Annotated in this window: 207 protein-coding genes (2 of these 207 cut by a window edge); 102 read left to right on the plus strand and 105 right to left on the minus strand. The window is 65.7% G+C overall.

The genetic code is table 11. The features are described 5' to 3' along the window. Positions 1-571: the beginning of a carbohydrate porin gene (locus N511_RS0112945; protein WP_027679690.1), read on the minus strand. It extends 785 nt beyond the left edge of the window; the window shows 571 of its 1,356 coding nt (coding positions 1-571); its start codon is at positions 569-571; the stop codon falls past the left edge of the window. Between the two features lie 298 nt (positions 572-869). Here N511_RS0112945 and cynS point away from each other — a divergent pair, with 298 nt between their 5' ends. Continuing rightward, positions 870-1,313 (plus strand): cyanase, encoded by a 444-nt coding sequence (cynS, locus tag N511_RS0112950; RefSeq protein WP_027679691.1) that lies wholly within the window; start codon positions 870-872, stop codon positions 1,311-1,313. Positions 1,314-1,317: 4 nt separating this feature from the next. Here cynS and N511_RS0112955 read toward each other — a convergent pair whose 3' ends face one another. Then, positions 1,318-2,175 carry a FadR/GntR family transcriptional regulator gene (locus tag N511_RS0112955; protein ID WP_027679692.1) on the minus strand — a complete coding sequence of 286 codons (858 nt, stop codon included), beginning with the start codon at positions 2,173-2,175 and terminating at the stop codon, positions 1,318-1,320. A 355-nt stretch (positions 2,176-2,530) separates the two neighbouring features. Here N511_RS0112955 and N511_RS0112960 point away from each other — a divergent pair, with 355 nt between their 5' ends. The 7 genes from N511_RS0112960 to N511_RS0112990 are packed head-to-tail and all read left to right on the plus strand — an operon-like array spanning position 2,531 to position 9,854. Then, entirely contained in the window at positions 2,531-3,730 is a 1,200-nt protein-coding gene (locus tag N511_RS0112960; protein ID WP_027679693.1) for an ABC transporter substrate-binding protein, read from the plus strand. 58 nt (positions 3,731-3,788) lie between these two features. Next, complete coding sequence (locus N511_RS0112965) at positions 3,789-4,646, plus strand: branched-chain amino acid ABC transporter permease (RefSeq protein WP_027679694.1); 858 nt, start codon at positions 3,789-3,791, stop codon at positions 4,644-4,646. Beyond that, positions 4,646-5,614, plus strand: a complete 969-nt coding sequence (locus tag N511_RS0112970; RefSeq protein WP_027679695.1) for a branched-chain amino acid ABC transporter permease — start codon at positions 4,646-4,648, stop codon at positions 5,612-5,614. The genes N511_RS0112965 and N511_RS0112970 overlap by 1 nt, the downstream gene beginning before the upstream one ends. Beyond that, positions 5,611-6,381: an ABC transporter ATP-binding protein gene (locus tag N511_RS0112975; protein ID WP_027679696.1), complete on the plus strand. Its 771-nt coding sequence runs from the start codon at positions 5,611-5,613 to the stop codon at positions 6,379-6,381. Before N511_RS0112970 ends, N511_RS0112975 begins: the two co-directional genes overlap by 4 nt. Further along, on the plus strand, positions 6,378-7,094 hold the full coding sequence (locus tag N511_RS0112980) for an ABC transporter ATP-binding protein (RefSeq protein ID WP_027679697.1): 717 nt from the start codon (positions 6,378-6,380) through the stop codon (positions 7,092-7,094). Before N511_RS0112975 ends, N511_RS0112980 begins: the two co-directional genes overlap by 4 nt. Before the next feature lie 11 nt (positions 7,095-7,105). Then, positions 7,106-8,359: a Zn-dependent hydrolase gene (locus tag N511_RS0112985; RefSeq protein WP_027679698.1), complete on the plus strand. Its 1,254-nt coding sequence runs from the start codon at positions 7,106-7,108 to the stop codon at positions 8,357-8,359. A gap of 19 nt (positions 8,360-8,378) precedes the next feature. Further along, positions 8,379-9,854, plus strand: a complete 1,476-nt coding sequence (locus N511_RS0112990; RefSeq protein ID WP_027679699.1) for a M81 family metallopeptidase — start codon at positions 8,379-8,381, stop codon at positions 9,852-9,854. Here the strand turns inward: N511_RS0112990 and N511_RS24195 are convergent. Further along, a complete protein-coding gene (locus N511_RS24195; protein WP_197032049.1) occupies positions 9,785-10,984 on the minus strand; it encodes a hypothetical protein in 1,200 nt (399 codons plus the stop codon). The two genes, N511_RS0112990 and N511_RS24195, sit on opposite strands and share 70 nt — an antisense overlap. Positions 10,985-11,072: 88 nt before the next feature. Then, on the minus strand, positions 11,073-12,428 hold the full coding sequence (locus N511_RS0113000; RefSeq protein WP_027679700.1) for a polyhydroxyalkanoate depolymerase: 1,356 nt from the start codon (positions 12,426-12,428) through the stop codon (positions 11,073-11,075). Positions 12,429-12,684: 256 nt separating this feature from the next. Here N511_RS0113000 and N511_RS0113005 point away from each other — a divergent pair, with 256 nt between their 5' ends. Continuing rightward, positions 12,685-13,344 carry a glutathione S-transferase family protein gene (locus N511_RS0113005; RefSeq protein ID WP_027679701.1) on the plus strand — a complete coding sequence of 220 codons (660 nt, stop codon included), beginning with the start codon at positions 12,685-12,687 and terminating at the stop codon, positions 13,342-13,344. A gap of 77 nt (positions 13,345-13,421) precedes the next feature. On the opposite strand, the gene N511_RS0113010 is transcribed toward N511_RS0113005, so the two are convergent. The 4 genes from N511_RS0113010 to N511_RS0113025 are packed head-to-tail and all read right to left on the minus strand — an operon-like array spanning position 13,422 to position 17,897. Then, positions 13,422-14,675 (minus strand): NAD(P)/FAD-dependent oxidoreductase, encoded by a 1,254-nt coding sequence (locus N511_RS0113010; RefSeq protein ID WP_027679702.1) that lies wholly within the window; start codon positions 14,673-14,675, stop codon positions 13,422-13,424. Positions 14,676-14,688: 13 nt separating this feature from the next. Beyond that, on the minus strand, positions 14,689-15,045 hold the full coding sequence (locus N511_RS0113015) for a RidA family protein (protein ID WP_027679703.1): 357 nt from the start codon (positions 15,043-15,045) through the stop codon (positions 14,689-14,691). Positions 15,046-15,069: 24 nt separating this feature from the next. Next, positions 15,070-16,593 (minus strand): amidase, encoded by a 1,524-nt coding sequence (locus tag N511_RS0113020; protein ID WP_027679704.1) that lies wholly within the window; start codon positions 16,591-16,593, stop codon positions 15,070-15,072. Between the two features lie 11 nt (positions 16,594-16,604). After that, on the minus strand, positions 16,605-17,897 hold the full coding sequence (locus tag N511_RS0113025) for an MFS transporter (protein ID WP_027679705.1): 1,293 nt from the start codon (positions 17,895-17,897) through the stop codon (positions 16,605-16,607). 94 nt (positions 17,898-17,991) lie between these two features. Between N511_RS0113025 and N511_RS0113030 the strand changes: the two genes are divergently transcribed. Continuing rightward, positions 17,992-18,642 (plus strand): helix-turn-helix domain-containing protein, encoded by a 651-nt coding sequence (locus tag N511_RS0113030; protein ID WP_037026654.1) that lies wholly within the window; start codon positions 17,992-17,994, stop codon positions 18,640-18,642. A gap of 27 nt (positions 18,643-18,669) precedes the next feature. On the opposite strand, the gene N511_RS0113035 is transcribed toward N511_RS0113030, so the two are convergent. Beyond that, positions 18,670-20,262, minus strand: coding sequence for an N-acyl-D-amino-acid deacylase family protein (locus tag N511_RS0113035; RefSeq protein ID WP_027679707.1), 1,593 nt, complete (start codon positions 20,260-20,262; stop codon positions 18,670-18,672). A 344-nt stretch (positions 20,263-20,606) separates the two neighbouring features. On the opposite strand from N511_RS0113035, the gene N511_RS0113040 reads away from it, so the two are divergent. Further along, on the plus strand, positions 20,607-21,536 hold the full coding sequence (locus N511_RS0113040) for a hypothetical protein (RefSeq protein WP_027679708.1): 930 nt from the start codon (positions 20,607-20,609) through the stop codon (positions 21,534-21,536). 3 nt (positions 21,537-21,539) lie between these two features. Here the strand turns inward: N511_RS0113040 and N511_RS0113045 are convergent, their stop codons facing one another. From N511_RS0113045 to N511_RS0113060, 4 genes are all read right to left on the minus strand, one after another. Further along, the gene (locus tag N511_RS0113045; RefSeq protein ID WP_027679709.1) at positions 21,540-23,009 is read right to left on the minus strand and encodes an efflux transporter outer membrane subunit; all 1,470 of its coding nucleotides are present in this window, start codon (positions 23,007-23,009) and stop codon (positions 21,540-21,542) included. Further along, the gene (locus N511_RS0113050) at positions 23,009-24,316 is read right to left on the minus strand and encodes an efflux RND transporter periplasmic adaptor subunit (RefSeq protein WP_027679710.1); all 1,308 of its coding nucleotides are present in this window, start codon (positions 24,314-24,316) and stop codon (positions 23,009-23,011) included. Before N511_RS0113050 ends, N511_RS0113045 begins: the two co-directional genes overlap by 1 nt. Further along, positions 24,309-27,515, minus strand: a complete 3,207-nt coding sequence (locus tag N511_RS0113055; RefSeq protein WP_027679711.1) for an efflux RND transporter permease subunit — start codon at positions 27,513-27,515, stop codon at positions 24,309-24,311. Before N511_RS0113055 ends, N511_RS0113050 begins: the two co-directional genes overlap by 8 nt. Before the next feature lie 171 nt (positions 27,516-27,686). Then, on the minus strand, positions 27,687-28,160 hold the full coding sequence (locus N511_RS0113060; RefSeq protein ID WP_027679712.1) for a MarR family winged helix-turn-helix transcriptional regulator: 474 nt from the start codon (positions 28,158-28,160) through the stop codon (positions 27,687-27,689). A 187-nt stretch (positions 28,161-28,347) separates the two neighbouring features. Between N511_RS0113060 and N511_RS0113065 the strand changes: the two genes are divergently transcribed. The 6 genes from N511_RS0113065 to N511_RS0113090 all read left to right on the plus strand — a co-directional run bounded on the left by N511_RS0113065 (position 28,348) and on the right by N511_RS0113090 (position 36,998). Beyond that, on the plus strand, positions 28,348-29,181 hold the full coding sequence (locus N511_RS0113065; RefSeq protein ID WP_027679713.1) for a p-hydroxycinnamoyl CoA hydratase/lyase: 834 nt from the start codon (positions 28,348-28,350) through the stop codon (positions 29,179-29,181). A gap of 38 nt (positions 29,182-29,219) precedes the next feature. Further along, positions 29,220-30,683 carry an aldehyde dehydrogenase gene (locus N511_RS0113070; RefSeq protein ID WP_027679714.1) on the plus strand — a complete coding sequence of 488 codons (1,464 nt, stop codon included), beginning with the start codon at positions 29,220-29,222 and terminating at the stop codon, positions 30,681-30,683. A gap of 81 nt (positions 30,684-30,764) precedes the next feature. Then, on the plus strand, positions 30,765-32,669 hold the full coding sequence (locus N511_RS0113075; protein WP_037026870.1) for a feruloyl-CoA synthase: 1,905 nt from the start codon (positions 30,765-30,767) through the stop codon (positions 32,667-32,669). A 60-nt stretch (positions 32,670-32,729) separates the two neighbouring features. Next, a complete protein-coding gene (locus N511_RS0113080; RefSeq protein WP_027679716.1) occupies positions 32,730-34,478 on the plus strand; it encodes a tannase/feruloyl esterase family alpha/beta hydrolase in 1,749 nt (582 codons plus the stop codon). 29 nt (positions 34,479-34,507) lie between these two features. Next, entirely contained in the window at positions 34,508-35,740 is a 1,233-nt protein-coding gene (gene mhpT / locus N511_RS0113085; protein WP_027679717.1) for a 3-(3-hydroxy-phenyl)propionate transporter MhpT, read from the plus strand. 121 nt (positions 35,741-35,861) lie between these two features. Then, positions 35,862-36,998: a porin gene (locus N511_RS0113090; RefSeq protein WP_027679718.1), complete on the plus strand. Its 1,137-nt coding sequence runs from the start codon at positions 35,862-35,864 to the stop codon at positions 36,996-36,998. 19 nt (positions 36,999-37,017) lie between these two features. Here N511_RS0113090 and N511_RS0113095 read toward each other — a convergent pair whose 3' ends face one another. Beyond that, positions 37,018-37,878, minus strand: coding sequence for an SDR family oxidoreductase (locus N511_RS0113095; RefSeq protein WP_027679719.1), 861 nt, complete (start codon positions 37,876-37,878; stop codon positions 37,018-37,020). 157 nt (positions 37,879-38,035) lie between these two features. On the opposite strand from N511_RS0113095, the gene N511_RS0113100 reads away from it, so the two are divergent. The 6 genes from N511_RS0113100 to N511_RS0113125 all read left to right on the plus strand — a co-directional run bounded on the left by N511_RS0113100 (position 38,036) and on the right by N511_RS0113125 (position 43,101). Next, positions 38,036-38,527, plus strand: a complete 492-nt coding sequence (locus N511_RS0113100; RefSeq protein WP_027679720.1) for a DUF421 domain-containing protein — start codon at positions 38,036-38,038, stop codon at positions 38,525-38,527. 34 nt (positions 38,528-38,561) lie between these two features. Beyond that, positions 38,562-38,828 carry a hypothetical protein gene (locus tag N511_RS0113105; RefSeq protein WP_027679721.1) on the plus strand — a complete coding sequence of 89 codons (267 nt, stop codon included), beginning with the start codon at positions 38,562-38,564 and terminating at the stop codon, positions 38,826-38,828. A 7-nt stretch (positions 38,829-38,835) separates the two neighbouring features. Beyond that, positions 38,836-40,107, plus strand: coding sequence for an Nramp family divalent metal transporter (locus N511_RS0113110; RefSeq protein WP_027679722.1), 1,272 nt, complete (start codon positions 38,836-38,838; stop codon positions 40,105-40,107). Between the two features lie 96 nt (positions 40,108-40,203). After that, positions 40,204-41,475, plus strand: coding sequence for a zinc-dependent alcohol dehydrogenase (locus N511_RS24200; RefSeq protein WP_051530921.1), 1,272 nt, complete (start codon positions 40,204-40,206; stop codon positions 41,473-41,475). Continuing rightward, positions 41,472-42,194, plus strand: coding sequence for a PIG-L deacetylase family protein (locus N511_RS0113120; RefSeq protein ID WP_027679723.1), 723 nt, complete (start codon positions 41,472-41,474; stop codon positions 42,192-42,194). The genes N511_RS24200 and N511_RS0113120 overlap by 4 nt, the downstream gene beginning before the upstream one ends. After that, positions 42,178-43,101 (plus strand): glycosyltransferase family 2 protein, encoded by a 924-nt coding sequence (locus N511_RS0113125; protein ID WP_027679724.1) that lies wholly within the window; start codon positions 42,178-42,180, stop codon positions 43,099-43,101. Before N511_RS0113120 ends, N511_RS0113125 begins: the two co-directional genes overlap by 17 nt. 39 nt (positions 43,102-43,140) lie before the next feature. Here the strand turns inward: N511_RS0113125 and N511_RS0113130 are convergent, their stop codons facing one another. The 11 genes from N511_RS0113130 to N511_RS0113180 form a co-directional block, all read right to left on the minus strand. Next, entirely contained in the window at positions 43,141-44,163 is a 1,023-nt protein-coding gene (locus N511_RS0113130) for a UDP-glucuronic acid decarboxylase family protein (RefSeq protein ID WP_027679725.1), read from the minus strand. Beyond that, a complete protein-coding gene (locus N511_RS0113135; protein ID WP_027679726.1) occupies positions 44,160-45,152 on the minus strand; it encodes a glycosyltransferase in 993 nt (330 codons plus the stop codon). The genes N511_RS0113130 and N511_RS0113135 overlap by 4 nt, the downstream gene beginning before the upstream one ends. After that, entirely contained in the window at positions 45,149-46,294 is a 1,146-nt protein-coding gene (locus tag N511_RS0113140; protein ID WP_027679727.1) for a glycosyltransferase family 9 protein, read from the minus strand. Before N511_RS0113140 ends, N511_RS0113135 begins: the two co-directional genes overlap by 4 nt. Then, entirely contained in the window at positions 46,291-47,346 is a 1,056-nt protein-coding gene (locus N511_RS0113145) for a glycosyltransferase family 2 protein (protein WP_037026658.1), read from the minus strand. Before N511_RS0113145 ends, N511_RS0113140 begins: the two co-directional genes overlap by 4 nt. Beyond that, positions 47,343-49,169 carry a carbamoyltransferase family protein gene (locus tag N511_RS0113150; RefSeq protein ID WP_027679729.1) on the minus strand — a complete coding sequence of 609 codons (1,827 nt, stop codon included), beginning with the start codon at positions 49,167-49,169 and terminating at the stop codon, positions 47,343-47,345. The genes N511_RS0113145 and N511_RS0113150 overlap by 4 nt, the downstream gene beginning before the upstream one ends. Before the next feature lie 52 nt (positions 49,170-49,221). Then, complete coding sequence (gene waaF / locus N511_RS0113155) at positions 49,222-50,439, minus strand: lipopolysaccharide heptosyltransferase II (RefSeq protein ID WP_027679730.1); 1,218 nt, start codon at positions 50,437-50,439, stop codon at positions 49,222-49,224. Then, the gene (locus N511_RS24205) at positions 50,436-51,104 is read right to left on the minus strand and encodes a D-glycero-alpha-D-manno-heptose-1,7-bisphosphate 7-phosphatase (RefSeq protein WP_081785369.1); all 669 of its coding nucleotides are present in this window, start codon (positions 51,102-51,104) and stop codon (positions 50,436-50,438) included. The genes waaF and N511_RS24205 overlap by 4 nt, the downstream gene beginning before the upstream one ends. After that, complete coding sequence (locus tag N511_RS0113165) at positions 51,095-51,856, minus strand: SDR family oxidoreductase (protein ID WP_051530953.1); 762 nt, start codon at positions 51,854-51,856, stop codon at positions 51,095-51,097. Before N511_RS0113165 ends, N511_RS24205 begins: the two co-directional genes overlap by 10 nt. Before the next feature lie 34 nt (positions 51,857-51,890). After that, a complete protein-coding gene (locus N511_RS0113170; RefSeq protein ID WP_027679732.1) occupies positions 51,891-53,204 on the minus strand; it encodes a glycosyltransferase family 4 protein in 1,314 nt (437 codons plus the stop codon). Between the two features lie 358 nt (positions 53,205-53,562). Then, the gene (locus N511_RS0113175; protein ID WP_027679733.1) at positions 53,563-54,132 is read right to left on the minus strand and encodes a hypothetical protein; all 570 of its coding nucleotides are present in this window, start codon (positions 54,130-54,132) and stop codon (positions 53,563-53,565) included. 2 nt (positions 54,133-54,134) lie between these two features. Then, positions 54,135-57,053 (minus strand): ABC transporter transmembrane domain-containing protein, encoded by a 2,919-nt coding sequence (locus N511_RS0113180; protein WP_051530922.1) that lies wholly within the window; start codon positions 57,051-57,053, stop codon positions 54,135-54,137. 238 nt (positions 57,054-57,291) lie between these two features. Between N511_RS0113180 and N511_RS0113185 the strand changes: the two genes are divergently transcribed. After that, positions 57,292-58,527 (plus strand): cystathionine gamma-synthase family protein, encoded by a 1,236-nt coding sequence (locus N511_RS0113185; protein ID WP_027679735.1) that lies wholly within the window; start codon positions 57,292-57,294, stop codon positions 58,525-58,527. Positions 58,528-59,001: 474 nt separating this feature from the next. On the opposite strand, the gene N511_RS0113190 is transcribed toward N511_RS0113185, so the two are convergent. The 7 genes from N511_RS0113190 to N511_RS0113220 all read right to left on the minus strand — a co-directional run bounded on the left by N511_RS0113190 (position 59,002) and on the right by N511_RS0113220 (position 64,898). After that, complete coding sequence (locus tag N511_RS0113190; RefSeq protein ID WP_027679736.1) at positions 59,002-59,328, minus strand: cytochrome C oxidase subunit IV family protein; 327 nt, start codon at positions 59,326-59,328, stop codon at positions 59,002-59,004. 8 nt (positions 59,329-59,336) lie between these two features. Continuing rightward, a complete protein-coding gene (locus N511_RS0113195; RefSeq protein ID WP_027679737.1) occupies positions 59,337-60,035 on the minus strand; it encodes a heme-copper oxidase subunit III family protein in 699 nt (232 codons plus the stop codon). After that, positions 60,032-60,643 (minus strand): cytochrome c oxidase subunit 3, encoded by a 612-nt coding sequence (locus N511_RS0113200; RefSeq protein ID WP_027679738.1) that lies wholly within the window; start codon positions 60,641-60,643, stop codon positions 60,032-60,034. The genes N511_RS0113195 and N511_RS0113200 overlap by 4 nt, the downstream gene beginning before the upstream one ends. Further along, positions 60,640-62,430 (minus strand): cytochrome c oxidase subunit I, encoded by a 1,791-nt coding sequence (gene ctaD / locus N511_RS0113205; RefSeq protein WP_027679739.1) that lies wholly within the window; start codon positions 62,428-62,430, stop codon positions 60,640-60,642. The genes N511_RS0113200 and ctaD overlap by 4 nt, the downstream gene beginning before the upstream one ends. Positions 62,431-62,442: 12 nt before the next feature. Beyond that, positions 62,443-63,600, minus strand: a complete 1,158-nt coding sequence (locus N511_RS0113210; RefSeq protein WP_027679740.1) for a cytochrome c oxidase subunit II — start codon at positions 63,598-63,600, stop codon at positions 62,443-62,445. Positions 63,601-63,830: 230 nt separating this feature from the next. After that, positions 63,831-64,343, minus strand: coding sequence for a hypothetical protein (locus N511_RS0113215; RefSeq protein WP_027679741.1), 513 nt, complete (start codon positions 64,341-64,343; stop codon positions 63,831-63,833). A gap of 96 nt (positions 64,344-64,439) precedes the next feature. Continuing rightward, on the minus strand, positions 64,440-64,898 hold the full coding sequence (locus tag N511_RS0113220) for a DUF3293 domain-containing protein (RefSeq protein ID WP_027679742.1): 459 nt from the start codon (positions 64,896-64,898) through the stop codon (positions 64,440-64,442). 146 nt (positions 64,899-65,044) lie between these two features. On the opposite strand from N511_RS0113220, the gene N511_RS0113225 reads away from it, so the two are divergent. After that, on the plus strand, positions 65,045-65,500 hold the full coding sequence (locus N511_RS0113225) for a universal stress protein (RefSeq protein ID WP_027679743.1): 456 nt from the start codon (positions 65,045-65,047) through the stop codon (positions 65,498-65,500). Between the two features lie 103 nt (positions 65,501-65,603). Beyond that, the gene (locus N511_RS0113230; RefSeq protein ID WP_027679744.1) at positions 65,604-66,302 is read left to right on the plus strand and encodes a YceH family protein; all 699 of its coding nucleotides are present in this window, start codon (positions 65,604-65,606) and stop codon (positions 66,300-66,302) included. A gap of 49 nt (positions 66,303-66,351) precedes the next feature. On the opposite strand, the gene edd is transcribed toward N511_RS0113230, so the two are convergent. Then, positions 66,352-68,181: a phosphogluconate dehydratase gene (gene edd / locus N511_RS0113235; RefSeq protein ID WP_027679745.1), complete on the minus strand. Its 1,830-nt coding sequence runs from the start codon at positions 68,179-68,181 to the stop codon at positions 66,352-66,354. A gap of 321 nt (positions 68,182-68,502) precedes the next feature. Between edd and zwf the strand changes: the two genes are divergently transcribed. Genes zwf through N511_RS0113250 form a run of 3 tightly spaced genes read left to right on the plus strand, consistent with a single transcriptional unit; the run spans position 68,503 to position 71,721 of the window. Then, positions 68,503-69,972: a glucose-6-phosphate dehydrogenase gene (gene zwf / locus N511_RS0113240; protein ID WP_027679746.1), complete on the plus strand. Its 1,470-nt coding sequence runs from the start codon at positions 68,503-68,505 to the stop codon at positions 69,970-69,972. After that, the gene (gene pgl / locus N511_RS0113245) at positions 69,972-70,676 is read left to right on the plus strand and encodes a 6-phosphogluconolactonase (RefSeq protein WP_027679747.1); all 705 of its coding nucleotides are present in this window, start codon (positions 69,972-69,974) and stop codon (positions 70,674-70,676) included. Before zwf ends, pgl begins: the two co-directional genes overlap by 1 nt. Next, positions 70,657-71,721, plus strand: coding sequence for a glucokinase (locus tag N511_RS0113250; RefSeq protein WP_027679748.1), 1,065 nt, complete (start codon positions 70,657-70,659; stop codon positions 71,719-71,721). Before pgl ends, N511_RS0113250 begins: the two co-directional genes overlap by 20 nt. Positions 71,722-71,740: 19 nt before the next feature. Here the strand turns inward: N511_RS0113250 and N511_RS0113255 are convergent, their stop codons facing one another. Next, entirely contained in the window at positions 71,741-72,574 is an 834-nt protein-coding gene (locus tag N511_RS0113255) for a MurR/RpiR family transcriptional regulator (RefSeq protein ID WP_027679749.1), read from the minus strand. Between the two features lie 215 nt (positions 72,575-72,789). Here N511_RS0113255 and N511_RS0113260 point away from each other — a divergent pair, with 215 nt between their 5' ends. The 4 genes from N511_RS0113260 to N511_RS0113275 all read left to right on the plus strand — a co-directional run bounded on the left by N511_RS0113260 (position 72,790) and on the right by N511_RS0113275 (position 78,302). After that, positions 72,790-74,514 carry a S53 family serine peptidase gene (locus tag N511_RS0113260; protein WP_027679750.1) on the plus strand — a complete coding sequence of 575 codons (1,725 nt, stop codon included), beginning with the start codon at positions 72,790-72,792 and terminating at the stop codon, positions 74,512-74,514. 95 nt (positions 74,515-74,609) lie between these two features. Then, entirely contained in the window at positions 74,610-75,353 is a 744-nt protein-coding gene (locus N511_RS0113265; protein WP_027679751.1) for a response regulator transcription factor, read from the plus strand. A 3-nt stretch (positions 75,354-75,356) separates the two neighbouring features. Then, positions 75,357-76,673: an ATP-binding protein gene (locus N511_RS0113270; protein ID WP_027679752.1), complete on the plus strand. Its 1,317-nt coding sequence runs from the start codon at positions 75,357-75,359 to the stop codon at positions 76,671-76,673. A 147-nt stretch (positions 76,674-76,820) separates the two neighbouring features. Then, positions 76,821-78,302, plus strand: a complete 1,482-nt coding sequence (locus N511_RS0113275) for a DegQ family serine endoprotease (protein WP_027679753.1) — start codon at positions 76,821-76,823, stop codon at positions 78,300-78,302. A gap of 127 nt (positions 78,303-78,429) precedes the next feature. Here N511_RS0113275 and N511_RS0113280 read toward each other — a convergent pair whose 3' ends face one another. Then, the gene (locus tag N511_RS0113280; protein WP_037026886.1) at positions 78,430-79,056 is read right to left on the minus strand and encodes a chorismate mutase; all 627 of its coding nucleotides are present in this window, start codon (positions 79,054-79,056) and stop codon (positions 78,430-78,432) included. A 160-nt stretch (positions 79,057-79,216) separates the two neighbouring features. On the opposite strand from N511_RS0113280, the gene N511_RS0113285 reads away from it, so the two are divergent. The 9 genes from N511_RS0113285 (at position 79,217) to N511_RS0113325 (ending at position 85,598) form a co-directional block, all read left to right on the plus strand. After that, positions 79,217-79,567, plus strand: coding sequence for a hypothetical protein (locus N511_RS0113285; protein ID WP_027679755.1), 351 nt, complete (start codon positions 79,217-79,219; stop codon positions 79,565-79,567). A 70-nt stretch (positions 79,568-79,637) separates the two neighbouring features. Then, positions 79,638-79,964 (plus strand): hypothetical protein, encoded by a 327-nt coding sequence (locus N511_RS0113290; protein WP_027679756.1) that lies wholly within the window; start codon positions 79,638-79,640, stop codon positions 79,962-79,964. Positions 79,965-80,191: 227 nt separating this feature from the next. Continuing rightward, complete coding sequence (locus tag N511_RS0113295; RefSeq protein ID WP_027679757.1) at positions 80,192-80,455, plus strand: hypothetical protein; 264 nt, start codon at positions 80,192-80,194, stop codon at positions 80,453-80,455. Between the two features lie 93 nt (positions 80,456-80,548). Then, positions 80,549-81,721: a GGDEF domain-containing protein gene (locus N511_RS0113300; protein WP_027679758.1), complete on the plus strand. Its 1,173-nt coding sequence runs from the start codon at positions 80,549-80,551 to the stop codon at positions 81,719-81,721. A 69-nt stretch (positions 81,722-81,790) separates the two neighbouring features. Beyond that, entirely contained in the window at positions 81,791-82,351 is a 561-nt protein-coding gene (locus tag N511_RS0113305; protein ID WP_027679759.1) for a dihydrofolate reductase family protein, read from the plus strand. A gap of 207 nt (positions 82,352-82,558) precedes the next feature. After that, positions 82,559-84,172 carry an alpha,alpha-trehalase TreA gene (gene treA, locus N511_RS24210; protein WP_051530923.1) on the plus strand — a complete coding sequence of 538 codons (1,614 nt, stop codon included), beginning with the start codon at positions 82,559-82,561 and terminating at the stop codon, positions 84,170-84,172. A gap of 35 nt (positions 84,173-84,207) precedes the next feature. Beyond that, positions 84,208-84,471, plus strand: coding sequence for a DUF2164 domain-containing protein (locus N511_RS0113315; RefSeq protein WP_027679760.1), 264 nt, complete (start codon positions 84,208-84,210; stop codon positions 84,469-84,471). Positions 84,472-84,516: 45 nt separating this feature from the next. After that, positions 84,517-84,909, plus strand: coding sequence for a 2OG-Fe(II) oxygenase (locus tag N511_RS0113320; protein WP_027679761.1), 393 nt, complete (start codon positions 84,517-84,519; stop codon positions 84,907-84,909). Beyond that, on the plus strand, positions 84,909-85,598 hold the full coding sequence (locus N511_RS0113325; protein ID WP_197032050.1) for a Crp/Fnr family transcriptional regulator: 690 nt from the start codon (positions 84,909-84,911) through the stop codon (positions 85,596-85,598). Before N511_RS0113320 ends, N511_RS0113325 begins: the two co-directional genes overlap by 1 nt. Here the strand turns inward: N511_RS0113325 and N511_RS0113330 are convergent. From N511_RS0113330 to N511_RS0113340, 3 genes are all read right to left on the minus strand, one after another. Continuing rightward, positions 85,595-86,608 carry a 2-dehydropantoate 2-reductase gene (locus N511_RS0113330; RefSeq protein WP_027679763.1) on the minus strand — a complete coding sequence of 338 codons (1,014 nt, stop codon included), beginning with the start codon at positions 86,606-86,608 and terminating at the stop codon, positions 85,595-85,597. The two genes, N511_RS0113325 and N511_RS0113330, sit on opposite strands and share 4 nt — an antisense overlap. A 27-nt stretch (positions 86,609-86,635) precedes the next feature. Next, positions 86,636-88,261, minus strand: a complete 1,626-nt coding sequence (locus N511_RS0113335) for an alkaline phosphatase D family protein (RefSeq protein ID WP_231479616.1) — start codon at positions 88,259-88,261, stop codon at positions 86,636-86,638. Between the two features lie 238 nt (positions 88,262-88,499). Next, positions 88,500-89,918, minus strand: coding sequence for a discoidin domain-containing protein (locus N511_RS0113340; protein ID WP_027679765.1), 1,419 nt, complete (start codon positions 89,916-89,918; stop codon positions 88,500-88,502). 942 nt (positions 89,919-90,860) lie between these two features. Between N511_RS0113340 and N511_RS0113345 the strand changes: the two genes are divergently transcribed. Next, positions 90,861-91,613, plus strand: a complete 753-nt coding sequence (locus N511_RS0113345) for an autoinducer binding domain-containing protein (protein ID WP_027679766.1) — start codon at positions 90,861-90,863, stop codon at positions 91,611-91,613. Positions 91,614-91,629: 16 nt separating this feature from the next. On the opposite strand, the gene N511_RS0113350 is transcribed toward N511_RS0113345, so the two are convergent. After that, entirely contained in the window at positions 91,630-93,444 is a 1,815-nt protein-coding gene (locus N511_RS0113350; protein WP_037026662.1) for a phosphodiesterase, read from the minus strand. 226 nt (positions 93,445-93,670) lie between these two features. On the opposite strand from N511_RS0113350, the gene N511_RS0113355 reads away from it, so the two are divergent. Then, positions 93,671-94,699, plus strand: coding sequence for a MerR family transcriptional regulator (locus N511_RS0113355; protein WP_027679768.1), 1,029 nt, complete (start codon positions 93,671-93,673; stop codon positions 94,697-94,699). Positions 94,700-94,801: 102 nt separating this feature from the next. Here N511_RS0113355 and N511_RS24955 read toward each other — a convergent pair whose 3' ends face one another. The 8 genes from N511_RS24955 to urtA all read right to left on the minus strand — a co-directional run bounded on the left by N511_RS24955 (position 94,802) and on the right by urtA (position 102,291). After that, entirely contained in the window at positions 94,802-95,101 is a 300-nt protein-coding gene (locus tag N511_RS24955) for an FmdB family zinc ribbon protein (protein WP_081785370.1), read from the minus strand. A 66-nt stretch (positions 95,102-95,167) separates the two neighbouring features. Then, a complete protein-coding gene (fmdA, locus tag N511_RS0113360; protein ID WP_027679769.1) occupies positions 95,168-96,349 on the minus strand; it encodes a formamidase in 1,182 nt (393 codons plus the stop codon). A gap of 25 nt (positions 96,350-96,374) precedes the next feature. Next, positions 96,375-97,397 carry an aliphatic amidase gene (locus tag N511_RS0113365; RefSeq protein ID WP_027679770.1) on the minus strand — a complete coding sequence of 341 codons (1,023 nt, stop codon included), beginning with the start codon at positions 97,395-97,397 and terminating at the stop codon, positions 96,375-96,377. 25 nt (positions 97,398-97,422) lie between these two features. Next, positions 97,423-98,112 carry an urea ABC transporter ATP-binding subunit UrtE gene (urtE, locus tag N511_RS0113370; RefSeq protein WP_027679771.1) on the minus strand — a complete coding sequence of 230 codons (690 nt, stop codon included), beginning with the start codon at positions 98,110-98,112 and terminating at the stop codon, positions 97,423-97,425. Between the two features lie 15 nt (positions 98,113-98,127). Beyond that, on the minus strand, positions 98,128-98,889 hold the full coding sequence (gene urtD, locus N511_RS0113375) for an urea ABC transporter ATP-binding protein UrtD (protein ID WP_027679772.1): 762 nt from the start codon (positions 98,887-98,889) through the stop codon (positions 98,128-98,130). Between the two features lie 14 nt (positions 98,890-98,903). Further along, positions 98,904-100,040 (minus strand): urea ABC transporter permease subunit UrtC, encoded by a 1,137-nt coding sequence (urtC, locus tag N511_RS24215; RefSeq protein WP_037026664.1) that lies wholly within the window; start codon positions 100,038-100,040, stop codon positions 98,904-98,906. Positions 100,041-100,050: 10 nt separating this feature from the next. Further along, the gene (gene urtB / locus N511_RS0113385; RefSeq protein WP_027679773.1) at positions 100,051-100,968 is read right to left on the minus strand and encodes an urea ABC transporter permease subunit UrtB; all 918 of its coding nucleotides are present in this window, start codon (positions 100,966-100,968) and stop codon (positions 100,051-100,053) included. Positions 100,969-101,055: 87 nt separating this feature from the next. Further along, on the minus strand, positions 101,056-102,291 hold the full coding sequence (urtA, locus tag N511_RS0113390; protein ID WP_027679774.1) for an urea ABC transporter substrate-binding protein: 1,236 nt from the start codon (positions 102,289-102,291) through the stop codon (positions 101,056-101,058). Between the two features lie 263 nt (positions 102,292-102,554). On the opposite strand from urtA, the gene N511_RS0113395 reads away from it, so the two are divergent. Both N511_RS0113395 and N511_RS0113400 read left to right on the plus strand, forming a co-directional pair. Next, a complete protein-coding gene (locus N511_RS0113395) occupies positions 102,555-105,953 on the plus strand; it encodes a hybrid sensor histidine kinase/response regulator (protein WP_027679775.1) in 3,399 nt (1,132 codons plus the stop codon). Then, positions 105,934-106,920 carry a response regulator transcription factor gene (locus tag N511_RS0113400; protein WP_081785371.1) on the plus strand — a complete coding sequence of 329 codons (987 nt, stop codon included), beginning with the start codon at positions 105,934-105,936 and terminating at the stop codon, positions 106,918-106,920. The genes N511_RS0113395 and N511_RS0113400 overlap by 20 nt, the downstream gene beginning before the upstream one ends. A 46-nt stretch (positions 106,921-106,966) precedes the next feature. Here N511_RS0113400 and N511_RS0113405 read toward each other — a convergent pair whose 3' ends face one another. From N511_RS0113405 to N511_RS0113425, 5 genes are all read right to left on the minus strand, one after another. Continuing rightward, positions 106,967-107,860 carry an MBL fold metallo-hydrolase gene (locus N511_RS0113405; protein WP_027679777.1) on the minus strand — a complete coding sequence of 298 codons (894 nt, stop codon included), beginning with the start codon at positions 107,858-107,860 and terminating at the stop codon, positions 106,967-106,969. Positions 107,861-107,876: 16 nt separating this feature from the next. Beyond that, on the minus strand, positions 107,877-109,238 hold the full coding sequence (locus N511_RS0113410; RefSeq protein ID WP_027679778.1) for an MFS transporter: 1,362 nt from the start codon (positions 109,236-109,238) through the stop codon (positions 107,877-107,879). Positions 109,239-109,287: 49 nt separating this feature from the next. After that, positions 109,288-110,304 carry a succinylglutamate desuccinylase/aspartoacylase family protein gene (locus tag N511_RS0113415; protein ID WP_027679779.1) on the minus strand — a complete coding sequence of 339 codons (1,017 nt, stop codon included), beginning with the start codon at positions 110,302-110,304 and terminating at the stop codon, positions 109,288-109,290. Between the two features lie 118 nt (positions 110,305-110,422). Next, entirely contained in the window at positions 110,423-111,298 is an 876-nt protein-coding gene (locus N511_RS0113420) for a LysR family transcriptional regulator (protein WP_027679780.1), read from the minus strand. Between the two features lie 99 nt (positions 111,299-111,397). Further along, on the minus strand, positions 111,398-112,282 hold the full coding sequence (locus N511_RS0113425; protein WP_027679781.1) for an aldo/keto reductase family oxidoreductase: 885 nt from the start codon (positions 112,280-112,282) through the stop codon (positions 111,398-111,400). Positions 112,283-112,397: 115 nt separating this feature from the next. Between N511_RS0113425 and N511_RS0113430 the strand changes: the two genes are divergently transcribed. The 3 genes from N511_RS0113430 (at position 112,398) to N511_RS24610 (ending at position 115,605) form a co-directional block, all read left to right on the plus strand. Beyond that, positions 112,398-113,294: a LysR family transcriptional regulator gene (locus N511_RS0113430; protein WP_027679782.1), complete on the plus strand. Its 897-nt coding sequence runs from the start codon at positions 112,398-112,400 to the stop codon at positions 113,292-113,294. A gap of 202 nt (positions 113,295-113,496) precedes the next feature. Then, on the plus strand, positions 113,497-114,477 hold the full coding sequence (locus tag N511_RS24220; RefSeq protein ID WP_081785372.1) for an ABC transporter substrate-binding protein: 981 nt from the start codon (positions 113,497-113,499) through the stop codon (positions 114,475-114,477). Positions 114,478-114,594: 117 nt separating this feature from the next. Continuing rightward, positions 114,595-115,605: a VOC family protein gene (locus tag N511_RS24610; protein ID WP_051530924.1), complete on the plus strand. Its 1,011-nt coding sequence runs from the start codon at positions 114,595-114,597 to the stop codon at positions 115,603-115,605. A gap of 16 nt (positions 115,606-115,621) precedes the next feature. Here N511_RS24610 and N511_RS0113445 read toward each other — a convergent pair whose 3' ends face one another. Both N511_RS0113445 and N511_RS0113450 read right to left on the minus strand, forming a co-directional pair. Then, positions 115,622-116,467, minus strand: a complete 846-nt coding sequence (locus tag N511_RS0113445) for a DUF4349 domain-containing protein (protein ID WP_027679783.1) — start codon at positions 116,465-116,467, stop codon at positions 115,622-115,624. A gap of 157 nt (positions 116,468-116,624) precedes the next feature. Beyond that, the gene (locus tag N511_RS0113450; protein WP_027679784.1) at positions 116,625-118,271 is read right to left on the minus strand and encodes an APC family permease; all 1,647 of its coding nucleotides are present in this window, start codon (positions 118,269-118,271) and stop codon (positions 116,625-116,627) included. A 361-nt stretch (positions 118,272-118,632) separates the two neighbouring features. Between N511_RS0113450 and N511_RS0113455 the strand changes: the two genes are divergently transcribed. Further along, positions 118,633-119,988, plus strand: coding sequence for an MATE family efflux transporter (locus N511_RS0113455; RefSeq protein ID WP_027679785.1), 1,356 nt, complete (start codon positions 118,633-118,635; stop codon positions 119,986-119,988). A gap of 20 nt (positions 119,989-120,008) precedes the next feature. On the opposite strand, the gene N511_RS0113460 is transcribed toward N511_RS0113455, so the two are convergent. After that, positions 120,009-120,605 carry a helix-turn-helix domain-containing protein gene (locus N511_RS0113460; RefSeq protein WP_009240078.1) on the minus strand — a complete coding sequence of 199 codons (597 nt, stop codon included), beginning with the start codon at positions 120,603-120,605 and terminating at the stop codon, positions 120,009-120,011. A gap of 87 nt (positions 120,606-120,692) precedes the next feature. Here N511_RS0113460 and kbl point away from each other — a divergent pair, with 87 nt between their 5' ends. The 10 genes from kbl to N511_RS0113510 all read left to right on the plus strand — a co-directional run bounded on the left by kbl (position 120,693) and on the right by N511_RS0113510 (position 133,028). Beyond that, a complete protein-coding gene (kbl, locus tag N511_RS0113465; protein WP_037026667.1) occupies positions 120,693-121,928 on the plus strand; it encodes a glycine C-acetyltransferase in 1,236 nt (411 codons plus the stop codon). Further along, complete coding sequence (locus N511_RS0113470) at positions 121,928-122,911, plus strand: NAD-dependent epimerase/dehydratase family protein (RefSeq protein ID WP_027679787.1); 984 nt, start codon at positions 121,928-121,930, stop codon at positions 122,909-122,911. The genes kbl and N511_RS0113470 overlap by 1 nt, the downstream gene beginning before the upstream one ends. A 109-nt stretch (positions 122,912-123,020) precedes the next feature. Continuing rightward, a complete protein-coding gene (locus N511_RS24230) occupies positions 123,021-123,263 on the plus strand; it encodes a hypothetical protein (protein WP_037026669.1) in 243 nt (80 codons plus the stop codon). A gap of 587 nt (positions 123,264-123,850) precedes the next feature. Then, entirely contained in the window at positions 123,851-124,861 is a 1,011-nt protein-coding gene (locus tag N511_RS0113480; protein ID WP_027679789.1) for a LuxR C-terminal-related transcriptional regulator, read from the plus strand. Between the two features lie 73 nt (positions 124,862-124,934). Further along, complete coding sequence (gene pgaA, locus N511_RS0113485) at positions 124,935-127,400, plus strand: poly-beta-1,6 N-acetyl-D-glucosamine export porin PgaA (protein WP_027679790.1); 2,466 nt, start codon at positions 124,935-124,937, stop codon at positions 127,398-127,400. Between the two features lie 50 nt (positions 127,401-127,450). Continuing rightward, on the plus strand, positions 127,451-129,601 hold the full coding sequence (pgaB, locus tag N511_RS0113490; RefSeq protein WP_027679791.1) for a poly-beta-1,6-N-acetyl-D-glucosamine N-deacetylase PgaB: 2,151 nt from the start codon (positions 127,451-127,453) through the stop codon (positions 129,599-129,601). 1 nt (position 129,602) lies between these two features. Continuing rightward, positions 129,603-130,889: a poly-beta-1,6-N-acetyl-D-glucosamine synthase gene (pgaC, locus tag N511_RS0113495; protein WP_037026670.1), complete on the plus strand. Its 1,287-nt coding sequence runs from the start codon at positions 129,603-129,605 to the stop codon at positions 130,887-130,889. Continuing rightward, a complete protein-coding gene (locus tag N511_RS0113500; protein ID WP_027679793.1) occupies positions 130,886-131,896 on the plus strand; it encodes a PgaD family protein in 1,011 nt (336 codons plus the stop codon). Before pgaC ends, N511_RS0113500 begins: the two co-directional genes overlap by 4 nt. Positions 131,897-132,200: 304 nt before the next feature. After that, complete coding sequence (locus N511_RS0113505) at positions 132,201-132,506, plus strand: hypothetical protein (RefSeq protein WP_442965435.1); 306 nt, start codon at positions 132,201-132,203, stop codon at positions 132,504-132,506. A gap of 237 nt (positions 132,507-132,743) precedes the next feature. Beyond that, entirely contained in the window at positions 132,744-133,028 is a 285-nt protein-coding gene (locus N511_RS0113510) for a hypothetical protein (RefSeq protein ID WP_231479617.1), read from the plus strand. A 105-nt stretch (positions 133,029-133,133) separates the two neighbouring features. On the opposite strand, the gene N511_RS0113515 is transcribed toward N511_RS0113510, so the two are convergent. Then, positions 133,134-133,328, minus strand: a complete 195-nt coding sequence (locus N511_RS0113515; RefSeq protein WP_027679796.1) for a hypothetical protein — start codon at positions 133,326-133,328, stop codon at positions 133,134-133,136. 145 nt (positions 133,329-133,473) lie between these two features. On the opposite strand from N511_RS0113515, the gene N511_RS0113520 reads away from it, so the two are divergent. After that, positions 133,474-134,496 carry an SDR family oxidoreductase gene (locus N511_RS0113520; protein ID WP_027679797.1) on the plus strand — a complete coding sequence of 341 codons (1,023 nt, stop codon included), beginning with the start codon at positions 133,474-133,476 and terminating at the stop codon, positions 134,494-134,496. 18 nt (positions 134,497-134,514) lie between these two features. Here N511_RS0113520 and N511_RS0113525 read toward each other — a convergent pair whose 3' ends face one another. Both N511_RS0113525 and N511_RS0113530 read right to left on the minus strand, forming a co-directional pair. Beyond that, positions 134,515-134,895 (minus strand): hypothetical protein, encoded by a 381-nt coding sequence (locus N511_RS0113525; RefSeq protein ID WP_027679798.1) that lies wholly within the window; start codon positions 134,893-134,895, stop codon positions 134,515-134,517. Positions 134,896-134,956: 61 nt separating this feature from the next. Next, positions 134,957-135,589 (minus strand): UdgX family uracil-DNA binding protein, encoded by a 633-nt coding sequence (locus N511_RS0113530; RefSeq protein WP_027679799.1) that lies wholly within the window; start codon positions 135,587-135,589, stop codon positions 134,957-134,959. Between the two features lie 127 nt (positions 135,590-135,716). Here N511_RS0113530 and N511_RS0113535 point away from each other — a divergent pair, with 127 nt between their 5' ends. Together N511_RS0113535 and N511_RS0113540 are read left to right on the plus strand one after the other, a co-directional pair. Then, positions 135,717-136,292, plus strand: a complete 576-nt coding sequence (locus N511_RS0113535) for a hypothetical protein (RefSeq protein WP_027679800.1) — start codon at positions 135,717-135,719, stop codon at positions 136,290-136,292. Between the two features lie 11 nt (positions 136,293-136,303). Further along, positions 136,304-137,554: a phosphatidylserine decarboxylase family protein gene (locus tag N511_RS0113540; RefSeq protein ID WP_027679801.1), complete on the plus strand. Its 1,251-nt coding sequence runs from the start codon at positions 136,304-136,306 to the stop codon at positions 137,552-137,554. Positions 137,555-137,590: 36 nt separating this feature from the next. Here the strand turns inward: N511_RS0113540 and N511_RS0113545 are convergent, their stop codons facing one another. The 3 genes from N511_RS0113545 to N511_RS0113555 all read right to left on the minus strand — a co-directional run bounded on the left by N511_RS0113545 (position 137,591) and on the right by N511_RS0113555 (position 143,484). Beyond that, positions 137,591-142,525, minus strand: coding sequence for an NAD-glutamate dehydrogenase (locus N511_RS0113545; protein WP_027679802.1), 4,935 nt, complete (start codon positions 142,523-142,525; stop codon positions 137,591-137,593). A gap of 156 nt (positions 142,526-142,681) precedes the next feature. After that, positions 142,682-143,014: a DUF2322 family protein gene (locus N511_RS0113550; protein ID WP_027679803.1), complete on the minus strand. Its 333-nt coding sequence runs from the start codon at positions 143,012-143,014 to the stop codon at positions 142,682-142,684. 77 nt (positions 143,015-143,091) lie between these two features. Further along, entirely contained in the window at positions 143,092-143,484 is a 393-nt protein-coding gene (locus N511_RS0113555; RefSeq protein ID WP_027679804.1) for a DUF1801 domain-containing protein, read from the minus strand. A gap of 469 nt (positions 143,485-143,953) precedes the next feature. Here N511_RS0113555 and N511_RS0113560 point away from each other — a divergent pair, with 469 nt between their 5' ends. From N511_RS0113560 to N511_RS0113580, 5 genes are all read left to right on the plus strand, one after another. Continuing rightward, positions 143,954-146,338: an ATP-binding protein gene (locus N511_RS0113560; RefSeq protein ID WP_027679805.1), complete on the plus strand. Its 2,385-nt coding sequence runs from the start codon at positions 143,954-143,956 to the stop codon at positions 146,336-146,338. After that, positions 146,338-147,054, plus strand: a complete 717-nt coding sequence (locus N511_RS0113565; protein ID WP_027679806.1) for a methyl-accepting chemotaxis protein — start codon at positions 146,338-146,340, stop codon at positions 147,052-147,054. Before N511_RS0113560 ends, N511_RS0113565 begins: the two co-directional genes overlap by 1 nt. An 11-nt stretch (positions 147,055-147,065) precedes the next feature. Further along, a complete protein-coding gene (locus tag N511_RS0113570) occupies positions 147,066-147,599 on the plus strand; it encodes a hypothetical protein (RefSeq protein WP_027679807.1) in 534 nt (177 codons plus the stop codon). 32 nt (positions 147,600-147,631) lie between these two features. Continuing rightward, a complete protein-coding gene (locus N511_RS0113575; RefSeq protein WP_004631346.1) occupies positions 147,632-147,997 on the plus strand; it encodes a response regulator in 366 nt (121 codons plus the stop codon). 117 nt (positions 147,998-148,114) lie between these two features. Further along, on the plus strand, positions 148,115-148,447 hold the full coding sequence (locus N511_RS0113580) for a hypothetical protein (protein ID WP_027679808.1): 333 nt from the start codon (positions 148,115-148,117) through the stop codon (positions 148,445-148,447). Between the two features lie 12 nt (positions 148,448-148,459). Here N511_RS0113580 and N511_RS0113585 read toward each other — a convergent pair whose 3' ends face one another. The 3 genes from N511_RS0113585 to N511_RS0113595 all read right to left on the minus strand — a co-directional run bounded on the left by N511_RS0113585 (position 148,460) and on the right by N511_RS0113595 (position 151,061). Next, positions 148,460-149,320 carry a class I SAM-dependent methyltransferase gene (locus tag N511_RS0113585; RefSeq protein ID WP_027679809.1) on the minus strand — a complete coding sequence of 287 codons (861 nt, stop codon included), beginning with the start codon at positions 149,318-149,320 and terminating at the stop codon, positions 148,460-148,462. A gap of 48 nt (positions 149,321-149,368) precedes the next feature. Continuing rightward, positions 149,369-150,034, minus strand: a complete 666-nt coding sequence (locus N511_RS0113590; protein ID WP_027679810.1) for a glutathione S-transferase — start codon at positions 150,032-150,034, stop codon at positions 149,369-149,371. A gap of 64 nt (positions 150,035-150,098) precedes the next feature. Further along, a complete protein-coding gene (locus tag N511_RS0113595) occupies positions 150,099-151,061 on the minus strand; it encodes a GlxA family transcriptional regulator (RefSeq protein WP_027679811.1) in 963 nt (320 codons plus the stop codon). Positions 151,062-151,150: 89 nt separating this feature from the next. Between N511_RS0113595 and N511_RS0113600 the strand changes: the two genes are divergently transcribed. From N511_RS0113600 to N511_RS0113620, 5 genes are all read left to right on the plus strand, one after another. Then, on the plus strand, positions 151,151-152,410 hold the full coding sequence (locus N511_RS0113600) for an MFS transporter (protein WP_027679812.1): 1,260 nt from the start codon (positions 151,151-151,153) through the stop codon (positions 152,408-152,410). Between the two features lie 108 nt (positions 152,411-152,518). Beyond that, positions 152,519-153,925, plus strand: a complete 1,407-nt coding sequence (locus N511_RS0113605) for an alkaline phosphatase family protein (RefSeq protein WP_027679813.1) — start codon at positions 152,519-152,521, stop codon at positions 153,923-153,925. A gap of 2 nt (positions 153,926-153,927) precedes the next feature. Beyond that, complete coding sequence (locus N511_RS0113610) at positions 153,928-154,419, plus strand: GNAT family N-acetyltransferase (protein WP_037026896.1); 492 nt, start codon at positions 153,928-153,930, stop codon at positions 154,417-154,419. Positions 154,420-154,560: 141 nt separating this feature from the next. Then, on the plus strand, positions 154,561-156,108 hold the full coding sequence (locus N511_RS0113615) for a methyl-accepting chemotaxis protein (protein WP_027679815.1): 1,548 nt from the start codon (positions 154,561-154,563) through the stop codon (positions 156,106-156,108). Positions 156,109-156,297: 189 nt separating this feature from the next. Then, positions 156,298-157,734 (plus strand): M20/M25/M40 family metallo-hydrolase, encoded by a 1,437-nt coding sequence (locus N511_RS0113620; protein WP_027679816.1) that lies wholly within the window; start codon positions 156,298-156,300, stop codon positions 157,732-157,734. 301 nt (positions 157,735-158,035) lie between these two features. Here N511_RS0113620 and N511_RS0113625 read toward each other — a convergent pair whose 3' ends face one another. Further along, complete coding sequence (locus tag N511_RS0113625; RefSeq protein WP_027679817.1) at positions 158,036-158,809, minus strand: SDR family NAD(P)-dependent oxidoreductase; 774 nt, start codon at positions 158,807-158,809, stop codon at positions 158,036-158,038. Positions 158,810-158,926: 117 nt separating this feature from the next. Continuing rightward, on the minus strand, positions 158,927-159,508 hold the full coding sequence (locus N511_RS0113630) for a CGNR zinc finger domain-containing protein (protein ID WP_027679818.1): 582 nt from the start codon (positions 159,506-159,508) through the stop codon (positions 158,927-158,929). A 148-nt stretch (positions 159,509-159,656) separates the two neighbouring features. Here N511_RS0113630 and N511_RS0113635 point away from each other — a divergent pair, with 148 nt between their 5' ends. Beyond that, positions 159,657-160,727 (plus strand): NAD(P)H-dependent flavin oxidoreductase, encoded by a 1,071-nt coding sequence (locus N511_RS0113635; RefSeq protein WP_027679819.1) that lies wholly within the window; start codon positions 159,657-159,659, stop codon positions 160,725-160,727. A gap of 173 nt (positions 160,728-160,900) precedes the next feature. Further along, positions 160,901-161,809, plus strand: a complete 909-nt coding sequence (locus N511_RS0113640) for an alpha/beta fold hydrolase (protein ID WP_027679820.1) — start codon at positions 160,901-160,903, stop codon at positions 161,807-161,809. 9 nt (positions 161,810-161,818) lie between these two features. Here N511_RS0113640 and N511_RS0113645 read toward each other — a convergent pair whose 3' ends face one another. Continuing rightward, the gene (locus N511_RS0113645) at positions 161,819-162,736 is read right to left on the minus strand and encodes a LysR substrate-binding domain-containing protein (RefSeq protein WP_027679821.1); all 918 of its coding nucleotides are present in this window, start codon (positions 162,734-162,736) and stop codon (positions 161,819-161,821) included. Between the two features lie 159 nt (positions 162,737-162,895). Between N511_RS0113645 and N511_RS0113650 the strand changes: the two genes are divergently transcribed. Then, the gene (locus N511_RS0113650) at positions 162,896-164,161 is read left to right on the plus strand and encodes a serine hydrolase domain-containing protein (RefSeq protein ID WP_027679822.1); all 1,266 of its coding nucleotides are present in this window, start codon (positions 162,896-162,898) and stop codon (positions 164,159-164,161) included. 71 nt (positions 164,162-164,232) lie between these two features. Here N511_RS0113650 and amaB read toward each other — a convergent pair whose 3' ends face one another. The 8 genes from amaB to N511_RS0113690 all read right to left on the minus strand — a co-directional run bounded on the left by amaB (position 164,233) and on the right by N511_RS0113690 (position 172,543). Then, positions 164,233-165,765 carry an L-piperidine-6-carboxylate dehydrogenase gene (gene amaB, locus N511_RS0113655; protein ID WP_027679823.1) on the minus strand — a complete coding sequence of 511 codons (1,533 nt, stop codon included), beginning with the start codon at positions 165,763-165,765 and terminating at the stop codon, positions 164,233-164,235. Positions 165,766-165,832: 67 nt separating this feature from the next. After that, positions 165,833-166,897, minus strand: a complete 1,065-nt coding sequence (locus N511_RS0113660) for an ABC transporter substrate-binding protein (RefSeq protein WP_051530925.1) — start codon at positions 166,895-166,897, stop codon at positions 165,833-165,835. Positions 166,898-166,923: 26 nt separating this feature from the next. Continuing rightward, positions 166,924-168,057 carry an NAD(P)/FAD-dependent oxidoreductase gene (locus N511_RS0113665; RefSeq protein ID WP_027679825.1) on the minus strand — a complete coding sequence of 378 codons (1,134 nt, stop codon included), beginning with the start codon at positions 168,055-168,057 and terminating at the stop codon, positions 166,924-166,926. Then, positions 168,050-169,480 carry an FAD/NAD(P)-dependent oxidoreductase gene (locus tag N511_RS0113670; RefSeq protein WP_027679826.1) on the minus strand — a complete coding sequence of 477 codons (1,431 nt, stop codon included), beginning with the start codon at positions 169,478-169,480 and terminating at the stop codon, positions 168,050-168,052. The genes N511_RS0113665 and N511_RS0113670 overlap by 8 nt, the downstream gene beginning before the upstream one ends. Next, positions 169,480-169,806 carry a (2Fe-2S)-binding protein gene (locus N511_RS0113675; protein WP_027679827.1) on the minus strand — a complete coding sequence of 109 codons (327 nt, stop codon included), beginning with the start codon at positions 169,804-169,806 and terminating at the stop codon, positions 169,480-169,482. Before N511_RS0113675 ends, N511_RS0113670 begins: the two co-directional genes overlap by 1 nt. A gap of 13 nt (positions 169,807-169,819) precedes the next feature. After that, positions 169,820-170,614 (minus strand): ABC transporter permease, encoded by a 795-nt coding sequence (locus tag N511_RS0113680; protein ID WP_027679828.1) that lies wholly within the window; start codon positions 170,612-170,614, stop codon positions 169,820-169,822. Positions 170,615-170,624: 10 nt separating this feature from the next. Further along, a complete protein-coding gene (locus tag N511_RS0113685) occupies positions 170,625-171,482 on the minus strand; it encodes an ABC transporter permease (RefSeq protein WP_027679829.1) in 858 nt (285 codons plus the stop codon). Next, positions 171,479-172,543, minus strand: coding sequence for an ABC transporter ATP-binding protein (locus N511_RS0113690; RefSeq protein WP_027679830.1), 1,065 nt, complete (start codon positions 172,541-172,543; stop codon positions 171,479-171,481). The genes N511_RS0113685 and N511_RS0113690 overlap by 4 nt, the downstream gene beginning before the upstream one ends. A 187-nt stretch (positions 172,544-172,730) precedes the next feature. Between N511_RS0113690 and N511_RS0113695 the strand changes: the two genes are divergently transcribed. Beyond that, positions 172,731-173,573 carry an IclR family transcriptional regulator gene (locus N511_RS0113695; protein ID WP_027679831.1) on the plus strand — a complete coding sequence of 281 codons (843 nt, stop codon included), beginning with the start codon at positions 172,731-172,733 and terminating at the stop codon, positions 173,571-173,573. Here N511_RS0113695 and N511_RS0113700 read toward each other — a convergent pair. From N511_RS0113700 to hglS, 3 genes are read right to left on the minus strand one after another with little or no spacing between them, the layout of a single operon-like run. Then, entirely contained in the window at positions 173,558-174,997 is a 1,440-nt protein-coding gene (locus tag N511_RS0113700) for an FAD-binding oxidoreductase (RefSeq protein WP_027679832.1), read from the minus strand. The genes N511_RS0113695 and N511_RS0113700 overlap by 16 nt on opposite strands. A gap of 37 nt (positions 174,998-175,034) precedes the next feature. After that, entirely contained in the window at positions 175,035-176,285 is a 1,251-nt protein-coding gene (locus N511_RS0113705) for an aminotransferase-like domain-containing protein (protein WP_027679833.1), read from the minus strand. Beyond that, entirely contained in the window at positions 176,282-177,691 is a 1,410-nt protein-coding gene (gene hglS, locus N511_RS0113710) for a 2-oxoadipate dioxygenase/decarboxylase HglS (RefSeq protein ID WP_027679834.1), read from the minus strand. Before hglS ends, N511_RS0113705 begins: the two co-directional genes overlap by 4 nt. 135 nt (positions 177,692-177,826) lie before the next feature. Between hglS and N511_RS0113715 the strand changes: the two genes are divergently transcribed. After that, on the plus strand, positions 177,827-178,747 hold the full coding sequence (locus tag N511_RS0113715) for a LysR substrate-binding domain-containing protein (RefSeq protein WP_027679835.1): 921 nt from the start codon (positions 177,827-177,829) through the stop codon (positions 178,745-178,747). A gap of 180 nt (positions 178,748-178,927) precedes the next feature. Next, positions 178,928-179,464, plus strand: coding sequence for a PadR family transcriptional regulator (locus N511_RS0113720; protein WP_027679836.1), 537 nt, complete (start codon positions 178,928-178,930; stop codon positions 179,462-179,464). 3 nt (positions 179,465-179,467) lie between these two features. Here N511_RS0113720 and N511_RS0113725 read toward each other — a convergent pair whose 3' ends face one another. The 7 genes from N511_RS0113725 to N511_RS0113755 all read right to left on the minus strand — a co-directional run bounded on the left by N511_RS0113725 (position 179,468) and on the right by N511_RS0113755 (position 185,555). Beyond that, complete coding sequence (locus tag N511_RS0113725) at positions 179,468-180,472, minus strand: NAD(P)H-dependent flavin oxidoreductase (RefSeq protein ID WP_027679837.1); 1,005 nt, start codon at positions 180,470-180,472, stop codon at positions 179,468-179,470. A gap of 57 nt (positions 180,473-180,529) precedes the next feature. Further along, positions 180,530-180,973, minus strand: a complete 444-nt coding sequence (locus tag N511_RS0113730) for a nuclear transport factor 2 family protein (RefSeq protein WP_027679838.1) — start codon at positions 180,971-180,973, stop codon at positions 180,530-180,532. A 115-nt stretch (positions 180,974-181,088) separates the two neighbouring features. Next, a complete protein-coding gene (locus N511_RS24235; RefSeq protein ID WP_037026905.1) occupies positions 181,089-181,556 on the minus strand; it encodes a universal stress protein in 468 nt (155 codons plus the stop codon). Between the two features lie 92 nt (positions 181,557-181,648). Beyond that, on the minus strand, positions 181,649-182,548 hold the full coding sequence (locus tag N511_RS0113740) for a LysR family transcriptional regulator (protein WP_027679839.1): 900 nt from the start codon (positions 182,546-182,548) through the stop codon (positions 181,649-181,651). Between the two features lie 26 nt (positions 182,549-182,574). After that, positions 182,575-182,895 carry an AtuA-related protein gene (locus tag N511_RS0113745; protein ID WP_027679840.1) on the minus strand — a complete coding sequence of 107 codons (321 nt, stop codon included), beginning with the start codon at positions 182,893-182,895 and terminating at the stop codon, positions 182,575-182,577. Between the two features lies 1 nt (position 182,896). Continuing rightward, complete coding sequence (locus N511_RS0113750; protein ID WP_037026673.1) at positions 182,897-184,252, minus strand: acyclic terpene utilization AtuA family protein; 1,356 nt, start codon at positions 184,250-184,252, stop codon at positions 182,897-182,899. Positions 184,253-184,256: 4 nt separating this feature from the next. Beyond that, the gene (locus N511_RS0113755; protein ID WP_027679842.1) at positions 184,257-185,555 is read right to left on the minus strand and encodes a CitMHS family transporter; all 1,299 of its coding nucleotides are present in this window, start codon (positions 185,553-185,555) and stop codon (positions 184,257-184,259) included. Positions 185,556-185,752: 197 nt separating this feature from the next. On the opposite strand from N511_RS0113755, the gene N511_RS0113760 reads away from it, so the two are divergent. After that, positions 185,753-186,301 (plus strand): RBBP9/YdeN family alpha/beta hydrolase, encoded by a 549-nt coding sequence (locus tag N511_RS0113760; protein WP_027679843.1) that lies wholly within the window; start codon positions 185,753-185,755, stop codon positions 186,299-186,301. 56 nt (positions 186,302-186,357) lie between these two features. Continuing rightward, the gene (locus tag N511_RS0113765) at positions 186,358-188,739 is read left to right on the plus strand and encodes a heavy metal translocating P-type ATPase (RefSeq protein WP_027679844.1); all 2,382 of its coding nucleotides are present in this window, start codon (positions 186,358-186,360) and stop codon (positions 188,737-188,739) included. A gap of 30 nt (positions 188,740-188,769) precedes the next feature. On the opposite strand, the gene N511_RS0113770 is transcribed toward N511_RS0113765, so the two are convergent. From N511_RS0113770 to leuA, 4 genes are all read right to left on the minus strand, one after another. Next, positions 188,770-190,401: a DUF4139 domain-containing protein gene (locus N511_RS0113770; RefSeq protein ID WP_027679845.1), complete on the minus strand. Its 1,632-nt coding sequence runs from the start codon at positions 190,399-190,401 to the stop codon at positions 188,770-188,772. Positions 190,402-190,489: 88 nt separating this feature from the next. Further along, entirely contained in the window at positions 190,490-190,966 is a 477-nt protein-coding gene (gene cadR / locus N511_RS0113775; protein WP_027679846.1) for a Cd(II)/Pb(II)-responsive transcriptional regulator, read from the minus strand. A gap of 16 nt (positions 190,967-190,982) precedes the next feature. After that, positions 190,983-191,369 (minus strand): four-helix bundle copper-binding protein, encoded by a 387-nt coding sequence (locus N511_RS0113780; protein WP_027679847.1) that lies wholly within the window; start codon positions 191,367-191,369, stop codon positions 190,983-190,985. 127 nt (positions 191,370-191,496) lie between these two features. Then, positions 191,497-193,209, minus strand: a complete 1,713-nt coding sequence (gene leuA / locus N511_RS0113785) for a 2-isopropylmalate synthase (protein WP_027679848.1) — start codon at positions 193,207-193,209, stop codon at positions 191,497-191,499. A gap of 629 nt (positions 193,210-193,838) precedes the next feature. On the opposite strand from leuA, the gene N511_RS0113790 reads away from it, so the two are divergent. The 5 genes from N511_RS0113790 to N511_RS0113810 all read left to right on the plus strand — a co-directional run bounded on the left by N511_RS0113790 (position 193,839) and on the right by N511_RS0113810 (position 198,974). Further along, positions 193,839-194,297 carry a (2Fe-2S)-binding protein gene (locus tag N511_RS0113790; protein ID WP_004631388.1) on the plus strand — a complete coding sequence of 153 codons (459 nt, stop codon included), beginning with the start codon at positions 193,839-193,841 and terminating at the stop codon, positions 194,295-194,297. 19 nt (positions 194,298-194,316) lie between these two features. Further along, entirely contained in the window at positions 194,317-196,560 is a 2,244-nt protein-coding gene (locus N511_RS0113795; protein WP_027679849.1) for a xanthine dehydrogenase family protein molybdopterin-binding subunit, read from the plus strand. A gap of 144 nt (positions 196,561-196,704) precedes the next feature. After that, the gene (locus tag N511_RS0113800; protein WP_027679850.1) at positions 196,705-197,139 is read left to right on the plus strand and encodes an organic hydroperoxide resistance protein; all 435 of its coding nucleotides are present in this window, start codon (positions 196,705-196,707) and stop codon (positions 197,137-197,139) included. Beyond that, entirely contained in the window at positions 197,139-197,735 is a 597-nt protein-coding gene (locus N511_RS0113805) for a nucleotidyltransferase family protein (protein WP_027679851.1), read from the plus strand. Before N511_RS0113800 ends, N511_RS0113805 begins: the two co-directional genes overlap by 1 nt. A gap of 1,035 nt (positions 197,736-198,770) precedes the next feature. Further along, a complete protein-coding gene (locus N511_RS0113810) occupies positions 198,771-198,974 on the plus strand; it encodes a hypothetical protein (RefSeq protein ID WP_027679852.1) in 204 nt (67 codons plus the stop codon). Positions 198,975-199,043: 69 nt separating this feature from the next. Here the strand turns inward: N511_RS0113810 and N511_RS0113815 are convergent, their stop codons facing one another. Then, on the minus strand, positions 199,044-201,722 hold the full coding sequence (locus N511_RS0113815) for a putative bifunctional diguanylate cyclase/phosphodiesterase (protein ID WP_027679853.1): 2,679 nt from the start codon (positions 201,720-201,722) through the stop codon (positions 199,044-199,046). A gap of 136 nt (positions 201,723-201,858) precedes the next feature. Next, complete coding sequence (locus N511_RS0113820) at positions 201,859-202,218, minus strand: hypothetical protein (RefSeq protein ID WP_027679854.1); 360 nt, start codon at positions 202,216-202,218, stop codon at positions 201,859-201,861. 460 nt (positions 202,219-202,678) lie between these two features. Here N511_RS0113820 and N511_RS0113825 point away from each other — a divergent pair, with 460 nt between their 5' ends. From N511_RS0113825 to N511_RS0113835, 3 genes are all read left to right on the plus strand, one after another. Continuing rightward, positions 202,679-202,969: an H-NS histone family protein gene (locus N511_RS0113825; protein WP_009240021.1), complete on the plus strand. Its 291-nt coding sequence runs from the start codon at positions 202,679-202,681 to the stop codon at positions 202,967-202,969. 106 nt (positions 202,970-203,075) lie between these two features. Continuing rightward, on the plus strand, positions 203,076-203,804 hold the full coding sequence (locus N511_RS0113830) for a GntR family transcriptional regulator (protein ID WP_027679855.1): 729 nt from the start codon (positions 203,076-203,078) through the stop codon (positions 203,802-203,804). A gap of 260 nt (positions 203,805-204,064) precedes the next feature. Continuing rightward, positions 204,065-205,126: a porin gene (locus N511_RS0113835; RefSeq protein ID WP_027679856.1), complete on the plus strand. Its 1,062-nt coding sequence runs from the start codon at positions 204,065-204,067 to the stop codon at positions 205,124-205,126. Positions 205,127-205,249: 123 nt separating this feature from the next. On the opposite strand, the gene N511_RS0113840 is transcribed toward N511_RS0113835, so the two are convergent. From N511_RS0113840 to flgA, 4 genes are all read right to left on the minus strand, one after another. Further along, positions 205,250-205,972 (minus strand): LuxR C-terminal-related transcriptional regulator, encoded by a 723-nt coding sequence (locus N511_RS0113840; protein WP_027679857.1) that lies wholly within the window; start codon positions 205,970-205,972, stop codon positions 205,250-205,252. Positions 205,973-206,429: 457 nt separating this feature from the next. Further along, positions 206,430-206,891 (minus strand): flagella synthesis protein FlgN, encoded by a 462-nt coding sequence (locus N511_RS0113845; protein ID WP_004631399.1) that lies wholly within the window; start codon positions 206,889-206,891, stop codon positions 206,430-206,432. 127 nt (positions 206,892-207,018) lie between these two features. Further along, a complete protein-coding gene (gene flgM, locus N511_RS0113850; RefSeq protein ID WP_027679858.1) occupies positions 207,019-207,339 on the minus strand; it encodes a flagellar biosynthesis anti-sigma factor FlgM in 321 nt (106 codons plus the stop codon). A gap of 122 nt (positions 207,340-207,461) precedes the next feature. Beyond that, positions 207,462-208,340: a flagellar basal body P-ring formation chaperone FlgA gene (gene flgA / locus N511_RS0113855; RefSeq protein WP_027679859.1), complete on the minus strand. Its 879-nt coding sequence runs from the start codon at positions 208,338-208,340 to the stop codon at positions 207,462-207,464. A 428-nt stretch (positions 208,341-208,768) separates the two neighbouring features. Here flgA and flgB point away from each other — a divergent pair, with 428 nt between their 5' ends. The 12 genes from flgB (at position 208,769) to N511_RS0113915 (ending at position 220,282) form a co-directional block, all read left to right on the plus strand. Then, the gene (gene flgB / locus N511_RS0113860; RefSeq protein ID WP_027679860.1) at positions 208,769-209,224 is read left to right on the plus strand and encodes a flagellar basal body rod protein FlgB; all 456 of its coding nucleotides are present in this window, start codon (positions 208,769-208,771) and stop codon (positions 209,222-209,224) included. 212 nt (positions 209,225-209,436) lie between these two features. Continuing rightward, on the plus strand, positions 209,437-209,844 hold the full coding sequence (gene flgC, locus N511_RS0113865) for a flagellar basal body rod protein FlgC (RefSeq protein WP_004631403.1): 408 nt from the start codon (positions 209,437-209,439) through the stop codon (positions 209,842-209,844). Positions 209,845-209,871: 27 nt separating this feature from the next. Continuing rightward, positions 209,872-210,528 carry a flagellar hook assembly protein FlgD gene (locus tag N511_RS0113870; RefSeq protein ID WP_027679861.1) on the plus strand — a complete coding sequence of 219 codons (657 nt, stop codon included), beginning with the start codon at positions 209,872-209,874 and terminating at the stop codon, positions 210,526-210,528. 54 nt (positions 210,529-210,582) lie between these two features. After that, the gene (flgE, locus tag N511_RS0113875; protein WP_027679862.1) at positions 210,583-211,791 is read left to right on the plus strand and encodes a flagellar hook protein FlgE; all 1,209 of its coding nucleotides are present in this window, start codon (positions 210,583-210,585) and stop codon (positions 211,789-211,791) included. Positions 211,792-211,836: 45 nt separating this feature from the next. Continuing rightward, the gene (flgF, locus tag N511_RS0113880; RefSeq protein WP_027679863.1) at positions 211,837-212,574 is read left to right on the plus strand and encodes a flagellar basal-body rod protein FlgF; all 738 of its coding nucleotides are present in this window, start codon (positions 211,837-211,839) and stop codon (positions 212,572-212,574) included. A 40-nt stretch (positions 212,575-212,614) separates the two neighbouring features. After that, positions 212,615-213,397 carry a flagellar basal-body rod protein FlgG gene (flgG, locus tag N511_RS0113885; protein ID WP_009240010.1) on the plus strand — a complete coding sequence of 261 codons (783 nt, stop codon included), beginning with the start codon at positions 212,615-212,617 and terminating at the stop codon, positions 213,395-213,397. Positions 213,398-213,430: 33 nt separating this feature from the next. Continuing rightward, positions 213,431-214,165, plus strand: a complete 735-nt coding sequence (locus N511_RS0113890) for a flagellar basal body L-ring protein FlgH (RefSeq protein WP_027679864.1) — start codon at positions 213,431-213,433, stop codon at positions 214,163-214,165. 10 nt (positions 214,166-214,175) lie between these two features. Then, positions 214,176-215,294, plus strand: coding sequence for a flagellar basal body P-ring protein FlgI (locus N511_RS0113895; RefSeq protein WP_027679865.1), 1,119 nt, complete (start codon positions 214,176-214,178; stop codon positions 215,292-215,294). 16 nt (positions 215,295-215,310) lie between these two features. After that, positions 215,311-216,396, plus strand: coding sequence for a flagellar assembly peptidoglycan hydrolase FlgJ (flgJ, locus tag N511_RS0113900; RefSeq protein ID WP_027679866.1), 1,086 nt, complete (start codon positions 215,311-215,313; stop codon positions 216,394-216,396). A 115-nt stretch (positions 216,397-216,511) separates the two neighbouring features. Continuing rightward, positions 216,512-218,446, plus strand: a complete 1,935-nt coding sequence (gene flgK / locus N511_RS0113905; protein WP_027679867.1) for a flagellar hook-associated protein FlgK — start codon at positions 216,512-216,514, stop codon at positions 218,444-218,446. A 65-nt stretch (positions 218,447-218,511) separates the two neighbouring features. Beyond that, a complete protein-coding gene (gene flgL, locus N511_RS0113910; RefSeq protein ID WP_027679868.1) occupies positions 218,512-219,471 on the plus strand; it encodes a flagellar hook-associated protein FlgL in 960 nt (319 codons plus the stop codon). Between the two features lie 67 nt (positions 219,472-219,538). Beyond that, entirely contained in the window at positions 219,539-220,282 is a 744-nt protein-coding gene (locus tag N511_RS0113915) for a YoaK family protein (RefSeq protein ID WP_027679869.1), read from the plus strand. Positions 220,283-220,296: 14 nt separating this feature from the next. On the opposite strand, the gene N511_RS0113920 is transcribed toward N511_RS0113915, so the two are convergent. The 9 genes from N511_RS0113920 to fliL form a co-directional block, all read right to left on the minus strand. Further along, complete coding sequence (locus N511_RS0113920) at positions 220,297-220,959, minus strand: hypothetical protein (RefSeq protein ID WP_027679870.1); 663 nt, start codon at positions 220,957-220,959, stop codon at positions 220,297-220,299. Then, on the minus strand, positions 220,959-221,687 hold the full coding sequence (locus N511_RS0113925; RefSeq protein WP_027679871.1) for a 3-ketoacyl-ACP reductase FabG2: 729 nt from the start codon (positions 221,685-221,687) through the stop codon (positions 220,959-220,961). The genes N511_RS0113920 and N511_RS0113925 overlap by 1 nt, the downstream gene beginning before the upstream one ends. 85 nt (positions 221,688-221,772) lie before the next feature. After that, positions 221,773-222,567, minus strand: a complete 795-nt coding sequence (gene fliR / locus N511_RS0113930; RefSeq protein WP_027679872.1) for a flagellar biosynthetic protein FliR — start codon at positions 222,565-222,567, stop codon at positions 221,773-221,775. 33 nt (positions 222,568-222,600) lie between these two features. Next, complete coding sequence (fliQ, locus tag N511_RS0113935) at positions 222,601-222,870, minus strand: flagellar biosynthesis protein FliQ (protein WP_004631435.1); 270 nt, start codon at positions 222,868-222,870, stop codon at positions 222,601-222,603. 19 nt (positions 222,871-222,889) lie between these two features. Next, positions 222,890-223,639: a flagellar type III secretion system pore protein FliP gene (gene fliP, locus N511_RS0113940; protein ID WP_027679873.1), complete on the minus strand. Its 750-nt coding sequence runs from the start codon at positions 223,637-223,639 to the stop codon at positions 222,890-222,892. After that, positions 223,636-224,037: a flagellar biosynthetic protein FliO gene (gene fliO / locus N511_RS0113945; protein WP_027679874.1), complete on the minus strand. Its 402-nt coding sequence runs from the start codon at positions 224,035-224,037 to the stop codon at positions 223,636-223,638. The genes fliP and fliO overlap by 4 nt, the downstream gene beginning before the upstream one ends. A 68-nt stretch (positions 224,038-224,105) precedes the next feature. Then, the gene (gene fliN / locus N511_RS0113950; RefSeq protein ID WP_027679875.1) at positions 224,106-224,573 is read right to left on the minus strand and encodes a flagellar motor switch protein FliN; all 468 of its coding nucleotides are present in this window, start codon (positions 224,571-224,573) and stop codon (positions 224,106-224,108) included. Further along, positions 224,563-225,573, minus strand: coding sequence for a flagellar motor switch protein FliM (gene fliM / locus N511_RS0113955; RefSeq protein WP_027679876.1), 1,011 nt, complete (start codon positions 225,571-225,573; stop codon positions 224,563-224,565). Before fliM ends, fliN begins: the two co-directional genes overlap by 11 nt. Position 225,574: 1 nt before the next feature. Then, the gene (gene fliL / locus N511_RS0113960; protein WP_027679877.1) at positions 225,575-226,072 is read right to left on the minus strand and encodes a flagellar basal body-associated protein FliL; all 498 of its coding nucleotides are present in this window, start codon (positions 226,070-226,072) and stop codon (positions 225,575-225,577) included. A 513-nt stretch (positions 226,073-226,585) separates the two neighbouring features. Here fliL and N511_RS0113965 point away from each other — a divergent pair. Then, positions 226,586-228,322, plus strand: coding sequence for a sensor domain-containing protein (locus N511_RS0113965; protein ID WP_027679878.1), 1,737 nt, complete (start codon positions 226,586-226,588; stop codon positions 228,320-228,322). A 5-nt stretch (positions 228,323-228,327) separates the two neighbouring features. Here the strand turns inward: N511_RS0113965 and N511_RS0113970 are convergent, their stop codons facing one another. Further along, positions 228,328-228,843 carry the 3' portion of a LuxR C-terminal-related transcriptional regulator gene (locus N511_RS0113970; protein WP_027679879.1) on the minus strand. It continues 120 nt past the right edge of the window, so only the last 516 of its 636 coding nucleotides appear in the window; the start codon falls outside the window, past its right edge; the stop codon is at positions 228,328-228,330.

Here is a 228,843-nt window from a genome sequence, read left to right on the forward strand (position 1 = left end):
CGCAGAACGTCAGGTTCTGGAAATCGCACGAGAACGAGAAGAAGTCTTCACCCACCGTCACGCGGCCCGCCTTGATTTCCAGGCGGTCGTTGAGCAGCTTCTGGTTCAGCCAGAACTGCGTCAGGTGCCAGGTCTGACCGCGGCCATAGACTTCCTGGATCAGCATGTTGTTGCCGATGTTCGCGTCGCTGCCGAGGTTGCGGCCGTTGCGATCGGTGACGGTGGCCTGGAACGTGGCGCCCTGCCAGCCGACAAGTTTCTGCAGGTCCAGCGCCGTACCGATGACCCATTGATCGGTGTAGCGCGTGAGATGTTCGGTACCGCCGCTGAAGTTGTGCGCAACTTCGCTGCCGTAGCCGAGGTTGAAGGTCACGCCCTGTTCGGCCAGACGGGTTCGCAGGCCACCCCAGTCGCCGGTCAGATACGGGCTGGTGGTGATGTCATACGCGTGGGCACTGCCTGCGCCCAGCGCGAGTACGGCGGCTGCAATGGCCGACGCGCCGACGCGTTGACCAAAGCGCGTGTTGCGGGATTGACGACGTGCGGCCGGACGTGCGGCTTCAAGCTCCATGGACTGTCTCCTGATATTGGACCGGCTGCCATGCATGACAGCGGTGTCAGCGTTCTCTTCGGAATCGTGTGGCGTGCCGACGGACGCAAGAATGGCCACAATTGACAGCGCTGTCAATCTCGGGGTTTGCCCTAGTTCGACACCTATCCGCAACGCGTTGAAACGGTTGCCGGACGGATGTTGCGATGCGGAAATTTTTACATCGGGCGCAAGCGTCGCCACGGGCGCCGCGTTGCATGCATGGCATCGACCTTGCTCATGCTGCGCGCCGTTTCCTCAACCCACCGGAGGTGCCGATATGCAACGCGAAGATGTGACGGAAATGATCGTCCTGCAGAAGATCAAGAAGCAGTTGAGCTGGGCCCAGTTGGCCGAGGTGATTGGTCACAGCAAGGAGTGGAGCACTGCTGCGTTGCTCGGTCAGATGACGTTGACGGAAGCACAGGCCAAGGCCGTGGGCGCGGCATTGGACTTGTCGGAAGAGGCCGTCGCGCTGCTGCAGGTGCCGCCGTACAAAGGCTCGCTGCCGACGGCCGTGCCGACGGATCCGCTGATCTACCGTTTCTATGAACTCATCAGCGTGTACGGCACGACATTCAAGGCGCTGATCCACGAAGAGTTCGGCGACGGCATCATGAGCGCCATCGACTTCAACATGGACCTCCAGCGCGAGCCCGACCCCAAGGGCGATCGCGTGCGCATCGTCATGAGCGGCAAGTTCCTGCCCTACAAGACTTACTGAACCGTCACGCGCGGTCTTCGCTGTGGTCGCTGTGGTCGCTGTCGTCGTGATCGTCGATCAGCGGCCGATGGCGGCGCGGCATCTCTGAGTCAAGCACGAGGCGGCCGTGCACGCGGCCCTTCATACGCGTGACGTGATGCGTGCAGTCGTCCATGTGCGTACTCATGAGTGCACGCACGGTGTCGGCGTCGCGCGCGCGGGCCGCATCCAGAATCTGCCGGTGGAACTTCACGTTGGAGGCGCCGAACTTCGCGTGGTCCTTCGGCGAGGTTTCGTTGCCGAACACCACAAGCTGCCGAATCATCTCGTTGATCAGCTCGCAGCAGAACCGCAGCATCGGGTTGGGATTGGCCGCGGCCAGGATGTCGTGAAAGCTCAGGTCTTCCTGGCGCTGGTCGAGCGGCGCCGCGGCTTTGGTCGACGCTGGGTCGCACAGGTCGATGGTGTGCTCGAGCGCGCGGAAATCGTCTTCGGTCAGATGCGGCACCGCGCCCGCGGCCAGTTCAGGCTCAAGCAGACACCGCACGGTGTAGACGTCTGCAATGCCGATGTCCTTGAAGAACAGATAGTTCTGCATGAGCTGGAACGTGCGGTCCAACGGTACCTCGACGATGGTGCCGCCGCCGGCGGGCCCCGTGCTCACACTCACCAGCCCCTGCACCTCCAACGACTTGAGCGCTTCGCGGATGGTGCCCTTGCTGACCCCGAAGGTCTCTTGCAGCTTGACCTCCTGCGGGAGCTTGTCGCCGGGCTTGAGGTTGCGCTGCGTGATCAGCCGCTTGAGTTCTTCGGCAACGAGGTCGGCGCGCTTTTGCTTGCGGATGCCGATCGACGCCGTCTTGCCTGCTCCGAGTGTGGCCATGGATGTCCGTTCCTTATAGCGCGCATTCTAACTGCGGGGCCGCGTCGTGCCGACTGGCCGGCGTGGTGCATGTGTGCCCCGCAATCGCGCGTGCGCACCGGTTTTCCACATCGTCGTGCGGGGCGGCCGTGTCGCACACCTTGGAGTAAACACCGACGCCTTTGCCGTTGACGCATCGCCGATGCGGCTTCTATGATGATTTCGCCTATTTATCATAACAAATATAAAAAACTGGTCTGGTTCTTGCTCGGCGTGATGGTCGGCGAAAACCTCGCCGGTCAAGGCTAGGAGGAAGCTGCCGCCGGTGGTGGCTCCGAGCGCTGTTCTGTATTCACACGAACTTGAGGAGTGCGCTTTGAATCGTCGAGATTTGCTCAAACTGGCGGCGCTGTCCGCCGTGCCCGCGTCGCTGCTGCAGGCCCGTTCTGCGTGGGCTGCCGATGCCATCGAACTGGGCTGTCCGGTGCCGATGTCCGGCCCGTTTGCCGCCAACGGCAAATTCGCCGACCTGGGCATGAAACTGGCCGTGGAGCAATACGGCAAGGTGCTGGGCCGGCCGCTGGCGTACAGCGTGCTCGACACCGAAGGCAAGCCGGCCACGGCCGTGCGCAAGGTCCAGGAACTCGCGCAGCAGAAGAACGCGCGCTACTTCGCGGGCGGCATCCTGTCGTCCGAGTCGCTCGCGATGGGCAAGGAGGCCGAGAAGTTTGGCGGGGTGTTCATCACGACCGCGGGCGCCGATGAAATTACCGGCAAGGACTGCAACCGCGCGACCTTCCGCTGGTCGGTGCCCACATACGGCGCCATCGAGCGCACCGTGCGCCCGCTGATCGAATCGATGCCCAAGGCCAAGCGCTGGTACACCATCACGCCGCAATACGTGTTTGGCGACGGGTTGCTGTCGGCGGCCAAGAACATCTTCAAGGAAAAGGGCATCGAGCATGTGGGCAACAGCTATCACGCGCTCACCGAGAAGGAATTCAGCGGCTACCTGACCAACGCGATGGCTGCCAAGCCCGACGTGCTGCTGATCCTGAACTTCGGCTCGCAATCGTCCGACACGCTGCGCCAGGCGGTGAGCTTCGGCATGAAGAAGAACACGACGATCCTGGTGGCGTGGGCGTCTGGCCTGGAGCAGTTCGAATCGCTCGGCGCCGACCTGTGCGATGGCGTGTACTTCGGCGCGCAGTACTGGCACGACGTCGATACGCCTGCCAACCGCGATCTGGTCAAGCGCACACAGGCCGCGTTCAAGACCAACCCGAACTACAGCCTGGCCGGCTCGTATACCTGCACCAAGATCCTGCTCGACGCGATGGCCAAGGCCGGCAGCGCCGATCCGAAGGCCGTGATTGCCGCGCTGCAGGGCATGAAGTACGACGGCCTGACGGGCCCCGAAGAAATTCGCGCGGCCGACCACCAGGTGCTCAAGAACTACTACCTGCTCAAGGGCAAGCCCAAGAACCGCATGAAGGACAAGGACGACTTCGCCGAAGTGGTCGCCGTCGGCAAGGCCTTCCTGCCGGTCGAACAGACGCAGTGCAAGCTGGCCTGATGTGCTACGCGCGTCGCGGGCTCATCGCGACGCAGTTGTCCTTTCGTATGCGACTCCAATGAACGTCTACCTGCTCCAGGTCGTCAACGGCGTGGGGATCGGCATGCTCTACTTCCTGCTGGCGGTGGGGCTGTCGATCATCTTCGGGCTGTTGCGCTTCGTCAATTTCGCCCACGGCGCGTTTTATGCGCTGGGTGCGTATCTCTGCTTCCAGGCCCTGCAGATGGGCATGGATTTTTGGCTGGCGCTCGTGCTTGCGCCCATCGTCATCGGCGCGCTGGCGTGGGTGACGGAGAAAGTGCTGCTGCGCCACGTCTACGCGCAGGCGCACGAATTCCACATCCTCGTCACCGTGGGTCTGGCCCTGGTCGTGCAGGAACTCATCATCGTGGCGTGGGGGCCGCTGGGCGTGGATGTACCGGCACCCGAGGCCTTGCAGGGCGTGGTGATGTGGGGCGATTTCGTCTACCCGAAATACCGCCTGTTCGTCATCGGTTTTACAGCCGTGCTGGCGCTCGCGCTGTGGTGGCTGCTGGAGGGCACGCGCCTGGGCAGCGCGGTGCGCGCGGGCAGTGAATCGACCGAGATGGTCTCGCTGCTCGGCATCAACGTGTTCCGCCTGTTCAGCTTGATGTTTGCACTGGGCGCGGCGACGGCAGCGGTGGCCGGTGTGCTGGCGGCGCCCATTCGCGGCGCGGAGCCTTTCATGGGCGTGGAGGCCCTCGGCGTCGCCTTCGTGGTTGTGGTGGTGGGCGGCATGGGCAGCTTTGCGGGGGCGCTGGTCGGCGGCCTGCTGGTCGGCATCGTGCAGAGCCTGATGAGCACGCTGTGGCCCGAGGGCGCACGGCTGATGATCTACGTGGCGATGGCGGCCGTGCTGCTGCTGCGCCCGCACGGCCTGCTGGGGAGGGGATGATGCAAGCCGCATTCCATGGAATTTCGCGTCATCGCTTCTGGTGGCTGGCGCTGGGCGTGACGTTGCTGCTGCCGCTGGTGCTGAGGTCCGGCACGTTAGCCACCGAAGTACTCGTCTACGCGATGGCCGTGATGGCCTGCAACGTGCTGCTCGGCTACACGGGGCTGCTGTCGTTCGGGCAAGGCATCTTCTTCGGGCTCGGCAGCTACGCCGCGGGCATTGGCCTCACACAACTGGCGTTGCCGATGCCGGTGGCGCTTGTCCTGGCCGTGGTGGTGGGCGCGGTCGCGGCGGCGGTGGTCGGCTGGTTTGCCATCCGCCAGCGCGGCACGTACTTCGTCATGCTGACGCTGGCTTTCTCCCAGATGTTCTATTTCCTGGCCTACACCACGCCGTCGCTCACAGGCGGAGACAACGGCCTGCTGGACATTCCGCGTCCGGCGTTTGCGGCGTCGCCGTGGGCGTTCTACGCGTTTGTCGCGGCGCTGTTCCTCGTCGTGTTTTTCCTCGTGCAGCGTGTGACGGAATCGGTGTTTGGCCGCACGCTGCTGGCCATTCGCGACAACGAAGAACGTGCGCTCGCCGTCGGCTACAACGTGCGCGCCTTCAAGCTGCTCGCGTTTGTCATCTCCGGTGCGGTGACGGGGCTGGCGGGCGCCTTGCACGCCATGCTCACGGGCATCGCACCGCTGGCCAATATCGACTACCACGTCAGCGAGATGATTCTGGTGATGACCGTTATCGGCGGCACGGGTAACGTGTTTGCCTCGGTGTTGGGCGCAGCCTTCTATGTGTTGCTGTCGGACTGGCTCTCGAGCCTGTGGCCGCGCTGGCTGATGCTGCTGGGCTTCCTGTTGATTGCGGTGAGCCTGTTCATGCAGCGCGGGCTGTTCGGGCTTGGGCAGAAGCTGTGGCAGCGCGTGCGCGCGCCGCGTCACGCACCGGCGGTGCAGGAGGAGCGCGCATGACCACCACGCCCATCCTCCAGGCCACCGGCATCGTCAAGCAGTACGGCAAGTTCACCGCACTGGGCGGCGTTGACTTGCGTGTGATGCCCGGCACGGTCCACTCCGTCATCGGGCCCAACGGCGCGGGCAAGACCACGCTGTTCCACATGCTCACGGGCACGCGCATGATCACCAGCGGCACCATCGTCTTCGATGGCCACGACGTGACGCGTGAAGCCGACTACCAGCGCGTGCAGCGCGGCATCGCACGTTCGTTCCAGGTGACGAGCCTGTTCCCGAGCCTGTCCGTGCGCGAGAACCTGCGCTTGGCCGCACTCGGTACCACGCCGCGCCGGGCAATGCACGGTTGGCGCCTGCCCCAGGGCGATCTGGCCTGCACCGACACGGTCGACCGCGTGCTCGATCGCCTTGAATTGCCGCGCCTGGCCGACACGCCGGCGGCTGCGCTCTCGCATGGTCAGCAGCGGCGGTTGGAAGTCGGCATGGCCCTGGCCGCCAACCCGCGAGCGATCTTCCTGGACGAACCCACCTCCGGCATGGGCGTGGACGACCTGCCCGCCATGAAGGCGCTCATTCGCGGCCTGGCGCAGGACCACACGGTCGTGCTGATCGAACACAACATGGACATCGTGATGGACATCTCCGACACGATCACCGTCATGCAGCAGGGCAAGGTGCTCATGGAGGGCACGCCCGACACCGTGCGGTCGGACCCGCGCGTGCGCGCCGCGTATCTCGGCAACATGATTACGGGAGGCAAGAAATGACGACGACGGCGATCCTCGACGTTGCAGACCTCCACGGCTATTACGGCAAGAGCCACGTGCTGCAGGGCGTGGCGCTATCGGTGGGCGAGGGCGAACTCGTGACGCTGCTCGGCCGCAATGGCGCCGGAAAATCGACCACCCTGAAGACGATTGCCGGCGTGGTGACGCCGCGCGGCGGGCAGGTGCGCTTTCGCGGCAAGGACATCGCCGGGCAGGCTCCGCACCGCATTGCCGCGCAGGGCCTGTGCCTGGTGCCGGAGCATCGCGGCATCTTCAAGCTGCTGACGGTGGAGGAAAACCTGAAGCTCGGCGCGCGGCGGGATTCTCCGTGGCAGCTGGCCGACATCTATCGCATCTTCCCGCGCCTGCATGAGCGGCGGCGCAACGGCGGCGCCAACCTCTCCGGCGGCGAGCAGCAGATGCTCGCCATCGGGCGCGCGCTGATGAACCACCCGCGCCTGCTGATGCTCGACGAACCGGTCGAAGGTCTGGCGCCCGTCATCGTGGAAGAGATCGTCGCGCAGCTGAAGGTCATCAAGCAGGCGGGCGTATCCATCCTGCTCGTCGAACAGAACCTCGAAGTCTGCACGCAGCTCGCCGATCGCCACGTGATCATCGAACAGGGCCGCGTGGTCTACACCGGCACCAACGAAGCCTTCCGCGCCGACGACGCCATCAAGGACCGCTACCTTGGCGTCGGCCTGGCCGCTTAAACGTACACATCATGACGACCACCCAACTCGATACCACTTTGCGCATCAACGGCGCGCGCCTGTGGGACACGCTCATGCAGCAGGCGCGCATCGGCGCCACGCCCAAGGGCGGCGTGCGCCGCCTCGCGTTGACCGATCTCGACCGGCAAGGCCGCGATTTCTTCGTTGCACAGGCCGAAGCCGGGGGCTGCACCGTGCGTGTGGACGCCATCGGCAACCTCTTCGCGCGCCGGCCGGGACGCAACAACGCGCTGCCGCCCGTCATGACCGGCAGCCATATCGACACGCAGCCGACCGGCGGCAAGTTCGACGGCAACTACGGCGTGTTCGCGGGCATCGAGGTCGTGCGCGCGCTCAACGATGCGGGCATCGAAACGGAAGCGCCCATCGAAGTGGCCGTGTGGACCAACGAAGAAGGTTCGCGCTTCGTGCCGGTGATGATGGGCTCCGGCGCGTTCATCGGCGAGTTTGCGCTGGACGCCGTGCTGGCCGCGCAGGACCGCGACGGCGTGGCCGTGGGCGAGGCGCTGCGCAGCATCGGCTACGCGGGGAGTGAGCCTGTTGGCGGCCGAGCCGTCGGCGCCTACTTCGAAGCGCATATCGAACAGGGGCCGGTGCTGGAGGCACACGCCACGACCATCGGCGTGGTGACGGGCGCGCTCGGCCAGCGCTGGTACGACGTGGTCTTGACCGGCATGGAAGCGCACGCCGGCCCCACGCCGATGGAGCTGCGCCGCGATGCGTTGCTGCCAGCCGCAGAACTCGTCGGCATTGCCAACCGCATCGCGCTCGAGCGCCCGCCGCATGCGCGCGCCACGGTGGGCTGCCTGAGCGTGCATCCGGATTCGCGCAACGTAATTCCGGGCCAGGTTTCGATGACGATCGACTTTCGCGCGGCCGACGACGCGATGTTGTCCGACATGGATGCGGCACTGCATGACGCAGTGGCGGAGTTGCGCACACGCAGCGGCATCGACATCGCATTGCGCCAGGTCGTCTACTTCCCGCCGCAGCCGTTTGACGCCACGCTGGTGAACGCGGTGCGCAGCGGCGCGCGGCAATTGGGGTTGTCGGAGATGGACGTGATCAGCGGCGCAGGCCATGACGCGGTCTATCTGGCGCGCGTGGCCCCCACCGCGATGATCTTCGTGCCGTGCAAGGACGGCATCAGCCACAACGAGATCGAAGACGCCCGCCCCGAACATCTGGAAGCCGGGGCCAATGTGCTGCTGCACGCAATGCTGCAGGCCGCTGGCCGCGTTTGACACCATCCCCCGACCGCTCATGCGCATCCTGATCGCCCGCTTCAATCACGAGACGAATACGTTCTCGCCGGTGCCGACGCCGCTGGCATCGTTCCATCCGCACTACGGCGCCGACGCGTACCGTGCCGCCAAGGGCACGCGCACGGCGGCCGGTGCGTTCATCGATCTGGCTGAGGCGGCCGGCGCGGAAATCGTCGTGCCCGTCGTGGCCGGAGCGAACCCCAGCGGACGCGTCGCTGCCGAGGCGTACACAACGTTGTGCGACGCCATCGTCGCGGCGGCGCCGGGGTGCGATGCGCTGTTGCTTGACCTGCACGGCGCGATGGTCGCGGAGAACAGCGACGACGGCGAAGGCGATCTGCTCGAACGTCTGCGCGCGGTAGTGCCCGATGTGCCGATTGCCGTCGCGCTGGATCTGCACGGCAATCTCACGCAGAAGTTCATCGACTTGGCCGACATCGCCGTCAGTTTCAAGACGTATCCGCACGTTGACATGTACGAAACCGGCGAGCACGCCGGCCGCCTGCTGTTCGACAAGCTGGCCGGCCGCGCGAACCCCGTGCTCGCGTGGCGCCGCCTGCCGATGGTGACGCACACCCTGCGCAGCCGCACCGACGAAGGCGCGATGCACCGCGCCGTGGCGCTCGCCAAACAGGCCGAGAACGACGGCATGCTGGCCGTGTCCGTCCTGGCCGGATTCGGGCTGGCCGACATTGCCGCGCCGTGCCTTTCCGTCGTGGTGGTCGGCAACGGCGACAAACATGCCGCCGACGCTGCAGCGCAACGCATTGCCGATGCCATCTGGGCTGATCGCGAAGGGTTCGTCTACCGCTCTGAACCGTTGACCGAATCGATCGCGCGTGCGGCCAAGTTGGCCGATGCCCCGGGCAGCGGCCCCGTGCTGCTGCTCGACCACGGCGACAACTGCATGTCGGGCGGCACGTGCGACGACATGCACGTCCTGCACGAAGCGTTGGAGCAAGGCTTGAGCGGCATCGCTGTCGGGCCGGTGTGCGACCCGGAAGCCGTCGCGGCGATGATCGAGGCGGGCGAGGGTGCCACGGTCACGCTGCCGGTGGGCGACAAGGTGCCGCTCGTGCAGCTCGGCATCTACCCCGTGCCGCGCGCGCTGACGGGCAAGGTTGTCGCCATCAGCGACGGCGAATACACCATCACGGGGCCGACCTATACGGGCCAGCGCATCCGCATGGGCCGCACGGCGCTGCTCGACATCGGCGCCGCGCAGATCGTCGTCACGGAGACGCCGCAGGAGCATTGGGACCTCGGCATCTTCACGCACATCGGCGTGGACCCACATGCCGCGCGCTTCGTGCTGTTGAAGTCGCGCATGTATTGCCGGCCCGTGTTCGTGCCGATTGCCAAGGCCGTGGTGGAGTGTGACGGCGGCGGCGTGACGAGTTCCGACTACACCCGCTTTCCGTTTGCCACGCTCAAGCGGCCGGTGTTCCCGTTGGATGCCGCGACGGTTTCGTAGAGATACCCGACCGGCTTACCTTCGGTCCGCTGCGGGCGCGTCTCCGTCCTGTTGATGATGCGGCCCGCCAGGCCGTCGATCTCGTCGCATTGCGTGCGCGTCCAGCTGCGCAGCTTTTCGATGTTGTTCAGCAGGCCGAGCCGGAGGATCTGCGTGTCTTCACCCATGCCGACGAGCCTGACCGAATGCTGGCCTGCCGTCACCACGTCGCCGGCGGCCAGCTCAAGCGTATTGCCCGCGCCGTCCTTGAATTCGGCCGTGCCGCGAATGACGCGGTAAATGACCACCTCGCCTTTCGAGAAGGACGCCGCGTCCAACACGCCTGCCTGGCTCTTGGGCAGGCTCGACTGGCCGCGCGGGTCGGTGGCAATGATGTGTCCCGTCACGAGCTGGCCGCTGGGTGCTTCGATGCCGGTGTCGCGCACGTAGACCGGTCCGGGCGATTGGATGGAATCGCCAGCCAGCGGCTTGTACAGCGCATGCAACTCCAGCGGGTCTTGCACCCAGAAGTCAGCACCGGCCGGCCGGTCATGCGCCGGATGACTCCAGGCGATGCGCGGCGTCTCGGCTTCATCGATCAGCGCCGACGGCACGATCGTCGGGTTGGGAAACGTCGTCGGATCGGTGATGAACGCTTCGAGAAACTTGCCCGAGCACCCCATGGAAAGTGCGTCGGGCACCACGGTTTGCGGCGTGCTGAGGTTGTCCTCGGTCGACAGGCCCGACCATGTGTAGAAAAGCTGCCGATGCACGATCGCGCTTTGCAGGATCACCGAACCGGGGCCGACATAATGCAGTCGGCCATCGTAGTCGAACGTAAATACGCCCGAGGTGACCAGCACGAACTGAAACGCGCCCGGCGGCAGATGCAGATGGAAATCGGTCGGGCCGGTGTCTTCCAGATAGATCGGCCGGTTGGTGGCGACCTCATGCAGCAGGAAGGCTTCGTTGTTGGCGGCAAAGCCTTCGTCGGCGCGGCTGTATAGCGCCTGTGGGCGATAGGTTGCTTCGTACTTGGCATCCTGGCGGCGATCGACCGCAACGAAGTCGCCTGTATTGAGGCGGATGGGATTGCCGCCCGGATGCAACAGGCTCGCAGCGCGTTGGAACTCCGTGGTGTGAGTGTTCATCGCAACCCTCCGTGAATCGATCAACATCGATGGAGAATGACCTGCCCCGCTTCGATACTCGCCCCGCTGAATGACGCCTCGCTGACAGTCAGTGCGTGAGCGCCATCTTGCGCGAGCGTCGGCGGGTGGCGGCCTGGCTCGACGTTCGCGCATCGAGCAGCGCCCGCAGCGTGACGCGGTGCGCGTTGTCTTCGTCACTGGCGGTGGTGCTGGCGTCGAAGGGCTCGTTGTCGTGGATGGTGGCGCGCACGATCGGGTAGATCTGTTTTTCCCATTTGCTGCCGTTGAACACGCCGTAGTGGCCCGCACCGGCCTGCACATGGTGCGTCTTCAGGTAGGGCGGCAGCCCCGAGCACAGGTCCTGCGCGGCGACGGTCTGCCCGACCGCGCAGATGTCGTCCTTCTCGCCCTCGACCGTCAGCAGCGCGGTGCGATGGATCGCCGCCGGTTCGACCAGCCGACCGCCGACCATCAACTCGCCGCGCGGCAATGCGTATTGCTGAAAGACCTTCTCGACCGTTTCCAGATAGAACTCGGCGGTGAGGTCGCACGTGGCGAGATATTCGTCGTAGAAGGCGCGGATCGTGTCGGCCTTGGCAGGGTCGCCCTTGGCGCGCTGGTAATACATCTCTTCAAACGACTGCACGTGGCGTTCCGAATTCATCGACATGAACGCGCTCAACTGCACGAAGCCCGGATACACGCGGCGCTGCTCGCCAGCAAAGCCGGGCGGCACAACGCCGATCAGGTTCTTCTCGAACCATTCGATCGGTTTGCTGTTGGCCAACGCATTCACCGCGGTGGGGCCCACGCGGCAATCGATGGGGCCGGCCATGAGGGTGAGGCTGGCGGGCTGCGCGGGGTCGTTGTCGGCGGCCAGCAGGGAGACCGCCGAGAGCGCGGCCACGGTCGGCTGGCAGATGGCCAGTACGTGTGCGTCGGGGCCGATGTGGCGGATGAAATCGATCAGGTGGCCGACGTATTCATCGAAGCCGAAGCGCCCGGCTGACACCGGAATGTCGCGCGCGTTGTGCCAGTCCGTCACGTACACGTCGTGATCGGCCAGCATCGTGCGCAGCGTGCCGCGCAGCAGCGTGGCGAAGTGCCCGGACAAGGGCGCGGCAACCAGCACGCGCGGTTGCGGCGTGGGCGCGGTCTTGCGGAAGTGCACGAGGGTGCCGAACGGCGTTTGCATCGCGGTCTCTTCCACGATCGGGACCACGCGGCCGTCGACCTCGACGCTGTCGATACCGAACGATGGGCGGCGGTGCGTGATCGCGCTGCACTCCAGCAGTTCGAGCCACGCATCCACTGCCCGGGCAGTGGGATGCTCGGTCGACTGTGGCCACTGCGCCATCGCCAGCCGCGAGAACGAGGCCCATGCACGCGCGGGCCGCAGGCATTCGGACAGCCACTGGTAGAGGGGATACGCGAGCAGGTTCATGGCAGCTTCCGTGATGGCGTCGCAAGACACGTCAAGGCCGGTGGAACGAAGCAGGCAATACATGTGCCAACTCACATGCCCGTGGGCGCCAAACCGCATCCGCGCTGATGATGACTGGCACAGGCTTTGCGCGGCATCCACGCGGGGTGCGGCGTGGCACGCGTCTTTGCAGCGCGCGGGTGCAACCAGCGCACCGGCAAGGTGCCTGGCGCCGGTCATGCACCTGATTGGAAAACGGGGACTACCGGGGACCGATATGAAATCCGTCGACCTGACAACGCTGACGATCAGCAGTCGCAACTATTCGTCGTGGTCGATGCGCGGCTGGCTCCTCGCCAAGCTCAGCGGCCTGCCTTTCGAGACGGTGAGCGTTCCGATCGACGCCTCATCGCGCGCGGAATTGCTGCTGCTGTCGCCGTCGATCCTGGTGCCGTGCCTCACGCACGAAGGCCGCAAGGTGTGGGACGTGCTGGCGATTGCCGAATACCTCAACGAACTCCGCCCCGAGGCCAAGCTGCTGCCCGCCGACCGACATGCCCGCGCGCATTGCCGAGCGATCTGCGGCGAGATGCATTCGGGCTTCAGCGCACTGCGCTCGGCACTGCCGATGAATCTGCGCGCACATTTTCCGAACTTCCGCATCTGGTCCCGCGCGCAGCACGACATCGAGCGCATCACGCTCATCTGGCGCGAATGCCTGGCCCAGTACGGCGGCCCCTGGCTGTTTGGCGAGATCAGCATGGCCGACGCGATGTACGCGCCAGTCGTCATGCGATTCCTGACCTATGACGTCAAGCTCGATCCGGAGATTGCCGAGTACTGCCTGCGCGTGCTCGAGCACCCGCACGTCGCCGAATGGATTGCCGGGGCGAAGGCTGAGCAGGCAGATATCGATGAGCTGGATATGGAGTTTTAGGCGGGCGAGGGCGCCGAAGGACCGGCGTGACGATGGCCTGCCGATCAAATACCCGCCCCGCACCCGCGCGGATGGAACTAGCCCGCTGAATCCCAGAACCGCTGAGCACGGAACGGGCGAACATCCACAGCCGGTGTTTCGCCCATCATCATTTCCGCAATTAAGCGCCCGGTGATGGGCCCCAACGTCAAGCCGTGGTGTGCATGGCCGAACGCGAACCACATGTTTGCGTGGTGCGGCGCCGGTCCGATGATCGGCAGCATGTCGGGCGTGCAGGGGCGTGCGCCCATCCAGGGTTCCGCATCCACACGTTCGGCCAGCGGAAAGAGCTTGCGGGCGACGGGCTCGACGGCGTTGAGCTGCACGGGCGTCTTCGGAGCATCGCGGTGTGCGAGTTCCGCGCCCGTCGTCAGCCGGATGCCGCGCGCCATCGGTGCCAGCACATAACCGCCGTCTGCATCGAGCACGGGATGGTTCAACTGCGCACCTTGCGCGGGTGCGTAGTGCATGTGGTACCCGCGCTTGACGGCCAGCGGCAGGCTGTAGCCCAGGCGCGAGGTGAGGACGTCCGCCCAGGGGCCCATGGCGATGACGACGTTGTCTGCGCGCAGCTCGCCGTGCTTGGTTTGCAGCAGCCATGGCGCGTTGGGCGTGAGCGTGTTGGCATCGGCTTCAAACAGGCGGCCGCCGAGTTGCTCGAAATACCTTGCGTAGGCCGTGACCAGCGCGTTCGGGTCGCTCACGGAATCCGCTTCCGTATAACGCAGGCCGCCGAGCAGCGATGTGTCCAGATGCGGTTCAACGCTGCGCAGGCGCGCCGGGTCAAGCGCTTCAAACGAGACGCCGTATTCGCGTTGCCAGCGCTCGACGTTGCGCGTTTCCTTGTCTTGCGTGGCGGCATTGCGGAAGACCTTGATCCAGCCGCTGGGCCGGATCAGATGCGTGGCGCCGGCGGCTTCGGCCAGCGCGCGGTGCTCGCTCACGCTGAGCGCGATCAGCGGCGCATACGCACGCGCAATCGCCGCGTGCCGCGTGGGGTGCGAGTTGCGCCAGTACTGCCACAGAAACGGCAGCAACCGGGGCAGGTCGCCGAGGTGGTAATGCACGTCTGCCGACGTGTTGCCCGCATAACGCAACAACGTCGACAGGTCGCGCGGAAACGCATACGGATACACACCCTCGCGCTGAATCAGCCCGGCATTGCCGAACGACGTCTCAAAGCCCGGCGCACGGCGGTCGACCAGCGCGACGGCGCGCCCGCGTTTCTGCAGATGCACCGCCACCGATACGCCGACAATGCCGGCGCCCAGCACAAGGGTGTCAAAGCGCATGGCGGCTGGCTCCTTAACCCTTGGCCAGCGCCGTGACGGCGATTTCCACATCGATGCCCGGGCGCATCAGGCCCGACTGCACGCAGGCGCGCGTAGGCGCGTGGCCGGCCGGCACCCACGCTTCCCACGCGGCGTTCAGCTCGGCGAAGTGCTTGGCGTCGGTCAGCCAGATGTTGGCGGAGATCAGACGCGTCTTGTCGACACCCGCTTCAGCCAGCAAGGCGTCGATGCGCGCGAGGATGTTGTTGGTCTGCTCGGTGATCGACTTGAAGTCGCTGTCAGGCACTTGGCCGGCCAGATGCACGATGCCGTTGGCGATCACGATCTGGCTCATGCGGGCGTTGGTGTGGAAGCGTTGGATATCGGTCATGTCGGGAAGAGGTCCGTTGTAGGTTCAGACGGCGGAGGTGCCCATGCCGCTTGTGGCGGCATCGAACACCGGCGGCGCGGTGACGATGGATTGGAGTGCCGGCGTCGGCTGCGCGAGTTTCGCGAGGTCCGGACGCGGCCGCCGCAGCGTAGCAGACGCGTCGAAAGCCTGCTCGAGCGCATGTGCCACGGCTAGCGTTTTGCGGTCTCCGTGGAAGGGCCCGACGATCTGCAGGCCGAACGGCATGCTGGCGTGGTCAACGCCGCACGGCAATGACAGCGCGGGGTGCGTGGTCAGCGTGACGACGTACGTCAGTGCCAGCCAGCGGTAATAGTTCTCTTGCGCACGCCCATCGATGTGCGTGGCATACAGCGCGCTCCACGGAAACGGCGACACCGGCGTCGTTGGCGAGAGGATCACGTCGTACTGGCCGAACGCCGCTTGGAAGCGCGTGAGGATGCGCGTCTGTTCCGCCTGCGCCCACGCACAATCGGCAAGCGTCATGGCGGCGCCCAGCTCGTAGTTGGCGCGCGAGTTCGGCCCGATCGACGCCGGGTCGCGCACATAGGCATCGTGCAGGCCGGCGACGAAGCTCTCTGCGCGGATCACATCAAAGCAGCGGTGCACCTCACCCAAGTCGAACTGCACGGGTTCACATGAGCGGAACATCGGCGCGATGGCGGCAATGCGTTCGCGGAAGACCGCACGGATGCTGGCATCGACATCGCAGCAGCCGAAGTCTTCCGTCCAGCCGACGCGCAGCGTGGAGAGGTCGAGCGGCGCGGGCGTGAGAAAGCTCAGCGGATCGACGTGGAAGCTGAGTGGATCGCTTGCCGACAATCCAGCCGTGGCGGCCAATTGCAGGCACGCTTCGGCTACCGTGCGCCCCATCGGGCCGACCACCGAAATGGGCGTCCAGCCGAGCTTCTTGCGTGAATTCGGTACCAGCCCCGGCGATGGCCGAAAGCCCACCACGCCGCATTTGGATGCCGGAATGCGCAGCGAGCCGCCGGTGTCGGAGCCCGTGCAGACGGGCAGCATGTCGCACGCCAGCGCCGCCGCCGCGCCGCCCGAAGAGCCGCCCGCATTCAACATCGGGTTGAACGGGTTGCCTGTCGCACCCCACACGGGGTTGCGCGTGTTGGCGCCGGCACCAAACTCCGGCACGTTGGTCTTGGCCACCAGCACGGCGCCCGCGGCGCGCAGACGCTCGACCAGCAACACATCCTGCGTCGGCACGTTGCTGCGCGCGGTGGGCGAGCCATACGTCGTCAGCAAGCCCGCTGTGTCTTCCAGATCCTTCACGCCCAGCGGCAGGCCATGCAGCAGGCCGAGCGGTTCGCCATTGAGCACGGCGCGCTCTGCGGCTTTTGCGGCTTCGCGTGCCTGCGGAAAGCACGTCGCCGTGACGGCGTTGACGGCAGGGTTGATGGCTTCGATGCGGTCGATGCAGGCGTCGAGCAGCTCGACGGGCGAGATTTCCTTGGCACCGATCAGCCGGCGCAGTTCCACCGCAGACAGGCTGACAAGTTGTTCGTTGTGCGACATGGACATTCCCTTTAAAGCGCTTCGCCCGTGCGGTCCCGCAGCCAGATCACCGGCACCAATGACACGAGGCATGCGGCGGCCACGTACCACGCCGGCGCCAGTGGGTTGCCGGTGCGCTCCACCAGCCAGCTCGCGATGAACGGTGAGAAGCCGCCGAAGAACGATGCGCTCACCACATAGGTGAGTGCAATGCCGGTGGCGCGTACATGCTTGGGAAACAGCTCCGGAATCATCACCAGCACCGGCACGATCTGCGCGGCCACGAACACCGCCAGCAAGGCAGATACCGCATACAGTGCCAGCGGCGTCGGATGCGCGCCCAGGAAGGCAAACGCCGGGTACACCGCTAGCAGCATGATGATGCGCGACGTGACCAAGAGGCGCTTGCGCGTGTAGCGATCGGCGAGGCGCCCGGCAATCGGCGCGGCCACAAACAGCACGAGCGAGCTGACCACGCCAGAAGCCACCGCCGCGGTGGGCGACATATGCAGTGTGCGCACCGCGTGGCTCGGCAGGAAGAACGCGGTGATGTACACCGACACCGAGCCGCCCAGCTCCGCAAACGTGCCGAGAATGGTCAGCTTCAGATGCGTGGTGAGCGCAGCCTTGAGCGCGCCTTGCGGCTTGGCGGGGCTTGGTGCCGCATCGCGGCGGTCGAGCGTCTCTTCCAGCCGGCGGCGGATCAGCATGCCGGCCGGCGCTGCAAAAATGCCCAGCAGGAACGGCAGCCGCCAGCCCCAGGCGAGCACCGCCTCCTTGGAGAGCGTCACGTTGATGAGCGTGGCGACCGCCGCGCCCAGCGCGAGGCCCAGCGCGGTTGCCGCAAAGTTCCAGCTCGCAAAGAATGCCCGCGTGCGATCGCTTGCGTATTCGACCAGCAACGTGGTGCCGGGTCCGAATTCGCCGCCGGCTGCAAAGCCCTGCATCAGGCGCGCGGCCAGCACGATCATCGGCGCGAAGATGCCCGCCGTGGCATACGTGGGTGCCGTGGCGATGAGCGCGCACGACAGCGCCATCATCATGATGGTCAGCACCATCGCCTTCTTGCGCCCGGCGCGGTCGGCATACGCGCCGATGATCACGCCGCCCAGCGGCCGCACCACAAAGCCGACGCCAAACACCCCGATCGACAACAGGAACTGGTTCACCGGCGATGCCGATGGAAAGAACAGTTGCCCGATCTGGATGGCGAAGTAGCTGTAGATGGTGAAGTCGTAAAACTCCAGCGCTGTGCCGATGGTGGTAGCGGCAATGACTTGCGTGCGTGACAGCGCGGGGCGGCTGTCGAGGGCGAGGGTCGACACGGGCGGCTCTCCTGGGTTGGAGGCTGGGGAGGGTTTGAGTTATCGTATACGAGAAAAATCAAATTCTCGTATACGAGAAAACCCGGAGACGTGCGTGGCATCGAGCGCAAAAGCGGCTATCCAGCCCCATTCAATCGACGAGGCACCGGCGCAGCTCAATCACCAGGAGGTGGGGGCGCGCATCCGCGAGGCGCGCAAGGCGCGCGGGCTGACGCTGCAGGAGCTGTCGGAGCGTTCTGGCGTGGCGCTGTCCACCATTTCCAAAGCCGAGCGCGGCGATATTGCCCTCACCTATGAGAAGTTTGCCGGCCTGGCGCAGGCATTGGGGCTCGAGTTCGAGCAACTGCTCGGCCGGCGCCGCACGCCCGATGCCGGCCCGCTGCGGCCGACCTTCACGCCATCGGGCGGTCAGGTCATTTACGACACGCCGAACTACGAATACGGCATGCTGGCCGACGCGCTGACCGGCAAACGCATGCTGCCGATGCGCGCACACATCCGCGCGCGCTCGGTCGACGACTTTCCCGATTACATCCGCCACCCCGGAGAGGAGTTCGTCTTCGTGCTGGGCGGCGAGATCGAACTGCGCTTCGAGAACGGCGACGCCTTTCGCCTGACGCCGGGCGACAGCCTGTACTTCGATAGCGCAGTCGGCCACGTCTATCTGTCCGTCAGCAAGGAAGACGCCGAGATACTGGCGTGCTGCACCGGCACGGACGTGCGTGAACTCGGCGACGTGATCTGAGCTGCGTCGCCGCGTGGCGTCGCCTGTTTATTTGCGTAAGGCTCGCCCCGCCAGCACATCCGGCACCGCCTTGCCATCGGCCACGGCCACCGTGCCGTTGACGAGCACCCAGCGCACGCCCACGGGCGGCAGCCCAGGCTGTTCATAGCTGGCGCGGTCGGCGTAGGTGGCGGGGTCGAAGACGACCAGGTCGGCAAACTTGCCTGCCTGCACGGTGCCGCGGTCTTTGATGCCGAAGATTTCGGCCGTGCGGGCGCTGGCCTGGCGGATGGCAAACGGCACCGTCATCACGTGCTTGCGCGTGACGTATTCGCCGATGCGGCGTGCGAAGGTGCCGGCTTCGCGCGGGTGTCCGGCAATGCCATCGGAGCCGCCCACGACGAAGTCCTGCTTCATGAACGCTTCCAGGTCGGCATCGCTCATGTTGAACGACACGATGTTCGTGCCGCCGTGCTGGATCACGCTGATGGCCGCATCGACGGGGCTCACGCCGAGCTGCTTGCCCAGCGCCTCGAGCGACTGCCCGTTGTATTCGGGGTTGGCGGAGATCAGCACCTGCGCCGCCGGCCCGTTGCGCTGTTGCATGGCCTTTTCCATGTCGGTGGCAATGCGCGCGCGCGTGGCGGGGTCTTCTAGCCGCTTGAGCAGCGCGTCGTTGCCGCCGTCGCGCGCCCAGCCCGGCACCAGCGCCGGAATGATGTGCGTGCTCGACGCCGTGTACGGATACTGGCTTGCCGATACGTTCATGCCGTTGGCCTGCGCCTGCCGAATCAGGCTGATGATCTCGGCGCTCTTGCCCCACGAATCCACGCCCAGCGCCTTGATGTGCGAGATGTGGATCGGGATGCCGGACTGCTGGCCGATGTCCAACGCCTCCTTCACGGCGTTGACGAGGCCGGTGCGAAAGTTGCCCTCGTCGCGCAGATGCGTGTCGTAGATGCCGCCACGCGCGGCCACGGTCTTGGCCAGCGCGACCACCTCGTCGGTTTTGGCGAACACGCCCGGCGTATACACGAGGCCCGTCGACATGCCGAATGCGCCGTCGCGCATGCCGTCTTCCATCAGGGCTTGCATGGTCTTGAGTTCATCAGCGGTGGGTGCGCGCGCCACGTCGCCCATCACGCGGTGGCGCACGGCGTTGTGGCCCACCAGCATGGCCACGTTGGTGCCGATGCGGTTGGCGTCGAGCGCCTTGAGCGTCGGCCCGATGCGGTCGAGATCCGGCCCGTCGCCTTCGAGCACGATGCCGTCGTTGCCGATCACCACCGTCGTCACGCCTTGCAGCAGGTACGGCAGGTTCTGGTGCCGGTCTTTGGAGATGAGGTTGTGATAGGCGTGCGTATGCGGATCGATAAAGCCTGGCGTCACCACCAGCCCGCGCGCGTCGAGCACCGTTTTTGCCGGCACGCCCGTGGCGGAGGGCTGCACCAGCACGATGCGGTCATTGCGGATGCCCACGTCGGCCACGAAGGGTGCGCCGCCGCTGCCGTCGACCACCGTGCCGTTGCGGATCAGGATGTCGAGTGGTTCAGGCTCCGGCGCGGCACGGGCTGGGCCGGCAAGCGCAAGGCTCAGGGTGAGGGCGGACAGCAGGCACTGCGGCAGACGGTGTGGGCGCATATCGGCTTCCTGTGAGGTTGCAGCGAGTGTAAGAAGCCTCGTCGCACACATCACATGCAAATGGTTCCGACCGGTATGTGCGGCGGACATGCGGGCCGTTGCCGGCGAATGCGCCCACATAAGGCGCCGATACAACACTCAGTGATTTCAACATCTGATTTAAGAACAACTAATCACCCGCAATCCCTTGTCGGCATTGGGTCGGCCCAGACATTGACGACAATGTGCGGCCGCCCCCACTCTAGAGGGGGGCACCCGCTTTGCCCCGATGACACAATCGCCGAAATTCAGAAGTCCATGCCGCGCCCCGGCGCGCCGCGTGGCGGACCCGGATGAGGAGCTTCATGCAAGGAAGTTGGATTGCGATATCGGCGGCGCGTGCGCGGGCGCATCGGCTGTATGGCGTTCGCGGCTGGCTGGTGACGCTGCTGTGGCTGAACACGCTGCCCGCGTTGGTGGTGGTGCTGGCGATGGCCATGGTGCTGATGTCGGGCGAGACGGGCGACGGCGCGGCACGGTCGCTGCCGGCGCTGGCGGGGCTGGCGTTTCCGTTGGGGCTGGTGGTGGTGGCGTTCTTGCGTGTGCGCTGGTTTCCGTGGGTTTGGCTGGGATATTGCCTGCTGCAGTTGGCCGCCACGCTGGGCATGAGCGGTGGGATCAAGGCGTGGGCCGTGCAGGCATCCGGCGCCACGTCGGCGGGATGGCCGCTTGCGCTGTTGCTGGCGGCGGAGGTGTTGGTGCCGGTCGGGACGCTCGCGTATCTCGCCCGCTCCCGCCGCGTGCGCGTGACGTACCGGCACGAGGTACGCGCGAGCGATCCGGCCGCCGCGCCGGCCGTGTTCGACAGGCTGAACCCGAACGAAACGCCGTCTGACGCCACCGACCATGCGCGCGAACGCGCTGCGCTGCGCCGCGTGACGCAGGAACTCAGTTCCGGCGTGCTCGACACGCAAACCTGGATGCACGTGATGCGCCATCACGCCGAGGCCACCGATGGGGCGCGCACCACCGCATATGTGCGGGCGCGCATGGCTGTGCTGTGTCCGCCGGCGCATGTGCATCCGCCGCTTGTACGCACACTCGCATCGGGTTTGGGCGCGCTGCTGGTCAGCCTGTTCGCGGCGGCTGCGTTGATGGCCGCAGTGATTGCGGTGGCGATGAGCGTGCCGGGCGATGCGACCGCGCTGCTTGAGTTGCTCGTTGCCGTGGCGCTGACGTTGAGCTGGCTGGCCGGGCTGTTTGTGGGCGCGCGCTTCCTGCGCGCCGTTGCCTGAGGCTTAACGGTTGGCCGTTGGCGTGGACGTGGGCGTGGGCGGGGCCATCACGTGGTTCCAATCCCCGCCTACCGCCTTGACGAGGAACACGCTCGTCGTCATCTGCTGGCCGAGAATCTGCACCGCCGTGCGCTGGTTGTTCAACAGCGACTGCTGCGCGGTGATCACGTCCAACGACGTTGCCAAACCGCCCTCATAGCGCGCGCTGGCAATGTCGTAGACCTTGCGGGCGCTTTCCACGGCGTGGCGCGCCTGGCTTGCGGCACGGTCCAGCGATTGCAGTCCGGCCAGACCATCTTCGACTTCCTGCAGCGCGCCCAGCACCGTCTGGCGGTAGTTGGCGATCGCACCTTGGTAGGCGGCGTTGGCAATGTCCACGCGCGCCCGCGTGCGGCCGGCGTCAAACACCGTCTGGGCGATCTGCGTGCCGAACGACCACAGCAGCGTCGGCGCAGAAAACAGCAGCGCCAGATCGCGGCTTTCCCAACCGGCGCCGCCGTTGAGCATCACGCTCGGGAAGAACGCTGCGCGCGCCACGCCGACTTGCGCGTTGGCAGCAGCGGCCCCGCGTTCAGCGGCGGCCACGTCGGGGCGGCGTTCGATGACGTCGGACGGCAGCGCCACCGGAATCTGTGGCGCCGTGCCCTTGAGCGGGTTCGAGTCGAGATGGAACGCAGGCGCCGGTGTGCCGACCAATGTGGCCAGCGCGTGCTCGTACTGCGCGCGTTGCTTGGTCAGCAGTTCGGCCTGCGTGGCGGTGCTGTCGACCAGCGCCTGTTGCTGCGCCAGATCGAGCCCCGATGCCACGCCGTCCTGATGCCGTGAGGTGACGAAATCGAGCGCCTTGCGCTGCAGCGCCAGCCCTTCCTGCACCACGGCGATTTCCGCATCGGTCTCGCGCAGGTTGTACCAGGTGGTGGCGACCTGCGCGGCCAGCAGCAGGCGGAAGTTCTCGGCATTGGCGCCGGCCTGCGCTTCGCTCGCCGCCGCGTTGGCGACGGTGTTGCGCACGCGGCCGAACAGATCCGCTTCGTAACTTACGTCGGCGCGCACCACGAAATCGCTTTGCACGGTCGACATGGTCGGACTGGTGTACGACGAAAGCGGCCGTTCCGACGAGGTGCGCGTGCGCGTGTCGTTGTTGGTGGCCGTGATGGTCGGCAGCAGGCTGGCGCGTGCCAAGCGCGTCTGCGCCTGTGCCTGCTCCAGGTTCGACAGCGCAACCTTGAGCGATTGGTTTTCCTGCAGCGCCTTTGTGATCAGCCTGTCGAGCTGTGGATCGTTGAAGCGCTGCCACCACGGGCCTTTGGGCGTTGCATCGGCGGGTTGCGCGGCGCGCCACGGTGCTTCGGTCTGCCAGTGCGCCGGCACGTCCATGGCGGGGCGCTCGTACGTCGGTGCCAGCGAACAGCCGGCCAGCGAGACGATCAGCCAAGCCGCCAGCGCGGCAGAGCGCAACCGCGGTCGACCCATCATGATGCGCGCGGCGCCGATGCCGCCGGTGCCGAAGCCGGCGCGGGCGTGACGATGGTCACCGCCTCGCCTTGCTCGATGGAATCCGCCGGGTTGAGGATCAGCGCGTCGTTGGGCTTGAGGCCCGAGACGATTTCCACCGTGCGGCCGTAGTCGCGCCCGATGGTGACAGGGCGCAGGTCGACGCGGCCGTTTTCTGCGATGGCGATGCGCGGGCCTTCCTTGCGGAAGAGCAGCGTGTTCGTCGGCACGAGGTAGGTGCCCTGCGCGCTGGCGCTCGCGCTCGCACTATCGCCGGACGATTTGCCCTTGATGGCGACCTGCACGTACGCACCCGGCAGCAGGCGGCCGTCCTTGTTGGGCAGCTGCACTTCCACCTGCATGGTGCGGGTCGTGGCGTCGATGGCGCCCGAGGCGCGTGCGATGGTGCCGTGGAAGGTCTGGCCGGGCAGCTCCGACAGCGTGACAGCCACGTCCTGTCCAACCTTCACCTGCTGCGAATACGCCTGCGGCACATACAGGTAGATGCGCAGCGGATCGGTCTGCGCCAGCGTGAACAGCTCGCGGTTGGCGCCCGCGTTGCCGGCATTGACCAGCGTGCCGACATCGACATTGCGCTTGGTCACCACACCCGCAAACGGCGCCACCACGCGGCGGAAACCTTGCAGCTCCTGCAGGCGGCGCACGTTGGCTTCGGCGGCGGCCAGGTCGGCCTGGGCCTGGTTGGCGGCGCTGGTGCGCTCGTCCAGTTCCTGTTGCGAGACGGCGTCTTTCTGACGCAGGTTCTGCCAGCGCGTGAGCGAGGTCTGCGCCAGCGCCTTGCGTGCGGCGGCCTGGTTGCGTGTGGCTTGTGCCTGGTTCAGTTCCTGGTCGACTTCGGGCGTGTCGAGCAGCGCCAGCACTTCGCCCTTGTCCACATGGGCGCCGATGTCCTTGAACCAGCGCAGCACGTAGCCGCTGGTGCGGGCATAGATGGGCGATTCAACGTAGCCCTGCAGCGTGCCCGGCAGCGTCAGCTCGCGGCTGGCGTTGGCCGGTTTGGGTGCAGTGGTGGTGACGTAGCGGCTGGTCTGCGCGCTCACCTGACGCTCCAGCGCATGCGCGTTGTAGTAGCGGCTGACCAGCGTGCGCCCAGCGCCCAGCGCCAGCAGAACCACCACGACGATCACGACCCAGCGTGCACGGCGCATGGCCGGCGCGCGGTCCACCTGTTCGATCGGGTCGACGGTGACGACGTGGTGCGGCGGGCCGTCCGCGGGATGCCCGGAATGCGCCCCAGGATGGGCACTGGATGTTTGCTCAGACATGTCCTTCGCTTCCCCGCAAATCGTCACTACGCCGGGCGGCGCGCCGCTGCAATCTGTCGTGCACGCTGGCAAACACCACCGGAACAAAGAAAAGGGTCGAGACGGTCGCGAACAGCAGACCGCCGATCACCGCGCGCCCCAGCGGCGCGTTCTGCTCTGCGCCCTCGCCGAGGCCCAACGCCATGGGCACCATGCCGATGATCATCGCCAGCGCCGTCATCAGCACCGGACGCAGGCGGGTGGCGCCGGCTTCGAGCGCGGCCTGCACCGGCGCGATGCCTTCGGCCAGGCGCTCGCGCGCAAAAGAGATCAGCAGGATCGAGTTGGCCGTCGCCACGCCCATCGTCATGATTGCCCCCGTGAGCGAGGGCACCGACAGCGTCGTCCCCGTCACGAACAGCATCCACGCGATGCCCGCCAGCGCCGCCGGCAGTGCGGTCACGATGATGAGCGGGTCGATCCACGACTGGAAGTTCACGACGATCAGCAGGTACACCAGCACGATCGCCATGACGAGGCCGAGCCCCAAGCCGAGGAACGACGATTCCATCGTCTTCACCTGACCGCGCACCGTAATCTGCGCGCCGCGTGGCAGCTTCGGGCGGATGTCGTCGACGGCCTTCTGCACTTCCTTGGCGACGGCGCCCAGGTCGCGGCCCTGCACGGCGGCATAGACGTCCACCACCGGCGTGATGTCGTAGTGCGATACCACTTGCGGCTGCACCGCAGGGCTCACCTGCACGAGGTTGCCCAGCAACTGCGGCCCGCCTGCCTGTGCGGCGCCACCGCGCGAGCTTGCCACCGGCGTGCGCAGCAGTGCGTCGAGCGAATCGACGCGGTACTGCGGGCTGGTGACGGCCACCTGGTACACCACACCGTTGATCGGGTTGAGCCAGAACGTGGGCGAGGTCTGGAAGCTTGAGCTGAGCGACACGAGCAGGTTCTGCGCCACGTCACGCCCTTCCAGGCCGACCTGCTGGATGCGCGTGCGATCCATGTTCAAGGCGAGCGTGGGCTGGTCGAAACGCTGGTGCACATGCGTATCCACCGCGCCAGGAATCTGCTTGATGCGGTTGGCCAGAATGCCCGCAAGCTGCTGGTTGGTCGCCACGTCGGCGCCGGAGAATTGCACGTCGATGGCCGACGGCAGACCGAAGTTCAGGATCTGGCTGACGATGTCTGCAGGCTGGAACGCGAATTCCACGCCCGGAAAGCGTTTGGGCAGTTCTTCGCGCAGGCGGCGGATGTATTCCGCGCTGGGTTTGCGCTCGCCCTCGTGCAGGGCAATCAGGATTTCACCGTCGAGCGTGCCGATGGTGCCCGCGTTGCTGTACGACAGGTTGATCCCCGAGTTCGGCACGCCGAGGTTGTCGAGGATGGTCGACAGCTCCTGCTTGGGAATGATCTCGCGGATGGCGGTTTCCACTTCATCGGCCAGCCGTGCGGTTTCTTCGATCCGCAAGCCCGACGGCGCGCGCATGTGCAGGCGGATCTGGCCGGCATCCACATCCGGGAAGAAGTCGCGCCCGAGCACAAGGTACAGGGCGCACGACGCCACGCAGAAGCCCAGGAACGACAGTGCGAACACGCGGCGGTATTCCAGCAGCCCGCCGAGGATGGCGGCATAGTTGCCGCGCATGTGTTCGAACTGCGTGTTGAATGCCCGGTAGATGCGGCCGAACGTGCTCGGTTTGGCGTCGGCTTTCCGGGCGTCTTGCGTGTGGCCGGTCATGAGCATCATCACCAGCGTCGGCACCAGCGTGCGCGAAAGCACGTATGAAGCCAGCATCGCAAAGATCACCGCTTCGGCCATCGGCACGAACAGGTAGCGCGCTACGCCCGTGAGGAAGAACATCGGCACGAAGACGATGCAGATGCAGAGGGTCGACACGAAGGCCGGCACGGCGATCTCGGCGGCGCCGTCGAGGATCGCGGTGATCGGCTCCTTGCCTTCGTGCAGGTGGCGCTCGATGTTCTCGATGGTGACGGTGGCGTCGTCCACGAGAATCCCCACCGCCAGCGCCAGGCCGCCCAGCGTCATCAGGTTGATGGTCTCGCCGATCAGGTGCAGCACGATGATCGACGAGAGAATCGACAGCGGAATCGACACCGCAATGATGGCCGTGCTGCGCCAGTTGCCCAGGAACAGCAGGATCATCGCGGCCGTCAGGCATGCGGCGATCAGCGCCTCGCGGATCACGCCTTCAATGGCGGCCTTCACGAACAGCGACTGGTCGAACAGCGGCGTGATCTTCAGGTCTTGCGGCAACACGGCGGCCGCGGCCGGCAGGAGCTTGTAGATGTTGTTGACGATATCGAGCGTCGATGCGCCGCCGTTCTTCAGGATGGAGAGCAGCACGCCGCGCTGGCCGTCCTGACGCACCACATTCGTCTGCGGCGAGAAGCCGTCGCGCACATTGGCCACGTCACCCAGATAGAGCGTGGCGCCGTTGCTCGTCTTGACCGGAATCGCGTTGAGCGCGGCGATGCTGCCCGGCGTGCCGTTGAGCGTGACGCCGTATTCGGTGGCGTCGATCTTTTGCGTGCCGGCCGGCAGGATCAGGTTCTGCGCGCCCACGGCGTTGACGATATCCACGGGCGTCAGGCCCTGGGCCAGCAGCTTCTGCGTGTCGAGGTCGACCGTGATCTGCCGGCTCTTGCCGCCATACGGGAACGGCACGGCAATGCCCGGCACCGTGATCAGGCGCGGGCGCAGGAAGTTCACCGCCGCATCGTTGAGTTCCTGCTCCGACAGCGTGTTGCTCGACAGGCCCAGTTGCAGGATCGGAATGCTCGACGCCGAATACTTGATCACCAGCGGCGGCGTGGTGCCCGGCGGCAACTGCCGCACCTGCGCCTGCGTGCTCGCCACGATCTGCGCGAGTGCGGTCTGGATGTTGGCGTTGGGCTGGAAGAAGACCTTGATGATCGACACGCCACCCAACGATTGCGACTCGATGTGCTCGATGTCGTTGACGGTGGTCGTCAGGCTGCGCTCCGTGACCGACACGATGCGGTCGGCCATCTCCTTGGCAGGCAGCCCGTTGTAGTTCCAGATGATGCTGGCGACCGGAATGTCGATTTCCGGAAAGATGTCCGTCGGCGTACGCATGAGCGTAAACGGCGTCGCCAGCAGGATCAGCAGGGCGAGGACGATGAACGTCAGCGGCCTTCGCAGCGCGAGTTGGACAATCCACATGGAGGCGTTTCAGAACCGCGGTGCGTTGATGGAGGGCGACGGTTGTTCGATCCGGCCCGACAGGCAGGGACCAACCATTCTAGCGCCGGGGGCCGCCGATCAATATGTCGCTTTGATCTGACTTTATTACATTGCATAACGGCAACTGCCGTGGCAACTGAAGGGCCCCGCTCAGCGCAGATTGCGCCCGCATTGCAGCAGCAGATCGTGCAGCAAAGCCGCGTGCGCGGCGTCGATTCCCTGCAGCATTTCCTGCTCGAGCCGGCTGACGGCCTCGTCGCACAGCGCCAGCAAGGTGAGCGCTTCGTCGGTCAACCCCAGCATGACGATGCGTCCGTGCGTTGGGTCGGGCGTGCGCGTCACCCAGCCGCGCGCTTCCATCGCCTTCACCACTTCATTGGCCGACTGCGGCGACATGAACGAGCGCTCCGCCAGTTGCGCGTTCGACAGGCTGCCGCGCGCGTGCAGCACGGACAGCGCCGTGAATTGCGGCACCGTCAGCCCGTGCGGGGCGAGCGCTTCGCCCAGGCGGCGCTTGACGATGCGGTCGGTGCGGCCGATCAGGTAGGGCAGTCGTGCAGACGTTGCGGGTGCGCCGTCTTGTGCGGGCTGGGGTGTGTTGCGTTTGGTTCGTGTGGCCGCCATGGATGTGAGTGGGTGTGCACCTATGCAGATGCGCACATTCTGCTACGTGTCGTTCGGATCAGGGTTTACGGCAATGATAATCTCCTTGTTATATCAGGCTACCTGATATTAAATTGGCGCCAAGCTGAGACGCGCCGCACACAAGACGGCGGGCGTCTCAAGCAGCCGACAGATCAAGGAGACGGAAATGGCTGATTACCAAGGGCGCTGGCAAACCGTGGACGTAAAGGTGGACCAGGGCATTGCATGGGTGACGTTCAACCGCCCGGAGAAGCGCAATGCCATGAGCCCGACGCTCAACTCGGACATGATCCAGGTGCTCGAAGCGCTGGAGCTGGATGCCGATGCCAAGGTGCTGGTACTGACCGGCGCGGGCGATGCGTGGACGGCCGGCATGGATTTGAAGGAGTACTTCCGTGAAGTCGACGCCGGCCCGGAAATCCTGCAGGAGAAGATCCGCCGCGATGCCTGCCAGTGGCAATGGAAGCTGCTGCGCATGTATGCCAAGCCGACCATCGCGATGGTCAACGGCTGGTGCTTCGGCGGCGGGTTCTCGCCGCTGGTGGCGTGCGATCTGGCGATTGCGGCGGACGAGGCCACCTTCGGCCTGTCGGAAATCAACTGGGGCATTCCGCCGGGCAACCTCGTCAGCAAGGCGATGGCCGATACCGTGGGCCACCGCCAGGCGCTCTACTACATCATGACCGGCGAGACCTTCACCGGTCAGCAGGCTGCCGCCATGGGCCTCGTCAACGAGAGCGTGCCGCGTGCCCACCTGCGTGCGCGCACCGTGGCACTGGCCGAAAAGCTGCTGGAGAAGAACCCCGTGGTGCTGCGCGCCGCCAAGCACGGCTTCAAGCGCAGCCGCGAGCTGACATGGGAGCAGAACGAGGATTATCTGTACGCCAAGCTCGACCAGGCCACGCTGCGCGATCCGGAGGGCGGCCGCGAGCAGGGCCTCAAGCAGTTCCTGGACGACAAGTCGATCAAGCCGGGCCTGCAAGCCTACAAGCGCGCCTGATCTGGCCCGCTCACGCCAACGCCCCCGGAGACGAACCCATGCCTGAGGTGACTCAGCTTGTGACCCTGCTGATCGGCGGTGAAAACCGGCCAGCAACCAACGGTGCCACCTTCGAGCGCCGCAACCCCGTCAACGACGCGGTCGCATCGCGCGCGGCGGCGGCCACGCTGGAAGATGCCGACGCCGCCGTGCAGGCTGCTGCCGATGCGTTCCCCGCGTGGGCGGCCTTGGCGCCGGGCGAGCGCCGCAAGCGGCTGCTGAAGGCCGCCGACTTGATGGACCAGCACACCGACGCCTTCATCCGCGCCGGCGCGGCGGAGACGGGCGCCAGCCCCAACTGGATCGGCTTCAACGTCATGCTGGCGGCCAACATGCTGCGCGAAGCCGCCTCCATGACCACGCAGATCGACGGCAGCGTGATCCCCTCGGATGTGCCGGGCAACTTTGCGATGGCCGTGCGCCAGCCCTGCGGTGTGGTGCTCGGCATTGCACCGTGGAACGCGCCGGTGATCCTGGGCACGCGCGCGCTGGCAATGCCGCTGGCATGCGGCAACACGGTCGTGCTCAAGGCGTCGGAACTGTGTCCCGGCGTGCATCGGCTGATCGGCACCGTGCTGCAGGAGGCGGGCCTGGGCGATGGCGTGGTCAACGTGGTGACCAACGCGCCGGCCGATGCCGCCGAGGTGGTGGAGCGCCTGATCGCGCATCCGGCCGTGCGCCGCGTGAACTTCACGGGCTCGACGCATGTGGGGCGCATCATTGCGCAGCACGCGGCGCGGCACCTGAAGCCTGCGCTGCTGGAGCTGGGCGGCAAGGCGCCGGTGCTGGTGCTGGACGATGCTGCCCTCGATGCCGCGGTGGACGCGATTGCGTTTGGCGCATTCTTCAACCAGGGGCAGATCTGCATGTCGACCGAACGCGTGATCGTCGATCGCAAGATTGCCGATGCCCTCGTCGACAAGCTGGCCGCCAAGGCGCGCACGCTGCGCGCGGGTGACCCGACTGACGCGACCGCGCAGCTGGGCGCGATGGTGAGCGTAGATGCGGCCCGGCGCGTGCAGGCGCTGGTGGAAGACGCCCGCGCGCACGGCGCTGCGCTGCCCGTCGGCCTGCATATGGATGGCGCCATCGTGCAGCCCGCCATCGTGGACGGTGTGACACCCGCCATGCGGCTGTACAACGAGGAATCGTTCGGCCCCGTGGTGACGGTGGCGCGCGTGGATGGCGATGAAGAGGCGATTCGCCTGGCCAATGACAGCGAATACGGCTTGTCGGCCGCCGTGTTCAGCCGCGATGTGTCGCGCGCCATGCGGGTCGCGCAGCGTATCGAATCGGGCATCTGCCACATCAACGGCCCCACCGTGCACGACGAGGCGCAGATGCCGTTTGGCGGCGTGAAGAGCAGCGGCTACGGCCGGTTTGGCGGCAAGGCGTCGATTGTGGAATTTACCGAGCTGCGCTGGATCACCTTGCAGAATACGCCGCGCCACTATCCGATTTAACCGATCTGAAGTTCGGCAGCCGCCCACCACAACCATAAAACGGGCGGCGCATTCAGGAGACAAGACGTGAATCACGTCGAAATGCAGGCTCAGGGCCCGCAGGTTCAAACCGGGCATCACACGCCGCCCCCGGCAGGTGTGCCCGATCACCCCTACAGGCAGGTTGCCGTGAGCGATGCGCCTGCGCGTTGCGAGATGGACGCGCGCGACCGCGGTGTCTGGCACGTGCGCAATACCGAAGCGCTGGCGGAACATCCGGCGCGCATGACCGACCGCCTGGTCGCGGGCGCGCAGCGCCACCCGGATCGCGTGCTGGCTGCACGTCGCGGGCCGGACGGCGCATGGATCAAGCTGACCTATCGCGAGATGCTGGAGCGCGCACGCGCCATCGGCCAGGCGCTGCTGGATCGCGGCGTCTCCACCGAGCGCCCGCTGGCGATTCTTTCCGGCAACGATCTTGAGCACTTGCAGCTGGCGCTGGGCGCCATGTGGGCGGGTGTGCCGTACGCGCCGGTGTCGCCGCCGTATGCATTGGTGTCGACGGATTTCGGCAAGTTGCGCCACGTGTTTGACGTGCTCACGCCGGGGCTCGTCTATGCCGCCGATGGCGCGGCCTTTGCCAACGCCGTCAGCGCGGTGGTGCCGCACGGCGTGGAGGTCATCACGCGCGACGGCGTATTGCCCGGGCGCAGCGCCACCGCCTTCGACACGCTGCTGCAAACGCCCGTGACCACGGCAGACGCCGCGCAGGCCGCAACCGGCCCCGATACGCTGGTCAAGGTGCTGTTCACCTCCGGCTCGACGCGCGCGCCCAAGGCCGTACCGACCACGCACCGCATGTTGTGCAGCAATCAGCAGATGCTGCGCCAGACCATTCCCGAATTCGCCAAGGAGCCGCCGGTGCTGGTGGATTGGCTGCCGTGGAACCACACGTTCGGCGGCAGCCACAACGTCGGCATCGTGCTCTACAACGGCGGCACGCTTTACATCGACGACGGCCGGCCCGTGCCCGGCAAATTCGACGAGACCCTGCGCAACCTGCACGAGATCGCACCCACCGCGTATTTCAACGTGCCCAAGGGGTGGGAAGAACTCGCGCTGGCGCTGGAGCGGGACCCGGCGCTGCGCGAGACCTTCTTCTCCCGCGTGAAGCTGTACTTCTTTGGCGGTGCGGGCTTGTCGCAAGAAGCCTGGGACCGGCTGGAGCGCGTGACCGGCCAGCACTGCGGCGAGCGCATCCGCATCATGGCCGGCCTGGGCATGACCGAGACGTCGCCGTGCTGCCTGTTCACGACCCGGCCGATCATGCGGTCGGGCTATGTCGGCACGCCGGCGCCGGGCTGCGAACTCAAGCTCGTGCCCGTGGGCGACAAGCTGGAGGCGCGCTTTCGCGGGCCGCACGTCATGCGTGGCTACTGGCGCCTGGGCGAAGAGCCTGCCGCACCGGTCTTCGATGAAGACGGCTACTACTGCAGCGGCGACGCGCTGCGTTTCTACGACGCCGACCACCCCGAAAAAGGCCTCGTCTTCGATGGCCGCATCGCGGAGGACTTCAAGCTCAGCTCCGGCACGTTCGTCAGCGTGGGCCCGTTGCGCGCACGTGTGATCGCCGCGGGCGCGCCGTATGTGCAGGACGTGGTGATTGCCGGCATGAACCGTGACGACATCGGCTTGCTGGTGTTCCCGCAGATGGAGCGATGCCGGCGGCTGTCGGGCCTGCCCGCCAGCGCAAGCGCAGCCGAAGTGCTGGCCGCCCCTGCCGTGCGCGCTGCATTTGCCGCACTGCTGCACGAACTGAACGCCACGGCCACCGGCAGCGCGACGCGCGTGGCGCGGCTGCTGTTGCTCGACGTGCCGCCATCGCTTGACCGCGGCGAGATCACCGACAAGGGCACGCTCAACCAGCGCGCCGTGCTGGCCCACCGTGCCGAGCAGGTCGACACGCTGTATCGCGATGGCGATCCCGCGGTGATTCGCGCGGGCTGATTCCAACGCAGCACGACACCCAACCGGCAAAGACCGGTTCATCCACCCAGGAGGAGACTCATGAAGACCGTCATGTCACGGGGCATGGCGCTGGCCGCGCTCGCCCTCGCGCTGAGCTGCGCCGGCTGCAACGACGACAGCACAGGCGACGCACCGTCGTCGCAAGCATCGGAGCTGCCGCAGCTTTCGCCTGCCACGGGTTTGAATCTCGCCAGCGCGTGCGAGAGCTTTGCCGGCAAGCTGAGTTTTGCCAACACCAGCATCACCGCCATCTCCACCGTGGCCGCCGGCACGTTGAGCGTGGGCGGCAACGCCGTGCCCGAGCACTGCCTGATCACCGGCACCATGAACACGCGTGTGAGCGCGGTGGACGGCAAGACCTATGCCATTGGTTTCGAGATGCGTCTGCCCAAGGCATGGAACGGTCGCTTCTACTACCAGGCCAACGGTGGGCTGGATGGCGCGGTGGCCACGGCGCTGGGCGCGTTGGGCGGTGGTCCCGTGAGCAGTGCGCTCGGCTCCGGGTTTGCCGTCATCAGTTCGGATGCCGGGCATAACGGCAGCCAGGTGCCGCTGTTCGGGCGCGACCCGCAGGCCCGCCTCGATTACGGCTACAACGCCGTTGCCACGCTCACGCCGATGGCCAAGTCGATGATCGCGCAGGTGTACGGCAAGGTGCCGGACCGCAGCTACTTTGGCGGGTGCTCCAACGGCGGGCGCCATGCGATGGTGGCCGCCGCGCGTTCGGCCAATGCGTATGACGGCATCGTGGCCGGCGACCCGGGCTTCCATCTGCCCAAGGCGGCCATCAACGAGGTGTACAGCGCCCAGCAATTGGCGACGGTGGCGACCGCCAACACCAGCGCGGGCTTTCCAGACATCACCACGTCCCTGAGCGCCGCGGAGCGCGCCATGGTCGCCAGCCACGTGCTCGCCAAGTGCGACGCATTGGACGGCACGACCGACGGCATGATCAACAACCTCAAGGCGTGCCAGACCGCCTTCAGCCTCGCCAACGATGTGCCGACCTGCACTGGCGCCCGTGACGGCACCTGCCTGACTGCCGCGCAGAAAACCGTGATGGCGAACCTGTTTGCCGGCGCGCGCAACAGTGCGGGGCAGGCGTTGTACTCGGGCTTTTCGTTTGACGCCGGCATCAGCGGCAGCAACTGGGCGGCGTGGAAGCAGGGCAACTCGATCCAGCTCGACCCCGCAGCGCTGGCGTTCGTGTTCACGACCACGCCGCAGCCGGCGTCGGCCATCACGTCGCTCACCGCGTATGGCCTGGCATTCAACATGGACACCGACGCGCCGAAGATCTTCGCCACAGACGCCACGTACACCGAATCCGCCTGGTCGTTCATGACGCCGCCGGATGAAACCAACCTCGGCACGCTCAAGGGGCGCGGCGCCAAGCTGATGGTCTATCACGGCACGAGCGACCCGGTGTTCTCGTCCGACGACACGACCGACTGGTACCAGCGCCTGGCTGCAGCCAATGGCGGCGACGCCAGCAACTTCGCGCGCTTCTATCCGGTGCCCGGCATGAATCACTGCGCGGGCGGGCCGACCGCCGACCAGTTCGACATGCTCACGCCACTGGTGGCCTGGGTGGAACACGGCGTGGCGCCTGACAGTGTGGTCGCCACCGCGCGCGACCCCGCCAACGCCGTGCCGAATGCCGAAGTGCCCACCGACTGGAATGCCGCCGGCCACGACCGCACGCGCCCGCTGTGCGCCTACCCGAAGAACGCGCGCTACACGGGCGCCGGCAACATCAACGACGCCTCGAGCTTCAGTTGCCAATGACGGCGGCCCAACATCCGGAAGGAGATGCCATGCAAACCACCACCACGACGTTGAGCCGGGAGACCGTTGGCCCCGGCGTCGCCATGACGCTCGGGCTGTGCTTCATCGTTGCGCTGCTTGAGGGGCTCGATCTGCAATCCATCGGCGTGGCTGCGCCGCGCATGGCGCGCGAGTTCGGCCTGTCGGTCGGGCAGATGGGCCTTGCATTCAGCGCCGGCACGTTCGGCCTGTTGCCGGGCGCCATGCTGGGCGGCCGGCTGGCCGATCGCATCGGCCGCAAGCGCGTGCTGATCCTGGCGACGGCGTTGTTCGGCATCTTTTCGATCGCCACCGCGCACGTGTGGGATTTCAACAGCCTGTTGGCGATCCGCGTGGCCACCGGCATCGGCCTGGGGGCCGCCATGCCCAACCTGATCGCGCTGTGTGCCGAAGCGGTACCCGCACGCCTGCGCAACACCGCCGTGAGCGTCATGTATTGCGGCATCCCGTTTGGAGGTGCCATCGCCGCGGTGGTCGGCATGTTGAGCGCCGGCGATTCCGGCTGGCGCCACATCTTCTACGTGGGCGGCTTCGGCCCCCTGGTGGTGGTGCCGCTGCTGCTGACGCTGCAGGAATCGCGCCGGTTTGACCGCAGTTTCGACGGTCAGCAGCGCGGCGCCATCCAGCCGCCGCCGGTGTCATGGGCGCTGTTTGGCGAGCGCCGCATGGCGGCCACGCTGTTCCTGTGGGTCAGCTATTTCTTCACGCTGATCGTGCTGTATTTCCTGCTCAACTGGCTGCCCTCCCTGATGGCCGCGCAGGGGCTGAGCCGGCCGCAGGTGGGCATGGTGCAGATCCTGTTCAACATCGGCGGCGGTGCGGGCGCGCTGGGCATTGGCATGCTGATGGATGCAGCGCGCCCGCGCTGGGTGGTGTCGGGCATGTATGTCGGCATCATCGCGGCGCTGTCGTTGCTGGCGGCGGCGGGCGGCATGGCATCGATGTCGGCCGGGGCGTTCATGGCGGGGCTGTTCGTGATCGGCGCGCAGTCGGTGCTGTATGCGCTGGCGGCGGCGTACTACCCGACCGTCGTGCGCGGCACCGGCGTGGGCGCTGCGGTGGCGGTGGGCCGGTTGGGCTCGATCGCCGGGCCGCTGCTGGCCGGTCAACTGCTGGCGATGGGGCAGCACGCCACCACCATCATCGGCGCCAGCATCCCGGTCACCATCATCGCGGCGCTGGCTGCGCTGCTGCTGCTCAAGCGGCCGCGCGTGCAGGACTGACACAGCGGTTCTGTTTTTCGCGCCGTCCGGCCGGATGGCGCCTTCCACATCCACGTATTCCAAACTGCCGGCCCGCCAGACATGGGGGGCGGGACCGGCTCGACCCTAGGAGGGGCCCCACATGCAAACCACCACCTTGCGCACGCACTGTCTCGTGCTGGCCGCAGCCACGTGCGCGCTCGCCAGCGGCGCGGCCAACGCGCAGAGCGTCACGCTCTACGGCCTGATCGATACCGGCATCGAATACGTGAGCCATGCCAATACCAATGGCAACGGCCTCACGCGCATTCCGTCGGTTACGGGCACGCTGCCCTCGCGCTGGGGCCTGCGCGGCGCTGAAGACCTGGGCAACGGCATGAAGGCCGTGTTCACGCTGGAAAGCGGCTTCAACACCGACACCGGCACTTCCGGCCAGGGCGGTCGCCTGTTCGGCCGGCAGGCGTGGGTCGGGCTGGCGAGCGATTACGGCACCGTCACGCTGGGCCGGCAGTACAGCATGGTGTTTCTGTCGCTGGCCGATGCAGACATCCTCGGCCCCAGCCAATACGCCATCGGTTCACTGGATGCGTACGTTCCCAATGCGCGCACGGACAACACCATCGCCTACAAAGGCACCTTCAGCGGCCTGACGGTGGGTGCTACGTATTCGTTCGGGCGTGACGCGGCGGGCGGTGTGCCAGCCTCCGGCACCTGCGCGGGCGAGGTGGCAGGCAATGCATCGGCATGCCGTGCCATGTCGGCCATGGTGAAGTACGACGCGGCCACCTTTGGCGTGGCCGGCGCTTATGAAGAACAGCGCGGCGGCACTGGGGCCACCGCATCCTTCTTCAACGGCAGCGCGCCCATTGCGCTCACCGATGCGGGCGACAAAGACCGCCGCATCGTCGCCAATGGCTATGTGAAGCTCGGCAACGCCAAGCTCGGCGCGGGCTGGATCGGTCGCCACGTGCAAGCCGTTGCCGGCGACGTCCGTTCCAACCTCTACTTCGTCAACGGCAGCTATCCGCTCACGGGTGCGCTTACGCTGGATGCGGGCCTCATCCGCCTGATCAACGCCGACCAAAGCCGCAGCGCGACCATGGCCGTGCTGCGCGGCGTCTATGCGTTCTCGAAGCGCACGGCGCTGTATGCGCAGACCGGCTATCTGTGGAACAGCGCCAACGCGCAGTATTCCGTCAGCGGTGGCGGCGGTGGGACGACGCCGGCCAAGGGCGTGAACCAGCTCGGCGCAATGGTGGGGATGCGGACGGCGTTTTGACGAAGGCGGGGCGGCACCGTCACCCGTTGACGATCTCCCCCCCATTCGGATGCAGCGTCTGCCCCGTCATGTAGCTCGCGTCGGCAGACGCCAGAAAGATGTAGCACGGCGCCACTTCATCCGGCTGGCCGGCCCGGCCCAGCGGCTCGTTGCTGCCGAATTTGGCGACGTGCTCGGCGTCGAAGGTAGACGGGATCAGCGGTGTCCAGATCGGCCCCGGCGCCACGGCATTCACCAGGATGCCCTTGTCCGCCACCTGCTGCGCCAGCGAGCGCGTGAACGCGACGATCGCCCCCTTGGTGGCGGCGTAGTCCACCAGGTGGCCGCTGCCGCGAAACGCCGTCACTGACGTCGTCGTGATGATGCGCGCGCCTTCATGCAGGTGCGGCAGCGCGGCACGGATCAAATAGAACATCGCAAAGACGTTCGTGCGGAACGTCCGTTCGAGCTGCGCCGCATCGATGTCGGCCAAGCTTTGCTGCGGGTGCTGTTCTGCCGCATTGCTCACCACGATGTCGATCTTGCCGAAGGTCGCGACCGCCTGTGTGACGACCGCGCGGGCGTGCGCCTCGTCGCCCAGGTCGCCGGCAATGGCCTCGCAGCGGCGGCCGGTCGCGCGGACGAGGCGGCAGGTCTGGTTGGCGTCGTCGTGTTCGTCCAGGTACGCGATCAGCACATCGGCGCCTTCCTTGGCAAAGCCGATGGCGACCGCGCGGCCGATGCCGCTGTCGCCGCCGGTGACGATGGCCACCTTGTCTGTGAGCTTGCCGCTGCCGACGTAATTTTCCATCTCGGATTGCGGGCGGGGCGTCATGTTGCCTTCGGTGCCGGGCTGGCGGTCTTGGTGCTGTGGCGGTTGCTGTTGGGGCTGGTCGGGCATGGTCGGCTCGCTATGAAAGGGTGGAGATACCGGCTTTCAGCACGCGCCATGCCATTGCACGGGAATGTGATGCGAGGGCGAAATCTCAGGTGCATGCCCGGAGGCACGCGGCTTGCTCCGTGGTGGAAAACACTTCACATCCACCACGGGAGGCGCCATGGACACGCTGCTGTTCCTCTTTGGCGAAGGCAAGGATCTCAACCCCCTGCAAACCGCGATGCGCGCGGTGGTGGTGTTCGCCATCGGGCTGGCGCTGGTTCGCCTCTCTGGCCGGCGCTCGTTCGGGCAGCGTGCACCGTTCGACTTTGTGGTAGCCGTGTTGCTCGGGGCGACGTTGAGCCGCGCGATTGTCGGCGCGTCGCCGTTTGTAGCAACGATATCGGCGTCGCTCGCGCTGGTGGCCGTGCACCGTCTGCTTGGGTGGGCGTGCGTGCGGCTGCCCCAGCTCGAACGGTTCATCGCGGGCCGCGAACGCGAGGTCTATCGCGAAGGCCGTTTCAACCAGGGCGAGATGGATGCGGCACTCATCACCGTGGGCGATGTGCAAGAGAGCGTGCGCCAGACCTTAGGCTCGCGCACGCTGGACGATGTGGAGGCCGCCATTCTGGAGCGCAACGGACAGGTCAGCCTGATCCGCAAGCGCCGCTGATTTTTCACACCTGCATACCACTCCGGAGCCAACCATGCGAGACAAGCAACAGAAGGAAAACCGGGACGCTGAACAGCGTCAGGCCGATTGGGAACAGGCTGAGTCGCACCGCAAACCGGACGACCGGCCCGCCAATGCGGAAGCGGGCCGCACCGGCAGCACGGCACCCAAGCCGCAAAGCCAGCACGACACGCTGCGCCGCATGCGCCAGGGCGAAGTGCCGCCCGGCATCACCCGCGACAAGCTGCACGACCCCGGCGAGCAGACGCCCGACGCGCCGCCCACCGACAACCGCAGCTGAGCCCAGCGTGCCCGCAGCAGACGACACCCCGTGGTACCGCCGGCTGGGACCCGGCTTCATCACCGGCGCCGCGGATGACGATCCGAGTGGCATCGCCACGTACGCGCAGGCCGGGGCACAGGTCGGCACGGGCATGCTGTGGACGCTGTTGCTCACGCTACCCCTGATGATCGCCATCCAGCTCGTCAGTGCGCGCCTGGGGCGGGTGTCCGGGCAGGGCGTGGTGGCCAACATCCGGCGGCATCATTCACCGTGGCTGGCGTATGCGTTCGTGGCGCTCGTCACGGTGGCCAACGTCATCAATGTCGGTGCCGACATTGCGGCCATGGGCGACAGCGTGCGGCTGCTCGTGGGCGGCGCCACGGCGTGGTACGCCTGCCTGTTTGCGGTGGTGACCCTCGTGCTGCAAGTCTGGATGCCGTATCGGCGGTATGCGCGCTATCTGCAGTGGATTGCGTTGTCGCTGCTGGCATATGTGGCTACGGCATTTGTCGTGAAGGTCGACTGGGCGCATGCGCTGCACGACACCGTGGTGCCGCGGATGCAGTGGTCCAAGGACTACGCAATGACGCTGGTCGCCGTGTTTGGTACCACCATCAGCCCGTATCTGTTTGTCTGGCAAGCCGCCGGCGAGGTCGAAGAAACGCGGCTGGCCGACGACGAAGCACCGCTCAAGAAAGCGCCGTGGCAAGCGAAGGACCAGCTCGCACGCATCCGCATCGACACGACGGTCGGGATGGCGGTGTCGGCCCTCATCGCCTTCTGCATCATGCTGACGGCGGCCTATGCGCTGCACACGCACGGCGTCACGCAAATCGAAACCTGTGCGCAGGCCGCCGAGGCGCTCAAGCCGGTGGCCGGCCGCTTTGCACAGATGCTGTTTGCCGTGGGCGTGATCGGCACGGGGCTGTTGGCGGTGCCGGTGCTGGCGGGGTCCGCCGCCTATGCCGCTGCCGAGGCCTTCAAGTGGCATAGCAGCCTGGAAGCCAAGGTGCACCACGCGCCCAAGTTCTACCTGTTCCTGACGCTGGTGATGGCGGCCGCCATGGTGATGGTGTTCCTGCCGATCGAGCCTTTCAAGTTGCTGTACTGGTCCGCCGTGCTCAACGGCGTGGCCGCCACGCCGGTCATGGTGATGCTGCAGTTGATGTCGCGTCGCAAGGCAGTGATGGGGCCGTTTCGCAGCTCGCCGCTGCTCCATGGCACGGCCTGGGTGGCGACGCTGTGCATGTGCGCCAGCACGCTGCTGTTCTTCGTGCTGGCTGCGCGCGGTTCCTGAAAAAACAGCCGGCTGGGGCGCAGGCACCGGGGTTGCGTGTCTTGGGCGAAACCGCGTTTCCGGAGCGGTGTCCTGTTCACCAACCAGGGGTCAATCATGAAAGCTGTTGTATTTCACGGCATCGGCGACATTCGTCTGGAAGACGTGCCCGAGCCGACACTGCGCGAGCCCACCGACGCCATCGTGCGCCTGACGGCCAGCGCCATCTGCGGGACGGATCTGCACTTCGTGCGCGGCACCATGGCCGATGTGAAGGAGGGGCGCATTCTCGGCCACGAAGGCGTGGGCGTGGTGGAAGCGCTGGGCGACGATGTGCGCAATCTGTCGGTGGGCGATCGGGTGGTGATTCCGTCCACCATCGCATGCGGCGCGTGCGCATATTGCCGTGCCGGTTACACGGCGCAATGTGACGTGGCGAATCCGCATGGGCACTTGGCCGGCACGTCGTTCTACGGCGGCCCGGAAGAAGCCGGCGGGTTTGACGGCCTGCAGGCGGAAAAGGCGCGTGTACCGTTTGCGCACGTCAACCTCGTCAAGCTGCCCGACGAGGTGTCGGACGACCAGGCCATTCTGCTGTCGGACATTTTTCCCACCGGCTACTTCGGCGCCGATCTGGCCAACATCAAGCCAGGCCATACCGTCGCTGTGTTCGGTGCAGGGCCGGTCGGGCAGTTCGTGATCGCGTCGGCCAAGCTGATGGGCGCGGGGCGCATCTTTGCGGTGGACCACCTGGCGGACCGGCTCGACATGGCGCGCGCGCAAGGCGCCGAGGTGATCGACTTCGAACGCGAAGACCCCGTGCAGGCGTTGCGCCGGCTCACCGGCGGCATTGGCGTGGATTGCGCGATCGATGCCGTGGGCGTGGACGCGCAGCATGCCGACCACGGCCCAGCCCGCCCCGACGACAAGACGGCCGAAGCCTTTGCCGCCGAGCGCAAAGCCACAGCGCCGCAAGCGCGCGGCACGGGTGCCGTATCCGACGCCAACGAGAACGCACCGTGGCAAGCCGGCGATGCGCCCTCGCAAGCGCTGCGCTGGGCCGTCGAAGGCCTCGCCAAGGCGGGCACGCTGTCGATCATCGGTGTATATCCGCCCAACGACACGACGTTCCCCATCGGCATGGCGATGAACAAGAACCTCACCATCCGCATGGGCAACTGCAACCATCGCCGCTATCTGCCCAAGCTGGTCGAGCTGGTGCGCACGGGCGCAATCGATCCAGCCACGGTGCTGTCGGTGCGCGAGCCGATGGCGGCGGCGCTCGATGCCTACCGCGCCTTCGACACGCGCGAGCCCGGCTGGATGAAGGTCAAGCTCGACCCGCAAGCCACTGACGGCGCTCGCACGCCCCGCGCCTCGCGCGCATGAGCCGGGCGCTGCACGATCGCGTCGCCAGTCTCGGGCCGGTGCTGGTGATCTCACCGCACTTTGACGACGCGATCTTCTCGTGCGGTGCGTTGCTGGCAGCGCATCACGGCAGCCGCACGGTCACGGTGTTTGGTGGGGCGCCTGAAACCCCGGTCTCAACGACCTGGGACCAGGAGGCGGGCTTTGCCGATTCCACCCACGCGGTGGCGGCGCGCAGGCTGGAGGATGCGCAGGCGCACGCGCAGGTCAGCGCCACGGTGCATCACCTCGGTTTTTGCGACAGCCAGTACGGGCAGACGCCCACCGTGGCCGAACTGGAGCGTGCGCTCTATCGCCTGGTGGAAAGGCGCGCGGCAGACGCGGTGTTCGTGCCGCTGGGGCTGTTCCACAGCGACCACGTGCTCGTGCACGAAGCGGCATTGCTGCTGCTGCGCAAGCTGCCGCAGCGGCTCTGGATCGGCTACGAGGACGCGCTGTACCGGCGTGGGCGCGGCGCCGTGCAGGACCGCATCGTCGCGCTGGCCGCGCAGGACATCGTGGCCACGCCGGTATCGCCCGTCACGGCCGTCGATGGCCGTCAGAAGCGCCGCGCCGTGGCCTGCTACGCCAGCCAGCTGCGCGCCTTCGGCCCCGGCGGCGTGGAAGACCTGCACCAGCCCGAACGTTTCTGGCTACTGGAACCCAAGCAAGGAGAACCCGATCATGCAACCGTTGGATGACGCCCGCAGGGCGCAGGCACCGTGTTCCATTGTCGTGCTGACGTACAACCGTGCAGCCACCGTGCTTGAAACGCTGGGCAAACTCGTCGCGCTCGACGAGCCGTGGCCCATCGTGGTGGTGGACAACGGCTCGACCGACGGCACCGCCGACCAGATCGCCGCGCACTTTCCCGACATCACACTCGTGCGTGTGCCGCGCAACTACGGCGCGGTGGGTCGCAACTTTGGCGTGGCCAGCGTCGATACGCCTTACGTGGCTTTCTGCGATGACGACACCGCGTGGCTGCCGGGCTCCGTGGCACGCGCGGTAGATGTGCTGCAGCGGTATCCGTCGGTGGGCGTGGTGGCGGCGCACGTGGTGGTCGGCCCCACGCGGCGCGACGACACTGCGTGCGAGCCCATGGCCACCAGCACGCTGCCTTCCGACGGCTTGCCCGGCCCGGCGTTGCTTGGCTTCATGGCCGGCGCCTGCGTGGTCCGCACGCGCGCCTTTACCGAGGCCGGCGGCTACCGGCGCGACCTCTTTATCGGCGGTGAAGAAAGCGTGCTCGCGCTCGACCTGGTCGACGCGGGCTGGCGCATCGTCTACTGCCGGGAGGTGGTCACACACCACAACCCCTCGCCGGTGCGTGATGTGACGCAGCGGCGTGCACTGCTGGCGCGCAACGAGTTGCTGAGCGCCTGGCTGCGGTTGCCGCTGGATCTCGCCTGGCGCGTGACGGGCCGCGCCATCCGCGCGATGGCCGAACAGGGCGTGCTGGCGGAGGCATTGCCCGCCGCGCTGGTGCGCCTGCCGCGCACGTTGCTGCATCGGCATACCGTGCAGCCGGCTACGGTGGCACTGTGGCGGCAGATGGATGCCGACCGCCAGCGCCGCCGCGCCATCCCCACACTGTCGATCGGTTGAGCCGGTCGGAGAGAAACGCCCGCGAAGGCCGACCGGAGGTCAGGCCAATGCGGGCATCGGCGCCAGGAAGAACTGCTGCCGGAAGTACTCCACCGTACGCGCCAGCCCGACTTCAAGTGCCGTGCGAGGTTCCCAGCCGAGCGCTTCCCGGGCCAGCGTGATGTCGGGGCAGCGCTGCGTCGGGTCGTCTTGCGGCAGCGGGTGAAAGACGAGTTCCGACGTCGAGCGTGTGCAAGCCACAATCTGCCGCGCGATATCGAGCATGCTCATCTCCACCGGGTTGCCCACGTTGACCGGTCCGGAAAAATCCGGCGGCGTGTTCATCAAGCGCACCAGCGCGTCGATGAGATCGTCCACGTAGCAGAAGGCGCGTGTCTGACGGCCATCGCCGTAGAGCGTGATCGGGTCGCCGGCCAAGGCCTGCATGATGAAGTTGGAGACAACGCGCCCGTCGTTCGGGTGCATGCGCGGGCCGTAGGTGTTGAAGATGCGCGCGACCTTGACGTCCAGGCCATGCTGGCGACGGTAGTCCATGAACAGGGTCTCGGCGCAGCGCTTGCCTTCGTCGTAGCACGAGCGCACGCCGATCGGGTTGACGTTGCCCCAATAGCGCTCGGTTTGCGGATGTTCGTGCGGGTCGCCGTACACCTCGCTGGTGGAGGCCTGCAGGATGCGCGCGCCCACCCGCTTGGCCAGCCCCAGCATGTTGATCGCACCGTGCACGCTCGTCTTGGTGGTCTGCACCGGGTCGTGCTGGTAGTGGATGGGCGAGGCGGGGCAGGCCAGGTTGTAGATGTCGTCCACCTCCACATACAGCGGGAAGGTCACGTCGTGGCGCAGCACCTCGAAGCGCGGGTGGCCCAGCAGGTGGGCGATGTTGCGCTTGGTGCCGGTGTAGAAGTTGTCGACGCACAGGACATCGTGCCCGTCGCGCAGCAGGCGGTCGCACAGGTGCGAGCCGAGGAAACCCGCGCCGCCCGTGACCAGCACGCGGCGCTGGTCGCGCCAGTGGTGGTGCGGCTCGGGGTGGCCGGGGTGGTGTGCGTCTCCGTGGTGTCTCATGCCGCCTCCTTCTTGTTTTCCATGACGGTGGCAAACGCGTCCAGCCAATCGGCGACGAAGCGGTCGATGCCGAAACGCGTGCGGGCCGTCTCGCGCGCCGCGTCGCCCCAGCGGCGGGCCAGGGCGGGATCGCGCAGCAGCGTCTGCATGACGCCTGCCAGCGCATCGGGGCTGGTGTCGACGTAGCCGTTGTGGCCGTTGCGAATGACGGTGCTCATCTCGGTGGTGGCCAGGCCGACAATCGGCATGCCGATGGTCATTGCTTCCACCACGGCCAGGCCCAGGCTTGTGTAGCGGATCGGGTTGAAGAAGAAGCGGTAGCGCGCGCAGAACGCGGGCAGGTCGAGGTTGCCCACTTCGCCGATCCCGCCCGCGGCTTCCGCCCCCATGCCGACCAGATCAAGCGGCACGTGCTGGCGCAGCGACTGAAATACGTCGGCTCCCAACCGGCGCCCGCGCTTGTGCAGATGGTTCACGACCACGATGCCGCGCTCCAGCTCGCCGGTGTAGCTCGCCGGCACGGGCAAGTGCACGCCGTGCTCGATCACGCGTGCGGGCGTGATGCCGCTGTCCCACATCAACGCGTTGAACGGCGTCACATGCACCAGCAGCACGTTCGGGTCTTGCACCCAGTGCCGTGTGTTGGTGGGGTGTTCCTGCGGCGGATCGTGTTCGAGATAGATCGTCGGCAGTGCCCGCTGCGCCGCACTGAGCACCGAGAGGCGATCGTTTTCCCAATGCGCGCGCGATTGATACAGCACCGCATCGAAGTGCTGCCCGGCAACGGCGTCGAACGGGACTTCGTGCACGTTGTCACCCCAGGGCAGCACGCCGACCTTGCCCGCATAGCCGGGCGGCACGCGGCCCGAGGCATCGGGTGGCCGCGTCACCAGATAGAAGTCGTGCGGCACTTGCGACAGGTAGTACAGGTAATTGCCGTGCACGTGCCACGTCAGGATGCGCAGGCGTTGTCGCGTAGGGTGGTTCATGAGGTCGAATTCTCGATCGTGTGCGATGCGGTGGGAGCGTCGGCGGCTTGCGGTGCATGCGACGCGCGCAGGTGCACGTCGGGGTCGAACAGCGCGGCATACGCTGCGTCGAGCACTTCGTGCACCGTCACATCGCGCGCGCATTCGTGTCCGGTGGGGCACGTCCAGTGCATGCAGGGCCGGCACGGCGGGTGCGCGGCCAGTACGCGGTGCAGCGTGCGGTCTGCCGGCGCCCAGCGCTCCACGTCGCTGCCACAGGCAATGACCAGGCTTGGTGCGCGCACCGCCGCCGCCACGTGCGACACGCCGGTGTCGTTGCAGATGAGCAGGCGCGCCAGCCGCAGCAGTGCCGCGAGCCCGCCAAGCGAGGTTTGCCCGACCACCGAGGCCGCACGCTGGCGCATGTGGCTACGGACCTCTTCAACGAGCGCCGCCTCCGAAGGCGCACCCGTGATCACGACATGAAAACCGCTGACGATGAGCGTGTCGGCCACCGCAGCAAAGCGCTCCGGCCACCAGCGCCGCGTGGGCATGCGGGCGCCGGGGTGCAGGCAGACAAGGCGGTCGCGATCTAGCGCGTGGTGGCGCAGCAGGGCTAGCGCTTCGGCATAGTCGTCGCGCATGAGCGGAAAGCCGGGCGTGGCCGGCACGGCCGGCGCCCCCAGGTGATTAAGCAACGCCAGCAGGCGCTGCGCCTCAGGCAACTGCGTCGGCCACGGGAGCAACCCCGGATCGGGCTGCCGCGGGATCACGCCATTGGGTTGAAACCCGAACACATGGTGCGCACCAAACTGCCGGACCACTTCCGTCGATTGCGGTCCGCTGCCGTGCAGCTGGATGGCGACATCCAGGCAGCGTGCCCGCATGCCGGCATAGAACGCGTGTGTCGCCTCCGCGTCGGCAGGCCCGGCTTCCGGAAAGCCGTCGCCGCCCGGGAACGCGACAAAGTCGTCGAGCAGATCGGCATAGCGCTCTTGGAACTGACGCGCCCACGGCAGGCCCACGAGCGCGATGTGCGCCTGGGGCGCAGCCGCCCGCAGCGCGTGCAGGGCGGGCACGGCGCACAGCATGTCGCCGAGTTGCAAGGCGCGAAAGACGGCGATGCGGCGTGCGCCGCGCAGGATGTCAGCAGCGGGCGTCATAGGAACCAGACCCGGAAATGCCATGCACCGCGCAAGCGCCAGTACAGCGCGAGCGGCGGGATGGCGATGGACGTCCAAAACATTTCCAGCACATGCCGCGCGGTGTGTGCGGTGCCACGCAGCCGCATGGCGGTGAAGCGCAGTGTGAGTGCCAGCCACACCACAGCGGCCGCAGCGGCCACCCAGGGCAGGTGCGCGGCCAGCGCGGCCACTGCAACCACCACGGCAGCCCCCACGCCGTAGTAATGCCACGGCGGCACCGGGCGGATGCGCGTGCGGTAGAGCCGGGGGTGCTTCTTGTAGAGCAGCGCGTCGTAAAACACCTTTCGCTGCTGCGACACGCTCACGCCCCACGGCGCCGGCCGCACGGGGTGATGCATAAAGGCGCGCGGCGCCTGCACGATGCGCCCCCCTGCATCGAGAATGCGGAACTGCAGGTCGGAATCTTCCCGCCACGCGAGCCGGAAGCGTTCGTCAAAGCCGCCGACGCGCTCCAGCATCGCGCGCCGTACAAAGCAGTTGGCGGTGACGAATTCGGCGCGGGTGAGGCCGCTGGCATCGCGCTCGTAGTCCGTCGGACGCTCGGGCAATGGCATGCGGACGGCGCCGGTGGCGGCGTCGGGCGGCCCGCCGTTCTCAGCAGCACCGGCAGCGCTGTCGGCCGTGGTCATGACGCGCCAGCCTTCCGCCAGCCACGTCGGCGCCGGAATGGTGTCGTCGTCGGTGAAGGCGATGATGTCGCCGGTGGCGGCGCGCCAGCCGCGGTTGCGTGCGGCGGCGGGGCCTTGCGTTTCGCGCACGGGCACGTACTGCACGCGCCAGCCCGGGGACGCTGCGGCAAAGCCGTCCACGACCGCGCGGGTGGCGTCGTCCGGGCCGTCGTCGGCAACGACCAGTTCCAGCTGGTGCGCGTCGAACGTCTGCGCCCGCAGGCCGTCAAGGCAGCGTTGCAGCATCTGCGGCCGTCGCCATGTCGCAATCACGACGGACATGGCTGGCGCCCCTTGCACGGGGGTCACCGACGACACGTCAAACGGCATCGGCTGGTTCATGCGACCCCCGCCAGGCCGGGCACGCGCCGCAACCCGTCGACATTGCGCACGGCGCCGTCTTCCTGGGTCTGCGATTGCTCCGGGCGCAGGGCCGTCTTGCGCAGCAGGAACGGCCCGATCACCAGCGCGTCGAGCGGCGATGTCCAGAACGATTCCACCGCATCGCGCGGGCTGCACACCATGGGCTCGCCGCGCGTATTGAACGACGTGTTCACCAGGATCGGCACGCCGGTGCGCCGCTCGAACGCGGCCAGCAGGTCGTAATACAGCGGATGCTGGCGCCGGTTGACGGTCTGCACGCGCGCGGTGCCGTCGACGTGGCGCACGGCCGGGATCTGCGTGGCACGGTCTTCGCGCACGTCGAAGATGAACAGCATGAACGGCGCGGCTTGCGCACCGACAAACCAGTCGGCGGCGCGTTCTTCCATCACCACCGGAGCGACAGGGCGGAAGTCCTCGCGGTCCTTGATCTCGTTCAGCCGCGCCTGCATGTCGGCGGGGATGGGCGAGGCGAGGATGGACCGCGCACCCAGCGCGCGCGGGCCGAACTCCATGCGCCCCTGGAACCAGCCGATCACCTGGCCCTGCGCCAGCAGCTCCGCGGTCTGCTCGGCAATGTTGTCCAGGCGCTCGAACGGCAGCTTCGACCACGTCAGGAATTGCTCGATCTCTTCATCGGAATACGACGGGCCGAGATAGGCGTGGTCCATTTTCCACAGGCGCTGCTTGTTGCCGCGCGCCTGGTAATCCGTCCACAGCGCGGCACCGAGCGACGTGCCGGCATCGCCGGCTGCCGGCTGCACCCAGACGTTTTCGAACGGGCCGCGGTCGCGGATGCGCGCGTTCATCACGCAGTTGAGCGCCACGCCGCCGGCCATGGCCAGGTTGCGTGCGCCGGTGGCCTGATGCAGCCATTGGCTCATCGTCAGCACCGTCTCTTCCAGCACCTGCTGGAGCGAACGGGCGATGTCAAAGTGGCGCGGTTCCATCGGGCCGCCACGCTGGCGCGGCGGGCCGAAACGTTCTTCCAGCCGCAAGGGGGCCACGGTGTAACGGCCGTCGGTCTCGACCCTCACCATCTCGTGGAATGCATCGACATAGCGGGGCTCCCCATACGACGCCAGCGCCATCACCTTGTATTCGTCAGACGAACGCAGAAAGCCCAGGTAGTCCGTCACCTCTTCATAGAGCAGGCCGAGGGAGTGCGGCAGGTCGACCTGCTGCAGGCGTGTGTAGTCGCCGTTGCGGAAGAGGCCGTAGGACGTGGTCGCGCGCTCGCCGCGTCCGTCCATCGTGAGCACGGCACAGTCGTCGTAGGGGGCCGCCAGGAATGCGCTGGCCTCGTGCGCCAGGTGGTGCTCGACAAACGACCAGCGGAACGGCCCGGTGTGCTTCACGTTGGCGAAGCGCGCCCGCAGATGATGCGGCGCGCCGTCGGCCAGCTGGCGCGGGGCGTTCAGCACGTACGACAGAAACAGCGGATCCCACGGCGCGGCGCCGGGCGGCAGATCCATTTGCGCCGACGGCTGCAGCGGCAGCGCGATATGCGTCTGCGCCTGCAGGTCGGTCAGCAAGGCCGGGTCGAGCGAGTAGGCGACCTGATCCACGCGCGCCAGGTCGATGCCAGCCTCGGCCAGGCAGTAATCGATGGCGTGATACGGCAACTGCCAGGTGGAAAACGGCACCGGCCGCTTGGCGTGCTTGACGTGCGTGAAGCGTTCGTCTTCAGCGGCGGCAATCACCACACCGTCACGCACCAGCGTGGCGGAAGAATCGTGATACGCCGCGTTGATGCCGAGGGTGTAGAGCGGTTTGGCTTCCATGCGGGGCTCCATCAATCGGTTCAGTCAGTACAGGTCAGGGTCATGGGCAAACTCAAGCGACCGGCGTCGGCGCGTTCGACGCCGCTAGCGCAGAGGGAGCGGCAGCGGGTGCGGGCCACAACGCCCGCGCCACGCGCGACGACTGCCATAGCGGGTGCGCCGCCGCGATGACGTCTTCTTCCGTCACGCCGGTCAGACACGCCTGATGGCCGAGCGGGCACACGCTGCGGTAGCAATAGCGGCACGGCACCTGATGCGACAGCACCGCGTGCGGCACGGCCCACGGCGTGTGCTGGGGATTGGTCAGCGCGTAGAGATCGACCACCGGTGTTTGCGTGGCCGCCGCCAGATGCACGGGGCCGCTGTTGTTGGACACCAGCAGCGCTGCACCTTCAATCAGCGCAGCCAGTTCGCCGAGCGTGAGCGCCCCCGCGAGGTTCAGCACGCGCTGCCCCGCGATCAGGCCGGGCAGGCACACCTGCTGCACGAGTTCCGCTTCAGCCGGCGCACCGGTCACCAGCACCGGACACCCATAGCGGTTTGCCAGCGTGCACGCGATGTGCGCGAAGCGTTCGGGCGGATAGCGCCGCGACGCCGCAGTCGCCCCCGGATGCAGCACGATCCACGGTGCATCCGTGGTGATGCCGCGCTCGGCCAACTTGGCGCGCACGGCATCGCGATCCGCCGCGCGTACGTTGAAGCGCAGCCGATGCGGCAGATGTGCGGCCACGTCCGTCACGTGCTGCACGAGGTCCAACTGGCGGCGCACCTCGTGGCGCACGTCGCCGGGCGCGGTGGCGGCAATGCGCGCATCGGGGTCGGCAATCCAGTCGGTCAGCAGCGCGTACGGGTTCTCGCGGCAGTGCGCGAGGCGCAGCGGAATGCCCGCCAGAAAGCACAACATGGCGGCCGGCAACGGGTTTTGCGTGTGCACGGTAAAGATGACGGCCGCGTCGAATGCGCCGTCGCGCAAGGTGTCGACCAGCGCGCGGGTCTGCTCGGCGTCTGCCGCGTTGGCGTGCTTGGCCCACGGCACATCGCAGACGATCACGTCGTCGATGTCGGACAGGTGCGGGGCTGCCGTGGCGCCCGATCGCGAGGTCAGCAACGTGAGATGACGGCTCGCGCCGCGCGCGTGTTCGTCGGCCTTGAGCGCATGAAAGGCCGGCGTGGTCATCACCACGTCGCCCAGGTTGTCCGGCCGCACGCACAGGATGCGGCTCGCGTTGGCCCACACCGCGCGGCGCTCGGGAATGCCAGCCGCGATCATGCGACTGCCCTCAGGTGGTGCGCGGACGATGTGGGCGATGTGGGCGCCGTGTGCGAACCGCGCGAAACGTGCGAAAGGTGCCGCGCCTGCTGCGCAATCACGATGGCGGCAGCCTCGTCAAAGCGGCCGACGATGTAGTCCGGCACGCGCAGGGGCCCCGGCTGCCACCGGGTCTCGTTGCCGTTGGCGATGAGGATGGTCTGGCAGCCCGCGCGGCGGCCCGCTTCCACATCGTTGAGGATGTCGCCGATCATCCACGAGCCTTCCAGGGTGATGCCGTGGGCGGCGGCGGCCTGGCGCAACATCCCATCGCCGGGCTTGCGGCACGCGCACTGGATGCTGCCGTCAGCGGCGGGCGCATGCGGGCAGAAGTAGAAGCCGCCCAGCGTGGCCCCGTGCAGTGCAAACAACTCGCCGAGCCGCTGCGCGACACCTTCGAGCGCATGCTCAGGAAAGTAGCCCAGCGCAACGCCCGGCTGATTGCTCACCACGATGAGCGGCAAGCCTGTGGCGCCCAGCAGCCGCAAACCGTCACCAGCGCCCGGGGCCAACGCAATGCGCGCCGGGTCGACGTTGTAGGGCACGTCTTCCAGCAACGTGCCGTCCTTGTCGAGAAAGATGGCCGGGCTCGGCTGCGGCCGCATCGGCCCGTGCATCAGGGCCATGACGTCTCCCGCATCGGCAGCACCATCACTTCCGGGATGACGGTCTCCGGGGGCTGCAATAGCACGAAGCGCACGGCGGCGGCCACGTTGGCGGGGTCCTGCAGGTTGTTCACGTCGATGTCGGGAAAGCGGTCCAGCAGGAACGGCGTGCGCATGCCGCCGGCAATCACGGCAGAGACCTTGATGCCGTGCGGGCGCAGCTCGGCATGCAGCGCATGCGACAAGCCCAGCAGGCCCCACTTGGTGGCGTGGTAGACCGACGCATTCGGCCACGCGCGGCGCGACGCAGTCGAGGCGATGTTGACGATGGCGCCGCTCGCGCGTTTGCGCATCAGCACGCTCGCGTGCTTGGCCAGGAGGAACGGGCCGCGCAGGTTCGTGCGCACCACGCGGTCCCAGTCTTCGACGTTCAATTCGTCAATGGGCAGCGTGATATCGATGGCCGCGTTGTTGATGACGGCGTCCACGCGGCCAAAGCGGTCGACCACTTCATCGAGCGCGCTGCGCACGGCGGCTTCATCGCCCACGTCCAGCGCAATGGCGTGCGACTGGCTGCCCTCGGCGATCAACTCGGCGGCGGTGCGGTCAGCGGTGCCGGCATCGTAGTCGGTGGCGACCACCGTCGCCCCTTCGGCGGACAGCACGCGGCTGATGGCGGCGCCCAGCCCGCGTCCCGCGCCGGTCACGATGATGACCTGGTCGCGCAGCGTCGGTGTGGTGTTGGGATTGGAGTTCAAATCGGTCTGGGTCATGGCGGCGTGAAAACGCGGGAGTGGAAAAAACAGGTCAGGCCGCAAGCCCCGCCAGCGCCGCAGCGTTGGTGGCGGGCGCGGCATCGGTCATGCGGCCCATGGCGCGTGCGTGCGTGTCGATGGCCTTGAGGTAGGCGCGCTCGAGTTGCCCTGCGACGCCCAGCCACGTGTAGAGCATGCGGGCGCGCACGAGCCCGGCCTGGCCGAGTTCGCGGCACAGCTCGGGCTGTTGAATCAGTTGCAGCAGGCGCGCGGCCAGGGCCTGCGGGTCCTTTGGCGGGACGAGGAAACCGGTGCGCTCGTGCCGCACGGTTGATCGGATGCCGCCCACGTCTGCGCCAATTACTGCGCGCCCGCACGCCATGGCCTCCACCGGCGTGATGCCGAACGGCTCGTACCACGGTGTGCTGACGAACACGTCACAGGCGCTGTACCAGGTGCGCAGATCGGCGCGACCGCGCTTGCCGACAAAGGTGGTCTGTGCGCTCACACCGGCGCGTTCGGCAATGCCCTGCAGGCGGCCGAGTTCCGGCGTGGCGGCCACATCCGGCACGACGGTGTTGCCGCCCACCACGTAAAGGCGCACGCGCTTGCGCGCGTCGGGCGGCAGCTTGCCGATGGCCTCGATGACGTTGTCCACGCCCTTGCGCGCCACCATGCGGCCCAGTTGCAGCACGACAAACGCATCAGCCGGCACGCCCAGGCGGCGTCGTGCTTCAGCGCGGTCGATGGGCGCAAATTCCGCGGCATCGAAGCCGCAAGGCACCACGTCGATCTGCTCGGCGCGGGCGCGGTAGAGCGTTTCCAGGTCGGCCTGGTCCTGCGGGCATTCGGCGATGACGCGGTCGGCACGCTGCACCAGCATCTCTTCAATCGCGAAGCGCGCGTCAGGAAAGCCGTCGGCGCTGCCCTGATGCAGCCGGCGCACGCGACCGAGCGCGTGGAAGGTCATGACCAGCGGCAGATGCAACCGCGTGGACGCCGCAAGCGATGCCAAGCCCGACATGAAGAAGTTGGCATGGATGACGTCGTAGCCGTCGCCGCTGGCCAGGGCGCGCGCGCAATGGTTCAGTAGCTGGCGACCAAAGGCGTGCATGTGCGGCAGCAGCGCTTCCTTGGGCAGCACGGCCGCCGGCCCTGCCGGCACGTGGACGACACGGCATCCGTCGTCGAATGGCACCACCTCCGGATCCCACGGACGCTCGCGGCGCGTGAAGACATCGACACGATGGCCCAGCCGTGCAAGCTGGCGCGCAACGTGGCGCACGTAGACGTTTTGTCCGCCGCAGTCGACACCGCCCAAGTCGGCGAGTGGCGATGCGTGTTCACTGACCATGGCGATCCGCATGTCGTTTCTCCTCGTATCGTCGCGGCCTGTGTGGTGAGGTGTTTGGAAGCCACGTGCGAAGAGCCTCAGCAGTCGGCGTGCCATGGCGCGCAACCTTGTACGGCGGGACATTCCAGCAGCGTGTGAGAAGCCGATGCCGTGGAAGCGCTTCTCGCTTGTCCGGACAAGCGTTTGCGGGATGCGGATGTCAGGCGGACGCGTGAGGCGGTGGCGCGGTGGAGTCGCCATGGCGCTGTGCAGCTGGACGCGCCGCCGTTGAGGGACCGCGCAATTCTTACGTGGGGTACAAGGAGAAACGGCGCGACGATGGCATCACGCCTGTCGCGCCGCGCGGGATGAAGCGATTGAAGAGACGGCGTCAGGCGAGCCGCAGCGTGCCCTCCGTGGCGGCTGCAGCTTGCTTGGCGATCGCGCGCAGGCACGCCGCCACCACATGTGCAAAGCCTTCGTCATAGAACGGCAGCGCGCCGCTCACGCCCACCACGATGCCATCGAGCACGGCGCTGCCCCACAGGTTGGTGTCGCCCGCGCGCAGCACGTGCGGGCGCAAGCTCTGCAGCGCGTGTGTGCTCATGCCGTGCTGCCAAGCCAGCCGCGCCTTGGCGCGCGCGTAAGCGGCGTAGTCCGCATCCCATTGCGCACGGTCGCCCACCGAATATTCGTAGAGCACGGCTTCATCAAAGGCGCACTCCGCCGGCGAGCGTGCGGGGTCCATCACCACGATGTGGAGGAAGCCGCTGTCGCCCACTTCCTGTGGACGCGTCATCGCCTGCGTGATGAGTGGCAGTGCCATCTCCACGGCACGGCGGGCGGCGTCTGCGCCGGCAAAGTGCGAAGTAGTCTGTTGCGTTTTCTTCTGCGGTGCCTGTGGTTGCTGTGGTTGCAGCGTTTCCTGTGCGGAGGCGGAAGGATCGAAATCGGCCAGCATGTTTATGGAGACTCCTGGGCTGATTGGAGGGAAACGGAGGCGTGCGATTCACGCGCGGGCGCACGTCGCGCGCGGATGACGCTGAGGATGGCGGTGACGAGTTCGCCGTGTTCGGTGGGCTTGGCCAGATGCAGCTGGAAGCCGGCCAGCAGGGCGCGCGTGCGGTCTTCCGGGCGATCGTAGCCGGAGAGCGCGACGGCGGGCAGCCGGGCATCGAGCGGCATGTCGCGCTCGCTCTCCAGCAGGCGCACGTTGCGCAGCAGCGCGTAGCCGTCTTCGTCGTCGCCGAGCGCGATGTCGGAGACCAGCACATCGGGCCACGAGTTGCTTGGCGCCGCGCGCAAGGCCGCGAGGGCGGGCTTGGCAGCGCCATACGCAGTGACGGTGGCGCCGTAGTCTTCCAATAGCAGCTGCAGGATTTCGCGGGCGTCTTCCTGGTCGTCGACGATGAGCACGTGCACGCCAGACAGCGCATCCGGCGGCGGTAGCGCGGTGCGCTCGGCCCGCGGCGCCTGCGGCGCGGCGGTGGGCACGGCCTCGCCCGGCGCGACCGGAAGCGGCGCCACCGCGCGGATCGGGAAGTCCATCACATAGGTGGTGCCGTCGCCGTGGGGCAGCGGCACGACGGCAAAGCGCCCACCGTGCTGTTCCACCACCGAGCGGATCCACAACGGGTCAAGCGTGGCTGCAGGCGTGGCGGCCGTGTCCTGCGCGGTTGCCGCCAGCGCGGTGTCGAACGCGCGCGGCTCCTGCCGCAACGGCGCGAGCGGGTCCACCGGGTCCAGCACGTCGAACGGCGCGGGTGCAGGCGGGGTGGTCGTGGGCCCAAAGGCCGACAGGGCGGCGTCGGGCTCCATCTCTGCGGGCGTGTGCGACGCGGTGGGAATGGCGGCCGCCGCCACCGCCGGTATGGCAATCGTGTCGGTCACGCGCAACTGCGCCATGCCTTCCACGCGCTCCAGCACGATCTCGATGCGGCTGCCCGGGTGGCTGGCCAGCACGGCGTGGCTCAGCACATCGCCCACGATGCCTTGCAGGCGGCTCGGGTCGCCCGTGATGCTCGGCGTTTCCGAGCGGATGACGGAATACACGGTGATGCGGCGTGCATCGATGGCTTCGCGCAGGCCGTCGAGCACGCTCACCACCAGTGCCACGAGGTTGATCGGCTGCTGTGCCAGCCGGTGCTGGGCCTGCTCCAGGTCGGACTGCTGGCGTTGCAGGGTCCAGAGCTGGGCGTAGACGCCGTTGGCGGCCAGCAGGTCGGTATGGCGGCCGCGCTCGACAATGCGGCCTTTTTCCAGCACGACGATTTCGTGCGCGTCCACCACCGTGGAGAGCCGGTGCGCAATCACCAGCGTCGTGCGGTGTGCCGACAGGCGATCCAGCTCGCGCTGGATGGCGCGTTCTGAGCGGGTGTCGAGCGCCGACGTCGCCTCGTCGAAGATCAGGATCGACGGGTTCTTCAGCAGCGCCCGCGCAATGGCAATGCGCTGTTTTTCACCGCCCGACAGCTTGAGCCCGCGCTCGCCCACCATGGTCTGGTAACCCTCGGGCAGCGCGGCGATGAAGTCGTGCACATAGGCCGCGCGCGCCGCCTCGATCACCTCCGCCATCGTCGCGCCTTCGCGCCCGTAGGCGATGTTGTAGGCGATGGTGTCGTTGAAGAGGATGGTGTCTTGCGGGACGATGCCGATCGCGCGCCGCACGCTGTCTTGCGTGACCACGCGGAGGTCTTGCCCATCGATGGACACGCGCCCCGCCCACGGGTCGTAGAAGCGCAGCAGCAGCCGCGCCAGCGTCGACTTGCCCGAGCCGCTGCCGCCCACCACCGCCACCGTGTGCCCGGCCGGAATGTGCAGCGACAGGTCGTGCAGGATGGGCCGTGTGTTCTCGTAGCCGAAATCCACGTGGTCGAACTGCACCTCGCCCTGCGTCACGCGCAGCGGTGCGCCGTTGGGCAGGTCCACCACGTCGGCCCGCTGTTCAAGCAGTTGGAACAGGCGTTCTGCGTTGATGGCGGCGTCTTTCGCCTCGCGGAACATGAAGCCCAGCGCGTTGAGCGGCAGGCACACCTGGATGATGTACGCGTTGATCAGCACGAGATCGCCCACCGAGAGCACACCGCGCGTCACGTCCTGCCCGGCCAGCAGCATGACGGTCGCTACACCGGCGGCAATCACGCCGCTTTGCGACACATGCAGCAATGACAACGCGCGCTGGTTGGCGACCGCCGTCTCGATGCGCTGGCGCAGGATGTCGCGGTAGCGGTGGGCCTCGAAGCGCTCGCTGGTATACACCTTCACGGCTTCGTGATTGAGCATGCTGTCGAGCAGCCTGCTGCCGGCCATCGAGTCGAACTCGTTCATCTGCCGTTGCAGGCGCACGCGGCGTCGCGTGAGCAGCACGGTGGCGGTGCAATAAGCCGCAAACGTGGCCAGGATGGTGACGAGATACCACCCGCTGTAGCGGCTCATCATGATGATGAGCACGGAGCCGATCTCCACCATGGTCGGCAGGATCGTGAACAGCGCGACACCCAGCAGGAACTCGATGCCGGTGGTGCCGCGCTCCACATCGCGGATCAGCCCGCCGGTCTGCCGGCTTGCATGAAAGCGCGGCCCGAGCTGGTGCAGGTGCTCGAACGCCTGCGCCATGAAGCCCGCCACCGTGGGCTGCGACACGCGCGAGAACACCATGTCGCGCAGCTCGCCGAACAGCGTGCCGCCAAAGCGCAATACTGCATAGGCCAGCAGCAGGAAGGCCGGAAACACGCGCGCCCGCGTGGCATCGCCAAAGCCGTCGACAATCCACTTGAGCACGATCGGCACGCCCACCGCGCACAGCTTGGCCAGCACCAGCAGCCCCACGGCCACCAGCACGCGCTTGCGGTAGCGCCAGATGGCGCGCCACAACGCGCCCACGATCCGCTGCTGCAGGCTCGATGCCTCAGCAGGATGGGGAGGAGGGGAGGATCCAGGAGATGGGCTCGTCACTAGGCGTGAAATCCGGTCGGTCTTGCAACGCGAGGTGCGACGCAAGCCACGTTCCACGCCCGCCCGGCTTCCGGGACACAGGTGGCCCCGGAATCGCGCGATAATGCGTGACTTTCCTGCTGTTTCCAGCGCCTCCTAGCTTTTCCTGCCTTTCTGCTGCCCCGCCATGACCGGACTGACCACCGCCCTCCTGCACGCCGACCGCGAAGCCGGCGTCGAGCACTACGCCATCCACAAGCCGCTGCATACATCCACCACGTACGGCTATGCCGATACGCGCGAGCTGATCGATGTGTTCCAGGGCAAGCCCGGCTACACCTACGCGCGCCAGGGCAACCCGACCACGGCCGCACTGGAAGCCAAGATCACGATGATGGAATCCGGTGTGGCGACGGCGTGTTTCGCCACCGGCATGGCGGCCATCATGGCGGTGTTTTCCACCATGCTGCGCGCCGGCGACCACGTGGTCTCCAGCGCCTTCCTGTTCGGCAACACCAACAGCGTGTTCGAAACGCTGCGCAACCTGGGCGTGGACGTGACGTTCGTCGATGCCACGTCGGCCCGGGCGGTGGCCGACGCAGTGCAGCCGAATACGCGCCTCGTCTTCGTGGAAACCATTGCCAACCCGCGCACGCAAGTGGCCGATCTGAAGGGCATTGGCGACATCTGCAAGGCACGCGGCCTGATTTACGTGGTCGACAGCACGATGACGTCCCCCTGGCTGTTCCGCGCGCGCGACGCGCAGGCGAGCCTCGTGGTGCATTCGCTCTCCAAGTACATCGGCGGGCACGGCAACGCGCTGGGCGGCGCGGTGGTGGATACGGGCCTGTTCGACTGGGCGGCCTATCCGAACATCTATCCGGCCTATCGCAAGGCCAAGCCGGAAATGCAGGGCATCCAGCAGATTCGCAAGAAGGGCCTGCGTGACCAGGGCGCCACGTTGATTGCCGATGCCGCGCACCGCATTGCCGTGGGCGCCGAAACAATGGCCCTGCGTGTCGACCGCACCTGCAGCAACGCGCTGGCGCTGGCCCGCACGCTGGCGGCGCACCCGAAGGTGGCACGTGTCTACTACCCCGGTCTGCCGGAGCACCCCCAGCACGCCCGCGCCACCGAGCTGTTCCGTCACTACGGCGGCCTGCTGAGCTTTGAGCTGGTAGACGGCGCTGATTACGTCGACATGCTCGACCACCTGCGCTACGCGGTGCGCGCCACGCACCTGGGCGACACGCGCACGCTGGTGATTCCGGTGGCGCCGACCATCTACTGGGAAATGGGCGCCGAGCGCCGCGCGTCGATGGGCATTGCCGATTCGCTCGTGCGCGTGTCGGTCGGCATCGAGGATGAAGCCGATCTGGTGGCGGACTTCACGCAGGCGCTGGACGCCATCCACCTCGGCTAAATCTCCTCGCCTTGGCAACGAGGCGGCCCAGGACAAGGCTGCCCGTTCGCCCGCGAGTGTTGGAGCATCGCGCTCCACGACCGAACACTCGCATTCCACCCTCGGATGGTGGCGCTCCAGGCGCAAACACTGGCGCTCCACCGTGCGAGCGTCGAGCGTGACGCTTTGAGGCTCCAACGCCACCGTCACGGGGTCGTGCCCCAATGTCAAACACACGATTGCCGCGCTCGGACGCTGGCGTTTCAGTCTCGAACACTCGAACGCCACTGTCCGAGGCTGACGCTCCGCCCTCGGAAGGTCACGCTCGACCGGTTGAGGCTGGCGTTCCACTGTCTGAGGGTGGAACGCCACAGTCGGAGGTCGAAATTTTGGACCTCAGACTGCGGAGCGCGACGGTTTGAGGTCCACGCTCCGCCCTCCGGGGGCCGGATGCGGGCCTCGCCGGGCCGTGCTTGGCCCCGCCCAGCCCGGGGCTCAATGGAAGAACAGCATGCGCATGCCAAAGGTGTGATGCGCTTCCGCCGCCATCAGCACCATCAGCACGAGCAAGGCCAGCGGCGGCAGCAGGATCGCGTACACCAGGGCCAGCCGCTCCCACATCATGTGCATGAACACGGAGACGATCAGCCCGGCCTTGGCGATCATGAACACGATGATCAGCGTCCAGCGCATCAGCCCCTGCACGTGAAAATAATCGACCAGGTACGACATCGTGCTCAGCACGAACAACAGGCCCCAGATCTTCAGGTAGATGTCGATGGGGTGTTGTTGCCCGTGGGCAGAGGGTTCCGTGTGGTCCATGACAGGCCTCACCACAGGTAGAACAACGCAAAGATGAACACCCAGACGAGATCGACGAAGTGCCAGTAGAGGCCCGCGATCTCCACGATCTGGAAGTTGCCGTGCTCGGCAAAACCCGGCTGCAGGATCTTGCGCGCCACTAGCAACAGGTAGATCACGCCGCACGTCACGTGAAAGCCGTGGAAGCCGGTGATCATGAAAAAGCACGCGCCAAACTGCGCCGCGCCCAGCGGGTTGCCCCACGGCCGGATGCCTTCGTGCACGATCAGCTTGGTCCACTCGAACGCCTGCATCGACACGAACGCCGCGCCCAGGATGGCCGTTGCCAGCATGAGCAGCGCTGCCCGCTTTGCCTCGCGCCGGTAGCCGAAGTTCACCGCCATGGCCATCGTGCCGCTGCTGCTGATGAGCACGAACGTCATGATGGCGATCAGCAGGAGCGGCACTTCCACGCCGCCCACCGACAGCCCGAACACCTTGGACGGGTCGGGCCACGGTACGGTCGTCGACATGCGCACCGTCATGTAGCCGACCAGGAAGCTGCTGAAGACAAAGGTGTCCGACAGCAGGAAGATCCACATCATGGCCTTGCCCCACGGCACCTTGAAGGTTTCGCGGTCGGCCGACCAGTCGTTGACGATGCCGGGCCAGCCTTTGGCGGCGTCTGCCGAGACTGCCGGGTCCGTTGGAAGCGTGGAGTGGCTCATGGCGTGGCTCCATACAGCGGCCCGCAGATGGCGCTGACGAATGCGGGCGTGATCCACCACATCGCGGCCAGCAGCACGAGCCACACGGCCAGCAGGAAGTGCCAGTACGTCGCGCAGAGGGAAACGGCCAGCCGGGTGCGATCGGCGTTCCTGTGCAGGCGCGCGACCGTCACCGCCCAGACGACCAGGCCACCGACGACATGCGCCGCATGCAGGCCCGTGAACACATACAGAAAGCTGTTGGACGGGTTGACCGCCACGCCTTGCCCGGTGGCCGACAGTTGCTGCCACGCCGCCCATTGGCCGAACACGAACAGCGCGGCAAGGGCGCCACCGGCCAGCAGCCAGGGCGTGCGGCGCGCGTCGGTGCGCCTTGTCCCTTCCATGGCGACGCTCGCCAGCGCCAGCACGCCGGTGTTCCACCACAGCAGCGCCGGGTGGGGAACCGGCATCCAGTCGGGCTCGCGCATGCGCATGGCATAGGCGAGGATCAGCAGCAAGAACAGCGTCGTCACCACGGCCATGAAGACGCGCAGGCCAATGCGCCCAGCGTGCGGCGGCAATGCAGGCGATGTGTCGGGCGCGAAGTGGCGGGGCAGGGTCGTCATGTGCGCACCCCGCTGGCGTGGAGGGGGATTCCCGGCTGCGCCTCCACCTCCGCTCCCATGTCGGGGGTGCCGGTGGGCGGTTCGTTCTGCGGCACGAAGTCATCCGCACGGCCGGGCGGGCTGTACTCGTATGCCCACCGATAGACCACCGGCAGCGTCGGCCCCCAGTTGCCGTGCCCGGGCGGTGTCTGCGGCGTCTGCCATTCGAGCGTGGTGGCCCGCCACGGGTTGGCCTCGGCCTTCCTGCCGCGCACGAGGCTCCACGCCAGGTTGAAGAGGAACAGCAGCTGCGCCAAGCCCACGATGATGGCGATGACGGTGATGAACGTGTTCAGCGTCTGCGCGGACGGCGGGATGAAGCTGTAACCCTCATACGCGTAGTACCGGCGCGGCATGCCGAGCACACCCAGGTAGTGCATCGGAAAGTAGATGAGGTACGTGCCGACGAAGGTGATCCAGAAATGCGCGCGGCCGAGCGTGTCGTTCAGCATGCGGCCCGTCACTTTCGGGTACCAGTGATAGAGGCCGCCGAACACCACCAGGATCGGCGACACGCCCATCACCATGTGGAAGTGCGCGACCACGAAGTACGTGTTGGACAGCGGAATGTCCACGCTGACGTTGCCGAGGAAGAGCCCCGTCAGGCCGCCGATGACGAACGTGCTGATGAAGCCGATGGCAAACAGCATCGGTACGGTCAGGTGGATGTCGCCGCGCCAGAGCGTGAGCACCCAGTTGTAGACCTTCAGCGCGGTCGGGATGGCGATGATCAGCGTGGTGGTGGCAAAGAAGAACCCGAAGTACGGGTTCATGCCCGACACGAACATGTGGTGCGCCCACACGACGAACGACAGCACACCGATGATGAGGATGGCCCACACCATCATGCGGTAGCCGAAGATGTTCTTGCGCGCGTGCGTGCTGATGAGGTCGGACACGATGCCGAAGGCGGGCAGCGCGACGATGTAGACCTCGGGGTGGCCGAAAAACCAGAACAGGTGCTGGAACAGCAGCGGGCTGCCGCCGGCATGCTGGAGTGTTTGTCCCATCGACACCACCGCCGGCATGAAGAAGCTCGTGCCCAGCGTCTTGTCGAGCAGCATCATGATGGCCGACACGAACAGCGCCGGAAACGCCAGCAGCGCCAGCACCGTCGCGGTAAAGATGCCCCACACCGTGAGCGGCATGCGCATGAGCGTCATGCCCCGCGTGCGCGCCTGCAGCGTGGTGGTCACGTAGTTGAGCCCGCCCATGGTGGCCGCCACGATAAAGATGGCGAGCGACACCAGCATCAGCACGATGCCCCATTCGGTGCCGGGTGTTCCGGGCAGGATCGCCTGCGGTGGATACAGCGTCCAGCCTGCGCCGGTGGGCCCGCCCGGTACGAAGAAGCTCGCCACCAGCACCAGCACGGCCAGCAGGTAGACCCAGTAGCTGAGCATGTTCAGGAACGGAAACACCATGTCGCGCGCGCCCAGCATCAGCGGGATCAGGTAGTTGCCGAAGCCGCCCAGGAACAGCGCCGTGAGCAGGTAGATCACCATGATCATTCCGTGCATGGTGACGAACTGGTAGTAGTGGTTGGCGTCGATGAAGGCGAACCTGCCCGGAAAGCCCAGCTGCAGCCGCATCAGGTTCGACAGCACGAGCCCCACCAGCCCGATGGCGATGGCCGTGAGCGAATACTGCACCGCGATGACCTTGTGGTCCTGGCTCCAGACGTAGCGCGTCCAGAAGCTCTGCGGTGCGTGGCTGTGGTCGCCGTGGTCATTGTTGCCGTAGGACATGGCGTCTCCTCGCTACGGTTTTGCCGTGGTCGATGCGGCATCGCCACCTTGCGCCTTGATGTACGCAACGAGCGCTGCGAGTTCCTGCTCGCTCAGGTCGAACGACGGCATGATCGGCGCGAAGCCTTTCACCACGCGAGCCTTCGGGTCGCGGATGAACGCACGCAGGTACGCCTCGTCGACGTGCGCGGTGCTGCCGTCGGCCATGGTTTCGGTCTTGCCGTAGAGCCCTTTCCACGTGGGGCCCACGCGCGGGCTGCCGTCGACGCTGTGGCAGGCAACGCAGCCCTTGGCCTGGGCGAGCGTCTGGCCCTGCTCTGCCAATGCCTGGGCGCTTCCGCCGGCAGCGGCGGGGGCCGCCTGCACCTTGGCCTTCTGGTGCTGCTCGAAGGTGGTCTGCTGGGCGAGCCAGCGTGCGAACGACGCCTCGTCTTCCACGACCACCACGCCGCGCATGTTGGCGTGCCCGATGCCGCAGAGCTGCGCGCACAGGATGTCGTAGCGCCCCGCCTTGGTGGGGGTGAACCAGAACGTAGTGATCATGCCCGGCACCATGTTCATGCGCGCGCGAAACGGCGGCACATAGAAGTCGTGCAGCACATCGCGCGAGCGTGCCAGCACCTGGATCGGGCGGTTGATCGGCAGGTGCAGCTCGGGCGTTTCGATCAGGTAGTTGTCGCGGCCGTTCGGGTCAGCCGGGTTCATGCCGAACGGGTTGTCGTTGCTCATGTAGCGCACGTCGGTCGTGCCGAGCTTGCCGCCGGGGCCGGCAAAGCGGAAGCGCCATTGCCACTGCTGGCCGAGTACTTCCATCTGCAGGGCGTTCGGTGGTGGGCGTACGTAATCGGCATAGACGAACAGGCCGGGCGCGAGCAGCGCGGCCACACCCACGCTGGTGACGCCGATCAGCCACCATTCCAGTCGCGTGTTGTGCGGCTCGTAGGCGGCGCGTTGGTTGGGTTGGCCATCGCGATGGCGATAGCGCAGGAGCGCCGCGACGACGAAGAGGTTGATGGCGACAAACAGCACGCCGGTGATGACGATGGTGATCGTCAGCGTGTCGTCCATGCGCACCCAGTTGGAGGCGATCGGGGTGATCCACCACGGGCTGGCAAAGTGAAACCCCACCGCCAGCACGACGATCAGCACGAGCGCAATCGCAAGGGCCATGGGCACCTCCGGCGAGGGACTCCCTCAACACGCTAAAGACAGGCTAGGTCGCGCACTCGGATCGTGCAAGGCAACGTAAGGACGAGGCACACCCCGCGTACGGATCGCGCCGACGCGCCGTCTGCATGCTGCGCCGCAATGCAAAACGGCCGCCTCCGGCATGTGTTGCCAGAGGCGGCCGCCTCCTGATGGCGCCGCTCAGCTTGCGGCGCCGCAGGAAAAAGGTTGTGTCAGCGCATCGGTTCGCGCACGCGCCGCTCCAGCATGCCGTAGGTGATGGCCGTTACCACCCCGAACAGCAGGTTCGCGAGCAGTGGCCCTGAGCCGCGCTCCGAAACAAACCACGGAAACACCGCCGTCATGCCATAGAAGTTCACCACGTACGCGACGATCCCGAAGGCCACGCCGACGGCCGCGAGCATGCCGGGGCTCGAATCGAAGTGAAACGGCGCGATGATGGCGCCAAGGATCATCCCCATGATGGCGCCCAGTACGAAGTGCAGCACGAGCGCCGTCGCCACGATGCTGTAGCTGAACAACGACATCTCTTCCAGTGCGCCCCGGCCCATGACCATGGCGGCGATCTTGTGGGTCGGGCGCCAGGGGCTTTCATTGAGCACCATGGTCGACCAGAAGAATTCGAGCACGATGACCAGTGCGCCGCCCACGAGGCCGGCCACGCTGGCGGCGAGCCAGTCGGGCATGCGGCGCTCCCAATGATGCGATTGCATGTGCAGTTCCATACGAACCTCCTGCTGATGTATCCACGCAAGCACTTAGGATCGGAAGCGCCACTTACGGTGCTGCAAAGCGCTGTGCGCCAAGTGCCCTGTGCAGAATCAGTCTGGCAGATACGGGTGCCAACGCAAGGTACAAAATCCATGCGCATCGCACAGCACTACGGCGTTTTGCTCGAACGTGAGCATCAAGGTATCGGCAACCGAAGGGTCTTCGATGAACAGAAGCAGGCTCGGTTCGGAGGACCACGCGTTCGCCGGGGCATCTTCCGGCGGGCCGCCTTCGCCCGAGAGCCAGGCCATGCCGCGTGCGATGGCCCAGGCAAGCAGCTCGGCCTGCCGCGCGGCGTTTTCATCGGCAGACACCGCGTGCGAAAACGGCTGATGCGCCGTCACGAAGACGGCCCACGGTACATTGGCTTGCGCGAGCAATGCCGCCACGCACGGGTTGATGGCATCGACGCGCAACAGCACATCGCCCTCCGGTGCGCTGATGCGATACCGCGCGCTGCGATAAGCGGCAATCAACTCGGGCGTGGGGGCGGGCGGATGACGGTGCATTGTTGCGTCGCATGGTCGCGGCCATCTGATTTGGCGCAACGCAAAAGGGCGGTCGATGTCACAGAATAGCGTGTGGGTGGCCCAAGCGCTTCCCCAGCACAGTCAGCACAGTATTCCGACAACCACTCTCCTGCGAGGCTTGAACCATGTACAAGAAGATCCTGGTCGCCATTGATGGCAGCGAAACCAGCAAGCTGGCCCTGGCCGAGGCCGTGCGCCTTGCCAAGGCATTCCAGAGCACCATCCGCGCCGTCTATATCGTCGACAGCCCCGCCATGCTCTTCGACGTCGGCTATTACGACCCGACCGAGCTACGCAAGTCGTTTATCGAAGCCGGCACCGCGTTGCTGGCCGACACCGCCGCAACGCTCACCTCCGCGGGTTTGCAGCAGGAAACGGTGCTGGTGGAAACCCAGCACGTGGGTGAGGATGTGGCGGGTGCCCTGCAGGCCGAAGCGGTGCGAAGCGGCGCCGATGTGGTCGTGATCGGCACGCACGGCCGCCGTGGCCTGGCGCATGCGATGCTGGGCAGCGTGGCCGAGAAGTTCATCCGCCAGGCGACCACGCCGGTGTTGCTGGTACGCGGTCCGGCCAAGGGCTGAGCCTCGGTTGTCATTGCGCAGGCAGGGCCTCCTGCCTGCGGGTGCCGGATATGATGTCGGGATTCGATTTGCCCCAACCCAGCGTATCCGTCGCCGTCCCATCATGAATATCAATCCCGACGCTGTGCAGCGTCGCGCCATCCGTACTCTGACCGCCCTTGAAGGACGCGTGCTCGGCGTTCTGGTCGAAAAGCAGCACACGGTGCCCGACACTTATCCGCTGACGCTCAACGCGCTGGCGGCCGGCTGCAATCAGAAAACCGCAAGAGCGCCGGTCATGTCCGTTACCGAAGCCGAGATCCTCACGGCCATTGACGGGCTGAAGTCCCTGAGCCTGGTCATGGAGGGCAGCAGCAGCCGCGTGCCGCGCTTCGAGCACAACATGAACCGCGTGCTGGGCGTGCCAAGTCAATCCGTCGCGTTGCTCACGGTGCTGTTGCTGCGCGGCCCGCAGACCGCAGCCGAGTTGCGACTGAACGCGGCGCGGTTCCACGCCTTTGCCGACATTTCATCCGTTGAAGCGTTTCTGGACGAACTGGCAGAGAACGATCCGCCCTATGTCGTGAAGCTGCAGCGTATGCCGGGGGAGCGTGAAAGCCGTTGGATGCACCTGCTGTGCGGTGAAGTTGCGCAGGCCGACATCCGGCAGGGCGCCGGGGTTGACGAGTCCATCGCGCCGTCTGAGTTTGAAGCGCTGAAGGCCGAGCAGAAGCAGTTGGCCGACAAGGTGGCCAGGCTTCAGGCGCTTGTCGAACAGATGGCGGGTGAGCTGGGTATCTCGATCGACAAGTCGATGCTGTAAACACAACCGGCCGAGGCCTCGGGCCTGGGCCGGTTGGATCGTCTTCAGCCTATGCGCCGGCCGATACGAACAACGTGCAGGCGCCTTCTTCCGCTGCGGACACATTGCGGCGGAAACCCGAGAACAGGTCTCGCCCAACGCCGGCGTGGTAATGCGACAGATCGGGCACGCTGACCTGGCGGGCATTCCACTCCGCCTCCGGCACGCGCACTTGCAGCGTGCCCGCTTCGGCATCCAGCACGACGATGTCGCCATCGCGCACACGCGCCAGCGGCCCACCGTGGAGCGCTTCCGGCGTGATGTGAATGGCGGCCGGCACCTTGCCCGATGCGCCCGACATGCGGCCGTCCGTCACCAGCGCGACCTTGAAACCGCGCTCCTGCAGCACCGACAGCGTTGGCGTGAGCTTGTGCAGTTCGGGCATGCCGTTGGCGGCCGGGCCCTGATACGGCAGCACGGCCACGAAATCGCGCTCCAGTTCGCCGGCTTTGAACGCGTTGATCAGATCGTCCTGCGCCAGGAACACGCGCGCCGGCGCTTCCACAAAACGATGTTCCGGCTTGACCGCCGACACCTTGATGACCGAGCGCCCGATGTTGCCGTCGAGCACGCGCAGGCCGCCGTCCGGCGAGAACGGCTCGGCCACGCCGCGCACGATGTTGGTATCGAGCGAGGCGGCGGCGCCATCGCGCCACACCAGCTTGTCGCCTTCCAGGAAGGGCTCTTGCGCATGACGGCGCAGGCCCTTGCCCATGATCGTCGTCACGTCGTCGTGCAGCAGGCCGGCGTCGAGCAGTTCGCGAATCACGATGGACAGACCGCCCGCGGCCTGGAATTCGTTCACGTCGGCCTTGCCGTTCGGGTAGACCCGCGCCAGCAGCGGAATCACGCCCGACAGATCGTTGAAGTCGTCCCACGTGAGCAGGATGCCGGCCGCACGCGCCATCGCCACCAGGTGCAGCGTGTGGTTGGTCGAGCCGCCCGTGGCCAGCAGGCCGACGATGCCGTTGACGAACGCGCGCTCATCCAGCACGTCGGCAATGGGGGTGTACTGGTCGCCGCTGAAGACGAGCTTGAGCGCCTGGCGCGCCGACTCACGCGTGAGCGCTTCGCGCAGCGGCGTGTTCGGGTTGATGAAGGCGGTGCCCGGCAGGTGCAGGCCCATCACCTCCATCAGCATCTGGTTGGAGTTCGCCGTGCCGTAGAACGTGCACGTGCCCGGGCCGTGGTACGACTTCGATTCGGCTTCCAGCAGGTCGGCGCGGGAGAGCTTGCCTTCGGCGTACAGCTGGCGCGTGCGCGCCTTTTCATCATTGCTGATGCCAGTGGTCATCGGGCCGGCCGGCACGAACACGGCCGGCAGGTGGCCGAACGACAGCGCGCCGATCACCAAGCCCGGCACGATCTTGTCGCACACGCCCAGGTACAGCGCCGCGTCGAACATCTGGTGCGACAGCGCCACGGCCGTCGACAGGGCAATCGTGTCGCGCGAGAACAGCGACAGCTCCATCCCGTCCTGCCCCTGCGTCACGCCATCGCACATGGCCGGCACGCCACCGGCAAACTGCGCGGTGCCGCCGGCGTCCAGCGCGGCCTGCTTGAGCCACGCCGGAAACGCCTCCAGCGGCTGGTGCGCCGACAGCATGTCGTTGTAGGCGGAGACAATGCCGAGGTTCGGCCGCTCCAGCGCTTTCAGGCGGATCTTCGCTTCGCCCGGCATGGCCGCAAAGCCGTGCGCGAGGTTCGTACACGAGAGCAGCGTACGCTCGACCTTGCGGCCGGCATTCTTGCGGGTCACGTCCAGATAGGCCTGGCGCGGGCCGCGGCTGCGGTCGATGATGCGTTGGGTGACGGCGGCCAGAGTGCGGTGCAGGGCCATGCGGGTTCTCCTGGAGGGGGTAGGTCCGGGCGGGACCGAATGCTGTAATTTTCCTACAAATGCGTCGGATGTGGTGCAGGGTTTTCCACAGGTACCGAATCCGATGCCGCGCCATTGACGCGGGCGAGCACGCGAATTGCGTGCCAGAAGCCCCGCCGGAGGCCATGCTTCGGCGCAAAAGATTTGCCGGAAACGCTTGCCGGGGCAGTTTCACGAACGCCTTGCTCGCGATGTAGTAATACTACAAAATGAGCTGAAAAGACGTGGCTTTGCTAGTCAGCTAGGCTAGCCTAATCGATGGCTCACACACAGGAGATGACGATGTCGGTGCCCGCATTCGACATGGTGTTGTTCGGCGGTACGGGCGATCTTGCCCGCCGCAAGCTGATTCCGGCCTTGTTCGATGCGCATCAGGGCGGCGAACTGCACTCGCGCGGGCGGATCTTCGCCATCGGCACGCAGCCGCTGGAAACTGCCGGCTACCTCGCCCTGCTGGAGCGCGAAACGCGCCCGACCATGCGCCTGTACTCCGGCGCGCCCGTCTCCGACGACGCCTGGGCCTCGTTTGCCGAGCGCATCGTCTATCAGCAGGTGGACGCCCGCAAACCCGAGCAGTTCGACGCGCTGGCCGCCGCGCTGGGCGAGGACCGCGCGCCGGTCACGGTCTGCTACCTGGCCACGGCGCCGGGCATTTTCGTCGACATCTGCGCGCAGCTCGCCCGCGTCGGGCTGAATACGCCGAATGTACGGCTGGTGTTGGAAAAGCCGCTGGGCACCGATCTTGCGTCGAACGAGCGCATCAATTCCGCCGTGGCGCAGTTCTTTGCCGAGGACCAGATCTACCGGATCGACCACTACCTCGGGAAAGAGTCCGTCCAGAACCTGATGGCGATCCGGTTTGGCAACGCGCTGTTCGAACCGCTGTGGCGCCGCGAATGGATCAAGGACGTGCAGATCACGATTGCCGAGCAGCTTGGCGTGGAAAAGCGCGGCGATTTCTACGACGGCGTCGGCGCGCTGCGCGACATGGTGCAGAACCACCTGCTGCAACTGCTGTGTATCGTCGCCATGGAACCGCCGTCGAGCCTGTCGCAAGACGCCATCCGCGACGAAAAGCTGAAGATCTTGAAAGCGCTCAAGCCGATCCCGCTGCAAGAGGTGCCTGAGAAGACCGTGCGCGGACAGTATCAGGAAGGCGCCATCGCGGGGCAGCCGGTGCAGGGCTATCTGCACGAGCAGGGCATTCCGCCGGACAGCCGCACGGAAACCTTCGTCGCCATCAAGGCCGAGATTGCCAACTGGCGCTGGGCCGGCGTGCCGTTCTACCTGCGCACCGGCAAGCGCATGCCGCAACGGCTGGCGGAGATCGTGGTGCGCTTTCATGATGTGCCGCACGCACTGTTCCCTAAACCGCTGATCCAGTTTCCGGAGAACCGTCTGGTCATTCGCCTGCAGCCGGAAGAGAGCATCCGCCTGCAATTCCTGACCAAGACGCCGGGCGCGGCGCTGGGCCTGCAGCCGTCCACGCTGGACCTGGACTTTACCGACCACGGCGGCGTGCGCCATGCCGGCGCGTATGAGCGTCTGCTGATGGATGCCGTCAACGGCAAGCTCGGCCTCTTCGTGCGCCGCGATGAGCAGGCCGAAGCCTGGCGCTGGGTCGAGCCGATCATCGAGGCGTGGAACGAAGCGCGCATTCCGCCCAAGGGCTACACCGCGGGCAGCTGGGGCCCGGCGGCATCGAGCGCGCTGCTCTCGCGCGACAACGCCGCGTGGCACGAGGAGATGTAATGGCGATGCGCTGGCACGCAGTTCCGGAGGCCGCCGCGCAGGTGCAAGCGTTGGCAGCGTCCATTGCGAACACGCTCACGCATGTGATCGAGGAACAGGGCAGTGCGTGCCTGGCCGTCTCGGGCGGGCGTTCGCCCATTGCGCTGTTTGCCGCGCTGCGCGTGTTGCCGCTGCGCTGGGCCGACGTGTCGATCACCCTGGTCGACGAGCGTGCCGTGCCGCCCGAGCATGCCGACAGCAATGCGCGACTCGTCCGCGAGCACCTCCTGCAGGATGCGGCGGCGGCGGCGCGCTTCTTTCCGCTGGTGTTGTCGCCGCATGTGCATGGTGAATCGGTTGACGTGGATGCATGCGTGGCGACCGCCAACGATCCGTTTCAGCAACCCGACGTAGTGATTCTCGGCATGGGCGACGACGGGCATACCGCATCGTTGTTTCCCGATGCGCCCGAATTGGACGATGGCATCGACCGCACGCGTGCGCCGGGCTATCTGCCGGTGCGCCCGGGCGCCGCGCCGCATCGGCGGATCAGCCTGAATCTGTCTGCGCTGTGTGCGGCGCGGCGGCTGTTCCTGTCGATCTCGGGATCGGTCAAGCGCGGTGTGTTCGACGAAGCCGCGCGAGGTGTAGCGCAGCGCGCGCTGCCGGTGAGCTATGTCATTCATCAGCGGGAGGTGCCGCTCGATGTCTATTGGACTGCATGACGTGAACGCGGGCAGCGCGGCCGACCTGGCCGACACCTTGGCCTACCCGCGGCTGGTGGCCGACGTGGGCGGCACCAACGTGCGCTTTGCGCTGGAGATGGCGCCCATGCGCCTGGCCCACATCGGTGTGCTGGCCGGCGACGATTACCCGTCGCTCGAAGCGGCGATGCGTGCCTACCTGGCATCGCTGCCGCCGGAAATCGCGGCGGCTGGCGTGCGGCATGCCGCCATCGGCATCGCCAACCCGGTGCTGGGCGATCAGATTCGCATGACCAATCGCGACTGGGCCTTCTCGATCGAGGCAATGCGCCAGTCGCTGGGCTTCGACACCTTTGTCGTGCTCAACGACTTCGCGGCGCTGGCGCACGCATTGCCGTATCTGCCCGCCGAAGAGCTGGAGCAGGTCGGCGGCGGTGCCAGCCTGGCCGATGCACCTCGCGCGCTGCTGGGCGCCGGAACCGGGTTGGGCGTTGCATCGCTGCTGCCGACACCGGAAGGCCGCTACATCGCCGTGGCCGGCGAGGGCGGTCATGTCGCCTTCCCGCCCATGAACGACGAGGAGGTTGTGATCTGGCGCTTCGCGCGTGAGCGCTTCGGCCACGTGTCTGCCGAGCGGCTGATCTCCGGCATGGGTCTGGAGCTGATCTACGAGGCGCTCGGCGCGTGCTTCGATCTCTGGCAGCAAGGCCCCACCTTGCGCCGCGCCGCCGACATCACCGCCATCGCATTGGGCGAGATGGAAGATGCGGCGGGCGACCACGCACGCTGCCGCTATGCCGTCGATACGTTCTGCGCGTTTCTCGGCACCATTGCGGCCAACCTGGCGGTCACGCTGGGCGCGCGCGGCGGCGTGTATATCGGCGGCGGCATCGTCCCGCGTCTGGGGCCGGCGTTTGCCAACTCACCGTTCCGGCGGCGTTTTGAAGACAAGGGCCGCTTTTCGGCCTATGTGGCATCGATGCCGGTGTACGTGATTCATTCACCGTACCCGGGGCTGATCGGCCTCTGCGCTGCCATGGACCACGCGGTGGCGCAGGGACACTGACGCCGCGTTGGCGTTGGTGTTACTCAGGTTGATCGGCGTGCTGCAGTGCGCTGCCCTTGCGCAGCGCCACTTCCAGCACCAGCGCATCGAGCAGCGCCAGGTGCAGCAGGCGCGCGACCATCGAGCGGTCGGCCACGGCATCGTCCACGCCGGCGGGCAGCACCACATCGGCGAGGGCCGCGAGCGGGCTGCCCGGCGCTGTCACGGCAATTACGCGCACGCCGAGTTCACGCACGCGCTCCACCGCCGTCTGCAGTTCGGGCAAGGCGCCCGATTTTGAAATGGCGATCACCACGTCGCCCGTCTGCAGCACGTTCAACGACATCGAGACCAGATACGGATCGCTATACGCATTCGCGGGAATGCCGTAGCGGAAGAACTTCGTCTGTGCATCGAGCGCCACCACGCCGGAGCTGCCGAAGCCGTACAGGTCGATGCGGTGCGCGCTGTCGACCAGCGCCACCGCCGCATCGAGCGTGCGTGGGTCGAATCGATCTTGCAGCGTAGTGAGCGCATCAATGGCGTTCTGCAGCACGTGCGTGCCAGAGGGCGACACGATGCGTGCCGGCGCGGCATCGCGGGCGACGTTGCCTTGCGCGAGCCGCAGCTTGAAATCCGACAGGCCATGGCAGCCCATCGAGCGGCAGAAGCGGATCACGGTCGGCTGGCTGACACCGGCCTCACGCGCGATGGCGGCCACCGGCAGGCTCAGCACCGTGCCGGGCTGGCGCAGCACCCAGTCGGCCACCTGGCGTTCGGCCGGAGAGAGCGACGGGCGCGCCGCGCGAATGCGTTCGCGCAGATCGGTCGGTGCATCAGGTGTGGCGGAGGAAGTGGCTTGCTGGGCGCTCATCTGCGCGCGGGTTCGAATGGCGGGTCGCATCACGATAAAGGCAAGCGCAGCCGTGCGCAACCGCCCGGCGAGGGGTTGATAGATGCAGCGCGCCCCAAGTGCAACTGACTGTTTTTGCACTGTTGCCAGGCGAGCGCGTTGGCTACGGTGAACGACGCCCACGTCGTCACAAGCGGCGTGGTTCTGCAACGTCGTACTCCTCATAAGGACATCCGATGCTCCGTACTGCTCTCCCCATGCAGCGTTTTTCCACCCTGTGCCGCCATCTGGCGTATGCATGGCCGCTGGTGTTCGCGGCCGGGCCGCTGCATGCCGCCACCGATTGGGTCGATACCCACACCAAGGCGTTCGTGACCGGCCCGCAACTCATGGCGCGCGGTGCTGCCAACGAGGTCGCCCCCGGCCAGACCACCGATGTGCTGGTCAGCCTCAAACTGCGCAACGAGGCCACGCTGAAGGCGCTCGCGCACGAGGTGAACGACCCGCACAGCCCACGCTACCGCAAGTACCTGACCAGCGAGCAGTTCCTCGCCGACCACGCGCCCACGCAGGCGCAGGTGGACGCCGTGGTGGGCTATCTGCGGCAGAACGGCTTTATCGATATCGATGTGGCACCCAACCGGCTGCTGGTGTCGGCACGCGGTACAGCGGGCACGGTCAAGGCGGCGTTCAACACGCCGCTGGTGCATTACCAGCTAGCCGGCCGCAGCGGGTTTGCGAACAGCGGCAAGGCACAGGTGCCGCGCGCGCTGGGCGGTATCGTCGGCTCGGTACTGGGCCTGCAGAACGTGGCGCGCGCGCGTCCGCTGCTGCGTGTGGGCGATGTGGCGGAAGCGCGCACGCTGGCGGCGGGCACCGCAACGGGCCACTACCCGAAGGAATTCCCGGCGCTGTATGGCGCGACCGGTGTGCCGACGGCGGCGGGCACCACCGTGGGCGTCATCACCATCGGCGGTGTATCGCAAACATTGCGTGACCTGCGGACGTTTACGAGCAACAACGGCTACGCCGCGGTGTCCACCACCACGATCAAGACCAACGGCACCAGCGGCAACTACACCGATGACCAGGAAGGCCAGGGCGAGTGGAACCTCGACAGCCAGTCCATCGTGGGTGCGGCCGGCGGCGCGGTCGGCAAGCTGGCCTTCTACATGGCCGATCTCAACGCGCCGGGCAACACGGGCCTGACCAAGGCGTTCAACAAGGCGGTGACCGACAACACGGCCAAGATCATCAACGTGTCGCTCGGCTGGTGCGAGAGCGACGCCAGCGCCGACGGCACGCTCGATGCCGAAGAGGCCATCTTCACCACGGCCGCCGCGCAGGGGCAGACGTTCTCCGTGTCTTCCGGCGACGAGGGCGTCTACGAGTGCAACAACCGCGGCTATCCGGACGGCGGCAACTACAGCGTGTCGTGGCCGGCATCGTCGCCGCACGTGCTGGCCATTGGCGGCACCACGCTCTACACGAGCGGATCGAGCTTCGCCAGCGAGACCGTGTGGAACGAAGGCCTCGACGGCAACGGCAAGCTGTGGGCCACGGGCGGCGGCATCAGCCAGATCCTGCCGGCACCAAGCTGGCAGGGCGGCAATGCGCGGCTATTGCCCGATGTGTCGTTCGACGCGGCGCAAAGCACCGGTGCCTACATCTACAACTACGGGCAGCTGCAGCAGATTGGCGGCACGAGCCTGGCCTCGCCCATCTTCGTCGGCTTCTGGGCGCGGCTGCTGGCGGCCAACGGCAACCTGGGCTTTCCGGCGGCGCGCCTGTACAGCGCCATTCCGGCCAACGCGTCGCTGCTGCGCTATGACGTGGTTTCGGGCAACAACGGCTACCAGGGCTACGGTTACAGCGCCGCCAAGGGCTGGGACTACCCGACGGGTTGGGGCAGCCTGAACATCGGTGCGTTGAACCAGTTGATCAAATCGGGCGGATTCTGATGCAGAGGTGAGTTTGCGGGCGGTTTCGCACAAAGCGCGAGCCGCCCGCGCGACGGTTCTACAATGAGCCTTCCCCGGCTTATTTTTGATTCGTCATGCGCGTACTGCTCGTAGAAGACGACGACATGATCGGCGACAGCGTGCGCAAGGGTTTGCGCCACGACGGTTTCGCCATCGACTGGGTGCGCGACGGCGAGGCTGCCGTGCACGCCGTGACCGCCCCCAGCGCCGCCGGTGCCGCGGGTGCGGAACCGGGCACCACCATGTTCGACCTCATGCTGCTCGACCTCGGCCTGCCCAAGCGCGACGGGCTCGACGTGGTGCGCGAGGTGCGCCAGCGCGGCATCGCCATCCCCATCCTGATCCTGACCGCGCGCGATGCGGTGGCCGATCGCGTGGCCGGTCTCAATGCCGGCGCAGACGATTACCTCGTCAAGCCGTTCGACCTGCAGGAGCTGGCTGCACGCATGCACGCGTTGCTGCGCAGACAGGGCGGCCGTGCCGATCCGCTCATGCGCCACGGCGAGGTGCTGCTCAATCCCGTGACCCGCGAAGTGCTGCGTGCGGGTGTGCCGGTCAAGCTGTCGGGCCGCGAGTTTGCGGTGCTGCATGCCTTGCTCGCGCGGCCGGGCAAGGTGTGGTCGATCGCGCAGCTGCAGGACAACCTCTACGGCTGGGATGAAGAGGTCGGCAGCAACACGGTCGAGGTCTACATCCATGCGCTGCGCAAGAAGCTCGGCAGCCATTTCATCCAGAACATCCGAGGCGTGGGGTATGTGATTCCACGTGAGGCGCCGACGTCGCCTGCGGAACCTGCCGGCGGCGACGCGCACCAATAACCCATGCAATCGATCCGTAAAACCCTGCTGTGGTGGCTGGCCGGCGGCCTGCTGGCGGGCATCGTCATCGCCACCGGCCTGATCTACGCGCAGGCGCGCCAGGAGGCCAACGCGCTGTTCGACTACCAGATGCAGCAGGTGGCGGCCGCGCTGCCGAGCCAGTGGATCGACCCGCCGCCCCCGGCGCTCGCGGGCATTGCGCGTGACGACGACGTCGTGATCCGCATCTGGGACGGCACAGGCCGCAGCCTGTATCTTTCGCACGCGCGCCCCAATCTGCCGGACCAGGCGGAGCTGGGCTTTTCCGACGCGAATACGCCGGAGGGCCCCTGGCGCATCTACAGTGTCGCCTTCGGGCCTGCCGTGGTGCAGATCGCCCAGCCTTACAGTGCGCGCCACGAGGTGGCGGCGCGCATGGCGTTGCGCACGGTGGCGCCGCTGCTGATCCTGTTGCCGCTGCTGGGCTGGATCGTCTGGCTGGCGGTCGGGCGCGGGTTGGCGCCACTGGGTTCCGTGGCCAAGCAGGTGCAGGCGCGCGACGCGGCCGCGCTGTCGCCGTTGCCCACGCACGATTTGCCTGACGAGATCCGCCCACTGACAAACGCGTTGAACGATCTGCTGGCGCGACTCGGCACCGCACTGGCCCACCAGCGCGCGTTTGTCGCCGACGCCGCGCATGCGCTGCGTACGCCACTGGCTGCGCTCAAGCTGCAATTGCAGGTGGCCGACCGCGCCGAAAACGAAGACGAACGCCGCGCCGCGCATGCCGATCTGCATCGCGGTGTGGAGCGCATGATCCGCCTTGTTGGTCAGCTGCTGACGCTCGCGCGACAGGAGCCGGGCGCTGCCGATACGCAGCGTGCAACGGTTGCACTCGACGCCGTGGCGGCCGACGTGGTTGCCGAATTGTCACCGGCGGCGGTGCACAAGGGCATTGATCTGGGGATGGCGATGGAGTCGCAGCCGGCATCCGTCATCGGCAATCACGATGCGCTGCGCGTGCTGCTGGTCAACCTTGTCGACAACGCGCTGAACTACTGCCCGCGCGGCGCGCGCGTCGATGTGTTGACGGGGCACACGCCCGACGGTGGGGTGCAGTTGGTGGTGGAGGACAACGGCCCCGGCATCCCTGCGGAGGAACGCGAACGCGTGCTCGATCGATTTTATCGGCCAGCGCAAGCCCCTACCGGCGGCAGCGGTCTGGGGCTCGCCATCGTGCGGGAAATCGCGCAGGCGCATGACGCGACCCTCGCGCTGGAAGCGCGCGAAGGCGGCGGTTTGCGCGTGGTGCTGCGCTTTCCATTCAAGGCCAACGCGTAGAAACATTTCGTTTCGTGTGATGTGCGGGCGCGCCGCCCACCTTTAAGTCTCGTTTAAGTCTGCCCGCCTACGATGCCTTCAACCGATGGGCACGGCAGGCGGCTCCGCAGGCCGTGACCCTCGTGCTCAGCAAGAGAGGACACTACAATGACGCGTCAAACCCTGGCACGCAGTGCGGCTGGCCTGGCCGCCGTGGTCGCCGTTGCAGGCGGCTATGCCTATCTTCAGAAAGACATGATCTCGCGCGCGGTGGCGGCACCCGTGGCCACCGCAACGGCAACGACCGCCTCGGGTTCCGGCGCGGCTCCGGTGGCCGTGGCCGCGCCGATGGATTTCTCCGGCATCGTCGACCGTTACGGCCCTGCGGTGGTCAACATCAGCACCACGGCGCGCGCGCAGCGCACCAGCATGCAGGGCCTGCCGCCCGGCATGAGCCCCGACGATCCGTTCTCCGAATTCTTCAAGCGGTTCATGCCGCAGATGCCGCAACAGCGTGGCGACCAGATCGTGCGCGGTCTGGGCTCCGGCTTCATCGTGTCGGCCGATGGGCTGATCCTGACCAACGCCCACGTGGTGGACGGCGCCCAGGAGGTCAACGTCAAGCTGACTGACCGCCGCGAGTTCAAGGCCAAGGTGCTCGGCGTCGACAAGCAATCCGACGTGGCAGTGCTGCGCATCTCTGCCAAGAACCTGCCGGTGGTGCAGATCGGCAGCCCCGCCAACACCAAGGTGGGCGAGCCCGTGCTGGCGATCGGTTCGCCGTACGGTTTCGAGAACACCGTCACGGCGGGCATCGTGAGCGCCAAGTCGCGCTCGCTGCCGGATGACACCTATGTGCCGTTCATCCAGACCGATGTGGCGGTGAACCCCGGCAACTCGGGCGGCCCGCTGTTCAATCAGCGCGGCGAGGTGATCGGCATCAACTCGCAGATCTACAGCCAGACCGGCGGCTACCAGGGCCTGTCGTTTGCCGTGCCGATCGACGTGGCGATGAAGGTGGAGCAGCAGCTTGTGTCCACCGGCAAGGTCACGCGCGGCCGCCTGGGCATTGCGGTGCAGGAAGTCGACCAGTCGCTGGCCGATTCCTTCAACCTGCCCAAGCCCGAAGGCGCCCTGGTCAACTCGGTGGAAGACGGCGGCCCCGCAGCCAAGGCCGGCCTGCAACCCGGCGACGTGATCTTGCAGATCGGCGATGCGCGTATCGACCGGTCGGGCGATCTGCCTGAGCAGGTGGCTGACATCAAGCCGGGCTCTACCGTGCCGCTGCAGATCATCCGTCAGGGCAAACCGACCACCCTGACGGTGACCATCGGCGCCGCCAAGGACGCGAAGGTGGCATCCAGCGAAAAGGCTGCCCCGGACCAAGGCCGCCTGGGCCTGGCTGTGCGCCCGCTGCAACCGGAAGAAAAGCGTCAGAACGGTTTGCCCGGCGGCCTGGTGGTGATGGACGTGACCGGCCCGTCGGCCAAGGTCGGCATCCAGCCGGGCGACGTGATCCTGTCGCTCAACGGTACGCCGGTGTCGTCGGTGCAGGAGCTTCGTACCCTCGTCGACCGGGCCGGCAAGCATGTCGCATTGCTGGTGCAGCGTGACGATACGAAGATCTTTGTGCCGGTGGATTTGGGCTGAGGCCAATCCCGGCTTTGCAGTGCCGGGGAACATCGCCTCGTCTCGAACAAGCCGGTCTTTTGGGCCGGCTTTTTTTTGTTCTTGTTTGCGGCGCGCCCGATGCTGGCCACGCCGTTCTTTCACTGGATTAGCGTGCGGTGCACAACCGCGCCGTCGCACGATCCAGCGCAATGCGATGCAGGCTGTCGAGCGACTTCTCATACGCGACACGGCCGATTTCATTCGCCACCTGCACGGGGCAATCGGCTTGGCTGCGCGCCGCGGCGGCACCGCGCAAAGCTTGCAGGATGGATTTCTGCAGTGCGTCCAGCTTGGGCCGGATCACATCCGGCAGGCTCTGCCGCTGCGCGGTGGGCGCGGCACCGGCCCGTCGCCAGTCGTTCAGCAGGGCGTACTGGACTTCCTTGTTCGCCTCGATCTGGTCTGTGAAGACATCGCTCACGTCGGCTGCGGCCAGGCCGTAGGCCGGCGCCTCCGCCGAGACATTGGCGATGACCTTGGCTTCGCGCGTCGGGTCGTAGACGGACTGGCCGCTGTCCCATTTGCTCAGCGCGACCTGGTCTGCGGTGACGAGGCGATCGGCCAGATGGCGCAGCAATGGCGCGAAGGCGCTGTCCTGCGCGTGAGCCGGAGCGACGCAGCTTGCTGCCACCAACAGCGCGCAAGCGATTCGGGGTGTCATCAACGTGTTAAAGGCGTTCTTCATTCTGGGTAGCGGTCGATTGCCGCGCGTCTCGGGACGGGGAGCGGCCATCATACCGAAGCGCGAAGTGTGCGGCGTGCGCAGCGTTGTTCCGATGCCCGCCGCTAGGCCATTTGCACGTGCCGTCTGCCATAAACCCAGGTATCATGCGGGCTACGCGCCGTTTTTGTCTGCAAAGCCTGCGGCGGCGCGGCTAGCTGAGCATACGACGATGGATTTCTACCCCGATCTGGAAGGTTTGCCGCTGTTCGCCAAACCCGCTTTCGGCTGGGAGGAACCCGTGTCGGCATCGACAGCCGAAACGCCCCCCGCCAAACCCCGCCGCCTGCGCCGATGGCGCGGCCCAATCACGCATTGGGAACGCGGCTACCGCTCCCACTACTACCGTGACAAGCGCGGCAAAAAGCTCGGTGAAATCCACCTGAGCCCGCGCGGTCAGGCACCGTTGCTTTACCGCTGGCTGGCCGGCACGCTCTCGGGCATCGAGGGGTCGCTCACGCACGCGCGCATGCGGGTGGAGGAAGCGATCGGGTTCGGGATGCGCCAGATGGCGCTGTTCTGAGCCAAAAGCCTAGCGCGTCGCCAGGCACGGCCGATGCGTCAATTCTGGGTTCACCACGAGGAGAACCCCCATGCCGACCATCGTCCGCATCTTCACAGACCATGCCGCTGCGGAAGCAGCCCGCCAAGCCGTATTGAATACCGGCCTCGCGCTGGATCGCGTCGCGCTGTCGCACCAGGGTGACGAGGCCGGTGCGTTGTGCGGCAACTTTCTGTGCGGCGACTACGAGCCCGGTGGCGAGAACGCCGAGACCTACGAACGCAAATTCCAGAACGTCGTGATCGGCGGGCGCTTTCTGCTCACCATCGACGCCGAGCCCGCCCAGGTGGATGCCGCTGAAGCCGCCTTGCAGCCCGTCGGCGGCCATGCAGTAGACGATCTCGGCCCGAAGCCGTGATTTTTGTGCGGCGATTCTGAGGTGCAAGCGTTGCCGTCACGGCCGCACGATCATGCCAAGGACTGCCGATCCGGCGTCGCCTCTCTTCCAGATCGTTCATGCGCCGCATCGCCCACGCTAGCGCAAACGTGCCACGAGGCGGCGACCTATGCGCGCAGATTTGGCGGCTGATCGTGTGTTCACGGCTTGCGCGGTAATATTTCGCTCCTTCAATCTCGAGCAAGAGCATGCGGACGTCAACAAAGGGTTTGCTTGTAGCGCTCCTGGGCGTGTTGTTGATTGCGGTGGGCTTGGTGGCATTCCTCTTTCTCGTGTCCGGCGTGAGTCAGGGGATGCGTGCAGGCGCCGGGTGGGGCGCATTGCTTATCCCGCTGGTCCTTGGACTCGTCATGCTGGTGGCAGGTGTGATGACTTGGTTCTCGGCGCGCAATGCCGACAAAGAAGCCCAGAATCGGGCGCTGCACAGCAAGAGCCGCAGCCGGGGCACTTGACCGGCGCCATTTGGTTGGCCCCCACCGTCCGGTGATATTGCCTCACCACGCCCTCACGTAGAATCCTCCCGCTTAAAAAACCCGGGAGCGCTCATGCTGGATCCAGGCGTCGCCATTGCCACGTCGGCGCTGATGAGCTTCGTACTGCTGGGGTTGCTCGGTTCATTGCTGCGCGCCGGCAAGCCAGGCATTGCCGAATGGTTTGGCGCCAATCTGGCCGTGGTGCTGGCGCTGCCGTTGATTCTGCTGCGCGGAAACATTCCCGACAGCCTGTCGGTCGTGGTGGCGAATGTCCTGTTGGCGCTGGGTGGCGCTGCCTACTACGCGGGCTGCGCGCGGTTTCTCGGGCGTCGGCCGCAGTGGCCCATCCTGCTGGCCGGTGTGGCGGCGGTGGGCGTGGCGGTCATCTATTGGCGCTACGCCGTCGACAGCATCCCCATGCGGGTGTTTTCGACCACGCTGTTTTCGGCCGCCTTCTGCACGGCATTGGTGTGGATGCTGTTGCGCCATTCGCCCGCCGGTCGATCGACGTATCCGTATCGGGTCACGGCCGTCATTGCTTTTGTGTTCGGCGTCTGCCAGCTCGTGCGTGGCATCTATTTCCTGACGCTGGACGCTGCGTCCAGCCCCACCATGTTCGCCACCGCCGGCAGCGTGCTGCTGCTCGTGGTGGCGGCGGCCATCATGCCCATCCTGTCGATGTCGGCCATGCTCATGGTGCACGACGCGTTGCTGGCGGATGCCTGCGATGCCGCCAATCGTGATTTCCTGACCGGTGCGCTGTCGCGTCAGGGCTTCGAGGCGCTGGCACGCCGCCATGTCGGCCGTGTGCAACATCACGCCCGGCCGCTGGCATTGCTGATTCTCGACCTGGACCACTTCAAGCGCATCAACGACACCCTCGGCCATGCCGCTGGCGATGCCGTGTTGCGCGCGTTTGTGCAGATGGCGCATGCGCAGTTGCGGCCTACCGACGTGCTCGGGCGCATCGGCGGCGAAGAGTTTGCGCTGCTGCTGCCCGACACGGACAGCAGCAACGCCACGCATCTGGCAGAACGCTTGCGCAAGGCCGCTGCCGCGCAGGTTGTCGCGGCCGGAGCGCAGTCTTGCTGCTACAGCATCAGCGGTGGCGTGGCGGCGTGGCAACCCGGCGAATCGTTCGACCGGCTGAGCGCACGCGCAGACCGCGCGCTGTACGACGCCAAACATCAGGGGCGCAACCGGATCTGCCCGGCCGATGTGGTCAACGTGGTTGCGATGGCGTAGCAGCGCGCGCAAGGCAACGGCAATTCGCGCGGCGTAGCATTTCGCTCCTGACTATCAACGGGAGGCGACATGTCGAAAACGCAGTACTACGCCGCGGCGACCCTGGACGGCTTCATCGCCACGACGGATCACTCGCTCGATTGGCTGATGCAGTTTGGCTCGCTGGAAGGCACAAGCTACGACAGCTTCATTCGCGACGTCGGCGCGCTGGCGATGGGCGCGTCCACCTACGAATGGCTGCTGCGCGAACTGGCCAAGCCCGGCCCCGGGGGCGAAGCCCAGCCATGGCCTTACGCGCAGCCTGCGTGGGTCTTCACATCGCGCACGCTGCCGGCGGTGCCAGGTGCGGACATCCGCTTCGTGCGGGGCGATGTGCAGCCCGTGCATCGCGACATGCTGGCCGCAGCCGCCGGGCGCAATCTCTGGATCGTGGGTGGCGGTGAACTCGCCGGCAGGTTTCTCGATGCGGGGCTGCTGGACGAACTGATCGTGCAGGTGATGCCCGTCACGCTGGGCACGGGCCTGCCGCTGTTGCCGCGCCGCATCGTGCAGCCTGCGCTCAAGCTCACTTCCGCCGTGCCCTACAAGAACACGTTCGTCGAGATGCGCTACGAGGTCGTGCGCGGCTAGTGCGGTCTGGCGCCGCATGCTCGCACGGTCGAATGGGCGTTCGAAGCATCGCGGCGCATCAGCAAGTTGCTTGCCCGCAGAGCCCGATATGGCGCCATTTCTGGCGCTGCCGTACGTGGCCGCTTTGCGCAAAACCTGTCGATTTGACAACGCTGTCGGCGTCTCCTTTTCTGGACTGGCTTTCCGTCAACCAGGCAGGAGACGACGATGCATCGACAGGCTCACTTTTTGATCCGGCGCCGTGTGGCGAACGTTGCCGCATGGCTGGCGTTCGGTTTGGCGGCCTCGTCCGCGTTGGCCGATGTGGGCGTGGGCGCCGCGCTGCCGCCGTCGCCCGACAAGCTCTACGGCGACTTGTTCGTGGCGGTGCAGACCGCGCAGGTGTATCCCGATCAGAAGACGTTTGTCGATGCGGTGCCCAAGGCCGCGCCCGCGGTCATCCTGCAGGCGTATCAGGCACAGAAGAACGTGCCGGGCTTCTCGCTCAAGGCGTTTGTCGACCAGTACTTCACGCCGCCGGTCGATACGCCCGTGACGCCGCCCGCGGGGCAGTCCTTGCGCGCGCACATCAACTGGCTGTGGCCGGCGCTCACGCGCACAACGACCACCGCGTCCGACAACAGCTCGCTCATTCCCCTCCCCAAGCCGTACGTGGTGCCCGGCGGCCGCTTCCGCGAGGGCTATTACTGGGATACCTACTTCACCATGCTCGGCCTGCAGGAGGCCGGCCGCGAAGACCTGGTCGACAACATGCTCGACAACTTCGCCTATGCGATCGACCAGTTCGGCCACATCCCGAACGGTAATCGCACGTATTACCTGAGCCGCTCTCAACCGCCGTTTTTTGCATTGATGGTGGAGCTGGCTGCGCAGAAGGAGGGCGACGCGGCGCTCAAGCGCTACCTGCCGCAGCTGCGCAAGGAGTATGCGTACTGGATGCGCGGCGCGGCCACCACGCCTGGCGGACAGGCGAGCAGCAACGTCGTCGTCATGCGCGACGGCACTGTGCTCAATCGCTACTGGGACGATCAGGACACCCCGCGCCCCGAGTCCTATCTGCAAGACGTGACCACCGCGCAGCAAACGCCCGCACGCCCCGCCAACGAGATCTGGCGCGACCTGCGTGCGGCGGCCGAAAGCGGCTGGGATTTCAGCTCGCGCTGGTTTGGCGACAACGCCACGCTGGGCACCATCCGCACGACGTCGATCGTGCCGGTGGATCTGAACAGCCTGATGTTCCAGCTTGAGAAGACGATCGCGCGCGGTTGCACAGCGGCGCGTGATTTTGCGTGCACGGTCGAATATTCCGTGCGCGCCGGAAAACGTGCCGTCGCCATCGAGCGCTACCTGTGGCACCCCGCCGGCTACTACGCCGATTACGACTGGCAGCTGGGCCGCGTGCGCGACAACAAGTCCGCCGCGATGACGTATCCGCTGTTTGTGGGTGCCGCGCGCCCCGACCGCGCGTGGAAGACATTGCAATGGACGCAGCAGGCGCTGCTGCAGGTGGGCGGGTTGTCGACCACCACCTTCAAGACCGGCCAGCAGTGGGATGCGCCCAACGGCTGGGCGCCGCTGCAATGGATCGCGTTGCGCGGGGCGCAGCGATACGGCTGGCAGCCGCTTGCCCAGGCGATCGGCGAGCGCTTTCTCGGCAGCGTCGAGCAGCTTTATGCCAGCCAGCAGAAGCTCGTCGAGAAATACATCGTCGATGGAACGGGCAGCGGCGGTGGCGGCGGTGAGTATCCGTTGCAGGACGGCTTCGGCTGGACGAACGGCGTCACCCTCAAGCTGCTGGATGCGTATGGCCGCGGGCAGTAAGCTGGTGGCCTTGTCCGCCACCGCGAGCCCTGCGCATGCCCATCGAACTTGACCGCGACGTCCGCGAAGAGGCCGTCCAATCCATCCAGCGCTACTTCACCGAGCAGTTGGACGAGCGCATCGGCAACATCCAGGCCGGTGCGCTGCTCAGTTTCTTTCTTGAAGAGATCGGCCCCGCGGTCTACAACCTCGCCGTGCAGGAGGTGCAGGAACGTCTGCAGACGCGCGTGGCCGAGCTGGACTACGAGTGCCATCAGGAGCCGTTCGGGTACTGGAAGAAATTCGACAAGCGCCGATAGTTCCCGGCTACCATGCCCGGATTCCATTCCGGCCGCTTCGTTTCCATGTCTTCCTTGCGCGCATTCTTCAGCACCGCCTTTCGCTGGCAGCGCGGCCGCCAGGGCACGGGCTACGACAAGATGCTGCTGGCCACTGCGCCGTGGCCCATCCCGTTCGACAGTTACCTGATCCGCTATCCGGACGGCTCGGAAATTCCACCGCATACCGACCCCGTCACCCACGGCCGGCACTACCGGCTGAACATCGTGCTGAAGTCGCCACGCGCGGGCGGCGAGTTTGTCTGCGCGAAACCGATCTTCCAGACACGACGCATCAAGCTGTTCCGCCCCGACGCGTGCGAGCACAGCGTGACGCGCGTGGTGGGCGGCAGTCGATATGTGTTGTCGGTGGGTTGGGTGTTGGGGCGCCGGGGCTCAGTGCCGGAAACTGAATCGTGATGAACGCATTTGCCGCCAACCCGTGGTTCCGGAGCCTCGCGCCGCACGTTGCCGAGGCGCTGCTCGAAGCCACGGTGCCCGTGCGCATCGCCGCGGGCGCATTTCTTTTTCGTCAGGGTGATCCGATGGACGCCGGTTCGCATGCGTTCTTTGGCGTGGCGAGCGGTGCGCTCAAGCTTTCCGTCTTCAATGCCGAGGGCGATGAGGCGATCCTCACCTTGGTGGAGCCAGGCAACTGGTTCGGCGGGGTCTCGACGCTCGATCAGCAACCGCGCGGGCATTGCGCAATCGCGCTGGAAGATTCGGACGTGCTGGCCGTGAGCGTGGCGCAATTTGAAGCACTGATGTGCGATGCCGCATTTGCCGGCGCAATCGCGCGGCTGGTGGCGACGCGCTTGCGACTGGCGTATGGCTCGCTGGCGAGTGCGGCGCTGCACGGTACGCGGGCGCGCGTGGCGCGGCGTATCGCTTCGCTCGCGCACGGCGATGTGTCGCAATCGGCAGAGGGGCGCGCGAGCATCTCGACCTCGCAAGACGCGTTGGCGATGATGCTCGGCATCAGCCGGCAGACGCTCAGCAAGGAGCTGCAGGCGCTGGTCAAACTTGGCGCGATCCGCCTGCGCTATGGCCACATCGAGATTCAGGACATGGCGCAGTTGCTGGCTGCAAGCGAAGCCGGCACCGACTAACCTGCCGCCCGCAACTCTGCCAGGAGATCGTTGCCCGACCAGTTCGGGCGTGTAGCGGCGGATTCGGCGGCATGCACCAGCGCACACAGTTGCGCATTCACCGGCGCGCGTTGCCCCAGGCGCTCTGCCAAACGCACCACTTCTCCGTTGATCCAGTCGACCTCCGTCATGCGCCCGGCGGCCAGATCGTCGGACATGGATGAACGCGCGAGCGGATCCATGGCGAGCATCTTGCCGGCCAGCCGCGCAAACACGGCATCCGGCGTGGCGAGCAGGCGTGGAATCCAAGCGGGCGGTATCGGCGTCAGCTTGGCAGGCCGGATGCCCGCGCGCGACAGCAGCCGGAGTGCTTCTGTTTGTGCCAGCGCCAGGCAGTGCCGGTACGCATGCTGCGACAGCTCTTCCTTCAGCGGCCGGTTGGCCAGCGCATTGATGGCGTTGTTCAGGTTGAGCAGCAGCTTGGCCCATTGCACGGCTGCCATGTCGGTGCGTTCCGTGAGCGGCAGGCCTGCGCGGCGGAAGTCATCACCAAACGGTTGCAGCGCGGGGGACGCCGCCACTTCCAGTTCACCGGCCGTGCCCTGATGAAAAGCGCCCGGGCCAGGCTGCATCACGTTGAAGGGCACCATGCCGGCCAGCACGGTCTGCTGTGGCAGCGCGGCGCGCAGGACGTCGGCATTGCACAGGCCGTTCTGAAAACTGACGACGATGGTGCCCGCGCGCAGCACGGGCTTCAGTTCATCGGCAACGGATTGCGTGGCGGCAGATTTGACGGTCACCAGCACGAGATCGGCATCGGCGGCGGCGCTGGAATCGGCCATGTAGCGGATCGCCGCAGGCGGCACCTGCCAGCGGCCGTTGCGGTAGTCCGTCAAGGTCAGGCCGTGCGCGCTGAGTTCGTTGCCGATGCGTGCGCGGCCCACGAGCGAGACATCGGCACCGGCCGCCAGCAGACGGCCACCCAGATAACAGCCGATCGAGCCGGCCCCCACGATGCAGATCTTCGCCATGCGTCTCCTTGTTGTTGTGCTGGCGCGTCACGCCAGGCGCGGCACCTCGTACACCAGGGCCGGCTGCAGCGTGTCGATGGCTTCCACCGGCTCGGGCGGGCGCCACATGAACAGCGAGAACGTCATCTTCTCGGGCGTCACGTCGATGATGGTAAAGCCGTTTTTCTCTGTTGGGCGCAACGCTTCGTGCATGGCGACCGACAACGCGGGCGTGGTTTCGATGCTGCGGAAGGCGGAGGGGAAGGCGAGGTCGCCGGTGCCGAGCGTGCCGGTCATGACCGTGTGCACGGGCTGTGCGAAGGCGAGGTCAGCGGAGCGCGACATCGACCCGGCCGCCGAAGCATGGAAGTCGCCCTGGACGATGACGGCCGCGCGCTGTTTCTGCTGGGCAAGCGCAGCCACCAGGCGCTGGTGCTGTGCATGCCAGCCGCTCTGCCAACCGGCTTTGGGCTCGTTGGCGACGAGGCGGCCGGTCTTCCTGTCGAGCAGGTCCGGATACCAGTCGCCCAGCTTGCCGGACGAATACGCAAACGGCAGCGAGGGCACGTGGAAGAAGTGCGCGGTGTCCTCAGCGCGGGTGCGCGCGACTAACCAGTCTTCCACCCATTGCGGGACCACGCGTGCGTGCACGCCCTTGTTGTCGAGAAAGCGCCTGCAGTCGTACAGCACCGCTTCGAGCAGCGCGCCGTAGCGCAGGGTGCCGAAGGCGCTGTTGGTATCGCTGGGCATGCCGGCCTTGTCGCCGCCGGGCAGCCACACGGGGCGGTTGGCATCGGGCAGGAACTCCGGGTAGTAGCGGCGCTGCGTCAGCTCTGCGCCCACTAGGCCGTAAGGCTCCGGCGGCAAGGTGGCGACCTTGTCGTCGAACTCGTCGTTCTCGAAGGTGTCGTGGTCATCGGTCAGGAAATACGCGGGCGTGGAGCGCAGCGTGGTGCCGTACAGGCCGCTGATCTGGTAATCGCACACGCGCGTGAAGATGGCTTCGTTCTTCGGGTGCGACATCGGCACCGACGTGTCGAGCGCGCCGCCAAACTTCGCCCACATCAGTTCGCGCACCTGGGGTGCGAACGGCTTGTTCTGCGAGGTCTGCAGATCCCAGTAGACGTGGTCGCCGTTGGCGATGACGGTGTCGGGCGCAAACGACATGCCGCGCGCCAGGAGCCGGCGGCGTGCGTTCATGTCGAGCCATGCGGTCTTGCCGGCCAAGGGCGGGCCGTCATAACCGCCGGCGCAGGTATAGGCGAGGATGCGCAGGCGCGCGGGCGTCGCATCCGGTGCCGGAAAGGTGCGCAGCGGCCAGGCGTCGGCCAGCGGCTTGCCGGCCGCATCGACAATGCGCAGCGTGTATTGCGTGGCGGGCTGCAGACCGCGCACGTCGAAGCGCCAGAAGCGGCCGGCGGCATCGGTCTGCTCGCTGGCGACGCGCTTGCCGTTGACCACCAGCCACGGCGCTCGCGCAAGCGGTGCCTGAAACGACGCCTTGATGAGAAAGCGATTGTGGCTGGCCGCCGGGATCAGGTGCGCGAGCTGGCCGGCATGCCAGTTGGCGTCGGTGGCATGCGCGGCGGCCTGTGCGTTTCCCGGCAGGGTTACGCCCAGCGCGCCCAGACCAGCGGCGGCGGTGCCAAGCGTCAGGAAATCGCGCCGGCTCATGCCGTGCGGGGGACTGTTCGGTGGTGTGCGGGAGGGCATCGTCATCCTCTGGCGTGGTGCGGAGACGCCATCGTGCCGAGCCGTGCCTAGGCTGAATGTTCAGCTTTTGACAATCTAGGGGTAGGTCCCGATGCGGGCCGGTCATCGACCGCGTGACCAATGACAAACGCCCCGATGGCCGAAGCCACCGGGGCGTTGTCATGTCAGGCGATGCTGATGCGGATGCGGATACCGCGGCTTAGTAGCCCCACACCTGCATTTCGTCCAGCGAGTAACCCCACTGCGTGGCGCGCTGCGTGCCGTACATGCGCACATAGCGACCGCTGCCCTTGAGGTTCGCGAGCGACGTGTGGCCCCACGAAGTGCCGCTCGACGTCGAGTAGATGTTCGTCCACGTCACGCCGTCGTTCGAGGTCTGGATGGAATACACCTTGGCGCCTGCGTCCCAGTACAGATCGACGCCGGTGATGGTGCGGGTCGAGCCCAGATCGACCATCAGCCATTGCGCGCCGGCCACGCCTTCCACCGAATCCCAGCGCGTGCTGGTGGTATTGCCGTCGAACGCGTAGGCCGGGCCGAGGCTGGCGCTGTAGCTGGACGACGCGCTGGCCGGCTTGCCCTGCGAGAGCAGCGTCACCGCCTGCGCAGCAGCCGTGGGCGTGCCAGCGTAGTAGTTCGAGCCGAGCTTGGCCTTGGTCGTGTCCGAGTTCACACCAAACTGCGACAGGCTCCAGCGCTGGCCCGTGCTCGCGTCGCCCAGGTACAGCTGGTAGCCACCGGCGCTCGTCGACGAGAAGAACACGTAGTTCGTGTTATTCACGGGCGACGGGTCGGAGTTGTTGCTGTTGCAGTCGTTGAGCGTGAGCTGGTTGGGCGTGTCGCTCGGGTTGACCTTGGTGTAGATCTGGTCAGCCTGGCTCGTGGCGTCGTGCCAGCGGGCGTAGAAGACGGTGCCGTCGGCACGCACGACCGGGTAGTACGTCGCCAGGCCGGCAGGCGTGTCGAACGCCACCTTGGCGGTGCTGCCCACGGTCTGCTTGTACAGGCCCATGCCCGAGCCGGTGCCGGTGGTGTAGAAGACCGCCGTGCCGTCCGGCGTTGCATACGGCATCGAGTTTTCCAGCGTCGGTGCCGTGCGCGTCAGGTTCACCGTGGAAGTGAAGACCGGGCCCGAACTGGTGTACGACAGCGCGGCCTGGATGACATCGCCGTTCTGCTTGAAGAGCAGCGATTTGCCGTCGGTGCTGAACTTCGGGTCTTCATTGCGCGTCTGGCCGGTGCTGTTGGTCAGGTTGATCGGCATGCTGGTCGAGCCGACTTGCCAGAAGAACACGTTCCAGGCGTTATTGGTGATGCCCATGAAGGCGATCCACTTGCCGTCGGGGCTGAACACGGCGTTCATCGGGTCCTTGATGCCCCAGGCCGCCTTCGACACCTGTTGCAGCGTGCGGGCAGAAAAGTCGTAGATGAAGATCTGGCTCGTGCCGTCGCCGTAGCTGACGTAGCTGTGGTACGCGAGCTTGCCGGTCAGGCTGGCCGGGAAGGTGGTGTTGGATTGCGTGGGCGGATTGGCAACGCAGTTGGCCTGGGCGCCGGCCGAGAACAGACCGAGTGCGGCAGTGGCGACGAGACCAAGAGACATCAGAGTGGAGCGCATGAAACGGGACTTCCTAAACAAGTGGGTCAGTGGGGCGGGGCAGCCGCCGCATTAAGTCCGCGTCACTTTTCTGAATTTGGGCAAAGCTCCGCCAATTCCGGAGAAATCCGGATTTGAAAAAGCGCCACAAACCGGGGGAGTGACGAGGATGAAGACGCGCCTAAAAACCCTGTTGCTTCGTACCGTCGTGTTTCTTGTCGGGGTCTCGACTACATCGAGAGGGCGAGTCGCGGACCAGACTGTAAGGGTTTCGCTGACACTGTGAAACCCCAATAAGAAAGCCGTTCTTGCCCTAATTCACTGCCGTGGTGGCAAATCCGCACACGTGCGTGTAAATCTGACACGTCAATTTTTCCGGACGTTGATTAACCTGCACGTACATCGTCGTTATTGTTATTTTTACTGCGGCGTTTTGCCGCATGACTGCGGTGCAATCCTTGCTGAGTGTCGCGTTCTCGCACCAAGCCAATGTGGCGCCGGCGCACGCTTTGCGGCGTATTCGGCACCGCATTCACTGCATGCGCGCGGAGGCGCACCTCTCGAAGAAGACCGGGCCATGATGGAAGCGGATCATACGAATTCCGCCTACGTGGCTCTGTAAGAAAAGACACCTCGCCGTAGAAGAATTGCAATGATGGCCGCAGGCATGCCGCACATAGGCGGAATATTCAAAGAATGGTCGAGTATTTGCGTAAAGCAGATTGGATTATCAATTCATTTATTTCTGTGTTTCGGTATTCCGGTATTCGAGAAACTCTACTAATTGCCTTCATCATGCGCGGCATGCAATTCGTTTCGGATTATGTATAGTTCGAGCACGCCAACGATTGCCCTCAGCAAAACGCAAGACTGATCAGGCTTTCCACCTATTGGAAATCAGGGGAACTGCTTGGCGGGAGGAGTCGGCATGGCGACTCAGCGTGTGTTCTGGAGGCCGAGGGGATGGGCGCTCACAACCAATTGCCGCATGACCACGCGACATCCTGGCGTGCAGCATTGCTGCGCGAGTTGAACGCCTTGCACGATGCCGATGCGGTATTCCGCTGCCTGCAACCGGCCGTGGCGCTGCTCGGTTTCGACTATTACGCCTACGCCCTGCGCGGTGCGCTCCCGATTACGCGCTTTAACACCATCACGTGGAGCACGTATCCGGAGCCGTGGCGGGAGCACTATCGCGCGCGTGGCTATGCCGCCATCGACCCCGTGCTGCAGCACGGGCAGCGCTGCGTCAAGCCAATGCTGTGGTCCAGCATCGCCAGCGCGGATGCGCCGTTCTGGACCGACGCGCGCCAGCACGGGCTCAATCATGGGTGGTCACACACCATCCGCGATCACACCGGCATCTTCGGTACCTTCAGCCTGGTGCGTCGCGCCTGGCCCATCACCGAAGACGAACTGGCTGCCTGCGAGCCTGAAATGATCTGGCTGAGCCAGCGCGCACACGCGAGCATCAGCGTGCTGATGGCCAACAAGGTCTTGCCGGATGCCGCCACACGCCTGAAAGACGTCGAGCGCCAGATGCTGCATTGGACGGCCGAAGGCAAGACGGTGGCGGAAGTTGCGGCCATCCTGGAGATGACCGAGCGCAACGTGAACTTTCACCTCCGCAACGCCATCACCAAGCTCAACGCCGCCAACAAGACGCATGCCGTGGTGAAGGCCGCGTTGCTTGGGCTGATCCCGGCGATGCTGTAGCGCCGGCCCGGCGGTGTCAGGCCATGGCCCGCATGGAGTGGCTTGGGCGCATGGCTTCCAGATAGAAACCGTTGTCGCTTTGCTTGGCGCGCCGTTTGGCGAGGGCCGCAGCTGTGCCGATGTCGTCGCTGTTGTGGGCCGCGCCCGGGTGCACATGCAGCGCGCCAACCGCCATCGTCACGAAGCGGAAGAAGGCCGGCAGGCCCTTGCGGTCTTCAGCATGGATGCCGCCCGCCGCGCGGTCAGGGGGCGTGTACATGGCGAGTGCGTTGGCATTGAACGCGGCCATCGCCTGCGTGATGCGCGCCTGCCAGTCGGCGCTCTGGAACAGGATCAGGAAATCGTCCCCGCCCACGTGGCCGAGAAAATCGCGCGTGGGCTCGCATGCGGTGGCCAGTACGGCGGCGGCCATCTTCAGCATCTCGTCGCCCTGCCAATAGCCGTACTGGTCGTTGAAGGGCTTGAAGTGGTTCAGGTCCACATAGCATGCATAGAACTCTGCGTGCGCTTCCAGCAAACGTTCAATGTGCAGGTTCAACGGAATGTTGCCCGGCAGGAATGTGAGCGGATTGGCATAGCGGGCGGCCTCGATGCGGATTTCGGTCACCGTGCGCACCAGCTCCTCGCCGGTGCCCAGGCCCAGGTAGCGGCCATGTTCGGTGATGATGAAACCGTCGGTCAGGTAGCGCTGGTCTTCACTCATCAGCAGTGCCGACATGTCTTCCAGCGAGGCGGATTTTTCCACCAGCACCGGCTGCCGGTTCGCAAACGCCAATGCCGGTTTCTTGCCGTACAGCTCGCGGTGATACGGCATCGCATAGCGGTCGATGAATGCGCGGCGCGCGATGAGCGCGAGCGGGCGTTCGTCTTCGTCGAGCAGCGCCACGGCGTGCAGATCAGGGTGGCGGTTGAACAGGTGCAGTACGTCGTCGTTGCTGCTGCGCAAGGGCAGCGTGGGGGCGACGCGCAGCAGCTTGCTGGCTGTGATGGCGCGCCAGCCCACGCGCACGGCCTGCGGAAACACCGCAATCTGCGAAGACTGCAGCACGCGCGCCGCCTGGCTCGACATGTCGCTGGCGGGTTTGTCCTGTGGGCGCGCAAGAAAGAAACCCTGGCCGAAACGGATGCCCAGGTCGCGCACCACGCCCAGCTCGTCTTCGGTCTCCAGCCCTTCGGCAATGATGCTGGTGGCGCCGCCCTTGAGCGTCTGTTGCAGCGTGCGGGCCATGTCCAGCTTGGCCGGATGCTTGGCAATGTCGCGCAGGAAATACTTGTCGAGCTTGATGAAGTCGGGCGTGAGTTCGATCAGCAGGTTCAGATTGGCATTGCCGGTACCGAAATCGTCCAGCGCGCATTGCAGGCCAAAGTCGCGTGCCACCGACAGGGCGTCGGCAAAGCTGGCCAGATCGTCGATGGGCGTCTGCTCGGTCAGTTCGATGACGATGCGCGAGGGATGCAGGTCGTGGTCGGCAATCGCATGCAGCAGGCGGGCGTGGTCTTGCAGCAACTGGCGCACGCCTTGCGCGCTGAAGTTCAGGAACAGCTTGCCCGGCAGACGCATGGCCGAGAAATTGGCAATGGCCAGACGCGCGGCAGTGGTCTCCAGGGCGATCGTGCCTGCTGTGTCCGAGGCTGCAGCAAACAGTGCCGCCGGCGATTCCATGGCCGAGCCCACCGGCCCGCGCAGCAGGGCTTCATAGCCGAGCACCTCGGTGGTCGACAGGCGGAAGATCGGTTGGAACACCGTGCGCAGCATCTCGGGCGCAATGCCCGCGGGCAAGGGAAGCGGTGAGAAAGTCATGACGTTGGCGGCAGACGCAAGATCGGACATTCCGCTAATCGACCCGCTGAACACAGAGTTGAATGAACTTTTTGTGACGCACGCAGTGGTGCGGGTTCGCGGGGCATGTTCCCCACCACAGAGGGGCGTCGTTCAGAATGCAGGATGCGCCTGCGTCTTCATGGGGCGCTGCCTATTGCCGTCCATGCACGCCGTGCTTGACCCTCACATTGTGTGAGGTCCTAGCCTGTGTCCAAGCCAGAAGACAGGAGCCACCATGTTGTTGAAAGTGGGCGATCTCGCCAAACGCTGCGGCCTCTCGGTGCGCATGCTGCATCACTACGACACCATCGGCCTGCTCACGCCTTCGGCCCGCTCCGACAGCGGTTACCGGCTGTACGACAAGGCTGACGTCGCCCGCCTGCACAAGATCCAGGCGTTGCGGCGCTTCGGCATGTCGCTGGCCGATGTCGGGGCTTTCCTGGCCAATCCGGACATCCCCTTCACCACGATCGTGGAACGGCAGATTGCGATGCTCGATCAGCAGATCACGCAGGCTAGCGTGCTGCGCGATCGGCTGTCGCGGCTGCACGGCCAGCTCGTGCGCGAGGAGGAGCCCGAATTGACCGAGTGGCTCACAACCTTGGAATGGATGACCATGTACGACAAATATCTCTCGCAGGAAGAACGTGCCCGCGCCGAACGCATGGACGCCGATACCGCCCGTCATGCGCGGTGGGCGGCGCTGGTGTCGGCTGTGCAGGACGCGATGACGCGCCAGGTGGCATCACGCAGCAGCGAGGCGCAGGCCCTCGCCAGGCAATGGATGGCGCTGCTCGCGCAGGACGCGGCGCTCGACCCGGTGCTCTCGGCCAAGCTGCACAAAATGCACATCAACGAACCGGCATTGCAGGAGCGCACCGGTATCAGCCTGGAGATGCTCGACTTCATCATGGAGGCGGCCAACGAAACCAAGCTGGCGATCTACGCGAAGTATCTGTCGGCGCAGGAGCTGCAGTTCATGCGAGAGAACTTTGGCAAGCGCGCCAACGAGTGGCCGACCTTGATTGGAGAGGTGCGACAGCATCTGGCCAAGGGCACGCCGGCACATGCGCCTGCCATGCAGCAGCTTGCGCGGCATTGGATCGAATTGTTCCGCTCCTATGCGGGAGACGATCCGCAGACGCAAGCGAAGGTGCGCCTGGCGATGGAGCAGGAGCCCGAACTATCCGCCAGCCCGTGGATGGGCCCGGACCTGATCGCCTATGTGCGTGAGGCGATGGAAGGTTTGAAGGCCGCAGCGTAAGCCACGGCTCGCGCAACCCCGGGCGTCTGCCGGTCACGCAGGCGCCTTGGGTGCGCGTTGTTGTGCGTGCAAGAGACCACCATCAGGCGCCAGCGTCTGGGCTCACACGCCGCAGATCGAACAGTGCTTTCCGCCGCAGACATGGAGGACGCTGTTGCGGCGGCCAGAGCCACCCGCGCTGCCCGGCCCGGTGATTGGTTTGCCCGCCAACTGCTCATGCAGCGAACTGGGTTGCCAGCGTGAAACTGACTTCAATGCAACGCGCCCACCGGTCGGCATTGGCGCGGCGGGCGTGTCTTCGTCGCAGTAGGGGCAGGGTGTGGGCGCGTGCACTTTCGCAGCCGGAATCAGCCGTTCGAAAATGCCGTCGCAAGCGGTACAGCGGATGTCGTATAGCGGCATGCATGCCTCCATTGCTGCGCCGGCCGCAGCGGTGCCGCCATGGCCAGCGCGTATTGGCCATCAACGTCAAGCGGGCTTGCGGCCCCAGTGCGATTTGTCGTTCAGCATGCCCTTGGGGGTGATGTCCTGATCGAAGATCGCCGTGGGAATCGACACCGTGCACGCGCAGTTCGGGATGTCCACGATGCCGCCGATGCGCCCCTCCACCGGCGCGGCCGTCAGCAGCATGTACGCCTGGCTGGCGGTGAAGCCAAAGTGCGTGAGGTAGTCGATGGCCTTCAGGCACGCCTGCCGATAGGCGACGGTGGCATCCAGGTAGTAGTTGGTGCCGTTTTCCACGCTGATGCCCTCGAAGGTCAGCCATTGGTCGTAGCGCGGCTTGACGGGGCTGGGCATGAAGATCGGTGCGCTCAGGTTGTACTTCGCCATGCCGCCCTTGATGAGATCGAACCCGACGCGCGTGGCGCCGTCCATTTCGATGGCGCCGCAGAAGCCGATTTCGCCGTCGCCCTGCGAGAAATGCAGGTCGCCCATCGAGAAGCCGGCGCCCTTGACGTACACCGGGAAGAAGATGCGGGTGCCGATCGACAGGTCCTTGATGTCGGTGTTGCCGCCGTGCTCGCGTGGCGGCACCGTGCGCGCGGCCTCGCCGGCCATGCGATCGAATTCCGCGCCGGACACGCCGCGCAGCACGGCGGTACGCGGGTCGGGCGGCTGGGCCAGGCCCTTGGCGGCCAGCGGTGCTTCGCGGCGGTTCCATTCATCCAGCAGTTCGCGGGAGGGCAGGCAGCCCATCAGCCCCGGGTGCGTCAGGCCGGCCAGCCGGACGCCGGGAATATGGCGCGACGTGGCATAGACGCCTTTCAAGTCCCAGATGGCCTTGTCGGCATCGGGAAAGTAATCCGCCAGGAAGCCGCCGCCGTTGGATTTTGCGAACACGCCCGAAAAGCCGATTGGCGTAACGGGCTTGATGTCGAGCAGGTCCACCACCAGCAGGTCGCCCGGCTCCGCGCCTTCAATGTAGAAGGGCCCCGTGAGCGGATGCGCGCGGGTCAGGTCGACATTGCGCACGTCGTCGACCTTGTCGTCGTCGCGGATCTGCGCGTCGAGAAAATCCAGCGATTCGATGATGATCTCTTCGCCGGGCTTGACCTTGGAAAGGAACGGGATGTCCGGATGCCAGCGGTTGTGGCCGAGTTCGGCCTGCTCTGCCAGCGGCTTGCCGGGCTGGATCTTGAAATGCTGCATGGTGGTTTCTCCTCAGGAAGTGGCGTCAGGCGTGGGGGATGCCATCGATGGGGCATTCGGGCGTGCCGGCGGTGCGGCGGGTGAGGGCCTCGATCTGGGCGCGCGCGGCGGACGGATCGTTCACCCAGGTCTTGTAGAAATCGAAGGGGCAGGCGGCCACGCCTTCCGGTGCTTCGCCGGAGTTGATGGTGCCGGTGTAGCCGCGGTGCAGCAGCTTATAAAGATGGTTTTGCGATTGCAGGTGCTTGCGCGCATCGCGGATCAGCCCGACCGACAGCTCGGCGTACTGGATGCCCATCTCTTCGGTGCCGCATTCGCCCAGCGTGCGGCCGTCGAATCCGACGATGGCCGAATGCCCGAAATACGAATACACGCCGTCGAAGCCGGCCGCGTTCGCCACGGCCACGTAGACGTTGTTCATCCACGCCATGGCTTTGGACACCATCACCTGCTGCTCCTTGGCCGGATACATGTATCCCTGGCAGCGGACGATCAGCTCGGCGCCCTTCATGGCGCAGTCGCGCCAGATCTCGGGGTAGTTGCCGTCGTCGCAGATGATCAGGCTGATCTTCAGGCCCTTGGGGCCTTCCGATACGTAGGTGCAGCCGCCGGGGTACCACCCCTCGAACGGGCACCACGGCATGATCTTGCGGTACTTCTGCACGATTTCACCCTGGTCGTTCATCAGGATGAGCGTGTTGTAGGGTGCCTTGTTGGGGTGGTCTTCATGACGCTCGCCGGTGAGCGAGAACACGCCCCACACCTTCGCCTCGCGGCATGCCGCGGCAAAGATGGCGGTCTCGTCGCCGGGGATGGTGGCCGCCGTCTCGTACATCTCCGCAGCGTCGTACATGATCCCGTGCGTGGAGTATTCGGGAAACACCACGAGGTCCAGCCCCGGCAGACCTTGCTTCATGCCGACCAGCATCCGGCCGATGTTGCGCGCGTTCTCCAGCACCTCGGCGCGCGTGTGCAGGCGCGGCATCTTGTAGTTGACGACGGCCACGCCAACGCAGTCCTGGCTGCTTGAAATGTCCCCGTGACGCATGCTTGCTCCTATGGTGTGAGGTGAGTCAAACCGAGAGGTATCGGCTGATGGTGGCGGCATCGACCTTGTCGCGCGTTTCTTCGTAGACGAAGCGCCCTTTGTCGATGACGAGAAAGCGGTCGGCGATATCGAGGGTGAAGCTGAGCACCTGTTCCGACACGACGATGGTGAGCTGGCGCAGCTTGCGGATCTCCTTCAGCGCCCGCGCGATGTCCTTGATGATCGATGGCTGGATGCCCTCGGTCGGCTCGTCCAGCAGCAGCACCTTCGGGTTGGTGGCCAGTGCACGCGCAATGGCGAGCTGCTGCTGTTGGCCGCCCGACAGGTTCCCGCTCTTGCGCCCGCGCATGTCGTACAGCACGGGAAACAGCGCATACAGTTCGTCCGGCACGCGCCCGCCTGCGGAGGCCGGCAGGCCGGTCTGGATGTTCTCCAGCACCGTCATGCTCGAGAACATCATGCGGCCCTGCGGTACGTAAGCGATGCCGCGCGCCACGCGCTGGAACGAGGGCAGGGCCGTCAGTTCCTGGCCGTCGATCGACACGCTGCCCGAGCGCGTCGGAAGAATGCCCATCAGGGTCTTGAACAGCGTGGTCTTGCCCATGCCGTTGCGGCCCATCACGGCCACGATCTCCTGCGGCGCCACTTGCAGGTTGAGGGCATGGAGCACCTGGCTCTGGCCGTATCCGGAAACGAGGTCGGTCACGTTGAACATGTGCGGCTCCGGGGCTCAATGGCCCAGATAGACTTCAATGACTTTCGGGTCGGCCTGCACCGCATCCATGCTGCCTTCGGCCAGCACCTTGCCCTGGTGCAGCACGGTCACGCGGTGGGCGATGCTCTTGACGAACTCCATGTCGTGTTCGATGACGAGCACCGAGCGCCCCTGGCTGATGCGGCCGAGCAGCTCCGCTGTCTTCTCGCGTTCCGACACGCTCATGCCGGCCACGGGTTCATCGAGCATCACGAGTTCCGGCTCCTGCATGAGCAGCATGCCGATCTCCAGCCACTGCTTTTGCCCGTGCGAGAGCAGGTCCGCCTGCTGGTGCAGCAGCTCGTGCAGGAAGATGTCGCGGGCCACGGCTTCCACGCGTTCCACCACGTCGGGCGTGCGCCGGAACGCGAGTGCGCCGAGCACCTTGCGCCCGCGCGGAAACGACATCTCCAGGTTCTCGAACACGGTCAGGTTTTCGTAGATGGACGGTGTCTGGAACTTGCGGCCGACGCCCGAGCGCACGATGTCGTGCTCGCGCATCTTTGTCAGCTCCAGGTTGTTGAAGCGGATGCTGCCGGAGGTGGCGCGCGTCTTTCCGCAGATCAGGTCCAGCACCGTGGTCTTGCCCGCGCCGTTGGGGCCGATCACCACGCGCACTTCGTTGCGGTCGACATACAGGTTCAGGCTGTCGACCGCCTTGAAGCCATCGAACGACACCGTCAGGTCTTCGATCGCCAGCACGGGCTTGGGCATTTCCACGCCGATCGGTTGGGTCATGGTGGTCTCCGGGTTTAGCCTTGTGCGGTGGCGCCGGGCGCCGGTTTTGCCGCCGCGCGGCGGCCTTGCAGCAGCCGTGCGATCCATTTGCGGCCGTGGCTGTCGTACAGGCCGGCCAGGCCGTTGGGGAAGTACATGACCACGGCGATGAACAGGCCGCCCATCAGGAACAGCCACAGTTGCGGGAAGGACTCGGAGAAATACGTCTTGCCGAAATTGACGAGCAGCGTGCCGTACACCGCGCCCAGCAGCGAGAGGCGTCCGCCGACCGCGGCATAGATCACCATCTCGATCGAGGGCACGATGCCGACGAACGACGGCGACATGAAGCCCACCTGCAGCGTGAACATCGCCCCGCCGATGGCCGACATGGCCGCCGCCACGCAGAACACGAACACCTTGAAGCTGGCGACGTCGTAACCGGAGAAGCGCACGCGCTCTTCCTTGTCGCGCATTGCCATCAGCAGGCGGCCGAGTTTGGAGCGCAGGATGAAGCGGCCGAGCACGATGCAGCCCACCAGCAGGCCGGCGGTGACGAAGTACAGGATCAGCTTGGCGGAGTCGGTGCGGATGTCCCAGCCGAGCAGCGTCTTCAGGTCGGTGATGCCGTTGACGCCGCCCGTCCAGCCCTGCTGCCCGATGATGAGGATCGACAGGATCGCCGCGATGGCCTGCGTGACGATGGAGAAATACACATCGCCCACCCGCCGCTTGAACATGGCGATGCCGATCAGCAACGCAAGCAGCGTGGGCACCAGCACCACTGCAACCACCGCGAAGCCGAAGTGGCGGAACGGCTCCCAGAACAGCGGCAGGGCGGTCAACTGGTTCCAATCCATGAAGTCGGGAATGCCGGGCGTCGACTGGATCTTGGTGCTGACCGGGTCGGAGGCTTCCAGCTTGAGGAACATCGCCATGCAATAGCCGCCGAGCCCGAAGAACACGCCCTGGCCGAGGCTCAGGATGCCGCCGTAGCCCCAGCACAGCACCAGGCCCACGGCCACGAAGGCGTAGCTGAGGTACTTGCCGATCAGGTTCAGGCGGAACACGTCAAACGCCAGCGGCATGACGACGAAGATGACGGCGCAGAGTACGGCCAGGCCGAGCCAGTCGCGCCTGCGCTCTAGCCATGAATGAAGCGTGGGGTTCATGTGGGACTCCTTATTTGCGGACCTTGACCGAGAACAGCCCCTGGGGCCGCATCATCAGGATCAGGATCACGGCCGAGAGCGTCAGCACCTTCGCCATCGAGCCTGTGAGGAAGAACTCGGTGGTCGATTGCGTCTGGGCGATGGTGAAAGCCGACGCGATGGTGCCCAGCAGGCTTTGCGCGCCGCCGAACACCACCACCAGGAAGGTGTCGACGATATACAGCGACCCTGAAGTCGGGCCGGTCGAACCGATGGTGGTAAATGCGGCGCCCGCCACCCCCGCCACGCCGCAACCCAGTGCGAAGGTCATGCGGTCGACGCGCCGCGTGTCGATGCCGACCGCACCGCTCATCACGCGGTTCTGCACCGTGGCACGCACCTGCAGACCCCAGCGCGAGCGGAACAGCAGGAGGAACAGCGCACCGGTCAGCAGCGTGGTCAGCGCCATCACGAACAGGCCGTTGATCGGGATATCGATGCCGCCGCCGGGCGAGAACGATCCCATCAGCCAGTCGGGCAGCGCGGGGCTGACTTCCTTGGCGCCAAAGATGGAGCGGAAGGCTTGCTGCATGGCAAGGCTCAGGCCCCAGGTGGCGAGCAGCGTGTCGAGCGGGCGGTTGTAAAGCCGCGAGATCATCAGCCGCTCGACTGCGTAACCGATGGCCGCTGCCAGGACGAACGACAGCACCACGGCCGCGAAGAAGTAGTAAGGCTGCAGTGCCGGCGCGTAGCTGGCGGTGAGCGTCGACAGCAGGTACGTGGTGTAGGCGCCGATGGTGAGGAACTCGCCATGGGCCATGTTGATCACGCCCATCTGCCCAAAGATGATGGCCAGGCCCAGTGCCATCAGCAGCAGCACGCAGAAGAACGACAGGCCGTTGAAGCCCTGCATGGCGAAGATCGCCCCGAATTCCGACAACGAGGTCATGGCGGCTCCACGAAGACGATGGATGCGGTGGGAAGCGGTCCGTCCGGCTTGCAAACCCTGCAGCGGCCGGACCGCGTCTGCGGCGGGTTACTGGTAGCCCTTCGGGAACGGATTCGGTTCGATCAGACCGGACTCGTAGACCACCTTGAACTGGCCGTCCGTCTGCACTTGCCCAATGCGCGTCTTGCTCCACAGGTGGTGGTTGGCGTGCACCTTCACGTAGCCTTCCGGCGCGGTGTTCAGCTCGATGCCGGGCGAGGCCGCGACCACCTTGTCGACGTCAAAACTGCCGGCCTTTTCCACCGCCGCCTTCCACAGCCACGGGCCGAGGTAAGCCGCCTGCGTGACGTCGCCGATGACGGCCTTGGCGCCATACTTGGCCTTGAAGGCCTCGACGAATTTCTTGTTGTTGGGGTTGTCCAGGCTCTGGAAGTACTTCATGGAGGCGTAGAAGCCGGCCATGTTCTCGCCGCCGATACCGAGCAGTTCATCCTCGGTGACGGACAGCGTCAGCAGTGTCTGCTTGTCGGCGGTCACGCCCGCCGCCTTCATCTGCTTGTAGAAGGCCACGTTGGAACCGCCCACCACGGCAGCAAAAATCACGTCGGGCTTCTTCAGCTTCATCTTGTTGATCAGCGAGCCGAACTGCGTGTTGCCCAGCGGGTAGTACTCCTCGCCGACCACCTCGCCGTGCAGCACGTTTTCGATGTGCTTGCGCGCGATCTTCATCGACGTGCGCGGCCAGATGTAATCGGAGCCGACCAGGTAGAACGTCTTGGCCTTCTTCTCCTTGGCCACCCAATCCAGCCCGGCCAGGATCTGCTGCGTGGCTTCCTGCCCGGTGTAGATCACGTTCTTGGATTGCTCGAGGCCCTCGTAGAACGTGGGGTAGTACAGCAGCCCGTTGTCTTTCTCGAACACCGGCAGCACGGCCTTGCGCGAGGCCGAAGTCCAGCAGCCGAACACGGTGGCGACACGGTCAGCTTCGAGCAGCTTCTTCGCCTTCTCGGCAAAGGTCGGCCAATCCGATGCACCGTCCTCCTGGATGATCTTGATCTTGCGCCCCAGCACGCCGCCCGCGGCGTTGATCTGGTCTATGGCCAGGCGCTCTGCCTGGATCGACCCGGTCTCGCTGATCGCCATGGTGCCGGTGGCCGAATGCAGTTGGCCCACGGTGACCTCGGTGTCGGTCACGGCAAGCTTGGTGGCATTGACCTTGGCGGTCGGGTACGACTGCGCGAGCGCGGCGAGCGGCGCCGCCAGCAGAGGCGTGACGGCAAGACACAAGGCGAGGCGCCGAAGGCGCGAGGGGTGGCGTGACATCGTGGTTTCTCCCGGTTGCGGATGGTGGTCGTTGTGAACAGGCATGGAGGCAAGCCTAGGCGGGGGCCCCGATTGCCGGAATACGTCAACCGACGTACAGCGCAGCCGCATTGCACGGCGCAGCCATCCGCAATCAAGAACACAGCGACATCACAGGGGTGAACCGGCCGAGTGCGAGGGCGGAACGGAACTTGCATCGCCCGCCGCGCCTACTCGCCTAGAGCACGAAGCTCAGGCGCGGTTCACCGAAACGGGGAGCGTTCGTGCACCAATCCGGCACCCAGCGCATCGTCAAGATCCGTCGTGACTACAACACGTGGGTCGCCGACGAGACGCTGGAAGACTACGCATTGCGCTATACGCCGCGCGGATTCCGCAAATGGTCGGAATTCCGCGTGGCCAATACCGCGCTGGGAGCCACGTCGTTCCTGGCGCTGGAGGCCATTGGCGGTTCGCTTGCCATCAACTACGGCTTTACCAACGCGTTCTGGGCAATCGTGGTGGTGAGCGTGCTGATCTTCCTGACCGGCCTGCCGATCAGCTATTACGCAGCGCGCTTTGGCGTCGACATGGATTTGCTCACGCGCGGGGCCGGCTTCGGCTACATCGGCTCGACGGTCACCTCGCTCGTGTATGCGACCTTCACGTTCATCTTCCTGGCGCTGGAGGCGGCCATCATGGCGCTGGCCGTGCAGCTTTACGTCGGGCTGCCGCTGCCTATTGCCTATGTGCTGTGTTCGCTGGTGATCATCCCGCTGGTAACGCATGGCATCACGGCCATCAACAAGCTGCAGAGCTGGACCCAGGTGCTGTGGCTGGTGTTGCTGGTGCTGCCTTACGCTGCGGTGCTGCTGCGCAATCCGCGCGCGTTTGCCGACTGGCCGAGCTTTGGCGGCCTGTCGGAATCGGGGCGCGATTTCAACCTGCTGGCCTTTGGCGCCGGCTGCACCGTGGCCTTTGCGCTGATCGTGCAGATCGGCGAGCAGGTCGACTACCTGCGCTTCCTGCCCGAAAAGACGCGCGCCAACCGCGGCAAGTGGTGGCTGGCCTTGCTGGCGGCAGGCCCCGGCTGGGTGGTGCCTGGCGCGCTGAAGATGCTGGGCGGCTCCTTTCTGGTCTTCCTCGCCGTTCAGCACGAGGTGGGCACGGCGCGCGCCGTGGAGCCCACGCAGATGTACCTGGTGGCCTATCAGTACGTGTTCGGCTCGCCTGCGTTGGCGATGGCGGCCATGGCGTTGTTCGTGGTGGTGTCGCAGATCAAGATCAACGTCACCAACGCCTACGCCGGTTCACTGGCATGGTCGAACTTCTTTGCGCGCCTCACGCACAGTCATCCGGGCAGGGTGGTGTGGCTCGTCTTCAACGTACTGATCGCACTGCTGCTGATGGAGCTGGGCGTGTTCGAGGCGCTGAGCGAAGTGCTGGCGCTGTACGCCAACGTCGCCATCGCCTGGATCGGCGCGCTCGTGGCAGACCTCGTCATCAACAAGCCGTTGGGATACAGCCCCGCACACATCGAGTTCAAGCGCGCTTACCTTTACGACGTCAATCCGGTTGGCGTGGGCGCCATGCTGATTGCCTCGGTGGTCGCGACGCTGGCTCACCTCGGGTTGTTCGGTGCCGTGACCGAAGCGCTGTCGCCGTTCGTCGCATTGGGCATGGCGTTCCTTTGCGCGCCGCTCATCGCCGTGGCCACGCGCGGGCGGTTCTACCTCGCCCGCAAGGTGCACGCCCCCGCCGACGCCGAACATGCGCACGCCGGCGCCATGCGCTGCGTCATCTGCGAGAACGTGTTCGAGCGAGAAGACATGGCGCATTGCCCCGCCTACGCCGGCAGCATCTGCTCGCTATGTTGCTCATTGGATGCGCGCTGTGGCGATGCCTGCAAGCCGCACGGCAGACTGTCCGCGCAAATCGCGCAGGCGTGGCGGCACTGGTTTCCAAACACTGAACTGCCGCGATTGCACGTGCGCGTGGCGCAGTACGCTGCCGTGCTGCTGATCGTTCTCGGCTTGCTGGCAGGCGTGCTGACGCTGATCTACTACCAGACCGCCGTCACCCTCAGCGCGGACCAATCGCCGTTGCAATTGCTGGCGCGCGGTTACATCAAGGCGTTCTTTGCGCTGGCGCTGGTCGGCTGCGTGGGCGCATGGTGGCTGGTGCTCGCCAAGGAAAGCCGCAAGGTCGCGCAGGAAGAGTCCAACCGCCAGACCATGCTGCTGATGCGCGAGATCGAAGCGCACCGCAAGACCGACGCCATGCTGCAGCAGGCCAAGCAAGCCGCCGAGTCTGCCAACCGGGCCAAGAGCCGCTACGTGACGGGCTTGAGCCATGAACTGCGCACGCCGCTCAACAGCATCCTCGGCTATGCGCAACTGCTGATGCGCGATCCGTCGATGGCACCGGCGCGCCGCGAGGGCCTTGCCACCATCTTTCGCAGCGGCGAGCACTTGCTGGCCCTGGTCGATGGTCTGCTCGACGTGGCACGCATCGAGGCCGGCAAGCTGCAACTCGACGTGAGCCAGGTGGCGTTTCCAGCGTTCCTCACGCAGATCGAAGCGATGATGGAACCGCATGCCTCGGAAAAAGGACTGGCCTTCCGCATGGAGCATGTAGGCCGCATTCCCGACGCGGTGCGCATGGACGAAAAGCGCGTGCGCCAGATCCTGATCAATCTGCTGGGCAACGCGGTGCGGTTTACCGAGAGCGGCACGGTGTCGCTGCGTGTGGCCTACGCGCGTGAGCTGGCGACCTTCGAAATTCTCGATACCGGCATCGGCATTGCCTCGGACGAACTGGAACGCATCTTCCTGCCGTTCGAACGGGGCGCCGCAGCGCACGCGCAGGACAACGGCGCCGGCCTCGGCTTGACCATCTGCCGCATGCTCACCACGCTGATGGGCGGCCAGCTGAGCGTGGACAGTGTGCCCGGCGAAGGTACGCGCTTTACCGTGCGGTTGTTCCTGCCGGAGGTGCGCGAGCCCCGCGCGGTCGACCGGATCCGCCATGTCAGCGGCTATCGCGGTGCGCGGCGGACCGTGCTGGTGGTGGATGACCAACGCGAGCAGCGCCGTATCGTGGTGGGCGCGCTCGCGCCGCTGGGCTTCACGCTCGTCGAAGCCGCCAGCGGGCCCGAGGCGATGCGCCAGCTCGGCGCGTTGCAGGTCGACCTGATCGTGATGGATGTCTCGATGCCATCGATGGACGGCTTCGAGGCCAGCCGACTGATCCGCAAGCAGGCACTCAGTGTGGCGCCGATCCTGGTGTTGTCGGCCAATGCGTTTGCCGGTGACCGCGCACGCGGTGCCGCCGCCGGCTGCGACGACTACCTTGCCAAGCCTGTCCACCTGCCGCATCTGCTCGACAAAGTGGGCGAGCTGCTCAACCTCGAATGGATCGTCGACAGCGAAGCAGGTGCGGAAGCGCCGCCGCCGGCACGCTCGCACGCGCCGCTGCCGGCCGAGCTGGTCGCACAGTTGCGGCCGTTGCTCGAGATCGGTTACATCCGCGGCCTCATCGAATTGCTGGACGAAGCCGAACATCGCCATCCTGACCTTGCCGGTGCGCTGCAACCTGTGCGATCGGCCGCGCGGCGCTTCCGATTGACTGAACTGGATAGGTTGCTCAAAGGAGCCCCTTCAGATGAACACAGCGTGGATTGACCATGGCGGCGCGGCGGCGCTGCATCTGCCATCGGCTCGGCAGGCGATCGGTGCGGCCGCTGGGGGTTCCGGCGTCGTGCTCATCGTCGACGATACGCCGGACAATCTGGCGTTGCTGTCCGATGCGCTCGACGCCGTCGGCTACACCGTGCTGGTGGCGCTGGACGGCCCCAGCGCGCTGGACCGCATTGAGCGCCTGACGCCCGACATCATCCTGCTGGACGCCGTCATGCCCGGCATCAGCGGCTTCGAGACCTGCGAGCACATCAAGGCCAATGCCCGCCACGCGCAGATTCCCGTGATTTTCATGACGGGGCTGACGGAGAGCGAGCATGTTGTGCGCGGCTTCCGTGCCGGTGGAATCGACTACATCACCAAGCCGATCCGCCCCGAAGAGGTGCTCGCGCGCGTCGCCGCGCATCTGGAGCGCGCCCGTGCGCACCGGCAGGCAGACGAAATCGTTGGCTTAGGCGGCCGCGCGGCGCTGGTGGCCGATGTGCATGGCGCGATCCACTGGCGCAGTTCGCGGGTCGCGCCGTTGTTGGCGCGCTTTTATCCGGACCACAGCGACATGCAGCGGCTGCCGCCGGTATTGCAGCAGTGGCTGGCGCAGAGCGTGGGACCCGTCGGCGTACCCGAAGCCGGCCGGATGGCGGAAGACGGCGAGGGCGTGCGGCTGGTGGCAAGGCTGGCTGGCCCCGCGCCGCACAGCGCATGGGTCATCCAGTTGGAAGAGCACGACGACCGCAAGGTGAGCGATCGCCTTTGCGCAAGGTTTCGTCTGACCGCGCGCGAGGCCGAGGTGCTGCTGTGGATTTCACGCGGCAAGACCAACCGCGACATCGGCGACATCCTCGGTATGCGCCCGCGTACCGTCAACAAGCATCTCGAGCACATCTTCGAGAAGCTTGGTGTGGAAACGCGTGCTGCTGCTGCTGCGCTGGCTTTGCAGGCTCAGCCGGGTTGAGCATCCGTCGGGCTGTGCCGGCTTTGTGGCGGGCACGCTTGTAGCGCTAGCCCTGCCCACGCACGTAGCGCCATTCGAAACCGTCTCCTGAACGCTGCACCTTGCCCGCGGACGTTTCCGGAAAATGGGCGGCGAAGACCGTCGCGTCGGTTTCAGCCGCCCGGTCCAAAAGCCAGCGCCGCGACTCGCGCGCCTGCGCCTGATCCAGGCAGAACACCGAGTTCCACGCCGGCTGGTACACCTGGATCGCGCTGTGCATGACGTCGCCGGAGAAGAGCGCCGTTTCGCCAAACGATCGCACCTCGATCGCCATATGGCCGAAGCTGTGCCCGAACGTGGGCACGAAGCGGATGCCGTCAAGAATCTCTTCGCCCGCGTCGCGCACCACGCGGGCCTGTCCGGCTTCAATCAGCGGCAGCACGCTGTCTTCAAACACCATCCGCCGCGGCTGGCCTTCCGGCATCGCGAAGAAGTCCTGCTCGCGCTGGCCGAACACATAGGTCGCGTTGGGAAAGACGGGCACCCATCGCCCGTCCTGCCAATGCGTGTTCCAGCCGACATGGTCGACATGCAGGTGCGTCAGCAGCACATAGTCGACGTGTTCCGGCTGGAAACCCGCGGCCGCAAACCGCTCCAGCACGGGATTGTCGAGCCGATCGAACAACGCGTTGAATGGCCGCGACTTGCCGTTGCCGATGCCGGTATCGACCACGATGGTGAGCCCGTTGGCCTGCACCACCCACAGATGGGTTTTCAGCGGTATCCGGCGGTTGGTCAGGTCGACGCTGGCCGTGGCAAAGCGCGCTTCGAGCGTGCGGCCCGTCTCTTCGGTCCAGAGCGGAAAGAGCCGTTCGGGCGTCAGCGCAAAATCGGTTTCGTCGACGCGGGTGATGGTTGCCGCGCCAACGCGATGGACAGGGGAGGCAGATTTCACCGGCATGACGGGTCTCCGAAAATCATTGGATGCTGGCAGGCGGCACCCGCCGCGTTGCGATGGTGTAAAGGACCGCGCTGGCAAGTGCAGACACGCCGCCGACCAGCGCTAGCGCCATGCCCAAGCTGGTGCCAGTTTGCCCCAGGCGCTCGTTCAGGTAACCGACCGACAGCGGCCCGACGCCTCCGCTGATCGCGTTGGTCATGAACACCAGCAAGGCGAGCGACCGGCCGCGCATGCGGTTTGGCATGGCGATTTGCAGCGGCACGGGCGCCAGGCCCATCGCAATGCTGGCGGCAAACGCGCAGGCGCCGTAAAGCACCACGGCCACGCTGCTCTCACCCACCAGCGGCATCGCGATGGCCGCAGGCAACAAGATCGCAACAGCGCAGGCCGAGAAGGCCAATACGCGCCGCAAGGCCGTCTCGTCAGTCACGCGCGTGGCCAGCATGCCGGCGCACGCGACCCCGAGCATGCCACCGATCATGTAAGCGGGCGCCGCCATCTGGCCGACCACATTGGGCGCTAGATGAAACCGGCGCATCAGCAGTGTCGGAAACCATGCGGCGTGCGAATAGAACAGCGTGATGAGCGCGACATACCCGGCAAAGTACGCCAGACAGAAGCGGTTGCGCACGAACAGCTCGGTCAGCACGTCCTTGAGCGATGGCACCTCGTCTTCGGCGCGTGCGGCGTGGGCCTGCACTTCGCGCCGCAGCGGCTCGCGCACGGTCAGGGCAACGAGCGCGGCCAACACCAGACCAGGGAGGCCCACCGCAATGAACACGGCCTGCCAGGGCGCGATGTCATGCGCTGCCAGCCAGGCGCTTCCGCTGCCGGCCGCGGCCGCCGACAACAGCATGCCGCCGCCAAACAGCGCCAGGCCACCGCCCACGTACGGCCCCAGCATGAAGACGCTGCTGGCACGCGCGACGCGGCGCGGCGCAAAGATGTCGCTGAAGATCGACAGTGCAGCGGGGCTTAACGCCGCTTCGGCAATGGCGGTGCCGGCACGCGCTACGAGCAGCTCCGGAAAGTTCGTCGCGAACCCGCATGCGGTCGTCGAGATCGCCCAGATGGCGATGCACGCTGCGATCAACTTGACGCGATTGGCCCGGTCGACAAGTCGCGCGACAAACACGCCCGCCGTCGCATAGCACATCGTGAAAGAGAAGCCTTGCAGCAAGCCGATCTGCGTGTCGCTCAGCGCAAGCGACTGTTTGATCGGCTGCACGAGGATGCTGACGACCTGCCGGTCCAGGTACGAGAAGGCAAAGCACACAAAGAACAGCAGGACGATGTAGACAGGGTGGCCGACATTGCCGGCAGCACGCAGCGGCGCAACGTCGTCGGGCGCCTCCGTTGAAAGGGTCTGGGTACGCATCGTGGTCTCCGTATTGTTATGTGGCGAGGGCAACCGAATGGCTGCCCGCTCAGTCGAGATGGGCTTCCGAGGCGAGCAGGGCGATGCAGTCGCCCGGCTCCACGCGTGCAAACGTGCGCATGCACATGACCGTGCCGTCGCCGCGGAACGGGATGTTCTCGGGAGCTGCCCAGGGGCGGTGCGGGTCGAAAAGCCGCCCGGCGAGTTGACCGGCGCGGACTTGGTCGCCCAGGGCGAAGGTCGGCTCGAAGACGCCCGCATGCGGTGCGTACACGTAATGGCGCGCGCCTTCCACGCGCAGAAAGCGCGTCTGTTTCGGCGCTGGCACTGCCGGCTCCGGCATCACGCCAAGCCGATGCAGCACGCGCTGCAGGCCGGCTTCGACGATCGCAAGGTTGCCGGCGTCGCAGCCGGCATGGCCGCCAAACTCTCCGCAGAAGAACAACTTGCCGTGGCGCTCGGCGGCAGCCGCGAAGGTCCGGTCTTCGCCAAGCAGATCCATGATCATGGTGTGCGGTGCGCCAAAGTCGCGCACCAGGTCCAGGTACAGCGCGCGTTGTTCACCGTGCGCCGGCGGGGACGCCAGCAGCGCTGGCAGGTGATCGAACGATGCGCCGCCCGCATGAAGGTCGATCACGACATCTGCGCGCGGCAGCAGTTCGGTCTCGACATAGTGCGCAATCATTTCGGTCGGCTGCCCGTTGCGCGCACCGGGAAACATGCGGTTCAGGTTGCCTCGGTCGATCGGGGACGTGCGCGAGCCGTTGAGGAAGGCCGGGAAATTCAGCCCCGGAATCACGATCAGGCGGCCGCGCGTCGCCATGGCCGGCAGCCGCTGGAGCAACTTCATCAGGGCGACGGGGCCTTCATATTCGTCTCCATGATTTCCGCCAGTCAGCAGCACGGTCGGGCCGGTCCCTGCGCCGGCATTGCACACCGCAATGGGGATCGGAATATGCCCGTAGGCGGAGCGGTCATGTGACCACGGCAGGCGCAGCGTTCCGGTCTGGAAGCCGACGCGTTCGAAGTCGATGTCGGTGGCAATGAGCGAGGCAGACGTTGTCATGGCGGCAAGCGTGAAGACGAGGTGTCTTCACTATCGCCGACGACGGAAAGCGCGGCCAATGCCGATTTCTGCGGCGGCCGATGCCTTGCAGGCATCGCGCCCGGAACGCGCCGGGGGTCTACTGCAACTGCGCGATAAAACGCTGGAGTGCCGCGTTGGTGTGCGCCGAAAGGAAACAGAATTCCAGCGGCAGCGGCACCGACAGATCGCGCAGTTCGACAAAGCGCACGCGGGCGGGTGGCCGATGACGATTGGCGGCGTTGACGATGGCCGCACCCATGCCGGCAGATACAAGCGACAGGATGGCGGTTTCCGTCGATGCTTCCTGGCGGATATCGAGCGTGAGTCCGCGTTCGGCACAGGCTGACAGGAGCCGGTCGTAGTAGGCGGGATAAATGCGGCGCGGAAACGCGATGAAAGGCGTGCCGGCAAGCTCGCTGGCGAGGACCGCATCCTCGCTGCCAAGAGACCACGACTGCGGCACCGCCAGCACGACGTTCTGTTCCAGCACGGGCACGCCCGCGATGCCCTGCGGCAACGTGCCGAGGCGGTAACAGAAGCCGCCGTCGAGCTGGCCCGCTGCAATCGCCTCAAATTGCTCCGGCGTATTCATCGGCGTGAGTTCGAGCGCGACGTCGGGCGCGGTCTGCTGAAAGGCGCTGAATGCCTGCGAGACGATGCCGATCCACGCGGCGTTCTCGACAAAGCCGAGCCGCAGCTGGCCATGCACGCCGTCCGCAATGCGCCGCGCCAGACGGTTTGCCGCATCGACGCGCGTGAGGATGTCGCGCGCCTCATCAAGGTATGCAGTGCCTGCCGCCGTCAGCTTCAGGCCGCGTGGCGTGCGCTCGAACAGCGCTGCGCCGATGGCGTCTTCAAGATCCTGGATCTGGCGCGAGATGGCCGGCTGCGTGACGTGCAACTGCTCGGAAGCGGCCCGCACGCTGCGCAGCTCGGCCACAGCGATGAAATACCGAAGATGCCGAAGCTCCATGATGGTCCCGCGCAGTCAGGTCGTCGGCAATGATAGTGCAGCACCTGCGCGGAATCGACGGGGTGCTGCTGACATTGCGCGGCGCCGCCATGCACAGCATCACGCCGCCTGGTGCGAGGCATGTGCGACGGCGTCGAGTTCGCGCATCGCGTCTTGCGGCAACGTCATCGCCGCCGCGCCCAGGTTCTCGCGCAGGTGGGCGACCGACGAGGTGCCCGGAATCACGAGGATGTTGGGTGACCGGTGCAGCAGCCAGGCCAGTGCGGTCTGCATCGGTGTTGCACCCAGCCGCGCTGCGACATCGTTGAGCGTGGACGACTGCAGCGGGCTGAACCCACCCAGCGGGAAGTACGGGACATACGCAATGCCGTCGCGGGCCAGTGCGTCGATCAGCTCGTCGTCGTTTCTGTGGGCGAGGTTGTAGTGGTTCTGCACGCAGACGATCTCGCAGATCCGCCGTCCTTCTGCGATCTGGTTGGCCGTGACATTGCTCAGCCCGATATGCCGCACCAGCCCCTGCCGTTGCAGTTCGGCCAGGGCTGTGAGGGGCGCCTCGATGGACCCTTCGGCGGGGCCGTGCGTGTCGAACATGATTCGCAGGTTCACCACGTCCAGCACATCCACGCCGAGGTTGCGCAGGTTGTCGTGCACCGCTTCGGTCAGCGCCTGCGCAGAAAACGCCGGCAGCCACGCACCCTTCGCATCACGTCGGGCACCGATCTTGGTGACGATGAGCAGGTCGTCGCGATACGGATGCAACGCTTCGCGGATCAACTGATTCGTGATGTACGGGCCGTAGAAATCGCTCGTGTCGATATGGTTGACGCCCGACGACACCGCCTCGCGCAGTACGGCAAGCGCCGCGTCGCGATCCCTGGGTGGGCCGAAGACGCCCGGGCCGGCGAGCTGCATGGCGCCATAGCCGAGACGGTGCACCTGGTGGCCGCCGATGGAAAACGTGTCGGACTGAACGATGAGAGACATGGTCACACTCCTGTGTCGAAGATCGAAGAAGAAAAGGGCATGACGGCAGAGTAGGCGCAAGCGCGGTGCGCGATAAGGGGGCATAATCCGCACGGGTTGTACGAAAAGGCGAACAATGAAAGTCGATCTGGGTGACCTGAATGCCTTCGTGGCGGTGGCGCAGGCCAAGGGCTTCCGCGAAGGTGCAAGGCTGATGGGCGCGAGCGCATCCGGGCTGAGCGAGGCGGTGCGGCGGTTGGAGACGCAACTCGGTGTGCGCCTGCTGAACCGCACGACGCGCAGCGTCTCACCCACTGAAGCGGGGCAGCGCCTGCTGAGCCGCCTGCGGCCCGCCTTGAGCGAGGTGGAAGCCGCGCTCGATGTCGTCAACAATTTTCGCGAAAGGCCCGCCGGTACGCTCAGGCTCAATGTGCCGATGAGCGCCGCGCGGCTGGTGCTGCCCGCCATCATTCCGGGCTTTCTCGACGCTTATCCCGAGATACAGCTGGAGGTCGTGGCAGAAGAGCGCTTTGTCGACATCCTGGCTGCAGGTTTCGACGCAGGCATCCGTTACGACGAGCGGCTTGAACAGGACATGATCGCCGTTCCGATCGGGCCGCGATCACAGCGGTTCGCAACGGCAGCGGCGCCCGGCTATCTCGATCGACGCGGCCGGCCCGGTCATCCACGCGACCTGCTCGACCACGCCTGCCTGCGCGGCAAGTTCGCAAGCGGTGCGATGCCGCCGTGGGAATACGAGCGCGATGGTGAAGTGGTTCGGGTAGAGCCGTCGGGCCCGCTGCTCGTTCGCATTGGGGGCGCGACCGATCTTGTCGTGGACGCTGCCTTGGCCGGCGTGGGCATTGTCCATCTGTATGAGGACTGGCTGCATCCACACCTTGCCAGCGGTGCGCTCGAACCCGTGCTCGAGGATTGGTGGCGGCCGTTCCCGGGGCCGTATCTCTACTATCCGGGGCGGCGACTTGTTCCGGCACCGCTCAGGGCGTTCATCGATTTCATCAAGGCCGCTTAGCACTAGGACGGCGCCTGCCGTCGCGCAGCAGCGTGGCCTGACGGCTCGCGCCCCAGCGCTGCCTGGGCAACGGGGTTCCATCGAGTTTCCGTGATGGCCTCGTAGGACGCTCGCGCCTTTCGCACAATCCACGTAGTACGCGGTGGCGGTCATGGCTCGCACACTGGGGCCGTTGTCCACTTGGCCATCGGCCGTTCGCACCATGCAGCACGTTCGCCTCATGCTTGAGTACTTTCACCCGTGGACGAATGCTGCCGGGTTTTACCTCGCGCGCGCCAAGGGCTGGTTTGCGCGTGCGGGGCTGGACGTGGAAATCGTCGTGCGAGACGACGCCCGAGGCGACACGCTCGATCATGTCATGCGCGGCGATGTGCATCTGGGCGTGTGCCCGACCCGGCGCGTGCTGGGTCGTTTTGAGATAGGGGAGCCGGTCTGCGGTGTGGCCGCCGTCAACCAGCGCAGCCTGGAAGCCATCCATTCGGTGAGCGGGTGCGGCATCACCCGCCCGCGCGATCTCTGTGGGCGCCGTGTGGCGCTCAACCCCACGGTGCGTGCGCGCGCCTTGCTGGCCGACATCGTTCGCGCAGATGGCGGCGACCCCGATGCCGTGAAGCTGGTCGACGCTGGTGTGCGCGAGCTGACCTTCGATGAACTGTGTGACGGCGCGGCCGATGCGAGCTTCGGCAGCTACTGGGCGTGGGAGGGCGTGATGCCTTCCACCTTGCCCGATGCGCAGCGCCAGGTCTGGCCGATCGACGAGATCGGCGCGCCTTCGTATCACAGTTACCTGCTCGCTGCGGATGCCCGCTGGCTGGCGCGTAACGCAGGCGTGGTCAGCGGTTTGCTGATAGCCGCCTCGCGCGGGTTTGCCGCGGCCCATGCAGATCCGGCCAGCGCGCTGCCGCTGTTCGAGCGCGTGATCCCGTATTTCCCGCGAACCACGATTGCCCGATCGTTGCGCGCCGTGTCGACCACGTGGCTGAGGGATGGTGTCTGGGGCCGGCACGATGCGTCGCTCATGTCGGGCTACGCCGCGTGGCTGGCCCGGCACGGCATCGTCCGCCGGCCGTACGCATGGTCGGCCGCGGTGACGGATGCGTTCCTGCCGTCGCGCGCCACGCGTGTCCCCGAGAAGCCGTGCCTGCAGGCACCACCGGGCGCATTGGCATACGCCGGCCCGTAGTTGTCGGGTGCGATCGCGTTCCGATACTGAAGCGGCGGACGGTTTCCCCAACCGTTTTCATCCGTCACTCATCACCCATCACCCAAGACGACGCCTGCGCGGCGTCAGGAGACGGTCATGACACTAGCGTCAGTGGCATCGGTATCGGTCAGCGGGCCGAGCTGGTCCGGCGATTTCCTGCGCACGCTGCAGGCCCCCGCGAGCGATGTGGGGCGGCTGGGCGGCGATACGTGGTTGCGGGTCGAGCCAGGCCGCGCCACGGCGCCGCGTGCCGACGAAATCGTCGTCAATGACGTGATGTTCGGGGTCGATGACGTTGCCGTCGCGTATGGGCGCGCCGTGCGTGCAGGCGCTGCCGATCTGGCACCGCCGCACTGGGGCGTCGTGTCTACGCCGGCTGGGGAGCGCCCTGTGCGCATGGCACGCGTGGGTGGCATCGGCCATGTCACGCACACGTTTGTCGAGCGCGAACCTGCCGCCGGCGATGCCGCCTTCGATGAAACGCAGGGGCTCGACCACCTCGCGCTGTGCCTGCCTTGCGGCACCATGGGCGCAACGGTCGCGCGTTACGAAGCGGGCTTTGGCCTGCATGTCACGCAAACCGAGCATATCCAGACGCGCAGCCTCGGCATGATCAACACCGTGCTGCAGAACGCCAGCGGCAGCGTGAAGCTCGTGCTCTCTGCGCCCACAGCCAGCAGCCAGACGACGCAACTGCACCGCTTTGTCGATGTGCACGGTGGTGCGGGCATCCAGCACGTGGCGCTACGTGTGCCCGCACTGCTGGCGCACAGCCTGGCGCTCAAACGCCACGAGGTGAACTTCGCGGGCTCCATGCCCGAAGTGTTTGACGCCATGCTGGCGCGCATCGGGCACTGCCCGGTCCCGCGCGATGCTGCGCTGGCCCTCGGCATCATGGCCGACCGCGATACCGACGGCCTGCTGTTGCAGTCCTTCCTGGCGCCGTCGCGCACAGCGGAGCCGGTGTTCTTCTTCGAACTGATCGAGCGCCAAGGTGCGCGGGGGTTTGGGGCGGCCAACATCCGCGCCCTGTTCGAGGCGGTGGAGCGTGTGCAAGGTGCCGCCGCGGCGGTGGGCGAGCCACAAGGTCAAGCCGCCACGGTCTAGCACTACGCGCGACGGCTCACTGCGTCGTCTTGCGCTGGCGCCATTTGCGCCGCAGCTTGATGAACAGCGCCACCACGATCGACAGAACGATCGCCCACGGCAATAGATAAGCCACCGCTTCAATCACGCTCGCACTGGCTCGCACCAGCGAAGGCAGGAATTCTCGGAACGCATTGCCGATGGGCGCCCACAGGCTGCGCGCTGCCGTCTGCCGCGTGCTCAGGTCGATCGAGAGCACCTCGCGGTTCACGCGGTCCATGAGGTGGGTGTTCTGACCGGTGGCCGCCTCCAGCTCCGATTGTGTTTCCGCCAGCTTTTCTGCGATCAGGATGAGGTCTTCCACCTTGGTCGCCTTGCGCTGCAGGTCGAGCAGGCTCGCACGGTAGTTCTTCAGCATCTCCAGGCGCTTGCCGACTTCGGCAATCGGCTGGCCGAGGTCGTCTACGTGGGTGCCCTGGCTGACGACGCCACCGCTGTCCGCCAGGCGTTTGCGCATGGCTCGCACGCCCTCCGGGCTGGCGCGCAGATTCAGATGGGCGGTACCGCCGCGCTGGTCCCGTTCGAGCTGGATGCTGGCATCCATGACCGTGCAATGCCACGTGGCTTCGTTCACGCAGGCGTCCTGCAGCTCGCGGTACAGGCGCTCGAGCTGCGGCGCGTCGACCTCCAATGAGACGCGATGTTCGTAGGCGAGAAAGCGCTGCTCGGCGCGATCGGCCATCTTGGCGCTTTCCGCAGTTGCGGGCGCGGCAGCCATCATCGCGGGCGATGCACCGCCGCCTGGGCTGGATTCTTCTTTCTTGCTGCAAGCGCTCAGGGACAGCGCGATCAGGATCGGGATCAGGCCGAGGAGTCGAGTCATGGGCAAATGAAATGGCGTGGGGGTTGTACGCAAAGTCCGCGGGATTGCGGCGCAGTCTAGCGCACACAGCTGAGCAGATCCCGCAGCCCGCAGACAAGAAAAAACGCCCGCCGGCAGAACCGGTCGGGCGTTTTTTTTGCAGCGTGCAACCGTGGCGTCAGACGCCTTGCGGGACTTCGCGTGCGGCGCGCTTGCGGTCACGCACTTCAGTTTCTTCGTGCACGCTGTCCACCTCGTCCAGGTAGCGCGTGTGCCAGCCGCTGGCCACGCCCCAGTGGTAGAAGAACAGCGAAAGCACTGCGACGATGCCCATGTCCCAGCCGTAGGGGATGTAGCCGTGGCCGCCGAACTCCGTGCTGCCGCAGTACGACAGCGCGGCGATGGTCGGCAGGTAGGCGATCATCCACCACGCGCCCTTGAGTTCCGTCTTGAAGTCGGGCCAGCCGGCCTTGGCCTGGTAGTAGAAGTACACAGGCAGCGCCACCAGCATCAGCACGATGATCTCGCCGGTCAGCGGCCACTTGGCCCAGTACAGGATGAGCGATGCGCACACAAACGCGAACGGCGCGATGAGCGAGAGCCCCGGCAGACGCAGCGGGCGATGCAGTTCCGGCGACGTGCGGCGCAGCGACATCACGCTGATCGGACCGGTCAGGTACGAAATGACCGTCGCCACCGAAATGACCGCCGCCAGCGCACCCCAGCCGCGGAAGAAGAACAGGAAGATGAACGACACCGCCAGGTTGAACCACATGGCCGGGCGCGACACGCCAAACAGCGGGTGCACGCGACCGAAGATGGCTGGCATGGTGTTGTTGCGCTCCATCGCGTAGATCATGCGCGTGGTGGTGGCCATGTACGTGCTGCCGGTGCCCGACGGGCTCACGAACGCATCGATGTACAAGACGATGGCCAGCCAGTTCAGGTTCAGCGCAATCGCGAGCTGGGCGAACGGCGAGTGGTAGTCAATGCCGTGCCAGCCGTTGACGAGCGACTCAGGCGGCACCGCGCCCAGGAAGGCCACCTGCAGCGCCACGTAGATCACCGCGGCCAGCAGGATCGAACCGATCACCGCGATGGGCACGTTGCGGCCTGGGTTGCGTGCCTCGCCCGCCAGGTTGATCGGGCTCTGGAAGCCGTTGAATGCAAACACGATGCCGCTGGTGGCAATGGCGGTCAGCACTGCAGACCAGCCGTACGGGGCAAAGCCCTGTCCTGCCACATTCGCGGCCGAGCTGCCACCAAAGTTGCCCGGGTGAAAGCCCGCTGCAACCAGCGCCACCGCCGTTGCGGCCGGAATGATGAACTTGAAGATCGTGATGGCGTTGTTCGCCTTGGCAAACACCTTCACGCCCCAGTAGTTCAGCAGGAAGTACACCACGACCAGCACTGCCGACAGCACCAGGCCCGGCGGCGTCAGCTCACCGTGCTGGAAGAGCGACTGCGCCCAGGGCCAGGGCCAACTGCTCATGTACTGGATGGAAGCCTCGGCCTCGATGGGGATGACGGTGACGATGGCGATCCAGTTGGCCCAGGCCGCCACGAAGCCCACCAGCGAGCCATGCGAGTAGCGCGCATAGCGCACCATGCCGCCCGATTCCGGGAACATCGCGCCCAGTTCGGCATACGTCAGGGCAATGGCGAGGATGACGACGGCGCCGATGACCCAGGTGAAGATGGCAGCGGGGCCCGCGACCTTTGCCGCGTGGCCGGCGCCAAACAGCCAGCCGGAGCCGATGATCGAGCCCAAGCCGGTCAACATCAATGCCCAGGCGCCGAGATTGCGTTGTACGTTTTTTTCCAAGAGGAGTCTCCGCCCCGGCGAGTCGGAAGTTCGACAGGGCACCGCGGTTTGCTTACCAGTCCGCTTAGTTCTACCGAGGCGACGCTGTTTGGGCGCCGCCCGCCGTCCTATGTGGTGGGTGTCACCAGCCCAGGACATGCGTGTGCTGGCTGACGCGTAGCATCAACCGCACCCGTCCGGCCGCGATGAAAGGCAGAACACGATGTCTGTCTTCCGGGGGGATTCGCGTATAGTCATCGACGACGTTGTGCGGGGTGCCGCACTTGCCGCCCGATTCCGGAGCCCGCAATGGGGCGCAATGATAGCGAAATCGTGAGCGGTTGCACCGCCTTTTTCATCCTTCCGCGCAGTTTTTGTCCCCATGGAGTCCTCTTTCGCCACTTCGGTTGCACCCGCGTCACGTGCGCAGTGGCACCGGCGCGTGCTGATGCTGGCGTTTCCCATCGTGCTGGCCAACCTGACGCAGCCGATCCTCTCGGCGGTGGATACCGCGGTGGCCGGGCACTTGCCGGGGCCGGAATACATCGGTGGCGTGGCGCTGGGCGGGGTCTTCTTCAACTTCGTCTTCTGGGGGTTTGGCTTCCTGCGCATGGGCACCACGGGGCTGGTGTCGCAGGCGCACGGCGCGGGCGACACGCAGGCGTTGCGGGCGAGCGTGCTGCGCGCGCTGCTGCTGGCCTTTGCCATTGGCGCGGCATTGCTGGTGCTGCAAGTGCCGGCCATCCGCATCACGCTGGCGCTGCTCGGTGCGAGCGAATCCGTCACCCGCATGGCCGAGGTGTATTGCCACACGCGCATCTGGTCGGCTCCGTTTGCGCTGGCCAACTACGTCGTGCTGGGCACGCTGCTCGGGCGCCAGCAGGTGCGGCGCGCGCTGCTGCTGCAGGTGTTCATCAACGCCGTCAACATGATCGCCGTGCTGACCCTGGTATTGGGCGCTGGCATGGGCGTCGCCGGTATTGGCGCCGCAACGGCGCTGGCCGACATTGCCGGGTTTGGGTTGGGCATGTTGCTGCTCTGGCTGCAACGGCCGATGGGGTTGCAGCCGCTCACCCGCGCCGAACTGCTCGCCCGTGACGCCTGGCGCCGCCTGATGGGGCTGAACACCGACATCTTCCTGCGCACGCTGTGTCTCCTGGCCGCTTTCGGCTGGTTTGCGCATGCCGGCGCCAAGCAGGGCGATGTGGTGCTCGCCGCCAACGCGTTGCTGCTCAATTTCCTGACCTTCATGGCCTACGGGCTGGACGGCTTTGCGCACGCCGCCGAAGCGCTGGTGGGTGCCGCCCTGGGCGCGCGCGATCGTGCTGCACTGCGCATGGCGGTTCGCGTGTCAACGTTCTGGTCGGTGCTCGGCGCTGGGCTCTTTGCGGCCGTGTACGCGCTGGCGGGTGCCGGCATCATCGGCGTGCTGACCGATCAGCCTGCCGTGCGTGAAGCCGCACGTCAGTATCTGGTGTGGGCGGCGCTGCTGCCCGTCGTGTCGGTATGGGGCTTCCAGTTTGACGGCGTGTTCATCGGCGCGACGCGCACGCGTGAACTGCTGGTGACGATGGCTGTGGCGGCCGCCGCGTTCTGGGCTTTGTCGATCACGCTGCAGCCGCTATGGGGCAACCACGGGCTGTGGTTGTCGATGCTGGGGTTCATGGCGCTGCGCGGGCTGATGCTTGGGATGCTGCTGCCGCGCGTGTGGCGGGCGCCTCAACTGCAGACAGCCTAGACAACGTCGATCTGCAGCGCCTACTGCGCGTATTCGACCACCAGCAACGCCGTCGCCACCGTCTTGCCGGCGTTGGAGATGGCGTGCTGCACATCCACCGGATAGCGCGCCGATTCCCCGTGCCGCACTTTCTTCTCACTCGGGCCGGATTGCACCGTCACCGTGCCGCTCAGCACGGAGATGTGCTCCTTCGAGCCCAGTTCGTGCGGCTCTGACGCCAGCACGCCGCCGGGCTGGATCGCCAGTTCATACCATTCAAAGCGCGCCGCCAGGTCGACGGGGCCAAGAATCTTCAATTCGCACTTGCCATCCGGGCTTTTGATGACTGGGATGGAGTGAGCGGGGATGACCGTCACTGCGGGCGCCGCATCAGCCGCGCCTTCAGGCGAGAGGAAATCCGCCAGCCCGACACCGAGCGCGGTGGCCAGGCGCCACAGCACGGCGACGGTCGGGTTGGCCAGATTGCGCTCGACCTGCGAGAGCATGGATTTGGACACGCCCGCGCGGCGCGACAGTTCATCGAGCGACAGCTTGCGCGCCTGGCGCAGTGTCTGCAGTTTTGCACCAACGGCGGGCGGGCCATCGGTGAGGGCATCTGTGGCGGGGGCTTGTGCCATCGGTTGGTATCTTGTAAATTGAACGAATTATTCGATATATCGAACTTGTTCGATTTATCGATCAACGCAGTCTACAGGAGCAGCACCATGGGGACAACGCAAGCCAACGCTTCCGCCGACGCCACCGGGGCCACCGACGCCTTCTACGCGCACATCCGCCGCGAGCTGGAGGCGATCGAGGAAGCCGGCCTCTACAAGACCGAGCGGATCATCACCACGCCGCAGGGCGCCGTGATCCGCACGGCTGACGGCAAGGAGGTCATCAACCTCTGCGCCAACAACTACCTCGGCCTGTCGTCGCACCCGGCGGTGCTGAAGGCCGCGCACGAGGCGCTCGACACGCATGGCTTTGGCCTCAGCTCTGTGCGCTTCATCTGCGGCACGCAAGACCTGCACAAGACGCTGGAAGCGCGGCTGGCGAAGTTTCTCGGCACGGAAGACACCATCCTCTACGGCTCGGCGTTCGATGCCAATGGCGGGCTGTTCGAAACGCTGCTCGGCGCGGAAGACGCCGTCATCAGCGACGAACTGAACCACGCATCGATCATCGACGGCATCCGCCTGTGCAAGGCGCAGCGCTATCGCTACAAGCACAACGATCTCGATGATCTGCGCGCGCAATTGCAGGCCGCCGACGCGGCGGGCGCTCGCTTCAAGCTGGTGTTTACCGACGGCGTGTTTTCGATGGACGGCACCATCGCGCGGCTGGATGAGATCCGCGCCATCTGCGACGAATTCGGCGCGCTGCTCGGCATTGACGAATGCCATGCCACGGGCTTTCTCGGCAAGCGCGGCCGCGGCTCGCACGAGCACCGCGGCGTGTTCGGCAAGATCGACATCATTACCGGCACGCTGGGCAAGGGGCTGGGCGGCGCGTCGGGCGGCTTCACGAGCGCGCGCAAGGAAGTGGTGGCACTGCTGCGCCAGCGTTCGCGGCCGTATCTGTTCTCGAACACGGTGGCGCCATCGATTGTCGGGGCGACCATCAAGGTGCTCGACCTGCTGGAAGCCGACACCGCATTGCGCGACAAGCTGGAAGACAGCGCGCTGTATTTCCGCCGCAAGATCGTCGAGCTGGGTTTCGATATCAAGCCGGGCGACCATCCGATTGTGCCGATCATGGTGTACGACGCGCAGAAGGCGCAGGCGTTGTCCAAACGTCTGCTTGAGTTGGGCGTGTACGTGGTCGGCTTCTTCTACCCGGTCGTGCCGAAGGGGCAGGCGCGCATCCGCGTGCAGATCAGCGCGGTGCACGAGCGCGCGCAACTCGATGCGGCGCTCAAGGCATTTGAAACCGCCGGCAAGGAACTGGGGATCATCTGATGAGCACCGGTACGACCGCGAAAGTTGGAACGGCGCCGCGCATCCTCATCATCGGCGCCAACGGGCAATTGGGGACGGAGCTGGCCGTCGCGCTGGCAGAGCGCCACGGCAACGGCAACGTTGTGACGAGCGACATGGTGCCCCGCGGCCGCCATCCGCAGATTCGCCACGAAACGCTGGATGTGACCGATCGCGGCCAGTTGCGCGAGATCATCGAGCGCCACGGCATTACGCAGATCTATCACCTGGCGGCCGCGCTGTCGGCCGCAGCAGAGCAATCGCCCACCTGGGGCTGGGCGCTCAATATGAATGGCCTGCTGAATGTGCTGGAAGCCGCGCGCAATCATCAGCTCGAGCGCATCTTCTGGCCCAGCTCGATTGCCGCGTTCGGGCCCACCACGCCCGCAGACAACACGCCGCAGAGCACGATCATGGAGCCCAAGACGGTCTACGGCATCTCCAAGCTGGCGGGCGAGGGCTGGTGCCGCTGGTATTTCGAGCACCACGGTGTGGACGTGCGCAGCCTGCGCTATCCGGGCCTGATCTCGTACAAAACTGCGCCGGGGGGCGGCACGACCGACTACGCCATCGACATCTTCCATTCGGCCGTGAAGGGCGAGCGTTATACGTGCTTCCTCGAGCACGACGAGGCGCTCCCCATGATGTATATGCCCGACGCCGTGCGCGCCACCATCGAGTTGATGGAGGCCCCCGCCGAGCGCATTACTGAGCGTGGCAGCTACAACCTGGCCGGCGTGAGCTTTACGCCGGAGCAGCTGGCGGCGGAAATCCGCCGGCATCGTCCGTCGTTCGAGGTGGCCTACGCGCCGGATTTCCGTCAGGCGATTGCGGCCAGCTGGCCCAATTCCATCGACGATTCGGTGGCCCGCCGCGATTGGGGCTGGAGGCCCGAATACGGCGTGGCGGAGATGACGACCGACATGCTGCAGAACCTGGCGCACTTGGCCGCGCACCCCGCCTAGGCAGTTTCAGTCAGGGGAATTACGGGCATTGCACGGCGCTGTTTTCTGTTTCGCTTCGATCGGTTGTGTTCAACAATGCAGCATGGCCATCACTTCTCGTCCCTGCCGCATGCCTTGTTCGACGCCCGACCCCGCGCCGCGCCACCGCGACGATCCGCCCGCCAAGCGCACATGGTGGGTGCCGGTGCTGCGCATGTCGGTGGCTGCGGCCGTGGTGGCGGCGATTCCGCACACGTCGATCCAACTGCCGTTCGCTGACGGTGCCTGGATGCTGCATACGGCTGCCGGCCTCATCTTCATGGTGGGCGCCATCGATAGCCTTTTCCTCTTTGCCATGCGCCATAAGCCCTGAGGGCGGCGCATCGGTCATCTTCCGCCGGCCGCGTCGCTCGATATGTGGCGCCCGCCGCGCTCGCTCGGTAAGTTTTAAAACAGGTTGTAAAAACGTTCAGTGGACAGCCGACGGCATGACGGCGTCAGTCGTCACACCCCGCGAATTCGTAACTGAACCGTTACAGAAATGAATCAATTTGCGGCGCTGCACCAATCGATGCGGCTGCCCGATGATCCTTTGCCACAGCGGCTTTCCTCCCTGTTTCCCGCACCGCCATTTGTGCCGCAAGTGTAAGCAGATGTTGCGCTGCACGGAGGTGGCCCGATGCTTGCTCTATGTGGTGCGGTCACTCTGTATGTGCAAGGCAGTTCCGCCACATGCAGAACACGTTTTGCCAAATAAGCGAATCCGGAACCGGATTGGTCCCCACGGTCCCACGGTCCCCACGGCATTCGCACTTCGCTTCTCCACAGCCGGCGCATCGCCGGTGGCAGGGCGCTTCTCTCGGACGGTCCCGGGGTTTCGACGGTCATGTGCGTGCTCGCCCGCAGCGGCTGGCCTGCGCGCGCCTGACCGGAATCGCTTCACAAGAAAACGAGGAAACCATGAAAGCAGTCCTGCTGGAGAATCATCCGTTGCTGCGAGCCGGACTTGCGCAGTTGCTCGCGCATCCGACCCTTGGTCTGGAGGTCGTCGCCCCGGCATTGCCTGCCGGCGTCCCCGGTGAATTGCCTGCTTGCGATGAACGAGCCGACCTGCTCGTCATCGGTCTGGACGAGGCCGATGGGCCGTTTGAGCCGGGCCAGTTCGCCGCCCAATTGCGCGAAGCCATCGACGCGAGCGAGGCCAGCCATGTGGTGCTGCTGGCCGCCAGCCTGTCTGCTGAAGAAGCGCACGTCGCCATGACGTGCGGCGTGGACGCCTATTGCGCCAAATCGCAATCGCCCGAAGTCTTGCTCGCCACGTTGCGGCTCGTGCTGGCGGGTGGCCAGTCCTATCCGGCGCTGATGCCGCGTGCCGCCAGTGCGGCCCTGCCGATGCTCTCGCTGGATGCATCGGAAGCGGCGCAGCGGCTCAATGTTTCGCTACGCCAGTACGAAGTGCTGGTGCTGCTGTCGCGCGGCCACTCGGTCAAGGGTGTTGGCCGTCTGCTGGGCATTTCGGAAGCCACCGTCAAGACGCACGCCTGCACGCTGTATCGACGCCTGAACGTGCGCAACAAGAGCGAAGCGGTGTATGCCGCCATGCGCCTGGGCATTCCGCTGGAGCTGCAGGGCGGGGCTACCGCCACCACCAGCGCTGCATCTGCGCAGACATCCGTCCAGGTGTCTGGCGATGCGCAAGACGCCGACGTGTTCGTGCATACCGCAGCACGCACACCGACTCCGCTCCAGGCCGGCGCACGGCCCCGGGACGCGGTCATGGCGTCTTCCTCCCCCCAGACGGGGGCGGTCGGCCGGACCACCGCATCGGTGTCCGCATCGACCGCTGAACTGGGCGCTGAGTCTCGCTGGGCCGCCATGACGCGCGCCTTCGGGGGCGTGACCAGCGTGACGCCTGCCAAGCCGATGCGCGCCCCGGTGCGCACCGCCAACGGGACGGCACGCCTCGGCTGACTCGGCCCAGGCAGCTCTTCATGCAATGCGGATGACGTGCGCCCGCACGCCCCGCTCACTGGACACGACAACAATGACAACCCACGAGCCAATTTCCTCGAGCCTGCCGGCCGCACGCAGCGGCGCGGCTGCGGCATGGCATCCACGCCGCTGCGCAATTGCTGCCGCCACCGTTGTGGTGGTGGGCACGGCGCCGATGCTCGCGCACGCCGCGATCGACGATGCTTCGAACGCCGCCACCCGGCGCCTGATCGACACGCAGTTGGGCGACGCGGCGGCCAAGGGCCCGGCCACGTTTGCATCCACCACCGTCATCGTCGGCGGTGACGATCTGCCGGCGTCGCCGGCCGGCACGCTGCTGGTGGCGCAACAGGCCGTGCCGCCCGCCGATTCGCCCGTGACGGCCTCCCCGGCAGCCACTTCGCCAGCCCCCGCGGCGCCAATGCCGGCTGTTGAGGCAGCGCCCTCGGCTCCTCCGCCCGCGCCGCAGTCGCCCACGGTGATCCTGCCCCCGGGCACGCCTTCGCCGGATGCAGCCGCCCAGGCCCCAGTCGTGCCTTCAGGACCGAGCGCACAAGGTCCGGGCGCTCTGGAACCGCTGCAGGTGTCGCCGGAAGCAGCCAATGCAGCGGCTACGCACGCCGCCGGTAATGCTCCCGACAACGCGCCCGTCGGCCCAATGCCGACCGACCGCCAAGCCTTCCACGATGAAGTCATGCGCGAATCGCGCGAGGGCGCGGCCACGCTGGCGCAAGAGAACCTGCGCCAGCACCCGGACTGGTTCAAGGAAGCCGAGTCATGGCATGTGGACCATGCCGCCGCTGCACAGCGCATCCGTTGGGGGCGTCAGCAGTTGAAGGTCATCAACGGGCCGGAACGCTTCGTCATCATCGATCAGGCGGTGGCCGAGATCGAGGCACTGCTCAAGAAGGTGCCCGATACGCCCGAGAACGCGGAGTTCCGCCAGGAAATCGTGGCGGATGAAGTGGTGGCACTGTCCTCGCGCGGGCGCATGAAGGATGCCGTCAAGCGCTACGAAGCCATGTCGCAGACCGGCAAGGTGCCCGCGTACACACGCGTTGCTGCGGGCGACGCGTATGCGTATCTCGACACGCCGGACAAGGCCGCTGCGGCGTACGCGCAAGCGCTCAAGGATGCGAGCCCGGGCGAGATCGAAACGGGCGATGTCCAGGAAGGCCTCTTCTACGCCATGCTCGATACGGGCCGCTTTGAAGACGCCCGCGCGCTGCTCGACAAGATGAAGGCCGACAACCCGGAATATGTGCGCCTGGCGCCGGAAGCCGGCACGCCCAATCCCGATTACTCGCGCATCAAGCGCCTGGAAGCGCAGTACCTGATCCTGACGGGCCGCACGCACCAGGGCATTGCCGAGCTGGACAAGTGGCGCCACGAAGCACCGTTTGCCGCATCGCTCGTCAGCGCACGTGCCGACGGCGCGATGGTGCAGACCGAGCCGTATCGTTCGCGCGAGATGTACAAGACCGCGCTGGCCGAGCACCCGGATGACCTGAGCGTGGTGGCCGGCTATGGCCGCGCATCGTTGGCGGTGGACGATCTGAAGACCGCCAAGGATGTCGCCAACGGGCTGGATGAGCGCTTTCCCGAGAACGGCTCGGTGCGTGCGCTGCGCAAGGATCTGGATGTCTACCAGAGCCCGCAGCTGATCATCGAATCGACGGCGGACAAGGGCAATTCGGTGTTCGCCAACAACGAATTCGGGGTCAGCACCAAGGCCTACAGCGGGCCGTTTGCCGATCACTATCGCCTGTTTTTCCACAACTTTGCGGGCCGCGCACAGTTTGACGGCGCCACGCAAAGCCGTGTGCGCAACGGCGCAGGCCTGCAGTGGTTCGACACCGGCGTCGAAGTGAACGGCGAGGTGCACCAGTCTGTTGGTGCGGCCGGCAAGACCGGCGGCACCCTGGATGCAACGTGGATCCCGAGCGACCACTGGAAGGTGTCGGGCCTCGTCACCACCGATGACCTGGAGGTGCCCTACAAGGCGTACCAGGTGGGTGTGACCGGCAAGACCTTGAGCGGCAACGTGCGCTACACCTGGGATGAAACGCGTTACGCATCCCTGACGTACGGTGTGTCGCGCTACTCCGACGACAACCTCCGCCAGCGCTGGGCCGCGAACTTCTACCAGCAGGTGTTCACCTCGCCGCGCCACACGGTCGGCGTGCTGCTGGGTGCCGATACCAGCAACAACACCATGACGGGCCTGAACTACTTCAGCCCGTCACGCGACTACAGCGGCACGGCCACCGCCATCTGGTCATGGACGCCATGGCGCTACGCCGACAAGTCGTTCACGCAGCGCCTGTACCTGACCGGCGGCGTGTACAACCAGCAGTCGTTCGGCAACAGCCCGATGATGGAAGCGCGGCTCGAACATGTCTGGCAGATCAATCGCAAGACGCAGGTTTCCTACGGTATCGGCTTTGGCCGCCATCGTTACGACGGCCAGCCCGAGAACCGCAAGTTCCTGTACCTGAACCTCAACATTCCGCTGTGATGCCCATGCAAGCTCTCCGACAACCGTCATTGCGACGATTCATCGCCTGGATGGCATTGACCGTGGCGCTGGCCATCGTGGCCGCCGTTCGCCCCGCCGGCGCCGTCCAGGTGGACTTCCTGCCCAAGCCCGATCCGGACGACGGCAAGACCTTCCGCGTGCTGTGCTTCCACGACATCCGCGACAACCTGCGCGCCAGCTTCGAGACGCTGCCTGACGGGTTTGCCGTCGACACCAAGATGCTGACGAACATGTTCAGCTGGATCCAGGCCAACGGCTATCACCCCGTCACGCTCGCGCAGATCGACGAGGCGCGCCGTGGCGGCAAGCCGCTGCCCAAGCGCCCGATCCTGCTGACGTTCGACGATGGCTACGAGAGCCATTACACGAAAGTTTTCCCGCTGCTCAAGCAGTTCCGCTTCCCGGCCGTGTTCGGCCTGGTGACGGAATGGACCAATGCGCCGCCGGGGGCAAAGATCAAGCTGTCGAACACGCAGATCGTCGACCGCGATTTCTTCATGAACTGGAACCAGATCCGCGAGATGCAGGCTTCGGGCCTGGTCGAGTTCGCCACGCACACGCACGACATGCATCACGGTGCGCTCGGCAACCCCCAGGGCAACGAAATGCCGACTGCGACCACGCATGAGTATCTGCCCAAGCTCGGCCGCTACGAGACCGACGACGAGTATCGCAAGCGCGTGCGGGCCGACCTGCAGCGCAGCGTCGACATCATCCAGAAAAACGTCGGCACCAAGGTGCAGACGGTGGTGTGGCCGTATGGTGCCCACAACCTGATGGCTGACCAGGAGGCCGCCAACGTGGGCCTCAAGTACATGCTCACGCTCGAGCCGGGGCCGAACACGCCGGATGTGCCGCTCACCGCCATCCGCCGCAGCCTGATGGGCTACGACACCAACACGGGCGATCTCGAGCGCTCGCTGCGCGAGCCCGTGACGCACCACGGGATGATCAACCCCGTGCAGCGCGTGGTGCATGTCGACATGGACTACATCTACGACCCGGACCCGAAGCAGCAGGAGGCCAACCTCGGCAAGTTGATCGACCGCATCAAGGACCTCGCACCGCGCGTGGTCTACCTGCAGGCCTTTGCAGACCCGAAGGGCAACGGCGCCGTGGACGCGGTGTACTTCCCGAACCGCCACATGCCGATGCGCGCGGACCTGTTCTCGCGCGTGTCGTGGCAGTTGAAGACGCGGGCGAAGGTGGAGGTGTACGCCTGGCTGCCGATGCTGTCGTACAAGCTGCCGGCCAACAATCCGGCGGCCACGCACCTGGTGCAGTCGGTGGCCGGTGCGCCGCAGAAGCCGGGAACGGTCAAGCCGCCGCGGCTGTCGCCGTTCGATCCGCAGGCGCGCCAGATGATCCGCGACATCTATGAAGACCTGGCCAAGAACGCGACCATCGACGGCATCCTGTTCCACGACGACGGCGTGCTCGACGACTACGAAGATGCCAGCCCGGCTGCGCTCAAGGCCTACGAGGCCATGGGCCTGCCCGGTGACATCAACCAGATTCGCCAGTCGCCCGAGTTGATGCAGAAGTGGTCGCGGGCCAAGACGGCTGCGCTGATCTCGTTCTCGAAAGAGCTGATCTCGGTGGCGCAGGGCTATCAGAACGGCCGCGACATGCTGACCGCGCGCAACATCTTTGCAGGCCCGGTGCTCGATCCAAAGGCTGAAACGTGGACGGCGCAGAACTATGACGACTTCCTGGAGGCGTACGACTACGTGGCGCTTGAAGCCATGCCGTACATGGAAGAAGCCAAGGATCCGAAGGACTGGATGAAGAAGCTGACGGCCGCCGTGGCCAAGCACAAGGACGGCCTGAAGAAGACGATCTTCGAGCTGCAGGCAGTGGACTGGCGCAACCACGACAAGCCGATCCCGTCGACCGAACTGCGTGACCAGATGCGCGCGCTGCGCTCGGCCGGTGCGCTCAACTACGGCTACTACCCCGATGACTTCATTGCCGGTCGGCCCGATACCGAGGTGCTGCGCGAGGTGATGTCGCTCAAGACCTATATCGAGACGCGCAAGCCGGTGGGCGGCGACAAGGGCAGCGTTGAAAAGCTCAACAGCTCGTCGCTGCCGCAGAGCCAGCCGCCGAATGCCGGCGTGGACAGGAAACCCGCGACCACCGAAGCCGCGACGTCGTCCAACACTAAGGCGGGAGGCTGATATGGAAGTGGACTTCCTTCTGGCCAAGCGCTGGATCTCCGACTTCGTCTTCTACTACCCGTTCTTCATGTCGTATTTCTGGATGATCGGCGGGCTGCTGCACTACTTCCTGCTCGAACGGGGAACGGAGCACGTGCGGCACCCGCTGGCACTGCTAGGGGTGAAGAGCTACCCCAAGGTGTCGATCATCGTCCCTTGCTACAACGAAGAGGCGAACGTGCGGGAGGTGATCAGCCACCTCGCGCGCATGCGGTATCCGAACTACGACATCATCGCCGTGAATGACGGCAGCTCCGACCGCACCGGCGAGCGGCTGAACGAACTGGCTGCGGAGTATCCCCAGCTGGTGGTGATTCACCAGTCGTCCAACCAGGGCAAGGCGATCGGCCTCACCACCGCTGCACAGGTGACCGATGCCGAGTACCTGATGTGCATCGACGGCGATTCGATTCTCGACGTGGATGCGATTGCCTGGATGATCCGCCACCTGATGGAGAACCCGACCATCGGTGCGGTGACCGGCAACCCGCGCATCCGCACGCGTTCGACGTTGCTGGGGCGCATGCAGGTGGGCGAGTTCTCGTCGATCGTGGGGCTCATCAAGCGGACGCAACAGATTTATGGGCGGCTGCTGACGGTGTCGGGCGTGGTCGTGATGTTCCGCAAGCACGCCATCGAGGATGTCGGCTACTGGAGCAACGACATGCTCACCGAGGACATCGACATCAGCTGGAAGCTGCAGGTGGGCGGCTGGATGATCCGCTACGAGCCGCGCGCGCTGTCGTGGATCCTGATGCCCGAGACCTTCCGCGGCCTGTACAAGCAGCGCCTGCGCTGGGCCAAGGGCGGCATTCAGGCGCTGATCAAATACGCGCCGGCGATGGCGAGCCTGCGGCAGTCGATGATGTGGCCGATCTTCTTCGAGTACGCCCTCTCGGTCGTGTGGGCGTACAACATGCTCATCGTCATCACGTGGTCGATGGTCAGCTTCTTCGTCGACTTGCCCCCCGAGTGGCGCATGGAAGCGCTGCCACGGTGGCACGGCACGCTGCTGTTCATCACGTGCGTGCTGCAGTTGTTGATCGGCTGCTTCATCGACCGCCGCTACGACGACAACATCCTGCGCTACTTCATCGACACGGTCTGGTATCCGGTTGCGTTCTGGATCCTGAACCTCGTCACCACGGTGGTCGGCTTTCCGGCCGTCGCCTTCCAGCGTACGCGTGCCCGTGCCCGCTGGACCAGCCCTGACCGGGGCATCCAACAACAACAGGGGAATTCGCCATGACCATGCTCGTCATTGATGTTTCGCGAAACTCGATCCGACAGTCGTTCTCGGACAAGGGTGTCGTCGGTACCTTGCACCACGTACTGTGGTTCCGCATCTTCCGCCCAGTGCTCGTGATCTCGATCTGGGGCTTGCTGGGCCTGTATGTGGGCTACTCCATCAGCAGCGTGGGCCCGAGCGGCCTGCCGTTCGAGCAACTGCGCATGTACGGCAACATCATCGCGGGCATGGGCGGCGTGCTCGTAGTGTGGATGATCCTGTCGCGCATGGACCGTGCGATCCGCCGCAAGATCGCGCGTGCGCCGGTAGCGCGGCCAGTCTCCGGTGGTGCCTCGGCGCGCGCCTCGCGTGGGACGCCGCATGCGCGGCAGCCTGCGTGGCAACGTCCGCGCAACACGCGCCTGCTGGTGGTCGACCACGACGATGATGGCGACATCACGCACGTGCGCTCGTGGCAGGAATGGGCAGGCCGCCCGGCACCGGCCGGCACCGCCACGCCGCCCACGCCGTTCACCCGCAGCCCGGAATACGACCCGGAAGAGCCGGTGCTCGGCTCCCGCCCGGTCGGCGAGGCGATCGTGCTCGAGAACCTCGATCGCGAAGAGCCGTCGCTGGCAGGTTCGGACGCACCTGCCCAGCCGCCGCGTGACATCGCGAAGGCCGTGGATGCGATCACGGCGGATGCAGCGGGCTTCCATCGCTTCGGCTATCGCGGCCGTCTGGGCCGCAGCGATTGGGTCGAGCCGACTGCAAGTGAATCATCGGGCGCGCAGACGTATGCGATGCGCCCTGGCATGGCCCGCCACTATGGCAGCGTGACGGCCGTCGTGCATGGCCGTGCTGCAGTGCAGGCGGCGGACCGGGCGACGGAACACCACCGCACGTTGCATGCATTTGGTGCGCATGCACAAGTGGAGGACCCGTACGCGCGACTGCAACGCGTCGAGAAAATCGACCCGCTGCACGGCTTCGGCCGCCGCGCCAACATCGTCGCCAACGACGCGTAAGGTCGACTTCGAGCGCAGTCCCAGGCGCCCCGGTGACGCGAGTCACCGGGGCGCCTTCTTTTGCGCAATTGACTTAGCGCAAACGGACGAGGGCGGACTTTTCTGCAATGCGCAATCGTTGCCGCCCGTGCGCTGTACCGCACGGCAAACGGTTGGCGCGGGGGCCTTGGCGATGGGGCGGGCGATGCCGACGGAAGAAACGCTCCATTGCCCTCTTGAATGCCGCTGCGCGGGTGCCTATGCTGGCTTCTCCTGCAAGCCCAGTTGCTCTCTCCCGGTGTTCTCGGCGGCTCTTGCAGTGCTCATGGTGTCAGTAAAAACCAAGCCCACCCCCGTCACGGATTGCGTGCCGTGGCCCACAGACAAGCTGGAGCCGACTGTGCTGAGTCCCCATGAATTTGCCGTCCTGCTTCTCGTCAACGACGGTGCCGAATCCGACGACCTCGACCGCGCCGATGTCGAAGCGCTCATCGAACGACAGCTCGTGACGCTGGAGCGCCGTGGCCCAGATCACTGCTATGCCCGGGTGACCCTCCAGGGTTACGTTCTGCTCAAGGCATCCGGACACGTTCGCAACGGCGGCCGCCGCGCGGTGGCCGTGTCCCACTAGACGATCCTTCCTCATCGCAGTGCACGCGGTCGCTGCCTGGGCGTGAGTCCGGGCGTCCGCGTGGCGTGAGCGCGATCGATACAAACAGAAACACACTGCTCGTGGCGCAGGCGCGGCGTATGCGCCCTTGCGCGCGCCCAGGGGACGGCTTCTTGCTGAATTGCAGATGCCCATCCGCGCTTCGACGCATCCGCGTCAGCGGGTAGGCATGCACGACAACTCAAGAGGAGCCACCCCATGAAGAAGAAACACACCCTGCTTGCGGCGCTGTTTGCGCTGACCGGTACCGTTGCGCTTGCGCAGCCCATGCCGCCGCCGCATCCCGAAGATCACGACCGCGATCACGACCACGAACGTGCGGAACGCATGGAACGCGAGCGACACATGGAGCGCCGCGAGGAGCACCGAGAACTCCGTGCCGAGCACCGCGACATCAAGCGTGACCGTGAAGCCCTGCGGCACCGCGAACACGAGGCACGCGAGCGCGCACATGAAGTCCATGAAGACATGGAACATCGCTGATACAGCGTGACCAACCGGACGCCCGAGCGCGAATACGGCAACGCCGGCGCGTCGGGCGTCATTCTGATGCGGATTTTCTGGCGCCGCCTGCGATCCGGCCAGCCGTCAGCCTCCGCCAATCCCCTGAATGATCTTGCCGCTGCCCTCGCACGACGGGCATGGGCTGCCGTCGTCGCGCTGGCCCGTTCCGTTGCACTCTGGGCAGACGGCTTCGCCGCTGCCGGGCGCGCCAGGTGCTGCTTCGTCACCGGGCGCGGCCGGTGCGGGCGGCGTGCCGGGGATGGGGTTTTCATTGTTCACGTGGCCTCCTGTCTGGCGGGTGTGTGAGGACGCGGGCGCAGAAATCGTGCCGCTCTCAAACCCTTCGCGAACGGGAATCGCCCTTGCTTGATGCAGCGTTCAGGCGGGCCGGTGTTCGGCCTGCTCCCCGATCAAGGAGCCGCTCGTGGCAGACGACGATTTCTTCAAGGCGCGCCGCAAGGTCATGCAAGGCGCGACCGCAGCACTTGCAGCGGCGGTGACAACGCCGGCACTGGCGCAATCCCAATCGCAACCCGCCGCCGCAGCCGGCGCTGCATCCGCGAAGAGCGGCGTGCAGGACCCGCGCCCGCTGTACCCCCATCCCCCGTTTCCGGTGCAGTCGCAGCCGTGGCCGGGGCTGGCTGCGCGCATGACGCCGCGGCCCGATCACGGAGAACGCAGCTACCGGGGCAATGGGCGCCTTACGGGGCGACGGGCGCTCATCACGGGCGGCGATTCGGGCATCGGCCGCGCGGCGGCCATCGCTTTTGCGCGCGAGGGGGCGGACGTGGCCATCAACTATCTGCCGCAGGAAGAGGAAGACGCACGCGAAGTGGTGGAGCTGATTCGCGCGGCGGGGCGCAAGGCCGTGGCGTTGCCGGGCGACATCCGCGACGAAGCGTTCTGCAAGTCGCTGGTCGACAAGGCGGTCAGCGCACTGGGCGGCTTGGACATCCTCGTCAACAACGCGGGGCGGCAGCAGAGCCACGATTCCATCCTCGACATCACGACGGATGCATTCGACTGGACGCTCAAGACGAACGTCTACGCGCTGTTCTGGATCACCAAAGCGGCAATCCCGCACATGCCGGCCGGCGCGGCCATCATCAATACGGCGTCGGTCAACGCATACGATCCTTCGGAAAACCTGCTCGACTATGCGTGCACCAAGGCCGCGATCGCCAACTTTACAAAGGGGCTGGCCAAGCAGATGGCCAAGCGCGGCATTCGCGTCAACGCCGTGGCGCCGGGCCCCTTCTGGACGCCCCTGCAAGTGAGCGGCGGACAGACGGAGGCCAACCTCAAGGAGTTCGGCGCGAAAACGCCCATGGGCCGCCCGGGCCAGCCGGCGGAAATCGCCACCGTCTATGTGCAGCTGGCCAGCAGCGAGTCCAGCTATGTGACCGGTCAGGTCTACGGCGCCTCCGGCGGCAGCGGCCAGCCCTGAGCGCTTGCCCGCCGACGGTCAAGGGTGCGTTGCCGGAATGTTGGGCGGGCTGGCCGGCGGACGCTCGCGCCCCTGCGGGCTGCCGCCGGTGGATTGGTCCTTGACCACGTTGCCGTTCTTGTCCTGATGCGACGTGGAACCCGTGCGCGGTACGTATTCGCCGGAAGGGTTGGCGCTGTCGTTGCGGGTGCGGTTGCGCGTGGCATCGCGGCCCGTGGGGCTGTCGGTCCGGCTCGTGGTGCCGGTGGCGGTGGTGCTGTCTGGGCGGGCTGCGGGTGCGTTGTCGCTGCTGGCGGATTGGCCGCCCGTGGCTTGGGCGAACACCGCGCCGCTGGCGAGTGATACGAACATGGCTGCCGCCGCGCACAGCGCACGTGCCGGATAGGTAGTGCGATTCATCGTCGTCCTCTCGTGAAGTGTCAATGTCGGTTCCACCGACGCAACTCACGCGCCCGTGCTGCTATTTGCCTGCGGCAAGCCGCCGTGCGTGTTTGAGTGCGGTCACGATGTCGAGATAGGCGTGTTCCCGTGCGGCGGGGTCCGGGGCGCGGAGTGCGTAAGACGGATGCCATGTCGCGAGCACCATACGGCCGTCATGGCGGACGGGCTTGTTGAAGTGGTCTTGCAGGCGCGCATGTGCATCGTCGAGCAGCGCCTTCAACGCGGTCGCACCCAGCGCGACGACCACGGCCGGCGCTTCCTGCTGCAGTTCGCGCTCGAGCCAGTACATGCAGGCCTGCACCTCCCGCTGGCCCGGCGTCTTGTGCAGGCGCCGCTTGCCGCGCAACTCCCATTTGAAGTGCTTGACCGCGTTGGTGATGAAGACGTCGTCGCGCGGGATGCCGGCGTCTTCCAGTGCGCGGTCGAGCAGCTTGCCGGCGGGGCCCACAAACGGTTTGCCCGCCAGGTCTTCGCCGTCGCCCGGCTGCTCGCCGACGAGCATGATGCGCGCCCGTCGCTTGCCTTCACCGGGTACGGCTTGCGTGGCGTGGCGCCAGAGGTCGCACCGCCGGCACGCGTCGAGCGACGCCGGCTGCTGGGTCGGGTCGGTGTCGTCTTCTTCGGGAGGAGGGGAGGCGGGCGGCTTTTTCATGGGCAGATCCGGCTGCGCAAGCTGCAGCAACGTCGATGCCACCACTCGTGCCACTGCCGCTGGAACGCCGGTTGCGTGGGCAGTCGGCCTGCCAGACATGTCGCGCAATCTTTGCTGGAGCCGGCCCATGCATGAGCCATTTGAGTCGTACCTGATGTACTTCCTGATTCCGCTATGGGTGGCGGCCGGGGTGGCCGACTGGTGCTGCCATCGCGCCACGCGCATTGAAAGAACCTCCGGCGCCAAGGAGTCGATGCTGCACCTGCTGATGCTTGCCGAAATGGGCGTGCCGGTGCTTGCAGCGTTGTTCCTGCGGATCAACGCGCTGGTGCTCGCGGCGATGGCCGTCGCCTATGTCGTGCATCAGGCGACCGCCATGTGGGACGTCAGCTTTGCCGTGGCCCATCGCACCGTGAAGCCATTCGAGCAGCACGTGCACAGCTTCCTGGAGATGATCCCGCTGATGGCGTTGTCCGTTGTCGCGCTGCTGCACTGGGACGAGGTGCTCGGCCTGTTCGGTATGGGGTCTGCGTCGCCCGATTTTTCGCTGCGCTGGAAAGATCCGCCGCTGCCGTGGGGCTATGTCGCGACCGTCTTGCTGGTTTTCGTGGTGCTGGAGCTGCTGCCGTATGCGGAGGAGCTGGTGCGTTGCCTGCGGCAACGGCGCGCTCCGCCTCTGGTTGCCGGGCAGCGGCGCGTTTAAGGAGAAAATTTTTGGAAGCTGCATCGAATGTTCCGCTGGACCGGCGCCGCCGGCTGGGCAACTGGCTGCCCGAAGGCGAAGCGCAGTTGGCCGCATTTCGCACCGAACTGGTCGCGCAAGCGCTGTCACGCCCGTCGAAGACGCCCTTGGTGGCGGCTGTGCGCGTGCTCGCCAACCTGATCGATAGCGAGCCCGTATTGCGCATGCACCTTGCACGCGCCATCGACGAAGCGCGGGACAGGGGATACGAACTTGGCTACAAGGACAGCACGGAACTGCTGCTCGCCATCGACCACATCGTCACGTGCGCACCGCGCTTCAGCGAAAAGACGCTGGTGATCTGTCCGCTCAACGCGCTGCTCGACTGGCCGATGTGCATGCCTTCCGGCTACGCGCTGTTCCGTGATCGGCGCATCAACGATGCGTTGAAGGCGGTGCTCAATGGCTGGAGCGTCTTTCTCAGCGGCCCGCATTCGCGGGCCTACCTGAACACCAACGAGCCGGACGGCTGGTTCAGCGCCGAAGCGACGCGCCGCGTCGGCATGGATCAGTTTCTGTGCGATCCATCCCTGCCGTATTGGGGCTTTACCTCGTGGAACGACTTCTTCACGCGCCGCTTTCGTGCCGGCATGCGGCCGGTCTCAGGCGAAGACGACAACAAGATCATCGTCAGCGCGTGCGAGGCCGCACCCTACAACATCAGCCATGACGCACGCTATGAAGACGCCTTCTGGATCAAGGCACAGCCGTATTCATTGCGTGACATCTTCGGGTCCAGCAAGGCGCATCTGGCAGAGCGGTTTGCCGGCGGCAGCGTGTACCAGGCGTTCCTGAGCGCTTACAACTACCACCGCTGGCATGCGCCCGTTGCGGGCACCCTCGTCGACACCTATTACGTGGAGGGTACGTACTACTCCTGTGTGGAATCGGAAGGCACCGACCCGGAAGGGCTGAACGATTCGCAAGGCTACAGCGCCGCCGTGGCCGCGCGCGCGATCATCACCATCGCGTGCGACGACCCGGCGATCGGTACCGTGGGCTGCGTCTTTATCGGCATGGCGGAGGTGTCGTCGTGCATGATGGGCGTCACGCCCGGCCAGCATGTCTGCAAGGGCGAGGAGCTGGGCTTCTTCCAGTACGGCGGGTCGACGTACTGCCTGTTCTTCGAACCCGGCGTGATGGATACATTCTTCGTGCAGCCGCCGTTTTCACACGACACGCCGCCCGTGCGCGTCAATGCCGCGCTGGCGCGTGCCCGGTAGCGCCAGCAGCGTCCGCAGCGTCCGGGAGTGGCCCTATCAGGCATCGACCTCGGCCAATGCCTTGAGCCCGACGGAGAGCATCGCCAGGTCGGCCGAGCCCGCTGCAACCTGATCGGCAATCACACGGTTGTAGCGTGCCAGCGCCTCCTGACGCGTCGTTCGCCACGCGTCGATCAGGGTGTCCGCGCTCGCGCCGGGGGCTGCGCCTTGCAGCACCGATTGCGTGAGACGGCGCCGCAGCTGCCCCAGCTCTTCGAGCAACGTGGCACGCGCCAGCATCTGCCAATGCGTTTGCGTCGGCAAGCCCAGGATGCCGCCTTGCAGCCACCCGTAACCGAGCGGCTGGTCGAGCGCAAAGTAGACGCGCGCGGCGAGCCGCGCATCACAGCCGCCAGCAGCAGCCACTTCGGCAATGTCGAGCAACGACACGCGCGCCGGCACGCCGGTCACCACACGCGCCAGCGTGTCAGGCACACCGGCTTCGCTGAAGCTATGCCGCTGTTGCGCGGCGGCCAGCGCAGATTCCTCGGTTTGCAGCGTGTCGATTTCGGGGGCGAGCGCATCCACCGCGGCCCGGAAATGTTCCACCGCGGCCGGCACATCCGCCACCCGGCGCCGCAGGAACCACAGCGTGGCGCGCTCATGCAGTTGCGCCAACGAGGTGAACAGGGCTGTTTGCGTTTCGTGCGGCACCTTCGCGTCCAGGGCATCGACGTCTTCCCACAGCGCATCGAGCCGATAGACGGCACGGGCCACGAGGCTGGCCCACACCACGGCGAGCGGTTCGGCGCCGGTTTCTTCGGCCATCCGGTGCACGAACGTCACGCCGGCGCGGTTGACGAGCGCGTTGGCGTGCATCGTCGCCAGAATCTCGCGCCGCAGCGTGTGGCGGGGGATCGACGTAGCGCAACGCGTGTGCAGCGGCCGTGGAAAGTACGCCGGCAAGCCATCGGCCACGAAAGGTTGATCGGGCAGGTCGCTGCCCAGCAGCACGTCGTACAGCCACATCTTGCTGTAGGCCATCAGCACCGCGCGTTCGGGCGTGGTCAGGCCGCCGCCGCTGGCTCGGCGGACGTCGATCTCTTCATCGGCAGGCAAGAATTCGATCGCGCGGTTCAGCCGACCGCTGCGCTCCAGATGCCGCATCAGCCGCGCTTCCGGGTCGAGCCACAACGCCGTGCGCGTGCGCGCAAGTGACAGCGCCTGCGTCTGGAAGTAGTTGTCGCGCAGCACCAGTTCGCCCACCTCGTCGGTCATCTCGGCCAGCAGCGTGTTGCGCTGCTTGAGCGTCATCTCACCGTCGGCCACCACCAGGCCCAGCAGGATCTTGATGTTGACTTCGTGGTCGGAGCAATCCACCCCGGCCGAGTTGTCGATGGCATCGGTATTGATGCGCCCGCCATGCTGCGCGTATTCGATGCGGCCGAGTTGCGTGCAGCCCAGGTTGCCGCCCTCGGCCACGACCTTGCAGCGCAGCTCGGCGCCGTTCACGCGCAGGCCATCGTTGGCGCGGTCGCCCACCTGGGCATGCGTTTCGGTGCTGGCCTTGATGTAGGTGCCGATCCCGCCGTTGTAGAGCAGATCGGCGGGTGCCTTGAGGATCGCGTGCAGCAGGTCGTTGGGCGCCATCTCGGTCGCCGTTACGTCCAGCATGGCGCGCACCTCGGGCGTAAGCGTGATCGACTTGACCGTGCGCGGGAAGATGCCGCCGCCTGGGCTGATCAGCGCCCGGTCGTAATCGGCCCAGCTTGAGCGCGGCAGGTTGAACAGCCGCTCGCGCTCCGCAAAGCTGGTGGCCGCGTCGGGCGACGGATCGAGAAAGATGTGGCGATGGTCGAACGCCGCCAGCAGGCGGACATGGCGCGAGAGCAGCATGCCGTTGCCGAACACATCGCCCGACATGTCGCCCACGCCCACGACGGTGAAGTCCTGCGTCTGCGTATCGACGCCCATCTCGCTGAAGTGCCGCTTGACCGATTCCCATGCGCCGCGCGCGGTGATGGCCATCTTCTTGTGGTCGTAGCCCACCGAGCCGCCCGAGGCGAATGCATCGCCCAGCCAGAAGCCGTATTCGGCCGAGATGGCGTTGGCGTAATCGGAGAATGTGGCCGTGCCTTTGTCGGCGGCGACGACAAGGTAAGGGTCGTCTTCGTCGTACCGCACGACATCGCGCGGCGGCACGACGCGGCCGTCGACGTAGTTGTCGGTCAGGTCGAGCAGCCCGCGCAGGAAGGTTTGGTAGCACGCCACGCCCTCGGCCAGATACGCATCGCGGTCGCTGGCCGGTGGCGGCTGTTTGACGACAAAGCCGCCCTTGGAACCGACGGGCACGATGACCGTGTTCTTGACCATCTGCGCTTTGACCAGGCCCAGCACCTCGGTACGGAAATCCTCACGCCGGTCAGACCAGCGCAGCCCGCCCCGCGCGACCTTGCCGCCGCGCAGGTGCACGCCTTCCACGCGCGGCGAGTACACCCAGATTTCGAACATCGGCTTGGGCTCGGGCAGGCCCGGCACGCGCGACGGGTCGAACTTGAACGACAGATACGGCTTGGGCTGTCCCTGTTCTTGTCCACGCCCTGTGTCCGGCAGGCTCTGGAAGTAGTTCGTGCGCAGCGTGGCTTCCAGCACGCCCAGGAACTGCCGCAGGATGCGGTCTTCATCGAGGTTGGGTACGTCTTCGAGGGCCTCGTCGATCTGCTTGCGCAGCGTTTGCGCCGCACGCGAGCGCTCGGCCTCGGCCAGCGCGGGGTCGAAGCGCATCAGGAACAGCCGCACCAGCGCACGCGCAATCGACGGATTGCCGTTCAGTGCGCTCTCCATATACGCGTTGCTGAAGGTCGAACCGATCTGGCGGATGTAGCGCGCATACGCACGCAGGATGCGCACTTCGCGCCAGGTCAGACCGGCCTGCAGCACGAGGCGGTTGAGATCGTCGTTCTCCAGCTCGCCGCTCCAGATACGCGCAAAGGCGTCTTCAAAACGTGCGCGGGCTTCGTCGAGATCGACTTCGCTGCCGTCGATGGTCTCCATGCCGAAGTCGTGCATCCAGATCGGGGCGGCGTCGGCGGGTTCGATGCAGTAGGGGCGCTCTTCGTTGACGCGCACGCCGAGGTGCTCGAGCATCGGCAGGCTGTGCGACAGCGATGTCGGCTGCCCGGCGCGGTAGATCTTGAAACGCAGTGCACCGGGCGGCGCTTCGAGCGGCCGGTAGAGCTGCATGGTCAGTACGTTGTCCGCGGCGTTGGCGCCGAGCAGCGGCTCCATCAGTTCGATGTCGCGCACGGCAAGGCGGGCGGCGTAGTCCTCGCGGAAACCGGCGGGAAACGCGCTGGCGTAGCGGCGCAGCAGGCGGTTGCCGCGCTCTTCGCCGCCACGTTCGAGCAGCGCGTCGGCCAGGTCGTCTTGCCAGCGCCGCGCCGCCTGCACGATGCGGTCTTCCAGCTCGGCCACGTCAACGTCGGGCACGTTGCCGGGTTGCGTGCGCACCGTGATGTGGATGCGCGCCAGCATCGACTCCGACAACTGCGGCGTGAACTCCACGGCGGTGCCGTGATACGCCGCCTGCAGCAGGCTCTGGATACGCACGCGCAGGTCGGTGTTGAACTTCTCGCGCGGCACGAATACCAGGCAGGACACGAAGCGGTCAAACGGGTCCCGGCGTACGAACAGGCGCGTGCGCTGCCGCTCCTGCAATCGCAGGATGCCCAGGGCGATGTCGTGCAGCGCTTCGGCGTCCATCTGGAACAGCTCGTCGCGCGGATATTGCTCCAGGATCGTCACCAGCGTCTTGGCCAGGTGCCCGTCGGGAAGAAAGCCTGTGCGCCGAATGACGTCGGCCACCTTGCGACGCACCAGCGGAATGTCTTCGGCCGGCACCATGTAGACGTTCGACGTGTACATCCCCAGAAAGCGCCGTTGCCCGCAGACGCGGCCTTCGGCGTCGAACAGTTTGATGCCGATGTAGTCGAGATACCCGGGCCGGTGCACAGTCGCCCGCGAATTGGCTTTGGTGAGGAAGATGGGCTCGGGCGCGTCGATAAACTTGGCCGCGCCCGGTGCCAGGCGCGTCGTGTCCGGCGTGGACGTGTCGCGCAGCGCTTCTCGCAGCACCCCCAGGCCCGTGCCCGGTATGCCGCGCAGGTAATGGCCATCGTCTTGCGTGATCAGTTCGTAGTCACGATAGCCAAGGAAGGTGAAATGCCGCTCGAGCATCCAGGTAAGGAAGGCCTGCGTTTCCGCAATCTCGGCGCGTTCCACGTCACCGGCGGAGGGCTGGGCGGCGCGAACGGCCAGCGCCTCGATGGCGGCGTGGGCGGCGGCCTGCATGGGCTTCCAGTCTTCCACCGCGGCACGCACGTCGCCCAGCACACGCATCAGGCCGTCGTGCAACGCCTGCAGGCGTTCGGGTTCGGAAAAACGGTCGACCTCGATGTGGATGGTCGATTCGAAGCGGGCAGCGCCGTGGGTTTCCGTATCCGCGTCGGCGGGTGTATCGGGCATGTCGCCCGCAAGGGCCGCCGGGCGCTGGACACCGCCACCGGCCGATACCGCCACGCGCATGCCTGCGGCATCGCGCTGTACGCGGTAGACCGGGTGGAAGGCGGAATGCAGTGCCAGCCCCTGCCGGTTGATCTCCATGGTCACGGAGTCGAACAGGAACGGCATATCGTCGTTGACGATTTCAACGACCGTGTGACCGCAGTACCAGCCGTGCTGTTCGAGGCTTGGGTTGTAGACCCGTACGCGGGGTTGCCCGGACACGAATTTCTGACCGAGCTGCCAGTGCGCCATCGCAGCGCCGTAGAGGTCGGCAACGCTGCGCGAGATGACGTCTTCGGGGTCTGCCAGGCCGTAGTAATGCCGCAGGAACGGCTCGAACAGGTCGGCAATATCGGGCGCACGTTCGCGCGCCAGGGCCACTGCATCCGCCATGTGCTGGCGGACCTTGTCTTCGTGCTGGGCAGGCATGAGGCGGCTCCCGAAGAAGGGCTGCCTCATGCTACGCCGCGTGCCCATGGCTGGCAATCAGCGTGCGCGGCGCACGGCTTTTCAGATGCCGCTGTGTGCAGTGCAGCGAGAGAAGAGGTGGTTCACTCGCTACTTGCCGCGTGCATCAGCGATGCGTCATCCAGCCTTTACGACGTTGATGCGCAGGGCCGGCTCACCCGCCGCGATGGCCAGCAGGCGGTCCACATTCGGGTGGGCGCCAGGGCGGTTGCGTGCGTCGATGGTGTGCTCGGCAAACACGGCCAGGCCGTGCTCGGCGGCCTTGATATCGAGCTGGCCGAACGTCTGCTGCAGGTAGTGGTACACCGCCACCGAACCCTGCTTGCCCGGCTTGTTTTCGATGTCGGCGACCACGGCGCCCTGGCCGTCGACCAGATCGATGCGCTCGATGCCGTCAATGGCCGGCAGTTGGGCGAGGTTGTCCTTGAATACGTGGGTCGGTTGAATCACTGCGGTTGCTCCGTTGGTTGATCAGGCGGGCCGTATGTTAACGGCTCCGGCCCGACGCGCGCGAGCTTGCCTGTGCTTCAACGCTTGGCGCCAGCCTTGTTCACGGCGATGGCCGCCCGGATGAGCGCCTTCAACGCTTTCTCGTTCACCTTGTCGCCCTCGCGGAAATCGATGGCGCGGCGCGTGTTGCCGTCCAGGCTCGAATTGAACAGGCCCGCTGGGTCGGGCACGGAGGCGCCTTTGGCAAATGTCATCTTGACGGTCTGCTTGTAAGCCTCGCCGGTGCAGATCAGGCCATGGTGCGACCACACGGGCACGCTCCATTTCCATTCCTCCACCACGTCGGGATCGGCCGCGCGGATGACGGCGCGCAGGCGGGCGAGCATGTCGCCGCGCCAGTCGTTCAGCTCTGCAATGCGTGCGTCGATCAGCTCGGACGCGGGTGCGGTGTCCTGCGTGCTTTTCTTCACGGATGTCTGCCTCCAGGTTGACCCAGCAGACCATTCTGGCAGGAACACAGGCCGGCAGCCAGCCGGCACTGACGTGAGGGGAACCGCGCCGGCCGTTGAATGGAAACTTAGAAATGCCTTTTTGCCGTATTTGAAATCGCGGTAAAAAAGTACCGGCGGAAATTAAAACGGAAATAAAGCGGCGGCAAGTAAACGGCGAGCCGCCAAATAACTTTAGCGCGCTTTCTAAATTCCCCACTTGAGTAGGGTGCTAAGAGGGCGTGCGCTGCTCTTTTGCCGCAAATCCAGGCCCCATGCGGGCGTGAAGCGTCATGTCCGCTTGCATCCATGCCATGTCGCAATGCCCCGACGAGCCGGATGGCGGTCATCGAATGTTCATCTTTCGACTTTAATAATTGCGCCTCCGATGTTTAGGCAAGCATATTGAATGACCCCCTTCTTTCAGGGGGGTGAATCGAGAGAATTTCAAATGACCATTCGTCATCGCATTACATTGCTCGTGGTGCTGATGTTTGTCGCGCTGGCGGCCATCGGCGGATACGCGGTCTACCAGACCCGCGGCAGCGCGGCTGAGGTGCGCCAGGTGACGGAAGGCGTGGTGCCGAGCGCGCTGGCGTCGGCGGACCTTGTCTCGCTCGTCAAGGACGTGCAGCTGGCGACGATGGTGTTGGTGTATGCGCCTGACGCCAACATCGTCGCGCAGGCCAAGGACGATCTCAAGGCGAAAGAAGCCGCCCTGCGCGCAGCGTTGGACGTGCAGGCCAAGCGCGCCAACAGCCACGCGCAGGAAGGCCTGGTTGCGCAGGCCAAGGAAAGCGTCGACAGCTACGTCGAGGCGATCCAGCAGACCACCGACATGAAGCTTGCGGGCAAGGATGAACTGGCGCAGGCCTTCCTGTTTGCCAACGTGGCCAGCTACCGCGACGTGCTCGAGAAGATTGTCGAGACGCTGCGCATCGAGAAGAACCGAGAGAAGGACGAAGCCATTGCCGGCCTGAACGGCAAGCTTGCGAGCACCGCCACCACCATCGGCGTGGTGAGCGGCGTGGCCGTTGTGCTGCTCACCGCCATCGGCATGCTGCTGTATCGGCAGATCACCCGGCCGCTGACGCGCATGCAGGCCGAGATGAGCGAGATTGCCGCCAGCCAGGACTTCACGCGCCGCGTGCCGGTGGGCCGCATGGACGAGATCGGCCATTCGGTCGTCGCGTTCAACCAGATGATCGAGAAGATCCAGGAGAACGCCGCGCTGCTCAAGCAGAAGACGGCCGACATCCAGGCGATGCTGCAGAACATGCAGCAGGGCATCCTGACCGTGGTCGAGGGCGGTGTGGTGCACGAGGAGTATTCGGTCTACCTCGAATCGATCTTTGAGACGCAGGCAATCGCCGGCCGCCGGCTGATGGAGCTGATCTTTGCCGATACCAGCCTGGGCGCCGATACGCTGTCGCAGGTGGAGGCGGCGGTCGATGCGTGCCTCGGGCAGGACATCATCAACTTCGCGTTCAATCAGCATCTGTTGGTGAGCGAAGTGGAAAAGCGCATGCCGGACGGGCGAACGAAGACGCTCGACCTGTCGTGGTCGGCCATCACCGATGAGAGCGACACCATCCTGCGCCTGATGCTGTGCGTGCGCGATGTGACGGAGCTGCGCAAGCTGGCGGCCGAAGCCAGCGAGCAGCGCCGCAACCTGGAGATGATTGGCGAAATCCTGGCGGTGAGCCAGGAGAAGTTCCAGCACTTCATCGACAGCTCCACCACCTTCGTGCACGAGAACGAACGGATCATCCGCCAGTATTCGCAGGCGGACAGCGCGGCCATTGCGGCACTGTTCCGCAACATGCACACCATCAAGGGCAATGCACGCACGTACAACCTTCAGCACCTGACCAACGTGGTGCACGAGACCGAGCAGACCTACCACGCGCTGCGTGAACCTGACGGCGAACGCACGTGGGACCAGGACTGGCTGATGGAAGAACTGGCACGCGTGCGCGAAGCCATCGAAAACTACGCCCGCCTCAACGAGGTGAAGCTGGGCCGCAAGGGCGACGGGTCGCCAGGCCAGGCCATGCAGGCAGCGCCGGACGTGACGACGCGCATCCAGGAAAGCCTGCGCCTGCTGGAATCGGCCAACCCGGCCAACCTGCACGAGCTTGTGGCGATGCGCGATTCCGTCCATCAACAGCTGCGCCTGCTGTGCAGCGAGACGGTAGATGCGCTGTTGTCCGGCGCGCTGCAATCGCTGCCGTCGCTGGCACAGGAGCTGGGCAAGGAGTCCGTGGCGGTGCGCATCGACGACAACGGCTACCGCGTGCGCACGGAGGCCCGCAGCATCCTGCAAAACGTGTTCACGCACCTGCTGCGCAACTCGATCGACCACGGCATCGAACCCGCCGACGAGCGCATCGCGCACGGCAAGCCGGCTGCCGGCACGATCGACATCGAAGTCGGTGTGGACCAGGGCATGCTGCAGATCACGCTGTGCGACGACGGCCGCGGCCTCGCGCTCGACCGCATCCGCAGCATCGCCGTGGAGCGCGGCTGGATTGGTGCAGACCAACACGCCAGCGACGAAGACATCGCGCAGTACATCTTCCGCCCCGGCTTCTCGACCGCCGACAAGGTGACGGAGGTGTCCGGGCGCGGCGTCGGCATGGATGCCGTGCAGGCGTTTCTCCAGCGCGAGCAGGGCCGTATCGAACTGCGCTTTACCGACGACCGCAAGGGCGCCGCATTCCGCCAGTTCCAGACGGTCGTGTGCCTGCCTGAACGTTTTGCGGTCGACAGCGTGAACGCGACGCTGAGCGCACCGCCCGCGGTACGCATGGATCTCGACAAGGAAGCATCGTGATGGGGATGATTGTTCTGGGTTTCATCGCTGGCGGCGTGGTGGCCGGCGTGCTGGTGTGGCTGATCCGTCAGCGGAAAGTGAATGCGATGACGCGCGCCTTGAGCGATGCCGATCACCGCATCGCCGATCTGTCGACTGATCTGGCGAAACACGCTGCACTGGTGGATACGGGCATGCGCGAAGTTGCCGCACTGGAAACCACCGTGGCCCAGATGCGCAATGCTGCTGCCGATCAACTGGACGTCATCGAGCAACTGCGTACCGAATTGCAGTCGGCCACGGCAGCCAAGGAACAATGGGCGGGCCGCGCCCGGCAGATTGCCGAAGAAGCGGCGCGCCTGCGCGGCCTGGCGTTGACGTTCGAACGCTGGCACGAGCAGATGATCTCGCTCATGGAGCAGAACCACGACATGCACGCGAAAAACCAGGAGCTGCAGTCCATCGTGCGGCATGTGGTGATCGTCTCGCTCAACGCGTCCATCGAGGCGGCGCGTGCGGGGACGGCGGGGCGCGGTTTTGCCGTGGTGGCCAGCGAGGTGCGTGCGCTGGCCGCACGTTCGGAAGAGCTGTCGAAAAGCTATCGCAACAGCCTGCACCTGAACGACCTGACCACCACCGCCACGTTCCAGGACATCCAGGCAGGCGGCAAGATGATCACCGCGTCGCTGTCGAGCGTCGAGGCGCTGGCCAGCCAGTTTCAACACCAGCTTCACTAGGCAGGCCCGACGTGATCCGCAGCAACGCACAAGAGAGTTTCGATCGCATCTTCCGCAAGGCCGCACGTACACGGCTTGTCCGGCAGGCGGGCGACACGTGTCATATCGACACCGCCGCAGAAGGCGACACGCTCAGCGGAGACGAGGCCCTGATCCTCACCATCTCGTCCATCGCCTTCCGCCTGCTGCTGGTGCTGCGCTTTGATGCCTCCGAGGCCACGCGCGCGTACTTCACGGGCGACGGCGTCGGGCGTTCCTTTGAAGAGGCACGCCTGGAAATCGGCAACCTCTGCTGTGGCGCCGTGAACCAGGAACTGCTGCAGGTGTTTCCCGACCTGGGCATGTCCACGCCTTATGTGGTGAGCGCGCGCTGCCTGCCGTATCTGGACGTGCTCAAGCCCGGCTACGTGGCTGCTTATGCGGTGACCATCAACGACGCCGTGCGCGTGGATGCCACGGTGTGCGTGTGTGCGCATGCGCCGCTGGACTTTGTGGCCGATGTCAGCGACGAAGTGGAATCCGGTGGCGAGCTGGAATTGTTTTGATTGGAAAGAGTGAGAGCGAGGAAAGAATAGTCATGAGCAAGATTCTGGTTGTCGACGATTCGAGCACCGTGCGCGACGAGGTGGCGGGCTTTCTGAAGAAGCACGGCCTGGCGGTCGACACCGCGGTGGACGGCAAGGACGGTCTGGCGAAGATCAAGGCCAACCCGGGCGTCAAACTCGTCATCAGCGACGTGAACATGCCCAACATGGACGGTTTGACCATGGTCGAAAAGGTGCGCGGCGAGCTGGGCAACAAGACCGTCAACGTCATCATGCTCACCACCGAAAGCAGCCCTGCCATGAAAGACCGCGGCAAGGCTGCAGGCGTGAAGGGCTGGATCGTCAAGCCGTTCAAGGGCGACGCCGTGCTCGAAACGTTCAAGAAGCTGGCAAGCTGAAACGCCGGCAGCACAGCCGGGTGCGCGATGGTCGACCCGGTGCGAGAGGGCATGGCGCCCGAGCGATTTTGGAGCCAAACTTGCTTGCCTGAAGCTCGTTTGGCCGAGGGAGCCATCATGCAAGAGCTCGCCTTTCGCACCCTGCTGTATCGCTACTTCTTCTTCGGCTGGCTGTTCAAGGATGCCAGCCGTGGCAACCTGTTCGAACGGTCGGCGGCATGGCGTTTCAACCAGGCGCACGCGCACTGGCTGCTGGCGTATATGCGGCGCTGGCTGTGGTGCGGGTTGCTGTGTTACGCACTGGGCGGCGTGCTTGAGCTTGGGCTCAAGACGCCGGGCCTGTCGGTGCTGTTCTATGTGCCGAGCGCGCTGAGTGTGCCGGTCAACGTCGTCATCGTGGTGTTGTGGATCGGCCTGAAGGCGCTGCCCGGGCCGCTGCGCGACCGGTAGGCATTTGCGCGTCTAGACCATCGCCAGCAACAGTTCCTCTGCATTGCGCGGCGGGCGCAGGCCATCGGCCCGGCCCGCGAAGTAGCGCTCCGTCAACATGTCTGCCGAGATGTGCTGGGCATCGCGAAAACCGTTTTCGCGCGCCAGCGCGAGCATCTCCGGCGGCGTAAAGAAGCTGATGAACGGTGTGCCGCTTGCGCGCGCGCCTTTCTCCGCCATCTCGAGGCCGGGGCGGACATCCGGGTCGGCCATTTCGAGCGGCAGCAGGAACGTCATCGCCAGCATCGAGCCCGGCGCCAGCGACGCCACTTGCCGCAACGTGGCCGCATTGGCTTCCTTCGACAGATACATGCTCACGCCCGTGGACACCACGATGGCGGGCCGGCTTGCATCAAACCCCGCCGCAACCAGCGCCTCCTGCCAGGATTCGCGCGCCTCGAAATCCACCGGCACGAAGCGCAGCCACTGTGGAACGCCAAAGTCCAGTTCTGCCAAACGTTGGCGCTTCCAGGCTTGCGGGCCGGGCTGATCGACTTCAAACACCGTCATGCGCGATGCCACATCGGGCCGGCGTTGCGCAAAGCTGTCCAGCCCGGCGCCAAGAATCACATACTGGGTCAAGCCACGGACCGCGTGTTCGATGACGAGGTCTTCGATAAAGCGCGCACGCGCCACGATGGACGCGCGAAACGGCCGCGTGAATTGCGGGTCCATGTCGCCACGTTGTTGCCAGCCCGGTTCCGGGGCGAGCAGCTTCAGGCCAACCTCGTCTTCCAGCACGTGCGGCGGTGCATCGCTGTGCACGTGCAAGGCGCGCCACAACGCGACGCGCGCTGCGGTGCTGTCGGGGGATGCTGTCTGTGGGTCGTTCATTGCACACACGCCTCCATTGGTGGACCTGCCGGTGAGCTGGTCAGTCGATCAATCGGGTTGGTGATACTCCGGAAACACGGCAACGGCCTGCACGGGCTGCTTCGTCATGCACACCTCGAACAGGCGGCTGGCGAGCCACTCGGCCAGCCAGGCTTGCACAGCGGGCAGTGGCTGGGCAGCAAACCAGTCCGGCTCCACCGCCGCAAACTGCCGCACGAACGGGAAGATCGCCAGATCGGTGGCGCACGGCGTCGCGCCACCAAGATAGCGTTGCGCCAGCAAGCGGGATTCCAGCGGTCTCAGCAGCGTTTCGGTTGCCCGGGCACGGGCCGTCTCGCGCGGTGCGGTCTCTTGCGGATAGCGATCGGGGTATTTGTAGCGATCGAGCTGGTGCTTGAACTCGCCGTCGTTGGTGCGCAGCAGCGCGAGGTTCTCGTCGGATTGCGCGCGGCTCCACCAGCCTTGTGGGTCGCGTGCTTCGAAGGCCCACTGCATGATGTCGAGGCTCTCTTCCAGCACGCTGCCGTCGGTCAAACGCAAGACGGGAACGGTGCCTTTTGGGGACAGCGCCAGCAGTTCGGCAGGCTTGTCGCGCATGACGATCTCGTAGGTCTGGAAGCGCCGATTGGCTTGCAGCATCGCCAGGCGCGCACGCATGGCGTAGGGGCAGCGGCGATAGCTGTAGAGCAGGGGCAGGGCTGGATTGTCGGACATCGGTACGAATGCGGGGCTACGGATTTCAGGCGCGTCAGGGTAGCGGATTCATGGGCGCGGCGTGCTACGCGGCCAGACGCGTGTGCCCCGACCGCCCCGAGCGGCGCACCGATTGCGGCGGCTGCCCGAATACGCGAATGAACGCACGCCGCATGCGTTCGGGGTCGGCAAAGCCCACGGCGCGCGCGATGTGCTCCAGCGATTCATCGCCGGCTTCCACGCGCGGCCGGGCGATTTCGGCACGGAGTTTTTCGATGGCCTTGGCGGGCGTCTGGCCGGTCTCCGCCACGAAAGCGCGGTCGAACTGGCGGCGGCTCAGGTGGGCCACTTCGGCGAGGCGGTCGACGTCCAGCGCTTCGTGCAGGTGTTCGCGCGCGTAGCCCAGCGCACGCGCGATGCGGCTCGATGCCGGGTCTAGCTCCAGCAAGGTCGAGAACTGCGATTGCCCGCCGGGCCGCCGGTGGTAGACCACCAGCTCGCGGGCCACGGCGCGCGACACGTCGACGCCCAGATCTTCCTCGATGAGCGCCAGCGCCAGGTCGATGCCCGACGAGATGCCGGCCGACGTCCACACCGGCCCGTCGTGGATGAAGATGTGGTCGCTCTGCACCTGCACGCGCGGATAGCGCCGCTGCAGCAGTGCTGCCATGCGCCAATGCGTGGTGGCGCGGCAGCCATCGAGCAGGCCTGCCGCCGCCAGGGCAAACGCGCCGGAGCACACGCTCGTCATGCGTCGCGAGTGTGCTGCCGCTTCCCGCACGAAAGCGATCAGCCGCGGCGAGAACGCGTCTTCACGCGGGCCATTGCCGCCCGAAATGATCAACGTATCGAAGGCCGGATCGTCCAGGCCCTGCGTCTGCATGACGAGGCCGGGCGCGCTTTGCACCTGCGCGCCGCCTTCGGACAGCACGTCGATCCGGTACGCCGGCTGGGGTGCCAGGCGGTTCGCCACGTCAAAGGCCGTCAGCGGGCCGGTGAAATCGAGCAGGCTGCAGCCCGGAAACACCAAAAAGCCGATTCTGCGCATGATGTCTTGAAATGAGGGATTAACGTCATTTAGGCCTGATGTTGCTCCGCCAGACTGCTGCTGTCAAACGCATTTCTGGAGAGACGATCATGACAACCGCGATGTGCTTGCCGGCCACGGCGACGCCGATGTCGCGCCATCACCGCTGGAAGGTGCTGGGCGTGGGGGTGGCCGCCAATGCGAGTTTTTCGGCCGCGTTTTCGGGCATCCCGACGACGGCCGTGTTCATCCGCTCGGCGTATCACCTGGGCAATGCGGAGCTGGGTGTGGCGCTGGGCGCGCTGGGGCTGGGCATTGCCATCAGCGAGCTGCCGTGGGGCTTGCTGACCGACCGCTGGGGCGATCGCACGGTGCTGCTGGCGGGGCTGGGGCTGACCGCGCTGGCGCTGTTCGTGATGGCATGTTGCGTGGTGCCGCTGCATGGCAACGTGCCGCCGCTTGCGTGGCTGGTGGGCGGCATGCTGAGCGTCGGCCTGCTGGGCGGCAGCGTGAACGGATCGAGCGGCCGCGCGGTCATGGGATGGTTTCGCGAAGGCGAGCGCGGATTGGCCATGAGCATCCGCCAGACCGCCGTACCGCTGGGCGGCGGCATTGGGGCGCTCGTGCTGCCGAGCCTAGCCGCGCACGCCGGGTTTGCCGCCGTCTACGGCGTGCTGGCGGCGGCGTGTGCATTGACTGCGGTGCTGACGTGGCTGTGGGTGCATGACGCGCCGGATATGGTGAATGCCGTTGCGCAAGCAGCCACGCCGGGCAAGACTGGCCCGCTGCGCGATCCAACGCTGTTGCGCATGGCGCTGGCCATTGGGCTGCTGTGCGTGCCGCAAGGGGCCGTCGTCGCGTTCGCCACGGTGTTCCTGCGCGACTTTGCGCATGCCAATGTGCTGACGCTCAGCCTGACCATGGCCGCGGTGCAGGGCGGAGCGGCTGTCATGCGCGTGTGGAGCGGCCGCTGGACCGACCGCCACGGCAATCGCCGCGCCTATCTGCTGGCGTGTGCGCGGTTGAGCGTCGCGCTGTTCGTCGTGCTGGCCGGCGTGGCGTGGATGACCTCGGCGCTGTCGGTCGATCTGTCGGTCATGCGGGTGGCGCTGGTGGCGGCCGTGGTGGCGGGCGGCATTTGCGTATCGGCGTGGCATGGCGTGGGCTATACGGAACTTGCCACGCTGGCCGGCGCGCAGCGCGCAGGTACGGCGCTGGGGCTTGGCAATACAGGCGCGTTTGCGGCGCTGGGGCTCACGTCGCTGTGTCTGCCGCAGGTGCTGGCGTGGTCGTCGTGGCCGGTGGTGTGGCTCGTGGCGGCGGGCAGCGCGCTGATTGCGTGGCGTGTGCTGCCGGCGCAGCGTCCATAGGCGCACGCAGCGCCAATCCCCTCGTTTCTTCCTATAGTGAGCCGCAGGGCGCCGCCCGGCGCGGCGGCCCCGCAAAACGAAGCAACACAATGAAACGAGGGGGCCACCATGGCAGGCTTGGGCGCAATCGACCACGTGGTCGTGCTGATGTTGGAGAACCGGTCGTTCGACAACCTGTTCGGCACGCTGTATTCAAAGAGCGCGGAGTTCGACGGCCTGTCGGGCGAAGAGACCAACCCCGACGGCGGTGGCCAGCCGATCCGTGTATGGACGACGCCCGCGCCGGCCAACGTGATGACGCTGCCCAATCCCGACCCGGGCGAACTCTTCACCGACATCAACCAGCAGCTCTTCGGCCAGCAGATACCGCTGGGGCAGACGCCCACCATGCAGGGCTTCACCACCAACTACGCCAAGAACGGTGGCGACCCGCGCGACATCATGCATTTCTTCACGTCGGACCAGCTGCCCGCGCTCAGCACGCTGGCACGCAATTACGCCGTGTGCGATGCGTGGTTTGCCTCGGCGCCGTGCCAGACATGGCCCAACCGGTTCTTTGTCCACACCGGCACCGCGCACGGTTATCCGAACAACTCGCCGGTGCATTTTCCGTACTTGATGCCGACGCTGTTCAACGCGCTCGACGGCGTGGTGCCCGACGACTGGGCCGTCTACTACCACGACTTCGCGCAATCGCTCACGCTCACGCGGCTGTGGCTGCATCTGGACCACTTTCATCTGTTCGACGATTTTCTCGACGATGCATCCAGCGGCAAGCTGCCCTCGTACAGCTTTATCGAGCCCCGCTACTTTGCCGATCTGGACTGGCCCAACGATATGCATCCGCCGCACGATGTCGGCTACGGCGATGCCCTCGTCGCGCAGGTGTACAACGCGCTGCGCAGTTCGCCGCAATGGCATCAGACCCTGTTCGTCATCACCTTTGACGAGCACGGTGGCTGCTTCGACCACGTGCCGCCGCCCGCCGTGGTGCCGCCCAGCCCGCCGCAGCCGGGGCAGCTTTTCGCGTTCGACCGGCTGGGCGTGCGCGTGCCGGCGGTGGTGGTGTCGCCGTGGATTCCCAAGGGCACGATCTTCCGCTCGAATGTGGCGCAGCCGTATGATCACACCGCCATCATCAAGACACTGCGCATGCGCTACAACATCCGGACTCCCCTCACCGCCCGCGACGCCAGTGCGCCGGATCTCGGCCACGTGCTCGAATTGAGCGCGCCCGATGACGATCGCGAGCCCGTCGTGGCCCGTGTCATGGCCGCGAACCCAGCCGGTTTGCAGGCCGCCCGCAACGCCCCGCTCAACGACTTCCAATGGGCCATGCACGAGTCGGCGTCGATGCTGGCGCCGCTGGGCACCGGCATCAGCATTGACGACCACGTGCGCAACCTCTCGACCGATCAGCAGCCGCCGGTGCCTGCTGCGCAGAATGCCCAGCAGGCGGCGCAGCACATCAAGGACGTGCTGGCATCGATGGATCTGCCGCACTCGGGGCAATGATCATGAACGCACCGCTTCCGCATCCGCCTGTCGTCATACGCGCTTTCCGACCTGGCGACGAGCCGCTCCTGCACGCTGTCTTTCACTCCGCCGTGCACGGTATCGCCGCCCACCGATACACGCCCGAACAATGTGAAGCCTGGGCCCCGACCGACTACGACGTGGCCCAATGGAATGAGCGTATCCGCCGCATCCAGCCCTTCGTGGCGGAACTCGACGGGCAGCCTGTCGCTTATGCCGATTTGCAGGCGAACGGCTATATCGATCACTTCTTCGTATCAGCCGCGCATGCGCGACGAGGCATCGGCCAACAACTCATGCATCACATCCTGGAGCTGGCGGCGCAGCGTGAGGTGTCGCGCATGCAAGCGCATGTGAGCTTGAGCGCCGAGCCGTTCTTTGCGAGCAACGGGTTTCGCGTGGTCGTGCGCCAGACCGTGACGGTGCGCGGTGTTCCGCTGGATAACGCGTTGATGGAGTGGACGCAGGCGTGAGCCAAGAGTCGCATGGGCCGTTGCTCTTCGGGGAAACCCTCGCAATGTGGTTAAAGATTGCTGAGGATCTGTCGTTAGTTTTGCTGAACTCGGTTCCCCCAGAGGAACCACCTCACGCTCCCCCAACTTCGCGCGACAGATATGAAGACGCTCTCCATCAAGGCACGGCTGGCGCTGGTGCTGTTTGTTCTGGCTGTGTTCCTGACGGGTGTCGGTGTCCTGGGACTGGTCGGTAACCTGCGCTCCAACGCGGCGCTCAAGGAAACCTTCGCCAACAACCTTCCCTCCACGCGCGCGCTGGGGCAGGCTGAATCCAAGCTTGCGCAAGCACGCACTGCACTGGATCGCGCCATCTTTGATCCCGATTCTGCCAAGAGTGCAGACGCACTCGGCCGCGTTGAAGTGCAGATTCAGAACAGCGAGAAAGCATGGAAAAGCTATCTGGCCCTGCCGTTCTCGACGCCGGAGGAAGAGCGTATCGCTGGCGAGGCCGGGAAGCAGCGCAGCCTCATCATCAAGGATGGGATCGGTGGTGCGATTGATGCGCTCCGTCGTGGCGACAAGGACGCGGCGCGCGTGCTGGCACTGGAAAAAATCCCGACGCAGTTCCGTGTCTATGCAGAGCAGTCCGATCGCCTGAATGCGATTCAGGAGGAAGTGTCTTCGGTCGCCTACGCGGCATCGCAGTCGTTCTTCAATGGGCTGCTGTGGACCTTCGGTATCGTGATTGCCATCGGGCTTGCGCTGGCCGCGGGTTGCTATTTCGTCCTGTCGCGCGCCATCTCGCGCCCGCTCGCAGAGATGCTCGTGCACTTCCACGAAATTTCAGGTGGCAACCTGACCACGGACGTGCGCATCCACTCGCGTGACGAGATGGGCCTGCTGATGGAAGGCCTGCAGCAGATGCAAGCCAAGCTGAAGGAAACCGTGGTGACGGTGCGTCGCGGCAGCGAGTCGATTGCCTCCGCCACGCAGCAGATCGCCGCGGGCAACACCAATCTGTCGCAGCGCACGGAAGAGCAGGCCAGCTCGCTGGAGGAAACCGCATCGAGCATGGAAGAGCTGACGAGCATCGTGAAGCAGAACGCCGACAACGCGCGCCAGGCGAGCACGCTGGCCGTCAACGCCTCCGAGATTGCCGTGCAGGGCGGTGCCGTGGTGCAGGACGTGGTGACCACCATGGGCGAGATCAGCGAATCGTCGCGCAAGATCACCGACATCATCGCCGTGATCGAAGGCATTGCGTTCCAGACCAACATCCTGGCGCTCAACGCCGCGGTGGAAGCGGCGCGTGCCGGTGAACAGGGTCGCGGCTTTGCCGTGGTGGCCGGTGAAGTGCGCACGCTGGCACAGCGCAGCGCAGGTGCCGCCAAGGAAATCAAATCGTTGATCGAAGATTCCGCCACGCGTGTGGAATCCGGCTCGACGCTGGTGGCACGTGCGGGCAAGACGATGGAAGAGATCGTCGTGGCCGTGAAGCGCGTGACCGACATCATGGGCGAGATCAGCGCGGGCTCGGCTGAGCAAAGCACCGGTATCGAGCAGATCAACGAAGCCGTCACGCAGATGGACGACGTGACGCAGCAGAACGCTGCGCTGGTTGAAGAAGCCGCGGCCGCTGCGCAGGCGCTGGAAGAACAGGCGGATGAGTTGCGTCGTGCGGTGGCGGTGTTCCGCGTGGCGATGTAAAGCAGGTTCCTGAGGGGTTGCCCCGGCAGCGAAATGGCTGCCGCGGCGCTACACTGCGGGGTCGGCCTTCGGGTCGGCCCCGCTTTGTTTTATGCGGTGCATCCAGAAGCCGCTCATGCTCCTGCTACGCCCCCGAGCCACTCGCCAAGAGCCATGAGCCGGTTCACATAACGATTATCCGGAGGTGTCATGCGTTTCCAGTGTCGTCGTGTTCCCGTTCGCGTCTTGGTGTCTGCTGCCGTGTTGGCATGCAGCGCCGGCGCGTTCGCTCAGACCATTCCCGCCAGCAAGCCCGCGCCCACCACGCTCACGCCCGAGCAGCAGCGCTACCACGACATCTATAAAGAGCTGGTCGAGATCAACACGACGCATTCGGCCGGTGACACGACCCAGGCCGCGCGCGCGATGGAAAAACGCTTGCGCGATGCTGGCTTTGCTGCTGCCGACATGCAGGTGCTGGAGCCTTTCCCGAAAAAGGGCAATCTCGTACTGCGCTGGAAGGGCTCGGGCGGCAAGAAGCCGATGCTGCTGCTTGCCCACATCGACGTGGTCGAAGCCAAGCGCGAAGATTGGAAGACCGACCCGTTCAAGCTGCAGGAGACCGACGGCTATTTCACCGCACGGGGCGCGATCGACGACAAGGCCATGGCCTCGGCCTTCGTGTCGGTGCTGGGCCAGCTTAAACAGGAAGGCTTCAAGCCGTCGCGCGACATCATCCTGGCGTTGACCACCGACGAGGAGCGCGGCGATGTGCCGACCAACGGCGCGTACTGGATCGTCAACAACAAGCCGGAGCTGGTGAAAGCCGAGTTCGGTATCAATGAAGGCGGTGGCGGCGAGCTGCGCAACGGCAAGCCGGTGCTGCACCGCATTCAGGTGGCCGAGAAGATGTACACGACGTATGAGCTGGAAGTGCGCGACGTGGGCGGACACAGTTCGGTGCCGACGAAGACGAACCCGATCTATGCACTGTCGGCGGCGCTGGATCGGCTGGGGGCGTATCAGTTTCCCGTCAAGCTGGCCGACGTGACCCAGACGTACTTTGCCCGCAGCGCGCCGCTGGCCACGGGGCAACTGGCGGACGACATGCGTTCGGTCGGCACCGGCAAGCCGGACCAGGCGGCGATCGATCGGCTCTCGGCCATTCCGTTCTACAACGCGCAGTTGCGCACGACGTGCGTGGCGACCATGGTCAACGCCGGCCACGCCGAAAACGCGCTGCCGCAATCGGCCAAGGCCACCGTCAATTGCCGCATCCTGCCGCACGATGATCCGGCCGATATCGATCGTCAGTTGAAGCAGGTGATCGGCAACGAGAAGATCAGCGTGCGCTACGTCAACAAGCCGCTGGCGAGTCCTGCGTCGCCGCTCAATGGCGACTTGGTGAAGACGGTGGAAGCGCTGACGCAGCAGATGTGGAATGTGCCGGTCATTCCCGCCATGAGTACGGGTGCGACGGACAGCCGGTTCATGCGCAACGCCGGTATTCCGATGTATGGCGTGTCGGGGTTGTTTACCGAGCCGGCTGACCTCCGCACGCATGGTCTGGATGAGCGTATCGAGATTGCGCGGTTGTATGACGGGCGGGAGTTTCTTTATCGGCTTGTGAAGCAGTTGGCTGAGTAAATTGTTGGGCGCGGCTTGTTCGTGCTGGTTTTTGTTGGGTTTCGGCCCCTGGCGGGGCCGACTTACTTTCTTTGTCTTGCCAAAGAAAGGTAAGCAAAGAAAGGCGCGCCCGAGATGGCGACTTCCCCTTGGATTTTCGTCACGGGGAGGGAGGGGAGGCAAACTCGCTGCGCTCAGACAGCCTCCCCTCTTTTTCCTCCCCGCGACAAAAATCCAAGGCGCCATCTAGGGCAGGGGACGGCCACACCCACTGTGTACCTGGGCTGGTGTCTTAGCCGGCCTCGGTCGGAGGGACGGGTTGTTAGATGAAGCCGCCGTCGGTCATCAGGGTGCGGCCGGTGATCCAGCGGGCGTCGTCCGAGGCCAGGAAGGCGATGGCGTCGGCGATGTCTTCCGGCTCGGCCAGGCGGCCCATCGGGGTTGATTCGCGCATGCGCGCTTTCACTTCATCGGGAATCGGGGCGGTCATGTCGGTGCGCGTGAGGGCGGGGGCCACGGCGTTGACGGTGATGTTGCGGGGGCCCAGTTCTATGGCAAACGCGTGGGTGAGGGCGCTGACGGCCGCCTTGCTTGCCGCATACACCGCCAGCCCTGCGCGGGGCCGGTACACCAGGCTGGAAGACACATTCACGATATGCCCGCCGCGTGCCGGCACATGCGGCAGCACCGCTTGCGTGACGAGAATCGTCGAGAACGCATTGGTGCGGAACTGCGTGTCGAACGATGCGAGGTCGATGCTGCCGACCGGCTGGTTTTCCAGAATGCCGGCATTGTTGACGAGGATGTCGATGGCGCCGAAGGCTTCGCGCACGATGCTCACCATTGCGTCAACGGACGGCGCGTCGCTCACGTCGGCTTGCACGGCAATGGCTTGTGCACCGGTGGTGCGGATGCTGTTGACCACGGCATCGGCTTCTGCGGCGTTGCTGCGATAGACCACGGCCACGCGCGCGCCGTCGGCGGCCAGTCGATGCGCTACGGCGGCGCCGATGCCGCGTGATCCTCCGGTGACGATGGCGGTGCGGCCTGCCAGGCGTTGCGCGTTCGTCGATGGGGTGGTTTGAGTTTCGGACATGCTGTTCTCCTGAATGGGTGCGATGTTTCGGGAGAACAGGTTACGAACCAGCCGCCTGGTGCGCAGCCCGTTTGGCCGCGACGCGGCGTTCCAGCATTGGAACGACCGAGGCTGCGATCAGCCCTGCTGGCGTTTGCGGTATTCAGCCACCTTGTGCCGGTTGCCGCAGACGGCCATGCTGCACCAGCGGCGCTTGTGCGACTTGGTGCGGTCGTAAAACCACAGCGTGCATTCGGGGTGTTCGCACACGCGCACGAGCTGGAAATCGCCTTCGGCGAGCAGATGCGCGGCGGCTTCGGCCAGCGGCGCCAGACATTGCTCGACCGAATCGGTGGGGCGCAGGCGCTCGACGCGCGGGGTGCCGTTTTCCCAGACCAACACAGGATGGCTTGGCGCCTGCCGCAGGAACACGTTCAGCGCATCGGCGTTGGCCGCACGGCCTGACTTGCGTGCTTCCACCAAGGTGCGAATCACTTCGCGCAGGTGCCGCGCCACGGCCAGCAGTACGCCAGGCGGATAGCGGCCTGTCACGGGCTCCGCGAGCCAGCCGGCGCGCACCAGCCAATCGGAGACATCGACGTCGTTCTGCCAGAAATCGTGCGGCTGGCCGTTGACGTTGGCCACGGTGTTGAGCATGTCCAGCACCGGATCGTCGGCGATCAGCAGGGGAGCATCGGCGGCAGCAGCGGGTGCGGGCATGGCGATTTTCAAAAAGGCGGTGGGTTGAATTGTAACCAATTTAATAAGCTATGCCAGTTACTTGTTGCGCGTGCGTTTCAACGGATCCGTCCGGTGAAAAGTCCGCCGCATTACCATGTGTCATCCAAGTAACTCGCCGGAGACGATCATGAGCGCATGGCCCGATGCACGCGTGCTGGAGTTGTTCAACATCGAAGTGCCCATCGTGTTGGGACCGATGGCGGGCGTGGCCGGCGTGGAGCTGGCGATTGCCGTGGCGCGGGGCGGCGGCCTCGGTTCGCTGCCGTGCGCGATGCTCAACGTTGAGCAGATCCGCCAACAGGTCGAGCAGTATCGGGCGGCCGTGCGGGGCCCCATCAACCTGAACTTCTTCTGTCACACGCCGCCGCAGCCGGACCCCGAGCGCGATGCCAAATGGCGTGCTCATCTGGCGCCGTACTACGCCGAGTTCGGTATCGATTTGAATGCGCAAGCGCCGGCCGTCAACCGGGCGCCGTTCGACGAGGCGACCTGCGCGCTGGTGGAGGAATTGAAGCCGGAGGTGGTGAGCTTCCACTTTGGCCTGCCGACACCGGAGCTGCAGGCCCGCGTGAAGGCCGCAGGCGCGAAGATCATCTCCGCTGCCACCACGGTGGAAGAAGCGCGCTGGCTGGAAGCACGCGGCGTAGACGCCATCATCGCCATGGGCAACGAGGCGGGGGGCCACCGCGGCATGTTCCTCGCCAAGACGATCGAATCGCAGGTCGGCACGTTCGCGCTGGTGCCGCAGGTGGCCGATGCGGTGAAAGTGCCCATCATTGCAGCCGGCGGCATCGGCGATGCGCGCGGCTTGGTGGCAGCGTTGGCGCTGGGGGCATCGGCCGTGCAGATCGGCACCGCCTACATGCTGTCGCCGGAGGCCAAGACATCGGCCATTCATCGCGCGGCGCTCAAGCAGGCAACGGATGCCGACACCGCGCTCACCAATTTGTTTACCGGCCGACCGGCGCGCGGCATCGTCAACCGGCTGATGCGCGAGATCGGCCCGATGAGCCCGTTTGCGCCGGCCTTTCCGACAGCCGGCGGCGCGTTGGCGCCGCTGCGCGCCAAGACGGAGCCGACCGGCTCGGGCGATTTCATCAATCTGTGGTCGGGTCAGGCCGGCCAGCTGGCCACGGAAGACTCGGCCGAGGCCATCACGCGGCGCATTGCGGCCCAGGCGCTCGAGCGACTCACCTGAGTTTTTCTGCTGCATCGTTTCCCGCGCGGGCACGCCAGACGGCGTGCCCGTTTTGTTTCACATCACAAATCGGCATGCGAGCGATGGGAAAATTTCATGTAACTTGAAAAACGTTGTTTACGTGGTTACGATGGTTTCGTTGCTTGTTCTCGAAACCCATCCGGAGCCTTGCCATGAACGCCCCTGCCCGAACCGCTGATCTGGTTGTCGATGCGTATGCCCCCAACGCTGTGCGTCATCGCACGGTGGATGTTGAAGGTGTACGCATGTTCTATCGCGAGGCCGGCCCCGCCGATGCGCCCACCGTGCTGTTGTTGCACGGCTTTCCGAGCGCATCGCATATGTTCCGCAACCTGATTCCGCAGTTGGCTGAGCACTATCGCGTGGTGGCGCCGGACTTTCCCGGCTTTGGCCTGACGCAGGTGCCGAGCGGTTTCCGCTACACGTTCGACAACCTTGCGCATGTGGTCGATGGCTTTACGCAGGCGATCGGCCTGTCGCGGTACGCAATCTACGTGTTCGATTACGGCGCGCCGGTGGGCTGGCGCCTGGCGATGGCGCATCCGGAGCGCATCAGCGCCATCGTCACGCAAAACGGCAACGGCTATGAGGACGGGCTGGGCGAAGGTCCGTGGGCGCCAATCAAGGCGTATTGGAACCACCCCGACGAAGCGCATCGCCGCGAGTTGCATGCACTCGTCTCCGACGAAATGACGCAGTGGCAATACCTGGATGGCGTGCCTGACCCGACGCGTGTGGCGCCGGATGGTTACCTGCTGGATCAGTATTTTCTGAGCCGTCCGGGCCAGCTCGACATCCAGATGGATCTGTTCCTGGATTACGCGAGCAACGTGGCGCTGTATCCGGCGCTGCATGCGTATTTCCGCGCGCATCGTCCGCCGCTGCTGGCAGTGTGGGGCCGCAATGACACCATTTTCATTCCGCCCGGCGCGGAGGCCTTCAAGCGCGACCTGCCGGATGCGGAGATCCACTTTGTCGACAGCGGCCACTTTGCGCTGGAGACGCACCATGCGGAAATTGGTGCCCGCATGCTCGACTTCCTTGGCCGCGTGGTGAAGTAACGCGCAGCGTCAAGGCATCGGCTGCATGGTGGCTTCGGCGGCAAAGCGTTCGCGCAGGAACGCCACCAGGGCCTTCACTGAAGGCGGCACACCTGCGCGCGACGGATAGAGCGCGTGCAGGTCGGCCGGTTCAGGCGTCCAGCCGCGCAGCACCCTGCGCACTTGGCCACTGGCAAGCGCCGCATGGCAGCAATGCTGCGGCAGGATGGTCAGGCCCAGGCCCGCGATGGCGGCTTCACGCAGGGCGATGATGTTGTCGCTGGCAAAGCGCGGGCGAATCGGCAGCGACAGCCGATGGCCGCGCGCATCCTGCAGCACCCAATCGCGGCTGCGGGTGAGCGAGCCCTGCCCCAGGCAGGGAAAGTCTTCCAGCGAAGCCGGCGTGTCCGGCTCGCCCACACGCGCAATCAACGCGGGGCTGGCCACCAGCACGCGCGGCGAGATCACCAGATGCCGCGCCACCACATCGCGCGAAGGCAGCGGCCCGGTGGCCGCGCGGATCGCCACGTCAATGCGCTGCTCGATCAGGTCGACGTATGTGTTGGACAAGTCCAGCTCGATGCGCAGCTTCGGATGCGCATCGGCAAATTCGGCCAGCCAACCCGCCAGCAGCGTTTCTGCCAGCAACGGCGAGGTGCCGACGCGCAGCACGCCGGCCGGTTCGCTGCGTGCTGCACCGGCCAGCGCTTCAATGGCCGCAGAGGCATCGGCCATGTCGCGGGCATGCCGATACACCGCCTCGCCAACCGGCGTGACCGATACGCGATGGCTCGAGCGCTGCAGCAGCCGCGTGCCGAGCTGCGCTTCCAGTTCGGCAATGCGCCGGCTCAGGCGCGACTTGGGGATGCCCGTGGCGCGCTCGGCGGCGGAAAAGCCGCCGGCTTCCACCACGCGCGTGAAGAGGTACAGGTCGTCGAAGCGCTTCATATCGGGACGGGGTTGCGGTCGAACCGCATTGAAGCATAGCCGCCGGCAGGGGGCTCTCGCGGCCCATGGTTCGGCGCTGTACAGTGTCGCTGGGCGCGCTGTGCGCGTCAGCATCGGCGCAGGCCGGATCGGAGTCTGGCATCAATGCAAGGAGAAGGCATGGACAGGCAATGCACGCAAACGCAGGGGATGTCCCGCGATCGGCTCGATCGCGTCGAGTGCTTCATCGATGACGCCTACATTGCGACCGGCAAGCTGCCCGGTACGCTCACCCAGGTGTGGCGGCGCGGCGAACTGGCGTTGAACTCCGTGCTGGGTTGGGCCGACCGCGAGCGCCAGGTGCCGCTGGCTGAAGACTCGATCTTCCGCATCTATTCGATGACCAAGCCGATCACGTCGGTGGCGTTCATGATGCTGGTGGAGGAATGCAAGGTCGCGCTGGACGATCCGGTCAGCAAATTCATCCCCGCATGGAAAAACCTGGGCGTGTACGTCGGCGGCTTCATGGAAGGTTTCCAGTCGCGCCCGGTCAAGCGCCCGATGCGCATGGTCGACCTGCTGCGCCACACCTCCGGCCTGACTTACGGCTTCCACCAGAACACCAACGTCGATGCAGCCTATCGGCGGCTGAAACTGGGTGACGTCGTCACCGGTGGCACGCTCGACGAGATGATCGAGAAGCTGGCCGGCGTGCCGCTGGAGTTCTCGCCCGGTGAGGCGTGGAACTACTCCGTTTCCACCGATGTGCTCGGCTACCTTGTCGGCAAGATCAGCGGCATCCCGTTCGAGACGTTCCTGAAGGAACGGATCTTCGATCCGCTGGGCATGGTCGATACGGCCTTCCATGTGCCGGAGGAGAAGGCATCGCGCTTCTGCGCGTGTTATGCCGTGGGGGCGCTCGGCACGAACGCGGTGTCCGATCGCGCGCCGGTCTTGCAGGACGATCCACGCACCAGTCCGTATCTGAAGCCGCCCAGTTTCGTGTCGGGCGGCGGTGGCTTGCTCTCGACGGCGGCCGACTACCTGCGCTTTTCGCGCATGCTGCTGCAGGGCGGTGAGCTGGACGGCGTGCGCCTGCTGGGGCCCAAAACGGTGGCGCTGATGACTGCCAACCATCTGCCGGGCGGGGCTGACATGTCGAGCCTGTCGCCGCATTCGATGTTCAGCGAGGCCGCATATGACGGCGTCGGGTTCGGACTGGGCTTCGCGACCACGATCTCGCAGGCCGCTACGTTGATTCCCGGTAGCACAGGCGATTTCTTCTGGGGCGGCGCGGCTGGCACCTTCTTCTGGGTGGATCCGCAGGAAGACCTGATCGGCCTGTTCCTGACGCAGGTGCTGCCTTCGTCTGCCTACCCTGTGCGGCGGCAATTGCGCACGCTGGTCTACAGCGCGATCACCGATGTGGGCGGCGCGGCGTGTTGAGCGCCTGTTGACCATCAAGGCGGCGGAGCATCGCGCGCCGCCGCCCGAACATCACATCGATCAGACGCGGATCAAACGTCGAATCGAACGCCCTGCGCCAGCGGCAGCGCGCCGCTGTAGTTGACGGTGTTGGTGGCGCGGCGCATGTAGCCCTTCCACGCGTCCGAGCCGGATTCCCGGCCGCCGCCGGTTTCCTTCTCGCCGCCGAATGCGCCGCCGATCTCGGCGCCCGACGTGCCGATGTTGACGTTGGCGATGCCGCAGTCGCTACCTGCCGACGACATGAAGCGTTCGGCGTCGCTCAGGTTGGCTGTGAAGATCGCAGACGACAGACCCTGCGGCACGCCGTTCTGGATCGCGATGGCCTGTTCGGTGTCGCCGTCGTACGTCACGACATAGAGGATCGGCGCGAAGGTTTCGCTTTCCATCACCTTGGTCGGCTTCGGCATCTTGACCAGCGCAGGACGGACGTACCAGGCGTCGGCGCCGAGGTCTTCGCGCACGCGCTCACCGCCCAGCACTTCGCCGCCTTCGGCCCGGGCTTGCGCGAGTGCCTGCTGCATGCCGTCGAAGGCGGCCTGGTCGATCAACGGGCCGACCAGCGTGCCCTCAGCCAGCGGGTCGCCAATCGCAATGCTCTGGTAGATCTTTTCCAGGCGAGCGAGCAGCGTATCGGCCACCGAGCGGTGCACGATCAAACGGCGCAGCGACGTGCAGCGTTGGCCCGCGGTGCCGACGGCGGCAAACGTGATGGCGCGCGCCGCCAGTTCCAGATCCGCCGACGGCGTGACGATCATCGCGTTGTTGCCGCCCAGCTCCAGGATGGAGCGGCCGAAGCGTTCCGCCACCTTCACGCCCACCTGGCGGCCCATGCGCGTCGAGCCCGTGGCGCTGACCACCGGCACCAGGTGGCTGGCGACCAGCGCTTCGCCCACGTCGCGCCCGCCGATCAGCAGTTGGCTCAGTCCGGCAGGAATGGCGCCCGGCTTCTCTGCATTGAACGCGTCGACCACCTGTTGCATCAGGTGGTGGCATGCAATGGCGGTGAGCGGTGTTTTCTCCGACGGCTTCCACACGATGGCGTTGCCGCACACCAGGGCGAGCGCGGCGTTCCACGACCACACCGCCACCGGAAAGTTGAACGCCGAAATGATGCCCACCACGCCCATCGGATGCCACGTTTCCATCATCCGGTGCCCCGGGCGCTCGCTGGCGATGGTGAGGCCATGCAGTTGCCGCGACAGGCCGACGGCGAAGTCGCAGATGTCGATCATCTCCTGCACTTCGCCCAGGCCCTCGGAGGTGATCTTGCCCGCTTCGAGCGAGACCAGTTCGCCCAGCGCCGCCTTGTGCGTACGCAGCACCTCGCCCAGGCGGCGCACGAGTTCGCCGCGCACGGGTGCCGGCACGATGCGCCATGCCAGATACGCTTGATGCGCACTCTGGATGGCAGCCTCGGCCTGGCCGGCGGTATGCGATTTCACGGTCGCCAATACCGTGCCATCGCGCGGGGCGCGGCTCGTCCAGTCCGTGCCTTCATAGGCCTTCAGGTCCAGGCCGAGGGCCTTCAGTACGGTCTGCAATCGTGTTCGGGAATCTGACATGGCGTGAATCCTTGCTCTTCTCTCGTGTTCAATCGAAAAACTGTTGCGATGCGGTGAGGCGTAAGGCTCAACGCTCGACGATGCGGTTCCAGCGCTTGCTCCACTCGGGGCGCTCGGCGTTGATCACGTCCCAGTCCAGCGCAACGGCCGTCTTCAGGATGGTGTTCATCTTGTTCTGCTCTTCCGCCGCCTTGCCCTTGAGCGGGGCCTTGGGGTTGACTGGATTGTAGGAGCCGTTTTCCATGGCGAGCGCCTGAGCTTCGGGACTGATCAGATAGTCCGCCAGCTTCTGCGCCAGCTCGGCATCCGGATTGTTGGCCAGCACGCACTGCGCTGTGAGCAGAACGACGGCACCTTCCTTGGGCGCGACGAATTCCATCGGGATGCCCTTGGACTTCATCAGCTCCACCTGCGTGAGCGTGTACGGGAACAGCGCCGCATCGCCGGCCTGCATCATCTCCACCACCTTCGACGAGTTGGGGATGTACTCGACCACGTTCGGGCCGATGGTGGTCGGCCATGCCTTGAAGGCCGGGTCGACGTTCTTTTCCGTGCCGCCCTTCATGCGGTTGAACATCAGGAAGGCATCGAGCCCGAACGACGAAGCCGGCATGGATTGCACGACCACCTTGCCCTTGTATTTCGGGTCAGCCAGGTCGCCCCACGAGGTGGGCGGCGTCCAGCCCTTGTCGGCAAAGATCTTGGTGCTGTAGGCCAGGCCCGTCAGGCCCATCGACAAGCCGACCGCGTAGTCCCCCTTGAGGTGCGCAATGGCGGGCACCGCCGACAGGTTGGCCGAGGGCTTGAGCTTTTCGCACAGCCCCATGCCGATGGCGCGGAACATGACACCGTCGTCCAGCGTCATCACGTGCATCTGTGCCTTACCTTTGGTGGCTTGCGCCTTGGCGAGGATGTCGGTCGAGGTGCCGGGCACGACGACGACCTTGACGTTGTTGGCCTTCTCGAACGGCGGGAATACGAACTGCGTGTAGGTGCGCTCCATGTTGCCGCCGTTCATGCCGATGTACAGCGTCTTGGTGTCGGCGTGGGCGGCGCCCGCGGCGAGCAGGGCCATACCGGCAGCCGCAGCAATGACGGACGTGAACGATGTTTTCGCGTGTTTCACAAGCATGGTGATCTCCTGGGGCATCAAGTGCATCAAGCTGCGGGTGGCAGAAAGCGTTGGATGGAAAAGGGCTCGATCGGCGTGGTGGTGCGGCCTTCGGCGATCAGCTCGGCCATGACATCGCCCACGCCGGGGCCGAGTTGGAAGCCGGCGCCGGCAAAGCCGAACGCGTGGAACAGGCCGGGGCGGCGGGCACTGGGGCCAATCACGGGCTGGTCGTCGGGCAGGTTGCCTTCAGTGCCGCTCCAGGTGCGGATGATGTGGGCACCGGTGAGCTGCGGCAGCAGCGCCGCCAGTTGCGGCAGCTGGCGCAGGATCGCCACGTGCGACGAGCGTGCGCGCTGGTCATCCAGCACGTAGCCGCGCCCGCCGCCGAACACCACATTGCCCCGCCGAACCTGGCGGCAGTAAATGCCGCCGCCTTCCACGCCCAGGCTCCAGGGCAGGAAGAATGGCAGCGGCTCGGTCACGCCCATGGTGGGCGGGATGGTGAACATCGGTACGGGCTCGCCCCATTGCGCGGCAAACTGGGCGGCCCACGCCCCGGCGCAGTTGACGAGCGCAGAGGCTTTGACCTCCAGATCGCGATCATGCTGGCGCGCATGGACGACGAAGCGCGCACCATCGTGCTCGACCGATTGCACCGGCGCGTGCTCGCGTACATCGGCGCCGGCAGCCTGCGCGGCGCGAGCGAACGCGGGCGACAGCAGGCGCGGATTGGCTTGTCCGTCTTCCGGGCACAGCGAGCCGCCGACGATCTGTTCGCCGCCCATCGGAAAAACTCTCTGCAGCGCGGCCCGGCCCTCGATGAGCTTCAGCCCAAGGCCAAACCCCTCGCTGCGCGCTGCATAGCTGGCCAGCGATTCCATGTCCGCCACGCTGCGCGCGATCTTGAAGTGCCCGCTGCGTTCGTACTCGGCCTCGGTGCCGATCAGCTCGGTCAGGCGCCCCCAGATCTGGTGCGAACGCTGGGCCAGCGGCAGTTGCTCGATGGAGCGCCCCTGGCGCCGCACGCCGCCAAAATTGACGCCGCTGGAGCGCGAGCCGCACAGGTCGCGTTCGAGCAAGGTGACGGTCAGCCCGCGCCGCCGCAGGAACAGCGCCGTGGCGCTGCCCATGATGCCGCCGCCGATGATGGCCACGTCGCATGCAAGCTGCTCACGCATGGTGGTCCTCCGGTTCGATCACCTCGGTCACATCCAGCGGCAGCGGCTTGATCGGCGCCTGACCGCGCAGTCGCCCCACCTGTGCCAGCGGCACGGACTGCGCGTGGGCCAGGATTTCTGCTGCCGACGCGCCGCACATCCGGCCCTGGCAGCGGCCCATGCCGACCCGGCACAGCGCCTTCAGGCGGTTCAGTTCATGCACGCCGCATTCCGCGGCCGTCTGGCGCAGGGTGCCCGCGGTGACGTTTTCGCAGCGGCACACCACCAGGTCGTCGCTGGCGTGCGCGGCCCAGTCATCGGGAAATGGGAAGGCGATTTCCAGCGCGTGGCGGAACCGCTCGATCTTCTGCAGGCGCTGGCGCAGCGCGTCCAGACGATCGGCATCGACGGTGATTTGCCGATCCTGCAACAGGGCGAGCGCGGCCAATTCACCGGAGTACTCGGCTGCGTCGGCACCCATGATGCCCGCGCCGTCGCCCGCCAGATACACGCCCGCGACGGAGCTGCGCCGCATCGCATCGATGCGCGGCACATGGCAGCGGTGGAGCGCAGAAAACTCGAACGCGCAGCCCAGCAGATCGGCGAGCTGCGTTTCGGGCCGCAGCGCGTAGCCCATGCCCACCGCGGAGCACGCCGTGCGCTGCTCGCGGCCGGCGCTGTCGTGCCACACGAGCTGTTCGACCGCCGCATCGCCCTCGGCGCGCAGCAGTCGCACGCCATGATGCATGGGAATGCCGTGCAGCTTGAGCCAGGCGACCAGCGCCAACCCCTTGGCCATGACGGCGGGCTGCCCCAGCATGGCCGGTGCCGCCTTGTAGCGCGCGGAGGCCGGTGCGGTGTCGAGCACCGCCACGACATTCGCGCCGGCCTTCGCGTACTGGCAGGCCACCAGATACAGCAGCGGGCCGGTGCCGGCAAACACCACGGCATCGCCAATTGCACAGCCCTGGTATTTGAGCGCGACTTGCGCACCGCCCAGCGTATAGACGCCGGGCAGCGTCCAACCTGGGATGGGCAGCACGCGGTCGGTGGCGCCGGTCGCGACGATCACATCCCGCCAGGGCAGGCTGCTGACCGCGCGCGTTGGCACGTGCAGCAGGTCGAGCAGATCGGGCTGCGCATTCCATACCAGGGTCTGCGGGTGGTAATCGATCTGCGGTTGGAGGCGGTCGAAGGTGGCGTGTATTGCCTGCGCACGTTCGGCTTCGGTGCCGTACAGATCGGCGGCGCTCCGGGCGAAGCCGTCCGGCTGGCGGCGATAGATCTGGCCGCCCGAGCGCGGCGCTTCATCCAGCACGATGGGTTTGAGGCCGTGCGCCAGCAGCGTCTGCGCCGCACGCACACCTGCCGGCCCGGCACCGATGATGACGGGCTGCAGATCCGCTTGCGACTGCCGCTGCAGCGTGGGGGCGGGTTGCGTCATCACGCGGCCCCCTCGTTGCCGGCCGGCTGCGTGCAGATGTGCATGCCGGGTTCGATCATGGTCTGGCAGGCGCGCAGCGATTTGCCGTCGGCCAGCCGCACCCAGCAGTCCTGGCATGCGCCCATCAGGCAGAAGCCGGCGCGCGGCTGCTGGCTGAATTCATTGATGCGCAACTGGCGTGTGTGCGTGAGCACGGCTGTCAGGACGGTGTCCCCGGCGAGGGCTTCAGCGGGCTGGCCGTCCAGCACGAAGGCCACCGTGGGGCGGTTGCGCTCTTTGAGGCGCTGGAGCTGCGCGCGGGCAGAGCGGTTTGCAGGAGCATTCATCGTGATCTCTGTCTCAATGCTTGCCGATCAGGATCCGGTCCAGGCCGTAGACCTTGTCCAGCAGCAGCATCAACGCGAGCGTGAGGAAGACGATCAGCGCCGAGACGGCGGCCATCATCGGGTCGAGCGATTCCGTGGCGTACATGTACATGCGCACCGGCAGCGTGACGGTGGCCGGCGACACCACGAAGATCGACATCGTCAGTTCATCAAAGCTGTTGATGAAGGCCAGCAGCCAGCCGCCCGTGATGCCCGGCAGGATCATCGGCAGCGTCATGCGGCGGAACACCGTCAAGCTGCTCGCGCCCAGCGAATAGGCGGCGTGCTCGACCGAGTGGTCAAAGCCCACCAGCGCCGCCATCACCAGCCGCATCGTGTACGGCGTGACGATCAGCGCGTGCGCGAAGATCAGCCAGCCGAAGCTGCCTTGCCCGCCCACCAGCGAGAACATGCGCAGCAGCGCCACGCCCAGCACAAGGTGCGGAATGATCAGCGGCGACAGAAACACGCCTTGCAGATACTGCAGCCCCGGCGCGCGGTAGCGGACGATGGCCATGGCTGCCGGCACCGCCAGTGCGGTCGACAGCGTGGCTGCCGCCAGGCCCAGCCAGAGGCTGTTCCAGAACGACTGCACGAAGTCGGGGTGATGCAGCACCTGGTCGAACCAGCGCAGCGAGAAATGACTGGTGGGCAGCGTGAGCGTTTCTTCGGGCGTGAAGGCGACGATGCACACGATCACCAGCGGGGCCAGCATGAAGGTGATGACGAGTGCGTTGAAGATGAGCGCGAGCGGTCCGTTCTTTTGCATGTGCGCTCCTTCAGCCCAACGTCTTCTTGTAGCGGCCTTCGATCATGCGGTTCCAGCCCAGCATGATGACGAGGTTGGCCGCCAGCAGGATCAGCGCGATGGCTGCGCCCAGCGGCCAGTTCAGTTCGTTCAGGTATTCGTCGTAGATGAGCGTGGCGACCATCTTCACGCGGCGCCCGCCCAGCAGGCCCGGAATGGCGAACGAGCTTGCCGCCAGGCCGAAGACGATGAGGCTGCCCGACAGAATGCCTGGCATGACCTGCGGCAGCACCACGCGGCGCAACGTCGTGAAGTGCGATGCGGACAACGACAGCGCGGCGTTTTCCACCCACGGGTCGAGCTTTTGCAGTGACGTCCACACCGGAATCACCATGAACGGCAGCATGACGTGCACCAGCGCAATCACCACGGCCGTCTCGTTGTACAGCAGCTTGACCGGGCCGATGCCGACCGCCTTGAACGCCGCATTGATCAGGCCTTCGGGCCCGAGCAGCATGCTCCAGCCGAATGCGCGCACCACGACCGAGATCAGCAGCGGCGCCAGGATGATGAGCAGGAAAATCGAGCGCCAGGGCTTGCGCATCCGGCTCAGGATGTAGGCCTCGGGCGCGCCGATCACGATGCAGATCAGCGTCACGAGCGCCGAGACGCGCAGCGTGCGCCAGAAGATTTCGTAGTAGTACGGGTCTTGCACCACGTGCAGGTAGTGCGCAAACGTGAAGGTGCCCGCAATCGGGCCCTTGTCGGCGTCGAACGCGTTGAACGACAGCATCACGCTCAGCGCGAGCGGCACGAACAGCATCACGCCGAAGAGCGCCAGCGCCGGGCCGGTCATGCTCCACGGCACCCAGATCGGTCTGCGGCTCATGCTGCGGTCCCCTCGGTGCCGATCACGCGCACATAGCGGTCTTCCCAATCCACGCCGACGGTCTGGCCCACTTCGCGCGGGGCGTCGCCATCGTTCACGGCGGAGACCAGCATCGCGCCAAGCGGCGTGTCGACGGTGTACATCCACTGATTGCCGAGGAAGAAGCGTTCGGTCACGCGGCCTTCGCAGCGGCCGGTGCCGTCGGCGTTGCACGTCATTTTTTCGGGGCGCAGCGCCAGCACGACCTTGTTGCCCAGGGGCGTGCCAGGCGGCAGTGCCAGTTGCACGGCCCCGACCGTTGCGCGGCGTTCGCCATCGGCACCGGACACCACTGCCGCATGCAGCAGGTTGGCCTTGCCGACAAACGTTGAGATGAACGCGTTGCGCGGGTGCTCGTACACCGCCAGCGGCGTATCCACCTGCGTGATGCGGCCAGCTTCCATCACGACCACGCGGTCGCTGATCGACATGGCTTCGGCCTGGTCGTGCGTGACCATGATGGTGGTCGTGCCGACCTTGCGCTGGATTTCACGCAGCTCGAACTGCATCTCTTCGCGCAGCTTGGCGTCCAGGTTCGACAGCGGCTCGTCCAGCAGCAGCACCGGCGGTTTGATGACCAGCGCGCGTGCCAGGGCCACGCGCTGGCGCTGGCCGCCCGACAGCTCACGCGGGTAGCGGTCGATATGTTTGTCCAGATGCACGAGCGCCAGCGTCTGCAGGGCGCGCTCGCGGCGTTCCGCTGCCGGGCACTTGCGCATCTCCAGCCCGAACTCCACGTTCTCGCGCACCGTCATGTGTGGAAACAGCGCGTAAGTCTGGAACACGATCCCCAGGCCGCGCGCGTTGGCCTTTGCGCGGGTGATGTCCTTGCCGTCCAGCTCGATCGAGCCCTCGGTCACCTCTGCAAAGCCCGCAATCATCTGCAGCGTTGTCGTCTTGCCGCAGCCGGACGGGCCCAGCAGCGAGACGAATTCGCCCTTGTGCACGTTCAGGTTGAAGTCCTGGACGACCCGGAGGTCGCCGTACTGCTTGGAGACATGGTTCAGGCGCAGAAAACTCATCGGTGATCCTTTGCGACTGGGGGCGTCGCCAGACTCTTCCAATTGAACAATATGAATATGCTATTGCAACAGGCATGCCAAAACATCGATTTCGCCTAGGTGTATACGCTGTAGTTGGAATTTTTCTCATATTTATTCCGTTCATCGGAATACAATCGATCAACCAAATTCAGTCCATTCCAGCTTTATGTCCGTAGATTCCGACGACGACGCGCATCAGCGCAGCGCCATGCACCGCACCTTCCAGATCCTGCGCACCATGGCGGAGCAGCAGCACCAAGGTGTGCGCGTCACCTACCTGGCCAAGACGCTGGGAATGACGCCTGCCACCACACACCGCCTGCTGCAGGGGCTGACGCAGGAGGGCATGGTCGAGCAGGATCAGCAGAACAAGCTGTACCGGCTGAGCCTGGATCTTTTCTGTCTGGCGGCCCAGGCGGGAGCGGTGAACGACTTGCGCTCCGTCGCCCGGCCGGCCCTGCTGCGGTTGAATGCCAGCCTGGGCGACACGGTGCTGCTGCTGGTGCGCTCGGGCTTCGATGCGGTGTGCCTGGATCGCGTGGAAGGGCAGTACCCCATTCGCACCTTCACCGGCGATGTGGGCGGCCGGATCGAACTCGGCGTCGGCCAGGGCGCGCTGGTGATCCTTGCGCACCTGCCCGACGCCGAGCAGGAGGAAGTGCTGCGCTACAACCTGCCGCGCATCCGGCACTACAGCGTCTACGACGAGGTCTATCTGCGCTCCGAGGTCAGGAAGGCACGCCAGCGCGGCTACAGCGCCAAGACGGACGGGCTGCTCGAAGGCATGGCCGGTATTGCCGTGCCCGTGTTCGATCGCAACGGCAACGTCGTCGCCGCGCTTTCCGTGGGTACGCTCGCCAACCGCCTGAGCGCCGATCGCCTGCCCATCGTCTACGACATGCTGCTGCGCGAGGCCAATCGCCTGACCACGCAGATCAATCCGTTCGATCCGACGCTGCGCCGCCCGATGCAGTCGATGGCCGTGAGCGATACCTATCGCGCCATCTGACCCGGCCGCCGTTCGAGCACGCGGCCCGGGTTCAGCAGGCATTGCGGGTCGAGTGCCTGCTTGATCGTCTGCATCAACTGCAGGGCCACCGGCGCCTTGTAGTGCGGAAGGTGGTCGCGCTTGAGCGCGCCGATGCCGTGCTCGGCCGAGATCGAACCGCCAAAGCGGTGGACGGACTGGTACACCGCATCGCCAATCGCAGCCTCATGCGCGGCAACGAACGCCGCAGCGTCCGCCCCGGCCGGCGGCTGTACGTTGTAGTGCAGGTTGCCGTCGCCCAGGTGCCCGAAGTTGATGAGCCGCAGCCCCGGCGCGAGCGCCTGCAGTTGCGCATCGGTCTGCGCCACGAACTCGGGGATGCGCGAGATCGGCACCGAGACATCGTGCTTGATGTTGGGCCCTTCGGCTGCCTGGGCCAGGGTGATGCTCTCGCGGATGTGCCACAGGTCGTGCGCCTGCCGGATGTTTTCGGCAATGATCGCGTCCGTCACGATGCCGTCTTCCATCGCGGTTTCCAGCAGGTGTTCGAACTGTGCGCGGGCATGCGCCTCCGATTCACTGTCGGACGCTTCCAGCAGCACGCACCACATCGTTTCGCGCCACATCGGCACGCGCAGTTGCGGATAGTGCGTGTCGACCAGCCTGAGCCCTTCCTGGCTCATCACCTCAAAACCCGTGAGCGCCGCAGACAGATGCCGGTGCGACAACGCCAGCAATGCCGTGGCGGCTTGCAGTGACGGCACCGCGGCCCACGCCGTCAATTGCGCGGCCGGTTGCGGATACAGCCGCAGCGTGGCCGCCGTGATGATGCCCAGCGTGCCCTCGCTGCCGATGAACAGATTGCGCAGGTCATAGCCGGTGTTGTCCTTGCGCAGGCCTTGCAGGTTTTCCCAGACCTGGCCGTCGGCCAGCACGACTTCCAGCCCCAGGCACAGCTCGCGCGCATTGCCATAGCGCAGCACCTGCGTGCCGCCCGCATTGGTCGCCAGGTTGCCGCCGATGGTGCAACTGCCTTCCGCACCCAGGCTCAGCGGGAACAGCATGCCGGCTTCGCTTGCCACGCCCTGCAGCGACTGGAGTACGCAACCGGCGTCCACCGTCATCGTCATGTTGGCGGCGTCGATGGCGCGCACGGTCTGCATGCGGCGCAGGCTCAGGATGATTTGCTCGCCGCTGGCATCGGGCACCGAGCCTTCCACCAGCCCTGTATTGCCACCTTGCGGCACGATGGACACACCGGCTTGTGCGCACGCGCGCACGACCGCAGCCACATCGGCCGTGCAGCCGGGCCGCACCACGCACAGCGCCTTGCCGCGCACGCGCTGGCGCCAATCGGATTCGTATTCGGCGCAGTCGTCGCCGGTCAGAACATTGGCGGCCCCCACGATGTCGCGCAAGGCCGGAATCAGGTTGTCGGGTGTCATGGCAATGCGATGAAGGGGGTCTCTGTCTGAGGAGGCGTCAACGCATGGCGAGCGCCACGGCGGCCGCCAGCCGCTGCACGGCCTGTTCGATCTGCGGCACCTCGGGCGCGGCAAACGACAGGCGCATGGTGTTGAGCTGCGCGTTGTCCGGGTAGAACGCCTTGCCGGGCACATACAGCACCTGCTGCGACACGGCGGCGTCGAAGAGCGCCTGCGGGTCGATCGACTGGGCGATCGTGGCCCAGACAAACATGCCGCCCGCCGGCGCGGCGCACTGCATACGGCCATCCAGCTGCGTGGCGATGCCTTGCACCAGCGCCTGCATGCGCCGCTGATATTCGACGCGTGCGCGCTGCACCGTGGCCGGATAGCGGCCACTTTCCAGATAGCGCGCCGCCACCATCTGCGCCAGCGGAGACGTGCACAGATCCACTGTCTGCTTGGCGATGGCGCAGCGGCGCAGCAGGCTGGCATCGGCCAGCATCCATCCGATCCGCAGCGCAGGCGCGACGGTCTTGGAAAGGCTGGAGAGATACACCACCGGGTTCGTGCCGTCGACGGCCAGCCGATCGCCCACGGTGCTCAGGGTTGGAGGCATGGCTGCGGCGCTGCCCTGTGGCGCATCAAAGCGCAGCTCGCCGTAGGGATCGTCTTCCACCACCCAGAAGCCGTGCGCGCAGGCCAGCTGCACCAGGGCTTCGCGCCGCCGGGCGGCGAGCAGCGTGCCGCGCGGGTTGGAAAAATTCGGGACGGTGTAGAGCAGCTTGGGGCGCTGCGTGGCAGGCAGTTGATGCAGCAGGTCGGCCAGTGCATCAGTCTGCAGGCCGTGCTCGTCCATCGGCACGGGCACGATGTGGGCCTGCGCCAAGCGCAAGGCTTGCAGCGTGGCAGGGTAGGCCGGCACTTCCACCAGCACCGTATCCCCCGGTTCGATCAACGCCCGCACCAGCAGGTCGAAGGCTTGCTGCGAGCCGGTGGTGACCATCACCTGTTCGGCGCTGGCCTGGATGCCGCGTGCTTCCATCAATGCGGCGAGGGCTGTGCGGAGGACGGGCAGCCCTTCAGTCGCACCGTACTGCAAGGCCTGCGCATCGCCCGTCATGGCTTGCGCGGCGGCGTGCGCCAGGCCTTCAGCGTCGAACAGGCTGGGCGACGGGTAACCGCCCGCCAGCGAGATCATCCCCGGCTGGCTGAGGTACGGAAACAGTTCACGGATGGGCGAGCCGGCGGGGTTTGCAAAAGGGGCGGCAAAGCCGGGCATGGCCGCAGGCGTGTGCGGGCCGGTCATGCGGCGTCCACCACGGGCGTGCCGCGCAGCACGGCGCGCACCTGATCGATGGAGCGCTGCTGCGCGGCTTCGTACAGCGCGATTTCGTCATGCACGCGTGCGCCCAGCGCGGCCTCGAAGGCCTGCTGCGCGGCGTGGGCCTGATACTGCTTCTGCTCTTCGCCGCCCAGGTTGGACTGGAAGATGCCGGCCGCGCTGACCGGCAGGAAATCTTCATACGTGATGGGGTCGGCTTGTACCCAGCCCTTGGCCAGGAGTTCATCCAACGACAAATCGGCTGCCGTGGCTGCGTCGGCCTCTGCCTGGCCCGACGGCGTAAGCGTGTAGCGATAGAACGCCAGCCCTTGGGCGCGCAGCGCGTCATGGCTGTCGGGAAAGGCGCGGAACGCCTGTGCCAATCGACTTCCGTAGTTGGGTGCGGCACTGCCGGCATTGCCCATGGTGCGCACCTCGGCCAGCAGTTGGTCATACAGCGCGCGACCCTTGCGCGTGAGGGCCACGCCGCGCTGCTCGATTTCGCCAAAGCGCGCCGTGTGGGCGCCTGCATCGTCAGTAAAGCGCACCGCTTCCTGCAGCGCCTTGAAGCTGGTCTGGCGCAGCAGGATGGGGCAGTCGCGGCGCGGCGGGCCTTCCACCACATCCTTGGCATCCATGCCGCGTGCGGGCATGGCCGCCTGAGCGGCGTCGATGTCGAGCGTGCGCGGTGTCAGGTGGTTGATGTGCGGGCCGCGGAAGCACACGACGTCGGCCACAAGGCGGTGAGCGGCTTGCAGCGCGCGATACGTCTCGGCGTCGACTGTGGCGGTGCTGTGCCAGCGGAAGGTCTCCAGCGCCTCGCGTACGAACGCGTCGGCATCCGCATCGGCCAGACCGCCGTCGGCTTCGCATTGGGCGATCAATTCGAGCACGCGCGGGGTAAAGATCTGCCGGCGCGCCAGGATGGCAGCGGCCTTGTCGCGTAGGGCAGCGTCGGCAATCAACTCAAGCCGCAGCAGCGAGGTGAACACGCGAAACGGGTTGGCCAGCAACGCGGCGTCGGTCACTGGGCGGAACGCCGTCGAATGCACGGGCACGCCGGCCACCGACAGATCGTAGTAACCCACCGGTTCCATCCCCATGACGGCAAACAGCCGGCGCAGCGTGGCCAGCTCGGCGGCCGTGCCGACGCGGATGGCGCCGTGGCGCTCGATATCCAGCCGCTCCAGTTCGCCCGACTGCGCCATCTGCGCGCGCAGCGCGGGCTGGGCGTCCAGCGTGCGCGCGTTGATGTCTGCCACCAACTCGACCAGCGTGCCGTATTGCGGCACCTCCTCCCGGTACATGGCCGACATGGCGCGCGAAAAGCGCGAGCGGATTTCATTTGCGTGGATGAAGTTCGACGCGGGAAGTTGATGCGCAGCGCTCATGACTGAGTTGGATTGGGCAGTGGTGAAGCGATGCTAGGTTGGCCAATGAGCGGCGGTCAAACGATAATCCGGCCTGAGGTCATTCCAAATTAGAATGATCAGGCGACTTTCGCACCGCACAACTTCTGCGCTTCCATGTTCCTGTCTCGCCGCTTTCTGCCGCCGATGTCCCTGCTATGCGCGTTCGAGGCCGCCGCGCGCCACCAAAGCTTCACGGCGGCCGCCGCCGAGCTGCATCTCACGCAAAGCGCCGTCAGCCGCCAGATCCGCGCGCTGGAAGAGCGCCTGGGCGCCGAACTCTTCGTGCGCGAACGCCAGACCGTGCGGCTGAGCGCGGCGGGCCAGGCGTATGCAGAGGAAATCCGCGGCGCGTTGATGCGCATCTCCAGTGCCACGGTGGGGTTTCGTACCAATCCGCAGGGCGGCAGCTTGAATCTGGCCATCCTGCCGACCTTCGGCACCCGTTGGCTGGCGCCGCGCCTGCCGGCGTTTTTTGACGAGCACCCCGGCATCACCATCAATCTGACGACGCGGCTGTCGCAGTTCGACTTTCAACTGGAGGCGGTGGACGCGGCCATCCATTTCGGTACGCCGCACTGGCCAGGGGCGGAGCTGGCGTTGCTGATGAGCGAAACCGTCGTGCCCGCCTGCAGCCCGGCGCTGCTGGCCCGTTACGACTTTGCGCAGCCGCGCGATCTGCTGCATGCGCCGCTGTTGCATCTGGCCTCCCGCCCCGATGCCTGGCCGCGTTGGCTGGCGAGCCATCAGGTGGCAGGTGCAGAACCCCAAGGCATGCTGTTCGACCAATTTGCCACCGCCGCGCAAGCTGCAGTGGCGGGGCTCGGCGTGGCGTTGCTGCCGCGTTTTCTGATCACCCACGAACTGCAGCAAGGCGATTTGGTGCGTGCATTGCCGCATGTGCCCGAGATGGAAAGCGCCGAGCGCTACTACCTCGCCTGGCCGACGAGCCGTGCCGACTACCCGCCGCTCCAGGCGCTGCGGACATGGCTTGTGAAAGCGGCACAGGACTTCATGCCGACGCAGGGCGCGGAGTGAGGTGTGGCGTTTTCGCGAAGGGGGGAAACGCTAACGTTCGGCGCCAAACCAACGGTGGCCACGCAATGCATGACGGGTCCACCCGGGTTCTGTAAAGTTCGCACATCGAATCGGCCGGGTCGCGGTAGCAGTGCTCAAACCCGGTCAATACAACACGAAGCTGACGTTGTTTTCTCGCCTATGTCCATCCAACACGCGCTGCTGACATCCCTGCTGGAAAAGCCCTCGTCGGGCTACGAGCTTGCACGACGCTTTGACAAGTCGATGGGTTATTTCTGGAGCGCCACGCATCAGCAGATCTACCGCGAACTCGGCCGCATGGCCGAAGCCGGCTGGGTGAGCGTGGAGGAAGAGGAAGATGGCCGCAAGAAGACCTACACCGTTCTGCCGCCGGGCCGGGACGAACTCGCGCGCTGGGTGCTGGAGCCCACCGTGTCGTCGGACAACCGCGAAGAAGTGCTGGTGAAGCTGCGCGCCGACGCCGTGATCGGCCCGCTCGGTTTTGCTGACGAGATGCAGCGCCTGATCGAGCAGCACCGCACGCGGCTGAACACCTTCCGCGAAATCGAGCAGCGCGATTTTGCGCGGCCCGATCTCACGCGTGCGCAGCAGTTGCAGCACGCGGTGCTTCAGCGCGGCATCGTTTACGAAGAAGGCTGGCTCGCGTGGGCAGACGATGTGCTGCCGTTGCTGGAGCCAGCCTCAGTGACTGCTTAAGAGTTAAGCCGTTGCCGTGCTGCCGGCCGGGGCGCGCAGCGCTTCGATGTTGTTCAGGCGACGGCGCGCCACTTCAAACTCCTCGGCAAAGCGCTTGACGAGTTCCGCTGCCGGCACCACGCGCTTGACCGCGCCCACGCCCTGACCGGCGCCCCAGATGTCCTTCCATGCCTTGGCCTTCGCGCCGCCGCCCGAGCCGAAATTCATCTTGCTCGGGTCCGATTCCGGCAGCGCGTTCGGATCCAGCCCAGCGCTCTCGATGCTCTTGCGCAGGTAGTTGCCGTGCACGCCCGTGAAGAGGTTCGTGTAGACGATGTCGGTGGCGTTGGATTCGACGATGGCCTGCTTGTAGCCTTCCACCGCGTTGGCTTCTTCCGTGGCGATGAAGGCCGAGCCGACATAGGCCAGGTCTGCGCCGGCCGCCAGCGCCGCCAGGATGGCGTTGCCGTTGGCGATGGCGCCCGACAGCAGCAGCGGGCCATCGAACCACTCACGAATTTCATGGATCAGCGCAAACGGCGACGTCGTGCCAGCATGGCCGCCCGCGCCCGCCGCCACGGCGATCAGGCCGTCCGCACCCTTGTCGATCGCCTTCTTCGCGAACGTGTTGTTGATCACGTCGTGCAGCACGATGCCGCCGTAGCTGTGCACCGCGCGGTTCACGTCTTCGCGCGCGCCCAGCGAGGTGATGACGATGGGCACCTTGTACTTCACGCACAGCTCCAGGTCGTGCTCCAGGCGGTCATTCGACTTATGCACGATCTGGTTGACGGCAAACGGTGCCGACGGCTTGTCCGGGTGCTGCGCGTCGTATTCGGCCAGCTCCGTCGTGATGCGCTGCAGCCAGGTTTCCAGCAGTTCGGCCGGACGCGCGTTGAGCGCCGGGAACGAACCGACCACGCCCGCCTTGCACTGTGCAATCACGAGGTCTGGGTTGGAAATGATGAACAGCGGCGAGCCCACCACGGGCACGGACAGGCGGTTTTGCAGGATCGGCGGCAGCGACATGGCAGTCTCCGTTGGAATCGTTATGGAATGAGGTGACGAGGTGACGAGGTGAGCGGGTCAGGCTTCGGCCTTGAGCAGCGCGATCTTGTCGCCCAGCTTGGCGCCCATGGCCGCGCCGAGGGCCTGAAGGCCGGTGGCAGGACGGACCATGACTTCAAACTCGACGATCTTGCCGTCGGCATTGAAGCGGACCATGTCGATGCCCTTGAGAGCCTTGCCGCTCAGGTTCGCGCTGAATTCGAGCACCACGCTGGCGCCGTCGTCGGTGGCGAAGCTTCGGTGGTAAGTGAAGTCTTCAAAGACGGTGTTGACGGTGCGCAGGACCAGTGTGGTGGCCGTGCGCCCCGGGTAAGGCGTGTGTGCCACGGGTGAGCGGAAGACCACTTCGTCGGCGAACAGGCGGTCGAGATCGTCCATGTTGCCGCTCTCGAGCATGGCGTGCCAGGCCTCGAGCGTGGCCTGCGCGGGGGCGTTCAGTGTCTGGGGAATCGGCTGCGGCATGCTGGCTCCTGGGCAGAAAGTGCAACGGATTGCATCAACGTGGCATGCAACATAGCACAGCCAACTTTCTCTATGCAACAAGTTGCATAGTAGAGCCATTCGACTTCAGCCGAGGTCAGCCGACAGTGCTTTGTGGGTGCTGCGCACGTACCACGATGACGGTGCGATGCGACAGGCGCGCCGTGCGCTCGGCCACGCTGCCCAGCAGAATGCGCGCGAGTCCGTGCTTGCCTTGCGAGCCCACGACGATGGTGTCGGCCTGCCAACGCTCGGCTTCATGCTCGAGGGCGTTGCCGATGTCGTCGTCGGTGGCGTCGAGCATCAGCACGCCCGTTTCAGCAGCGGTGCCGTCAGCGTCGAACTGGCGCTGCAATTCGACCAGCGATGCGCTCGCCGTTCGGTGCGCCTCTTCGCGCAACGTGTCGACGCTGTAGATTTCGCGCGACTCCGGCATGGCCGGCGAGCCGATCGCCCAGACGACCCGGACCCGGCCGTTGAATGCGCGGGCGAGGGCAGCGGCTTCCTCGACCGCCAGGTGGGATTCATGGGTGCCGTCGAAGGCAGCAAGAATGCGCTGATGCATGGGGCGCTCCGCAGAATCGGAATGGGAATGCCTCACTGTAGCAGCGCAGGTGGGCGATGCTGCACCCCGGATGTGCCCGGGGTTGCGCGTCGTCAAACGGGAGTTGTCGTGCGCGCTGGGTGCGCCAGCAGCAAGTCGAGCAGCCCTTGCGCCGCCACCGACAGACTGCGCCCGTCGCGCCGGATGACATACAGCGTGCGCACCAGCCCGGGCAGCGGCAGCGGCCGCACCACCAGCTCGGGCAGCCGGAACTGGAACAGCGCCAACGCCGGAATGACGGTGATGCCCAGGTTGGCCGCCACCAGCGCGGCCGCCGTGGCCAGGTGCTCGACTTCCATGCCGCTGCGCAGCTTGGTCGGGTGCAGCGCCGCATCCAGGTATTGCCGGATGCTGGTGTTGCGCGCGAGGTGAATGAACGGTGTATCGACAAGATCGCCCACGGCCAGGGCCCGCTTTCGCGCCAACGGGTGCGCCTCGTGGCAGACGAGATGGAAGTCGTCCGCGCAGAACGGTTGTGCGGCCAAGCCCGCCATGTCGGCGCCCATGGCCGCGATGGCGAAGTCCGCCGCCCCGCGCCGGACCATGTCGATGCATGAGTCGGACAGTTGATCGTGCAGCGCCAGCTGGATGCCCGGATGCTGCGCGGAGAACGCGGCCAGCACACCCGGCAGGATGCCCGCGGCAATCGACGGCAGCGCGGCCACCGTCACGCGCCCGGTGCGGGCTGCGGCGCGATCGCGCAGCTCGGAGAACGTCGCCTCGAAATCGGCCAGCAGGCGCAGGGCCGATTCGGCAAAGGCTTCGCCCTCCGGAGTCAATTCGACATGGCGCGTATTGCGGTCGAACAGGCGCACGCCGGCGTCGGCCTCCAGGTTCTGGATCAGCGCGCTGAAGGCCGATTGCGACAAGTGGCACGTCTGTGCCGCCTGCGTGAAGTTCTTGTGCTCGCGCAGCGCGGCAAAGGCGCGGAGCTGCTTGACGGAGAGGTTCATGGCGATGCCGGGCGTGGTGCGCCAGCTTAGCCTGGAATCTCCAGCGTGAGCAGCGCGCTGGACAGCGACTTGCCATGCGCATCCAGCGCCAGCGAGCGCGTCACGCCGCCGGCCAGCGCCCCGTGCAGCACGAAGTTCAGCGCGCCCAGCTGCGGCAGCACGTAGCGCTCGACCTCGCCGTGGACAAGTTCAGCGAAATGCGCGCGCACGCGCTCGGCCGTGACGTGTTGTTCGAGCATGGCGAAGTCTTCGGCGCGGTCCGGACGAAGGGCGATCACGGAGATGCACGAGATGTCGCCCTTGTCGCCGGCGCGTGTGTGGGCGAGGTCGCGGAGGGTGCGGGGCATGTCAGCTCTCCAGAATGTGCACGGCGTGCGGGGCCAGTTCTGCGGGAATCAACGTCGATGCCACGGCGATGATTTCGCGCGCGCTCTTCGTTGCGCCGCCGCCGCCGGACGGGCCGCAGGTCAGCAGTGTTTCGACTTCGTTGCCGATGCGGACGGCTTCGGCCATCGATTCAGTGCGTGCCGCCACGCGCACGCGCACTTCGTACGGTTCGGCATCGATGCGGGAGAGGGCTGCGCCATGCAGCGCATCCACACCAATCAGCTCGAAGCGTGTTTCTGTCATCTGCACGCCGGTAAGCGCCAACCGCTCGCGCACGATGTCGAGCGCCAGCTTGCCGCGCGCCACCGCGTTGGGGCCGGCATAGCTGATCTGGCCTTCGCCGATGTAGCTGTCGAGATAGCCGATGGAAACCTTCAACTGCCCCGTGCGCGGTGTGCCGGTGGCGCCTTCGATGACGACGCTGTCTTTGCCGTCGGCGTGCATGCGCACGTTGGAGAAGTCCGCCACCACATCGGGCGTAAGGTAGCGCGCCGGGTCATGGATTTCGTACAGCAACTGCTCCTTGCACGTGGCTTCGCTGACGAGACCGCCGGCCGTGGCGACTTTGGTGATGCGCACCGAGCCGTCTTCACCGACTTCGCCAATGGGGAAGCCCAGACGTGCGAGGTCGGGTACGTCCTTGATGCCGGGGTCGGCAAAGTAGCCGCCCGTGATTTGTCCCGCGCATTCGAGCAGATGGCCGGCCAGCGTGCCGCAGCCCAGGCGGTGCCAGTCGTCCATGCGCCATCCGAAGGCATGGACCAGCGGCCCAAGCGCCAGCGCCGGATCGGCCACGCGCCCCGTGATGACGACATCCGCGCCCTGCGCCAGCGCGTCGACAATGCCCTGCGCGCCCAGATATGCATTGGCCGACACCATGCGCGCGTGCAGTGACGCGACCGGCGCGCCGCCATCCATGAGCGTGAAATCGTGGCCGCGGGCTTGCAGCAGGTCGAATACGTCGTCGCCCGTCACGGCCGCCACGCGCAGCTTGAGGCCCAGCTCGCGGGCGATGTCGCGCGTGCGCTCGGCCGCTGCCTGCGGGTTGGCTGCGCCCATGTTGGTGACGATGCGGATGCCGCGCGCCGCGCACGCCGGCAGCACGGCCCGCATGCGCGCTTCGAGCAGCGGGTCGTAGCCGTGCGAGGGGTCTTTGCGGCGCACCTGCTGTGCGAGCGCGATGGTGCGCTCGGCCAGGCATTCGAACATCAGCACGTCGATGTCGCCGTGCTCTGCGAGTTCCAGCGCCGGTTCGATGCGGTCGCCCGAATATCCGGCGCCGCCGCCGATGCGGAGTTTTTTCAACGCGGTCTTCATGCCATCACCACGGAAGCACGCCCAGCACCACGGCCACTGCGGTCATCAGCAGCGAGGCACCGAACAGGAAAGGGATCGAGAATTTCTGATGGTCGGCCAGCTCGATGCCGCACAGGCCCACCACGAGGAAGGTCGCCGGTGTGAGCGGGCTGACCGGGAAGCCGGTGGTCATCTGGCCGAGCACGGCAGCCTGCGCGACATGCACCGGCGCCACCCCCAGCATCTTCGACGCTTCGGCCACGACGGGCAGCACACCGAAGTAGAACGAATCCGGATCGAACAGCAGCGACAGCGGCATCGACAGCACGCCCAGCACCACCGGAATGTGGTGCGCCATGGCGGGCGGAATGAAATCGACCGCCGTCTTCGCCATCGCCGTGAGCATGCCGGACTTGCTCATGATGCCGGTGAACACGCCGGCGGCCAGCAGAATGCTCGCCATCATCAATGCTGCCTTGGCGTGGGCGTCCACGCGCTGGCGTTGCTGATCGACGTTGGGGTAGTTGATCAGCAGCGCCGCCACGACGCCCAGCATGAACATCACCACCGGGTCGACCTTGCCGCTCACCATCACGCCCATCACGACGACGGTGAGGATGAGGTTGATCCAGAAATTGCGCGGGCGGCGCAGCGCCTGTTCCGCATCTGAGAGCGGGCGCGCGACGACCTGCGCGCCATCGGCGTGGTGGGCGAGGCCCAGGCGTTTTTCTTCCCGCTTGCCCAGCAGCCATGCGCAGGCAAACACGAAAGCGAGCCCCGCAATCTGCACCGGGATCAGCGGGTTGAAGATGTCTGTCACGGGCATGTGCAGCGAGGCGGATGCGCGGATCATCGGCCCCGTCCACGGCAGGAAGTTCACGCCGCACGCCATCGACGTCACGCACGCCAGGATGCGGCGGTCCATGCCCAGCCGGTCGTACAGCGGCAGCATGGCCGGAATGGTGATCAAAAACGCCACCGCGCCCGAGCCGTCCAAATGAATCAGTAGCGCCAGCAGCGCCGAGCCGACCACGATGCGCGGCGGGCGGCTGCCCACGGTGCGCAGGATGCGGTCAATGATCGGGTCGAGCATGCCGGCGTCGGTCACGATGCCGAAGTACAGGATGGCGAAGATGAACATCCCCGCGACGGGCGCGACGTCCTTGATGCCGCCGATGATGAACTTGCTGGTGTTCAGCCCGAAGCCGCCCACAAGCGCGGCGATGACGGGAATGGCGATGAGCGCGACCAGCGGCGACATGCGCTTCGTCAGGATGACGACAAACAGCGCGACGATGGTCAGCAGCCCGAGCAGTGCGAGCATGGTCTCCTCCGAGTTTTTTGGATTCGGAATCCCTGTTGGCGGGATTTCAGAGCGACTCTAGAAGTTGGCGATCTGCCTGTGAAACAGAATATTTGGATCGATTGAGCGGTTTTGTCGATGAGTGATGCCGACGCCGCCCGTCAAATCGCGGCAGAATGTTCTGCATTCCTATCCAACCTTCCACCGACGGAGCCACCGTGAGCGCCACCCCCACCGTCCTGATCCTGCCGGGCTGGCAGAACTCCGGCCCGGCGCATTGGCAATCGCGCTGGGAGCGCGCACATGGCGATCGCCGTGTCGAACAGCGCGACTGGTTTGTCCCGAAGCGTGCCGACTGGGTGGCTGCGCTGGAAGCTGAAGTCAGCGCTGCGCCGGGCGATGTCGTGTTGGTGGCGCACAGCCTCGGCTGCGTGCTGACGGCACATTGGGCGGCCACTTCCGCCCGAGCGGTGCGCGTGCGCGGCGCCTTGCTGGTCGCGCCTCCGCAGCTCGATCGTGCCGACATGCCGCCGGAGCTGGCGGACTTTCGGCCCATTCCGCAGCAGCGGCTGCCGTTTCCCGCCGTGCTTGTTTTCAGCACCAACGACCCGTTCAGCGACGCCGCCTGGAGCCACGCCCAAGCCCAAGCGTGGGGTGCGGAGCCCGTCGACGTCGGCGCGCGCGGCCATATCAATGCCGAATCGGGTTTGGGCGACTGGCCGGAAGCCCGCGCCATCGTCACCAAGTGGACGAAAGACCTCATTTGAGGTCGCCGGAATGCGGGGCTTGACCCTGAAGCTTCTTTAGGGTTTTGAATGGAGGCATGAAACCCGATCTCGCCTCCGCCCTGCCTATCCACGACCACGCCAAGCCGGAAGCCGCCGGCTGCGGCGGTTGCTGCGGTCATGCGCAACCGGTCGCCAGTGACGTCGCTGAACACGCCCATGACCATGACCATCATGATCACGACCATGACCACCACGATCATGGTCACGGCCACGCGCCGGTAGCGGCTGCCCCCGTCGACGCCGCCGCACGCGCAGCCGCCACCGGCCGCACCGTCGTGCGCATCGAACAGATGGATTGCCCGACCGAAGAGCGCATGATCCGCGCCAAGCTGGGCAGTGCGGATGGCGTTGTCGCGCTGGATTTCAATTTGCTCGAGCGTCATCTCACCATCCACCACACCGTTGACGATGTGGCGCCCTTCCTGGAAGCGCTGCGCGCCATCGGCATGGACGGCGAGGTGCTCGAGCAGCGCGATCGCCTGGCCGCCACACCCGCTGAGCCGACCCGCATCTCGCGCCGCACGTGGCTGCTCGGCATCGGTGGCGTGACCGCATTCGGCGCCGAGGCCATCGCCTGGTCGCTCGGCGATCACGCGTGGCCGGTGCTGGCGCTGGCGTTAGCCTCCATTGCATTGGCCGGCGGCCCGACGCTGCGCAAGGGCTGGATTGCCGTGCGCGCGCTCACGTTCAACATCAACTTCCTGATGGCGGTGGCCGTCATCGGCGCGCTGCTGATCGGCAAGTGGGCCGAAGCGGCCATGGTGATCTTCCTGTTTGCAGTGGCAGAAGCCATCGAGGCCCGCGCGCTGGTGCGGGCTCGCGATGCTGTGCGCGCGCTGACGGCCATCGCGCCGGACACCGCAGAGTTGGCCGATGGCGTGGGCGGTTGGCGCGATGTGGCGGTCGACAGCGTTGCCGTCGGCGCGCGCCTGCGTGTGCGCACCGGCAGCCGCGTGCCGGTCGATGCGCGCATCGTGAGCGGCCGCGCCGCGCTGGACGAATCGCCCGTCACCGGCGAAAGCCTGCCGGTGGAAAAAACCGTTGGCGACACCATCCTCGCCGGCACGATCGTCACCGACGGCGTGGTCGAGGCGCAAGCCACGGCGTTGGCAGCGGACAGCACGCTGGCGCGTATCGCCGGGGCCATCCAGCAAGCGCAGTCGCAGCGTGCGCCCACGCAGCGCTTTGTCGACAAGTTCTCTTCCATCTACACGCCCGCGATGATGTTGCTGGCGTTGGCGGTGGCTGTCATCGGCCCGCTCGTCACCGCCGATGGTTGGCTGGCGTGGACCTATCGCGCGCTCGTGCTGCTGGTGATCGCGTGCCCGTGCGCGCTGGTCATCTCCACGCCGGTCACGGTCGTCAGCGGCCTAGCCGCCGCCGCAGGCCGCGGCATCGTCGTCAAGGGCGGTGTGTATCTGGAAAGCGGCCGGCGCCTGCGCGCGCTGGCGCTGGACAAGACCGGCACGCTCACCGCAGGCCGCCCGGCGTTGGATGCGGTGATGTTGCCCGACGGCACACGCCGCGCCGTCGCGGATCTGAACGCCGCGACCGACGCGACGCCGTTGCATGCGCTGGCAGTGGCCGCAGCGCTCGATGCCAACACCACGCACCCGATTGCCGTGGCCATCGTGCAGGCCGCGGCGGCGCATGGCGCGGTCGATGCGAACGCCGTGGAAGACCTGTCGGTGCTGCCGGGCCGTGGCGTGGCCGGCACGCTGGGCGGCGTACGTTGGCATCTGGGCAACGCGGCGCTCGTTGCAGAGCGTGGCTTCGATACCTCCGCCTGGCGTGCCGCTGCCGAGTCGCTGCAAGCTGAAGGCATGTCTGCCGTCACCCTGTGCGATGCGAACGGCGCGGTGGCGCTCTTTGGCGTGCGCGACCGCGAGCGCCCCGAAAGCGCCGAGGCCATCGCCGCATTGCGCGCGCTCGACGTGACGCCCGTCATGCTCACCGGCGACGACCGCCGCGCGGCACAGGCCATCGCCAAGACAGTCGGCATCGAGAACGTGCATGCGGAGCAGCTGCCTGCCGACAAGCAACGCGTGGTGGGCGAGCTGGCCACGCAACACGGCTTCGTCGGCATGGTCGGCGACGGTATCAACGACGCCCCGGCGCTGGCGCGCGCCGACATCGGTTTTGCCATGGGCGCCGCGGGCACGGCCACCGCGCTGGAAGCCGCCGACGTGGCCATCATGGACGACGACCCGCGCAAGCTCGCCAGCTTTATCCGCATCAGCCGCCGCACGGTGGCGGTGCTGCGTCAGAACATCGTGCTGGCGCTGGGCATCAAGGCGGTATTCCTGGCGCTGGCCGTGATGGGCGACGCAACGCTGTGGATGGCCATCTTTGCCGATGTGGGCGCGAGCCTGCTGGTGGTGTTCAACGGGCTGCGGGTGATGCGCACGCGCGCCTGATCTGTCGGCGCGCGTGCGGGGCCGACGCGATCAGCGCAGGCCGGTAATCCGCGCGTCCTTCGGGTAGGTGATGAGGTAGTCAGCCGAGAAGCGCGCGCTCTCGCCGGCCGGAATGGTCTGCTCCCACGCGATCACGCCGGCGCGGCGTTCCCAGTTGCGCTTGGCCGGTTCCGGCGTGAAGGTGGAACGCACCTTGATATCGTCGGACTGGCTGACCGGCGTGGCCTCCAAAATCTGCACGTCGATAGCGTCGCGGTGGCGGTTGCGCACCGTGTAGAGCGCCGCCAACTGGCGCTCGTTGCGGTTGTCCAGCAGGCCCACGCTGCGCTGGAAAGTCTTCGGCGTTTCCACCACCACGCTGACGAGATCATCGCGGCCAAAGGGCAGCGTGACCTTCGGGTCTTCGCCGGCCGGATTCCACTGCGTGCTGCCAACCACCGCGCCATCGCGGCGCAACTGCATGTTGCCGGCGGGCCAGATGCCTTGCGGGCGGTCCACCGTGGCGACCAGGTAGGCGGTGGCGTCCATGCGCGGCGTACTGCGCGCAGCAAGTTTTGCGGGCAGCGTTTCGCTCGCCAACGTGAGCGTGATCTTCTGCGCGTCGGAGGGCAGTTCGGTTGCGCCCGCCACGTCGAACTCCGTGGCAAACGCAGTCTGGACGGCGTTCACTTCGAACAGCGGTTCGGCATCGGCCTCACGCTGTTCATTGTTCCGGCCGAAGCTGGCCTTGGGTGCTGGCGCCATCGCCGCTGCGGGTGCGGCGGGGTAGGGCATGGCCTGCGGCGGCGGTTGAATATCCAATTGCCATGCATACGGTTCCGGCCCGCGTGGCGTGTTGCGCGGCTGGCCGGTCGACAGGCGCAGATGCACGCCGCGCCAGTCCTCGCCGGTGGATTGCGCAAGCGTGGCTTGCCGCTCGACGACCACGTTCGAACGCACCGAATCCACGCTCGCCTGATACGCCGGCCGCCAGCCCGCACGCGATGTCTGATAGCTGACGCGCAACTCACCGCCGCGCGGCGCCGCCACGGCAATGCGCACGGTGCGCAGCGTGCTGGACGCCGAGCCGTGCGTGCGTTGCAGCGCGTCAAGCTGCGCCTTCAATTCAGCGTCGCGCTTCTTCAGTTGGTCCTGGCGGGTGAAGACGTCTTGCGCATTACGGGCCAGCGCGTCGGTGGCGCGGCCCAGCGTGGAAAAATCGGTGGCCGGCGCGCGGCCATCGCCGCCCGTGCGTTCGCTCACGGCCTTCAGGTAGCTGGCTGACAGCGCATTCGCCTGGATCTGCACGCCAAGCGCGGCGCGCTGGTCTTCCAGTGCGCGGATTTGTGTGTCCAGCGCTGTTCTGGCGCAGCCGCTGCCCTCGCTGGGAACGCTTTCCACGCGCACATCCCCAACGCGGATGCTGCTATCGCCTTCCACGCGGAGGCTGTCTGCATCGAACGTCATGGGCAGGCAGGCCAGCTCTACGCTGCGGGCGCCCGGCGCGACTGTGGCCGTGCGCACGACGGTGGCGCTATCCGGATACAACGTGACATCGGTGATGCGCGAAGGCGTCGCTGCCTGCGCCATGACAGCCGCAGCAGACGCGATGGCGCCAAGCGCCGCGCATGCCACGCGTTGTCGATGCTGGAATCGTGCTGCCGCCGCTGGTTTTGTCTTCATCGCCCCGCCCCACGTGTCGTGAAATGCGGCGAGTATCGCACGTCAAAGCGCACGTCAAAGTGACGTGCCCCGCAGGGGAAAAGACCGTTCAGCGATGCACGCCGCGAATATGCCGGTGCGCGTGTTCGCCCTCGCCATGTTCGTGGCTATGGCCTTGGTGAGGGGCGGCGAGCGGCTCTTCGTGCAGCGATTGCAGCACGCCGCATTCGGCCACGGACGCGGCCGTCGTGCAGCGTTGCCCGATCGCTTCGATCTGGCCTTTGAGATCGGTCAGCTCGGCGATGCGCGCTTCAACGTGGCGCAGGTGCTCGTCCAGCAGGTTGTTGATTTCTTCGCAGGAGGCCTGCGGATTGGCCTGCAGTTCAAGCAGCCGGCGGATTTCAGTGTGCGCCATGTCGAGCGACCGGCACTTCGCAATGAAGGCCAACTGCTCGACATGCTCGGGCGTGTAGACGCGGTAGTTGTTGGCGGCGCGCGCAGCCGGGGGCAGCAGGCCCTGCGCTTCATAGAAGCGGATGGTCTCGATGCTGATGCCCGTGCGCTGGGCGAGTTCGCCAATTTTCATACGCGTTGAAAAAGAATCAGAAGACAGTCGGCTCGGCGGTGATGGCTTCGACGCCGGCCACTTTCAGGCAGGCATCCAAGCAGGCGCGGCAGGCCGTTGCACAGGCGCTGCAATGGCCTTGGCCGTGATGATCGCATTCTTCGGCGCACTGGGAGCAGATCTCGGCGCAGTCTTCCAGCAGCAGTTCTGCAAATTCGCTGTTGCGCTCAAGGAATTTGCGCGTCAGAGCGCAGTATTCCGCGCAATCCGTACACACGCCGATGCAGCGCGCCATGGCTTCGGCGTGGCCGTTCTTGCCGGATTCCGTCGCGCAGTGAGTGCAAGCGGCCTCGCATGCCTGCAGCGCCTGGATCACACTGGCAAAACGCTTGGCATTCTCTTTCGCGGTCGGACGAGTGGTCATGTCGGTTCTCCTGTGGCAGTGGATGTGCACGCGCGCGCGCTTGGGAAGGGATGCGCCCGGGCGTGGCCCGAGCGTCATCTCTCCAATTTAGCAACTCGCGCTCCACTGCGTGAGCCCGACTTGTGCTTTATACCGCTTCTGCCTCGCTCTTGCCGCTGCGCAGCATGCCGTTGCCGGCACGTGCAATGAGTTGATTGACGCCGCCCACTACGGCGCGGATCGACGCCGTCGTGAGGTTGGCATCCACGCCCACGCCGAACACGCTGCCCGCCACGCCCGGCGCGGCCATTTCGGCAAACGCGATGGCATCGGCATTGGCGCCCTGGCCCAACGCGCGCTCTTCGTAGTGATGGATCGACACGGGCGCTGCCAGCACGTGCGACAGCGCATGCACCAGCGCATCGAGCGGTCCGTTACCGGTGCCTTCGCAGATGTGCTCGCGGTCTGCAATGTTGACCACCAGGCGGATGTGCTGGCTGCCGTCATCGCGCTCGGTCAGGCGGTGTGATACGTAGCCGATCGCGCCATCGCCGCGCAGATAGGTCTGCTGGAAGAGCGCCCAGATGTCGGCGCCCGTGGCTTCGCGGCCGCTCTCATCGGTCAGCTGCTGCACGGTGCTGCTGAATTCCACCTGCAGGCGGCGCGGCATGGCCACGCCATAGCCGGATTCCAGCAGGTACGCGATGCCGCCTTTGCCGGACTGGCTGTTCACACGAATGATCGAGTCATACGTGCGGCCCACGTCGGCGGGGTCGATCGGCAGGTAGGGCATTTCCCACAGCGCATCGGGCTTCTGCACTGCAAAGCCCTTCTTGATCGCATCCTGGTGCGAGCCGGAGAACGCCGTGAACACCAGGTCGCCCACGTACGGATGGCGCGGATGCACCGGCAGCTGCGTGCAGTCCTCGCAGGTCCGTGCCACGTCATTGATGTGCGAGAAATCCAGCTCCGGATCCACGCCTTGCGAATACAGGTTCAACGCAAGCGTGACGAGATCCACGTTGCCGGTGCGCTCGCCATTGCCGAACAGGCAGCCTTCCACGCGATCGGCGCCGGCCATCACGGCCAGTTCAGCCGCTGCCACGGCAGTGCCGCGGTCATTGTGCGGATGCACCGAGAGGATGATCGAATCGCGGCGCGCCAGGTTGCGATGCATCCATTCGATCTGGTCGGCGTAGATGTTTGGCGTGGCCATCTCCACCGTGGCAGGCAGGTTGAAGATGATCTTGTGCTCGGGCGTCGGCTCCCAGACTTCGGTCACCGCGTTGCAGACCTCCAGCGCAAAATCCAGCTCGGTGCCGCTGAAGACTTCAGGGCTGTACTGATACGTCCACTGCGTCTCGGGCATCGTCTGCGCAATTTCGCGGATCAGCTTGGCGCTTTGCACGGCAATGCGCTTGACGCCTTCGCGGTCGGTGTTGAACACCGTGCGGCGGAACACCGGCGCGGTCGCGTTGTAGACGTGGATGATGGCGCGTTTGGCGCCGCGCAGCGATTCCATCGTGCGGCGGATCAGGTCTTCGCGGGCCTGCGTGAGCACTTCGATGGCCACGCCGTCGGGGATGTGTCCGCCCTCGATCAGTTCGCGGACAAAATCAAAATCGGTTTGGGAGGCAGCGGGGAAAGCGGCTTCGATTTCCTTGAAGCCGATCTGCACGAGCATCTTGAACATGCGCATCTTGCGCTCGGCGTTCATGGGCTCGAACAAGGCCTGGTTGCCGTCGCGCAGGTCCGTGCTCATCCAGATCGGGGCACGGGTGATTGTCTTGTTGGGCCAGGTGCGATCGGCGAGGGCGATGGCGGGGAAGGGGCGGTACTTGGTGGCGGGGTTCTTCAACATGGTGAGTGCGTCCTGTGAGATCGAGATCGGTTTCGTACAACGGGGACGGCCGCGCGGGCAGCGTCCGGGGTGGCCGGAATCGGGTTCGGGAGGTGGCGGCCAGACAGCCACGGGCGCGTGGTCTGGCAACCGGTCGGTAGTCGTAGCGAAAGCGGGATCGAGGCAGACATGAGGAAGCTCCAACGATTCGGCGCACGGACTGCGCCACACACAAGGCCCGTCGCCGCTTAGGGCACGGACCGGTCAAACACCGGAACGAGGGGGAAAGAGAGGTCTACGCGCTTACACGCGTAGTAGAGAAGCGGATAGCAGACCGCGCACGCACGAGAGGGTGCGGGCAGGAGCGGTACGGAGGGTGGTCTGCTGAGAATGCATTTGGCGATAGTGATGGGGAGGGCGGGGTGTTGTCAAGCTGCCTGGGCGGATTCCGGACCGTTTTTTTGGGGCAGATGAAACACCAGAGCCTGAGCCGACGAAAACGTGTGCAGCCCCGCCAAAAGCCATGTGATGTGGCGCCAGCAGAACCCATCCGAACCTGCTTTAATACACCCCGTCCATGCCGCCAGCCCGCTATATCAATGGGTTTATAACGGCAAGACTCCCTCACGCCCCACAAGGAGAATCCCACAATGGTCACGTTGAACATCAACGGCAAACCGGTGGAAGTTGATGCCGATCCGTCGACGCCGCTGCTCTGGGCGTTGCGCGACAACCTCGGCCTGACCGGCACGAAATTCGGATGCGGCGTCGCATCGTGCGGCGCCTGCACGGTGCACCTGAACGGCCAGCCCACGCGCAGCTGCGTGCTGCCGATTTCTGCGGTGGCCGGCCAGCAGATCACCACGTCAGAACACATCGCCGATGACAAGGTCGGCAAGGCCGTGCTCGACGCCTGGGTCAAGCACGACGTGGCGCAATGCGGCTACTGCCAGAGCGGCCAGATGATGAGCGCGGTGGGTTTGCTGCGCACCAAGAAGAAGCCGACCGACGCCGATATCGACAGCGCGATGGCCGGCAATCTCTGCCGCTGCGCGACGTACCAACGCATTCGCGCGGCCATTCACGACGCCGCGAAATCGCTGGCCTGAGTCCACCGGAGAATTCACGATGCGTATTCGAAATCTTGAAGCGCTGGCCGGTGGCGGCGCGCAACATCAACCGGCGTCTGCGGAGGCCGGGTCGGCCACGCTTGACCGACGCAGCTTTCTGAAGCTCACGACGCTGGCCGGCGGCGGCCTGGCGTTGGGCGTGGTGCCGGTGTTGGCGGGCGCGCAGGACGCCAAGGCCAAGCCGCCATCGCCGCCGCAGGCATTCATCATCATTGCGCCGGACAACACCGTCACCGTGGCGGTGAACCGGCTCGAGTTCGGTCAGGGTGTGCACACGGCATTGCCGATGGCGCTGGCCGAAGAACTCGACGTGGATTGGCGCAACGTGCGCGGCATGTTGGCGCCCGCAGGCGATCCGTACAAGGACCCGGGCTTCGGCATCCAGATGACCGGCGGCTCGACGGCGCTGAATCACTCGTTCCAGCAATATCGCGAGCTGGGCGGTCGCGCGCGTGCCATGTTGATCTCGGCGGCGGCCGAGCGCTGGAAGGTCGATCCGTCGACATGCCGCACCGCCAATGGCGTGGTCACGTCGGGCAGCCACCGGGCCACCTACGGCGAACTTGCTCAGGCCGCGATGGCGCTGCCGGTGCCGGCGCAGGTCACGCTCAAGAACCCGTCGCAGTTCCGCATTGTCGGCAAGCCCACGCCGCGCCTTGATGCGCGCGCGAAGCTCGACAGCTCGCTCAAGTTTGGTCTGGACACGCGTCTGCCCAACATGAAAGTGGCCGTGCTGGCCCGCCCGCCGCGTTTTGGCGGCAAGGTGGCCAAGTACGACGCGGCGGCGGCCAAGGCGGTGAAGGGCGTGGTCGATGTGCTGCAGATCCCGACCGACCGGGGCGGCACGGGCGTTGCCGTCATCGCCGACGGATACTGGCCGGCCAAGCAGGGCCGCGACGCGCTGCAGGTCACGTGGGAAGACGCCGGCTCGACGGTGTCCACGCCGGCGTTGATGGCGGAGTACAAGAAGCTCGCCGGCCAGCCCGGTACCGTGGCCAAGGCCGCGGACATGAGCGCCATCCAATCCGCCGCAACGCGCATCCAGGCCGACTACGAGTTTCCTTACCTCGCGCACGCGCCAATGGAGCCGCTGAACTGCACGATCGATCTGCAGAAAGACGGCGGCAAGACCACGGGCGCGAAGGTGTGGGTGGGCTCGCAGTTCCAGACCATCGATCAGGGCGCGATTGCCAAGGTGCTCGGCGTATCGCCCGAGAAGATCGAGCTGAACACGATGATGGCGGGCGGTGGCTTTGGCCGGCGCGCGATCACCACGTCGGACTACGTGGTGGAAGCGGCCAACGTGGCGAAGGCCTATGCAGCCGCCGGACACAACGGCCCCGTCAAGGTGATCTGGAGCCGCGAAGACGACATCCGCGGCGGCTATTACCGCCCGATGCATCTGCACCGCGTCAACGTGGGCGTGGACAACAGCGGCAAGGTCGTCGGCTGGGACCACGTGATCGTCGGTCAGTCGATCCTCAAGGGCACGCCGTTCGAGGCCTTCATGGTCAAGAACGGGGTGGACGAGACCATGGTCGAGGGCGTGATCGAAAACGACTACGGCTTCCCGATGCAGCTGACGGTGCACCATCCGGACGTGAACGTGCCGGTGCTGTGGTGGCGTTCCGTGGGCCACACGCATACGGCCTACGTGATGGAAACGATGGTGGACGAGGTGGCGCACGCGGCCAAGCAGGACCCGGTCGCTTTCCGTCTCGCGCGCTTTACCGGCAAGGAGCATGAACGCCATCGTGCGGCGCTGCAGCTGGCTGTCGACAAGTCCGGCTACGGCAAGCGCAAGCTGCCCAAGGGCCAGGCCTGGGGCGTGGCGGTGCATGCGTCGTTCGAGTCGGTGGTGGCCTATGTGGTGGAGGTGTCGGTCGACCAGGGCAAGCCGCGCGTGCATCGTGTCACCGCAGGCGTGCATGCCAACCGCGTGGTCAACCCGATGGGCGCGGAAGCGCAGATCCAGGGTGCCTGCGTATTTGGCCTGGCGATGATCCAGCCGGGCTTTGCCATCGACATCGAAAACGGTGCCACCAAGAACAGCAACTTCACCGACTTCCCGCCCGTGCGCATGCCGGACGCACCGCCGGTCAACGTGTTCTTCGTGCCGTCGGAAGATAATCCGACCGGCCTGGGCGAGCCCGGCACGCCGCCGATTGCACCGGCGGTTGCCAACGCGCTGTTCACCCTGACCGGCAAGCGTCAGCGCAAGCTGCCGTTCGACACGGTGTAGTTGTCATCATCGCGTGATGAGATGAAAGCCGGCATGCAGTCCTGTGTGCCGGCTTTCTCGTTCTTGCAGCCTCGTATCCCCCCAGTTTTGCGGACCGATTCTTGCGTCCGCGATTGCGTCGTTCACCCACCGGAGGAGCATGTCATGGCATTGAATATCCTGTACACCGCCCACGCCAAGGCCACAGGCGGCCGCAACGGCCACACGCAAACCGAAGACGGCCAGGTCTCGCACGACCTGTCGGTGCCCAAGGCCATGGGCGGCCCCGGCAAGCCGAATACCACCACGCCCGAAGACCTGTTTGCCGCCGGCTATGCCGCGTGCTTCGGCTCGGCGTGCGACTTTGTCGCCAAGAGCATGCTCAAGCTCAATCCCAGCAACATCGAGATCCACTGCGATGTCGGGATCGGCACGCGCGATGAAGGCGGTTTCGGCCTGAAGGTCGGATTGACCGCGCGGATCAGCGGGCTGTCGCAAGCCGATGCCGAGAAGCTGGTGGCCCAGGCGCATCAGGTGTGCCCGTATTCGAACGCCACGCGCAACAACGTGGAAGTCACCCTCAAGACCGAGGTGGTCTGATGCTGCAGCGGCCTGCTGTTGGCGTGTTGCTGGCCGCGGGCCGCGGCAGCCGGTTTGATGCGGCGGGCGTGGCCAACAAGCTGCTTGCCCCGCTGCCCGATGGAACGCCCGTGGCGGTGCAGGCCGCGCGGCACCTGAAGCAGGCATTGGGCGACGTGGTGGCAGTGGTGCCCGCCGCTGCCACGCATGGCGCGCAGGTCGATCAACTGGCCGCGCTGTTGACCGAGGCCGGTTGCGAAGTCTTGCGCTGCCCCGACGCTGCACGTGGCATGGGCGCCAGCCTGGCTGCCGGCGTAGCCGCACGCCCGCAAGCCAGCGGATGGATCATCGCCCTGGCCGACATGCCTTGGATTGCCCCTGACACCATCACCCAGATCGCAAGCGCAGTGGACCCACACCGTTGCGTTGCGCCCTTTCATGCCGGGCAGCGGGGCCACCCGATCGGCTTCGGCGCCGACTTCTTCGCGGGCCTGACATCGCTCGACGGCGACGAGGGCGCGCGGCGGCTGATCGATCCTGCCAAGCTCATCCGCATCGAGACTGATGACGCCGGCGTCCTGCGTGATGTCGATACGCCGGCCGATCTCGCCCGCTGACCCAACCACGTTGGCGTACAACGACGCACTGCAGAACATCACGATGTGCTGACCGGAGAGATCGTCTTCATCGACTTGGCCCGGAGTGCTCGGGAGCCCGAGCACGGTGATCGACCATCGGCCAAGCAGGTCCAGCGCTACGCGCCACGTCGTCTTCCCCGAGAGCGCCGTGCGCGACGGCGTTGGATGCATGCGCCGCTCTCAAACATTCGATGTCCACAGTCCAACACCGGCGCGCCACCGTCAAACAGTGGCGCGCGGCCCTCAGAGGCCCGAACGCGGCCCAAAAACATCCGACCCATCGGAGCTTCGAGGGCCGAGCTTCGCCGTCAAAGACTCGACGTTGACCTGTTGAGGCTGAAGCGCCACCGTCCGAGGCTCGAAGGCGGCTGTCGGAGGTCGGAAATGTCGAGCTTCAAGAGCGGAGCGCGAGTGTTTGAGGCGCGTCTTCCACGCGCTGAGGGTCGATGCCGGATGTTGGAGGGGCATGTTCCGGCGTCAAGGGCTCGGGCACGGCGGTTTCAGGCTGACGTTTTCCCGTAGGCATGGGTGTTCGCGGCTGATACACCTGATCGTGCGGGGAGGAGCAGACAAGGGCCGCGTTTCCAGCCGCTCCCCACTTGTCCACAGCAACGCGCACACCGCTTGCAAAACCCACCGCAACCAGTTGACGGAAAAGGGTTTGTTGCACGATGTAACAGCCCCGTCCGATGTGGATAACTTTGTGCGGGTGCACCCGTTTCATTTGATCTGCATGTTTGCCCAAACCCGTCAAGCCCTTTTGTGACTTGGGTCTCGGCAGACCGGGCGGGTTATGCACAGAACATGTGGATAAGTCTGTGGGAAACACCATCCGAGCCGCGTGGCGACGGCTTTCGGTCGGCGCTGCTTGCGAATGCGGCACGGCTGCTCAGACGCCCCGGCGCTGCACATTGCAACGATTGATTACAACTTGAAACAGCATGTCGCGCACCCGTTGACCAAACTGCCGGTACGCGATTGCTGATCGCGACCGACGCATTCAAGGAGAAAAACATGGTTCGGGTACTGACGATTCTGCTGGCCGGTGCCACCTTGCTGAGCGCAACCGGCTGTGCCGATATGACGGCACGTCAACGCAATACCGCCATCGGTGCGGGTGTGGGTGGGTTGGCCGGCGCTGCGCTGATTGGCGGCCCGGGTGCCACGCTGGGGGGTGCCGCACTGGGCGGCCTGGTGGGCAACGTATCGACGCGTTGATTTCGGTTCGACCTGAGCGTCGAGCCCAAAAGGAAACGGACCCGAGGTCAAACCTTTGGGTCCGTTTTTTTATGCCTGTGCGCGGCTTCGGGTGCGCAGCAGATCTTCCACAGCCGACACCTCCAGCGGGCGTCCAAACAGAAAGCCCTGCACTTCGTCGCACGCATGCGCGGTCAGGAAGGCCGTTTGCTCGGGCGTTTCCACACCTTCGGCCGTGACGGTCATGTTCAGCGCGCGGGCCATCGCGATGATGGTCTTGGTGAGCGCCACGCAGTCCGCCACCCCAGGCACGCCGCTGATGAACGATCGATCGATCTTGATGTTGTGAATCGGCAAGCTGCGCAGATACGACAGCGATGAGAACCCGATGCCGAAATCATCGAGCGAGATGCGCACGCCCCGCGCGGCCAGGCTCATCAGCAGCCGCTGTGTCGATTGACGGTCGGCCAGCAGCACGCTTTCGGTCAATTCCAGTTCCAGCCGGCCGGGCGCCATGCCCGAGGCCTTGAGCGCCTCGTCAACGTCGCGCTCGATCACGCCGGCATCGCATTGCCGCGCGGACACATTCACCGCCATGCGCCCCGTGAAGCCGAACTTGCGCGCCCAGGCTTCGCCCTGCGCGCAGGCCTGCATGAGCGCCCAGCGGCCGAGTTCGAGGATGTAGCCGGACTCTTCCGCCACGTCGATGAACTCGCTCGGTGATACGGCGCCCAGCTCAGGGTCGGACCATCGCATCAGCGCTTCAACTGCTACAAGCTCGCCTGAATGCAGCGCGTACTTGGGCTGATACACGAGCCGCACCTGACCGCGCCCCAGCGCGCGCCGCATGCGCTCGTTGAGGGTGAAGCGGCGCAGCATCTGCGTTTCCAGCGCACGCGAATACCGGGCGATGCGGTTGCGGCCGTGCTCCTTGGCGCGGTACATGGCGGCCTCGGCATGGCTGACGAGCGTGGCCGCATCGCCGCCGTCTTCCGGGTAGGCCGCCACGCCGATGCTGGCCGACAGATGCACTTCGCGGTCGCCGCCGGTAAAGGGGCGGGCCAGCGCGTCGAGCACCTGTTGCGCGAGCGTGTCAGCGGCGTTCGGATCGTCGATGGCCACGCAGAACTGATCGCCGCCCAGCCGGGCCAGCAGCGCACGCTGGCCCGCCTGGGCACGGATGCGTTGCGCCGCCGTGTTCAGCACCTGGTTGCCCATGTGGTGGCCGATCGCTTCGTTCACGGTCTTGAAGTGGTCCAGCCCGATATACAGCAGCGCCGATTCCCCGGTGGAGGGCAGCGCCAGCCGCGCATCGAGCCGCTCGATGAACGCGGCGCGATTGGGTAGCCCCGTGAGCGAATCCTTGGTTTCCAGCAGGCGCAGTTGCTCGTAGGCGGAGCGCTCGGCCGTGATGTCGGTAAAGATGACGAGCACCGCGTGCGGGGATGCGCTGTCCGGCGAGAACATCGGCAGCACCGATTCGCGCAGCCACACGATCTGGCCATTGCCTGCCGGCACGCCCACCACGACGTTGCTGATGGCGCGCCCCGTGCGCGCGGCCAGAGTGGAAGGCCATGCGGCGCGCGGCAAGATGGCCCCGTCTTCGCCCAGCATCATGTCGCTCAGCGCCACGCGCGGGCGGCCTTTCCATGAGGCGCCCGACATGCGCAGGATTTCGGCGGCGCTGCGGTTGTACGACAGCACGCGGCCATCGGTAGACAGCGTCAGCACACCCTCGCTCAGATGGTTGACGACCAGCCGATACTGATCGCGCAACTCGCGGGTCTGGCGATATTCGTTCTCCAGGCGCAGCAGCTTGACCAGCGCGGCGATATAGCGGCCGCACTCTGCGCGCAGCGTCGCGTCGTCGGGCGGGGTGGCAGGTTCAGCGGTGGGGAAGAAGAGGCAGAGGAGATCATCGGCGACGGCCATGCCGCCATGCTGGGCCGGGATGCGGCATAGCCATGCCGGCTGCGCGGTGTCCAACACGCGGGTGAGCGCTTCGCGCAACGCAGCGGGCGCATTGGCCTCGCGAATCAGTTCGATCGGCGCCAGCTCATTGAGCAACGGTGCGATGCGGGCGAGCCCGATATCGACCTCGCCCTGCGCCGCGGGCGACAAATGCGCGGCATGGTCGTCCTGCAGCGCCAACCGCGCGCGGGCACGCTGGGTGCCATAGAGCCGCGCCCGGCCGGAAACGACACGCACCACCACACACAACGCCGATGGCAAGGCGGCTTCGAGCGCGCGCAACGCAGCATGCAGCCGCTCGCCCAGAGACGCGGCGGAAGGCAGCGTGGAAAGCAGATGATCGAGATGCTCGTGCGGCAACGCGGCACCGATGGCGTCGGCGCTCAGCACGCGCTCGCCCGCCTTGCCCGGCAGCTGCGCATCGAGCGGCAGCGGCAACCCGTGTACGACGACCTGCTGCGCGGGCAACCCGTCAAAGCGGGTCGGCGTGACCGTCAGGCGGACGCTGACAACCTCGTTGGAATCGCCGGCGGAGATGGCTGCGACGAGCTGCGCCGCAGGAATGACCCGTGCCTCTGACGGCATGGCATCGGCGTGTTCTTCGGTAGGGGGCTCCAGCCAAGCAGGCACATCCTGGAAGAAGCGCGAGAAGGGCTCGCCCAGCAGTTGGTCGGCCGAGAGCGCCCGCACCATGCAAACGCCTGCGGCATTGGCAAAGACGATGCGGCCTTCGAGCACCACATAGAGCGGAACCGGAAGGCTTTGCGCCGACAACGGGTAGGAAATTTCGTCTTGCATCCCGCGCTCCAACCTGAGGTATTGCCGTCATGTCTTTAAGCAGGGACTTCGGGCGAGGGTGGCAACAACGTGCCGGCTGCCGGAAGTCGGGGGCAATGCTCTTCATGATGCGCAAAAGTCGTGCGCGGCGCAAAGTCTAGTTTGTGGTCGATACAACACATTTTGATTTCGTTTTGTCGACCGCGTCGTTGTCCGTTTGCAGCACGGGTTTCAAAACGGGTGGTTCGGATGCTGAGGTATGCGCCGGTGGGCATTCAGCATTGGCGCCATGTTGACTTTCCCGCGCGGCGAAATGCTGATCCATCCAGCGATGCGCCAGCGTCAGGCCGATTGCACACATCAAAACGCATGTTCCCATTGTCAGGATGAAATAGGCGCTGATCCGTTCGACCGAACGTTCCGGAAAGAAGAAAGTCGCGGCGGCAAACAGGGTGCCTGCCAGCAAGCCAAAGAGCAAAAGCAGATAGTAAAAACGACGCGGCAAGAGCGAATTCATCGTTGTCTCATCCAACTGCAACCAAGGGTGTGCTGTTTTGAATCGTTTTACCGCTGGGCCAAATCGACATGCCGCATCGCTGCGATCACGGTGCAATGGCATGCCGGCGCGCGGCGCCGTGCGGATGAATCGGTATTGCGTTTGCTGGACTGCTGCAGACTGCCGCCCGCGGCAAAAAACCAGAATTGCGGGACCCGGCTGCGCTTGCTATGGTGATGGCACTGAAATGCAGTGCGATACGTGCTTGTAGCTTGAATGATCTCGTACGCTAATCCGACGCGTCAATCTGACTTTCCGGTTGAAACTGAGCATCGGGTGTGCCACAAGTTGATTCTTGGCGGAGTGGCGTTCTTTGAAGGGCCTCGATCAAAAACATTGAAATTTGATTTCAGTTATGAATACAATTGATCTAATATCTGGTTCGCACCAGATTTCACACCAGACTTTATCGGGAGCCCCTATGGCGACATACAAGGAATTGATTGCACAAAAGGCCAAACTGGAAGAGCAGATCGAAACTGCGCGCGCCAAGGAGCTGGAAGCGGTGATCCAGCAAGTGCGCCAGACGGTTGCCGAATATGGCCTGACGGCTGAAGACCTGGGCCTGGCCCAGCGTCGTGGCCGTCGTGCCGGTGCCAAGGCTCCGGTGCCGGCCAAGTATCGCGACCCGAAGACGGGCGCGACGTGGTCCGGCCGCGGCCGCGCCCCGGCCTGGATTGGCAAGAACCGCGATAAATTCCTGATCGCCTGATCTGTCGGCCCTGCCTGACGCGCAAGTGCCGCAATGCAAATGGCCCACCTGCCCGGTGGGCCATTTGCATTGCGGCACGCGATGATCGTTCCTGTATAACGACGGCATGACGCCCCGCCTGCCCAAATACCTCGAACTGGCCGATCGCATTCGGCTCGACATCCTGCACGGAGCGCTGCCGGCCGGCAGCATCGCGCCCAGCGAGAACGAAGTCGCCCAACGCTACGGCGTATCCCGTTTGACCGCGCGCCGCACGCTGAACGAGCTGGCGGCGCGCGGTCTGCTCAAGCGCTCGCGGGGGCAGCGCAGTGTGGTGCTCGATCGCGTGGGGCCGCATCGGCCGGTGCTGTACGCGCCGGGCCAGTCCGATGCGGCGCTGGAATATGTACCGGGCGCTGTCTATACGGTCAGCGCTTTTCGACTGGAGGCGGCCGACGCGATCGTGGCGGCCGCACTCGACCTGGCCGTGGGCGCGCAGGTGGCGTTTGTGGAGCGCCGTGCCCAGGTGGAGGGGCAGCCCATCATGCTGCTGCGTACCTGGCTGACGTCGCGGCTGGCGGCGATGCTTGAGGCGCGCGACTTTGAAGATCGCCTGTTCGTGCAGGTCTTCCAGCGTGCCAACCTGACCATCGCCCGCTCGCGCGAGGCGCCGCTGGCGTGTGTGGCCGATGCCCACCAGGCTGCGCAGCTCGGTGTGGATGCGGGCGTGCCGCTGGTGCGCGTGCGTCGCATCGGTTACAGCGTCGCGGACACGCCGATTTCCCTCACGTACTGCGATTTTTCGCCCGAGCGTTATACGCGCGAAGTCGACATCCGCGTGCTTCAAAACGACTGAAAGCGCACTGCGCCAGACCGGTGCAGAAACGGCGCCACACACCCTGCAATGGGGACTTGTCCGCCTGGGGTATTCAAGCTAGTCTGCGCCCCTTCCCGAGAAAACACATTCATTTGTGAAGCGACGCTTTGCCGACGGCGTATTGGCACGGCAGTTGCATTCACGGCGCCATCTCAGCGGCGGCGGGTTGAGCCACCTGCCGCCTCCACGCTGATTCAGTCGACTCAACACAACGGAACCACAAGAGGGAGAACTCAACAATGCAACTCAAGCGACGTTTTTCGCTGGCCGTGCTGGCTGCCGCCGCCGGTTTGACCGCAGGCGCAGCGCAAGCCCAATCGTCTGTGACGCTGTACGGCCAGGTGGATGCCTGGGCGGGCGCCACCAAGAACCTGGGCCAGGACCGCGCCTGGGGTGTCAATTCGGGCGGCATGTCGACGTCGTACTGGGGCCTCAAGGGCAGCGAGGATCTGGGCAACGGCCTGAAGGCGATCTTCACGCTCGAAGCGTTCTTCCGCCCCGATACGGGCAAGTCCGGCCGTTTTGACGGCGACCACTTCTTCGCACGTAATTCGTTTGTCGGCCTGCAGTCGAATAGCTGGGGCTCGATCAAGCTGGGCCGCAACACGCCGCCGTACTTCGTTTCGACGATCCTGTTTAACCCGTTCATCGATTCGTACACGTTCTCGCCGATGGTGTTCCACACCTACCTCGGCAACGGCCGTTCGGGCGCAGCGGGCATCTCGGGCCTGGTGGGCGATTCGGGCTGGGACAACTCGATCATGTATTCCACGCCGGACATGGGCGGCCTGACGGGCACCCTGATCTACGGCGCTGGCGAGCAAGCCGGCCACAACGGTCAGAACAAGTGGGGCGGCAGCCTGCTGTTCTTCCGCGGCAATTTTGCGGCCACGGCGGCGTTCCAGCAGGTGCGCTACGACGGCGCGCCGGGCGATCTGAACAGCCTGGTGGCGGGCTTTGCGCGCCAGACGGCGGGGCAACTGGGTGCGACGTATGACTTTGGCGTGGTCAAGCTGTACGGCCAATACCAGTACATCAAGAACACGATCAGCACCGGCGACGCCAAGAGCAACGGCGGCCAGCTGGGCGTGTCGATTCCGGTGGGCCCGGGCAGCATCCTGGCGTCGTACGCGTACACGAAGACCTCGGGTGCAGCCGACGTGAAGCGCAACACCTGGGCGGTCGGTTACGACTATTCGCTGTCCAAGCGCACCGATGTGTATGCGGCGTATTTCCGCGACAAGGTGTCGGACCTGTCGACGGCCGACACCTTCGGCGTAGGCATCCGCGCAAAGTTCTAAGCCTTTCGCGTTCTGCTTTCCTTGTCACCGCCCGCGTCTCGACAGCGCGGGCGGCCATTTGCAACGGCGTCCGGATTCCGGGCGCCGTTTTTTGTTGTGCGGAAGACGGGTGAGGGCGGAGGGTCAGCCCGTGCGGGCCAGGCGCAGCGGCGGTGAAGGCAGCGAAGAGGACTCTGCCCCAATGTTCGGCTGATTCAGCAGCATGGCCCCGCGCTGCGTCGCCACGAAAACAGCCTCGGTACGGCTGCGCACTTCCAGCCGGCGATACAGCGCATTGATATGCGCCTTCGTTGTCGCCTCCGAAATGCTCAGCATGCGGCTGATGGTTTTGACCGGATGCCCGCGTGACAGCAAGACGAGAATTTCATATTGACGCTGCGTCAGGCCGAGCAAGGCGCAATCGTCATTACCATTTCCGCTGGAAGCACCTGCCGCAATGGCTTCAGGTCTCGTCAGCACAATCGACGCCGGCACATAACGGCCGCCGGCGAGCACCAATTCCAATGCCGCCGCAATCAATTTGCCGGAATAGCTTTTCAGCAGATAGGCCGAGACATTCAATTGCATCAGCGTGCGGACATGTGCGGCGGAATCGGTTTCGCCCAGCACGGCAACATGTCGGGGATGTGGCTGTTGCAACAGCCGCGAGAGGGCGGGCAGATCGTCGATGCCCGGCAGGGGCAGGCCGATCAGGGCCAATTCGGCGTCCGCATGCGCCGCGAGATTCTCAAAGAGGGCTTCGTCCGGCTCGACGCTGACCACCTCGGTAATGGCCGGCAAGGATTGCAACACATGGGTCGCGCCGGCACGCACCAAAGGGTGTGCCTCCACTACGATTGATTTCACTGCGCCGCCTGTCTGGTTATGGTTTGTTTGTCCATTTCCGGAATCAGCCTGTTGCCGCGTCTATTTGAACTTGTGGTCCAAAATCAATGCAGCCGTGCCCTTGGAAATGCTTTTGGCGCGCGGTCTCGGTATATTTCCCCGTTCAACCGGCAGTCACCGCAGTACGGTGCCGCCGGGCCGAAACCTTGGCTCGCCATTCAGGCGCAATTTCCTTCCGGTTTTTCTTGTTTATGTCGCCAGGCGCGGAGGATTAACTCCGCCAAAATCGCAGAATAAATCCCCAGCATGCTTGTTGCACCCATCAATGGGATGTAAACCTTTTTGTTTACCCCGATCGGTGGTGTGCTAGACCCCCCTATACATAGCAGGATCAGACGGCAGCAGCTAGCCCCACTTCACGCCCATTGACGTGAGCGTAAAGCGCGGCTTTTGTACCCAAAAAGCGTGTTTTGGTGGCTTATTGCGCGACCACCGAGAAGCGCGGCATCGACAGCGGCTGTTTGCCGTCGCGGCCGTACGGTGTGCCGCCGCCGTTGTTGGCAGCATGCAGGACGGACAGTGCGTTCTGCGTGGCGCGCAGGCGCAGGTCGATCAGGGTGCCGTTGTCGATGTTGCGCTGGCGCAGCAGGCGGGCCAGCGCGAGGTTCTCGTCGAACAGGCGGCTGGCGGTTTCATCGGTGCGCAGGTATTTGACCAACCCGTACGGATCGGCACCGCCGTGCTGGGCCCACCACAGGCGGCGGTCACGGTCGGCTTCGCCCAGGGCGGCGAGCTGTTTTTGCTTGGTCTGGGTGATGCGCTCGAGTTCGACCATGTCGCCATCGCGCAACGCCTGCGCTTCTGCATCCAGGGTGAGGGTGGCGGCGCGCAGCAGTTCCTGCTCGTCGGCAAGGGTGCGGATCAGCAGTGTGTTGTCCATGGTGACTACCTCAGGCTCAGGCTTGGAAGCTTGGGCAGCCGCCGGCTGGCACACCGCCCCGCCGCGATCAGTCCGAACGGACCGGCGGCGTCAGAAAATACAGGGGACGGACGACGGGAAACCCCCGTCAGACCTTCTTGGAGCGCGTGGAGAGCAGCGATTGCGCGTCGGAAAGCGCCGCATCGGCGATCTTGCCGGCGTCCATCTTGAGCGTGCCGTTCTGAATCGCACTGCGGATCTGCTCGACGCGGGCGGCGTCGAAGTCGCCGCTGCCCACTTGGCGCGAGACTTGTTGGACCGACAGCGACGGCGAATCGCCGGTGTGGCGCGTGGGGCCCGAAGCCGTCGTAGCGGCCGGGGACGAACCGGTCGAGCGCGTCGACCCGGACGCAGCGTCCTTGGTCGGCGCGACGGCCGGCGTATTGTTCACGATATGGTTGATTTTCACGGGTGTCTCCGAAGAGCGCGTTCATCCTAACACCCATATCGGCCAACCCCGGCCCAAACTTTAGCGGCAGGTATCGATCACGCGTCACAGTAGAAAAGTGATCCGCCGTTATCAATCTGATCTTAAAACTGGATCGCCACGACGCCGGCGGACTGTGCAATGCCCGAGACGACATTGCCGTTGCCGGTGCGCACCTGCGCCACCTGGCCCACGGCGGCCTGGTTCAGGGCCCGGCCGTCGCTGCTGACCTGGAAGCCGCCGCCCTCGGCGACGATCTTGACGGTCTGGCCAGCCTGCACCGCAACGGGCAGGCGCAGGCTTTCGGCGCGCAGCGGCTGGTTGGCGGCCACGCTGGTGAGCAGTACACGTCCCACCACATCGGCCGGCTGCTGCACGACCGACGCCGGCAGCGTGGAAAGATCGCCGGTGCGGGCCTCCAGATCGCCCATATCCAGCGTCTTGCCCGGCGGCAGCGGGTGCGAAGCGACGTAGTACGTCCCCGTGATCTGGATGGTGGCCGGCACCCAGGCGGCCCAGGCATGCGGCGAGCGGCAGCGCACGCCCACTTGTATACGGCCGCGCAGGCGGTTGGCCGCCGGCAGCATCAGGTCGATCTGGTCGCAGGGCTGATTGGCCACGCGTGGGTCAATGGGGCCGACTTCCACGGAGGCACGTGGCGCACCCGTCTCATTCGTGCCGCCCAGGATGTCCAGTTGCGATTGCAGCTGTTGCTGAATCTGCATCTGGATGGCGTTCGGCCCCTGGATGGTCGTGGCTTGCGGCTGTTGCGCGGCTTGGGCAGGCATGGGCGCGTTGGCAGCGGCCGGCGGATAGCCGACGCGCATCATGCCCTGGGCGTGCGCCAGGATCGGATGCATGAGGCTGGCCAGCAGGCCCAGCGCCAGGATCAGCAGCAGCTTGCGCTGACGCCCCGCCAGCGGCATGGCCGCAGTGACAGGTCGGATCGGGTGGTGCGTGCTGCGTGCAAACCGCGTGGACATGGAAAGCCCCTTCATCAAAAGTCCGGTGAAGTGTAGCCACGCGTGCGCGAGGGCCAAATGCGGAAATGTCGGCCAATCCCCCCCTTATTCCAACGAATGGTCTTGCACACCGGCCCCTAGACTTTGCAACGTGGTGAAGTCCCTGGCGTTGTGCGGTTCCTGGCCGTGCTGCCTGCCCCGGTAGATTGGTTTCCCGGCCAGATATCGGATTCGCAGACAGGTCTTTTCCACTGAGGTGCATGACGGCAACTCAGCATGACAAGCGGTTCAGCGGTTTTGGAGACGGCATCGGCGGTTTTGAAGGGGCCGCTGATGCCGAGTTCTCCTGCCCAAGGGAACGCGCAATACGCAAACGCAAACGCAAGACAGAACGCAACCCCGGCGGGTGGCAGCAATTACCAGGACGCCACGCGCAAGGAATGACAGACATGGTCGACAAGCTGGATCAGTTGTTCGGTTTTCAGGAGCAGGCGCTGCACCTGCGCTCGCAGCGCCACCAGGTTCTGGCCTCGAACATCGCCAACGCCGATACGCCCAACTACAAGGCGCGCGACTTCGATTTTCAGTCGGCGCTGCAGAAGGCGGTCGGCCAGCAAGGCGGTAACAGCCTGCCGATGACGGCAACGGCTGCGGGCCACCTGAGCGTGGATGGCGCGCCGGCCGGCGATGTGTCGCTGATGCAGGCATCGCTGTCGCAGCAGACCAAGGCGCTGCAGGGCGAGATGCAGTACCGCACGTCGCAGCAGCCGTCCATCGACGGCAACACGGTCGACATGGATGGCGAGCGCATGCGCTTTGCCGACAACACCGTGCGTTACGAGGCCGATCTGAGCATCGTGACGCAGAAGATCAAGTCGATGCTGGCGGCCATTCAGAACAGCTAGCGCGCGATGTAGCACCAGCAGCAACAGCAAGAGCAAGAGCAGCAGACAGGCATTAAGACGACCGCGCAGCGATCACGCGCGGCGAAAGAGGGGGCGGGAACTGTGTGGCGCTCCGGGCCGGGAAAGATCGGTCCGGAGCAAGCCGCCATACAGAACACCGGATCGGTCCGGCAGGCATGCCGGCAACAGTGTTTGAAGACATCGGAATCAACATGTCGCTATTCAAGGTGATGGATGTAGCTGGCAGCGCGCTCACCGCGCAGTCCAAGCGCATGAACGTGGTCGCCTCCAACCTGGCCAACGCAGAAAGCGTGACGGGCCCGGACGGCAAGGCGTATCGCGCCAAGCAGGTGGTGTTCTCGCCCGCGCAGGAGTCTGACGACTACGCCACCGGCGTGTCGGTCGATCGCGTGGTGGAAGACACCGTCACCCCCATGAAGCGCATGCACCAGCCGGGCAACCCGCTGGCCGATGCCGACGGCTACGTGACCATGCCGAACGTCGATGTGGTGGACGAAATGGTCAACATGATTTCTGCGTCGCGCTCATACCAGGCCAACGTTGAAGTCGCCAACACCACCAAGACGATGGCTTCCAAGGCTCTGACCCTGGGCCAGTAAGCGGCACCTTCCTAGCGAGACACGAACATGACCGTCAGCTCAACCACCAACACGACCAGCACCGCAGGCACGACCTCCGGCAACCAGCTGGCCATCACCACCGGCAACGACCTGCAGAACACGTTCATGCAACTGCTCGTGGCGCAGTTGAAGAACCAGGATCCGCTCAACCCGATGGACAACTCGCAGATGACCTCGCAGCTTGCGCAGATCAACACTGTGAACGGCATCCAGCAGTTGAACACCACGATGTCGAGCATGCTCACGCAGAACGCCGCAACGCAGGCGTCGTCGATGATCGGCCGCACGGTGCAGGTGCCGACCAACAACCTGACGCTGGCCTCGGGCGCTGCCAACTTCGGCGTCTCGGTGCCCAACGGCGCCGACGACGTCGTCGTCACGATCACGAATGCGGCCGGCGTTGCCGTGCGCACCGTGGACCTCGGCCAGATGACGGCCGGCAGCGGCAACTACACCTGGAACGGCAAGGACGACAAGGGCAACCAGCTCGCCGACGGCGCCTATTCCATCAAGGTGACGGCCACGCAGGGTGGGAAGGTCGTCACGGCAAACGCGCTGGGCACCGACAAGGTGGCCGGCGTCACGATCAACAACGGCACGATGCAGCTGGCGTTGGCGTCTGGCGGAACCGCCAGGCTGTCCGACGTTGCATCGATTCAGTAATCACCGGTCAACTGCGGGCAGACCCCGCGCTTTTATCTTCTACGGGAGAACACAATGGGATTCCAGCAAGGCCTGAGCGGTCTCGATGCCGCCGCTGCCAACCTCGACGTGATCGGCAGCAACGTGGCAAACGCCAACACTGTCGGCTACAAGAAATCGACCGCCGAATTTGGCGACGTGTACGCGCGTTCGCTGGTCGGTGCATCCGACAACCAGATCGGCCAGGGCGTGAGCGTGACCAAGGTGTCGCAGTCGTTCACGCAGGGCAATGTGACCAACACCGGCAACCCGCTGGACATCGCGATCAACGGCACGGGCTTCTACCGGATGGTGGACGCGTCCAGCGGCCAGGTGTCGTACACGCGTAACGGCCAGTTCCAGACCGACAAGAACGGTTTCATCATCTCGGCGACCGGCCAGAACCTGACCGGCTACGGCGTGGATTCCACCGGCAAGGTCAACACCGCCGTGCTGACCAACCTGAAGATTCCCGTCAACGACCTGGCGCCGCTGGCCACCACCAACACCGCATTCGGTGTGAACCTGGATGCCGCGGCTACGGTGCCGACCACCACGCCGTTCTCGGCCACCAACTCGGCCACGTTCAACCACTCCGTTTCGGAGCAGGTGTATGACGGCACGGGCACGGCCCACATGCTGACCAACTACTACGTGCGCACCGCCGCTGGCTGGGACGTGTATTCGCAGGTGGATGGCAACAACCCGACGGGCGGTAACCCGGTGACGTCGCTCACGTTCAACAGCAGCGGCCAGCTCACCTCGTCGCCCAGCAAGGTCAACGTGGCCTTTGGCGGCATGAGCATTGCCACCATGGATTTCACGGGCACCACGCAGTACGGCGGCGGCTACAACGACACCGCCCCGGGCGTGACGCAAGACGGTTACGCCACCGGCCGCCTGGCCAGCTACGCGGTCGGGACCGATGGCACCGTCACCGCGCGCTACTCCAACGGCCGCACCTCGACGCTGGGCCAGATCGCCATGGCCAACTTCAAGGCGCCGGAAGGTCTGCAGAACATCGGCGGCAACCAGTGGGTGGAAACGTCCAACTCGGGCGCGCCGAACCTGGGTACGCCGGGCATGGGGTCGTTTGGCCTGCTGCAGTCGTCGGCGGTGGAGCAATCCAACGTGGACCTGTCTGCCGAGCTGGTCAACATGATCATTGCGCAGCGTTCGTACCAAGCCAACGCGCAGACCATCAAGACGCAGGACACCATCCTGCAGACGCTGGTGACGATGTAATCGTCGTTGCCTGAAGCTGACTGACCGCACACCAAGGACACTCGCATGGACCGCTCGATCTACGTGTCGATGACTGGCGTAAAGCACCTGTTTGACCAACAGGCCGCCAGCGCCAACAACCTCGCCAACGCCAGCACCACCGGCTTCAAGGCGCAGATCGACGCGTTCCATACGGTGGGTGTGCAAGGCGATGGCTCGCCCACGCGCAGCTACGTGATGGCCTCGGCCATCGGTACGGACCTCGCGCCCGGCCCGATCGAGACCACCGGCCGCAGCCTGGACGTGGCCATCGACGGCCCCGGCTTCTTTGCCGTGCAGACGCCGGAAGGCGGTGAGGCTTACACCCGCGCCGGCGCCTTCCAACTGGGCCCGGACGGCACGATCCAGACGCTCTCCGGCCAGCCCGTGCTGGGCGACGGCGGCCCGATCACGCTGCCGCCCGACACCACGGTGCAGTTTGCCAAGGACGGTACGGTCAACGCGATCAGCGCCGACAGCCGTACGCCGCCGGTGTCGCTGGGCCGCCTGAAACTGGTGAACATCGATCCGTCGAACATCGACCGCGGCGCCGACGGCCTGTTCCGCCAGCGCGACGGCCAGGACGCCGATGTGGATGAAAAAGTCCGCATCACCGGCGGGGCGCTGGAGGGCAGCAACGTCAACCTGACCGACTCGCTGGTCAACATGATTGCCATCTCGCGCCAGCTTGAAATGCAGATGAAATCGCTGCATACGAGCGACACGAATGCCCAGTCGGCCAATGAACTGCTGCGCCACGCCTGAACGGCCGGCGCATTGAATTGAATCAACCAAGGACTCGAACATGATTCGCTCCCTGTGGATTTCCAAAACCGGGATGGACGCTCAGCAATCGCAGCTGGATGTCATCTCGAACAACCTGGCGAACGTCAACACGACGGGCTTCAAGCGCTCGCGCGCCGTGTTCGAAGACTTGCTGTATCAGAACGTGCGCGAGCCGGGTGCCCAGTCGTCGCAACAGACCACGCTGCCTTCGGGCATGCAGATCGGTACCGGTACGCGCATCGTCGCCACCGAACGTCTGCACACGCAGGGCAACCTGCAGCAGACCGGCAACTCGACCGATGTGGCCATCAACGGCAACGGTTTCTTCCAGGTGCAGATGCCCGACGGCACGCTGGCCTACACGCGTGACGGCAGCTTCCAGATCAACGCGCAGGGCCAGCTGGTGACCTCCAGCGGCTACCCGGTCCAGCCGGCCGTGACGGTGCCGCAGAACGCCACCAGCCTGACGATCGGCAAGGACGGCGTTGTGACGGTCACCACGCCCGGCACGGTCAACAACACGCAGGTGGGCACGTTCCAGCTGGCGAACTTCATCAACCCGGCCGGCCTGCGCAGCATGGGCGAAAACCTGTACGCCGAAACCGAAGCGTCGGGCACGGCCAACCTGGCCAACCCGGGCTCGAACGGCGTGGGCGCGCTCAACCAGAACTACGTTGAAACGTCGAACGTGAACGTGGTGGAAGAAATGGTCAACATGATCCAGACGCAGCGCGCGTACGAGATCAACAGCAAGTCGGTCCAGACCTCGGACCAGATGCTGGAGAAGCTGTCACAGCTCTAAGCTGGGCGGCGTTGTTTTTAAGGAAGTTTTGCGATGCATACCCCCCCGGTTTACTCGCTCACGCACAGCGGCCGCGCCGTGCGTATCGTTCGATTGGCTGTGCTTGGCACGGCCGCCTTGCTCGCTACGGCGTGCGGCATGCTGCCGCCGCCGGCCCCGATCGTGCAAGGTCCGACAACCGCGCGTCCGCCGATGCCGGTGATGGCGCCGCGTCAGAACGGGGCGATTTACCAGGAAGTGGCATCGGGCAGCGGTGGTTTTCGCGGCATGTTCGAAGACCGCCGCGCGCACATGGTGGGCGACACGATCACCATCGTGATTACCGAGAACACGGCGGCCAGCAAGCAGACTTCGGGCAGCGTCAATCGCACAGGCAGCATGACGGCTTCCGTGCCGACGTTTGCCGGCATGAACCCGGGTGTGCTGTCGCTGCTGGGTGTGTCGGCCAGCGACGCGAACAAGTTCGACAGCAAGGGTGCCAACGGTGCGCAGAACAACTTCACGGCCACCATTACGGTGACGGTGGTGGAGGTGCTCTCCAACGGCAACCTGGTGGTCAGCGGCGAGAAGCAGACCGCCGTGGGCCAGGGCACCGAATCGGTCAAGTTCTCGGGCGTGGTGAACCCCACGACCGTCAACAATCAAAACACCGTGCTGTCCACCCAGGTGGCGGACGCACGCATGGAATATCGCGGCACGGGCTATGTGGCCGAGTCGCAGCAGATGGGCTGGTTGTCGCGGTTCTTCCTGACCGTGTCACCGTTCTGAGGGATCAGCCATGACTTTGCATCGACTCATCGGCGCGGCCCTGGTGGCACTGAGCGCAATTTCAGCGGTTGTTCCGACCACGGCACATGCCGACCGCATCAAGGATCTGACCACCGTTGCCGGCGTGCGCGACAACGCGCTGATCGGCTACGGCCTGGTCGTCGGCCTGGACGGCAGCGGCGACCAGACCACGCAGACGCCGTTCACAGTCCAGAGCTTTAACAACATGCTGACGCAGTTCGGCATCAATGTGCCGGCCGGCGCGAGCATCCAGCTCAAGAACACCGCCGCCGTGGTGGTGACGGCCACGCTGCCCGCCTTCGTGCGGCCCGGCCAGACCATCGACGTGACGGTGTCGTCCATCGGTAACGCCAAGAGCCTGCGCGGCGGCACGCTGCTGCTCACGCCGCTCAAGGGCGTGGACGGCCAGCTCTACGCATTGGCACAGGGCAACGTGGTGATTGGCGGTGCAGGCGCATCGGCCAATGGCAGCAAGGTGCAGATCAACCAGCTCGGCGCCGGCCGTATCGCCAATGGCGCGACGGTGGAGCGTGCCGTGCAGGCCACCGTGGGCGAGGCGGGCAGCATCCAGCTCGATACGGGCACGACCGATTTCGGCACCGTGCAGAATATCGTCACCGCCATCAACAAGCAGTTCGGCACGGATACGGCGCAAGCCGCCGACGGCCGCACGATCAACGTGCGCGCACCGGCCCTGGCGTCGGACCGCGTGGGCTTTCTGGCCAAGCTGCAGAACATTGACGTCACGCCGGCACTGGCCGCGGCACGTGTGGTGGTCAACGCCCGCACGGGCTCGGTGGTGATGAACCAGCTTGTCAAGCTCGAGCCCTGCGCGGTGGCGCACGGCAGCCTGTCCGTCACCATCAGCACGGACCCGGTGGTGAGCCAGCCGGCGCCGTTCTCGCAAGGGCAGACGGTGGCGGGGGCGCGCTCGAACATCGAGGTCAAGCAGCAAGGCGGCAGCCTCATCAACGTGAAGGGCGGCACCAACCTGGCGGACGTGGTCAAGGCCATCAACGCGATTGGCGCCAACCCGCAAGACCTCATCTCGATCCTGCAGGCGATGAAGGCGGCCAACGCGCTGCGCGCCGACCTGGAAATCATCTGACGCTGCGGAGGCCACGATGAACCAAACCGACCTCACCAGCCGCCTGGCGCTCGATTCCCGAGGGTTCGAGTCGCTCAAGCAAACGGCACGTACGGACCCGACCGGCGCCGCCAAGACCGTCGCCAAGCAGTTCGACGCGATCTTCGTGAACATGATGCTCAAGCAGATGCGCGATGCATCGCCGCAGAACGGGCCGCTCGATTCGTCGTCGAGCAAGATGTACACGTCGATGCTCGACCAGCAGCTTTCGCAGACCATGGCCTCGCGCGGCGTGGGCGTGGCAGACCAGCTTCTGAAGCAGATGCTGCGTCAGGCCAACCATGTGAACCCGGATGCGGGTGGCAAGGTGAATACCGCGCTGTCCAACACGACGGCGACCAATACTGCGCTGCCGGGTGCTGCCGGTGCCACGAACGATGCCGCCAAGGCCATCGCCCGTTCGTCGCTCAACAGCATGGCCGCAGCCGTTGCGCCGGGCACGGAAGACGACGGCTCGGGCATCAGCACCGTGCCGCGCCCGGGCCTGGAAGAACGCGTGCAGCGTGCGCTGGCCGCCCTGCGCAAGCAGGCGGATGCGCAGGCGCAGACCCCCAACGCGCCGCCCGAGGTCGATCTGTCGACGGTGGCATCGGAGCCGCGCGGCGAGCGCATGAGCAGCTTCTACAACAAGCTGATCGGCCACGCATCGCAGGCCGCGCAGGAAACCGGCATTCCCGCCAACTTCATGATCGGCCATGCCGCGCTGGAGTCCGGCTGGGGCCGCCGCGAGATCAAGGCAAAGGACGGCACGAACACGCACAACCTGTTCGGTATCAAGGCCGGCGGCTCGTGGGCAGGCAAGACCGCCACGGTCACTACCACCGAATACATCGGCGGCGTCGCCCACAAGGTGCAGGAGAAATTCCGCGCCTACAGCTCGTACGCCGAGGCGTTCAAGGATTACGCCAACCTGTTGGCCAATAACCCGCGCTACAGCAACGTCGTGGCAGCCGGCAACGGCAACGATGCGGCGTCGTTCGCCAAGGGTTTGCAGCGCGCAGGCTACGCCACCGACCCGAACTACGCCCACAAGATCATGGCGGTCATCAAGCAGATCGTTTAAGTGATTTAGAAAGCATATTTTGGCAACATCGGCCGGCTCAAGTTTGTTCTTGTCCGGCCGATGTTGTTTCTAGAGCTTATTTCGGCGGCTTCGTGCTGCCCGCACCGAGACAACTATGAGCAGCTCCCTTCTGAATATTGGCGCGTCGGGCCTGCGGGTGGCCGATATCAACCTGCAGGTGACCGGCAACAACATCGCCAACGCCAGCACGCCGGGTTATTCGCGCCAGGAAGCCGTGCAGACGGAAAACATTCCGCTGTACGCCGGCGTGGGCTATCTCGGCCAGGGCGCCAACGTCACGACCGTCAAGCGCATCTACGATCAGTTTCTGACCGCGCAGGTGCAAAGCGGCCAGGCCTCGACCAGCGCGGCCGACCAGCTCAACAGCCTGGTATCGGGCCTGAGCAAGTACATGTCGGACAGCAACAGCGGCCTGACTTCGTCGCTCACCAGCTTCTTCAATGCCGCCGATGGGCTGGCTTCCAAGCCGTCGGACACCACCGCGCGCCAGGTTTTTCTGAACGCTGCCGCTGGCCTGCAAAGCCGCTTCAATTCGATTGCCGGCCAGCTGAGTTCGCTCAACAGCCAGGTCAACACGCAGGTGCAGACGCAGATCAGCTCGGTCAACGGCACCGCGCAGCAGATCGCCTCGTTGAACGATCAGATTTCCAAGGCGGAAGCGTCGACCGGCCAGCCGGCCAATGATTTGCGTGATCAGCGCGACCAGCTTGTCCAGACGCTCAATCAGTCGATCAAGGCCAGCGTGGTGCAGACCGGCGACGGCCAGTTCAACATCTACGTGGGCAATGGCCAGGCGCTGGTGCAGGGCAACCAGAGCTACCAGCTGACGGCGGTGCCGTCGCAGTACGACCCGACGCAACTGTCGGTGGGCTACAAGAGCCCGGGCGGTACGGTCAACATCGACGACAGCCAGCTCGGCGGCGGCGCGCTGGGCGGCCTGATGGACTTCCGCAACAACACGCTCATTCCGGCGCAGAACAGCCTGGGCCGCCTGGCCACGGCCGTGGCGGCCGACGTGAATGCGCAGAACAAGCTCGGCATGGACGCCAACGGCAAGATGGGCACGGACCTCTTCTCCGTGGCCAACCCGAGCGTCGCGCCCAGCACGAACAACACCGGCACCGGCTCGCTGACTGCCAGCATCACCAACGCCAATGCGGGGCAGGGCTACGACTACCAGGTCAAGTACCAGGGCGGCGCCTACACCGTTTCGCACTATCCGGACGGCTCCGCCTCCGTGACGGTGACGAGCTGGCCGACCACGATTGACGGCGTCACGCTCAACCTGTCGGGCACGATGAACAGCGGTGACTCCTTCCTGGTGCGCCCGACCGCCAACGCGGCCGCCACCATGCAGACGCTCACCACCGACTACCACGACGTGGCTGCGGCCTCGCCGGTGGTGCTCAACCAGGGCAGCAACAACACGGGCAGCGCCTCGGTGTCGTCGCTGGGCGTGGACAGCACGTATGCCGGCTCGCCGCTCACCTCGCCGATCAACCTGACGTACAGCTCGGCCGTTGGCGGCTCGCTGTCGGGGTTTCCGGGCAGCGTCACGGTGACGGTGGGCGGCACGTCGACCACGTACACCGGCGGCACGGCACCGTACACCCAGGGCGCGACGTACGCGTTCAACGGCGTGCAGATGACGCTGTCGGGGTCGCCCGGCAACGGCGACACGTTCGCCATTTCGGCCAACACCGCCAACAGCACCGACAACCGCAACGCCAGCGCGCTGGCCAAGCTGCGCAACAGCAATCTGCTGGATGGCGGCACGACCTCGATCGGCTCTGCCTGGAACAACCTCGTCACGCAGGTGGGTGTGCAGGCCAACCGCGCCAGCACCAACCTGACCTCGCAGAAGGCGCTGCTGGCCAGCTCCACGCAACAGCAGCAGTCGGTGTCGGGTGTGAACCTCGATGACGAGGCGATGAACCTGATGAAGTATCAGCAGGCCTACCAGGCCTCCGCCAAGGTGATGCAGACGGCCAATTCGCTGTTCGACAGCCTGCTGTCGATTGCCGGCTGATCGGGCGACTGAAGAAAACGCCCCGCCTGCCGATAACGTCCTAAAGCCCTTCGTCTGGACCGATCATGCGAGTCAGTAGCGCCCAATTCTTTGCCGCGTCTTCCGCTTCGATGCAGAACACGCAATCGAACCTGCTCACGCTGCAGCAGCAGATTGCGAGCGGCATCGCGCTCAACAGCGCGGGCGACAACCCCAGCGCGTTTGGCGAGATGGCGCAACTGCAGCAAACGCAGGACGCCAACGACCAATACCAGTCCAACCGTGACACCACCGACGCACGCCTGACCAGCGTGTCTTCGGCGCTGACCAACCTGGTGACCACGCTGCAGCAGGGCAAGCAGACATTGGTGGGCGCCAACACCTCGCTGATGACGGATTCGCAGCGCATCGGCGTGCTGGCGCAGGTCAAGCAGCAGTATCAGCAGCTGCTGTCGACGGCCAACCAGCGCGATGCCTCGGGCGTGGCCCTGTTTGGCGGCGCCAACGGCACGACCGATCCGTTCACCAACACCAGCGGTTCGGTGCAATACGTCGGTAGCGGCCAGCCGCCGGTGGTGCAGGTTTCCCAGAACATTTCGATGCCGAATTCGGTGTCGGGCGATTCGGTGTTCGTGCGTATCCCCAACACGGATCCGTCCAACCCGAACGCCAACCAGAGCATCTTCAAGACGTACGAGAACCTGATCACGGCGCTGTCGAATCCGATCAACGCCGCGACGCAGGCCACCGACGTCGCAAACCTGCAAAAGGCCGTGCAGACGGCGCAGGGCAATCTGGACAACGCCTATCAGGTCGCCCTGCAAGCGCAGGTGACGGTGGGCACGCAGCAGGCGCAGATCACCACGCTCAACAGCAGCGGCTCGAACTACGGCGAGCAGTTGAAGGAGCAGATCTCGAAGCTGCAATCGGTGGACTACACCACCGCCATCTCGCAGTTCTCGCAGCAGCAGGTGTCGCTGCAGGCCGCCCAGAAGACCTTCACGGCCATGCAGGGCATGTCGCTGTTCCAGTACATCAATCCTTGAGGCGGCGCGGTCGGGCGGTCGGAGGGCGCGGCGTATCATGTCGGCTCACCTACCGTCAGGACTGGCCATGCCCATCCAGTATCTTCGCCGCCTGACCAGCCCGGAACGCTCAGAAGACGCCAACCGGCGCCTCGGTCAGTCACTGGCCTTCGTGGCGGGCGCCGCCAACGCAGGCGGATTTCTCGCCGTCAAGCAATACACCTCGCACATGTCCGGCATCGTCTCGGCGATCGCCGACGACCTCGTGCTGGGCGACGTTGTCCTCGTGTTGGCGGGCTTTGCGTCGCTGCTGGCGTTTCTGTGCGGCGCGGCGTGTACGGCGGTGCTCGTCAACTGGGGGCGCCGCCGCAGCACGCAGAGCGAATTCGCGCTGCCGCTCATGCTGGAGGCCGCGCTGCTGCTGCTCTTCGGCCTGATGGGCACAACGCTCGGGCAATACCGCGTCGTGTTCGTGCCGGCCACCGTGGCACTGCTGTGCTTCCTGATGGGGCTGCAGAACGCCATCATCACCAAGATCTCGAAGGCGGAAATTCGCACCACTCACGTGACGGGTCTGGCCACCGACATCGGCATCGAAATCGGCAAGGCGCTGTACTGGAACCATGGGCATCACAATCTGCCCGCCGTGGTCGCCAACCGGCCCAAGCTGCGGCTGCTGGTGTCCCTGCTCGGGATGTTCTTTGTGGGCGGCGTGGTCGGTGCGTTGGGCTTCCGGCACCTCGGCTATACGGCCACGATTCCCCTGGCGTCGATTTTGATGCTGCTGGCGGTGGTGCCGGTGGTGGATGATCTGCTGGCGCGACGTCGGTAGCAAACAGGCGCCCGTCAGCGCAGCAGCAGGCCGATCGCAATCGCGCAGCCGAGCACGATCAACCAGGGCACGGCCGTTCGGACGACCACGGTGCGCAGCCAGTCTGCGTCATTGGCGCGGCGCGCGGAGCGGATGAGCCCGCCCGCCAGCAAGACTTCGAACGCTGCTTCCGACAACAGCATGGGCCCTTGCGTGTAGAAGTACGTGAGCACACCGAGCGATGCGGCCACCACCGCCACAACCACCGCAATCACGATCGCCAGCGGCAGGAATTCGTCGGCCGGTGCCAGGCCTTCGGCCACGGTCTCCGCGCCGGCCCCGCCACCGCTCGGCAGCGGAAGATCGAACGCCAGGTCCACCGCCGCGTCAGCGGTGTCGGCGGCCCACTCGCTGTGCTCGCGCGGCACCTGGCGCTGTTGCGTAAATCCGGCGTAGGCGAGCCAAAGCTTGAAGGCGGCGAGCATGGCCAGCCAGGCGGCCACCGTTGCCACGCCATACCGCACCGGGGGCGCATCGAGCCCCGCCAGGCGCAGCAGCTTGTTGCACGCCACACCCCACGCCAGCGACCACAGCACGATCAGGGCGACATGCATGCGCAACGCGAAGCGGCTCGCCAGTCGGCGCGCGAAATGGTGCTTGAGCGTGGGCGCGGCGCCCAGCGGCGTGGCCTTGCGCATCACACCATCCCGCCATTCACGCCGATCACCTGCCGCGTGACGTACGACGCCGCATCAGACATCAAAAAGCCGACCACCGCGGCCACTTCCGCAGGCTGTCCGACCCGCTGCATCGGGACGGCCTGCAGGGCTTGGTCTACGTGTTCCATGTGGGCGAGCATGTCCGTTTCGATCAGCCCGGGCGCCACACAGTTGACGGTGATCTTGCGCGACGCAAGCTCGACAGCCAGCGCCTTGGTGGCCCCGATCAGCCCGGCCTTGGCGGCGCTGTAGTTGACCTGCCCGCGATTGCCCATCACCCCGGAAACAGAGGCGATGGTGACGATGCGCCCGCCTTTGCGCGCACGCACCATGGGCATGGTGAGCGGGTGGACGACGTTGTAGAAGCCATCGAGACCGGTCTCGAGGACGATGTCCCAGTCTTCGTCGGTCAGGGCGGGGAAGGCGGCGTCGCGGGTGACGCCTGCACACAGGACGATGCCGTAGTAGGCGCCGTGGGCTTCAACGTCGGCGTCGAGCTGGGTGCGGCAGGCGGCGCGGTCGCGCACGTCGAACTGCAGCACCCGGGCGCTGCCGTTGTTTGCTTGGATGTCTGCGACGATGGCGTCGGCCTCGGCACGGCCGCTGCGGCAATGCACGGACACGTCAAACCCGTCGGAGGCGAGTTGGTAGGCGATGGCGCGGCCAATGCCGCGGCTGGCACCCGTCACAAGAACGCGGCGGCTCATGTGGTGAGACTCCCTTGAAGATCGGTCGGCGGAATACCGCGATCATCGCACGCGCGGCAGGCGTTGCTGCGGCGGCGCGCGCTGCCTATCGAGGCAGGGTGCTGAACTGGCTGAACGCCCGCCCACCCAGGTCCAGCGCATCCATCACAGACCGCTCCACCACCGGCGCCAGCGACGTCATCATCACCATGACCAGCATCAGCCCCACCACCAGCGTGGCGGCGATGCCCACGGCAAACGGGTTGAGCGCCTGCGCCGTGCGGGACAGCACGGCAAAGCCGAGGTTGACGATCATCATGATCGCGATGATGGGCAGGGCGATGCGCAGGGCCAGCGCAAAGACGATCGTGCCGCCGCCGGCCAGCGTCTGCCAGCCAGGGTTGCCCAGTGGCGCCGCCGAGACGGGCAGGGCGGTAAAGCTGTCGAACAAGGCGTGCAGCAGCACGAGATGCCCGTCGCCGGCAATGAAGGCGGTGACGGCCGTGAGGCTGAGGAAGCGACCGAGCAGCATGCTGCTCTCGGTTTGCGTCGGGTCGAGCAGGGATGCGAAGCCCAGGCCCATCTGCACCGACATCACCTCGCCCGCACCGCTGACGGCCGAGAACACGAGCTGCACGCAAAAGCCCAACGCCAGCCCGATCAACACCTGCACCAGCGTGATCCACAGCCCTTCATAGGAGCCCACCGACACGCCTGCGGGCACCGCCAGCATGGGCGCCAGCGCCACCGTGATGACCACGCCGAAGGCCACCTTAATCGACGTTGGGATCTCGGTATTGGCAAACGGCGGTGCAATGGCGATGAACGCCAGCACGCGCACGAGCGGCCACCAGTACATGGCGATCCAGCCGTTGAGCTGCGTGGCGGTGAATTGGATCATCGTGGATTGCGCGGCTGCGTCAGCTTGCTGACGTCAATTCACGTAGTTGGGGATGTTGGTCAGCACGCCGCGCGTGTAGTCGACGATTACCGCGACGATCCACGGGCCGGCCAGCACCATCGTGGCAGCCACGGCCAGCAGCTTGGGGATGAACGACAGCGTCTGCTCGTTGAGCTGCGTGGCAGCCTGGAACACCGCCACCAGCAGGCCGACCACGAGCGACACCAGCAACATCGGCGCGCCCACCATCATGGCGACCTGCATGGCCTGACGGGCCATATCGAGAACGTACTCGGGTGTCATGTCGGTTTCCTATCGACGCTCATTGCACAAAGCTCTGGGCCAGCGAGCCCAGCAGCAGGTGCCAGCCATCCACCAGCACGAACAGCATGATCTTGAACGGCAGCGAGAAGATCGACGGCGTGACCATCATCATCCCCATCGACATCAGCACGGCCGCTACCACGATGTCGATCACCAGGAACGGGATGAAGATGGCAAACCCGATCTGGAACGCGCTTTTCAGCTCGCTCGTGACGAAGGCTGGAATGAGTGCACGCATGGGCGTTTGCTCCGGCGAGGCAATGGCCGGCATGTTGCCCATCTTGACGAACAGGGCGAGGTCGGGCTCGCGGGTCTGCTTGAGCATGAACTGGCGCAGCGGCGTGGCGGCCGTGTCCATGGCCTGCTCGACGGTGATCTTGTTGTCACGCAGCGGCACGTAGGCGTCGGTGTACACCTTGTCGAGCACCGGCGACATGACGAAGAACGTGAGGAACAGCGCCAGCCCGATCAGCACCTGGTTGGGCGGCGTGGTTTGCGTGCCCAGCGCATGGCGCAGCAATGACAGCACGATGATGATGCGCGTGAAGCTGCTCATCATCAGGATGATGGCCGGCAGAAACCCAAGCGACGTCAGGAAGACCAGCGTCTGCACGGGCAGCGAATAGCTCTGGCCGCCGGCGGTGCCTGTGAGCAGCGGCAGACCGGGTTGCGCCTGTGCGAACACGGCGGGCGCAGCGCCCAGGAGCGCCAACGCAATCAGGCAACGGAGGAAGGTACGCACGTTCATTCCGACTTCCCCGTCAGGTGACGCTTGAGCTGGATGGACAGTGCATCGGCAAAGCGGGGCGGCTTGCTCGGGCCGGATGTGCCGTCGCCGGATGGATCGTCCGGAGTGGAAGCGGCTTCAGCGGGGCGCGGCAGCGTGTGCAGTGTCTGCACGTGCTGCTGCGTGACGCCCAGCACGAGCCATGTGCCTTCCACATCGACGACGACGACCTTTTCGCGCGCGCCCAGCATCTGCTGTGCGACCACGGTGATCACCTGGCCGCGGCGCCGGCCCAAGCCTGCGGGGCCCATGCCTGCGCGCTGCTGCAGGCGGCGCAGCAGCCAGCCGGCCGCCACGATCATCGCCAACACTACAAACAGCCCGCCTAGGGTGCGGGCCCAATCCACTGCATGGTTCATTTCAACACCTTGCCCGGGGGGAGCATTGGTTGCTGTCAGGGTGCCGATTGACGGCGTACTTGTGTGGCTTAACGGTTCAACTTACGGATACGTTCCGACGGCGTGATGATGTCGGTCAGGCGGATACCGAACTTCTCGTTGACCACCACCACTTCACCTTGGGCGATCAGGTAGCCGTTGACAAGGACATCCATCGGCTCACCGGCCAGCGCGTCGAGTTCCACCACCGAACCCTGCGCAAGCTGCAGCAGGTTCTTGATGGGCACCTTGGTGCGACCCAGCTCCACCGTCAACTGCACGGGGATGTCCAGGATCATGTCGATGTCGTTGCGCTGGGCGTTGCCCAGGCCGTCGGCCGTCAGGGGCTTGAACACCGGGCTGGCCTCCGTGGCGGCTGCCGCGGGCGGGTTGGCAACCGGGTTCGGGTTGGCGGCAGCGCGTTGTGCTGCTTCCAGGGCCATGGCCTCTTCCATCGTCATCTCGACATCGACGTCGTCGGCGTTGGCTTCGGGGTTCATGGTCGGTTCAGTTGTCATCGTCAGACTCCGTGGCAGCCTCGCTGCCGCTCATATTCAGCATGCGGTTGACCCGCAGTGCGTATTGGCCGTTGAACGTGCCGTAGTTGCATTCCATGACGGGCACGCCGTCTACCTTGGCGGTCACGCAGTCATCCAGCTCCAGCGGAATGACGTCGCCCACCTTCATGTTCAGGATGTCGGACACCTGCACCTTGGCCGTCGCGAGGTCGGCAATCAGCTCCACCTCGGCGGTCTGCACCTGTTGCGACAGCAGCCGCAGCCAGCGCTTGTCCACTTCCAGCGCTTCGCCCTGGATGGCGGAAGTCAGCCGGTCGCGGATCGGCTCGATCATGGTGTACGGCATGCAGATATGCACGTCGCCGCCGTTGCTGCCCAGCTCGATGCTGAAGCTGGTGGTGATCACCACTTCATTGGGCGTGGCCACGTTGGCGAATTCCGTGTGCATTTCCATGCGCAGGAATTCGAAATCGATCGGGTAGACCGGCTGCCACGCCTTGGCGTAGTGCTCGAAGACGAGGTGCAGCATGCGCTGGATGATGCGCTGCTCGACGTCCGTAAAGTCGCGGCCTTCCACGCGCATGTGGAAGCGGCCGTCGCCGCCGAACAGGTTGTCGACCACCAGGAAGATCAGGTTGGGGTCGAACACGAACAGCGCCGTGCCGCGCAGCGGCTTGACGTGCACAAGGTTGAGCGAGGTCGGCACCACCAGGTTGCGGATGAACTCGCTGTACTTCTGCACCTTCACCGGCCCGACGGAGATCTCCGCGTTGCGCCGCATGAAGTTGAACAGCCCGATGCGCCAGTTGCGCGCGAACCGCTCGTTGATGATTTCCAGCGTGGGCATGCGCCCACGGACGATGCGCTCCTGCGAGCCCAGGTTGTACGAGCGTATGCCCGAGGGATCGGCGGCTTCGACGGGGTCGTCGTCCGCGTCGTCGGACACGCCCTTCAGGAGCGCGTCGATTTCCTCCTGGGAAAGAAACTCTTCCTTGAGCATGTCACTGGATCACAAAGTTGGTGAACAAGACGTCTGCCACCGGCGATTCCTTGCCGACAGCCTTGAAGACCTGTTCGCACAGTTCAACGATTTCCTTGGCGAGCTTGACCTTGCCGTCGGCCGGGTACAGCTCGGTGGGCGTCTTGCTGGCCAGGAGCATGAGGACCTTGCTGCGCAACTCGGGCGTATAGGCCTTGATCTCTTCTTCGGCATGTTTGTCGAAGCTCTTGAACGTGATGCCGATCTGCAGGTAGCGGTCGTTGCCCTCTTCGGGCTGCAGGTTGACGGTCAGGGTTTCCATGGCCACGAACACCGGCTGTTTCGGCTTGGGCGGTGCGGCGGGGCCGGATGCGGCGTGATTGCCGCCTCCGAGGAAGAACCAGGCAGCGGCGCCGCCCATGCCGACGAGCAGGAGCACGATCAGGATGATCAGCAGCAGCTTGGTGGAGCCGCCCTTTGCGGGGGCGGGGGCGGTAGTGGCGGCAGCGGCTTCGGCCATGGGGATCACTCGGGGACTAAGGGGGGGTGGACTTTCCCGGCTCGCGTCGCGCAAGACACCGTAAAACAACGCAGCGCACAAAGTCGGGTTCTCGGATGGCATTCTTCCCCACCTCTGTCCAGCTCATTCCAGCAAGAAACGCGGTCAATCCCGCTTATCTCGGGCGTTTGCGATACAGGCGGGGGCACGTCGGTATCGCTAAAAGTAATTTACAGCGCACTTTTATAGGGCGAGTAGCCTTCGCCTAGTGCATTACCAGCCGCACGGGCGCGGGGTCACGCCAAAAAGTGACGTTGGCCCGAAAGATTTGCCGGCGCTTGCCGTTGTAATGAAGGAAGGCGCCGGCACGTTCCGGCCCTGCATACCCGCGTTGCCTTGCCGGAAGCCGCCTTGAGTTCCTTGCCCTTTTCCACCCGTGTTGACCTTGCGCTCGTCGATGCCGATGGCTTGCCGGCCGACTGTCCTGCGCGCGGCGCGCCGCCGGGCTTCTGCCCGAAGCTTGACCTGTTGTCGATGGTCAACGCGCTGACGGAGGGCATCCTCGTGTGCGGGGTGGATCGCCGCGTTACCTATGCCAACCCGAGCGCCGCGCGGCTGCTGGGTTTGCCGGTGGATGCCCTGGTGGGGCGCCTGCTGCCCACGGTGGTGACTTCCGCCGTGGACGAATTCGACGCGTCCATCCACGAAGCCGACTGGCCCGATCAGGACGTGATCGCCGAAGGCCAGCCGCAGTTGAACCAGATTTTCGGAATGCACTGCGTGGATGGCCGCACGGTGTGGGTTTCCAGCAACTGGACGCCGCTGTATGCCGACGGCGGCCATTCGATGACGGCCACGCCGCGGGCCTCGGAAGCCGGTGCGACGCCCTATTCGGTGCTGGTGTCGCTGGTCGACATCACGCAGATCCGCGAAGCGCAGCAGCGCATCCGGCATCTGGCCACGCACGACACGCTGACCGGTTTGCTGAACCGTTCCGCGCTGGAAGATCGCCTGGAGCACGCGCTGGCGCTTGCGCGCCGCAACCGCTCCCGCGTCTCGGTCATGTTCCTCGACCTGGATCGTTTCAAGAACGTCAACGACACGCTGGGCCACCAGTTTGGCGACATGCTGCTGCGTGAAGTGGCAGCCCGCCTGCAGGCCTGCGCGCGTGAGGCCGACACCGTTGCGCGCCTGGGCGGCGATGAATTTGTCGTCATGCTCGAAGCGCTCGATGGCCTGGGCACGCGGCGCGTGGCCGAGCGCATCCTCTCGGCCATCAGCGCGCCGTTCCATATCGAAGGGCAAGAGCTGTATCTGGGCGTGTCGATCGGCATTGCCGTGGCACCGCACGACGGCGACGATCCGAACACGCTGCTGCGCAAGGCCGACGCCGCCATGTACCTGGCCAAGGAGCGTGGGCGGAACAACTTCCAAACCTTTACCAGCGACCTGGACGACCGCGTCTCGCGCCGCTTCCGCATTGAATCGGGCCTGCGCCGGGCGAGCGACCGCAACGAGTTCTATGCCGACTACCAGCCGCGCGTGGATGTGCGCAGCGGCCGCATCGTCAGCGTGGAAGCGCTTATCCGCTGGAACTCGGCCGATTTCGGCCGCATGATGCCCGGCCAGTTCATTCAGGACGCCGAAGAAACCGGCCTCATCGTCGAGATCGACCGCTGGATCCTGCGTGCCGCCTGCGACCAGCTTGCACGCTGGCGCCGCATCGGGCTGCCGGACTTGCGCATGTCGATCAACCTCTCGGGCCAGGCATTCAGTTCCGGGCAGCTGAGCGGCATGGTGCGTGGCGCGCTTTCGACCAGCGGCTTGCCCGGCAACGCGGTCGAGCTGGAGATGACCGAAGGCATTCTGATTCGCGACGATCCGTCCTTGCATGCGCTGCTGACCGAACTGCGGGCGATGGGGGTATCGCTGGCGCTGGACGATTTCGGCACCGGATATTCATCGCTGTCGTATCTGCACCGCTTCCCGATCGATACGCTGAAGATCGACCGGTCGTTCGTGCAGGACCTGCCGCACGTGGCCGAGCGCGCGGCCATCACGCGGGCCATCATCATGATGGCCCAGGCCATGGGCATGAAGACCGTGGCCGAAGGCGTGGAGACCACCGGCCAGCTTGAATTCCTGCGCGAAGTCGGCTGCGACGAGTTTCAGGGCTATCTGCTGACGCGGCCGCTGGAACCGGCAGCCGTGCAGGACCTCGTGCGCGAGAACGCCCGCCGTTATGGCGAGCGTGTTCCGCGATTCTTATAGCGTGCTCAGATCTGCAAGCCGTTGCTGACGACGTACATGGTCAGCTCGGCGTTGTTGCGCAGCTTCATCTTTGAGAGCACCCGGCCCCGATACACGCTCACTGTCTTGACACTGATCTGCAGTGCCTCGGCAATCTCGCCGAGCGTGCGGCCGGAGCCCAGCATGCGCAGCGTCTGGAATTCGCGGTCGGAGAGGATGTCGTGGCGTGGCTTGTCCCAGTCGACGTTCAGGTTGTCGGCCAGGACTTCCACGAGATCCGAAGGCAGGTATTTCTTGCCCTTGGAGATGGCGTTGACGGCCGCCAGCAGCTGCGGCTGGCTGGCGTCCATCGGCAGATAGCCGGCGGCGCCCGCCTTGAGCGCCCGCACGGCCAGCAGCGCCTCGGGGTGCCGGCCCAGTGCCAGCACCGCCAGGCGGGCATGCTGCTGACGCACGGACTTGATCGTCTGGAATTCGTCTCCGGTGGCCGATTCCACCGAGAAGAGCATGACGTCCCACTCGCGCTGGGCGAGGAGGTCGTT

Source organism: Ralstonia sp. UNC404CL21Col, assembly GCF_000620465.1.
Classification (GTDB): Bacteria; Pseudomonadota; Gammaproteobacteria; order Burkholderiales; family Burkholderiaceae; genus Ralstonia; species Ralstonia flatus.

Coding starts and splice junctions, on each gene's coding strand:
- N511_RS0113125 (WP_027679724.1), top strand. CDS start 42,178: ATGCAACCGTTGGATGACGCCCGCAGGGCGCAGGCACCGTGTTCCATT.
- N511_RS0113455 (WP_027679785.1), top strand. CDS start 118,633: ATGGAGTCCTCTTTCGCCACTTCGGTTGCACCCGCGTCACGTGCGCAG.
- N511_RS0113460 (WP_009240078.1), bottom strand. CDS start 120,605: ATGGCACAAGCCCCCGCCACAGATGCCCTCACCGATGGCCCGCCCGCC.
- N511_RS0113505 (WP_442965435.1), top strand. CDS start 132,201: ATGGTGTCAGTAAAAACCAAGCCCACCCCCGTCACGGATTGCGTGCCG.
- N511_RS0113190 (WP_027679736.1), bottom strand. CDS start 59,328: ATGGACCACACGGAACCCTCTGCCCACGGGCAACAACACCCCATCGAC.
- N511_RS0113270 (WP_027679752.1), top strand. CDS start 75,357: ATGCAATCGATCCGTAAAACCCTGCTGTGGTGGCTGGCCGGCGGCCTG.
- N511_RS0113430 (WP_027679782.1), top strand. CDS start 112,398: ATGAAAGTCGATCTGGGTGACCTGAATGCCTTCGTGGCGGTGGCGCAG.
- N511_RS0113215 (WP_027679741.1), bottom strand. CDS start 64,343: ATGGAACTGCACATGCAATCGCATCATTGGGAGCGCCGCATGCCCGAC.
- N511_RS0113060 (WP_027679712.1), bottom strand. CDS start 28,160: ATGGCGGCCACACGAACCAAACGCAACACACCCCAGCCCGCACAAGAC.
- N511_RS0113260 (WP_027679750.1), top strand. CDS start 72,790: ATGCTCCGTACTGCTCTCCCCATGCAGCGTTTTTCCACCCTGTGCCGC.
- N511_RS0112990 (WP_027679699.1), top strand. CDS start 8,379: ATGCGCATCCTGATCGCCCGCTTCAATCACGAGACGAATACGTTCTCG.
- fliN (WP_027679875.1), bottom strand. CDS start 224,573: ATGACAACTGAACCGACCATGAACCCCGAAGCCAACGCCGACGACGTC.
- leuA (WP_027679848.1), bottom strand. CDS start 193,209: ATGTTGAAGAACCCCGCCACCAAGTACCGCCCCTTCCCCGCCATCGCC.
- N511_RS24955 (WP_081785370.1), bottom strand. CDS start 95,101: ATGCCGCTATACGACATCCGCTGTACCGCTTGCGACGGCATTTTCGAA.
- N511_RS0113225 (WP_027679743.1), top strand. CDS start 65,045: ATGTACAAGAAGATCCTGGTCGCCATTGATGGCAGCGAAACCAGCAAG.
- N511_RS0113010 (WP_027679702.1), bottom strand. CDS start 14,675: ATGCGCTTTGACACCCTTGTGCTGGGCGCCGGCATTGTCGGCGTATCG.
- cadR (WP_027679846.1), bottom strand. CDS start 190,966: ATGAAAATTGGCGAACTCGCCCAGCGCACGGGCATCAGCATCGAGACC.
- N511_RS0113445 (WP_027679783.1), bottom strand. CDS start 116,467: ATGACTCGACTCCTCGGCCTGATCCCGATCCTGATCGCGCTGTCCCTG.
- N511_RS0113095 (WP_027679719.1), bottom strand. CDS start 37,878: ATGCCCGACCAGCCCCAACAGCAACCGCCACAGCACCAAGACCGCCAG.
- flgF (WP_027679863.1), top strand. CDS start 211,837: ATGGACCGCTCGATCTACGTGTCGATGACTGGCGTAAAGCACCTGTTT.
- N511_RS0113400 (WP_081785371.1), top strand. CDS start 105,934: ATGAACACAGCGTGGATTGACCATGGCGGCGCGGCGGCGCTGCATCTG.
- hglS (WP_027679834.1), bottom strand. CDS start 177,691: ATGAGCGCTGCGCATCAACTTCCCGCGTCGAACTTCATCCACGCAAAT.
- kbl (WP_037026667.1), top strand. CDS start 120,693: ATGGGGACAACGCAAGCCAACGCTTCCGCCGACGCCACCGGGGCCACC.
- N511_RS0113020 (WP_027679704.1), bottom strand. CDS start 16,593: ATGTCGCACAACGAACAACTTGTCAGCCTGTCTGCGGTGGAACTGCGC.
- N511_RS0113285 (WP_027679755.1), top strand. CDS start 79,217: ATGGATTTCTACCCCGATCTGGAAGGTTTGCCGCTGTTCGCCAAACCC.
- N511_RS0113340 (WP_027679765.1), bottom strand. CDS start 89,918: ATGCGCTCCACTCTGATGTCTCTTGGTCTCGTCGCCACTGCCGCACTC.
- N511_RS0113130 (WP_027679725.1), bottom strand. CDS start 44,163: ATGAGACACCACGGAGACGCACACCACCCCGGCCACCCCGAGCCGCAC.
- N511_RS0113650 (WP_027679822.1), top strand. CDS start 162,896: ATGGACAGGCAATGCACGCAAACGCAGGGGATGTCCCGCGATCGGCTC.
- N511_RS0113920 (WP_027679870.1), bottom strand. CDS start 220,959: ATGCGCAAGGCCACGCCGCTGGGCGCCGCGCCCACGCTCAAGCACCAT.
- N511_RS0113600 (WP_027679812.1), top strand. CDS start 151,151: ATGACAACCGCGATGTGCTTGCCGGCCACGGCGACGCCGATGTCGCGC.
- N511_RS24195 (WP_197032049.1), bottom strand. CDS start 10,984: ATGAACACTCACACCACGGAGTTCCAACGCGCTGCGAGCCTGTTGCAT.
- N511_RS0113345 (WP_027679766.1), top strand. CDS start 90,861: ATGGGCGCTCACAACCAATTGCCGCATGACCACGCGACATCCTGGCGT.
- edd (WP_027679745.1), bottom strand. CDS start 68,181: ATGGCCCTGCACCGCACTCTGGCCGCCGTCACCCAACGCATCATCGAC.
- N511_RS0113480 (WP_027679789.1), top strand. CDS start 123,851: ATGAAAGCAGTCCTGCTGGAGAATCATCCGTTGCTGCGAGCCGGACTT.
- N511_RS0112965 (WP_027679694.1), top strand. CDS start 3,789: ATGAACGTCTACCTGCTCCAGGTCGTCAACGGCGTGGGGATCGGCATG.
- N511_RS0113200 (WP_027679738.1), bottom strand. CDS start 60,643: ATGACGACCCTGCCCCGCCACTTCGCGCCCGACACATCGCCTGCATTG.
- N511_RS0113825 (WP_009240021.1), top strand. CDS start 202,679: ATGGCGACATACAAGGAATTGATTGCACAAAAGGCCAAACTGGAAGAG.
- pgaA (WP_027679790.1), top strand. CDS start 124,935: ATGACAACCCACGAGCCAATTTCCTCGAGCCTGCCGGCCGCACGCAGC.
- N511_RS0113740 (WP_027679839.1), bottom strand. CDS start 182,548: ATGAACCTCTCCGTCAAGCAGCTCCGCGCCTTTGCCGCGCTGCGCGAG.
- N511_RS0113870 (WP_027679861.1), top strand. CDS start 209,872: ATGACCGTCAGCTCAACCACCAACACGACCAGCACCGCAGGCACGACC.
- flgB (WP_027679860.1), top strand. CDS start 208,769: ATGGTCGACAAGCTGGATCAGTTGTTCGGTTTTCAGGAGCAGGCGCTG.
- N511_RS0113150 (WP_027679729.1), bottom strand. CDS start 49,169: ATGGAAGCCAAACCGCTCTACACCCTCGGCATCAACGCGGCGTATCAC.
- N511_RS0113250 (WP_027679748.1), top strand. CDS start 70,657: ATGTCTATTGGACTGCATGACGTGAACGCGGGCAGCGCGGCCGACCTG.
- N511_RS0113580 (WP_027679808.1), top strand. CDS start 148,115: ATGCAAGAGCTCGCCTTTCGCACCCTGCTGTATCGCTACTTCTTCTTC.
- urtC (WP_037026664.1), bottom strand. CDS start 100,040: ATGAACCCCACGCTTCATTCATGGCTAGAGCGCAGGCGCGACTGGCTC.
- N511_RS0113000 (WP_027679700.1), bottom strand. CDS start 12,428: ATGAACCTGCTCGCGTATCCCCTCTACCAGTGGCTGTCCGAATGCCTG.
- N511_RS0113070 (WP_027679714.1), top strand. CDS start 29,220: ATGCCTGAGGTGACTCAGCTTGTGACCCTGCTGATCGGCGGTGAAAAC.
- N511_RS0113165 (WP_051530953.1), bottom strand. CDS start 51,856: ATGACCCAGACCGATTTGAACTCCAATCCCAACACCACACCGACGCTG.
- N511_RS0113140 (WP_027679727.1), bottom strand. CDS start 46,294: ATGACGCCCGCTGCTGACATCCTGCGCGGCGCACGCCGCATCGCCGTC.
- pgaC (WP_037026670.1), top strand. CDS start 129,603: ATGGAAGTGGACTTCCTTCTGGCCAAGCGCTGGATCTCCGACTTCGTC.
- N511_RS0113725 (WP_027679837.1), bottom strand. CDS start 180,472: ATGTCGCTGCCGCCGATCCTGCAAAACCGCCTGTCCGTGCCCGTGGTG.
- N511_RS0113295 (WP_027679757.1), top strand. CDS start 80,192: ATGCGGACGTCAACAAAGGGTTTGCTTGTAGCGCTCCTGGGCGTGTTG.
- N511_RS0113275 (WP_027679753.1), top strand. CDS start 76,821: ATGACGCGTCAAACCCTGGCACGCAGTGCGGCTGGCCTGGCCGCCGTG.
- N511_RS0113065 (WP_027679713.1), top strand. CDS start 28,348: ATGGCTGATTACCAAGGGCGCTGGCAAACCGTGGACGTAAAGGTGGAC.
- N511_RS0113670 (WP_027679826.1), bottom strand. CDS start 169,480: ATGACGCAACCCGCCCCCACGCTGCAGCGGCAGTCGCAAGCGGATCTG.
- N511_RS0113620 (WP_027679816.1), top strand. CDS start 156,298: ATGCGTTTCCAGTGTCGTCGTGTTCCCGTTCGCGTCTTGGTGTCTGCT.
- N511_RS0113510 (WP_231479617.1), top strand. CDS start 132,744: ATGAAGAAGAAACACACCCTGCTTGCGGCGCTGTTTGCGCTGACCGGT.
- N511_RS0113545 (WP_027679802.1), bottom strand. CDS start 142,525: ATGCCTGCCCAGCACGAAGACAAGGTCCGCCAGCACATGGCGGATGCA.
- N511_RS0113700 (WP_027679832.1), bottom strand. CDS start 174,997: ATGACACCCGACAACCTGATTCCGGCCTTGCGCGACATCGTGGGGGCC.
- ctaD (WP_027679739.1), bottom strand. CDS start 62,430: ATGTCCTACGGCAACAATGACCACGGCGACCACAGCCACGCACCGCAG.
- N511_RS0113415 (WP_027679779.1), bottom strand. CDS start 110,304: ATGACAACGTCTGCCTCGCTCATTGCCACCGACATCGACTTCGAACGC.
- N511_RS0113665 (WP_027679825.1), bottom strand. CDS start 168,057: ATGCGTGAGCAGCTTGCATGCGACGTGGCCATCATCGGCGGCGGCATC.
- N511_RS0113845 (WP_004631399.1), bottom strand. CDS start 206,891: ATGGACAACACACTGCTGATCCGCACCCTTGCCGACGAGCAGGAACTG.
- N511_RS0113630 (WP_027679818.1), bottom strand. CDS start 159,508: ATGCCCGCACCCGCTGCTGCCGCCGATGCTCCCCTGCTGATCGCCGAC.
- N511_RS0113350 (WP_037026662.1), bottom strand. CDS start 93,444: ATGTCCGATCTTGCGTCTGCCGCCAACGTCATGACTTTCTCACCGCTT.
- N511_RS0113300 (WP_027679758.1), top strand. CDS start 80,549: ATGCTGGATCCAGGCGTCGCCATTGCCACGTCGGCGCTGATGAGCTTC.
- flgK (WP_027679867.1), top strand. CDS start 216,512: ATGAGCAGCTCCCTTCTGAATATTGGCGCGTCGGGCCTGCGGGTGGCC.
- N511_RS0113560 (WP_027679805.1), top strand. CDS start 143,954: ATGACCATTCGTCATCGCATTACATTGCTCGTGGTGCTGATGTTTGTC.
- N511_RS0113120 (WP_027679723.1), top strand. CDS start 41,472: ATGAGCCGGGCGCTGCACGATCGCGTCGCCAGTCTCGGGCCGGTGCTG.
- N511_RS0112955 (WP_027679692.1), bottom strand. CDS start 2,175: ATGGCCACACTCGGAGCAGGCAAGACGGCGTCGATCGGCATCCGCAAG.
- N511_RS24610 (WP_051530924.1), top strand. CDS start 114,595: ATGACACTAGCGTCAGTGGCATCGGTATCGGTCAGCGGGCCGAGCTGG.
- N511_RS0112975 (WP_027679696.1), top strand. CDS start 5,611: ATGACCACCACGCCCATCCTCCAGGCCACCGGCATCGTCAAGCAGTAC.
- N511_RS0113040 (WP_027679708.1), top strand. CDS start 20,607: ATGCAAGGAAGTTGGATTGCGATATCGGCGGCGCGTGCGCGGGCGCAT.
- N511_RS0113005 (WP_027679701.1), top strand. CDS start 12,685: ATGAAATCCGTCGACCTGACAACGCTGACGATCAGCAGTCGCAACTAT.
- N511_RS0113405 (WP_027679777.1), bottom strand. CDS start 107,860: ATGCCGGTGAAATCTGCCTCCCCTGTCCATCGCGTTGGCGCGGCAACC.
- fliO (WP_027679874.1), bottom strand. CDS start 224,037: ATGAACCATGCAGTGGATTGGGCCCGCACCCTAGGCGGGCTGTTTGTA.
- N511_RS0113605 (WP_027679813.1), top strand. CDS start 152,519: ATGGCAGGCTTGGGCGCAATCGACCACGTGGTCGTGCTGATGTTGGAG.
- mhpT (WP_027679717.1), top strand. CDS start 34,508: ATGCAAACCACCACCACGACGTTGAGCCGGGAGACCGTTGGCCCCGGC.
- N511_RS0113685 (WP_027679829.1), bottom strand. CDS start 171,482: ATGAGCCGCAGACCGATCTGGGTGCCGTGGAGCATGACCGGCCCGGCG.
- N511_RS0113590 (WP_027679810.1), bottom strand. CDS start 150,034: ATGTCCGACAATCCAGCCCTGCCCCTGCTCTACAGCTATCGCCGCTGC.
- N511_RS0113290 (WP_027679756.1), top strand. CDS start 79,638: ATGCCGACCATCGTCCGCATCTTCACAGACCATGCCGCTGCGGAAGCA.
- flgG (WP_009240010.1), top strand. CDS start 212,615: ATGATTCGCTCCCTGTGGATTTCCAAAACCGGGATGGACGCTCAGCAA.
- N511_RS0113265 (WP_027679751.1), top strand. CDS start 74,610: ATGCGCGTACTGCTCGTAGAAGACGACGACATGATCGGCGACAGCGTG.
- N511_RS0113715 (WP_027679835.1), top strand. CDS start 177,827: ATGTTCCTGTCTCGCCGCTTTCTGCCGCCGATGTCCCTGCTATGCGCG.
- flgC (WP_004631403.1), top strand. CDS start 209,437: ATGTCGCTATTCAAGGTGATGGATGTAGCTGGCAGCGCGCTCACCGCG.
- N511_RS0113835 (WP_027679856.1), top strand. CDS start 204,065: ATGCAACTCAAGCGACGTTTTTCGCTGGCCGTGCTGGCTGCCGCCGCC.
- N511_RS0113015 (WP_027679703.1), bottom strand. CDS start 15,045: ATGACCGATATCCAACGCTTCCACACCAACGCCCGCATGAGCCAGATC.
- N511_RS0113780 (WP_027679847.1), bottom strand. CDS start 191,369: ATGACCACTCGTCCGACCGCGAAAGAGAATGCCAAGCGTTTTGCCAGT.
- N511_RS0113750 (WP_037026673.1), bottom strand. CDS start 184,252: ATGAAGACCGCGTTGAAAAAACTCCGCATCGGCGGCGGCGCCGGATAT.
- flgA (WP_027679859.1), bottom strand. CDS start 208,340: ATGTCCACGCGGTTTGCACGCAGCACGCACCACCCGATCCGACCTGTC.
- N511_RS0113185 (WP_027679735.1), top strand. CDS start 57,292: ATGACCGGACTGACCACCGCCCTCCTGCACGCCGACCGCGAAGCCGGC.
- N511_RS0112970 (WP_027679695.1), top strand. CDS start 4,646: ATGCAAGCCGCATTCCATGGAATTTCGCGTCATCGCTTCTGGTGGCTG.
- N511_RS0113895 (WP_027679865.1), top strand. CDS start 214,176: ATGACTTTGCATCGACTCATCGGCGCGGCCCTGGTGGCACTGAGCGCA.
- N511_RS0113730 (WP_027679838.1), bottom strand. CDS start 180,973: ATGCCGCAGCCGATTCCCCAGACACTGAACGCCCCCGCGCAGGCCACG.
- N511_RS0113810 (WP_027679852.1), top strand. CDS start 198,771: ATGGTTCGGGTACTGACGATTCTGCTGGCCGGTGCCACCTTGCTGAGC.
- N511_RS0113055 (WP_027679711.1), bottom strand. CDS start 27,515: ATGTGGATTGTCCAACTCGCGCTGCGAAGGCCGCTGACGTTCATCGTC.
- cynS (WP_027679691.1), top strand. CDS start 870: ATGCAACGCGAAGATGTGACGGAAATGATCGTCCTGCAGAAGATCAAG.
- N511_RS0113690 (WP_027679830.1), bottom strand. CDS start 172,543: ATGAGTTTTCTGCGCCTGAACCATGTCTCCAAGCAGTACGGCGACCTC.
- N511_RS24230 (WP_037026669.1), top strand. CDS start 123,021: ATGCCTTGTTCGACGCCCGACCCCGCGCCGCGCCACCGCGACGATCCG.
- N511_RS0113805 (WP_027679851.1), top strand. CDS start 197,139: ATGCTGCAGCGGCCTGCTGTTGGCGTGTTGCTGGCCGCGGGCCGCGGC.
- flgJ (WP_027679866.1), top strand. CDS start 215,311: ATGAACCAAACCGACCTCACCAGCCGCCTGGCGCTCGATTCCCGAGGG.
- N511_RS0113210 (WP_027679740.1), bottom strand. CDS start 63,600: ATGGCCCTTGCGATTGCGCTCGTGCTGATCGTCGTGCTGGCGGTGGGG.
- fmdA (WP_027679769.1), bottom strand. CDS start 96,349: ATGCAGCATTTCAAGATCCAGCCCGGCAAGCCGCTGGCAGAGCAGGCC.
- fliL (WP_027679877.1), bottom strand. CDS start 226,072: ATGGCCGAAGCCGCTGCCGCCACTACCGCCCCCGCCCCCGCAAAGGGC.
- N511_RS0113640 (WP_027679820.1), top strand. CDS start 160,901: ATGAACGCCCCTGCCCGAACCGCTGATCTGGTTGTCGATGCGTATGCC.
- N511_RS0113745 (WP_027679840.1), bottom strand. CDS start 182,895: ATGCCCCGCACCCTCCGCGACCTCGCCCACACACGCGCCGGCGACAAG.
- urtE (WP_027679771.1), bottom strand. CDS start 98,112: ATGTTCAACGTGACCGACCTCGTTTCCGGATACGGCCAGAGCCAGGTG.
- N511_RS0113575 (WP_004631346.1), top strand. CDS start 147,632: ATGAGCAAGATTCTGGTTGTCGACGATTCGAGCACCGTGCGCGACGAG.
- N511_RS0113830 (WP_027679855.1), top strand. CDS start 203,076: ATGACGCCCCGCCTGCCCAAATACCTCGAACTGGCCGATCGCATTCGG.
- N511_RS0113105 (WP_027679721.1), top strand. CDS start 38,562: ATGCGAGACAAGCAACAGAAGGAAAACCGGGACGCTGAACAGCGTCAG.
- N511_RS24205 (WP_081785369.1), bottom strand. CDS start 51,104: ATGGCCCTGATGCACGGGCCGATGCGGCCGCAGCCGAGCCCGGCCATC.
- N511_RS0113660 (WP_051530925.1), bottom strand. CDS start 166,897: ATGCTTGTGAAACACGCGAAAACATCGTTCACGTCCGTCATTGCTGCG.
- fliP (WP_027679873.1), bottom strand. CDS start 223,639: ATGAACGTGCGTACCTTCCTCCGTTGCCTGATTGCGTTGGCGCTCCTG.
- fliM (WP_027679876.1), bottom strand. CDS start 225,573: ATGCTCAAGGAAGAGTTTCTTTCCCAGGAGGAAATCGACGCGCTCCTG.
- N511_RS0113595 (WP_027679811.1), bottom strand. CDS start 151,061: ATGCGCAGAATCGGCTTTTTGGTGTTTCCGGGCTGCAGCCTGCTCGAT.
- N511_RS0113625 (WP_027679817.1), bottom strand. CDS start 158,809: ATGTCCGAAACTCAAACCACCCCATCGACGAACGCGCAACGCCTGGCA.
- N511_RS0113355 (WP_027679768.1), top strand. CDS start 93,671: ATGTTGTTGAAAGTGGGCGATCTCGCCAAACGCTGCGGCCTCTCGGTG.
- amaB (WP_027679823.1), bottom strand. CDS start 165,765: ATGTCAGATTCCCGAACACGATTGCAGACCGTACTGAAGGCCCTCGGC.
- N511_RS0113045 (WP_027679709.1), bottom strand. CDS start 23,009: ATGGGTCGACCGCGGTTGCGCTCTGCCGCGCTGGCGGCTTGGCTGATC.
- N511_RS0113325 (WP_197032050.1), top strand. CDS start 84,909: ATGAACGCATTTGCCGCCAACCCGTGGTTCCGGAGCCTCGCGCCGCAC.
- N511_RS0113330 (WP_027679763.1), bottom strand. CDS start 86,608: ATGGCGAAGATCTGCATCGTGGGGGCCGGCTCGATCGGCTGTTATCTG.
- N511_RS0113755 (WP_027679842.1), bottom strand. CDS start 185,555: ATGCTCGCACTGCTCGGGCTGCTGACCATCGTCGCGCTGTTTGTCGTC.
- N511_RS0113335 (WP_231479616.1), bottom strand. CDS start 88,261: ATGAGCCGGCGCGATTTCCTGACGCTTGGCACCGCCGCCGCTGGTCTG.
- N511_RS0113175 (WP_027679733.1), bottom strand. CDS start 54,132: ATGCTGGCCGATTTCGATCCTTCCGCCTCCGCACAGGAAACGCTGCAA.
- N511_RS0113965 (WP_027679878.1), top strand. CDS start 226,586: ATGGTCAACGCGCTGACGGAGGGCATCCTCGTGTGCGGGGTGGATCGC.
- N511_RS0112985 (WP_027679698.1), top strand. CDS start 7,106: ATGACGACCACCCAACTCGATACCACTTTGCGCATCAACGGCGCGCGC.
- N511_RS0113790 (WP_004631388.1), top strand. CDS start 193,839: ATGGTCACGTTGAACATCAACGGCAAACCGGTGGAAGTTGATGCCGAT.
- N511_RS24220 (WP_081785372.1), top strand. CDS start 113,497: ATGCAGCACGTTCGCCTCATGCTTGAGTACTTTCACCCGTGGACGAAT.
- fliR (WP_027679872.1), bottom strand. CDS start 222,567: ATGATCCAATTCACCGCCACGCAGCTCAACGGCTGGATCGCCATGTAC.
- N511_RS0113925 (WP_027679871.1), bottom strand. CDS start 221,687: ATGAGCCGCCGCGTTCTTGTGACGGGTGCCAGCCGCGGCATTGGCCGC.
- N511_RS0113305 (WP_027679759.1), top strand. CDS start 81,791: ATGTCGAAAACGCAGTACTACGCCGCGGCGACCCTGGACGGCTTCATC.
- N511_RS24235 (WP_037026905.1), bottom strand. CDS start 181,556: ATGCATCAGCGCATTCTTGCTGCCTTCGACGGCACCCATGAATCCCAC.
- N511_RS0113695 (WP_027679831.1), top strand. CDS start 172,731: ATGTCCGTAGATTCCGACGACGACGCGCATCAGCGCAGCGCCATGCAC.
- fliQ (WP_004631435.1), bottom strand. CDS start 222,870: ATGACACCCGAGTACGTTCTCGATATGGCCCGTCAGGCCATGCAGGTC.
- N511_RS0113425 (WP_027679781.1), bottom strand. CDS start 112,282: ATGTCTCTCATCGTTCAGTCCGACACGTTTTCCATCGGCGGCCACCAG.
- N511_RS0113815 (WP_027679853.1), bottom strand. CDS start 201,722: ATGCAAGACGAAATTTCCTACCCGTTGTCGGCGCAAAGCCTTCCGGTT.
- N511_RS0113890 (WP_027679864.1), top strand. CDS start 213,431: ATGCATACCCCCCCGGTTTACTCGCTCACGCACAGCGGCCGCGCCGTG.
- pgl (WP_027679747.1), top strand. CDS start 69,972: ATGGCGATGCGCTGGCACGCAGTTCCGGAGGCCGCCGCGCAGGTGCAA.
- N511_RS0113610 (WP_037026896.1), top strand. CDS start 153,928: ATGAACGCACCGCTTCCGCATCCGCCTGTCGTCATACGCGCTTTCCGA.
- zwf (WP_027679746.1), top strand. CDS start 68,503: ATGTCGGTGCCCGCATTCGACATGGTGTTGTTCGGCGGTACGGGCGAT.
- N511_RS0113280 (WP_037026886.1), bottom strand. CDS start 79,056: ATGGCCGCTCCCCGTCCCGAGACGCGCGGCAATCGACCGCTACCCAGA.
- N511_RS0113765 (WP_027679844.1), top strand. CDS start 186,358: ATGAAACCCGATCTCGCCTCCGCCCTGCCTATCCACGACCACGCCAAG.
- N511_RS0113635 (WP_027679819.1), top strand. CDS start 159,657: ATGAGCGCATGGCCCGATGCACGCGTGCTGGAGTTGTTCAACATCGAA.
- pgaB (WP_027679791.1), top strand. CDS start 127,451: ATGGCATTGACCGTGGCGCTGGCCATCGTGGCCGCCGTTCGCCCCGCC.
- N511_RS0113135 (WP_027679726.1), bottom strand. CDS start 45,152: ATGAACCACCCTACGCGACAACGCCTGCGCATCCTGACGTGGCACGTG.
- flgL (WP_027679868.1), top strand. CDS start 218,512: ATGCGAGTCAGTAGCGCCCAATTCTTTGCCGCGTCTTCCGCTTCGATG.
- N511_RS0113680 (WP_027679828.1), bottom strand. CDS start 170,614: ATGCAAAAGAACGGACCGCTCGCGCTCATCTTCAACGCACTCGTCATC.
- N511_RS0113220 (WP_027679742.1), bottom strand. CDS start 64,898: ATGCACCGTCATCCGCCCGCCCCCACGCCCGAGTTGATTGCCGCTTAT.
- N511_RS0113585 (WP_027679809.1), bottom strand. CDS start 149,320: ATGAACGACCCACAGACAGCATCCCCCGACAGCACCGCAGCGCGCGTC.
- N511_RS0113535 (WP_027679800.1), top strand. CDS start 135,717: ATGCATGAGCCATTTGAGTCGTACCTGATGTACTTCCTGATTCCGCTA.
- N511_RS24200 (WP_051530921.1), top strand. CDS start 40,204: ATGAAAGCTGTTGTATTTCACGGCATCGGCGACATTCGTCTGGAAGAC.
- N511_RS0113255 (WP_027679749.1), bottom strand. CDS start 72,574: ATGAGCGCCCAGCAAGCCACTTCCTCCGCCACACCTGATGCACCGACC.
- N511_RS0113525 (WP_027679798.1), bottom strand. CDS start 134,895: ATGAATCGCACTACCTATCCGGCACGTGCGCTGTGCGCGGCGGCAGCC.
- urtA (WP_027679774.1), bottom strand. CDS start 102,291: ATGTCACGCCACCCCTCGCGCCTTCGGCGCCTCGCCTTGTGTCTTGCC.
- N511_RS0113035 (WP_027679707.1), bottom strand. CDS start 20,262: ATGCGCCCACACCGTCTGCCGCAGTGCCTGCTGTCCGCCCTCACCCTG.
- urtB (WP_027679773.1), bottom strand. CDS start 100,968: ATGACCTCGTTGTCGGAATTCGGGGCGATCTTCGCCATGCAGGGCTTC.
- N511_RS0113470 (WP_027679787.1), top strand. CDS start 121,928: ATGAGCACCGGTACGACCGCGAAAGTTGGAACGGCGCCGCGCATCCTC.
- N511_RS0113500 (WP_027679793.1), top strand. CDS start 130,886: ATGACCATGCTCGTCATTGATGTTTCGCGAAACTCGATCCGACAGTCG.
- N511_RS0113795 (WP_027679849.1), top strand. CDS start 194,317: ATGCGTATTCGAAATCTTGAAGCGCTGGCCGGTGGCGGCGCGCAACAT.
- N511_RS0113720 (WP_027679836.1), top strand. CDS start 178,928: ATGTCCATCCAACACGCGCTGCTGACATCCCTGCTGGAAAAGCCCTCG.
- N511_RS0113100 (WP_027679720.1), top strand. CDS start 38,036: ATGGACACGCTGCTGTTCCTCTTTGGCGAAGGCAAGGATCTCAACCCC.
- N511_RS0113365 (WP_027679770.1), bottom strand. CDS start 97,397: ATGCGTCACGGGGACATTTCAAGCAGCCAGGACTGCGTTGGCGTGGCC.
- N511_RS0113075 (WP_037026870.1), top strand. CDS start 30,765: ATGCAGGCTCAGGGCCCGCAGGTTCAAACCGGGCATCACACGCCGCCC.
- treA (WP_051530923.1), top strand. CDS start 82,559: ATGCATCGACAGGCTCACTTTTTGATCCGGCGCCGTGTGGCGAACGTT.
- N511_RS0113050 (WP_027679710.1), bottom strand. CDS start 24,316: ATGTCTGAGCAAACATCCAGTGCCCATCCTGGGGCGCATTCCGGGCAT.
- N511_RS0113090 (WP_027679718.1), top strand. CDS start 35,862: ATGCAAACCACCACCTTGCGCACGCACTGTCTCGTGCTGGCCGCAGCC.
- N511_RS0113800 (WP_027679850.1), top strand. CDS start 196,705: ATGGCATTGAATATCCTGTACACCGCCCACGCCAAGGCCACAGGCGGC.
- N511_RS0113080 (WP_027679716.1), top strand. CDS start 32,730: ATGAAGACCGTCATGTCACGGGGCATGGCGCTGGCCGCGCTCGCCCTC.
- waaF (WP_027679730.1), bottom strand. CDS start 50,439: ATGATCGCGGCTGGCATTCCCGAGCGCCGCGCGGTGTGGGCCAACGCG.
- N511_RS0113675 (WP_027679827.1), bottom strand. CDS start 169,806: ATGAATGCTCCTGCAAACCGCTCTGCCCGCGCGCAGCTCCAGCGCCTC.
- N511_RS0113565 (WP_027679806.1), top strand. CDS start 146,338: ATGGGGATGATTGTTCTGGGTTTCATCGCTGGCGGCGTGGTGGCCGGC.
- N511_RS0113315 (WP_027679760.1), top strand. CDS start 84,208: ATGCCCATCGAACTTGACCGCGACGTCCGCGAAGAGGCCGTCCAATCC.
- N511_RS0113530 (WP_027679799.1), bottom strand. CDS start 135,589: ATGAAAAAGCCGCCCGCCTCCCCTCCTCCCGAAGAAGACGACACCGAC.
- N511_RS0113645 (WP_027679821.1), bottom strand. CDS start 162,736: ATGAAGCGCTTCGACGACCTGTACCTCTTCACGCGCGTGGTGGAAGCC.
- N511_RS0113705 (WP_027679833.1), bottom strand. CDS start 176,285: ATGACCGGCCCGCACACGCCTGCGGCCATGCCCGGCTTTGCCGCCCCT.
- N511_RS0113170 (WP_027679732.1), bottom strand. CDS start 53,204: ATGCGGATCGCCATGGTCAGTGAACACGCATCGCCACTCGCCGACTTG.
- urtD (WP_027679772.1), bottom strand. CDS start 98,889: ATGACCCAACCGATCGGCGTGGAAATGCCCAAGCCCGTGCTGGCGATC.
- N511_RS0112980 (WP_027679697.1), top strand. CDS start 6,378: ATGACGACGACGGCGATCCTCGACGTTGCAGACCTCCACGGCTATTAC.
- N511_RS0113410 (WP_027679778.1), bottom strand. CDS start 109,238: ATGCGTACCCAGACCCTTTCAACGGAGGCGCCCGACGACGTTGCGCCG.
- N511_RS0113195 (WP_027679737.1), bottom strand. CDS start 60,035: ATGAGCCACTCCACGCTTCCAACGGACCCGGCAGTCTCGGCAGACGCC.
- N511_RS0113230 (WP_027679744.1), top strand. CDS start 65,604: ATGAATATCAATCCCGACGCTGTGCAGCGTCGCGCCATCCGTACTCTG.
- N511_RS0113615 (WP_027679815.1), top strand. CDS start 154,561: ATGAAGACGCTCTCCATCAAGGCACGGCTGGCGCTGGTGCTGTTTGTT.
- flgE (WP_027679862.1), top strand. CDS start 210,583: ATGGGATTCCAGCAAGGCCTGAGCGGTCTCGATGCCGCCGCTGCCAAC.
- N511_RS0113320 (WP_027679761.1), top strand. CDS start 84,517: ATGTCTTCCTTGCGCGCATTCTTCAGCACCGCCTTTCGCTGGCAGCGC.
- N511_RS0113145 (WP_037026658.1), bottom strand. CDS start 47,346: ATGAACCAGCCGATGCCGTTTGACGTGTCGTCGGTGACCCCCGTGCAA.
- N511_RS0113770 (WP_027679845.1), bottom strand. CDS start 190,401: ATGAAGACAAAACCAGCGGCGGCAGCACGATTCCAGCATCGACAACGC.
- N511_RS0113420 (WP_027679780.1), bottom strand. CDS start 111,298: ATGGAGCTTCGGCATCTTCGGTATTTCATCGCTGTGGCCGAGCTGCGC.
- N511_RS0113915 (WP_027679869.1), top strand. CDS start 219,539: ATGCCCATCCAGTATCTTCGCCGCCTGACCAGCCCGGAACGCTCAGAA.
- N511_RS0113820 (WP_027679854.1), bottom strand. CDS start 202,218: ATGAATTCGCTCTTGCCGCGTCGTTTTTACTATCTGCTTTTGCTCTTT.